Annotated in this window: 202 protein-coding genes, 1 other RNA gene, 1 pseudogene and 2 riboswitches (1 of these 206 only partly in view); of the genes and pseudogenes, 117 read left to right on the top strand and 87 right to left on the bottom strand. The window is 67.3% G+C overall.

Annotated elements, in window-relative coordinates; genetic code table 11:
- Window positions 1–364 carry the 3' end of a malonate--CoA ligase gene (locus tag AC07WJ_RS30185; protein WP_494938494.1) on the top strand. 1,154 nt of this gene lie to the left of the window's left edge, so only the last 364 of its 1,518 coding nucleotides appear in the window; its start codon lies beyond the left edge, outside the window; it ends in the stop codon at window positions 362–364.
- A 129-nt stretch (window positions 365–493) separates the two neighbouring features.
- Here AC07WJ_RS30185 and AC07WJ_RS30180 read toward each other — a convergent pair whose 3' ends face one another.
- Complete coding sequence (locus tag AC07WJ_RS30180; RefSeq protein ID WP_494938413.1) at window positions 494–1,840, bottom strand: 3-carboxy-cis,cis-muconate cycloisomerase; 1,347 nt, start codon at window positions 1,838–1,840, stop codon at window positions 494–496.
- Window positions 1,841–1,991: 151 nt separating this feature from the next.
- Here AC07WJ_RS30180 and AC07WJ_RS30175 point away from each other — a divergent pair, with 151 nt between their 5' ends.
- A complete protein-coding gene (locus tag AC07WJ_RS30175; RefSeq protein ID WP_494938412.1) occupies window positions 1,992–2,225 on the top strand; it encodes a hypothetical protein in 234 nt (77 codons plus the stop codon).
- Between the two features lie 62 nt (window positions 2,226–2,287).
- Window positions 2,288–2,685: RNase P RNA component class A (gene rnpB, locus AC07WJ_RS30170), an RNA gene on the top strand.
- Between the two features lie 68 nt (window positions 2,686–2,753).
- Here rnpB and AC07WJ_RS30165 read toward each other — a convergent pair.
- Window positions 2,754–4,133 carry a ComEC/Rec2 family competence protein gene (locus AC07WJ_RS30165; RefSeq protein WP_494938411.1) on the bottom strand — a complete coding sequence of 460 codons (1,380 nt, stop codon included), beginning with the start codon at window positions 4,131–4,133 and terminating at the stop codon, window positions 2,754–2,756.
- 8 nt (window positions 4,134–4,141) lie between these two features.
- Window positions 4,142–7,918: a S8 family serine peptidase gene (locus AC07WJ_RS30160; protein ID WP_494938410.1), complete on the bottom strand. Its 3,777-nt coding sequence runs from the start codon at window positions 7,916–7,918 to the stop codon at window positions 4,142–4,144.
- A gap of 359 nt (window positions 7,919–8,277) precedes the next feature.
- Here AC07WJ_RS30160 and AC07WJ_RS30155 point away from each other — a divergent pair, with 359 nt between their 5' ends.
- The 3 genes from AC07WJ_RS30155 (at window position 8,278) to AC07WJ_RS30145 (ending at window position 12,260) form a co-directional block, all read left to right on the top strand.
- Window positions 8,278–11,193 (top strand): hypothetical protein, encoded by a 2,916-nt coding sequence (locus AC07WJ_RS30155; RefSeq protein ID WP_494938409.1) that lies wholly within the window; start codon window positions 8,278–8,280, stop codon window positions 11,191–11,193.
- Between the two features lie 88 nt (window positions 11,194–11,281).
- On the top strand, window positions 11,282–12,049 hold the full coding sequence (trhO, locus tag AC07WJ_RS30150; protein WP_494938408.1) for an oxygen-dependent tRNA uridine(34) hydroxylase TrhO: 768 nt from the start codon (window positions 11,282–11,284) through the stop codon (window positions 12,047–12,049).
- Entirely contained in the window at window positions 12,042–12,260 is a 219-nt protein-coding gene (locus tag AC07WJ_RS30145) for a SlyX family protein (RefSeq protein ID WP_494938407.1), read from the top strand. Before trhO ends, AC07WJ_RS30145 begins: the two co-directional genes overlap by 8 nt.
- A 22-nt stretch (window positions 12,261–12,282) precedes the next feature.
- Here AC07WJ_RS30145 and greA read toward each other — a convergent pair whose 3' ends face one another.
- From greA to AC07WJ_RS30125, 4 genes are all read right to left on the bottom strand, one after another.
- Window positions 12,283–12,762: a transcription elongation factor GreA gene (gene greA, locus AC07WJ_RS30140; protein WP_494938406.1), complete on the bottom strand. Its 480-nt coding sequence runs from the start codon at window positions 12,760–12,762 to the stop codon at window positions 12,283–12,285.
- Between the two features lie 130 nt (window positions 12,763–12,892).
- A complete protein-coding gene (locus AC07WJ_RS30135; protein WP_494938405.1) occupies window positions 12,893–16,177 on the bottom strand; it encodes a PAS-domain containing protein in 3,285 nt (1,094 codons plus the stop codon).
- Between the two features lie 171 nt (window positions 16,178–16,348).
- Window positions 16,349–18,118 carry a sensor domain-containing diguanylate cyclase gene (locus tag AC07WJ_RS30130; protein ID WP_494938404.1) on the bottom strand — a complete coding sequence of 590 codons (1,770 nt, stop codon included), beginning with the start codon at window positions 18,116–18,118 and terminating at the stop codon, window positions 16,349–16,351.
- 162 nt (window positions 18,119–18,280) lie between these two features.
- Window positions 18,281–19,669 (bottom strand): aminotransferase-like domain-containing protein, encoded by a 1,389-nt coding sequence (locus tag AC07WJ_RS30125; protein WP_494938403.1) that lies wholly within the window; start codon window positions 19,667–19,669, stop codon window positions 18,281–18,283.
- 147 nt (window positions 19,670–19,816) lie between these two features.
- Between AC07WJ_RS30125 and AC07WJ_RS30120 the strand changes: the two genes are divergently transcribed.
- Window positions 19,817–20,206, top strand: coding sequence for a DUF983 domain-containing protein (locus AC07WJ_RS30120; RefSeq protein WP_494938402.1), 390 nt, complete (start codon window positions 19,817–19,819; stop codon window positions 20,204–20,206).
- A 51-nt stretch (window positions 20,207–20,257) separates the two neighbouring features.
- Entirely contained in the window at window positions 20,258–21,202 is a 945-nt protein-coding gene (locus AC07WJ_RS30115; RefSeq protein WP_494938401.1) for an SLAC1 family transporter, read from the top strand.
- 41 nt (window positions 21,203–21,243) lie between these two features.
- On the opposite strand, the gene AC07WJ_RS30110 is transcribed toward AC07WJ_RS30115, so the two are convergent.
- Window positions 21,244–21,399: a hypothetical protein gene (locus tag AC07WJ_RS30110; protein ID WP_494938400.1), complete on the bottom strand. Its 156-nt coding sequence runs from the start codon at window positions 21,397–21,399 to the stop codon at window positions 21,244–21,246.
- 205 nt (window positions 21,400–21,604) lie between these two features.
- On the opposite strand from AC07WJ_RS30110, the gene AC07WJ_RS30105 reads away from it, so the two are divergent.
- Together AC07WJ_RS30105 and AC07WJ_RS30100 are read left to right on the top strand one after the other, a co-directional pair.
- A complete protein-coding gene (locus tag AC07WJ_RS30105) occupies window positions 21,605–22,765 on the top strand; it encodes a lytic transglycosylase domain-containing protein (RefSeq protein ID WP_494938399.1) in 1,161 nt (386 codons plus the stop codon).
- 196 nt (window positions 22,766–22,961) lie between these two features.
- Window positions 22,962–24,092 (top strand): M20/M25/M40 family metallo-hydrolase, encoded by a 1,131-nt coding sequence (locus AC07WJ_RS30100; RefSeq protein WP_494938398.1) that lies wholly within the window; start codon window positions 22,962–22,964, stop codon window positions 24,090–24,092.
- A 38-nt stretch (window positions 24,093–24,130) separates the two neighbouring features.
- Here the strand turns inward: AC07WJ_RS30100 and AC07WJ_RS30095 are convergent, their stop codons facing one another.
- Complete coding sequence (locus AC07WJ_RS30095) at window positions 24,131–24,586, bottom strand: hypothetical protein (protein ID WP_494938397.1); 456 nt, start codon at window positions 24,584–24,586, stop codon at window positions 24,131–24,133.
- A 214-nt stretch (window positions 24,587–24,800) separates the two neighbouring features.
- Between AC07WJ_RS30095 and AC07WJ_RS30090 the strand changes: the two genes are divergently transcribed.
- Complete coding sequence (locus AC07WJ_RS30090; protein ID WP_494938396.1) at window positions 24,801–25,199, top strand: carboxymuconolactone decarboxylase family protein; 399 nt, start codon at window positions 24,801–24,803, stop codon at window positions 25,197–25,199.
- Between the two features lie 221 nt (window positions 25,200–25,420).
- Window positions 25,421–26,968, top strand: coding sequence for a Do family serine endopeptidase (locus AC07WJ_RS30085; RefSeq protein ID WP_494938395.1), 1,548 nt, complete (start codon window positions 25,421–25,423; stop codon window positions 26,966–26,968).
- Window positions 26,969–27,061: 93 nt separating this feature from the next.
- On the opposite strand, the gene serB is transcribed toward AC07WJ_RS30085, so the two are convergent.
- Window positions 27,062–27,958, bottom strand: coding sequence for a phosphoserine phosphatase SerB (gene serB / locus AC07WJ_RS30080; RefSeq protein WP_494938394.1), 897 nt, complete (start codon window positions 27,956–27,958; stop codon window positions 27,062–27,064).
- On the opposite strand from serB, the gene miaA reads away from it, so the two are divergent.
- Window positions 27,950–28,897 carry a tRNA (adenosine(37)-N6)-dimethylallyltransferase MiaA gene (miaA, locus tag AC07WJ_RS30075; protein WP_494938393.1) on the top strand — a complete coding sequence of 316 codons (948 nt, stop codon included), beginning with the start codon at window positions 27,950–27,952 and terminating at the stop codon, window positions 28,895–28,897. The two genes, serB and miaA, sit on opposite strands and share 9 nt — an antisense overlap.
- On the opposite strand, the gene AC07WJ_RS30070 is transcribed toward miaA, so the two are convergent.
- The 6 genes from AC07WJ_RS30070 to AC07WJ_RS30045 all read right to left on the bottom strand — a co-directional run bounded on the left by AC07WJ_RS30070 (window position 28,888) and on the right by AC07WJ_RS30045 (window position 34,214).
- Window positions 28,888–30,429, bottom strand: coding sequence for a GGDEF domain-containing protein (locus tag AC07WJ_RS30070; RefSeq protein ID WP_494938392.1), 1,542 nt, complete (start codon window positions 30,427–30,429; stop codon window positions 28,888–28,890). The two genes, miaA and AC07WJ_RS30070, sit on opposite strands and share 10 nt — an antisense overlap.
- Window positions 30,430–30,514: 85 nt before the next feature.
- Window positions 30,515–31,054, bottom strand: a complete 540-nt coding sequence (locus tag AC07WJ_RS30065; protein WP_494938391.1) for a hypothetical protein — start codon at window positions 31,052–31,054, stop codon at window positions 30,515–30,517.
- A gap of 18 nt (window positions 31,055–31,072) precedes the next feature.
- A complete protein-coding gene (locus AC07WJ_RS30060; protein ID WP_494938390.1) occupies window positions 31,073–31,870 on the bottom strand; it encodes an inositol monophosphatase family protein in 798 nt (265 codons plus the stop codon).
- A 72-nt stretch (window positions 31,871–31,942) separates the two neighbouring features.
- Window positions 31,943–32,473, bottom strand: coding sequence for a 2'-5' RNA ligase family protein (locus tag AC07WJ_RS30055; RefSeq protein WP_494938389.1), 531 nt, complete (start codon window positions 32,471–32,473; stop codon window positions 31,943–31,945).
- An 83-nt stretch (window positions 32,474–32,556) separates the two neighbouring features.
- On the bottom strand, window positions 32,557–33,546 hold the full coding sequence (locus AC07WJ_RS30050) for a tetratricopeptide repeat protein (protein WP_494938388.1): 990 nt from the start codon (window positions 33,544–33,546) through the stop codon (window positions 32,557–32,559).
- The gene (locus tag AC07WJ_RS30045) at window positions 33,543–34,214 is read right to left on the bottom strand and encodes a thiamine phosphate synthase (protein WP_494938387.1); all 672 of its coding nucleotides are present in this window, start codon (window positions 34,212–34,214) and stop codon (window positions 33,543–33,545) included. The genes AC07WJ_RS30050 and AC07WJ_RS30045 overlap by 4 nt, the downstream gene beginning before the upstream one ends.
- Window positions 34,215–34,410: 196 nt before the next feature.
- Here AC07WJ_RS30045 and AC07WJ_RS30040 point away from each other — a divergent pair, with 196 nt between their 5' ends.
- Window positions 34,411–36,327 (top strand): aq_1923 C-terminal domain, encoded by a 1,917-nt coding sequence (locus AC07WJ_RS30040; RefSeq protein ID WP_494938386.1) that lies wholly within the window; start codon window positions 34,411–34,413, stop codon window positions 36,325–36,327.
- A gap of 130 nt (window positions 36,328–36,457) precedes the next feature.
- Here the strand turns inward: AC07WJ_RS30040 and fba are convergent, their stop codons facing one another.
- From fba to AC07WJ_RS30010, 6 genes are all read right to left on the bottom strand, one after another.
- Window positions 36,458–37,525 (bottom strand): class II fructose-bisphosphate aldolase, encoded by a 1,068-nt coding sequence (fba, locus tag AC07WJ_RS30035; RefSeq protein ID WP_494938385.1) that lies wholly within the window; start codon window positions 37,523–37,525, stop codon window positions 36,458–36,460.
- A 57-nt stretch (window positions 37,526–37,582) separates the two neighbouring features.
- On the bottom strand, window positions 37,583–38,773 hold the full coding sequence (locus AC07WJ_RS30030; protein ID WP_494938384.1) for a phosphoglycerate kinase: 1,191 nt from the start codon (window positions 38,771–38,773) through the stop codon (window positions 37,583–37,585).
- Between the two features lie 58 nt (window positions 38,774–38,831).
- Window positions 38,832–39,842, bottom strand: a complete 1,011-nt coding sequence (gene gap / locus AC07WJ_RS30025; RefSeq protein WP_494938383.1) for a type I glyceraldehyde-3-phosphate dehydrogenase — start codon at window positions 39,840–39,842, stop codon at window positions 38,832–38,834.
- A gap of 135 nt (window positions 39,843–39,977) precedes the next feature.
- Entirely contained in the window at window positions 39,978–41,975 is a 1,998-nt protein-coding gene (tkt, locus tag AC07WJ_RS30020; RefSeq protein ID WP_494938382.1) for a transketolase, read from the bottom strand.
- 204 nt (window positions 41,976–42,179) lie between these two features.
- The gene (locus tag AC07WJ_RS30015) at window positions 42,180–43,166 is read right to left on the bottom strand and encodes a Bug family tripartite tricarboxylate transporter substrate binding protein (RefSeq protein WP_494938381.1); all 987 of its coding nucleotides are present in this window, start codon (window positions 43,164–43,166) and stop codon (window positions 42,180–42,182) included.
- Between the two features lie 72 nt (window positions 43,167–43,238).
- Window positions 43,239–44,117, bottom strand: a complete 879-nt coding sequence (locus tag AC07WJ_RS30010; RefSeq protein WP_494938380.1) for a fumarylacetoacetate hydrolase family protein — start codon at window positions 44,115–44,117, stop codon at window positions 43,239–43,241.
- Window positions 44,118–44,320: 203 nt separating this feature from the next.
- On the opposite strand from AC07WJ_RS30010, the gene AC07WJ_RS30005 reads away from it, so the two are divergent.
- The 5 genes from AC07WJ_RS30005 to AC07WJ_RS29985 all read left to right on the top strand — a co-directional run bounded on the left by AC07WJ_RS30005 (window position 44,321) and on the right by AC07WJ_RS29985 (window position 48,715).
- Entirely contained in the window at window positions 44,321–44,695 is a 375-nt protein-coding gene (locus AC07WJ_RS30005; RefSeq protein ID WP_494938379.1) for a DUF4164 domain-containing protein, read from the top strand.
- Between the two features lie 5 nt (window positions 44,696–44,700).
- Window positions 44,701–45,075 (top strand): cell division protein ZapA, encoded by a 375-nt coding sequence (locus AC07WJ_RS30000; protein ID WP_494938378.1) that lies wholly within the window; start codon window positions 44,701–44,703, stop codon window positions 45,073–45,075.
- Window positions 45,076–45,308: 233 nt separating this feature from the next.
- A complete protein-coding gene (locus AC07WJ_RS29995) occupies window positions 45,309–45,593 on the top strand; it encodes a hypothetical protein (RefSeq protein ID WP_494938377.1) in 285 nt (94 codons plus the stop codon).
- 385 nt (window positions 45,594–45,978) lie between these two features.
- The gene (gene rpsA, locus AC07WJ_RS29990; protein WP_494938376.1) at window positions 45,979–47,685 is read left to right on the top strand and encodes a 30S ribosomal protein S1; all 1,707 of its coding nucleotides are present in this window, start codon (window positions 45,979–45,981) and stop codon (window positions 47,683–47,685) included.
- 226 nt (window positions 47,686–47,911) lie between these two features.
- The gene (locus AC07WJ_RS29985; RefSeq protein WP_494938493.1) at window positions 47,912–48,715 is read left to right on the top strand and encodes a crotonase/enoyl-CoA hydratase family protein; all 804 of its coding nucleotides are present in this window, start codon (window positions 47,912–47,914) and stop codon (window positions 48,713–48,715) included.
- 122 nt (window positions 48,716–48,837) lie between these two features.
- Here the strand turns inward: AC07WJ_RS29985 and AC07WJ_RS29980 are convergent, their stop codons facing one another.
- Entirely contained in the window at window positions 48,838–49,365 is a 528-nt protein-coding gene (locus AC07WJ_RS29980) for a transglycosylase SLT domain-containing protein (protein WP_494938375.1), read from the bottom strand.
- A 402-nt stretch (window positions 49,366–49,767) separates the two neighbouring features.
- Here AC07WJ_RS29980 and AC07WJ_RS29975 point away from each other — a divergent pair, with 402 nt between their 5' ends.
- The 5 genes from AC07WJ_RS29975 (at window position 49,768) to AC07WJ_RS29955 (ending at window position 53,575) form a co-directional block, all read left to right on the top strand.
- Window positions 49,768–50,409 (top strand): MBL fold metallo-hydrolase, encoded by a 642-nt coding sequence (locus AC07WJ_RS29975; RefSeq protein ID WP_494938374.1) that lies wholly within the window; start codon window positions 49,768–49,770, stop codon window positions 50,407–50,409.
- A gap of 328 nt (window positions 50,410–50,737) precedes the next feature.
- A complete protein-coding gene (locus tag AC07WJ_RS29970; RefSeq protein WP_494938373.1) occupies window positions 50,738–51,814 on the top strand; it encodes a lysylphosphatidylglycerol synthase transmembrane domain-containing protein in 1,077 nt (358 codons plus the stop codon).
- Window positions 51,815–51,880: 66 nt separating this feature from the next.
- Window positions 51,881–52,456, top strand: a complete 576-nt coding sequence (locus tag AC07WJ_RS29965; RefSeq protein ID WP_494938372.1) for an NADPH-dependent FMN reductase — start codon at window positions 51,881–51,883, stop codon at window positions 52,454–52,456.
- Window positions 52,453–53,169 carry an orotidine-5'-phosphate decarboxylase gene (gene pyrF, locus AC07WJ_RS29960; protein WP_494938371.1) on the top strand — a complete coding sequence of 239 codons (717 nt, stop codon included), beginning with the start codon at window positions 52,453–52,455 and terminating at the stop codon, window positions 53,167–53,169. Before AC07WJ_RS29965 ends, pyrF begins: the two co-directional genes overlap by 4 nt.
- Before the next feature lie 91 nt (window positions 53,170–53,260).
- Window positions 53,261–53,575, top strand: a complete 315-nt coding sequence (locus AC07WJ_RS29955; RefSeq protein WP_494938370.1) for a hypothetical protein — start codon at window positions 53,261–53,263, stop codon at window positions 53,573–53,575.
- Here AC07WJ_RS29955 and AC07WJ_RS29950 read toward each other — a convergent pair.
- The gene (locus AC07WJ_RS29950; protein WP_494938369.1) at window positions 53,572–54,084 is read right to left on the bottom strand and encodes a MarR family winged helix-turn-helix transcriptional regulator; all 513 of its coding nucleotides are present in this window, start codon (window positions 54,082–54,084) and stop codon (window positions 53,572–53,574) included. The two genes, AC07WJ_RS29955 and AC07WJ_RS29950, sit on opposite strands and share 4 nt — an antisense overlap.
- A 44-nt stretch (window positions 54,085–54,128) precedes the next feature.
- Here AC07WJ_RS29950 and AC07WJ_RS29945 point away from each other — a divergent pair, with 44 nt between their 5' ends.
- From AC07WJ_RS29945 to lhpI, 5 genes are all read left to right on the top strand, one after another.
- Window positions 54,129–55,034 (top strand): alpha/beta hydrolase, encoded by a 906-nt coding sequence (locus AC07WJ_RS29945; RefSeq protein WP_494938368.1) that lies wholly within the window; start codon window positions 54,129–54,131, stop codon window positions 55,032–55,034.
- A 150-nt stretch (window positions 55,035–55,184) separates the two neighbouring features.
- Window positions 55,185–56,153 carry a signal peptide peptidase SppA gene (sppA, locus tag AC07WJ_RS29940; protein WP_494938367.1) on the top strand — a complete coding sequence of 323 codons (969 nt, stop codon included), beginning with the start codon at window positions 55,185–55,187 and terminating at the stop codon, window positions 56,151–56,153.
- Window positions 56,154–56,202: 49 nt separating this feature from the next.
- Entirely contained in the window at window positions 56,203–56,484 is a 282-nt protein-coding gene (locus AC07WJ_RS29935; protein ID WP_494938366.1) for an integration host factor subunit beta, read from the top strand.
- Between the two features lie 25 nt (window positions 56,485–56,509).
- Entirely contained in the window at window positions 56,510–56,881 is a 372-nt protein-coding gene (locus AC07WJ_RS29930; protein ID WP_494938365.1) for a LapA family protein, read from the top strand.
- 6 nt (window positions 56,882–56,887) lie between these two features.
- Window positions 56,888–57,847: a bifunctional Delta(1)-pyrroline-2-carboxylate/Delta(1)-piperideine-2-carboxylate reductase gene (lhpI, locus tag AC07WJ_RS29925; protein WP_494938364.1), complete on the top strand. Its 960-nt coding sequence runs from the start codon at window positions 56,888–56,890 to the stop codon at window positions 57,845–57,847.
- A gap of 9 nt (window positions 57,848–57,856) precedes the next feature.
- Here the strand turns inward: lhpI and AC07WJ_RS29920 are convergent, their stop codons facing one another.
- The 12 genes from AC07WJ_RS29920 to AC07WJ_RS29865 form a co-directional block, all read right to left on the bottom strand.
- A complete protein-coding gene (locus tag AC07WJ_RS29920; protein ID WP_494938363.1) occupies window positions 57,857–58,345 on the bottom strand; it encodes a phosphatase domain-containing protein in 489 nt (162 codons plus the stop codon).
- Window positions 58,346–58,360: 15 nt separating this feature from the next.
- Window positions 58,361–59,218 (bottom strand): N-formylglutamate amidohydrolase, encoded by an 858-nt coding sequence (locus AC07WJ_RS29915; RefSeq protein WP_494938362.1) that lies wholly within the window; start codon window positions 59,216–59,218, stop codon window positions 58,361–58,363.
- Entirely contained in the window at window positions 59,215–60,372 is a 1,158-nt protein-coding gene (locus AC07WJ_RS29910) for an NAD(P)/FAD-dependent oxidoreductase (protein WP_494938361.1), read from the bottom strand. Before AC07WJ_RS29910 ends, AC07WJ_RS29915 begins: the two co-directional genes overlap by 4 nt.
- Window positions 60,369–61,775, bottom strand: coding sequence for an FAD/NAD(P)-dependent oxidoreductase (locus AC07WJ_RS29905; protein WP_494938360.1), 1,407 nt, complete (start codon window positions 61,773–61,775; stop codon window positions 60,369–60,371). The genes AC07WJ_RS29910 and AC07WJ_RS29905 overlap by 4 nt, the downstream gene beginning before the upstream one ends.
- Window positions 61,772–62,047, bottom strand: a complete 276-nt coding sequence (locus AC07WJ_RS29900) for a (2Fe-2S)-binding protein (protein WP_494938359.1) — start codon at window positions 62,045–62,047, stop codon at window positions 61,772–61,774. Before AC07WJ_RS29900 ends, AC07WJ_RS29905 begins: the two co-directional genes overlap by 4 nt.
- Window positions 62,044–62,739: an SDR family NAD(P)-dependent oxidoreductase gene (locus AC07WJ_RS29895; RefSeq protein ID WP_494938358.1), complete on the bottom strand. Its 696-nt coding sequence runs from the start codon at window positions 62,737–62,739 to the stop codon at window positions 62,044–62,046. Before AC07WJ_RS29895 ends, AC07WJ_RS29900 begins: the two co-directional genes overlap by 4 nt.
- 18 nt (window positions 62,740–62,757) lie before the next feature.
- Window positions 62,758–63,765, bottom strand: a complete 1,008-nt coding sequence (locus AC07WJ_RS29890) for an ABC transporter ATP-binding protein (protein WP_494938357.1) — start codon at window positions 63,763–63,765, stop codon at window positions 62,758–62,760.
- Window positions 63,762–65,621 (bottom strand): dipeptide/oligopeptide/nickel ABC transporter permease/ATP-binding protein, encoded by a 1,860-nt coding sequence (locus AC07WJ_RS29885; RefSeq protein WP_494938356.1) that lies wholly within the window; start codon window positions 65,619–65,621, stop codon window positions 63,762–63,764. Before AC07WJ_RS29885 ends, AC07WJ_RS29890 begins: the two co-directional genes overlap by 4 nt.
- Window positions 65,621–66,574 (bottom strand): ABC transporter permease, encoded by a 954-nt coding sequence (locus AC07WJ_RS29880; RefSeq protein WP_494938355.1) that lies wholly within the window; start codon window positions 66,572–66,574, stop codon window positions 65,621–65,623. The genes AC07WJ_RS29885 and AC07WJ_RS29880 overlap by 1 nt, the downstream gene beginning before the upstream one ends.
- Window positions 66,575–66,578: 4 nt before the next feature.
- Window positions 66,579–68,108 carry an ABC transporter substrate-binding protein gene (locus AC07WJ_RS29875; protein WP_494938354.1) on the bottom strand — a complete coding sequence of 510 codons (1,530 nt, stop codon included), beginning with the start codon at window positions 68,106–68,108 and terminating at the stop codon, window positions 66,579–66,581.
- Window positions 68,109–68,229: 121 nt separating this feature from the next.
- The gene (locus AC07WJ_RS29870; RefSeq protein ID WP_494938353.1) at window positions 68,230–69,882 is read right to left on the bottom strand and encodes a hydantoinase B/oxoprolinase family protein; all 1,653 of its coding nucleotides are present in this window, start codon (window positions 69,880–69,882) and stop codon (window positions 68,230–68,232) included.
- Window positions 69,879–71,951, bottom strand: coding sequence for a hydantoinase/oxoprolinase family protein (locus AC07WJ_RS29865; RefSeq protein ID WP_494938352.1), 2,073 nt, complete (start codon window positions 71,949–71,951; stop codon window positions 69,879–69,881). The genes AC07WJ_RS29870 and AC07WJ_RS29865 overlap by 4 nt, the downstream gene beginning before the upstream one ends.
- Before the next feature lie 163 nt (window positions 71,952–72,114).
- On the opposite strand from AC07WJ_RS29865, the gene AC07WJ_RS29860 reads away from it, so the two are divergent.
- Window positions 72,115–72,924 carry an IclR family transcriptional regulator gene (locus AC07WJ_RS29860; protein WP_494938351.1) on the top strand — a complete coding sequence of 270 codons (810 nt, stop codon included), beginning with the start codon at window positions 72,115–72,117 and terminating at the stop codon, window positions 72,922–72,924.
- A gap of 22 nt (window positions 72,925–72,946) precedes the next feature.
- On the opposite strand, the gene AC07WJ_RS29855 is transcribed toward AC07WJ_RS29860, so the two are convergent.
- Window positions 72,947–73,948 (bottom strand): aldo/keto reductase, encoded by a 1,002-nt coding sequence (locus tag AC07WJ_RS29855; protein ID WP_494938350.1) that lies wholly within the window; start codon window positions 73,946–73,948, stop codon window positions 72,947–72,949.
- A gap of 152 nt (window positions 73,949–74,100) precedes the next feature.
- Here AC07WJ_RS29855 and AC07WJ_RS29850 point away from each other — a divergent pair, with 152 nt between their 5' ends.
- The 9 genes from AC07WJ_RS29850 (at window position 74,101) to AC07WJ_RS29810 (ending at window position 83,105) form a co-directional block, all read left to right on the top strand.
- A complete protein-coding gene (locus tag AC07WJ_RS29850) occupies window positions 74,101–74,622 on the top strand; it encodes a winged helix-turn-helix transcriptional regulator (RefSeq protein WP_494938349.1) in 522 nt (173 codons plus the stop codon).
- 1 nt (window position 74,623) lies between these two features.
- Window positions 74,624–75,889 carry a beta-ketoacyl-ACP synthase II gene (fabF, locus tag AC07WJ_RS29845; RefSeq protein ID WP_494938348.1) on the top strand — a complete coding sequence of 422 codons (1,266 nt, stop codon included), beginning with the start codon at window positions 74,624–74,626 and terminating at the stop codon, window positions 75,887–75,889.
- Between the two features lie 74 nt (window positions 75,890–75,963).
- Window positions 75,964–76,641 carry a phosphoribosylanthranilate isomerase gene (locus AC07WJ_RS29840; protein ID WP_494938347.1) on the top strand — a complete coding sequence of 226 codons (678 nt, stop codon included), beginning with the start codon at window positions 75,964–75,966 and terminating at the stop codon, window positions 76,639–76,641.
- Window positions 76,638–77,855, top strand: a complete 1,218-nt coding sequence (trpB, locus tag AC07WJ_RS29835; RefSeq protein ID WP_494938346.1) for a tryptophan synthase subunit beta — start codon at window positions 76,638–76,640, stop codon at window positions 77,853–77,855. Before AC07WJ_RS29840 ends, trpB begins: the two co-directional genes overlap by 4 nt.
- Window positions 77,852–78,688, top strand: a complete 837-nt coding sequence (trpA, locus tag AC07WJ_RS29830; RefSeq protein ID WP_494938345.1) for a tryptophan synthase subunit alpha — start codon at window positions 77,852–77,854, stop codon at window positions 78,686–78,688. The genes trpB and trpA overlap by 4 nt, the downstream gene beginning before the upstream one ends.
- A gap of 133 nt (window positions 78,689–78,821) precedes the next feature.
- On the top strand, window positions 78,822–79,694 hold the full coding sequence (gene accD / locus AC07WJ_RS29825; protein WP_494938344.1) for an acetyl-CoA carboxylase, carboxyltransferase subunit beta: 873 nt from the start codon (window positions 78,822–78,824) through the stop codon (window positions 79,692–79,694).
- A 97-nt stretch (window positions 79,695–79,791) separates the two neighbouring features.
- Window positions 79,792–81,108 (top strand): bifunctional folylpolyglutamate synthase/dihydrofolate synthase, encoded by a 1,317-nt coding sequence (locus tag AC07WJ_RS29820; RefSeq protein ID WP_494938343.1) that lies wholly within the window; start codon window positions 79,792–79,794, stop codon window positions 81,106–81,108.
- Window positions 81,109–81,168: 60 nt separating this feature from the next.
- The gene (locus AC07WJ_RS29815; RefSeq protein WP_494938342.1) at window positions 81,169–82,035 is read left to right on the top strand and encodes a hypothetical protein; all 867 of its coding nucleotides are present in this window, start codon (window positions 81,169–81,171) and stop codon (window positions 82,033–82,035) included.
- An 8-nt stretch (window positions 82,036–82,043) separates the two neighbouring features.
- Window positions 82,044–83,105 (top strand): DUF2272 domain-containing protein, encoded by a 1,062-nt coding sequence (locus tag AC07WJ_RS29810; protein WP_494938341.1) that lies wholly within the window; start codon window positions 82,044–82,046, stop codon window positions 83,103–83,105.
- Window positions 83,106–83,124: 19 nt separating this feature from the next.
- Here AC07WJ_RS29810 and AC07WJ_RS29805 read toward each other — a convergent pair whose 3' ends face one another.
- The gene (locus AC07WJ_RS29805) at window positions 83,125–84,318 is read right to left on the bottom strand and encodes a multidrug effflux MFS transporter (RefSeq protein WP_494938340.1); all 1,194 of its coding nucleotides are present in this window, start codon (window positions 84,316–84,318) and stop codon (window positions 83,125–83,127) included.
- A 334-nt stretch (window positions 84,319–84,652) separates the two neighbouring features.
- Between AC07WJ_RS29805 and sorA the strand changes: the two genes are divergently transcribed.
- Both sorA and sorB read left to right on the top strand, forming a co-directional pair.
- Window positions 84,653–85,873, top strand: a complete 1,221-nt coding sequence (gene sorA / locus AC07WJ_RS29800) for a SorA family sulfite dehydrogenase catalytic subunit (RefSeq protein WP_494938339.1) — start codon at window positions 84,653–84,655, stop codon at window positions 85,871–85,873.
- An 11-nt stretch (window positions 85,874–85,884) separates the two neighbouring features.
- A complete protein-coding gene (gene sorB / locus AC07WJ_RS29795; protein ID WP_494938338.1) occupies window positions 85,885–86,193 on the top strand; it encodes a SorB family sulfite dehydrogenase c-type cytochrome subunit in 309 nt (102 codons plus the stop codon).
- Between the two features lie 20 nt (window positions 86,194–86,213).
- On the opposite strand, the gene AC07WJ_RS29790 is transcribed toward sorB, so the two are convergent.
- The 3 genes from AC07WJ_RS29790 to AC07WJ_RS29780 all read right to left on the bottom strand — a co-directional run bounded on the left by AC07WJ_RS29790 (window position 86,214) and on the right by AC07WJ_RS29780 (window position 89,109).
- A complete protein-coding gene (locus tag AC07WJ_RS29790; RefSeq protein WP_494938337.1) occupies window positions 86,214–87,188 on the bottom strand; it encodes a tripartite tricarboxylate transporter substrate-binding protein in 975 nt (324 codons plus the stop codon).
- A gap of 114 nt (window positions 87,189–87,302) precedes the next feature.
- A complete protein-coding gene (locus AC07WJ_RS29785) occupies window positions 87,303–88,292 on the bottom strand; it encodes a tripartite tricarboxylate transporter substrate-binding protein (RefSeq protein WP_494938336.1) in 990 nt (329 codons plus the stop codon).
- 64 nt (window positions 88,293–88,356) lie between these two features.
- The gene (locus tag AC07WJ_RS29780; protein WP_494938335.1) at window positions 88,357–89,109 is read right to left on the bottom strand and encodes a GntR family transcriptional regulator; all 753 of its coding nucleotides are present in this window, start codon (window positions 89,107–89,109) and stop codon (window positions 88,357–88,359) included.
- A gap of 98 nt (window positions 89,110–89,207) precedes the next feature.
- On the opposite strand from AC07WJ_RS29780, the gene AC07WJ_RS29775 reads away from it, so the two are divergent.
- From AC07WJ_RS29775 to dps, 7 genes are all read left to right on the top strand, one after another.
- Window positions 89,208–89,495, top strand: a complete 288-nt coding sequence (locus tag AC07WJ_RS29775) for a UxaA family hydrolase (RefSeq protein ID WP_494938334.1) — start codon at window positions 89,208–89,210, stop codon at window positions 89,493–89,495.
- A 143-nt stretch (window positions 89,496–89,638) separates the two neighbouring features.
- Window positions 89,639–90,790 carry a UxaA family hydrolase gene (locus AC07WJ_RS29770; RefSeq protein WP_494938492.1) on the top strand — a complete coding sequence of 384 codons (1,152 nt, stop codon included), beginning with the start codon at window positions 89,639–89,641 and terminating at the stop codon, window positions 90,788–90,790.
- A 56-nt stretch (window positions 90,791–90,846) separates the two neighbouring features.
- Window positions 90,847–91,902, top strand: coding sequence for a GNAT family N-acetyltransferase (locus AC07WJ_RS29765; RefSeq protein ID WP_494938333.1), 1,056 nt, complete (start codon window positions 90,847–90,849; stop codon window positions 91,900–91,902).
- Window positions 91,899–92,936, top strand: a complete 1,038-nt coding sequence (locus AC07WJ_RS29760) for a YeiH family protein (RefSeq protein WP_494938332.1) — start codon at window positions 91,899–91,901, stop codon at window positions 92,934–92,936. Before AC07WJ_RS29765 ends, AC07WJ_RS29760 begins: the two co-directional genes overlap by 4 nt.
- Before the next feature lie 9 nt (window positions 92,937–92,945).
- Window positions 92,946–93,881, top strand: coding sequence for a hydroxyacid dehydrogenase (locus AC07WJ_RS29755; RefSeq protein ID WP_494938331.1), 936 nt, complete (start codon window positions 92,946–92,948; stop codon window positions 93,879–93,881).
- A complete protein-coding gene (locus AC07WJ_RS29750; RefSeq protein WP_494938330.1) occupies window positions 93,878–94,873 on the top strand; it encodes an Ldh family oxidoreductase in 996 nt (331 codons plus the stop codon). The genes AC07WJ_RS29755 and AC07WJ_RS29750 overlap by 4 nt, the downstream gene beginning before the upstream one ends.
- A 110-nt stretch (window positions 94,874–94,983) precedes the next feature.
- Window positions 94,984–95,460: a DNA starvation/stationary phase protection protein Dps gene (dps, locus tag AC07WJ_RS29745; protein ID WP_494938329.1), complete on the top strand. Its 477-nt coding sequence runs from the start codon at window positions 94,984–94,986 to the stop codon at window positions 95,458–95,460.
- 57 nt (window positions 95,461–95,517) lie between these two features.
- On the opposite strand, the gene curA is transcribed toward dps, so the two are convergent.
- The gene (gene curA, locus AC07WJ_RS29740) at window positions 95,518–96,537 is read right to left on the bottom strand and encodes an NADPH-dependent curcumin/dihydrocurcumin reductase (protein ID WP_494938328.1); all 1,020 of its coding nucleotides are present in this window, start codon (window positions 96,535–96,537) and stop codon (window positions 95,518–95,520) included.
- A 399-nt stretch (window positions 96,538–96,936) separates the two neighbouring features.
- Between curA and AC07WJ_RS29735 the strand changes: the two genes are divergently transcribed.
- A complete protein-coding gene (locus tag AC07WJ_RS29735; RefSeq protein ID WP_494938327.1) occupies window positions 96,937–98,139 on the top strand; it encodes a DEAD/DEAH box helicase in 1,203 nt (400 codons plus the stop codon).
- A 37-nt stretch (window positions 98,140–98,176) separates the two neighbouring features.
- Window positions 98,177–98,386 (top strand): cold-shock protein, encoded by a 210-nt coding sequence (locus tag AC07WJ_RS29730; RefSeq protein ID WP_494938326.1) that lies wholly within the window; start codon window positions 98,177–98,179, stop codon window positions 98,384–98,386.
- 101 nt (window positions 98,387–98,487) lie between these two features.
- Here the strand turns inward: AC07WJ_RS29730 and AC07WJ_RS29725 are convergent, their stop codons facing one another.
- Complete coding sequence (locus tag AC07WJ_RS29725) at window positions 98,488–98,730, bottom strand: hypothetical protein (RefSeq protein WP_494938325.1); 243 nt, start codon at window positions 98,728–98,730, stop codon at window positions 98,488–98,490.
- Window positions 98,731–98,925: 195 nt separating this feature from the next.
- Window positions 98,926–101,835, bottom strand: coding sequence for an isoleucine--tRNA ligase (gene ileS, locus AC07WJ_RS29720; RefSeq protein ID WP_494938324.1), 2,910 nt, complete (start codon window positions 101,833–101,835; stop codon window positions 98,926–98,928).
- Between the two features lie 418 nt (window positions 101,836–102,253).
- On the opposite strand from ileS, the gene AC07WJ_RS29715 reads away from it, so the two are divergent.
- Window positions 102,254–102,949, top strand: coding sequence for a class I SAM-dependent methyltransferase (locus AC07WJ_RS29715; RefSeq protein ID WP_494938323.1), 696 nt, complete (start codon window positions 102,254–102,256; stop codon window positions 102,947–102,949).
- A 292-nt stretch (window positions 102,950–103,241) separates the two neighbouring features.
- On the opposite strand, the gene AC07WJ_RS29710 is transcribed toward AC07WJ_RS29715, so the two are convergent.
- Entirely contained in the window at window positions 103,242–103,805 is a 564-nt protein-coding gene (locus AC07WJ_RS29710; RefSeq protein ID WP_494938322.1) for a TetR/AcrR family transcriptional regulator, read from the bottom strand.
- 81 nt (window positions 103,806–103,886) lie between these two features.
- Here AC07WJ_RS29710 and AC07WJ_RS29705 point away from each other — a divergent pair, with 81 nt between their 5' ends.
- The gene (locus AC07WJ_RS29705) at window positions 103,887–104,237 is read left to right on the top strand and encodes a hypothetical protein (RefSeq protein ID WP_494938321.1); all 351 of its coding nucleotides are present in this window, start codon (window positions 103,887–103,889) and stop codon (window positions 104,235–104,237) included.
- 68 nt (window positions 104,238–104,305) lie between these two features.
- On the opposite strand, the gene gcvPB is transcribed toward AC07WJ_RS29705, so the two are convergent.
- The 7 genes from gcvPB to AC07WJ_RS29670 form a co-directional block, all read right to left on the bottom strand.
- The gene (gcvPB, locus tag AC07WJ_RS29700) at window positions 104,306–105,874 is read right to left on the bottom strand and encodes an aminomethyl-transferring glycine dehydrogenase subunit GcvPB (RefSeq protein ID WP_494938320.1); all 1,569 of its coding nucleotides are present in this window, start codon (window positions 105,872–105,874) and stop codon (window positions 104,306–104,308) included.
- Window positions 105,875–105,887: 13 nt separating this feature from the next.
- Window positions 105,888–106,193 carry a hypothetical protein gene (locus AC07WJ_RS29695; protein WP_494938319.1) on the bottom strand — a complete coding sequence of 102 codons (306 nt, stop codon included), beginning with the start codon at window positions 106,191–106,193 and terminating at the stop codon, window positions 105,888–105,890.
- Window positions 106,190–107,548 (bottom strand): aminomethyl-transferring glycine dehydrogenase subunit GcvPA, encoded by a 1,359-nt coding sequence (gcvPA, locus tag AC07WJ_RS29690; RefSeq protein ID WP_494938491.1) that lies wholly within the window; start codon window positions 107,546–107,548, stop codon window positions 106,190–106,192. The genes AC07WJ_RS29695 and gcvPA overlap by 4 nt, the downstream gene beginning before the upstream one ends.
- Before the next feature lie 16 nt (window positions 107,549–107,564).
- Window positions 107,565–108,044, bottom strand: a complete 480-nt coding sequence (locus AC07WJ_RS29685; RefSeq protein ID WP_494938318.1) for an OsmC family protein — start codon at window positions 108,042–108,044, stop codon at window positions 107,565–107,567.
- A gap of 11 nt (window positions 108,045–108,055) precedes the next feature.
- Complete coding sequence (gene gcvH, locus AC07WJ_RS29680; RefSeq protein ID WP_494938317.1) at window positions 108,056–108,433, bottom strand: glycine cleavage system protein GcvH; 378 nt, start codon at window positions 108,431–108,433, stop codon at window positions 108,056–108,058.
- A gap of 73 nt (window positions 108,434–108,506) precedes the next feature.
- Entirely contained in the window at window positions 108,507–109,652 is a 1,146-nt protein-coding gene (gene gcvT, locus AC07WJ_RS29675) for a glycine cleavage system aminomethyltransferase GcvT (protein WP_494938316.1), read from the bottom strand.
- A gap of 69 nt (window positions 109,653–109,721) precedes the next feature.
- A riboswitch (glycine riboswitch) is annotated at window positions 109,722–109,849 on the bottom strand.
- A riboswitch (glycine riboswitch) is annotated at window positions 109,850–109,955 on the bottom strand. It abuts the riboswitch before it with no gap.
- 145 nt (window positions 109,956–110,100) lie between these two features.
- Window positions 110,101–110,766: a hypothetical protein gene (locus AC07WJ_RS29670; protein WP_494938315.1), complete on the bottom strand. Its 666-nt coding sequence runs from the start codon at window positions 110,764–110,766 to the stop codon at window positions 110,101–110,103.
- Between the two features lie 193 nt (window positions 110,767–110,959).
- Here AC07WJ_RS29670 and AC07WJ_RS29665 point away from each other — a divergent pair, with 193 nt between their 5' ends.
- From AC07WJ_RS29665 to AC07WJ_RS29645, 5 genes are all read left to right on the top strand, one after another.
- Window positions 110,960–112,138: a pyridoxal phosphate-dependent aminotransferase gene (locus AC07WJ_RS29665; protein ID WP_494938314.1), complete on the top strand. Its 1,179-nt coding sequence runs from the start codon at window positions 110,960–110,962 to the stop codon at window positions 112,136–112,138.
- A gap of 167 nt (window positions 112,139–112,305) precedes the next feature.
- Window positions 112,306–113,583, top strand: a complete 1,278-nt coding sequence (locus tag AC07WJ_RS29660) for a sensor histidine kinase (RefSeq protein ID WP_494938313.1) — start codon at window positions 112,306–112,308, stop codon at window positions 113,581–113,583.
- Between the two features lie 3 nt (window positions 113,584–113,586).
- Window positions 113,587–114,213: a response regulator transcription factor gene (locus tag AC07WJ_RS29655; RefSeq protein ID WP_494938312.1), complete on the top strand. Its 627-nt coding sequence runs from the start codon at window positions 113,587–113,589 to the stop codon at window positions 114,211–114,213.
- Between the two features lie 150 nt (window positions 114,214–114,363).
- On the top strand, window positions 114,364–114,819 hold the full coding sequence (locus AC07WJ_RS29650; protein ID WP_494938311.1) for a (2Fe-2S)-binding protein: 456 nt from the start codon (window positions 114,364–114,366) through the stop codon (window positions 114,817–114,819).
- 5 nt (window positions 114,820–114,824) lie between these two features.
- A complete protein-coding gene (locus AC07WJ_RS29645; protein WP_494938490.1) occupies window positions 114,825–117,074 on the top strand; it encodes a xanthine dehydrogenase family protein molybdopterin-binding subunit in 2,250 nt (749 codons plus the stop codon).
- A 277-nt stretch (window positions 117,075–117,351) separates the two neighbouring features.
- Here AC07WJ_RS29645 and AC07WJ_RS29640 read toward each other — a convergent pair whose 3' ends face one another.
- Window positions 117,352–118,737 (bottom strand): serine hydrolase domain-containing protein, encoded by a 1,386-nt coding sequence (locus tag AC07WJ_RS29640; protein WP_494938310.1) that lies wholly within the window; start codon window positions 118,735–118,737, stop codon window positions 117,352–117,354.
- A 161-nt stretch (window positions 118,738–118,898) separates the two neighbouring features.
- Window positions 118,899–119,933: a nicotinate-nucleotide--dimethylbenzimidazole phosphoribosyltransferase gene (cobT, locus tag AC07WJ_RS29635; RefSeq protein ID WP_494938309.1), complete on the bottom strand. Its 1,035-nt coding sequence runs from the start codon at window positions 119,931–119,933 to the stop codon at window positions 118,899–118,901.
- Between the two features lie 129 nt (window positions 119,934–120,062).
- Here cobT and AC07WJ_RS29630 point away from each other — a divergent pair, with 129 nt between their 5' ends.
- From AC07WJ_RS29630 to AC07WJ_RS29605, 6 genes are all read left to right on the top strand, one after another.
- Window positions 120,063–120,845, top strand: a complete 783-nt coding sequence (locus AC07WJ_RS29630) for an adenosylcobinamide-GDP ribazoletransferase (protein WP_494938308.1) — start codon at window positions 120,063–120,065, stop codon at window positions 120,843–120,845.
- A gap of 18 nt (window positions 120,846–120,863) precedes the next feature.
- A complete protein-coding gene (locus AC07WJ_RS29625; protein ID WP_494938307.1) occupies window positions 120,864–121,052 on the top strand; it encodes a DUF1289 domain-containing protein in 189 nt (62 codons plus the stop codon).
- Complete coding sequence (locus AC07WJ_RS29620; RefSeq protein ID WP_494938306.1) at window positions 121,049–121,765, top strand: retropepsin-like aspartic protease family protein; 717 nt, start codon at window positions 121,049–121,051, stop codon at window positions 121,763–121,765. Before AC07WJ_RS29625 ends, AC07WJ_RS29620 begins: the two co-directional genes overlap by 4 nt.
- A 98-nt stretch (window positions 121,766–121,863) precedes the next feature.
- A complete protein-coding gene (locus AC07WJ_RS29615; protein ID WP_494938305.1) occupies window positions 121,864–123,390 on the top strand; it encodes a bifunctional metallophosphatase/5'-nucleotidase in 1,527 nt (508 codons plus the stop codon).
- Window positions 123,391–123,517: 127 nt separating this feature from the next.
- Complete coding sequence (locus tag AC07WJ_RS29610; RefSeq protein ID WP_494938304.1) at window positions 123,518–123,919, top strand: DoxX family protein; 402 nt, start codon at window positions 123,518–123,520, stop codon at window positions 123,917–123,919.
- A gap of 146 nt (window positions 123,920–124,065) precedes the next feature.
- Complete coding sequence (locus AC07WJ_RS29605) at window positions 124,066–124,371, top strand: Dabb family protein (RefSeq protein ID WP_494938303.1); 306 nt, start codon at window positions 124,066–124,068, stop codon at window positions 124,369–124,371.
- Window positions 124,372–124,388: 17 nt separating this feature from the next.
- On the opposite strand, the gene panB is transcribed toward AC07WJ_RS29605, so the two are convergent.
- The 13 genes from panB to AC07WJ_RS29540 all read right to left on the bottom strand — a co-directional run bounded on the left by panB (window position 124,389) and on the right by AC07WJ_RS29540 (window position 137,937).
- Complete coding sequence (gene panB, locus AC07WJ_RS29600; protein WP_494938302.1) at window positions 124,389–125,255, bottom strand: 3-methyl-2-oxobutanoate hydroxymethyltransferase; 867 nt, start codon at window positions 125,253–125,255, stop codon at window positions 124,389–124,391.
- Window positions 125,256–125,310: 55 nt separating this feature from the next.
- Entirely contained in the window at window positions 125,311–126,165 is an 855-nt protein-coding gene (locus AC07WJ_RS29595; RefSeq protein ID WP_494938301.1) for a sulfite exporter TauE/SafE family protein, read from the bottom strand.
- Window positions 126,166–126,312: 147 nt separating this feature from the next.
- Window positions 126,313–126,942, bottom strand: a complete 630-nt coding sequence (locus AC07WJ_RS29590) for a glutathione S-transferase family protein (protein WP_494938489.1) — start codon at window positions 126,940–126,942, stop codon at window positions 126,313–126,315.
- Window positions 126,943–127,010: 68 nt separating this feature from the next.
- Entirely contained in the window at window positions 127,011–128,051 is a 1,041-nt protein-coding gene (gene dusA, locus AC07WJ_RS29585) for a tRNA dihydrouridine(20/20a) synthase DusA (protein WP_494938300.1), read from the bottom strand.
- Between the two features lie 530 nt (window positions 128,052–128,581).
- A complete protein-coding gene (locus tag AC07WJ_RS29580) occupies window positions 128,582–128,956 on the bottom strand; it encodes a nuclear transport factor 2 family protein (protein WP_494938299.1) in 375 nt (124 codons plus the stop codon).
- A 224-nt stretch (window positions 128,957–129,180) separates the two neighbouring features.
- Window positions 129,181–129,945, bottom strand: coding sequence for an SDR family NAD(P)-dependent oxidoreductase (locus AC07WJ_RS29575; RefSeq protein ID WP_494938298.1), 765 nt, complete (start codon window positions 129,943–129,945; stop codon window positions 129,181–129,183).
- 2 nt (window positions 129,946–129,947) lie between these two features.
- Complete coding sequence (locus AC07WJ_RS29570; protein WP_494938297.1) at window positions 129,948–130,868, bottom strand: aminotransferase class IV; 921 nt, start codon at window positions 130,866–130,868, stop codon at window positions 129,948–129,950.
- A gap of 28 nt (window positions 130,869–130,896) precedes the next feature.
- Complete coding sequence (locus AC07WJ_RS29565) at window positions 130,897–131,739, bottom strand: shikimate dehydrogenase family protein (protein WP_494938296.1); 843 nt, start codon at window positions 131,737–131,739, stop codon at window positions 130,897–130,899.
- Between the two features lie 52 nt (window positions 131,740–131,791).
- A complete protein-coding gene (locus AC07WJ_RS29560) occupies window positions 131,792–133,219 on the bottom strand; it encodes an amidase (RefSeq protein WP_494938295.1) in 1,428 nt (475 codons plus the stop codon).
- Between the two features lie 28 nt (window positions 133,220–133,247).
- The gene (locus AC07WJ_RS29555) at window positions 133,248–133,634 is read right to left on the bottom strand and encodes a RidA family protein (protein WP_494938294.1); all 387 of its coding nucleotides are present in this window, start codon (window positions 133,632–133,634) and stop codon (window positions 133,248–133,250) included.
- A 45-nt stretch (window positions 133,635–133,679) separates the two neighbouring features.
- Window positions 133,680–134,735, bottom strand: coding sequence for a histone deacetylase family protein (locus AC07WJ_RS29550; RefSeq protein WP_494938293.1), 1,056 nt, complete (start codon window positions 134,733–134,735; stop codon window positions 133,680–133,682).
- A 33-nt stretch (window positions 134,736–134,768) separates the two neighbouring features.
- Window positions 134,769–135,725: a 2-oxo acid dehydrogenase subunit E2 gene (locus AC07WJ_RS29545; RefSeq protein WP_494938292.1), complete on the bottom strand. Its 957-nt coding sequence runs from the start codon at window positions 135,723–135,725 to the stop codon at window positions 134,769–134,771.
- 37 nt (window positions 135,726–135,762) lie between these two features.
- A complete protein-coding gene (locus tag AC07WJ_RS29540) occupies window positions 135,763–137,937 on the bottom strand; it encodes an alpha-ketoacid dehydrogenase subunit alpha/beta (RefSeq protein ID WP_494938291.1) in 2,175 nt (724 codons plus the stop codon).
- Between the two features lie 200 nt (window positions 137,938–138,137).
- Here AC07WJ_RS29540 and AC07WJ_RS29535 point away from each other — a divergent pair, with 200 nt between their 5' ends.
- Both AC07WJ_RS29535 and AC07WJ_RS29530 read left to right on the top strand, forming a co-directional pair.
- Window positions 138,138–138,713 carry a VOC family protein gene (locus AC07WJ_RS29535; protein ID WP_494938290.1) on the top strand — a complete coding sequence of 192 codons (576 nt, stop codon included), beginning with the start codon at window positions 138,138–138,140 and terminating at the stop codon, window positions 138,711–138,713.
- 45 nt (window positions 138,714–138,758) lie between these two features.
- Complete coding sequence (locus tag AC07WJ_RS29530) at window positions 138,759–139,484, top strand: GntR family transcriptional regulator (protein WP_494938289.1); 726 nt, start codon at window positions 138,759–138,761, stop codon at window positions 139,482–139,484.
- A gap of 45 nt (window positions 139,485–139,529) precedes the next feature.
- Here the strand turns inward: AC07WJ_RS29530 and AC07WJ_RS29525 are convergent, their stop codons facing one another.
- The 7 genes from AC07WJ_RS29525 to AC07WJ_RS29495 all read right to left on the bottom strand — a co-directional run bounded on the left by AC07WJ_RS29525 (window position 139,530) and on the right by AC07WJ_RS29495 (window position 148,863).
- Complete coding sequence (locus tag AC07WJ_RS29525; RefSeq protein WP_494938288.1) at window positions 139,530–141,176, bottom strand: dipeptide ABC transporter ATP-binding protein; 1,647 nt, start codon at window positions 141,174–141,176, stop codon at window positions 139,530–139,532.
- A gap of 16 nt (window positions 141,177–141,192) precedes the next feature.
- Window positions 141,193–142,029 carry an ABC transporter permease gene (locus tag AC07WJ_RS29520; protein ID WP_494938287.1) on the bottom strand — a complete coding sequence of 279 codons (837 nt, stop codon included), beginning with the start codon at window positions 142,027–142,029 and terminating at the stop codon, window positions 141,193–141,195.
- Between the two features lie 12 nt (window positions 142,030–142,041).
- Entirely contained in the window at window positions 142,042–143,019 is a 978-nt protein-coding gene (locus AC07WJ_RS29515; RefSeq protein WP_494938286.1) for an ABC transporter permease, read from the bottom strand.
- 64 nt (window positions 143,020–143,083) lie between these two features.
- Window positions 143,084–144,655 carry an ABC transporter substrate-binding protein gene (locus AC07WJ_RS29510; protein WP_494938285.1) on the bottom strand — a complete coding sequence of 524 codons (1,572 nt, stop codon included), beginning with the start codon at window positions 144,653–144,655 and terminating at the stop codon, window positions 143,084–143,086.
- 688 nt (window positions 144,656–145,343) lie between these two features.
- Complete coding sequence (locus tag AC07WJ_RS29505) at window positions 145,344–146,336, bottom strand: aldo/keto reductase (RefSeq protein ID WP_494938284.1); 993 nt, start codon at window positions 146,334–146,336, stop codon at window positions 145,344–145,346.
- A gap of 81 nt (window positions 146,337–146,417) precedes the next feature.
- Window positions 146,418–147,566: a (R)-mandelonitrile lyase gene (locus AC07WJ_RS29500; RefSeq protein WP_494938283.1), complete on the bottom strand. Its 1,149-nt coding sequence runs from the start codon at window positions 147,564–147,566 to the stop codon at window positions 146,418–146,420.
- A 391-nt stretch (window positions 147,567–147,957) separates the two neighbouring features.
- The gene (locus AC07WJ_RS29495; protein ID WP_494938282.1) at window positions 147,958–148,863 is read right to left on the bottom strand and encodes a LysR substrate-binding domain-containing protein; all 906 of its coding nucleotides are present in this window, start codon (window positions 148,861–148,863) and stop codon (window positions 147,958–147,960) included.
- A gap of 174 nt (window positions 148,864–149,037) precedes the next feature.
- Between AC07WJ_RS29495 and AC07WJ_RS29490 the strand changes: the two genes are divergently transcribed.
- The 6 genes from AC07WJ_RS29490 to AC07WJ_RS29465 are packed head-to-tail and all read left to right on the top strand — an operon-like array spanning window position 149,038 to window position 155,117.
- Window positions 149,038–150,063: an ABC transporter substrate-binding protein gene (locus AC07WJ_RS29490; RefSeq protein ID WP_494938281.1), complete on the top strand. Its 1,026-nt coding sequence runs from the start codon at window positions 149,038–149,040 to the stop codon at window positions 150,061–150,063.
- Window positions 150,064–150,102: 39 nt separating this feature from the next.
- Complete coding sequence (locus AC07WJ_RS29485; RefSeq protein ID WP_494938280.1) at window positions 150,103–151,179, top strand: ABC transporter ATP-binding protein; 1,077 nt, start codon at window positions 150,103–150,105, stop codon at window positions 151,177–151,179.
- Window positions 151,172–152,035: an ABC transporter permease gene (locus AC07WJ_RS29480; protein WP_494938279.1), complete on the top strand. Its 864-nt coding sequence runs from the start codon at window positions 151,172–151,174 to the stop codon at window positions 152,033–152,035. The genes AC07WJ_RS29485 and AC07WJ_RS29480 overlap by 8 nt, the downstream gene beginning before the upstream one ends.
- A complete protein-coding gene (locus AC07WJ_RS29475; RefSeq protein ID WP_494938278.1) occupies window positions 152,032–152,832 on the top strand; it encodes an ABC transporter permease in 801 nt (266 codons plus the stop codon). Before AC07WJ_RS29480 ends, AC07WJ_RS29475 begins: the two co-directional genes overlap by 4 nt.
- 55 nt (window positions 152,833–152,887) lie before the next feature.
- Window positions 152,888–154,030: an NAD(P)/FAD-dependent oxidoreductase gene (locus AC07WJ_RS29470; RefSeq protein ID WP_494938277.1), complete on the top strand. Its 1,143-nt coding sequence runs from the start codon at window positions 152,888–152,890 to the stop codon at window positions 154,028–154,030.
- Between the two features lie 7 nt (window positions 154,031–154,037).
- Window positions 154,038–155,117: an NAD/NADP octopine/nopaline dehydrogenase family protein gene (locus tag AC07WJ_RS29465; protein WP_494938276.1), complete on the top strand. Its 1,080-nt coding sequence runs from the start codon at window positions 154,038–154,040 to the stop codon at window positions 155,115–155,117.
- Window positions 155,118–155,177: 60 nt separating this feature from the next.
- Here AC07WJ_RS29465 and AC07WJ_RS29460 read toward each other — a convergent pair whose 3' ends face one another.
- The gene (locus AC07WJ_RS29460) at window positions 155,178–155,741 is read right to left on the bottom strand and encodes a DNA-3-methyladenine glycosylase (protein WP_494938275.1); all 564 of its coding nucleotides are present in this window, start codon (window positions 155,739–155,741) and stop codon (window positions 155,178–155,180) included.
- Window positions 155,742–155,798: 57 nt separating this feature from the next.
- Window positions 155,799–156,371 carry a cupin domain-containing protein gene (locus AC07WJ_RS29455; RefSeq protein ID WP_494938274.1) on the bottom strand — a complete coding sequence of 191 codons (573 nt, stop codon included), beginning with the start codon at window positions 156,369–156,371 and terminating at the stop codon, window positions 155,799–155,801.
- 164 nt (window positions 156,372–156,535) lie between these two features.
- Here AC07WJ_RS29455 and AC07WJ_RS29450 point away from each other — a divergent pair, with 164 nt between their 5' ends.
- A complete protein-coding gene (locus tag AC07WJ_RS29450) occupies window positions 156,536–157,108 on the top strand; it encodes a PRC-barrel domain-containing protein (protein ID WP_494938273.1) in 573 nt (190 codons plus the stop codon).
- A 77-nt stretch (window positions 157,109–157,185) separates the two neighbouring features.
- On the opposite strand, the gene AC07WJ_RS29445 is transcribed toward AC07WJ_RS29450, so the two are convergent.
- Window positions 157,186–158,106 (bottom strand): phosphotransferase, encoded by a 921-nt coding sequence (locus AC07WJ_RS29445; RefSeq protein ID WP_494938272.1) that lies wholly within the window; start codon window positions 158,104–158,106, stop codon window positions 157,186–157,188.
- Window positions 158,107–159,207: 1,101 nt separating this feature from the next.
- Between AC07WJ_RS29445 and AC07WJ_RS29440 the strand changes: the two genes are divergently transcribed.
- From AC07WJ_RS29440 to AC07WJ_RS29420, 5 genes are all read left to right on the top strand, one after another.
- Window positions 159,208–159,447 carry a hypothetical protein gene (locus AC07WJ_RS29440; RefSeq protein WP_494938271.1) on the top strand — a complete coding sequence of 80 codons (240 nt, stop codon included), beginning with the start codon at window positions 159,208–159,210 and terminating at the stop codon, window positions 159,445–159,447.
- Entirely contained in the window at window positions 159,447–159,629 is a 183-nt protein-coding gene (locus AC07WJ_RS29435; RefSeq protein ID WP_494938270.1) for a hypothetical protein, read from the top strand. The genes AC07WJ_RS29440 and AC07WJ_RS29435 overlap by 1 nt, the downstream gene beginning before the upstream one ends.
- A 226-nt stretch (window positions 159,630–159,855) precedes the next feature.
- Window positions 159,856–160,065, top strand: a complete 210-nt coding sequence (locus tag AC07WJ_RS29430; protein ID WP_494938269.1) for a hypothetical protein — start codon at window positions 159,856–159,858, stop codon at window positions 160,063–160,065.
- Window positions 160,066–160,170: 105 nt separating this feature from the next.
- The gene (locus AC07WJ_RS29425) at window positions 160,171–161,742 is read left to right on the top strand and encodes an MltF family protein (RefSeq protein WP_494938268.1); all 1,572 of its coding nucleotides are present in this window, start codon (window positions 160,171–160,173) and stop codon (window positions 161,740–161,742) included.
- A gap of 204 nt (window positions 161,743–161,946) precedes the next feature.
- Window positions 161,947–165,231 carry an autotransporter family protein gene (locus tag AC07WJ_RS29420; protein WP_494938267.1) on the top strand — a complete coding sequence of 1,095 codons (3,285 nt, stop codon included), beginning with the start codon at window positions 161,947–161,949 and terminating at the stop codon, window positions 165,229–165,231.
- Window positions 165,232–165,349: 118 nt separating this feature from the next.
- Here AC07WJ_RS29420 and AC07WJ_RS29415 read toward each other — a convergent pair whose 3' ends face one another.
- From AC07WJ_RS29415 to AC07WJ_RS29405, 3 genes are all read right to left on the bottom strand, one after another.
- The gene (locus tag AC07WJ_RS29415; protein WP_494938266.1) at window positions 165,350–166,291 is read right to left on the bottom strand and encodes an HlyD family secretion protein; all 942 of its coding nucleotides are present in this window, start codon (window positions 166,289–166,291) and stop codon (window positions 165,350–165,352) included.
- Entirely contained in the window at window positions 166,288–166,593 is a 306-nt protein-coding gene (locus tag AC07WJ_RS29410) for a DUF3302 domain-containing protein (RefSeq protein ID WP_494938265.1), read from the bottom strand. Before AC07WJ_RS29410 ends, AC07WJ_RS29415 begins: the two co-directional genes overlap by 4 nt.
- Before the next feature lie 230 nt (window positions 166,594–166,823).
- Window positions 166,824–167,453, bottom strand: a complete 630-nt coding sequence (locus AC07WJ_RS29405; RefSeq protein ID WP_494938264.1) for a response regulator — start codon at window positions 167,451–167,453, stop codon at window positions 166,824–166,826.
- A 430-nt stretch (window positions 167,454–167,883) separates the two neighbouring features.
- Here AC07WJ_RS29405 and AC07WJ_RS29400 point away from each other — a divergent pair, with 430 nt between their 5' ends.
- From AC07WJ_RS29400 to AC07WJ_RS29385, 4 genes are all read left to right on the top strand, one after another.
- A complete protein-coding gene (locus tag AC07WJ_RS29400; RefSeq protein ID WP_494938263.1) occupies window positions 167,884–168,903 on the top strand; it encodes a SphA family protein in 1,020 nt (339 codons plus the stop codon).
- Between the two features lie 757 nt (window positions 168,904–169,660).
- A complete protein-coding gene (locus AC07WJ_RS29395; protein ID WP_494938262.1) occupies window positions 169,661–172,420 on the top strand; it encodes a sensor histidine kinase in 2,760 nt (919 codons plus the stop codon).
- A 155-nt stretch (window positions 172,421–172,575) separates the two neighbouring features.
- Complete coding sequence (locus AC07WJ_RS29390; RefSeq protein WP_494938261.1) at window positions 172,576–172,890, top strand: hypothetical protein; 315 nt, start codon at window positions 172,576–172,578, stop codon at window positions 172,888–172,890.
- Window positions 172,891–172,927: 37 nt separating this feature from the next.
- On the top strand, window positions 172,928–173,968 hold the full coding sequence (locus AC07WJ_RS29385) for a formylglycine-generating enzyme family protein (RefSeq protein ID WP_494938260.1): 1,041 nt from the start codon (window positions 172,928–172,930) through the stop codon (window positions 173,966–173,968).
- Between the two features lie 134 nt (window positions 173,969–174,102).
- On the opposite strand, the gene AC07WJ_RS29380 is transcribed toward AC07WJ_RS29385, so the two are convergent.
- The 4 genes from AC07WJ_RS29380 to AC07WJ_RS29365 all read right to left on the bottom strand — a co-directional run bounded on the left by AC07WJ_RS29380 (window position 174,103) and on the right by AC07WJ_RS29365 (window position 178,407).
- The gene (locus AC07WJ_RS29380) at window positions 174,103–174,801 is read right to left on the bottom strand and encodes a hypothetical protein (protein WP_494938259.1); all 699 of its coding nucleotides are present in this window, start codon (window positions 174,799–174,801) and stop codon (window positions 174,103–174,105) included.
- On the bottom strand, window positions 174,801–175,487 hold the full coding sequence (locus AC07WJ_RS29375) for a DUF2092 domain-containing protein (RefSeq protein ID WP_494938258.1): 687 nt from the start codon (window positions 175,485–175,487) through the stop codon (window positions 174,801–174,803). Before AC07WJ_RS29375 ends, AC07WJ_RS29380 begins: the two co-directional genes overlap by 1 nt.
- Before the next feature lie 251 nt (window positions 175,488–175,738).
- Window positions 175,739–176,758, bottom strand: a complete 1,020-nt coding sequence (locus AC07WJ_RS29370; RefSeq protein WP_494938257.1) for an HAD family hydrolase — start codon at window positions 176,756–176,758, stop codon at window positions 175,739–175,741.
- A 65-nt stretch (window positions 176,759–176,823) separates the two neighbouring features.
- Window positions 176,824–178,407 (bottom strand): arylsulfatase, encoded by a 1,584-nt coding sequence (locus AC07WJ_RS29365; protein ID WP_494938488.1) that lies wholly within the window; start codon window positions 178,405–178,407, stop codon window positions 176,824–176,826.
- Window positions 178,408–178,863: 456 nt separating this feature from the next.
- Between AC07WJ_RS29365 and AC07WJ_RS29360 the strand changes: the two genes are divergently transcribed.
- The 9 genes from AC07WJ_RS29360 to AC07WJ_RS29320 all read left to right on the top strand — a co-directional run bounded on the left by AC07WJ_RS29360 (window position 178,864) and on the right by AC07WJ_RS29320 (window position 186,958).
- Window positions 178,864–179,925, top strand: coding sequence for an AAA family ATPase (locus tag AC07WJ_RS29360; protein WP_494938256.1), 1,062 nt, complete (start codon window positions 178,864–178,866; stop codon window positions 179,923–179,925).
- A gap of 9 nt (window positions 179,926–179,934) precedes the next feature.
- The gene (locus tag AC07WJ_RS29355; protein WP_494938255.1) at window positions 179,935–180,915 is read left to right on the top strand and encodes a DUF58 domain-containing protein; all 981 of its coding nucleotides are present in this window, start codon (window positions 179,935–179,937) and stop codon (window positions 180,913–180,915) included.
- A gap of 1 nt (window position 180,916) precedes the next feature.
- Entirely contained in the window at window positions 180,917–181,408 is a 492-nt protein-coding gene (locus tag AC07WJ_RS29350; RefSeq protein WP_494938254.1) for a DUF4381 domain-containing protein, read from the top strand.
- Entirely contained in the window at window positions 181,401–182,402 is a 1,002-nt protein-coding gene (locus AC07WJ_RS29345; RefSeq protein ID WP_494938253.1) for a vWA domain-containing protein, read from the top strand. The genes AC07WJ_RS29350 and AC07WJ_RS29345 overlap by 8 nt, the downstream gene beginning before the upstream one ends.
- Window positions 182,395–183,888: a VWA domain-containing protein gene (locus AC07WJ_RS29340; protein WP_494938252.1), complete on the top strand. Its 1,494-nt coding sequence runs from the start codon at window positions 182,395–182,397 to the stop codon at window positions 183,886–183,888. Before AC07WJ_RS29345 ends, AC07WJ_RS29340 begins: the two co-directional genes overlap by 8 nt.
- 80 nt (window positions 183,889–183,968) lie before the next feature.
- Window positions 183,969–185,237: a BatD family protein gene (locus AC07WJ_RS29335; RefSeq protein WP_494938251.1), complete on the top strand. Its 1,269-nt coding sequence runs from the start codon at window positions 183,969–183,971 to the stop codon at window positions 185,235–185,237.
- 216 nt (window positions 185,238–185,453) lie between these two features.
- Entirely contained in the window at window positions 185,454–186,137 is a 684-nt protein-coding gene (locus tag AC07WJ_RS29330; protein ID WP_494938250.1) for a response regulator, read from the top strand.
- Between the two features lie 106 nt (window positions 186,138–186,243).
- The gene (locus AC07WJ_RS29325) at window positions 186,244–186,390 is read left to right on the top strand and encodes a hypothetical protein (protein ID WP_494938249.1); all 147 of its coding nucleotides are present in this window, start codon (window positions 186,244–186,246) and stop codon (window positions 186,388–186,390) included.
- Window positions 186,391–186,637: 247 nt separating this feature from the next.
- On the top strand, window positions 186,638–186,958 hold the full coding sequence (locus AC07WJ_RS29320; protein WP_494938248.1) for a hypothetical protein: 321 nt from the start codon (window positions 186,638–186,640) through the stop codon (window positions 186,956–186,958).
- A gap of 192 nt (window positions 186,959–187,150) precedes the next feature.
- Here the strand turns inward: AC07WJ_RS29320 and AC07WJ_RS29315 are convergent, their stop codons facing one another.
- Window positions 187,151–188,455 carry a UDP-glucose dehydrogenase family protein gene (locus tag AC07WJ_RS29315; protein WP_494938487.1) on the bottom strand — a complete coding sequence of 435 codons (1,305 nt, stop codon included), beginning with the start codon at window positions 188,453–188,455 and terminating at the stop codon, window positions 187,151–187,153.
- A 771-nt stretch (window positions 188,456–189,226) separates the two neighbouring features.
- Between AC07WJ_RS29315 and AC07WJ_RS29310 the strand changes: the two genes are divergently transcribed.
- The 17 genes from AC07WJ_RS29310 to AC07WJ_RS29230 all read left to right on the top strand — a co-directional run bounded on the left by AC07WJ_RS29310 (window position 189,227) and on the right by AC07WJ_RS29230 (window position 213,589).
- Window positions 189,227–190,006: a LuxR C-terminal-related transcriptional regulator gene (locus AC07WJ_RS29310; RefSeq protein ID WP_494938247.1), complete on the top strand. Its 780-nt coding sequence runs from the start codon at window positions 189,227–189,229 to the stop codon at window positions 190,004–190,006.
- Between the two features lie 547 nt (window positions 190,007–190,553).
- Window positions 190,554–191,558 carry a class I SAM-dependent DNA methyltransferase gene (locus AC07WJ_RS29305; RefSeq protein ID WP_494938246.1) on the top strand — a complete coding sequence of 335 codons (1,005 nt, stop codon included), beginning with the start codon at window positions 190,554–190,556 and terminating at the stop codon, window positions 191,556–191,558.
- A 345-nt stretch (window positions 191,559–191,903) separates the two neighbouring features.
- Entirely contained in the window at window positions 191,904–193,130 is a 1,227-nt protein-coding gene (locus AC07WJ_RS29300) for a glycosyltransferase family 4 protein (RefSeq protein WP_494938245.1), read from the top strand.
- On the top strand, window positions 193,127–194,380 hold the full coding sequence (locus AC07WJ_RS29295; protein WP_494938244.1) for an O-antigen ligase family protein: 1,254 nt from the start codon (window positions 193,127–193,129) through the stop codon (window positions 194,378–194,380). Before AC07WJ_RS29300 ends, AC07WJ_RS29295 begins: the two co-directional genes overlap by 4 nt.
- A 4-nt stretch (window positions 194,381–194,384) precedes the next feature.
- Window positions 194,385–196,397 (top strand): asparagine synthase (glutamine-hydrolyzing), encoded by a 2,013-nt coding sequence (asnB, locus tag AC07WJ_RS29290; protein WP_494938243.1) that lies wholly within the window; start codon window positions 194,385–194,387, stop codon window positions 196,395–196,397.
- Window positions 196,398–196,399: 2 nt separating this feature from the next.
- Complete coding sequence (locus tag AC07WJ_RS29285; protein ID WP_494938242.1) at window positions 196,400–198,568, top strand: GumC family protein; 2,169 nt, start codon at window positions 196,400–196,402, stop codon at window positions 198,566–198,568.
- Between the two features lie 96 nt (window positions 198,569–198,664).
- Window positions 198,665–199,444 (top strand): nucleoside/nucleotide kinase family protein, encoded by a 780-nt coding sequence (locus tag AC07WJ_RS29280; protein ID WP_494938241.1) that lies wholly within the window; start codon window positions 198,665–198,667, stop codon window positions 199,442–199,444.
- Window positions 199,445–199,617: 173 nt separating this feature from the next.
- On the top strand, window positions 199,618–200,991 hold the full coding sequence (locus AC07WJ_RS29275) for a lipopolysaccharide biosynthesis protein (protein ID WP_494938240.1): 1,374 nt from the start codon (window positions 199,618–199,620) through the stop codon (window positions 200,989–200,991).
- 193 nt (window positions 200,992–201,184) lie between these two features.
- On the top strand, window positions 201,185–202,324 hold the full coding sequence (locus AC07WJ_RS29270) for an acyltransferase family protein (protein ID WP_494938239.1): 1,140 nt from the start codon (window positions 201,185–201,187) through the stop codon (window positions 202,322–202,324).
- A 281-nt stretch (window positions 202,325–202,605) separates the two neighbouring features.
- Window positions 202,606–205,371, top strand: a complete 2,766-nt coding sequence (locus AC07WJ_RS29265; RefSeq protein ID WP_494938238.1) for an AMP-binding protein — start codon at window positions 202,606–202,608, stop codon at window positions 205,369–205,371.
- 433 nt (window positions 205,372–205,804) lie between these two features.
- The gene (locus AC07WJ_RS29260) at window positions 205,805–206,524 is read left to right on the top strand and encodes a nucleotidyltransferase family protein (protein WP_494938237.1); all 720 of its coding nucleotides are present in this window, start codon (window positions 205,805–205,807) and stop codon (window positions 206,522–206,524) included.
- Window positions 206,525–206,592: 68 nt separating this feature from the next.
- Window positions 206,593–207,729: a DegT/DnrJ/EryC1/StrS family aminotransferase gene (locus AC07WJ_RS29255; protein ID WP_494938236.1), complete on the top strand. Its 1,137-nt coding sequence runs from the start codon at window positions 206,593–206,595 to the stop codon at window positions 207,727–207,729.
- Window positions 207,726–208,463, top strand: coding sequence for a sugar transferase (locus AC07WJ_RS29250; RefSeq protein ID WP_494938235.1), 738 nt, complete (start codon window positions 207,726–207,728; stop codon window positions 208,461–208,463). Before AC07WJ_RS29255 ends, AC07WJ_RS29250 begins: the two co-directional genes overlap by 4 nt.
- Window positions 208,460–209,467 carry an SDR family NAD(P)-dependent oxidoreductase gene (locus AC07WJ_RS29245; RefSeq protein WP_494938234.1) on the top strand — a complete coding sequence of 336 codons (1,008 nt, stop codon included), beginning with the start codon at window positions 208,460–208,462 and terminating at the stop codon, window positions 209,465–209,467. Before AC07WJ_RS29250 ends, AC07WJ_RS29245 begins: the two co-directional genes overlap by 4 nt.
- Complete coding sequence (locus AC07WJ_RS29240; RefSeq protein ID WP_494938233.1) at window positions 209,464–210,720, top strand: hypothetical protein; 1,257 nt, start codon at window positions 209,464–209,466, stop codon at window positions 210,718–210,720. The genes AC07WJ_RS29245 and AC07WJ_RS29240 overlap by 4 nt, the downstream gene beginning before the upstream one ends.
- Before the next feature lie 19 nt (window positions 210,721–210,739).
- Complete coding sequence (locus tag AC07WJ_RS29235) at window positions 210,740–212,014, top strand: polysaccharide biosynthesis/export family protein (RefSeq protein ID WP_494938232.1); 1,275 nt, start codon at window positions 210,740–210,742, stop codon at window positions 212,012–212,014.
- 480 nt (window positions 212,015–212,494) lie between these two features.
- A complete protein-coding gene (locus AC07WJ_RS29230) occupies window positions 212,495–213,589 on the top strand; it encodes a calcium-binding protein (protein ID WP_494938231.1) in 1,095 nt (364 codons plus the stop codon).
- A gap of 225 nt (window positions 213,590–213,814) precedes the next feature.
- On the opposite strand, the gene AC07WJ_RS29225 is transcribed toward AC07WJ_RS29230, so the two are convergent.
- Window positions 213,815–215,113 carry an IS701 family transposase gene (locus AC07WJ_RS29225; RefSeq protein WP_494938230.1) on the bottom strand — a complete coding sequence of 433 codons (1,299 nt, stop codon included), beginning with the start codon at window positions 215,111–215,113 and terminating at the stop codon, window positions 213,815–213,817.
- 433 nt (window positions 215,114–215,546) lie between these two features.
- Between AC07WJ_RS29225 and AC07WJ_RS29220 the strand changes: the two genes are divergently transcribed.
- The 5 genes from AC07WJ_RS29220 (at window position 215,547) to AC07WJ_RS29200 (ending at window position 222,688) form a co-directional block, all read left to right on the top strand.
- Window positions 215,547–216,788, top strand: a complete 1,242-nt coding sequence (locus AC07WJ_RS29220; RefSeq protein WP_494938229.1) for a calcium-binding protein — start codon at window positions 215,547–215,549, stop codon at window positions 216,786–216,788.
- Window positions 216,789–217,475: 687 nt separating this feature from the next.
- Window positions 217,476–218,177, top strand: a complete 702-nt coding sequence (locus AC07WJ_RS29215) for a helix-turn-helix transcriptional regulator (RefSeq protein WP_494938228.1) — start codon at window positions 217,476–217,478, stop codon at window positions 218,175–218,177.
- Complete coding sequence (locus AC07WJ_RS29210; RefSeq protein WP_494938227.1) at window positions 218,174–218,581, top strand: VanZ family protein; 408 nt, start codon at window positions 218,174–218,176, stop codon at window positions 218,579–218,581. The genes AC07WJ_RS29215 and AC07WJ_RS29210 overlap by 4 nt, the downstream gene beginning before the upstream one ends.
- 140 nt (window positions 218,582–218,721) lie before the next feature.
- Entirely contained in the window at window positions 218,722–219,777 is a 1,056-nt protein-coding gene (locus AC07WJ_RS29205; RefSeq protein WP_494938226.1) for an NAD-dependent epimerase/dehydratase family protein, read from the top strand.
- Between the two features lie 145 nt (window positions 219,778–219,922).
- Window positions 219,923–222,688, top strand: a complete 2,766-nt coding sequence (locus tag AC07WJ_RS29200) for a UPF0182 family membrane protein (RefSeq protein WP_494938225.1) — start codon at window positions 219,923–219,925, stop codon at window positions 222,686–222,688.
- 66 nt (window positions 222,689–222,754) lie between these two features.
- Here AC07WJ_RS29200 and ybaK read toward each other — a convergent pair whose 3' ends face one another.
- Complete coding sequence (gene ybaK, locus AC07WJ_RS29195; RefSeq protein ID WP_494938224.1) at window positions 222,755–223,228, bottom strand: Cys-tRNA(Pro) deacylase; 474 nt, start codon at window positions 223,226–223,228, stop codon at window positions 222,755–222,757.
- Between ybaK and AC07WJ_RS29190 the strand changes: the two genes are divergently transcribed.
- From AC07WJ_RS29190 to AC07WJ_RS29170, 5 genes and pseudogenes are all read left to right on the top strand, one after another.
- Window positions 223,215–223,715, top strand: a complete 501-nt coding sequence (locus tag AC07WJ_RS29190; RefSeq protein WP_494938223.1) for a YgaP family membrane protein — start codon at window positions 223,215–223,217, stop codon at window positions 223,713–223,715. The two genes, ybaK and AC07WJ_RS29190, sit on opposite strands and share 14 nt — an antisense overlap.
- A complete protein-coding gene (locus AC07WJ_RS29185) occupies window positions 223,712–224,239 on the top strand; it encodes an RNA polymerase sigma factor (protein ID WP_494938222.1) in 528 nt (175 codons plus the stop codon). The genes AC07WJ_RS29190 and AC07WJ_RS29185 overlap by 4 nt, the downstream gene beginning before the upstream one ends.
- Before the next feature lie 119 nt (window positions 224,240–224,358).
- Window positions 224,359–225,765: an amidase gene (locus AC07WJ_RS29180; protein ID WP_494938221.1), complete on the top strand. Its 1,407-nt coding sequence runs from the start codon at window positions 224,359–224,361 to the stop codon at window positions 225,763–225,765.
- A 157-nt stretch (window positions 225,766–225,922) separates the two neighbouring features.
- Window positions 225,923–227,530 carry an ABC transporter substrate-binding protein gene (locus AC07WJ_RS29175; protein WP_494938220.1) on the top strand — a complete coding sequence of 536 codons (1,608 nt, stop codon included), beginning with the start codon at window positions 225,923–225,925 and terminating at the stop codon, window positions 227,528–227,530.
- A gap of 67 nt (window positions 227,531–227,597) precedes the next feature.
- Window positions 227,598–227,895: pseudogene (locus tag AC07WJ_RS29170) on the top strand (ABC transporter permease); the annotation flags it as partial.

Here is a 227,895-nt window from a genome sequence, read left to right as displayed (position 1 = left end):
CAAGATCGATGATCGGGGTTACGTCCACATTGTCGGCCGCGGCAAGGACCTCGTCATTTCGGGCGGCTACAACGTCTATCCGAAAGAGGTCGAGACAGAGATCGACGGCATGGCCGGCGTGGTCGAAAGCGCGGTCATCGGCGTGCCGCATCCCGATTTCGGCGAAGGCGTGACGGCGGTCGTGGTGGCCGAAAAGGGCGCCAGCCTCGACGAGGCGACGATCATCAAGACGCTGGAGCAGCGGCTCGCCCGCTACAAGCTGCCGAAGCGCGTCATCGTGGTCGACGACCTGCCGCGCAACACCATGGGCAAGGTGCAGAAGAACCTGCTGCGCGATGCGTATAAGGGCCTCTACGGCGGCTGAGGCGACGACGATCCCAAGGCATCGCGTCACGCCGCCATGGCCGTGCTCGCCACGAGCCATGCATGTCCTGGGCGGTCAAGGGAATGCGTTGATGGCCGGCACGAGGCCGGCCACGACGCGCTGGGCGGCTCACATCCCGGCGTAGCGCACCAGCACCCGATCGACGAATTCGCCGGCCGCGCCCAGATAATGGGCGGGGTCGAGCAAGCCCGCCAGCGCGTCACGCGAGGCTTCGCCCGAAATCAACGGATCCTCGGCCAGGACATCGATGAGCGCCCTGCCCTCGTCCACCGCCTTGCGGCAAGCCGCCTCGATGCGGTCGTGAGCGGCGAGCCGGCCGAGTGCCGGCGCCAGCGCCATCTGCACCGCTTCAGCCATGAGCAATCCGTTGGTCAGGCCGAGATTGGCGCGCATGCGCTCGGGCCTTACCTCCAGCCCTTCCAGCAGTTCGGCCGCCCGGCCAAGGGCGCCGCCGGTCAGGCGCGCGAGTTCCGGCAGAGCCACCCATTCGGCCTGCCAGCCGCCGGTGAAGCGCTCATGCTCGCCGGCACCGCCGCCGGCGACCGCCGCCAGCAAGGGTGGCGCCAGCTGGGCCGCGCCCAGAATGGTGGCCGAGAGCATGGGGTTGCGCTTGTGCGGCATGGTCGAGGAGCCGCCGCGACCGGGCGCGAGCGGTTCCATGACCTCGCCGACCTCGGTCTGCATCATCAAGGCGACATCGCGCGCGAACTTGCCGCAGGAGGCCGTGATGCCGGCGAACAGAGCCGCCGCCTCCAGGATGCGATCGCGATGGCCATGCCAGGGCGTGTCGGCGAAGGCGAGCCCGAGCCCCGTGGCCAGGCGATCGGCCACCTCGGGTCCCTTGTCGCCGAGGGACGCCAGCGTGCCCGCCGCGCCGCCGAACTGCAGCGCGAGAACGCGCGGGCGGGCTTCGGCGATGCGCTGCCGATGGCGCATCAGGGCATCCAGGACACCTGCCATTTTCAGCCCGAAGGTGATCGGCAAGGCCTGTTGCAGCCAGGTGCGCCCGGCCATCGGCGTGTCGCGATAGATCCGCGCCAGCCGGGCGGCGGCCTTGGCCGCGCGGGCAAGGTCCACATCGAGAATGTCGAAGGCCGACCGCAGCTGCAGCGCCAGTCCGCTATCCATCGCGTCCTGGCTGGTCGCGCCGTAGTGAACCCATTTGGCCGCTTCGGCATCGACGGCCGCGACCTTGGCGGTGAGCATCTTGACCAGGGGAATGGCGGTATTGCCGGCAATGCCGGCCGCCACCGCCAGAGCCGCGGGATCGATCGGAGCACCGGCGCAAACCGCCGCGATCGTCCCGGCCGCCGCCGTCGGGACGACCCCGGCCTCGGCTTCTGCGGCCGCCAGTGCCGCCTCGAAGCGCAGCATCGCCGCGATCGTGCCGGCATCGGAGAACAGCGCCTCCATGGCGGCGGAACCGAACAGGGGCGCGAGCAGCGGCGACGGCATGAGGACACCACGAATCTGGGGCAGCGGAGCGGGCGCTGTGGCCTGCGATGTCTAGCAGAGCCGCGACCCTGTCTCCAGGCGGAGCGAAACTGGCGTCGCAGCCTCGCCGTCCCCACATGCTGGATTGTCGCTGTCGACGGAGGCACCGTTCATGGATCCCGAAACGAAGAAGGCCCAGGACCTGCAAGCCGAGGGCACCCGCGAATTCGAACAGGCGATCGCCGGCCCCGGTCCGGTGATGCCGCGCAAGCAGGCCGACCCGACCGAAGATGCCGACCTCAGCCTGGCGCTGGAAAACACATTTCCAGCCAGCGATCCGGTCGCCGCCACCTCGGCCGAGACGATCAGCGGCGCGCCGGCCGGCCATCCACCGCAAGAGCGCTGAAACGGCGGCAGCCGCGGCGTGCGCGCTTGACACCCCCCGTGCGCTGACGCAAACGGGAGCCATCAGCCGGCCGGACGGCCGCCGCCGCATCACCCGAAAGGGCGCGGGGGAGGAAAGTCCGGGCTCCACGGAAACACGGTGCCGGATAACATCCGGCGGGGGCGACCCCAGGGACAGTGCCACAGAGAACAGACCGCCGGAGCGTGCTCCGGCAAGGGTGAAACGGTGGGGTAAGAGCCCACCGCGCGACCGGCAACGGAAGCGGCAAGGTAAACCCCACCGGGAGCAAAACCGAATAGGGACGGCATGGGGTGCCCCACCGGGGAACTCCAAGGCGTGGATCCGCGTCGTCGTCCGGGTAGGTTGCCAGAGGCGTCCAGCAATGGACGTCCTAGAGGAATGGCCGTCGCGCGGGAGCAATCCCGCCCCACAAAACCCGGCTTACAGGCCGACTGATGATGAGGGCTCCCGGCGGGAAACCGTCCGGGAGCTCGCCATTCCGCCCCGTCGCATGCGCGACATGCCGGTTCAGATGGAAATCTCGAAATAGAGATCGTCGACCGCCACATTGGCCAACGCCGACACCGGCGTTTCATCGCTGCGCAGGACGCAGTCGCTCGCCTTGGCGTTCAGCGCCTCGACCAGTGCCGGCAAAGGCATCTTGCCCCAGCGCTTCTTCACCGCCATGGCGTGATCGACCGGGATCGCGGCAAATCTCAGCCGCGCCATCAGGTCGAGCCCTTTGGTGCTCAAGGTGGCGTTGTGACTGCCGTGGTGGCCGACCTTGTAGAAAATGGCGCGGCGCAGCAAATCCCAGGCTGACACCTTGCGGCCTTCGACGGTCCAGTCGAGCGTTTCCCAGGACAGCCAATTGCCGACCTGGGCATCCGCGACGAACAGCAGGACGTCGCCATCGGCAAATTCGATCGCCAGCACCAGGCTGGTATTGTTGGTGGCGCTGTCGAGCGCCAGGGCCAGTTCGGAAGCGCCGTCGAGCCAGGCCGTGTCGATACGGCGCCAGTCGGGAGCGGCCTCCCCCGGCCCCCAGTAGTGCCCGCGGAAGAAATCCATGCCGCGGGCGATCTCGAACGGGATGGCCCGGTTCGGGCCGAAGGGCGCGGCGTCATCCGCTCCGTCCAGCGCCGACAGCACATTGGCACCGAGTGCATTGGCGCCGATCCCGTAGGTCTCGGGATCGCGGGTCGACGGCAAGGTCTTGCGGATCAGCTTGGCATCGTGCGGCGGCCCGAGAACATAGAGCCTGACGTCCGGGTCGGCGAGATGAACCGGTGGATCGGACGGCCGGCAATATCGCACCGGTGCGAGCCCTTTCACGATGTTCAAGGCATCCTCGGTGGAGGCGCCGCCGGCCGCGCCAAAAAAGCCGATCAGCGCGTCGACCGCGTCGGCTTCGTCACCGCCGCCGGTCGCGCGCATCGCTCCGGCGGATAGTCGGAGGCTTCTGAGCGCCGCGTCGCGTTCGCCCGCCAACTGGCGGGCGAGCTGATCCTGGGGATCTTCGGTCCAGGCCAGCCAAACCTCCTTGAACGTCAGCTTCTTCAGGGAATCCGGAGCCTGGATGAAGCCCGACAGATGATCCCAATGCTGGTGGGTCGCCAACAGGAGATCGATCGTGCCGTCACTCTCCTCGACGATATTCTCGATCACCCTGGTCATCATGCCCGGCGCGTCCGGCGTGCCGAGAATGACCCCGCAATCGATCATGATGCGATAGGGCTCGCCGTTCGCGCGGATCAGCGACACCAGGAAGCAATCGCCCAGCCCCTGCCGGTACATCCTGATCCTGGCGCGTCCGGCGGCGCGCGCCGGCTTGCCGCTGCCGGGCTTCGCCGGTTTGCCGGCGCCCTTCGCCGGACGGCCCTTCGCAGCCTTCGGTTTGCGTGCCATGTCGCCCTCTAACGATGCCGATGCAACATCGCGAAAGGCTCACGCGATGCCCCCGCTCGATAGGAATAGGTATCGGTCTCGCCATCGGCGAGCGCCTGGCGGTACTGGGTCTGGCGCTTGGCCGTGGTCTGGCTGTCGACCCGCTTGCGGATGAAATAGCGCACCTCGCCGACCTCGAGATCGATCAGCAGCGTGCAGCCACCGCGATAGATCAGCCCGGTATCGGCCGTGGCCCGGAATGTCTGGGTGATCTCGACCACCAGGTCGGTCCGGCTCTGGCCATCGGGTCCGATCCGACGGGCCGGCCGGACCGAATGGACCTCGATGCCACCGAATTCCCCCGCGACCCCGCCGATCTCCCCCTTGGCCAGGTTGCCTTTGCCGTCGGATTTGCGCCGGAGCCCGAGAGCTGTGATCTCATCATCCGAGACCTGACGTTCGGATGTCAGCCAGGAATGAAAGATCGCCGCATTGACGCGTGCCGTGTCGAAGGCCTCCTGACGATCGCCCGAAAGATTCCAGGTCAGCCGCATCTGCTTCAGCACCGTCGTGAGATTGGCCAGAGGCAAAGGCGGCGGCTCCCAGACCAGGCTGCCGGGAGACAGGTGGCGGACCCCGGTCGGATAGATCCCACGGTCGCGGAAGGCGGCGACGAAGGCCGCGCGATAGCCGCGCGGGTCGTCGGGCACGAGATCGCGGTCGGCGGTGATCAGCGCACGCAGGTAGTCGCCGAAGGTAATGTCGACTGGCGGACAATAGTCGAGCGCCCGGATCGCCATGTTCAGCACCTGGCGCGAGACCTTGCTCGCCTCCTCGGCCAGGCGTCCGGCCAGCGCTTCCGGCAGGTCGCCCTCGGGCAGCACGCCGCTGCCATTGGTGGCAAGGCGAATGAGATCGCGGGTCCGTGCCCGGTAGATCGCCAGAAAGGCGGCGAAGACCGCCGAAACCAGGACGGAGCCGAGCGCATGGGCCTCCTTGTCCGGGTCATAATCGCTGCGCTGAGGTTCCGCCGGCGTCCATTTGCCGGTGATCTTGTCCAGGTGGCCAATGGCGTCGCGCAGGGAATCATAGCCGCCGCCGGAGGCCTGGCCGAACTCGACCGCGAGCTTGCCGAGCAGGTTTTCCTTGCCAAGATCGCCGCGCGTCGTCCGGATCGCGTCGCGCAAGGCCTCCGGCATCGCGAAATGCTGGAACAGGGCGACGATATCAGCAAAGGCTTCATGGAAGGCGAGCACATCGGGGTTGGTCGGCTCACGGAAGCGCCGATGCAAGCCGTCGAGCAGCGCATGGGTCGTCTCATGGGCAATGACGTCATGCGACAGCGCGCCGAAGGTCATGCCGCCAGGAAGCCCCAGCCCCACCGCCTTGCTGTCGGCGGCGAAATAGCCGAGCAGCAGGGCCTTGCGATCAGGACTGTAGAAGGCGTTGGCGGCGCGGATCGCGTGGGGATAGATCCTGAGCCGCTGAACATAGACGTCGCGCGGCCGGCCGTCGGGATCGCGGCTTCGGCGCGGCGCCCAAAGCGCGGTGCGGCCGAGCGCCTGTTCGAAGAACTCGATGGTTCGCATGGCCACCGCATAGACCATCTGCTGGTGGAATTGCGGATTGGACTCGGAGGGCTGCAAACCATCGCTGGGCAGGAGATGCGGATGGTTGAGGTCGACCGGCGCATAGGCCGCGCGGCTCGACGGATCAATGTCGATCACCTCGACATAATCGCCGACCGGTCCCGGCTTCAACTTGTCCTCCCAGCGGATGTCGAGCACGGCCTCGTTGATCGCGGCGGTGCTGATGGTCGTGCCGAGCGAGGGGTCGAGGGCGAAGACCTTGAGCCGGCGCCGGTTGGGCACCGGCACCGGCGGATCCATCGCCCGGTCGAGCTGATAGGTGGTGATCTTGCTCGGCGGCGCCGAGACCGCGATCGAGGATCGCGTGGCAGGGCCGGCCGCCTCCAGCGCCTGGCTGAGCTTCGCCGAAATGCCGGGGCGAGCGATCAGCGCATCGGCGAGATTGCGGCGATCGCGAACGGTCAATTGGTCCGGCGGCACGGCCGCGTCGGGCAAGACCGCCTCGACGTCGGCCGCCTGAGACAATTGCAGCGCTTCCAGCTCCAGCATGCGCCGCTCGGCATCCGACGCGATGCCGAAATCGGTCCCCAGCAGCGTATCCAGGAACGGGAACCGGGCGCTGTCGGCCGGCTGTCTGGCCAGCGTGCCGGCCTTCGGCGGCGCGATGCCGAGGGCTGCCAGCGCGCGCAGCTCGCCGCGGCCGAGGCGACGGCCGTCATTGGCCTTGCCCGATGCCGAGGCGAACAGCGCCTGCCTGATCGCCTCGACCCGCATCCAGCCCTCGGGATAGGCCGCGACCGCCGCGCGGTTCGCCTGCAGCCAGAGCGCGGCGGCGGCGGCGACCTGTGGGGTCGCCGAGGAGGTGCCGGCACCGTCGAGGTCGACGATCGCCGGGCAGCCCATGCGCGCCCAGGGTGTGTTCGGCGTATAGGCCGCGACCGCCGTCGCCATCTTGCTGTCCGGACCGTAATTGCCGGCCATCTGATTCGGCGCCAGATCGGCATAGGCCCGGTGGTTGGCCATGATGCCGCAAGCCGCCACCACCCGGTTGAAGCGCGCGGGATAGACGATGTGGCGCGTCGGCAGGTTGGCGTAATTGTTGCCCGCCGCGGTGACGATGAACACGCCCTGCTCATAGAGCGCGTTGACCGCTTCGGCCCAGGCCTGCGACGCGAGGCCGCCCATGCTCATGGTGACGATATCGACGCGCGTCGCCGGCTTGCGCGACAGGCCATGAACATAATCCAGCGCGCGGGCGATCGCGCTGCTGTAAAACAGCACGACGCCGTCGGCGACGCGCAGCGGCACCACTTCGGCCTCGGGCGCACAGCCGAGCGGACGCCGGGCGCCCGGCGTCGCGCCCGCCAGGATGCCGAGCGTGCCGGTGCCGTGGCCGGGATTGGACAAGGCGCCGAAGCTGACCTCGCTGGCGTCGTTCGGCCGCTCGGCGTCAACGAAATTGCGTTGCAGGTCGCGATTGAGCCAGCGCGGCAGCGCGTGGTGCAGCGGATCGTAGCCGGTATCGAGATGGGCGATGCGCACCCGCTGGGCCGGCTTGGGCGCGCCCACCTTGTCATTGGCCCCGTCGAACTGGCCATGCGCGCCGTCGCGGATCCAGAACGGATCCGGGTCGGTGGGGAAATCCGGCTTCTGAGCATCAGCCGCGTCGCAACCGGAGGCGAGCCGGAAAGCCTCGGCCTTCTCGGCGCCACGCAACCATTGCTGAGCAATATCGGGTTCGGCGAAGACCACGCCTTCTCCACCAGCCACGCCGAGGCCCTGGCTCAACAGGCGGTGGCAGGCATCCCACGGATTGAGATCGACCTCCTCGGCGGCGGTGAGCACCTGCCAGGCCGTTGCCGGCGCCATGCCGAAGGCGTCGCTCGTGCCAATACTGTCGAAGAGCGGCCGGGCCGAAAAGCGCAGTGACGCACGGCCGATCGCCATGACGGCGCCCGGCGCGCCGGGCTTGGCCTTCACCAGGAATCGCGGACCACCGGCCGAATTCGCCATGCTTCGCCCCGCCCGATAGATCGACGCCAGACCACCGCCCCGCAGGGACGGTCGCCTACACTGCCGATAACTCTTGGTTGCCGAATTTGATGTTGACACAACCACGCTGTCAATTGGCGCGTTCGCGGCCTTCGGGAAATGCCCGATCCGGAGGTCCGGAACAATCTCGTGTCCGGTCGTCCGACAAATTCGGAATCCGCCCATTCAATCCTTGAGATGTATTTTCAAGAACATACAACTATGCCAATAATGACGTGCTTCGACGCTCGAGCGTGCGCGCCGGCGATTTCGCCTCGGCGGCGATCGATCCGCGGCAGGTCGTTTTTTTTCGACTGGCGCACCGCGCCGATGCCGCCGCCCCGCGGCGGATGATGCGCAGTCACGACCGGATCGTTCCGGTCGGCATTTCACCGCCATTCGCGCGGCGATGCCCGCTCGTGCAGGCCGAGACTAGCATGACATGCCGATCGCCGGCCCGCACTGCCTGTTCCTACACATCCGCGCGGTGACATCATCACCGTAGCTCTGCCCCGCGTCGTCGAAACCGGAGACGGAGATCGCTCATGGCCGACAGCCCCTCCAATGTCGAACCGCTGGTCAGCCAGCTTCCGACCAGCGAACTCAAGCGGATTCTGTCCGAGCGCTTCGCCCAACAGGTGGTCGTCGAGGCTCGCCAGAAGATCTGGCGCCCGCTTACGCTGTTCGGCCTCCCAGGCATCGTGCTGGGCGGGACGCTCCTATGGGCCTTGTTGAGCCAGCTGGTGAATACGACGGTCACGACCAGCGTCGCCTCCGCTCAGGACAGGCTGCGGACTTCGCTCAACGAGAACATGGCGCTGCTCCTTGACGTGCGCACCAACACGCTGCGGGGCGAGGTCAACAAGCTGGTCACTGATTCCTTCCAAGGGCAGCACGGCGTGGCGCTGCAAAACGCTCTCGGCAAGGCGACCGAGGAACAGCGTTTTCGGGACCAGTTGCAGGAGATCGTGAATCGGGAGATCGGACAGGCCTGGGCGCAGCGCCGCGACGCGTTGCGGACGAGCTTTCTGGTTGAGATCGCACGCGACCACCAGTTCCTTGAGACATTCTCCGGGCATGTCGAGAAGGCGATGGCCACTCAGGGCAACGTGACACGCATCCTGACCGGCGCCCTGGAGCAATCGATCCGGCAGACCCGCTACAACGACACGCGGCGCACCGCCGCTCTGGCGCTCCTGGCGGCGGTCGAACAGGACAGGGCGAACCGCGTAGTGCGGGATATCCTCGATCGGCGCGGTGACAAGGAGGAACGTGAGGCGGCACTGCGGGCGCTCGATTCAGTGAATTTCTCGCGACAGCAGACGTCCGATGACGGCCTCCTTAGGAAGGTCCTGACCTTGTGGAGCGAGTATTGCGGCATCACGCGCTGCGCGCCGGAGCATCGCAGTACGCTGGCGGTCGCGGCCTTCCTTGAGCGTGGCGCCAGCCTGGACGATACAGGACGCGCTGCCTGGATCGCGACCCTGCGCGAATGGCACGAGAATCTCGTCGCCGGCGAGACGCCGGGCCGGGCAGCCTCGCTCGATCTCGTGCCCGGAGCACTGGGCAGTATCGGCACGCCGCAGGCGCGGAATATCTTGACCGGCTGGTTTACCGCTGCGGAGCCCGACCTGGCCCTGCCCGCCGCGACGGCCGTCGCCGCCATGCCCGCGGAAACGCTCGCGGACGACGACCGGATCGCCCTGTTCCGCGAACTGTGGCCCAGGATCGTGACCGACGAGACGCGCCAGGCCGCATTGGCCGAGGCCGCCTGGATGGCGCTCGGCGCAGTGTCACGCGGCGACGCCAATTCAGGGGGCCTGTTCCGCGGCGAGGCGACATTGGTCCGTGCGTTGCCGGCCGGCATGCCGGCGAATACCGACCTTGTGACCTGGGCCAACAGTCGGCCCGATGGCCTGCGCCGCTTACGTTCCAGGGAGGCCGTCCCAGTGGCCCTCGACACCCCCTGCACCGCTCTGCGCCAGGCGACGGGCACCGCAGACAATACGTCCAACGAGGCACGCCTGCGCGTCAATGTCTGCGCCTTGCAAGCTCTAATCCGGCCACAGAATGGCGATCGCGAATGGAATCAGTTGCGTCACGCAGCGCGCTGGAACGAGCAGGATATCGCAACGCTCGGGTTGCTTTGGGCCGTCGCTGCCAGCCGCACGGCCGATGATGAAATTGCCGCGCCTCGCCTCGCGCCGGTAGCGGACCTGCTGATGTCGCGTGTGCCATCGCCGGCCTCTTTCCAACTCACGGCGATGATGATTCTGCGGACCGTTCCTGTCCGTCCGGCATGGGAAGCGCTCGAGCCCATGCGCCTGTCCCCCGGCGACGCGCGGCTGTTTCTGTCGGCCGCGCAATGGGCTTTCCGGCGCGGCGCCGACGGCCATGCCTGGTTCTCGGACCGCCTGCAGGCCATGCCGATGCCGATGCGGGAAGCGGTGCTCCGCGAAATCGCCGCCGCGGCACTTGACCTGGCCGAAACGCCCGCGCTCCCCGACGCGCTCGATGGCTTGGCCCGAAGCCTCGTCGCGCCGCAAAGCCCCGGCGGACCGAATCTGCCTCCTGTCAGGCTGGCAAGCTCGCTGGCCGCCAGGTTCAACAGCCTTCGTTTCATGCACACAGTCGCGCCTCACGCGGTCCTGCTGGCCATCGAACGCAATGATGGCTTCCGAGCGTTGCAGCGCTTTGCCGAAGGAACCGTTCGGGTCATCGGCGTGCGGGCTAGCGATGCGGCCGCCTTTCATGCGGCATTGTTGCTTCAGGCTGGCTGGGATCGTGCGCATGGAGCGGCCATCCCTCTGCCTCCCGGCCGAGGGTCGAGCGTGACGCTGCTGCCGGCTCACGAGGGGCGTTTCGGTCGCGTCAGACTGCAGGACCGTGAATTCTTGACGATCGAAAGGGCGGACGCGGCCAAGGCGACCGAGCCTCTCGCACCGGTGACATTCTTCAACCCGACGACGAAACAAATCCGCGTCCTGGATCAGGGCGCAAGTTGGACAATCCGCAACGGCAAGACCGGAGACGCCGAGGATTGGCTGTTTCGCCTCCCCGCCGACGCTCCCGAATTGCGCATGAGTACGATCAAAACCGAACCTCTAAGCCCGCCCCCGAGCGTGGCCGCGGCGGCAGTCGTGACGTTCCGCTCCGGGCAGATCTACGACGTTGAAACCCAGAAGTCGGGCCAGAGCCAGAACTGGCAAGGCTATGTCAGGTTTGACGGCCTGGTGCCTGGTCAGCGTATCCGGATCACGACGTTCGACCTCGACGAAGCCGTCGATACGGTCATTGCCATTATGGACGACCAGAGCGTCGTCGGCGAGGACGACGATGGGGGCGAAGATCTTGCATCGACGCTGATCGGAACCGCCGACCGCCGCGGGAGCGTCCTGCTGCGGCTCGGCAATATCGGGCGTGACGGTTTGTTCCGGCTCAGGATCGACCGGCTCAACTGAGGAGACGGCGTGGAATGCAAGACGAGCACCGCAGCTCGGCGGCGCGCGGGCCATAGCCCGCGCCCGAAATCCGGGTTAGACGACGGCCATGACTTACAAGGTCGCCGCGCTCTATCAGTTCGTCGCGCTGCCGGATGCCGGCGCGCTGCAGGCGGTGCTGCGCCGGTCGTGCGCCGGCCTTGGCCTGAAGGGCACGCTGATCATCGCGCATGAGGGCATCAACGGCACCGTCGCCGGAACCGCGGAGGCGATCGACGACTTCATCGGCGAACTGCGCACCGGCGCCCTGTTCGGCGGCCGGCTCGACCGGCTCGAACTGAAGTTCTCGACCGCCTCCGCCATGCCGTTCAAGCGGCTGAAGGTGCATCTGAAGCGGGAAATCGTGACATTCGGCGACGTCGCCACCGAGCCCGCCCGCCTGACCGGCACCTATGTCGAGGCAGCCGGCTGGAACCAGCTGATGGCCAGCCCCGACACGCTGGTGATCGACACCCGCAACCGGTTCGAGGTCGCCATGGGCAGCTTCACCGGTGCGATCGACCCGGGCATCGACCGGTTCAGCGAATTCCGCGATTTCGTCGCGCGGACGCTCGATCCGGCCAGGCATCGAAAGGTCGCGATGTTCTGCACCGGCGGCATACGCTGCGAAAAGGCCAGCTCCTACCTGCTGTCCCAGGGCTTTCCGGAGGTCTATCACCTGAAGGGCGGCATCTTGAAATACCTGGAGGAGATCTCGCCGGCCGAGAGCCGGTGGACTGGCACCTGTTTCGTGTTCGACGCGCGTGTCGGGCTCGGTCATGGCCTCGCCGAACACGCACCTGCCGCAATCGAGGGGACGAGCCTGTCCAATGACTGATGCCAGCCTCACGCACCGCATCGACGCCCTGGAAATGCGGATCGCCTATCAGGACGAGACCATCGAGGACCTGAACAAGACGATCACCGCACAGTGGAAGGAGATCGACCGGCTGACCCGTGAGATCGCCAATCTGGGGGACAGCATTCGCGAGGCCGAGCAGCGCGCCGGCGCCAATGCGGCCCCGGAGCCACCCCCGCCGCACTACTGAGCCCGGCGCGACGCATTCCCGCTCAGCCGATGGCGACGATCTCGACTTCACCGGCGCCGACGATCGCCGTGTCGCCGACACCCTTGCCCATCAGCGCGCGGGCGATCGGCGAAACGTGGGAGACGGTGCCCTTGGCCGGATCGGCTTCATCCTCGCCGACGATGCGGAAGGTCTGCCGCCGGCCGTCCTCGCGATCGAACGTGACACGGCCGCCGAAACCGACCGTGTCGGCCCCTGCCGGAGGCACGACCAGTTGGGCGCTGTTGCGCCGGGCAGCGTAGTAACGCAGGTCACGGCCGGCGCGAGCAAGTGCGGTGTCGTCGGGTGGCGCCTCGCCATTGCCCTGGGCGGCGACAACGGCGGCGCGCGCGGCGGCAAGGGCCGCGTCCAGGGCAGCAAGGCCTTCCGAGGTGACGAAATTGGGATGCGACGAGATCGGCCGGTCGGGCAGTTCAGCCTCGCCGCCGTCGCGTTCGTTTTCCTTGGTGAAGGCAACACTCATACCGGCAATGTCCCAGGGTCCGGGCTGAGAAGCGACGGAACACGCCGTTCTGGCTCCTAGCCACCCCCGGAATCTAGTCCAAACGCGATCGGGCGTCGACAATCTTGCCGCCCGGGCACGGACAAACCGATCACGCGGCGACCGCTTCGTGGAACAGCCTCTCGATCAGGTCCAGCGCATCGGCGGCCGGGCGCGGCGGACTGATCAGATAGCCCTGGATCTCGCTGCAGCCGCAGGCGCGCACGATGGCCAGTTGCTCCGGCGTCTCGACGCCCTCGGCGGTCGTCTCGATACGCAGGCTCGCGCCGAGGTCCGCCATGGCACGGACAATGGCGGCATTGTCCTTGTTGCGATCGAGATCGGCAATGAAGGAGCGATCGATCTTGATCTTGTCGAAGGGAAAGCTGCGCAGATAGCTGAGCGAGGAATAGCCGACGCCGAAATCGTCCATCGCAATGCGAATGCCGAGCGCCCTGAGCTCGTGCAGCATCGCGATGGTGACATCGTCGTTCTGCAGCAGCACCGCCTCGGTGATCTCCAGTTCGAGCCGGTGCGGCGGCAGGCCGGAGGCGGCCAGCGCATGCACGATCATGGCCACCAGGCCGCGGTTCTTGAACTGCACGGGCGACAGGTTGACCGCGACCTTGATCGGATCGGGCCAGCGCGCCGCCTCCATGCAGGCGCCGCGGAGAACCCACTCGCCGATCGGCAGGATCAGGCCGGTCTCCTCGGCCAGCGGAATGAACTCGGCCGGCGACACGCCGCCGCGTTGCGGGTGGGTCCAGCGGAGCAAGGCCTCGAAGCCGGACAAGGCCTCGCTGCTGGCGCGCACCTGCGGCTGGAATACCAGATGGAATTCGCCTGCCCCCAGCGCCTGGCGCAGGTCGAGCTCCAGCGCGCGCCGGGCCTGAATGCGCGCGCTCATGTCCGGCTCGAAGAAGCGGAACATGCCGCGTCCCTGGGATTTCGCCCGGTAGAGCGCGAGATCGGCGCATTTCATCAGATGGTCCGCCGCCAGGCCGTCTTGCGGCGCCACCGCGATGCCGATGCTCAGTCCGGTGTTGATCACTTGCCCGTCGATGACGAAGGGTTCGGCCATCAGCCCGATCAGACGGCGGGCGAGGCCTTCGGCATTGCGCGGTTGCGGCGGCCGCATGAGGATGGCGAATTCGTCGCCACCGAGCCTGGCGATCATGCCCTGCGGCCCGACCGCCAGCTCCAGCCGCTCCGAGACGGCGCGCAGAAGACGATCGCCGACCGGGTGGCCGAGCGTGTCGTTGACGCTCTTGAAGTGGTCAAGATCCAGGCAAAACACCGCCAGCGGCCCACCGCCCAGCTCGACCTCGGCCAGGCCTTCCGCCATCTTGTCGCGAAACAGCACGCGGTTCGGCAGGTCGGTCAGCGCGTCATGATGCGCCATGTGGGCGATGTGCTGTTCCGCCTTGTGCCGCTCGGTGACGTCCTCGTGGGTGGCGACCCAGCCGCCATGTTCCATCGGCTGATAGACGACCTTGAAGATCCGGCCATCGGCGAGCTGGCGGTGCGAGACGTAGTCGCCGGCCCTGAGGCGCTCGAAATAGCCCTTCAGCAACTCGTCGGCCGACATGCCCCGATAATTGCCGATCGCGACGCTGTGCTCGACGATCCCGCGCATGCTGATGCCGGGCCGGACCAGGTCCCGCGACAGGCCGTACATGTCGAGATAGCGCTGGTTGCAGACGATCAGGTTGAGCCGCTCGTCGAGCATGGACAGGCCGTGAGCCATGTTGTTGAGGGCCGCGTCGAAACGCCGATACTGCTCACGCAGCTCCTCGGCTGCCTGCTCGCGCTCCGAGATATCCTCGAACGTCGTGACCCAGCCGCCATTCGCCATCGGCCGGGACCGTATCGCCAGCACCCTGCCATCGGCGAGATGGCGGATCAGCATCGGGGTTCCCTTGTCGAGAAGCCGTGACTTGAAGTCGGCCATGACGACATCGGCGTCGTAATCGGGCCGATGGACCCCGTGGGAGACGCTGAGCCGCATCAGGTCGATCAGCGGCGTGCCGGGTTTGCAGCGGTCGGCATCAAGCCCGTAAAGCTCGAGATAGCGCCGGTTGCGCACCACCACGCGCAGGTCCTGGTCGAACACGCAGAGGCCCTGCGCCATGCTGTCCAGCGTTGCGTCGAACAGCAGGTTCTGCTCCCGCACCTCGGCAATCGCCATGGCGCGTTCGGCCTCGACCTGGCGCAACTCGGTGACATCCTCGAAGGTGCCGATCCAGCCGCCGTCGGGCAATGGGCAAATGGTGATCTCGATCCACCGGCCGTCGGCCATTTTCTGGTCGTAGGTCTTGGTCACGCGGTCGGCCATGGCGGCCAGCCGGCGCTCCACCAGTTCGTCGGCCGTCGCGCCGGGATAGATGCCGGTGGCCACGCCGTGCTCGAACACGGCGCGCAGACTGATGCCCGGCTTCACGACCGCCGGATCGGCCCGGAACATGCTGACATATTGCTCGTTGCAGACGGTCAGACGGTGCTGGCCGTCGAACATGCAAAGGGCCTGGGACATGTTGTTCAGGGCGGCGTCGAAGCGGCGATGCTGCTCGCGCAGCTCTTCCGCGGCATGCTCGCGCTCGGTGATATCCTCGCTCGTGATGACCCAGCCGCCGCCCGCCATGGGGCGGTTACGGATCGACAGGTAGCGGCCGTCGGCGAGCGGCCGCACGAAGTCGCAACGGCCGACCTCGATCAGCCGGCGGTGGGACTCGTCGTAAAGTTCCTGGCCGGTCATGCCGACATAGGTTCCCCGGGCGACGAAGTGCTGAAGCACGTCGTAGAGGCTGACACCCGGCTGCATGACGCGCGGATCGAGCCCGAAATGCTCGATATAATGGCTGTTGCAGACGATCAGCCGCTCGTCCGGGCCATACATGGCCAAGCCGTGCGCCATATTGCCCAGCGCCTGTTCGAAACGCGTCACCTGAAGGCGGTAGGCCTGCTCCAGCCGGTGGTGGGCGGTCACATCGGCATAGGTCGCGACCCAGCCGCCGGCGGCGACGGGGCGATAGTTGATGGCGATGATGCGGCCGTCGACAAGCTCCTGGCACTCATCGAAGGGCGCCCGCCGCGCCAGGCGCTCGGTGCGAGACCGCCAGACCGCATCGAAGGGTGCTCCGGCGAAATTGCCGCGGTCGGCGCTGTGCTTCAGGAGATCGCGCATGGCGATGCCGGGACGGACCACATCCGCCGCAAGGCCGAAAAGCTCGAGATAACGCCGATTGTGCAAGGCGAGGGTGAGCGCGGCGTCGAACACGCAAAGGCCATGGGTGATCGCGTCGAGCGCGGCTTCATGCAGGCCGAGCGCATCGGCCTGCCGGTCGCAACCGCGCTTCCCGGGCTCGTCGTCGCAAGCCTCCATTGTCTGCTCAGCCACCGTCGCCCGCCACCCTCAGCACCCCGATCGTGAAAACTAGAGGCAATTCCAAGAATTGCGGGTTAATTGCTGTGGTATAAATTGTCTGACCGTGGGGAAGTTTTCGTTCATGGTCCTTTGGACCGGGCCGCGGTACCTCGTCGGCGTCGATCCGGCGGCCCTGGAACCAGCCTAGTCGAGAACGGAGGGGGCGAGTTCCGTCGCGCCATGGCCTGCGGCGTTGAGCATCACGAAGCGGTTGCGGCCTGCCCGCTTGGCCGCGTAGAGCGCGCCGTCGGCCCGGGCCACCGCCGCATCCAGGCTCTCCGCGCCGGCCGGAAGGCAGGCCCCGATGGAAATGGTGATGTCGACCGGGCCGGCATCGCCGAGCGGCACCTGATCGCCGGAGATCGCGGCCAGCATCTTGGTGGCGATGCCGGACAGCGACGCCTGATTGCAATCGGCGATCAACACGATGAATTCATCGCCGCCCCAGCGGGCCGAGACGTCATAGTTTCTCAGCGTCGCGGAAATCCGCCGCGCCACCTCGATGATGATCCTGTCGCCGGCCTGATGGCCGAAGCCGTCATTGATTTCCTTGAAGCGATCGAGGTCGATGAGCAGCAGGCCAAGCTGCTTTGCTCCTCGCAGCGCCCGGTTCTGCTCCTGGCCATAGGCTTCGATGAAGCCACGCCGGTTGCAGATCCCGGTCAACGCGTCGAAATAGGCCAGCCGCTCGAGCTTTTCGGTGCGCTCGCGAACCATGGCCTCCAGCACATGGGTGTTGCTGCCGACCGATTTCGCCATGGCGCCGAAGACCCGCGACAGGCGACCGATTTCGTCATTGCCGCGATCGAGCGCCGGCACGACGAAATCGCCGCCCTCCACCTGCTGCATGGAGGTTTCGAGCCGGGCCAGGCGGTCGAGCACGCGGTTCTTGAACAACAGGCTCATCAGGCCGGCCGCCGCCGCCAGGATCGCAGCGAGCAGCAGCGCAATGGGCATGAACAGGCGCCGTTCGATGATCAGATCGACATCCATCAAGGTGACGTTGAACCAGCCGAGACGGTCGAGATACCCGACGCCGACCAGAAACTGCCGGCCGCCGATCGTCATGAAGCTCGACCGGACCAGCACGTCGTGACCGGCGACCTCGGCCATCATCTCGGCGATCCGCGTCCGGTCCGTCTCGGTGTCGAGCAACCGGAAAATCGTCTTCTTCGCCCGGATGTCCTTGGTCAGGCTGTGAAAATCGACCAGGCGCGGGTCCCGATGGGCCTGCACCGCCCCGCTGCGGTCGACGAAGATGCTCTGCACGCCGGTCTGCGGGATGTCGACGACTTCGCGAATGAACTGGCTGAGATCGACGCCGGTGCCGATGACGCCGAGGATGGTGGCGCCGCGGCGGATGATGCAGTTGATCCAGACCTTGGTGACGCTGAGATTGTCGTCATGGTCGACATTCAGGTGGCAGCCCGCCCCCAGGGCGACGGTCCGGTAATACCAGCCGTCCCGGGGCTTGTCCGGAGACAGGACATAGCGGTGCTGCCTGCCGGCGAAACTGTCGGCGGAATCGTTGAAGTAATAGTTGCCGGAGCCGTGGATCACGGCGAAATAACTGCGATCCTTGAATGACAGCCGGTAATGCTCGAGCTCGGCAAGGCCGCGCGCCTCCTTCTCGGGCGACGCCTCGTCGGCGGCCCAGTCCAGAATGGCCGGTGCACGCGCCAGGGTCTCGGCCAGCGACACCTCGCGCATCAGCGATTCCAGGCCGCGATAGCGATCGAACAGGATCTGCTTTTCGGCGAACAACGTGCCGAGCTTCACCACCGTGGTGTCGACGATCCACAGAAATGCGACCGAGGCGGGCACGGCAACCGCGACCATCACGCCGAAAGTAAAGATCAGGAAGCGCGCGCGCAGACCGCTCGGGAAGGCAAGCCGAAGCCCGGGAAACGTCATGTCCAAAGCATCCTCGGACGGCCGGCGAGGACCGCGCGCTGTTCACCGCGCAAAACCTAGAGAGCTATGGTTGACACTTGGTATATATTGACTGGCTGCGGCTACTGAAAACCGGCCCGAGGCGTCCATGTCATCGGCGGCGCCAGGATGGCCGTTGGATTTCTAGACGAAAGCCGCCGGTGGCTTGCCCGCTCCGCTCAGCAATGCATCGATCAGGCGCGCAGCCCGGCCGAGGGCGCCCAGATCGGCAAGACTGCCGAGCGACAATCTGACGGCATTGGGCGGCCTGTCGGTTACCGCGAAGGCCTCGCTCGAGACCGCGGCCAAGCCCTCCTGGCGCAATGCGGCCGAAAAGGCACCGCTGTCCCAGCGCTCCGGCAATCGCAGCCAGGCATGTGGCGCATCCGGATCGCTGGCGAGTTCGTGGCCTGCCAGCGCTTCCGCCATGATCTCCTGGCGCGCGCCATTTTCGCGGCGCATGGCGCTGACGATCTCGGCAAGCGAGCCGTCCCTGATCCAGAGCGAGGCGAGAGCCGCGTTCAATGGCGGGGCCATCACGCAGGCGGCGTGAACCTCGGCGCCCAGTCTGAGGCCGTCGCCGGTGCCGGGCACGGCGACATAGGCCACCCGCAGCGCCGGCGACACGCTCTTGGCGAGCGAGGCGATGTGCCAGGTTCGGTCGGGGGCGAAATGGGCGATGGCCGGGATCGGCTCGCCCCGCAGGTCGCCATAGGCATCGTCTTCGATAATCCAGAGGCCATGTCGCCGGGCGACCTCGCCAAGCGCGGCACGGCGCTCGATGTCGATCGTCAGCGTGGTTGGATTGTCCATGGTCGGCACGCAATAGAGCGCCTTGGGCCGATATCTCCTGCACAGCGCATCGAGACGGTCCGGGTCGAGGCCGGAGGCATCGCCTGCCAGGGGAACGAGGCCGAGGCCGCGCCTTTCCGCCACCGCTTTCATGCCCGGAAAGGTCAGTTCCCCCGTGATCACCGCGTCGCCGGGCTCGAGCAGCAGCCGGCAGAGCGAGGCGAGCGCATTCTGCGCTCCGGCCGCGACGACGATCCGGTCTTCGGCAATCTCGCCGAGACGGGGCTTCAGCCATTCCGCCCCGGCGATACGATCCGGCAGTGCGCCGCCGGCCTGCTGGTACTGCAGGCGTTCGGCGGCGTCGGGCGCCTGCAGGACCGCGCGAAACCCCTCATTGAAACGGTCGGCGAGATGCAGGCGCGCGGGCGTCGGCGGCAGATTCATCCGCCAATCGACCGCCACCGGTCCGAGCGGCGGCATGTCACGCCGCTCCGGCAGCGGCCCGCGCACGAAACTGCCGCGCCGGCCATTGGCCTCAATCAGGCCCTTCCGGCGTGCTTCATTAAAGGCACGGGTGACGGTGGTCAGATCGACCCCGATCAGCCTGGCGAGTTCGCGTTGCGGCGGCAGGCTGTCGCCCGGCCTGAGCCGTCCCGAACCAATATCGGCAGCCAGCGCCGCCGCAATCGCGAGATATTTCGGCCCGCTGCCCGCGCCGAGGTCCGGTACCCACTGCGTCATCCCCTGCCTCGCTGCCGAACACCTTGACATTGTATGCAGACATATTACATGCACGAAGATCGAAAGCAAGGTTATGTATGGAATTAATCCATACACAGATCACGGGTCGACGAAGGCACAGCCTCCAGGCGACCGGAAAGGTCCATCATGTCAGACCCGCATTGGCCTGCACTCTCGCCGTTCCAGACCGGCGTCAGGGGCCGCTGCCCCCGCTGTGGCGAAGGCCATCTCTTCGACGGCTTCCTGAAGCTTCGGCCGAACTGCGAGGTCTGCGGCCTCGACTACAGCTTTGCCGACCCGGCCGACGGCCCGGCCTTCTTCGTCATGATGTTCGCCTGCGTGCCGGTGGTGATCCTGGCGCTCTGGCTGGAGGTGAAATACCAGGCGCCGCTCTGGGTGCATCTGGTGACCACCTTGCCGTTCGGACTGGCCACCTGCATTCCACCGCTCCGCCCGCTGAAGGGCTGGCTGGTCGCCTCGCAATTCTATTTCAAGGCGGAGGAAGGCCGGCTCGTCCGCAAGGATGAACTGATCTAACCTGACATCCCAGCCCGGTCGATCGAAGGGACTGCCTCAGACATGCGCCCCATGCTGTTTGGAATGGTCCTTGGTATCGGTGGTCTCGGCAACGGCTGGCGGGTCGCCACCCGGCTGTGGGGGGCGCCAGCCTTCATCGGCGAGGTGCTGGCTATCGCCGCGGCGCTGATCTGGCTCGGTCTCGCCATCGCCTATGCCCGGCGCTGGGTGACCGCGCCCGGCGCCGCGCTCGCCGATGTGATGCACCCGGCCCAGGGCATGCTCGCCTCGCTGATTCCGGTGTCGACCCTGATCGCCAGCATGGCGCTGGCGCCGCATCTGCCGGTCATTGCCTGGCTCTTGTTCCTCGCCGGTCTCGCCGGCGTGCTCGGCTTCGCGGTCTGGAGCATCGGCGCACTCTGGCAGGGCGGGCGCGTGGTCGAGGACACGACGCCCGTGCTCTACATGCCGACCGTCGGCGGCGGCCTGGTCGCGGCGCTGGCGGCCGGCACCTTCGGCCAGCAGGACACCGGCTGGCTGTTCTTCGGCCTCGGGCTCCTGTCGTTTCTCGCGATGGAACCGGTCATCATCAAGCGCCTGCTGCTGGCCACCCTGCCATCGGGGCAGCGCGCCACGCTGGGCGTGCATATCGCACCCGCGGCGGTCGGCAGCGTCGCGCTGATGGCCCTGACCGACCAGCCCGGCGCCACGCCGCTGGCGCTCATGCTGTTTGGTTATGCCTGTTTCCAGGCCTTGGTTTTGCTGCGGCTGACGCCGTGGCTGCGCGAGCAGCCTTTCGGCCCCTCGGCCTGGGCCTATACCTTCGGCATTTCCGCCCTGCCGCTGGCCGCGCTTCGGCTGGTCGAGCGCGGCGCCGGCGCGCCGGTCACCGTCCTGGCGCCATTGCTGTTCCTCGCCGCCAACCTGATCATCGGCTGGATCGCCCTTCGCACCTTGTGGAATCTCGGCACGCAACTGAGGACTTTGCCGGGACGGGCCGCCGGCCCACGACGGTGACCGGAAGCATCGCCCCCCTGCCGCGTCCCGCCGCGATTGCTTCAAACTTTCGTGACGGGGCCCATGATGGCGCCGATCATCGCCAGGGACACCGCACTGGAAATGCCGGCTTCCACTGCCGAGGGGACGCCCGTCGCGCCGATCGGCGACCGCAGGCGGGCCTGACCAGCGGCGACCGTCGCGAATTCGGCCGGCATCGGGACAAAAACGTGTCGCGACCTCGTGCTCGACCCTATTCTTGCCACGCGAACCGGGTTCCTCTCCGCGCGCGAATGCCCATAGTGGCGCTGCGAAATGGCCTGCGGTAATATTTCAATCATGCGATCCGGTATGCGTTCTTTCCTGCTCGCGAGCGTCGGCGCCGCGTCAGCTGTGGTGTTGGGGGCGGTCCTGGGCACAGCCTTGACCGTATCGTCGGCCCACGCCCAGCTCGATCTGTCGCCGCCGGCCCCCACCCCGGTCGCGCCCGCGGCCACTCCGGCGCGCCGCGCCGCGCCGCGACCATCGAGGCCGGTCGCCCGGGCGCCGCATGTGGCGCCCTTGCCGCTGCCAAGACCCGACGCAGCGGGCGAAGCCACCCCCGCCGAGGCCGCCGCGCCGGCGACCGAGGCCGCGAGCGCGCCGGCGTCCGTGCCGCCAGCAAGCCCGCCGCCGGTCGAGCCGGCATCCGGCAGCCCCGTTCCGCCCCCCGCACCGGCGCCCGCCCTTGCCGGAGACAGCCGGCCGGCCGAAGCACCTGCCGGACCGGCCCTGGCCGTACCGGCCAACCGCATCGACGAGGCATTCCAGGCCACCGCCGCCGCCCAGGCCGAAGCCGCGCCCATCCCGGAATCGCCGCCGTCACTGCCGCATGCGCCGCTGCCGGCGGCGCGCCCCGCGGAAATCGCGGCCGCCGCGACGGACACACCGGCCAGCGCTCCGGCCGAGGCGCCGCCGCCCAGCGCGCCGCGGCTGGCACCGCCCTTTGCCGAAGCACCGGCGCGGCGCGTCGAAGGCCGGGCCTTTTCCGAGCAGCGCTATCCGGTCGGCCGAGACGCCCACCTGGCGACGATCAGGAAATTTGCCGAAGCGAGCCGCGTGCCGATCGACCTCGCCGACGCGGTCGCCACCATCGAAAGCGCCTACGATCCCCAGGCGGTCGGCAGCGCCGACGAAATCGGCATCATGCAGGTGCGCTCGACCATCGCCCGCGAGCAGGGGTTCGAGGGCACGGTCCAGGAGCTGTTCGAGCCGGAGACCAATATCCGCCTCGGTGTCGGCTATCTGGCCGGCGCCTGGGAGCGCTCGGGCGGCAATGTCTGCCAGGCCCTGATGAAATACCGCGTCGGCTGGGACGAGACACGGATCAGCCCGCTCTCGGCGGAATATTGCCGCCGCGCCCTGATCTACCTGAACGCGATCGGCTCGCCGCTGGCCCGCGGCCTGGCGGCGCCGCCCAGCCTCAACGGCGTGGCCGGCGCCGGCGTCGGCCGCGGTACGTTCAACTGGACGGATCACGATGGCCGGCTGCGCCAGATCGACCAGCGCTTCGGCGGCGAGAATTTCGGCATCATAGCTCGGTAGCGGCAACACGCGTAGACGCTCCGCGACAAACCGCTCTAGGCTCGGGGCGCGCCGGATCCCGATGCCGGGACCGGAGGCTGGAGCATGGCGCCGCCGCATCGAGGCGGCCGCCTGATCCATATCGTCGTTCCCCCGCATTCTTCCGTGTCGCATCACCTCCAGGGCGCCGGAACGATGCTCGTGCCAGGAGCCTTGCATGCCCGTCACCACCGATGTCGAAGCCGTCATCGCCGATATCATCCGCTGGGCCTCGATCGAGAGCCCCACCTATGACGCGGCCGCGGTCAACCGCATGCTCGACGAGGGCGCGCGCGACCTGACGGGCATGGGTTTCCGCATCGAGCGCCAGCCGGGCACGATGGGTTTCGCCGACGTGGTGATCGGCCGGCTCGACGGCCACGAGCCGGGGCCCGGCCTCCTGGTCCTCGCCCATGTCGACACGGTTCATGCGGTCGGCAGCCTGGCGGGTCCCTTGCCGATCCGGCGCGACGGCGACCGGCTCTACGGGCCCGGCGTCACCGACATGAAGGGCGGCACGGTGCTGACGCTGCATGTGCTCGGCAAGCTGATCGCGGCCAAGGGCGGCAAGCTGAGGCGCTCGGTCACGGTGGTGCTGATCCCCGATGAGGAGGTCGGCAGCCCGTCCTCGCGCGCGACCATCGAGGCCGAGGCCCGCAAGGCCGCCCATGTGCTGGTGCCGGAGCCCGGGCGCGAGCATGTCTGCGTCTCCGGCCGCCATGCCGTACTGCGCTACAACATCCATGTCCACGGCAAGCCCTCCCATGCCGGCGCAGCCATTGGCCGCGGCGTCAGCGCCATCAGGGCCATGGCGCGGATCATCGAGACGGTGGAGGACTGGTCGGACTACGAGCGTGGCCAGACCTTCGCGGTCGGCCGGGTCAATGCCGGCACCTGGGTCAATGTCGTGCCGGTGATCTGCTCGGCCGAGGTGCTGTGCGTCGCCGCCACCCCCGACGACGTCGCCGACATCGATGTCAGGCTGAGAACGCTCCGAGCCCCCTTCCCCGGCACCAGCGTGACCATCGAGGCAGGTCCGGTCCGGCCGCTCTTCGTCGCCTCCGAAGGCACCATGGCGCTCTACGCCAAGGCCAAGGCGATCGCCGACCGCCACGGCTTCCCGATCGACCACATGCAGTCGGGCGGCGGTTCGGACGGCAACTTCACCGGCGCGCTGGGCGTGCCGACCCTGGATGGCCTCGGCGTCTGGGGCGGCGGCATCCACACCAAGGAGGAATATTGCGACATCCGCTCGATCGTGCCGCGCGGCACGATCCTCGCCGGCCTGATCGAAGATCTGGCCGGCTGACGGACGAGCGCACGGCGCCGGCGGCTCAGGCCGCCGGTTCAGTCGCCGTCGAGCAGCTCGATGCGGATAACGGCCAGGCATCCACCGGTCCGCGCGAAGACAAGGCGCCGGAGATAGAGATTGTTGTGCAGGATGCCGGAGGGACCGAAGCTGCAACTCAGGCTGCCGCATTCCATGGTCTCCAGCACGCCACGCTGGTGCGCCGCCCGGCGCGGTTCGGAGGCTTCCGCCCGGGCCAGCCGCTGCTCGACGTCGGCGAACGGCACGGTGACCGAGAAGGTCAGGTCATCGGCCAGCGAATGCTCGACATGGATGGTGACCGGCCGCACGGGCAGCCGAGGCGCCAGTTGATCCAGCGTCCGGGCGACGAAGTGGCTCGCAACATCCCGCCCGAGCTGCCCGGCATCCGAATAGGCGCAGGTGGCCGCCCGCAGATCGGCGAGCGCGCCGGAGGCGAGGCACAGGGCAGCGGTCAGGGCAGTACGTGCGAGCATCCGTCAGATCCATTGATTGACCAGGAGCCGGAAGGCATCGGTCGATATCCCTTGGTCGCGACTCACCCCGGACGAGGTTCAGGATATGGAATCTTTTCTTTCCGACGCCGGACCTCACCGGTGCGGTCGCAAGCCACCGCGTCGCTTGCGGCAAGTGTAGCCTCCACACCCAGCCCCAGACGCCGCGCGGGAGCGGCAAGAACCGGAGACCCCCATGTCGACCATGGTCCTGCTCGCCGACGACCAACTGCCCCCCGAGGCCGCGGCTGTCTTCGCCGACATCCGCGCCGTCAGAGGCACCGACTTCATCAACAATTTCTGGCGCGCCCTGGCGCATGACCCGGCGACCCTGAAGCGCACCTGGGAGAGCATCAAGCAGGTGATGGCGCCGGGCGCGCTCGACCCGCTGACCAAGGAAATGATCTATGTGGCGGTCTCCATCGCCAATTCCTGTGAATATTGCATCCGTTCGCATTCGGCCGCGGCGCGCGCCAAGGGCATGACCGACCAGCAGTTCATGGAACTTCTGGCCGTTGTCGGCATGGCGAGCGAGACCAACCGCCTGGCGACCGGCCTGCAAGTGCCGGTCGACGATGTCTTCCGCGGCCGCTGAAACCGGCGCGAGGGCCGGCTTCTCAAGCAGCTGTGAAGAGCGCGACGGCGTGCCGCGACCACAAGCCTCCTTTCGCCGGTCGCCAATTCGCCCCATTTCGTGGTTGAGTAGGAACCGACGACATTCCGTCGAAACACGACGGGTGTTCCTTCCGAGGCCACGATCATACATTCGGCCGGCTCCAGGGCCGACGGATCGGGGTGATTTCACGGGGATCCGCCATGGCGCGCACTAAGTCTTCCATCCTTCGGCTTCGCGGCGGCATCGCCGCGGCAGCGCTCGCGCTGACGCTCGGCGTGCCGCTGTCACTGACACCGGCCCTGGCGCCACCGGCCGAGGCCCGCGCCGCCATCGACGTTTCCGATCTGGCCGAACGGGTCATCGACGCCGTCGTCAACATTTCGACCCAGACGCGCGTCGACACCGCCGCCGCCCGCCCGCCAGGCGCCAATCCGGGCAACCCGGGCAACCGTGACGGCGCACGCCCGGGCCCCGGCACACCGTTCGACGAATTGTTCGACGAATTCTTCCGTCGCCGTGGCGAGGCGGCTCCCGGTGCCCCCGGCCAGCCGCAGCAGCCGCAGCGCCGCCAGTCCTCCCTCGGCTCCGGCTTCGTCGTCGACCCCTCCGGCATCATCATCACCAACAACCACGTGATCGACGGTGCCGACGAGGTTACCGTGATCTTCAATGACGGCACCCGGCTGAAAGCCGAGATCGTCGGCCGCGACCGCGAAGTCGACATCGCCGTGCTCAGGGTGAAACCCGAGCGGCCGCTGAAGGCGGTGCCCTTCGCCGATTCCGACAGGATCCGCATTGGCGAGCCGGTGATGGCGATCGGCAACCCGCTCGGCCTCGGCGGCACGGTGACTGCCGGCATCGTCTCGGCCAAGAACCGCGACATCCAGTCCGGCCCCTTCGACAACTACATCCAGACCGACGCGGCCATCAATCGCGGCAATTCCGGCGGCCCGCTGTTCAACATGGCCGGCGAAGTGATCGGCATCAACACGGCGATCTTCTCGCAGTCGGGCGGCAATATCGGCATCGCCTTCGCGGTGCCGGCCAATACCGCCAAGCCGGTGGTCGACCAATTGCGCGAGTTCGGCGAAACCCGCCGCGGCTGGCTCGGCGTGCGCATCCAGGAGGTCACCGACGAGATCGCCGAAAGCCTCAACCTGCGTGGCTCGCGCGGGGCGCTGATCGCCGGCGTCGAGCCGAACGGCCCGGCCGGCCCGGCCGGTCTGCGCACCGGCGACGTGGTCTTGCGCTTCGACGGCAAGGAAGTGCGCTCGTCGCGGGAGTTGCCGCGCATCGTCTCCGAGACGCCGGTCGGCAAGGCCGTTCCCGTCGTGGTCATGCGCGCCGGCAAGGAAGAAACGCTGACCGTCACGCTCGGTCGCCGCGAGGGCAATATCCAGCAGGCCTCCGCCGGTCGCCAACCGACCGAACGGCCGCGTGAAAATCCGGTCGTCTCGGCGCTCGGACTGCAGCTGTCCGGCGTAACCGCCGAGCTACGCCAGCGCTACCGGCTGCGCGACGATGCTCGTGGCGTGATCGTGACCCAGGTCGATCCCAATTCGCGGGCGGCCGAACGGCGCGTTCAGGCCGGCGACCTGATCCTCGAAGTGCAGAACGAGGCGGTCAATTCGCCTGCCGAGGTGACCCGCCGGATCGATGCGCTGAAGGCGGAAGGCCGCAATTCCGCGCTGTTCCTCATCGCCAATGCGGAGGGTGATCGCCGCTTCGTGGCGCTGAACCTGCGCTGACGGCAACGGGCGGGCGCCAGGCCCGCCCCTGTTCAGACCAAAAAGGCGGGCTCATCACCCGCCTTTTCTTTTTGGCGGCGACGGCGGGGGGTCTCAGGCGGCGAAGTCGCTCCGCCGGTAGCCCTGGGCATAAAGCAAGGCGGTGAGGTCGCCATGGTCGATCCGGGCGGCGGCCGCCTCGGCGACTTTCGGCTTGGCCTTGAAGGCGACACCGAGACCGGCTTCGCCGATCATGGCGAGATCGTTGGCGCCGTCACCGACCGCCAGCGTCTCGGCCTTGGCGAGGCCGAAGCGGTCACGCAATTCGATCAGCGTCGCCAGCTTGGCCTCGCGCCCGAGGATCGGCTCCTCGACCCGGCCGGCGAAGGCGCCATCCTCGACCACCAGCAGATTGGAGCGGTGTTCGTCGAAACCGAGCATGGCATGGACCGGCCCGGTGAACAGCGTGAAGCCGCCCGAGACCAGCGCGGTATAGGTGCCGTTCGCCCGCATGGTCCGGACGAGTTCGCGTCCGCCCGGCGTCAAGGTGATGCGCTTGTCGATCACCTCGTCGACGACACCCGCCGGCAGGCCCTTCAGCAAAGCGACACGTTCGCGCAGCGCCGGCTCGAAATCGATCTCGCCGCGCATGGCGCGCTCGGTGATCTCGGCGACATGGGCCTTCATGCCGACCATGTCGGCGAGTTCGTCAATGCATTCCTGGCCGATCATGGTCGAATCCATGTCGGCAAGAAACAGCCGCTTCCGCCGTGTCGCCTCATCCTGCACGAAGACGTCGACCGGCGCGCCGGCCAGCACCGCCCGGACCCGCTCCGCCACGGCACGGTTGTCGATCGCGCCCGTCGGTGCGAAAGGGATGTCGGCGGCGATGCCGGAATCAAGCGTCACGGCAGGGCCGGCGCCGGGCAAGGCGGTCGCGACGGCCTGGACGACCGCCGACGTGACGGCCGGACGGGCCGGGTTCGAAGCAAGGGTGACGACGTGGGTCAAGCCGCAGGTCCTGCGAAACGGGGTAAAGCGAAGGCCGTCCTCATCGCAGGTCCGACCGCCAGCGGCAAGTCGGCGCTGGCCTTGGCGCTGGCCGAACGCTTCGGCGGCGTGGTCATCAATGCCGATTCCATGCAGGTCTATCGCGACCTCCAGGTCATCACCGCACGCCCGAGCGCGGCGGAAACGGCCGCGGCGCCGCACCGGCTCTACGGCACCGTCGACGGCCAGGTGAACTTCTCGGTCGCCCGCTGGATCGAGGCCGCGCTCGCCGAGATCGCAACGGCGGAGGCCGCTGGTCTCCTGCCCATCCTGATCGGTGGTACCGGCCTCTATTTCAAGGCTCTGACCCAGGGCATTTCGGACATTCCGCCGGTGCCCGACGAGATCCGCCAGAGGCTGCGATCGGAGGCCGAGGGCGTGCCCGCCCCGGTGCTGCATCAACGGCTCGCGGCGCTCGACCCCGCCACCGCCGCAAAGCTCCGGCCGAACGACCCGCAGCGAACCTTGCGGGCGCTGGAGGTGTTCGTCGCCACCGGCCGGCCGCTCCTTGACTGGCAACAGGACGGCCGCGGCGCGCCCGCCTTGCCCGTCGAGCAATGCGCCGCACTGTTTCTGAGCGTCGAGCGCGAGCCGTTGCGCCGGCGCATCGACGAGCGCTTCGTCGCGATGATGGCGAACGGCGCGCTCGATGAGGTCGCCCGGCTGGCCTCCCGCCGGCTCGACCCGGCGCTGCCGGTCATGCGCGCCCATGGCGTGCCCGGGCTGATCGCCCATCTCAACGGGCAGATGTCGCTCGCCGACGCAGTCGCCAAAGGCCAGAAGGATACCCGCGCCTATGCCAAGCGCCAGGAGACCTGGTTTCGCCACCAAATGGCCGGTTTCGCTGCGCGAGCTCCGGACGAGGCACTCGCCGCGCTGACGGCCAGACTTCAGGCCTGAACGTCGGGCGCCTTGCGCCGGGGCCGGGTGCCGCGCCGGGCATGCGGCGCGAACGCGACCACATCGGCGGTCGGCGCCAGCCCGATATCCGCCTCGATGGTCAGTCCCGACCAATGGCCGTCGTCGATCAGCACGACATTGCGGCCGGCCGCCTTGGCCCGGTAGAGCGCATGATCGGCGCGCGACAGCAGCCGGTCGAGCGTCTCGCGCCCGTCCCAGGCTGCGATGCCGAACGAGCCGGTGCAGCGGATCGTCCGCCCCTCGTGCGGGATCTCCGAACCGGCCAGGGCCATCCGGACGCGCTCCGCGGCCGCCACCGCCTCGTCGATGCCGGCATAGGGCAGCACCACGACGAATTCCTCGCCGCCGAGCCGGCCGACCATATCGACATCCTCGCGCAGGCCATGGGCAAGGATCAGCCCCACCTGCTTCAGGACGGCATCGCCACCGGCATGGCCGAAGGTGTCGTTGACCGCCTTGAAATGATCGAGATCGAGCAGGAGGACCGAAACGGCATGGGCGTAGCGCTCGGCGAGCGACAGGGCCTTCTGCAGGCCTTCGGTCAGGGCCCGCCGGTTGAGCGAGCCGGTCAAGGGATCGATCGCCGCGAGCCGGTTGAGCTCGGTCTCCAGGGCCTGGCGCCGGGCGATCTCGGATTTCAGGGCCTGGTTGGCGGCGGCGAATTCGAGCCGCTTCAGCTCGGCCGCGTCCTCCGCCTGCTTGCGCGCGGTGATGTCGGCAAAGGTGATCATGAAACCGTCGCCGAGCGGAGCGACGGCCGCCTCGAACCAGCCGTCGATCCCGTCGTGACGGTAGGAGACGGTGAATTCGGCGGCTTCGCGCGTCTCAGCGACCACGATGCAGCGATCCCAGATGCCGGTCTCGACGACGCCGGGAAAGGCCTCGATCAGTTGGCAGTCGACAAGGTCCTCGACCGGCCGGCCGAGGAATTGCGACGCCCGGCGATTGGCGGCGATCACGTCGCCGTCGGTCGGCCGGCCGGCCGGCCCGCGGCGCAGGCGCACTGCCAGGATGCCGTCGAGCGAAGCGTCGAGGATCGCGCTCAGCAGGTCGTCGCGGAATTCGCGCGCCTTACTGTAGACCACGATGACATCCGATCCGTCGCTGTCGCGACAGGGCAGCAGCAGCCGCTCCCAGAGATGAACCTCGGACGACGGACCGCCGCGATGGAGCGTGAACAGGGCCTTCTTCTCGGCCAGCACGCGCGCATAGACCTCGCGGAAAAACGCGCCGGTCGCGCCCTTGACGTCGCTGGTGCGCCGTCCGGTCATGTCGAGCCCGACGGCCGCCCGGATCGCCGCGCCCTGATGGACACAGACGTAATCGTCGTCGCCGAGCGGCACCAGGATGATCAGGTCCTGCGCGTCGGGGCCGAGCTGCACCGGATCGAACGGGTCGAACGGCACATGGCCGTAGCGCGCGTGCAATTCCTTCCAGGCCGCGAGCAGACGCGGAATGGCCGGCGCGTGCGCCCGCTCCTCGATGCCTGTCTCGTGCGTCTCGCGATACATGGATCTTGTTATTCCCTTACGTCATCTTGACCTGCTCGTTTTAAAGGCAGGTAAACAGACACCACGTAAGGCGAATGGGCGGCGGTCAGGCCCGCGAAGGCGCTTCCCGGAAGCTCGGCACATCCAGCGGCCGGCCATCCGCGTCGGCGATGGCGACAAAGTCGCGCGCCAGGACCTCGCTGAAGATGAATGCGTCGCGAACCACCATCTGGCGGCCGCGGTCGGTGATGAACACCGCCAGGCCGGCAGCAATCTCGGCCTTCAGGAGATCGACGACGGCGCTCGCCTTCCACGATTGCGGACGCGCCGGATCGACGAACAGGAAAATGACCTTCTCCACGGGATCGCGATGGAAATAGGCGCCACAATCAAGCGGATGGGGGATCTTGTTGCGGTCCGGGCTGTCGACCAGGCGCGCCGCCAGGTAGGCACAGGAATAGGCCAGGCACGCGCCCGGCCGTTCCGGCTGGCCGAAGATCGAACAGCCGCCATGGGCGATATGGCGGCAGGGACGATAGGCTGGTTTGTCGAGTGCCAGGATCTCCGGCAGCGTGCAGCAATAGGTGCAGGTGCGGCAGAAGGAGACACGCTCGCCGGCCTCTCTGCGCCGCTTGGCCTGGCCCATAGCAGCCCCCTCCCGGCGTCAGCCCTTCTGGCCTTCCTTGACCGCGCCGAGCAGGGCCTTCTGGATCGGCTCGTTGCCGGCGCAGATGGTGCCGTTGATCAACATGTTGTCGAAGCCCTCGCAATCCGTGACGAAACCGCCGGCCTCGCGCACGATCACGATGCCCGCCGCGATGTCCCAGGGCGAGATGCCGCGTTCCCAGAAGCCGTCGAAACGGCCGGAGGCGACATAAGCGAGGTCGAGCGAACAGGCGCCCATGGCGCGAATGCCGCCGAAACGCGACTGCACCAGCTTCTGCTCGTTGCGCGACTGGACGTGATCGCCGCGGCCGATATGGGGAATGCCGCAGCCGACCACGCAATCTTCCGGCTTGCGGCGTGCCGAGACGCGCAGGCGGCGATCGTTGAGGAAAGCGCCGGAGCCGCGCTCGGCGACATAGAGTTCGTCATTGGCCGGGTTATAGACGACGCCGGCGACCAGCACGCCATTGCGTTCCAGGCCGATCGAAACGGCGAAATGCGGAATGCCGTGGAGGAAATTGGTGGTGCCGTCGAGCGGGTCGACGATCCAGGTATGGGTCTGGTCGGCGCCCTCGATGCGTCCACCCTCCTCGCCGATGAAGCCGTAGCCCGGGCGGGCCTTCAGCAGTTCGGCCTTGAGCACCTCTTCGGCCTTGCGATCGGCGGCCGAGACGAAATCGCCCGGGCCCTTCAGCGACACCTGGAGATTCTCGACCTCGCCGAAGTCGCGCTTGAGGCTGCGGCCCGCCTTCAAGGCGGCGCCGACCATGACATTGAGCAGGGCAGAGCGGAGCATGGGCTTCTTTCGGATCAGTGTCGGGCGGTCATGCCCGCCCGTTGCCGGCCGGTCAAGCCGCACGCCGTCAGGCTACTGCAAATGAAGCTGCTCGACCACGGTCAGCGGCGGCAAGGAAACGTGATCGGCGACGTCAAAGACGACCTCGAAGGGCTCCGCCAGGGCGCCGGTCAAGGCCAGCACTTCCGCCTTGCAGACAGGGCGAATGCGGGTCGCCAGCGTGCAATGCGGAACCCAGGCGCGCGGCCGGTAGTGCGCGTGACAGCGATCAGGGGCGATGGCGGCATGGATCGCGGCATGGATGTCGGCCAGTGCGGAAACATCGCGCGGTGCCGCCCAGACGATGGGCGCGGCCCCGTCGAAGACCCGGATATGGTCGAAAACGATCGAGATTGCCCGCCTGCCCTGGAAAGCGCCGACGAAGGCACGGCTGACGTCCTCGGGGCTCACGTCGCGATAAATCGCGAAAGTAAAGTGTGGCGCATAGTTCAGGGCCTGCATCGACGAGGCCGCCTCGAACCGTCCGAAGCGGTCCCATAGGGCGCGGATTCGCGCACCACTGTCGTTGGCCGCCTTGATGGTGATGACGTGATCGGCGGTCATGGCTTGCCCGATGTCCAGATCATCCTCACGGGGCTGCACCGGGCCCCCCGGCATCACAATGCCCTTGCCCCGACCTCGCCCCTTCAGCGCAGCCAGTTCCTGGCGCCCCGCTCGGCCGCTTCGCGCTGAACCGGATCCAGCTTGCCGACAAAATCGGTCAGCCAGGCGTCCTCGGCCCCGAGCAGGCGCGCCGTCGTGTGCCATTGGGCCGCCATCGGCGGATCGGCCGCGACACCACGGCCGGCCGCGAGCAGCCGGGCGTAACGGTTCATGGCCAGCGGATTGCCGCGCAGCGCGGCCTTGCGAAACATCTGGGCCGCCGCCGCCTCGTCCTTGGCGACGCCCTGGCCGTTGAACAGCATGATGCCGTAGTCGATTTCAGCTTCGATCAGATCCTGGCGCGCCGCCTTTTCCATCAGCGCGGCCGCCCGTGCCGGGTCGGCCGGGAGGCCGTTGCCGTCCTTCAGGAGCACGGCCAGCGCATATTGAGCGTCGGCATTGCCGAGATCGGCGGCCATCTGGAACCAGCGTGCCGCCGCGATCGGATCCGGCTGGCCGCCCTGGCCGGAAAAAGCCAGAAGCCCGAGATTATAGCCGGCAGCCGGGTGGCCGAGTGCCGCGGCCCGCTCGAACAGCGCCTTGGCGGCGGCGGGATCGCGCGCCTGCCCTGCCCTGCCCTCGACATGCATCATGGCCAGCGCGAAAATCGCGTTGCGATCGCCGCGATCGGCGGCGAGCCGATACCAGCCGAGCGCGCGCTGGTCGTTGCGCGGCACACCCAGGCCATTGGCATGCAGTTCGGCCAGAAGCGTCATCGACACCGCATCGGGACCAGCCTCGACACGTTGCGTCGCCTCGCGGAACGCGGTGAGAAACTGGCCGCGCTGATAGGCGCCGAAAGCGGCATCGCCGCTGCCGGGCGCGACGGCCGGCGCGGGAGCCGGTGTCGCCGCCGGCCGTCCCGGCATTGCCGGCCGGGGCACTGGCGTCGGCGCCGTGCGCTGCTGCGCCTGGGCGGCCAGCGGCACCGCAAGCGTCAGGCCGAGCGCCAGGATGGAGCGCCTGAGTGTCACGCCGCGGCCCCCGTGCGAAGTTCGGCAAGCGCGGCGGCGACGGCCTTGGCCGGACCATCGGCATGGGCCCATACGGCATCGCCCAAAGCGACGAAATCGGCGTGGACACGGGCCAGAACACCGGCACCCGCGATATCGGGCGAGAAACCGACGACCGGGATCTGAAACACCTCGGCCCACCAGGACACCCGCTCGACCACGGCGGCGAAGGGCGGCAGCACGCCGTTCTTGTCGGCGTAGCGCGACACCATGGGCTCGCCGAACATGACGTAATCGCAGCCCTTCTCGCCGGCGCTCATGGCATCGTCGCGCGATTTCAGGCCGGCGACGCCGACCATGCGCTCCGGCGCCAGCCGTTCGATCGCCTCCGCCACGCGCGCCTCGTCATAGACCAGATGCAGGCCGTCGGCGCCGCCGCGGGCGACGGCATCGATGGCACCCTCGATCAGCAAGGCACTGCCGGCCGCCTGAACCCGCCTGGCCAGGGTCTTGACCACATTGACGCTGGCCCGGTCGTCAGGCGCGGCGAGCCGGGCGATGACGGCAGCAATGGGCCCCGCGGCCAGCGCCGCCTCGAGCGCGGGGAGGAATGCCTCCGGCGCCTCGATCAGCGGGGTGACCAGGACAAGTTGGGTTTCGGGAAGGGCGGCCGGCGGGGGTTTTACCATGATGCGCCCACCCTATGACCGAAAGCGGCGAAAAAGGGGAGAGGAGATTGCAGAATGCGGCGCGGCTGACATCGTGCGGAAACAACCACGCGCGAGGTTCACGGGCTTGCGCCGGACCGGATGAGGGGTAAACCGAAGACGAACACCGCCGCACATCACGTTACCATTGCCCGACCCAACGTCAGGATCCTCCATCATGTTTCCATCCGTCGCGTCATTGCGTCTTTCGGCAGCCATGCTGCTGGTTCTCACCGCCGCGGCCGCGGCCGGGCCCGCCGAAGACCTGAAAGGCGCAACGGTCTCCGCGCTGTCGGGCCTGCAGATCTCCGGCGCGGCGATCGCCGAAGCGCGCGAGGACGGCTCCAGCCTGGTGCTGTCGAACCTGACCTTCGCCTCGGCTGGCGAGCGCCCGGTCGGCGTCAAGATCGGCCGCGCCACCATTTCCGGCGGGTCGGCCAGCGGTGATGCGCTGACCGGCGCCCGGGTTCTGCTCGAGGGCCTGGAAGGCACCAGCGCCGACGGTCAGGCCTATCGGCTCGCCACCGCCGAGATCACCGGCGCCCAGGGCTCGCTCGCCGCGATCCTCGCCGGCCTCGCCAGCCGCGAGCCCTTCCTGTCGGCCGTCAGCGAGGCCGCAGCCACCAAGTTCTCCGCCGAGCGGGTCAGCGTGCCGTCGATGACGGTGACACGCCGGCGCGCCGCGCGCACCGAAGAGGTGACCTATACCACCCTGGCGATCAACCGTTATGCCCAGGGCAAGATTGCCGAGCTCACCGTCGCCGGCACCGCGATCGGACTCACCAATGGCGGCAACAAGATCGAGATCGGCACCACGCGCCTGACCGGCTTCGACATGACCGCCGGGCTGCGGACCGGTGGCGCAGCGGTCAATGCCCTGGACAGCGGCAGCATCGAGAACCTGCGTGGCGCCGGTGCCAATGGCGCGCCGTTCACCATCGAGCGCATCGCCTTCGGCAAGATCACCATGCGTCCCGGCGAGCGGTCGCTGATGGCGCTGACCCAGGCCTTCGCCGAAGTCGATCCCGCCGGGGGCGGTGACGAGGCGGCGCGCCGCCGTTCGCTCGGCGCCGCGGCGGAGGTTTTCGCCCGGCTCGATTTCGAGCGCATCGAAATGATCAATTTTCGCGGCCAGGCCGAGGCCAACCAGCCGATCGAAATGCAGCGTTTCGCCATTGCCGGCGTGACCCAGGGCAAGATCGCCTCGATCGAATTCAACGGGCTGGCCGCCGCTGACCGGCAGGGCCAGCGCACCCGCATCGGCCGCTTCCTGATCGAAGGCGTGGACGCCTCGGGCCTGATCGCACTCGGCAAGGACTATGCCGAGGGCCGCTTCACGCCGGGCCCGATGCCGCCGCCGACCGCCTATCCGGATGTGCGCCGCATCCTCACCGAAGATATCGTGGTCAGCAAGCCGACGGGCCAGCCGCTCGGTTCGGTGCAGCGCGTCGAGATCGAGGCGGGCCCGCGCATCGGCCTGATGCCGACCCGCATCCGCGCGCGCGTCACCGGCTTCGACGCGCCGGTGACCGATGCACGGCAAAGGGCCCAGCTTGCCCCGATCGGCATCGAGGACAAGATCACCCTCGCGGCCGAACTCGAGATCGAATATGTCGAGGCCGCGCGCGAGCTGCGCATGCGCACGCTGAATGTCGACGTCAACGATGTCGGCGCCCTGAACCTCGCCCTGACCGTCGGCGGAATCGACCGTGCCGCGATCGAAGCCTTGCCGGGGAGCGCCACCGTGCTCGGGCTTGCCGCCAAGGCCGGCCGGCTCGTGCTGTCGTTCAAGGAGGCTGGCGGTGTCGCCGCGCTCATCACCCACACCGCCGAACAGGCCGGTGTCGAGGAGGACGCGTTCACCGAGCAGTTGAAGATGCAGCTCGGCGCGATGGTCGGCCAGTTCGTGCCCGACAAATTGCTGGCGAGCCAGATCTCGACCGCGCTCTCGACCTTCCTCGACGATCCGAGCTCGCTGGTGATCACCGCGACGCCGAAGGGTGACGTGCCGCTGGCGGCGCTCGCCATGGCGGCCCAGGGCTCGCCCTTCGCGCTGCTGCCGATGTTCAACGTCACAGTCGAAGCGAACAAGTGAGCGAATGGTGAGTGGCGAATGGCGAATGGGGATCGCCTGCACCCCTTTCGCCTAAGCCCACGAAAAAGGGGGCGCCCGATCACACGGGCGCCCCCTTTTTCTATTCGCCACTCGCTACTCGCCATTCGCCTCAGGCGATTTTGGGGTCGAGCTCGCCCTTGGCATAACGCTTGGCCATGTCGGCCGGCGTGATGACCTTCTTGATCTTCGAGGCCTGGCCGGCGGTGTTGAACTCTTCCAGCCGCTGCCGGCAGAGCTTGGTCATCGCTTCCATGGCCGGCTTCAGATATTTGCGCGGGTCGAACTCGCTGGGGTTCTCGGCGAGGATCTTGCGGATCTGGCCGGTCATGGCCATGCGGTTGTCGGTGTCGATGTTGATCTTGCGCACGCCGTGCCGGATGCCGCGCTGGATCTCTTCCACCGGCACGCCCCAGGTCGGCTTCATCTTGCCGCCGAAGGCGTTGATGATGTCCTGCAGGTCCTGCGGCACCGAAGACGAACCGTGCATGACCAGATGGGTGTTCGGCAGCTTGCGATGGATCTCTTCGATCACATGCATGGCCAGCACCTTGCCGTCGGGCTTGCGCGAGAACTTGTAGGCGCCGTGCGAGGTGCCCATGGCGATCGCCAGCGCGTCGACCTTGGTTTCACGCACGAACTTCACGGCTTCGTCGGGGTTGGTCAGGAGCTGGTCGTGGCTGAGCTTGCCCTCGGCGCCATGGCCGTCTTCCTTCTCGCCCTCGCCGGTCTCCAGCGAGCCGAGCACGCCGAGCTCGCCTTCCACCGAGATGCCGCCGAGATGCGACATGTCGGTGACCTGCTTGGTGACGCCGACATTGTAGTCCCAGTCGCCGGGCGTCTTGCCGTCGGCCTTCAGCGAGCCGTCCATCATGACAGAGGTGAAGCCGGCCTGGATCGCGGTCATGCAGGTCGCCGGCTCATTGCCGTGGTCGAGATGCACGCAGACCGGGATATGCGGATAGATCTCGGTGACCGCGTCCATCATGTGCTTCAGCATGATGTCGTTGGCATAGGAGCGCGCGCCGCGCGACGCCTGGATGATGACAGGCGCGTCAACGGCATTGGCCGCCTCCATGATCGCCAGCGCCTGTTCCATGTTGTTGATGTTGAAGGCCGGCACGCCATAGTCATGTTCGGCGGCGTGGTCGAGAAGCTGGCGAAGCGTGATACGGGCCATGGTTTTCCTCCGTCAGAATGAATGACGCCCGGCCATGACCGGGCGTCAGGATATTGCTCAGCCCCGAAGCACCTCGACGCCCGGCAGCGGTTTGCCCTCGAGCCATTCGAGGAAGGCGCCGCCGGCGGTCGAGACATAGGTAAATCGCTCCGCCGCATGGGCCTGGTTGAGCGCCGCCACGGTGTCGCCGCCGCCGGCGACCGACAGCAGCTTGCCCTTGGCGGTGCGGTCGGCGGCATGGCGGGCGGCGGCCACCGTACCCTTGTCGAAGGGCGGGATTTCGAAGGCGCCGAGCGGACCGTTCCAGACCAGGGTCGCGGCATCGTCGATGGCGCCCTGGATGCGGGTGATCGATTGCGGGCCGACGTCGAGGATCATGGCATCGTGCGGAATGGCGTCGAGGCCATAGGCGAAGGCCGGCGCATTGGCCTGGAAATGATAGGCAATGGTGGCATCCACCGGCAGGATGATGGCGCATTTGGCCTGCTCGGCCTTGGCGAGGATGCGCAGCGCGGTTTCCGCCAGATCCTTCTCGGCGAGCGACTTGCCGATCTTCACGCCCTGCGCATGAAGGAAGGTGTTGGCCATGCCGCCGCCGATGACGAGCGCGTCGACCTTGGTGACCAGGTTTTCCAGGAGGTCGATCTTGGAAGAGACCTTGGCGCCGCCGACCACGGCGACCACCGGCCGCTTGGGCTTATCCAGCGCCTTGGTCAGCGCTTCCAGCTCGGCCTGCATGGTGAGGCCGGCAAAAGCCGGCAGGACATGGCCGAGGCCTTCGGTCGAGGCATGCGCGCGATGGGCTGCCGAGAAAGCGTCGGCGACCCAGATGTCGCCGTTCTCGGCCAGCGCCCGGACGAAATCCGGATCGTTCTTTTCCTCGCCCTTGTGGAAGCGGGTGTTCTCCAGCACCAGGATCTCGCCCGGCTTGATCGCATCGACGGCGCGCTTGGCGACCTCGCCGATGCAATCCTCGGCAAAGGCGACCGGGCGCTTCAGCACATGGGCGAGCGCCGGCACGACCGGCTTCAGCGACTGGGTCGGATCGACCCCCTTGGGCCGGCCGAAATGCGCCAGGATCACCACCTTGGCCCCGCGCTCGGCAAGCGTTGCCAGGGTCGGCACGATGCGCTCCAGGCGGGTCACGTCGGTGACCTTGCCGTTCTCCATGGGAACGTTCAGGTCGACGCGGACGAGGACGCGCTTGCCGTTGACGTCGGCGCCGTCGAGGGTGCGGAAGGAGCTCATGGTGCAGGTCCCGGAAGCAATGAGGGGCCGCCCGTGGTCCGGACGGCCCCGAGCCTGATCAGATCAGCTTGGCGATGGCAACCGCGGTGTCGCTCATCCGGTTCGAGAAGCCCCATTCATTGTCGTACCAGGAGAGGATGCTGACGAATTTCTCGTCCATCACCTTGGTCTGGTCGAGCGCGAAGATCGACGAATGCGGATCGTGGTTCATGTCGACCGACACATTGGGCTGGTCGGTGAAGGTGAGGATTCCCTTCAGGGCGCCGCGCTTGGAGGCCTTGACGATCGCCTCGTTGATCTTCTCGACCGTGGTCTTGCGCTTGGCCATGAACTTGAAGTCGACGACCGAGACGTTGGGCGTCGGCACGCGCACCGAGATGCCGTCGAGACGGCCCTTCAGTTCCGGGATGACCAGGCCGATGGCCTTGGCGGCACCGGTCGAGGTCGGGATGATCGACAGCGCCGCGGCGCGGCCGCGGTAGAGGTCCTTGTGCATGGTGTCGAGCGTCGGCTGATCACCGGTATAGGCGTGCACCGTGGTCATGAAGCCCTTGTCGATGCCGCAGGCCTTGTGCAGCACCGAGACGACCGGGGCGAGGCAGTTGGTGGTGCAGGAGGCGTTCGACACGACCAGATGGTCCTTGGTCAGCTTGTCGTCATTGACGCCGAACACCACGGTCAGGTCGGCGCCGTCGCAGGGCGCCGAGACCAGCACGCGCTTGGCACCGGCCTTCAGGTGGGCGGCGGCCTTGTCGCGGGTGGTGAAGATGCCGGTGCATTCCATCGCGACGTCGACGTTCAGCGCCTTGTGCGGCAGTTCGGCCGGATCCTTGATCGCGGTCACCTTGATGCGCTTGCCGGCGACGACGATGTGGTCGCCGTCGACCTTCACCTCGGCCGGGAAACGGCCATGGACCGAATCGAAACGCAGGAGATGGGCATTGGTCTCCACCGGGCCGAGATCATTGATCCCGACAACTTCGATGTCTTTGCGCTTGCCCTCGACGATGGCGCGCAGGACGTTGCGGCCGATGCGGCCGAAGCCGTTGATGAAGACGCGAACGGTCATGAGATCCTTCTCCTTGGCAGCTGGCAGGTCGCGCGGGACGCCTGCCCCATTTCCTCAATCCACGCCGGCGATCGGCGCCCTGTCGTGACGTCCCGAGGGCCTGGAAGGTCCTCGGGACAGGGTTTCAAGCGGTCTCTAGCCGATGCGGGCGAGCGCCGCCTCGGCCACGGCTTCCGCCGTAATGCCGAAATGCTTGTAGAGTTCCTTATAGGGGGCCGAGGCACCGAAGCCCGACATTCCCACGAAGATGCCGTCCGAGCCGATCAGCGCGTCCCAGCCCCAGCGGACCGCGGCCTCGACCGCGACCTTGACCGGCGCTTCGCCGACCACCTTGGCCCTGACATCGGCCGGCTGGCCGAGGAACAGCTCGAGCGACGGCACCGAGACGACCCGTGCGCGCACCCCCTTGTCGGCGAGCAGCTTGCGCGCGCCGACTGCGATCTCCACCTCGGAGCCGGTGGCGAAGATCGTCACCTCGGCCTTGCCGCCCTCGGCCGCGACCAGCTCATAGGCGCCGCCGGCACTCTGGTTGGCCTTCACCTCGGTGCGCAACTGCGGCAGGTTCTGGCGGGTCAGCGCCAGCACGCTCGGGCCGTCGGCGCGGTTCAGCGCCAGTTCCCAGCACTCGGCCACTTCCACGGCGTCGGCCGGGCGGAACACCCGCATGTTCGGGATCGCGCGCAGCGCCGCCAGATGCTCGACCGGCTGGTGGGTCGGGCCGTCCTCGCCAAGCCCGATCGAGTCATGGGTCATGACATAGACGACGCTCGTGCCCATCAGCGCCGCCAGCCGCATGGCCGGCCGCGCATAGTCGGTGAACACCAGGAAGGTGGCGCCGTTCGGCGCGAAACCGCCATGCAGCGCGATGCCGTTCATGGCCGCTGCCATGGCATGTTCGCGAATGCCGTAATGGATGTAGCGGCCCTTCGGGTTCTTGGCCGAGAAGGCCGCGACCGACTTGGCCTTGGTATTGTTCGAACCCGTGAGGTCGGCGGATCCCGCCAGAAACTCGGGCATGGCCGGCACGATGGCCTCGATGACCAGTTCCGACGACTTGCGGGTGGCGATGTTCTGCGGGGTCGCGAGCAGCGCCTTCTTGTGGGCGGCGAAGGCCTTGGCGAGCTTGGCCGGCCGCTCGCCCTTCAGGCGGCGCTCCAGTTCGGCGCGCTTCTTCGGCGACATCGCGGCCATCCGGCCTTCCCACTCCTGGCGGGCGGCGGCGCCACGGCTGCCGGCTTCACGCCAGGCTTTCAGCACATCGGCCGGCACGCTGAAGGGCTCGGCCGCGATGCCGAGCTTTTCCTTGGCGGCCTTGAGCTCCTCGGCGCCGAGCGGCTCGCCATGGGCTTTCGAGGTGCCGGCCTTCTTGGGCGCGCCATAACCGATCACCGTCTTGCAGGCGATCAGCGACGGCTTGCCCGACTTCTTGGCCCGCTCGATGGCCGCGGCGATCGCGTCGGTGTCGTGGCCGTTGATGCGCTCGGCGCGCCAGCCGGCGGCCTGGAAACGCTTCACCTGGTCGACCGAATCGGCGAGCGACAGCGGTCCGTCGATGGAAATGTCATTGTCGTCGAACAGCACGATCAGCTTGTTCAGCTTCCAGTGCCCGGCCATGGCGATGGCTTCCTGCGACACGCCCTCCATCAGGTCGCCGTCGGAGGCGATGACATAGGTGTGGTGGTCGACGGCCTTCTTGCCGAACTCGGCCGCCAGCATCTTCTCGGCCATCGCCATGCCGACCGCGGTGGCGATGCCCTGGCCGAGCGGACCGGTGGTGGTCTCGACGCCCTTGGTGATGAAATTCTCGGGATGACCCGGCGTCTTCGAGCCGATCTGGCGGAACCGCTTGATCTCGTCGAGGCTCATTTCCGGCGTGCCGGTCAGATAAAGCAGCGCATAGATCAGCATCGAGCCGTGGCCGGCCGACAGAACGAAGCGGTCGCGGTCGGCCCAGCCCGGCTGGCTGGCGTCGAATTTCAGGAATTTCGTGAACAGCACGGTCGCGATGTCGGCGGTGCCCATGGGCATGCCGGGATGGCCCGACTTGGCCTGCTCGACGGCATCCATGGCCAGCGAACGAATCGCATTGGCCATCGGACCGAGTTTGTCGCGCGACGGAATGGCAGACGGCATGGATCACGGCTCCCTTGCGCGCGCCCGCCGATCTTGAACCCTGACGACGCGCGGCCGATAGAAAAAGCCCCGAAAGTCGGAGATTTCGGGGTCGATAGGCCGCGTGTCCTAACAGCGGTGCGCTTTGAGTCAATGGCTTCGAGCGGCTGAGAGCCAAGCGTTTTGTCGCGGCGCGCGCGGAAATGGGGCGTTGCGCCCCACCCGTCAGCCGCCTTCGACGCGTCCGATCTTCTTCACCGCCGTGATCAGGCGTGCCGAATCGGCGGCGACGAAACGGGCGAATTCCGGCGCATCCTGATAGGCTGGCGGGCTGCCGGCATTGTCGAAGACGCGGCGGATCTCCGGGTCGGCCATGACGCTGCGCATACCGTCGCGCAGCCTGGTGACGATTTCCGCCGGCAGGCCGGCCGGCCCGAACAGACCGGCCCAGATGTAGAACTCGACATCGCTGAAGCCGAGCTCCTTGAAGGTCGGTGTCTCCGGAAAGCTCGCCACCCGTTCGGCGCCGAAATTGGCGAGCACCCGAACGGTACCGGCCTCGACCTGGGGCTTCAGCACACCGGGCGCCGAGGCCAGCGCCAGGATATTGCCGGAGATCAGGTCGGTCAGCGCCGGCCCGGCCCCGCGATAGGGGATGTGGTTCATCCGGATGCCGGCATTGGTGGCGAACATCTCCATGGAGACATGCAGCGTGCCATAGGGGCCGGACGACCCGTAGGGGATGACGCCCGGCCGGGCCTTGGCGTCGGCGACGAGATCGGCGACGGTGCGCCACGGCGCCTTGGCATGCACCGCCAGCATGGTCGGGTCGGCCAGGACGCGGGCGATCGGAACCAGTTGGTCGACCTCATATTGCACCGTCCGGCCCATTAGCCGGTCCGCCTCGGGCAGAACCGCGAGCGACGACAGGGTCATCAGCAAGGTGTGGCCATCCGGCGTGGCGCGCGCTACCGCGGTATTGCCGATGCCGCCGCCGGCCCCGCCCCGGTTGTCGACGACGACCGGACGTCCCAGGATCTTTTCCAGCGCCTGGGCAACCGGCCGGGCCGCGAGATCGGCCTGACCGCCGGGCGGGAACGGCACGACCAGCCGGATCGCCTGGGACGGCCAGGCGCCCTGGGCGCCGGCGGGCGCGATCGCGCCGAGAAGCGAAAAGCCGGCCGCGCCGGCGATGAAGTCACGACGATCCATAGGTCCCCAACCCTTCTTTCATGTCGCCGGCGACACGCGACCGCGCCGCCGGCCCCAATGGTTCCGGCGGCCTCAGCCGATCGGATTTTCGAGCCGGCCGACGCCCGAGATCTCGATGGCGACGACATCGCCTGCATTGAGAAACTTGGGCGGCGTGAAACCGATGCCGACGCCGACCGGCGTGCCGGTGGCAATGACGTCGCCGGGTTCCAGCGCGATCACCGAGGAAATTGTCTCGATCAGCGTGGGAATGTCGAAGATCAGATCGGAAACCACCGCGTCCTGACGCAGCTCGCCATTGACCCAGGTCTTCAAGGTCAGCTTGGTCGGATCACCGGCCGCGTCGGCGGTGAGGATCGCCGGGCCCATCGGACAGAAGGTGTCGATCCCCTTGCCGATCAGCCATTGACGATGCTTCTGCTGCAGGGTGCGCGCGGTGACGTCGTTGATCACGGTATAACCGAACACATGGGCCAGCGCGTCCGCCTTGGCGATGCCGCGGCCGCCGGTGCCGATGACGACGCCCAGCTCGCCTTCGTAATCGACCGACTTGGTCGGATCGAGCGAGCCCAGGATCGTCTCGCCGGGCCCGATCACCGCGCTCGGCGGCTTGGAGAACACCACCGGGGCTTCCGGCACCACTTCCTTGGCGGTCGAATCAAAGCCGCTCCGGGCAAACTCCTTGGCGTGCTCGTGATAATTCTTGCCGACGCAGAAGACATTGCGCGACGGCCGCGGGATCGGCGCCAGGAGCTTGACCGAATCGGTCGGCAAGGCGGCGTCGAGATGGCCGTCGAGCCGCCCCTTGAGCTCGGTCCAGCCCGCGATGGCGGCAAGCATGGAGGTGGCGGCAGGGCCGGCGGAGGCCGCCAGCGGCTGGACGGAAGCACCGTCGGGGCTGAGAACCGCGACCCGCCGTTCACCCTTGATTTCAATTGTCGCAAGCCGCACCGGTACTCTCCTCAATCGATTGCAGCAGATTCCGGCAGGGTTATAGCATCGCCGATCGCCGCGACCAGGGTCGCAAAGCTGCTATTCGCGGCGGCATGGCGCGGCCCGGCCGAGGTGCCGGGCATGGCGCGACAGGAAAGCCACATGGCACCGCGAGCGACCCGCACCACGCGGCCGTCTTGACCATCGGCCGTTGACGCTGTTTGACGCCCTCGCGTAGGGTCGGCATCACGGTCACGGACGCCGCCCGGTCGTCCTTCACGTTCAATTTCACGGCAGGTCCGCGTTTGTCATCCCCGGCCGACCCTTCGCGACTCGAGACGGCGGCTCACCGACTGAAGTCAGCGCTCGCTGCGCTCGAGACGGCGGTCGCGCGACGCATCGAAGGTGACCTCAGCCACGGCGCGCTCAACCTGCAGCTCGATGCGGCGCAGAGCGATCGCGCCCGGCTCGCCGAGGAGCTCGACCGGGCAGCCGAGCGCATCGCTGCGCTGGAAGCCGCCAATCGCGACGTGGCCGGTCGCCTCGACCAGACCATGGGCGCGATCCGCAGCGTCCTCGCGACCCACGGGGCCTGACCGCCATGGCCCATGTCAACGTGACCATCAACGGCCGCCAGTTCCGCATGGCCTGCGACGACGGCCAGGAAGAGCACCTGATGCGGCTCGCCGCCGACGTCGACGGCAAGGTCGATCAATTGAGGGGGGCCTTCGGCGAGATCGGCGACACCCGCCTCACCGTCATGGCGGCGATCATGGTTGCTGACGAAATGGCCGACATGAAGCGGCGCCTGCGCGTGGCCGAAACCGAGCTCGCCGAATTGCGCGAGGCCAGCGCGCTGATGCAGGAACAGGCAGACGCGCGTGCGGCTTCGGCCGCAAGCACGCTCGACGAGGCTGCAGCGACCGTCGAGCGCATCGTCGCCCGGCTGAACGCGCCGCCGCGCAGCGCGGGATGACGCCTGCCGGACAGATGCCCGCGCCGCGCGCGTAAGCTTTCGTTCACCCTGTGCAACCAACGATGCCGGAGAACGCCGGCAACCCTCCGGCAAGCTCTCGGTGTCATGTTGTCTGTAAACGGATGGCATATTAAACCGGGGTCAAGGGTGATGACGACCGTGACCATCCGCCGCTTCTCCGAGGGAGCGCGGACCGGCCGCTCCCGCCCTGTCGAACCCGCTTCGGAGACGGCATGACCATGATGCAGAGCAGCGCCTCGTCCATCGAACTCGACCTGATGGATGCACCGCCGGAACAGCCGCGGCGGTCGTGGGGCGTGGTGCTGGCCAAGGCCGACCAGGGCAGCGGCGCCGAGCCCAGGATCGAGGCGCGGGTGACCATGTATGCCGACCGCTCGCGCTTCTTCGTCGCCTATCCCGGCGGCAAGGAAGAGATCCTGTCGCCGATCCAGTTCGTGGCGCTGGTGCTCGAACTGAAGCGCTCGGGCCGCTTCGTGTTCGACCGAAAGCGCCAGTAGCGGCAATTCGCCTGCCCCCTGGCGGGCGGTTTCGCTTGTCCCCATATACGTTTTCCTGTATTGCGGCGCTCATCTGCGGATCGACCAATGGTCGGAACCGTCGGTGCGACGGGGCGGTTCGCCGTTCCGGAGGGGGCGTCCGACGCCCGCTTGCTCTGCGTCCACGCCGTGGCCCCCGACGGGCTGCCGCCCTGGATGGGGCCCGTATCGGCGCCGGTCACGACCCGCCAGCCACTCAGACATCACCGTCATCCGCGCGGGTTGCGCCCATTGAGCCGTTTTCGGCCAGTGTCGGACGCGATTTCAGCCCCTCGTCCGGCCCACGCGGAACCGACGGCCTTTCAACACAACCCGGCGCAACAACGGGCTCAAGGGACAGACACGTATGGCAACCGCCAGCAGCATGAACCCCACTCGCGACGATTTCGCCGCGCTCCTCACCGAGAGCTTCGGTAAGACGGAAATGAACGAAGGTTCCGTGATCAAGGGAACCGTCGTCGGGATCGAGAAGGATCTCGCGATCATCGACGTGGGCCTGAAGACCGAAGGCCGCGTCGCGCTGAAGGAATTCACCGGCCCCGGCCGGGAAGGCGAGATCAAGATCGGCGACATCGTCGAGGTCTATCTCGAGCGCGTCGAGAACGCGCTTGGTGAGGCCGTCATCTCGCGCGACAAGGCCCGTCGCGAAGAGAGCTGGGTGAAGCTCGAAAAGGCCTTCACGGCCAATGAGAAGGTCACCGGCACGATCTTCAACACGGTGAAGGGCGGCTATACCGTCGATCTCGACGGCGCCGTGGCCTTCCTGCCGCGCAGCCAGGTCGACATCCGCCCGATCCGCGACGTCGGCCCGCTGATGAACTCGCCGCAGCCGTTCCAGATCCTCAAGATGGATCGCCGCCGCGGCAATATCGTGGTGTCGCGCCGTACGGTTCTCGAAGAGACCCGCGCCGAGCAGCGTCACGAGCTGGTGCAGAACCTCGAAGAGGGCCAGATCATCGACGGCGTGGTCAAGAACATCACCGACTACGGTGCGTTCGTCGACCTCGGCGGCATCGACGGCCTGCTGCATGTCACCGACATCGCCTGGCGTCGCGTCAACCACCCCTCGGAGGTCCTCACGATCGGCCAGACCGTCAAGGTCAAGATCGTCAAGATCAACCACGAGACGCACCGCATCTCGCTCGGCATGAAGCAGCTGCTCGACGATCCGTGGCAGGGCATCGAGGCCAAGTACCCGATCAATGCCAAGTTCAAGGGCCGGGTCACCAACATCACCGACTACGGCGCCTTCGTGGAGCTGGAGCCGGGCATCGAGGGCCTCATCCACGTTTCCGAGATGAGCTGGACCAAGAAGAACGTCCATCCGGGCAAGATCGTTTCCACCTCGCAGGAAGTGGAAGTGTCGATCCTGGAGGTCGATTCCTCGAAGCGCCGCATTTCGCTCGGCCTCAAGCAGACCCTGCAGAATCCTTGGGAGGCCTTCGTCGAGAAGTTCCCGATCGGTTCGGTCGTGGAAGGCGAAGTCAAGAACAAGACCGAGTTCGGCCTGTTCCTGGGCCTCGAGGGCGATGTCGACGGCATGGTCCACCTGTCCGATCTCGACTGGAACCGTCCGGGCGAGCAGGTCATCGAGGAGTTCAAGAAGGGCGACATCATCCGCGCCCAGGTCCTCGACGTCGACGTGGAGAAGGAGCGCATCTCGCTCGGCCTGAAGCAGGTCGGCGGCGATCCCTTCGCTGATGCCGGCGAGCTGCGCAAGGGCCAGATCGTCACCTGCGAAGTGATCGACGTGAAGGAAGGCGGCATCGACGTGAAGCTGACCGGCACCGATCTCACGACCTTCGTGAAGCGGTCCGAGCTTGCCCGCGACCGTGCCGACCAGCGCCCCGAGCGTTTCGCCGCCGGCGAAAAGGTCGACGCCCGCGTCATCATGTTCGATCGCAAGGCCCGCAAGGTCCAGGTGTCGATCAAGGCGCTGGAAGTGGCCGAGGAGAAGGAAGCCATGGCCACCTACGGCTCGGCCGACTCGGGTGCTTCGCTCGGCGACATCCTGGGCGCCGCCCTCAAGGCGCGCACCGACAACAAGAAGTGAGCCGATCGGGCCTTCGGGCCCGACCGCAGCCTTCAAGCCCCGCGCGGAGCCATCCGCGCGGGGTTTTCTTTTGCCTGGAGCCTCGCGCCATCGCCTGCCCATGGCCGGAGCGCTCGCGGCCGTCGGGGGACTATCGATCGGCCCGCTGGCGCAACCGCCGGAATGGCTCGATGATCCCGGGATCGCCATCAGGAGGACCCCGATGCCCGAAGGCCCGGCACGGATACTGAACCAGCGCATCAGCATCGCCTGCATGGACGGCGTGGCGGACGTCCGCCTGAGCCGCCCCGACAAGATGAACGCCCTCGACCCGGCCATGTTCGATACCCTGATCGAGGCCGGCGAGACGCTTCGGCAAGATGCCGGCGTCAGGGCCGTGGTGCTCTCGGGCGAAGGCAAGGGCTTTTGCGCCGGACTGGACATGGGCCTGTTCCAGTCGATGGCCTCCGGCGGCAGTGTGCTGGGCGATCTCAGGCCGAGAACGCACGGCGCCGCCAACCGGGCGCAGCAGGCGGTGCTGGTCTGGCGCTCGCTGGCCGTGCCGGTGATCGCGGCCATTCATGGGGTGGCGCTGGGCGGCGGCTTCCAGATCGCGCTCGGCGCCGACATCCGTTATGTCGCGCCCGACGCCAGGCTCTCGATCCTGGAAATCAAATGGGGACTGGTGCCGGATATGGCCGGCGTCGCGCTGATGCGCGAACTGGCGCGCGCCGACGTGATCCGGGAACTGACCTTCACCGGCCGGATGTTTTCCGGCACCGAGGCGCTGGCGCTGGGTTTCGCGACGGCCGTCCATGCCGACCCGCGCGCGGCGGCGCTGGCAACGGCGCGCGACATCGCGGGACGAAACCCGGACGCGGTGCGGGCGGCCAAGCGCCTCATGAATCTCGCGGGCGACGGCCCGGTCGCCGAAATCCTGCAGGCGGAGTCGAACGAGCAGGCGGCGCTGATCGGCTCGGCCAACCAGATCGAAGCCGTCATGGCCGGCGTGGAGAAGCGGACGCCGGTGTTTCGCCCGCCACCGGCCTGACGAAGCGGTCCTGCCGGAGACCCTGGCCGGCCCTTGACGACGAACGCGGCGGACAAGGCCCGCCGCGTCCTGTCGATCGTCGCGCCGACAGGATCAGCCCGTGACGCGAGACAGCCCTTGCCTCAGAGGCTCGCCATCATGCGGGTGACGGCATTGGAATAGGCCGTTCGGACGCATGACGAGGCCAGGCCCCGATTGTGCAGGGCGGCAGCGCCGGCGCTGGTGCCGCAACGCTGATAGGCAAGGGCGAGATGCCGCATGCCCCATTCGAGGCCCGCACCGCAGGAATTGAGCGCGGAGGTCGGGCCGGTATAGCCGAGACCGCGAGCGGTCGCCGGCTTGATCTGCAACGGCCCCAGCTCGCCGGCCCGGCCGACGGCCTGGCAGCGCAGGTGGCTTTCAACCCGGGCAACGGCGATCGCGAAGCGGGCGGGAACACCGTGACGGCCGGCAACCTCGGCGACGCGCCGGGCGACCGAAGAGGTCATCTCGATGGTATTGCCGCCGGCCTGGGCCTGGAGCTGGGCCTGGCCGCGACGGGCCGCGGGCTGAACGGCGGCCGGGCTGGAGGGCGTGGCATTGCGCGCAAACATGGCGGCCCAGGACATGTCCTGGCTGTAGATTTCATCGGCCTCGGCTGAAGTCGTCAATGATGCGGACGCTGCAATGATAGCAAAAAAAGCCAAATGCATGGAAAAGCGGCGAAAAGCCGCGTTTCTAATAATCATGATTTCTTGTTCCTAAGTATAGGCCCGCGCATCTAAGGTCGATGCCAGCAGCAGCCACATCCCGTCATTCACCCTTTCCGGTCACTCAATTGACCCAAGGGAACGCATTCATCTGAAATGGGACCAACGCGGCGGCTTATATTCACAAAAAATTTGCATTGCAATAATTTTATAGTTTGGCCTTGACCTGAGTCCGAATCGTCACGGCGGCTGGCTGCCGGGGCGGCACGGCCGCCGGCGCGCGACACCACCGCTTCGGCCCGGTTGCCTGCCTGCGCCCGGACCATTAACTGCTAGGCTTCAAGCCTCGCCAGGAGCCGCCGTATGTCCAACCTCAAGGTCGCCATCGTTCAGGTCACCCCGTTCGAGCAGAACGCTTCGATCGTCTGGGATACCGGCACGATGAAGGCGGCGATCGTCGACCCCGGCGGCGACCTGCCGCGCATCCTGGCGGCACTCAAGGAATTGAAGGTGACGCCGGAAAAGATCCTGATCACCCATGGCCATATCGACCATGCCGGCGGCGCGGCGGAGCTCGCCGAGACCCTCAAGATCCCGGTCGAGGGCCCGCATATCGCCGATGAGGTGATCATCAAGAGCCTGCCGATCCAGGCGCAGAATTTCGGTATGACCGGCGTGCGCACCGTCGTCCCGGATCGCTGGCTCGCGGAAGGCGACAAGGTCACGGTCGGCGAGCTGACGTTCGACGTGCTGCATGTGCCCGGACACGCCCCGGGCCACGTCGTCTTCGTCCACCACCCCTCCGAATTCGCACTGGTCGGCGATACCGTGTTCCAGGGCTCGGTCGGGCGCACGGATCTCTATGGCGGCGACCACGATCTCCTGATCAAGGGCATCAAGGAGAAGCTTCTGCCGCTCGGCGACGATTTCGCGGTCTTGCCGGGCCATGGTCCGGCAACCACGCTCGGCCGCGAGCGGACGAGCAATCCCTTCCTCACCGACTGATCCGCTCGGGATGCGGCATCGTATCTGCGCGAGCCGATCACGCCCGGACGCTCATCCGAACTCGTGCGGCATCTGAGCGCGAGTTTCAGGCCGTGCGAAACCGGGCATCGGTGACGGGACAAGGCTGCGGCAAACCGGCGCGGCTGCCCGACAAGAGAGGAAATCCGCCGTCATGCGGCCGAGATTTTGCCTTGAGCGAACGGTATCTCTTGCCACTATCCGCAATTCCCCTCATGTTTCGTGACATATCGGCGAAACAGTTCATCTGGTACTTGCCAAACCGGATGCGCGGGGGTCTTTCGCGCCAAACGCTTGATCGGGACGACCCTTGCTTCAGCCCCTCGTGACCTTCGTCCGTGACCGCATCGGCTTCAAGCGGATCGTGCTTGGTGTTTCGCTGGCGATGCTCGCCATCGCCATCTACGTGCTGGTGCACAAGCTCAAGCACATCAACTGGTCGAAGGTGTTCACCGCGATCTCCGAGATCGGGCCGGGCACCCTTGTCGTCGCCGGCCTGTTCACGGCGGCCGCCTATCTGACGCTGACCGTCTACGACTATTTCGCCACCCGCACGATCGGCCGCGAGGACATCCCCTACCCGGCCTGCGCGATGGGCTCCTTCACCAGCTATTCGATCGCGCATAACCTCGGCGCGACGGTGTTTACCGCCGCCGTGGTGCGCTATCTCGTCTATTCCCGCTACAAGATCACCGCTCCGGAGGTGGTCAAGCTGTGCTTCATCGCCGGCCTCACCTTCTGGCTCGGCAATGCCACGGTGCTCGGCCTCGGCTTCGTGCTGGAACCGGAAGTGGTCACGCCGGTCGTCGAAGCCTTCGGTATCGGCGGCTCGACCGTCCGGATGGTCGGCATCGGCATTCTGGTCGCCCTGGTCGGCTGGCTGATTTTCGTCAGCACGCCGCGCAAATTCGGCCGTGGCGCCTGGGTCATCAAACTGCCGACGGCTCGCCTGACCGCACTGCAGATGGTCATCGGCATTGTCGACCTCGCGTGCTGCGCGGCCATTCTCTACGTCCTGCTGATGGCCATGCCGCATGCGCCTGACGTGCCGTTCCAGGCCGTGGCGGTGATTTTCTGCGCCTCCATGCTGCTCGGCTTCGCCACCCACGCGCCGGGCGCCGCCGGTGCCTTCGAGGCGACCTTGCTGATCGCCCTGCCGCCGCTCGGCTTCCGGCCGGAATCGGTGGTGGCCGCCTTCATCCTGTTCCGGCTGTATTATTTCATCGCACCGTTCCTGCTGGCGCTCAGCCTGCTGGCGATCCGCGAGCTGACCAGCGGCCATCGCTCGCTCGATCATCTGAAGGAGAGCATGGCGGCGATCCGGGCGGCCGAGGCCAGCCACGAAGCGGCCAAGCACGTCGCCGCCAAGCCGGGCCCCGCCGAGTAAGCGTTTACGCTGTCCACCCCTGCGGCTAGAAGGGATGCGTTCCCGCAACGCGACCTCGAGGCCGTCATGCCCCGCATCCTGGTGTTCTCCGGCTCGATCCGGACCGGCTCGTTCAACGCCAGGCTGGCGGCGGTGGCGGCGACCGAACTCGCCCGCCTCGACGCCGACGTGACCCATATCTCGCTCGGCGACTATCCGATGCCGATCTATGACGGCGACCTGGAGAGCGCCTCCGGCCCGCCGGACAATGCCCTCAAGCTGAAGCGGCTGTTCTGCGCGCACCAGGGCATCTTCATCGCCGGCCCCGAATATAATGCCGGTATCACGCCGCTCCTGAAAAACACCATCGACTGGGTCAGCCGCGTCCGCGAGGCCGGCGAGCCACCGCTCGCCGCCTACCGGAACCGCGTCTTTGCGCTTGGCTCGGCCTCGCCCGGCGGCTATGGCGGCATGCGCTCGCAAATCGCCACGCGCCAATCGCTGGAACTTGGCTGCGGCGCCCATCTCATTCCGGAAACCTGTGCGGTCTCGGCCGCGCATCAGGCCTTCGACGAAGCCGGCAACCTGAAGGACGAGCGCAGCCGCGCCGCCCTCATCGCCTGCAGCAAGTCGCTGGTCGAGAAAGCGAGCGCTTACCGATGACCCCGACCAGCAACCAGGACCCCCGCGCCAAACTGTTCGTCGCGCTCGACCTGTCGAGCCTCGCCGAAGCCGAGCGCCTGGTGACCAGGCTCGGCGACAGAGTGACGCATTACAAGATCGGCTATCGGCTCGGCTATTCCGACGGCATCGCCTTCGGCCGCGAACTCGCCGCCTCGGGCAAGACCATCTTCTTCGACCTGAAGCTGCATGACATCGACAACACCGTGCGCGAGGGCGTCGAATCGATCGTCAGGACCGGCGCCCACTACCTCACCGTCCACGCCTATCCGCAAACCATGAAGGCGGCGGCCGCCGGGCGGGCAGGATCGCATCTGAAGATCCTGGCGGTGACCATCCTGACCTCATGGAACGACGTCGATTGCGCCGAGGCCGGCTATGCCGGCAACGTCGCCGCGCTGGTCCAGAACAAGGCGAAACAGGCCGTGTCGCTCGGCATGGACGGCATCGTCTGCTCGGCGCAGGAGACCGGCCTGCTGCGTGCCGCCGGCATTCCCGAAAGCGTCGAGCTGGTGACCCCGGGCATCCGTCCGGCAGGCTCCGATATCGGCGACCAGAAGCGCAACGTCACCCCGCGGATGGCGATCGCCGGCGGTGCCGATCGACTGGTCGTCGGACGGCCGATCACCGGGGCCGCCGACCCGGTCGTCGCCGCGCAGGCCATCCTTGACGAGATCGCCATGGCGCTCGGTTGAGCATCGTGGCAAGATTTCTTAACCACTGTGAAGGCTTGAATCCCGAGCCGGCCGCACCACCTGCGGTCAGGTGAAGATTGCGAGGCGATGCATGACGAGACCTGAAGATCCGCGTAAATCCGGCCGATTCCAGACGGCGCTGACGGGCGTTCTCGGCCTGGTCGGCGGGCTTTTCATCGCGATCTTCATGTTCATCCAGCTCAGGGCCGCCTGGAACAATGGCGTGGTCCTGCTCGGGCCGGCGGGCCCGGACGCCTGGGATCTCGAATACGAAACCGAGCCGCTGAGCTATATCGTGGCCATGTCGGCTCTATATCCCGCCGCCATCGTCTGCGGCGTGATATTGGCCTTGGCCAGCCTGTTCGTGCTGATGCGCAACCGCAATGATGTCAGGCGCGACGACTAATCCGCCGCAGCTCGGGCGCGCGCCGCCTTGAGTGCCTGATAGATCCGCCCCATCGCGGCCTCGACCCTGGCGGCATCGTCGGGTTCGGCGTTCGACATCATCAGGTCGAGGATCGCCGCGTGGGCGGCCAGCGCGCGGCTGGCGAGCTCCTTCCCCTTCTGTGTCAGCTTCAGCCTGCGGATGCGGCCGTCATCGGCGTCCCGCTCGCGGGTGATCAGCCCACGCCGTTCCAGATCCGGCAAGGTCATGCTGACGGCGCTCTTGCCAACCAGCAGCCGGCCGGCCAGCTCACCCTGCGCGAGGTCGGGCTGCCGCGCCAGGTTGGCCAGGATGTCATATTGCGAAAGGTTCAGGCCGAGCGGCTCGAGCGCCGCGGTTATCGCCATCTCGCAGGCATGGTGCACCCTGACCACGCTCAGCCACGACCCAAAGCCGGGAACCTCCCAGGGCCGGCGGCCGGCCGGCGGCTCTTGCAATTGGTTCAGCGGTGAACTATTTTGTTCAGTCATGAACTAATTTTAGCCGAGCCGACGTTTCAAGGAAAGAGACTGCCATGAAGAGCCTGGCTCTGAAGGCCATGCGCACGGGTTTTCAGCTCGGCAGCGCGATGGCCCCGCGCACCACCGGCCGCATCGCGCTTCGATTGTTCCGCAAGCCGTTCGACCCGATGGGGCCCAGCGACAAGAAGCAGCAGGTGATCGCGGCGGGCCGCGAGCTTTTCGCCGGCGCCGAGAGCCGTCGCGTCCGCCATGCCGGTGGCCACGTCCAGGCCTATCATTTTCGGCCGAAACCCGAAGCCGACCGCGGCGAGACGGTTGCCGTGGTTCACGGCTGGGCCAACCAGGCCTATTTCATGCGGGCCTTCATCGAGGGGCTCACCGCCGGCGGTTTCCAGGTCGTCGCCTTCGACCTGCCGGCGCATGGCGATTCGACCGGTGCCGGGACCGATCCCTTCGACGGCGCCCGCGCCTTGCAGGCCGTTGCCGCGGCCTTCGGGCCGCTGCACGGCGTCGTCGCCTATTCCTTCGGCGGAGCCGTCACCGCCTTCGCCGTCGACGGCAAGCCGCCCCTGGCCGCGCCGCTCGAGGTCGGTCGCATCGCTTTCGTCTCGGCGCCCGATGCAATCGTCGACATCACCAGACGCTTCGGGCAGATGACCGGGCTTGGGCAGGCCGCGCAATCGGCATTCGAACGGGCGCTGAGCGCCCGCGGCGGCCGGGCCCTGGATGAACTGAGGGTCTCGACCATGCTGGCGCGGAACGATACGCCGAGGCTCATCGTGCACTCGCGCGACGACCGCGAGATCCCGTTCGCCGACGCGGAGCGTTTGGCGAGCGCGGGCGCAGCGACCGAATTCGCCCCGGTGGACCGGCTCGGCCATCGCCGCATCCTCTATGCCCCCGAGGTGATCGGACGGGTCGTCGAATTCATGCAAAAGCCTGTCGCCGGGCGGCTTTGACGTCCGGCCGGGCGGCCATCCATCGGCCGCTTCCAGCCCCCTGCGGCCAAGAGAAGCCTGCTCCGGCGCTTGCGCCGGGCTCCCGCCGGGTCTACCTGAACGACAGCCGGGCGGTGACGCCCAAGTTTCAGTGAGACTTGCGGAGCCCTCATGCCGCTCGACACCGATGCCGTGCTCGACCGTCGCCTGTTGCGCAGGAAGCTGACCTTCTGGCGCGTCGCCGCCGTGGTCGCGGCCGTCGCAGGGCTCGCCACGGCCGGCTTCTACGGCGCCCGCAGCGCCGGCCTGTTCGCCACACGCCATGTCGCGCGGATCGAAGTCAGCGGCCTCATCACCCAGAATGCCGATTTCGTCAGGATGATCGACGCGATCGGACGCAATGACAGCGTCCGCGGCCTGGTTGTCTCGATCGATTCGCCCGGTGGCACCGTCGCCGGCTCCGAGGCGCTCTATCTGGCGATCCGCCAGGTCGCGGCCAAGAAGCCGACGGTCGCGGTGGTCAACGGCATGGCGGCCTCGGGCGGCTACATCGCCGCCATCGCCACCGACTACATCGTCACACGCGAGACCTCGATCACCGGCTCGATCGGCGTGATCGTGCAATTCCCCAATGTGGTGCGCCTCCTGGAAACCGTCGGGGTCAAGGTCGAGGCGGTGCGCTCGACGCCGCTGAAGGCCACGCCGAGCGGCATCGAGCCGACCAGTCCCGAAGCGATCGCGGCACTGCGCGAAATCGTCACGGACAGCTATCAATGGTTCCAGCGCCTGGTGAGGGAACGCCGGGGCCTGACCGACGACGAATTGCGCATCGCTTCCGACGGCCGGGCCTTTTCCGGTGTCCGGGCACGCGACATGAAGCTGGTCGACGCCATTGGCGGCGAGGACGAGGCGCGTGGCTGGCTCGCCGGCCGCGGCGTGCCGCGCGAACTGGACATTCGCACCTACCGGCCGTCACGCCGAGGCGGCCTGCCCTTCATCAATGCCGCCGCGGCGGCGGTGGTCGATGCGCTCGGCCTGAGCGCGCTTGGCGAGAGATTGCGCTCCTCGGGCATCGTTGCGGGTATCGAGCGCTCGGCGCTTGACGGGCTCCTGGTCGTCTGGCAGCCTCCAACCCCATGATCCATTTCATAAAATTCAACCGGAGGCGTGCCGCGGGCGCGCATCGTCGATGATCAAATCCGAACTGGTCCAAAAGATCGCCGAGCAGAACCCGCAGCTCTACCAGCGCGACGTCGAGAATATCGTCAATGCGATCCTCGACGAGGTCGTCTCGGCGCTCGCACGCGGAGACCGGGTGGAGCTGCGCGGCTTCGGTGCCTTTTCGGTGAAGGCGCGTAGCGCCCGTGTCGGCCGCAACCCGCGCACCGGCGCCCATGTCGCGGTCGAGGACAAGGTCGTGCCCTTCTTCAAGACGGGCAAGGAAATGCGCGAGCGGCTGAACCGGGTCTGACCCGCGAGCTTGAAAGGCACCCGGCATGATCAAGCGTATCGTCAACTGGCTGGTGCTGGCGCCCATCGCGATCGTCGCCGTGGTGCTGGCAGTGGCCAATCGGACGCCGGTCACGCTCTCTTTCGATCCGTTCTCACGCGATCTGTCATCCGCGGCACTGACCATGCCGCTGTTCGTCCTGGTCCTGGCCTCGGTGGCGCTCGGCGTCCTCATCGGCGGCACGGTGTCGTGGTGGAAGCAGGGCGTTCATCGCCGCCATGCCCGCAAGGCCGAACAGGAACTCGATGCTGCCCGCGCCGAAATCGAGCGCCTGCGCAACGAACTCGCCAGGAGCGGCGGCACCCCGCCCGAGCCGCATGGCGGCCCCCTCTCCTTTTTTGGCCGTTCGGCCGCGTGACCTGACATGCGTATCGTATCCGCCGCCGACATCGCCGGCCTGCTGACCCATTCCGATCTGGTCGATGCCTTGGGCGACGCCTTTCGTGCCGAAGCCACCGTGCCACTGCGCCACCACCACCGCATTGCCCAGCCGGACGGCGCGCCGGAGGCCATGCTGCTACTGATGCCGGCCTGGACCGCCGGCGGCAGCCAACGTTATGTCGGCACCAAGATCGTCTCGGTCTATCCCGGCAATGGCGCGAAGAACCTGCCGTCGATCTATGGCAGCTACATCCTGTCCAGCGGCCAGACCGGGGCGCCGCTCGCCGTGCTCGACGGCACCGAGCTGACCGTCTGGCGCACCGCCTGCGCCAGCGCGCTGGCGTCGCGCTCGCTGTCGCGCAAGGACGCATCGCGCCACGTCATGGTCGGCGCCGGCGCGCTCGCGCCGCATCTGATCCGCGCCCATGCCGCGGTGCGGCAGATCCGCCACGTGACCATCTGGAACCGCTCGCGGGAGCGCGCGGCCGAACTCGCCGAAGGCCTGAAGGGCACCTTGCCCGGTATCGCCATCACTGTCGGCACCGATCTTCAGGCCGCCGTCGGCGAAGCCGACATCGTCTCCTGCGCCACCATCTCGACCAATCCGATCGTCTCCGGCGACTGGCTGAAGCCGGGTGCCCATCTCGACCTCGTCGGCGGCTATACGCCATCCATGCGCGAGACCGACGATGCCGCGGTCAAGCGCGCCAGCCTGTTCGTCGACACCCGCACCGGCGGCCTGCACGAGGCCGGCGACATCGTCGACCCGCTCAAGCGCGGCATCATCACGGAAGCCGACGTCAAGGCCGACCTGTTCGATCTCGCCCGCGGCAAGCATCCCGGCCGGACCTCCGACAGCGAGATCACCCTGTTCAAATCGGTGGGAACGGCACTGGAGGACCTCGCCGCCGCCATGCTGGTCTGGCGCTCGCTGAAGAACTGATCGGCCCTCCTAGCCGGGATTGGCGATCCAGGCTTCCTGCCCGGCCGTTTCGATCGCTCCCGGACGGGCCCGGCGCACCGCCGCGATCGCCGCCTCGACCATTTGGCCGCGCTCGACCAGCAGGCGCGCGGCGATCATGCCGGAGCGACCGAGGCCGGCCCGGCAATGGATGACCAAGCGACCGCCGCGATCCAGCGCGGCACGCAGCTCGCCGGCCAGGGCCCACCAGGCCGACGGGGCGCGCGGGGTTCCATAGTCCGGGATCGGATATCTCAGCCAGCCGATGCCGTGCCGGCCGAGGCGCTGCTCAAATCCCGCCACATCGGCGAATTCGCCGTCCTCGACCAGGCTCAGCAGCATGGTCGCGCGCCAGGCCACGATGGCGGCGACATCGCCGTCGAGATCGCCATCGCGGCCGGGGCAATGCGTCAGTGCGATCGCCCATGGCGGGTCGAGCGCCAGGTCGGACAATCGCATCGCGCCGCCCGGATCGGTCATGGGTCGCCCCGTCCCCTATGCGCCGGCTTTGGCGAAGTCGGCCAGACGCTCGCTCAGCGCCGCCATGTGCCGCTGGATCTGCGGGAAGCGGTTGCTGCGCTCGCGTGTCGTCTCGTTCATGTAGAGGCCCCGGTTCATCTCGATCTGCAGGCTGTGGACGCCATTTTTCGGATCGCCGTGTTTGCGCACCGCTTCGGCCCCGACATAATGGGCATTGACCGTGACGCGATAGCCGAAGCTGGTCAGCGTTTCCGCCGCGACATCGACCAGCGCGCGGCCGCAGGTCGTGCCGTTGCGGTCGCCGAGATCGAAGTCGGAACGGCGCGTGCCGGCATCCGGGCCGTTGCCGGCGATGAACTCCGACATGCTGTGGCAGCTCAGGTGATAGGCGACGCCGAAACGCTCGCGGAAGCCGGCGATCAGCCGCCCCAGTTCGTTGTGATAGGGCCAGTAATAGTCGGCAAGGCGCGCCTCGACGTCGGCGACCGCAAGCTTGCGGTCATAGATCGGCCTGGTGCCGGCACAGACCATGGGAATGAGCCCGATGCCGGTGCTGGTCTTCGGCGAGGGGTTGAGCGGCACCGGCCAGGGGCCGTCGAGGCTGTCCGGATCGATATCGAGCTCGTGGCGGTTGGGATCGATGAAGGCATTCGGGAAGGCCGCATAAAGCCAGGTCGCGCCCGACGCCGTCACGCCGGAATAGAGCTCCTCGACAAAGGACGAGACCGATTTCTGCAGGTCCGTGAGCGAAGCGATGCTGCGGAAATGGCGCGGATATTCGGAACCGCTCCGGGGAATGTCGAAGATGACGGGCGCCGGCGCCACATCGGGATCGCGGCGCGCGAAGACGCCGGGCAGCAGGTCCATTTTCATTTCACGTCTCCAGATCCGAATATCGGGTTCGCATCGCCGTCAGGCGGATTCCGCCATCGATCGATCCGGAACGCCTCCAGCGGCGTCTCGGTCCGACCGTCGAGGATCAGCTCGCTCATGATCTGGCCAATGCCCGGGCCGAGCTGAAAACCATGGCCGGAAAAGCCGAAGGCATGGAACAGGCCCGGTGTCGTCAGGCTTTCGCCGACGACCGGGATGCGGTCGGGCATCCGGCCGTCAATGCCGCTCCAGGAGCGGATGACATGGGCGCCGGCGAGCGCCGGGACGAGCTCGACCGCCAGGTCGATCGCGCGCATAGTCGGTTCGGGCAGCGGTCGCGACCAGGGCACGGCTGGATCCGCCTCGCCATAACCGCCGCCGATGATCACATTGCCACGCGGGATCTGGCGCAAATAGACATTGCCGCCGACCACGCCGAGATTGGGCTTGATGAAATAGCCGATCGGTTCGGTCACCAGCATGTTGGGGCTGAGCGGCTGAACCGGAACCGCTTCGCCGAACGCGGCAGCGACCGCGCCACCCCAGAAGCCGGCCGTGTTCAGCAGAATGGCCGCCCGGAACGCCTCGCCGCTCCGGCTCTCCAGCACGAAGCCACGATCGTCACGCCGGTAGCCGGTGATTTCGGTGTGCTCGCGGATGACCGCGCCGGCCTTGCGCGCGGCATTGGCGAGCGCCGGTGCCAGCAGGCGCGGATTGGCCGAGCCGTCATCGGGCGCCAGCGAGCCGGCGACGACCCTCGGTCCGAGCCAGGGATATTCACCATGGATGGCGTTGCGACCGACCATGCGCAGGCTGAGCCCATGGGCGCGGGCGATATCGAGATAAGCGATGAGGTCGGCCTCTTCGGCCTCGTCGCGCGCGAGCTTCAGATGGCCGGTCCTGGCAAATTCGGCATCGGTGCCGACCAGGCTCTCCAGCCGTTTCCAGATCTCCAGGGAACGGCTGGCAATTGGCAGTTCCGCGGGATGCCGGCCCTGCTGGCGGACGCCACCGAAATTCACGCCTGTCGCCTGGCCGCCAACCAGGCCGCGTTCCAGGAGCAGGACCCGGCTGCCGCGAAGGGCGAGATGCAGCGCCGCCGAGCAGCCGGCGCCGCCGCCGCCGAGAATGAGCACATCGTGATCGCCGGTCATCGCGCCGCCGCCTTGTCGATACCGGCAGCCGGCCGGGCCGGCCCCATCGCGAAGGGCTTGACCGGCGGCTGGCCGCGCAGCCGCCCGATGGCCGGCAGGTCGCATCGCGCTTCCGCCGCCAAGATCTGGGCCGCCGCCGGGCCGCAGACGCGCCCCTGGCAGCGCCCCATGCCGGCCCGCGTGAAGGCCTTGGCCCGGTTCAGGTCCCCGGTCTGGCCGGTGCCTTCCCTCGCCTTCGCCACGGCGCGTAGCTCGCCGGCGGTCAGGCCCTCGCAGCGACACAGAATGGTCTCGTCCGGAACCTGGCGCGCCAGATCGACCGGAAACGGAAAGGCGCGCTCCAGCGCCACCCGGAAGCGGACCTGCCGTTGCAATGCGCGCTCAAGACGGACGACTTCGCCGCGATCCACCGGGCGCCCGGCATCGGCAAGGACGGCGAGCCCGGCCGCCGCACCGGCGAGTTCGGCAACCGCCGCGCCGCCGATACCGGCGCCGTCGCCGGCCAGATAGATGCCGGGCACGGCGGTCCGGCCAAGGGTATCGCGTTCCGGCACCCAGTTCGCCTGAATCTCGTCGTAGCGGAACGGCACATCCGCGAGATCGGCGAGCTGCGCCTCGGGTTTCAGGCCCCAGCCCATGCCGACCGCGTCGCAATCGACGCTTTGCTCATGCCCGCGCCGATCGCGCCAGCGGATGGCGGCAACGCCCTTCCCACCGGCTTCGATCGCGACCGGCGTGACGCCTTCGGCGATCCGGACGCCGCGGGCGCGCAGCCAGGCCACGTACCAGAGCCCCTTGCCGAGGGTCGCGGGGTCGCGCATCAGGGCCGGTGCGGCCGCGATCTTGGCCGACAGCGGCGTGGTGTCGAGCACGCAGACAACCTCCGCGCCGGCCTTGGCATATTGGTAGGCAACGAGCCAGAGCAACGGACCGCTGCCGATGAAGGCGACACGCCGGCCAATGGCGCAGCCCTGGGCCTTGAGCGCGATCTGCGCCGCGCCGAGGGTGGTGACCCCGGCAGCGGTCCAGCCGGCCACCGGGACCACCCGGTCCATCGCCCCGGTGCAGAGAATGACGGCATCGTAACCGACGACGTCGCGCGCGCCGTCGCCTAGCGTATGCAATTCCCGGGTCTCAGGGCGAATGTGCCAGACCAGCGTTGCCGGACGCCAATCGGCGAGCGGCTTCAGGCGGTCGAGCGCGGCATGCAGAGCCGAGGCCTTGGCGGCCTCGAAACCATAGAGCAGCTTCGGATCGCGCTGCAGCGGCGGCGGCGGTCTCTGGTAGATGCGCCCGCCGCCATCGGCGGCCTCGTCGATCCAGACCGGCGTCAACCCGGCCGCGACCAGCCGCTCGACCGCGCGCACGCCTGCAGGTCCGGCCCCGACAACAGCCACTTTCATCCGCGTCTGACCTCCATGCCCGATGCCGCGGGCGTGGTGCAGGCCCTGACCCGGCCAAGCCCCGTCACCTCCACCCAGCAATCCTGGCAGGCCCCCATCAGGCAGAAGCCGGCGCGCTGGTCCCGCCCGAACTCCCCGGTGCGCAGGTAGCCCGCGCCGCCGGCCAGCAGCGCCGTCAGAAGCGTGTCGCCAGCCAGCGCCCCTATCGCCTCGCCATCCAGCGTCAGGGCGATGGATGGCCGCTCGACGTCTCTCAGCCGCCGCAATCTCACAGCAGCTCCTCGTGGCGGCAATTGACCAGCACTTCGGCGACGGTTGCCGTGTTGGACAAGCGCAGCACCACCTCGACCAAGGCCGCGACGTCTTCCGGTCTCGACATCTTGTCGCGCGGCACCTTGGTGACATGCGAGGTCATGTCGGTATCGACGAAGCCGGGGCAGACAGCGGTGGCGCGAATGCCATGGTCCCAGCCGAGCCGACGAACCTCCTGGGTCAGGGCCATCACCGCGAATTTGCTCATGGCATAGGCGAGATTGTCGTTCTTGACCCGCTTGCCGGAGAGCGACGCCAGGTTGACCACCCGCCCCTCACCCGAGGCGACGAGACCCGGCCAGGCCGCCCGGATGACCCGCATCGGCCCCTTGGCATTGACCGCCCAGAGCAGGTCGAAGGCGGTCTCGTCCGGGTCGAGCAATGTGCCGCGGTTGTTCATGCCGGCGGCATTGACCAGGGCGTCGATGCGACCGAATTCGGCCAGCGTCGCCGCGGCCCATCTATCGGCGCCATCGGCCGAGGTCGCTTCATAGGCGTGGACGAACAGCCCGGCGCGCGGCGGCATTTGCGTGGGGTTGCGCATACCGGCGCTGACCCGGTAGCCGGCCGCGAGAAGCCGTTCGAGCACGGCGCGGCCGATGCCGCGGCCGGCTCCGGAGATCATGACGACACGGCCGTCGGGCTGAAGCATGGGTGGCTCCTTCTCGGATCAGATCTCGCCGGCGCGCCAGCAGGCGACGCGGCGCTCGGCACCGTCGGACAGAGGGACAAGCTCGGGAACGGCATCGGCGCAGGCGGGCTGCGCCATGGGGCAGCGGGTGCGGAAGACACAGCCCGACGGTGGCGCCGCGACGCTGGGGATTTCGCCCGACAGCGCGGCGACGCTGCCCGGCTTCTGGCGCAGCGACGGCGTCGCTGCGATCAGAGCGCGGGTATAGGGGTGGGCGGGCGCCTTGAAGACCTGGTCGGCCTTGCCCTCTTCGACCACCCGCCCGAGATACATCACCACCACCCGGTCGCAGAGATGGCGAACCACGTGCAGGTCGTGGCTGATGAACAGGAGCGCGAGACCGAGTTCCTGCCGGAGGTCGGCCAAGAGATTGACCACCTGGGCCTGAATGGAGACGTCGAGCGCCGAGACCGGCTCGTCGGCGACGATGAACTGCGGCTCGGTCGACAGGGCGCGGGCAATGGCAATGCGCTGGCGCTGGCCGCCGGAGAACTCGTGCGGCAGGCGCTGGGCCTGGCCCGAATCGAGCCCGACCTGGCGCAACAGCCCGTCGACCCGGTCGCCGATTTCGGCGCGGCCGGCGAGGCGGTGAATGAGGATACCGTCGGCGATCTGGGCGCCGATCGAGCGCCGGGGGTCGAGGCTGCCATAGGGGTCCTGGAAGACCAGCTGCATACGCCGGCGCATGGCGCGCAGGGCCGCGCCCTTCAGGCCGGACATGTCGTTGCCATCGAACAGCACCCGGCCATCGGTCAGCGGCAGGAGCTGCAGCAAGAGGCGCCCGAGCGTGCTCTTGCCGCAGCCGGATTCGCCGACGACGCCGACAGCCTCGGCCTGCCCGACCGCGATGTCGACGCCGCGCACCGCGAGGATCTTCTGGCGCGCCGAGAACAGAGATCCCCGGCCCGGAAAGGCCTTGGTCAGCCCCTCGCCGCGGACCAGGGGAGAGCCGGACCTGAAAACATGCGTGCGGTCGATGACGTTCATGCCATCTCCCTCCAGCGCGGGCAGCGGGTGGTCCGCCCCGGCGTCACCGTTTCGAGCGCAGGTGCCGCATGACCGCAGCTCTCGACGACATGGGCGCAGCGCGGCGCGAAGCGGCAGCCCGGCGGCATGGCGGTCGGCTGCGGCACGGCCCCTGGTATCGACAAGAGGCGCTCGGTCGCATCCTCGGGAATGCTGGCGAGCAGCGCCGCGGTATAGGGATGGCGCGGCGCCGCGAAGACCTCGGCGACCGGCCCCTGCTCGACGATCTCGCCGGCATACATGACGGCGACCCGGTCGGCGATCTGGCCGACGACGGCGAGATTGTGGGTCACGAAGACCATGCCCATGCCGCGTTCGGAGCCGCGCAGCGCGGCGAGCAGCGCCAGAATCTGCGCCTGCACCGTGACGTCGAGCGCGGTTGTCGGCTCGTCGGCGATCAGCAGGCGCGGATGATTGGCGATGGCCGCCGCGATCATCACCCGCTGGCGCTGGCCACCGGACAATTCATGCGGGAAACTCGCCGCGCGCCGTTCCGGATCGGGCAGGCCGACCTTGCGAAGCAGGTCGACCACGCGCTTCGCGCCGGCGCGCCCCGCCTCATGGGCTTCGACCGCCTCGGCGATCTGCTGTCCCGTCCGCAGCAGCGGATTGAGGCTGGTCGAGGGATCCTGGAACACCATGGAGAGGTCGCGGCCGCGCAGCGCGCGCAGTTCCGGCTCGCCGAGCCTCAGGAGGTCGCGTGTCTTGCCATCGCGATCGCGAAACAGGATCGTGCCCGCCGCCGGTCGCACCGCCGCCGGCAGGAGCCCCATGATGGCAAGGCCGGTCAGCGTCTTGCCGGAACCGCTCTCGCCGACAATGGCCAGCGTCTCGCCGGGCGCCAGATCGAAACTGACGTCGCGCACCAGCGGGATGTTGTGGCCGCCGATGGCCAGTTCGAGGGTCAATCCCTGGACCGAGAGCAGCGCCTGGTCCGCGGCGGCAGGCGTTTCGCGAGCCGGCGGCAAGGCCATCAGGCGGCGCAGGAAGCCCGGCACGGCGGCCGCCGTCGCGCGCGGGTCGAGGATGTCGCGCAGGCGATCGCACAGAAGGTTGAGGATCAAGACGGTGCCGCTCAGCGCCAGGCACGGCCAGAACAGCAGCAGCGGTGCATGTTCCATGGTGGCGCGGGCGCCGCGGATCATCAGGCCCCAGGACGGCGACGGCGGCACCACGCCGAGGCCGAGGAACGACAGGCCGCTCTCCAGCACCAGCGCGGCGGCGACCGTCAGGGAAAACTGGACGATCAGCGGCGCGGCGATATTCGGCAGCAGCGTGACACCCAGGATCCGCCATGGCCGGGCGCCCAGCGCCTCCTGGGCGGTGACATAGTCGAGCACGCGGGCCGACAGGGTCTCGGCATAGGCGACACGTGCGAAGCCCGGGGCATAAAGCACGCTCAAGGCCAGGATCAGCGTCGCCGCCCCCGGCCCGAGCAAGGTCACCACCAGCAGTGCCAGGAGCAGGGGCGGGAAGCACAGCACGGCCTCGGCGGCCCGCACGGTGAACAGCTCGACAAACCCACGGAAATAGCCGCCGACAATGCCGAGCAAGGTACCGAGAATGGCCGCGAACACCGCCGAGGTGAAGGCGACGGTGAGCGAGACGCGCGCACCCCATAAGATCCGCGACAGGACATCGCGGCCATATTCGTCCTGGCCGAGCCAATGCGCCGCCGTCGGGCCGGCCAGCCGGTGGGCGACGTCCTGGCGGACCGGGTCGGCCAGCGACAGGAACGGCGTGACCAGCGCCACCGCCAGGACAAGGCCGACCAGCAGGGCCGGGACAGCGAGACGGCTGAGACGATCCGCCCGCATCAGCCCTGCCTCACGCGCGGGTCGATGACGCCATAGAGCAGATCGACGATGAGGTTGAGCAGCACGTAGAGGATCGACAGGACCAGCACGATGCCCATGACCTCGGGATAGTCACGGGCTTCCACCGAGCGGACGAGATAGCCCGAAAGGCCCGGCCAGTTGAACACGAATTCGACCAGCACCGTGCCGCCGAGCAGCGAGCCGAGATGCAGGCCGACCACCGTCACCAGCGGGGTGAGCGCGTTGCGCAGGACGTGGCGCCGGATGATGACGGCCGAGGCGACGCCGCGCGCCTGGGCCGCGCGGACATGGTCGCGCGACAGCACTTCGAGCACGGCGCTGCGGGTGACGCGCAGCACCACCGCCGCGAAGCCGACCGCGATGGTTCCTGCCGGCATCAGCAGCAGGACGAGGTGGCGCCCGGGGTTCTCGAAGAAGGGCACGTAACCTCCGGCCGGCACCCAGCGCAGTCCCTGGGCGAAGACCAGGATCACCAGGGTGCCGACGACGAAGACGGGGATGGACAGGGCAAGGCCTGCAAGACCGGAGATGACGCGATCCGTCAGCGTGCCGGCACGCAGCGCCGCGAGCATGCCGAAGGGAACCCCGATCAGCACGGCGAGAAGGCCGGCGGCGCCGACCAGTTCCAGCGTCCGGGGCAATCTCAGCGTGATCTCGTCGATGATCGGATGCTGGTCCTGCATCGACAGGCCGAGATCCAGCCGCGCGAGGCCGCGGAGATAGTCGAGATATTGATCGAGGATCGGCCGGTCGAGGCCGAGCCGCTCGCGCAGCTCGGCGACCGAGCCCGGATCCGGCGCGATGCCGCCCTGGGCCAGCAGCAGCTCGGCCGGATCACCCGGGATCAGGTGGATGATCAGGAAGACCAGCGTCGCCACCACCAGAACCAGGCCGGCGGCGACCGCCAGGCGTCGGAGGACGAAGCTCAGCATGGTCTCAGCCCAGCGCCGTGGTCTCGAAGGTCAGCCCGGAATAGAAGGTCAGCGCACCGGGCAGGTTCTTGAAGCCGGTGACGTCGCGGCGCATGGCGTAACCCTGGCTGCGCCAGGTGAGGCCGACGAACGGGGCCTGTTCGATCGCCACGCCCTCGAGCTCGCGATAGATGGCGCGGCGCTTGGCCTCGTCATATTCGGCGCGGCCGGCGGCGAACAGCTGGGTGATGCGATCGATCTTCAGATTGACGCTGCGCGAGAAGGATGGCGCCAGGCTGCCATCGACGAAATTGGCGAGGCCATCGGGGTCGTTGCTGTCGGCGGCCGTGCCCATCACGCCAATATCGAACTGGCCACGATTGCCGATGGCGACGCGGCTCGCCCAGTCGGGCAGGTTGAGCTCGGCCTTGATGCCGACGGCCGCCAGATGCTGCTGGACGATTTCGGCCGTGTCCTTGTGCATGCCGTATTGCGCGGTGGAAGCGAGCGAACAGGACAGGCCGTTCGGATGACCGGCCTCGGCCAGGAGCTTGCGCGACAGGTCCGGATCGTAGCGCCAGCCGTCCTTGAACTCGGCATTGTAGAAGGGGCTGTTCGGCGAGATCGGCAATTGCTGCAGCGGCGAGCCGCGTCCGGAAAAGGCCGCCTTGACCAGTTCGTCGCGCTTGACCGCATGGGCCACAGCGCGCCGCACGCGGGCATCGTTGAACGGCGGCCGGGCGCCGTTGAAGACCAGATACATGAAGGCGCCGTCGACCGCGTCCATGGACAGTTGCGGATTGGCGAGAATGGCGTCCATGGCCGGCCAGGGCACATATTCGATGAGATCGACATCGCCGGACTGCAGGGCGGCGACGCGCAGGTTCTCGTCGGCATAGGCGATGGCGCGAATGCCCTTCAGCTTGGGCAGGCCCGGCCGGTAGAACTTGTCATAGGCCTCGAGCGTCACCGAGACGCCGCGCTCCTGGGCCTTGACCACGAAGGGACCGGCACCGATGGCGGGGCCACGCGGCGGCGAATTGCGCGAGACAATCGGCAGGCGATAGCTCGCCATCGTATCCGGCAAGGTGATGCGCGGCTGTTTCATGAAGATCCGCACGGTGCGGTCGTCGGGCGTCTCGATCTTGTCGACGCCCTTCATCTCCTCGCGAAAATGCGCGGTGGAGCGGTCGGCGGCGATCTGCTCGATGTTCCAGCGCACATCCGCCGAGGTCACCTTCTCGCCGTTGTGGAAGGTGGCGTCGCGCAGCTTGAAGGTCCAGCCGGTGGTGCCCACCGGCTCCCAGGACTCGGCAAGCTCCGGGCGCAGATTGCCGTCCGGCCCGTAGGAGGTCAGGCCGCGAAAGGTCATCAGCTTGATGGTCGCCGCCGCCGTGCCGTTATTGACCCAGGGCTCGAGGCTCGGCGGATAACTGGACAGGCCGAAGGTCAGAATGCCAGGCGTCCTCGCCTTGGCACCGGGAATGCGGAGGAACGGCACGGCGCCGGCGGCGGCGCCCGCGAGAACGGCTCGACGGCTCGGATGGAAAGCCATGCGGAATTCTCCTCTGGTTTTTTGACTCTGGCCTTTTGGCTCTGGTCTTTTTTCGGACGATGCGTGTGTCCGGATGCGGCCGCCGACCGAGCGCGACAGGCGCGCCGGACCGGCACCCGCCTCAGGCCTCGTGGTGATAGACGTCGCGCGCCGTGGCCGGGCTGATCGCCCCTTCGGCAAGGTCGCGCGCCACGGCCTTGGCGTCGCGGCCCTCGGCCGGGCCGTAACCGCCGGCGCCCGGACTGACCACGGCAAACCATTGGCCGGCCTTCAGGACGCCGCTGTCGCGGTCGAAGGTCACGCCCGGGCCGCATTCGATGGCGCCCTGGCCGCCTTCGCCGCCGCCGAGCAGGCCCCAGTTGCGCGACCGGAGCCTGGAAACGTCGACCCGCACCCGGCAGTCCTGATCGGCCCGGTAAACCCGGCGCAAACCCATGCCGCCACGATAGGTGCCGGGGCCGCCGGAATCGGAGACCAGTTCGTAGCGCATCAGGGTCAGCGGATATTCGATCTCGAGCGCCTCGACCGGCAGGTTCGAGGTGTTGGTGACGTGAACATGCACGCCGTCGAGGCCGTCCTTGGTCGCCCGCGCGCCGTTGCCGCCGCCCATGGTCTCCAGATAGACCCAGATCGAGCCGTCCTCCGGGCGGGTGCCGATGAAGGTCGCGACCGTGCAGGTGGAGTTCGAGCAGGCGGTGACCCGATCCGGCACCGCCTGGGCGAGCGCGCCGAGGATCAGATCGGACACCCGCTGGCAGGTCTGCACCCGCCCGTTGACGGCCGCCGGGTGGACGCAGTTGAGGATGCTGCCTTGACGTGCGGTGATGGTCAGCGGCCGCGCCAATCCGGCATTGGGCAGGATGGTGGGGTCGACCACCGACTTGACCACGTAATAGGCGGTCGCCAGCAGCGCGGTATAGGTCATGTTCAACCCGGCCCTCAGCTGGTCCGGCGCATCGAAATGCAACGACATGGCATCGCCGCGAATGGTCACCTCGACCGACAGCGGCAAGGTGTCCGTGATCTCCGGATTGTCGAAGACGTCGTCGAAACGCCAGGTACCGTCGGGCATTGCGGCGATGCCGGCGCGCATCTTGCGCTCGGCATAGTCGAGCAGCGCGGCACCCGCCGCCAGCACCGTTTCGGCGCCATATTTGGCGCAGAGCGCCTGGAAGCGCTGGACGCCGACCCGGTTGGCCGCCATCTGGGCGCGCAGGTCCGACAGGCGCTCGCGCGGGACCTGGCAGTTCAGCAGGATGAGGTCCTGGACGTCCTTCTGCAGCACGCCGGCGCGATAGAGCCGAACGGGGGGGATGCGCAGGCCCTCCTGGTAGATATGGGCATGGCCGCGATCGGCGAAATCGGAATGATGCGCCAGGTTGACGGTCCAGGCGGCGATGCGGCCCTCGACGAAGATCGGCTCGGCCAGCACGATATCGGGCAGATGGGTGCCGCCGCCCTCATAGGCGTCATTGCCGACGAAGACATCGCCCGGCCGCATGTCCTCGGCCGCGTGCAGGCGCAGAATGTGCGGCACGATGCCGATGAAGCTGCCGAGATGGATCGGAATATGCTCGGCCTGGCAGAGCGTATTGCCCGCGACATCGAACAGCGCGGTCGAGCAGTCCCGCCGCTCCTTGATATTGGTGGAATAGGAGGCGCGGATCAGCGCCTCGCCGGTTTCCTCGACGATCGACGACAGGGACGCGCCGATGACCTCGACGGTGATCGGATCGAGCGCGATCGATGGACGCGGCTGGACGGCCAGGGTCATGCCGAAACTTCCATGATGAGGTTGAGATAGGCGTCGATGCGGGCGGTCATGCCAGGCGGCACGACCGTCGTCGTATCCATCTGCTCGACAATCGCCGGGCCGGCGAAGCGGTTACCGGGCTCGAGCTTGTCGCGGCCATAGACCGGTGTGTCGACGAAGTCGCCGGCTTCCGGAAACCAGACGGGCCGGCGTCCGATGACCGCGCCCGAGGCATCCGGTCCGCCATCGGGATAGGCCTTCAGCTCGGCCTTGGGTACGACGCCGGTCGCCTCCAGCCGCAAGGTGACGAGCTGGACCGGCTCGCCTTCGGCAATGAAGCCGTAGCGCTGCTTGTGCGAGTCCGCGAAGCCGGCGGCGAGGGCCTGGATCGTCGCCGCCGTGATCGGCCCATCCGGCAGAGGCACGGCGAGCTCGTAGTTCTGGCCGGCATAACGCATGTCGGCGGTGCGGGTCAGGCGACGGGCGGGAGCATCGATCTCCTCCTCGTGGAACCAGTCCTCGGCGCGGCGGGTGAGCCCGGCGAAGACCTGCGCGACCTCCTCGGTCGAGGCGGAGGTCGCCGGCAGGAGCTTGGTCGCGGCGAAATCGGCGCGCAGATCGGTGAGCAGCAGGCCCATGGCGCAGAGGATGCCGGGATTGCGTGGCACCAGGACACGCCTCATGTCCAGCTCCTTGGCCAGGCGCGCCGCGTGAAGGGGCCCTGCCCCGCCAAAGGCCATCATGGTGTAGTCGCGCGGGTCATAACCGCGCTGCACCGAAATGACCCGAATGGCCCGCGCCATATTGGCGGTCACCACCGAGATGATGCCCTGGGCCGTTTCCATCACACCGAGCCCGAGCTTGTCGGCGAGCGCTGCGATCGAGGCCTTGGCGAGGTCCTGGCGCACCGCCATGCGGCCGCCGAGCAGATAGTCCGGATTCAACGTCTGCAGCACGACATTGGCGTCGGTGGTCGCCGGCTCGGTATTGCCGCGATCGTAGCAGACCGGCCCCGGATCGGCGCCGCAGCTGCGCGGACCGACCTTCAGGAAGCCGCCGGCGTCGATATGGGCGATCGAGCCGCCGCCGGCGCCGACCGTGTGAATGTCGAGCATGGGCGCCTTGACCGGATAGCCGTGGATCACCGCTTCCGAAGTCAGCTTGCAGAGCCCGCCGGTCAGCAGCGCGACATCGGTCGAGGTGCCGCCCATGTCGAAGGTAATCAGGTCTTCGAAACCGGCGAGCTTGCCGATGGCCTGGGCTCCGACGACCCCGGTCGAGGGTCCGGACAGCACCGTGCGCACCGGCATGTCGGCGGCGGTGGAGAAGCCGATGACACCGCCGTTCGACTGGGTCAGGTGCGGCGTGGCGGTGACGCCGAGCGCCGACAGGCGCGGGGTCAGGCGCTCGATATAGTTGCGCATGACCGGGCCGAGATAGGCGTTCAGCACCACCGTGGACAGGCGCTCGAATTCACGGAACTCGGGCGCGATCTCATGGCCGGCCGAGATGAAGGCATCGGGATGTTCCTCGCGCAGGATCGCGACGGCCCGGCGCTCGTGTTCGGGCCGGATGAAGCCATAGAGGAAGGACACCGCGATCGCCTTGACACCGGCGGCTTTCAGCGCCCGCGCCGCGGCCCGCACCCGGTCCTCGTCGAGCACCGTCTCGATGCTGCCGTCGTGGCGGACCCGCTCGGGGACTTCATGGCGCAGATCCCGCGACACCAGCGTCGGCGGCTTGTCGGCCTGCATGTCATAGAGGTCGGGGCGCTTCTGCCGGCCGATCTCCAGCAGATCGCGAAAGCCGTCCGAGGTGACGAGCCCGGTGGCGACGCCGCGATGCTGGATCAGGGCATTGGTCGCGACCGTCGTTCCGTGGCCGAAATAGGAGACGGCGGCCCCGGCCTTCTCGCCCTGGTCGGGAACAACGAGGCGGATGCCCTCGTCGACACCCTGGGCGATGCCGCGCGACGGATCGTCGGGGGTCGAGGACACCTTCCAGACCTCGACCCGGCCCTCGTCCTCGTCGAACAGGCAGACATCCGTGAATGTGCCGCCGGAATCGACCCCTACACGCCACCGCGCCATGTTGGTTCCCTTGCCACCGACTTCGTATAGGAGCGAGACGATCTCCGGCGAGATGGGGACTGGCAAGAGAAAATATCGCCAGATTGAAGGAAATATGATAGATTATCGCTGACTGAAATCATTTCTCGTCAATGACAGAAGCATTTTCATTAGGTGGAATTCTATGGCGGAAGCTCACGGCAGCCTGCACCGCGCGATCGCCGTCCTCCGAAGCCTCGGCGCGGGCGAGGACTCCGGCCAGCGCCTGACCGAGCTGGCGGCCGCGGTGGACCTGCCGCGCCCGACGGCGCACCGCCTGCTGAAATCGCTGGTGAGCGAAGGCGTCGTCGCCTTCGATGTCAGGACGAAACGCTATTCGCTCGGCCTCGAACTGTTCCTGCTCGGCGCGCGCGCCGGCAATGTCGCGGGCCTGCGCGACATCTGCCGCTCCGCCTTGCTGCGCCTCACCGGCACGCTGGGCGAAACCCTGTTTTTGCTGGTGCGCAACGGCTACGAGGCGGTCTGCATCGACCGAAGCGCCGGCCCGTTGCCGATCCGCTCGTTCACCGGCGATATCGGCGGCAAGGTGATGCTCGGCATCGGCCAGGGGTCCACCGCCATCCTGGCTTTCCTGCCGCCCGACGAGCAGGACGAGGTGATCCGCCGCAACCTGCCGCGCATGCAGGAAATGGGCGATTTCGACGAGGCCTCGCTGCGCGGCAAGCTCGCCGAGGTGCGCCAGCGCGGCTATTGCTATCGCTGGTCCGGCCTGATCCCCGGCATGGCGGGTCTTGGCGTGCCGATCCTCGACCGGCGCGGCTACCCGCTCGCCTCAATCAGCATCGGCACCACCACCGACCGGCTGACCGAAGAACGCTGCGTCGAGCTCGCCAAGATCCTGCAGAGCGAGGTGCGCGGCATCGCCGAACGGGTCAATCCGTTCGACCCGACGCTCCGGCGGGCCAGTGCCGCGATGGAAATGACGCGCGGCTGATCCCCGGCGCGTCCGGCGACGATCAGCGCTGAACCGCTGTCATCGCGGCCGAGGGATAACGCGTGCCGGCGGCGGCGCCGGGCGGGATCGCCTGGTCCAGCAGCGCCAGGTCGGCTGGCTCCAGCGCCACGGCGAGAGCACCGACATTCTCGTCGAAGCGTGGCATCGACCGGGTGCCCGGGATGGTCACCACGTCCTTGCCCTGCGCCAGCACCCAGGCCAGCGCCAGTTGCGACGGCGTGCAGCCCTTGGCCGCGGCGAGCGCCTCGAACTGGCCGACCAATTCGCGGTTGCGGGCGAAATTCTCGCCCTGGAAACGCGGATGCGCCGCGCGCCGGCCGTCGACCTGCGACAAGTCGCGGATCATGCCGGTGAGAAAACCGCGGCCGAGCGGCGAATAGCCGACAAAGCCGACGCCGAGCGCCGCCGTGGTCTTGCGGGTCGCTTCGGCCTCGGCCCGATAGAGCAGCGAATATTCGGTCTGCACGGCGGCGACGGGATGCACCTTGTGCGCCCGGCCGATGGTCTCAGGGCTTGCCTCGGACAGGCCGATATGGCGCACCTTGCCCTGCTCGACCAGGCGCGCCATGGCGCCGACCGTCTCCTCGATCGGCACGGCCGGATCGACGCGGTGCTGATAGTAGAGGTCGATCACGGTCTCTCCGAGCCGCCTGAGGCTGGCCTCGCAGGCCTGGATGACATAATCGGGCCGGCCATTGACGCCGTTCGGGCCGCTTTCGCTGCGCGTCTGGCCGAATTTGGTGGCGAGCATCACCTGGTCACGACGGCCCTTGATGGCCCGCCCGACCAGTTCTTCGTTGTGACCCCAGCCATACATGTCGGCGGTGTCGAGATGATCGGCGCCACTGTCGATGGCATGCCGGATCAGCCTTTCGGAGGCCGCATCGTCCGCCTCGCCATAGACCCCGGAAAGCGGCATGCAGCCGAGCCCGATCGCCGAGACGACAAGTCCCCCGGAACCGAGCTTGCGACGTTCGACTGGCCCCGATTGCGTCCTGGTCATGCCCCATTCCTCCGGACTCGATGCAGCGGCGACAGATCTAGCCCGGCGCGCCGGCCATGGCTCTTCACATTCCGTCGATGACGCTCGCCCCGAAGGACCGGCCGCCATTTGCGACTTGCGAATGGAAAGTCAGGCCGCTATGCGTTCGGCCGATGACGTCGACCGAGCCGCCAGCCGACGAGTGCCCGATCGCCCGCACCATGCATTGCGTGGGCGAGTGGTGGAGCATCCTGATCCTGCGCGACGCCTTTCAGGGCCTCACCCGCTTCGACGAATTCCAGAAGAGCCTCGGCATCGCCAGCAATATCCTGGCGCGCCGCCTGAAGCATATGACCGAGATCGGGCTGTTCGAGCGCCGGCCCTATAGCCAAAGGCCACCGCGCTACGACTATGTCCTGACCGCGCGAGGCCGGGACTTCTTTCCCGTCGTCAGCGCCATGCTCGCCTGGGGCAATCGGCATCTGGCGCCCGAGGGCCCCTCGGTGGTGCTGGCCGGACGCGATTCGGGCCGGCCGGTCGAGCCCGTGGTGCTGGACGGACCAAGCCTCACGCCGGTAACGCTCGACACCGTCATCTTGACGGCCGGGCCCTGCGCCAGCGCGGGCATGATCGAGCGGCTCAATTCATTCAAGGCCTCGCGGCCGACAACCCTATCGACCGGACCGGGAGCCTGACATGCGCCGTATTGCCGTCACTGGAATGGGCCTCGTGTCGCCGCTCGGCTGCGGGGTGGACCTTGCCTGGTCGCGGCTGATCGCCGGCCGGTCCGGCATCCGGGCCCTGCCCGAGGCGATCGCCGCGCAATTGCCGGCCAAGATCGCCGGCAATGTGCAGGGCAAGGCGGAGGATCCCGAGGGCGGTTTCGACCCGGACCTCGCCGCCTCGCCCAAGGACCAGCGCAAGATGGACCGCTTCATCCTGTTCTCCCTGCTGGCCGCAGCGGAAGCCATCGGCCAGGCCGGCTGGAAACCCGCCGACGAGCACCAGCAGGAGCGCACCGCCACCATCATCGCCTCGGGCATTGGCGGCTTCCCGGCCATGGTCGAGGCGGTCAAGACGGTCGAGGCGCGCGGCGTGCGCCGACTGTCGCCGTTCACCGTGCCGTCCTTCCTGGTCAATCTCGCCGCCGGCCAGGTGTCGATCCATCACGGCTTCAAGGGCCCGCTCGGGGCCCCGGTCACGGCCTGCGCCGCGAGTGTCCAGGCGATCGGCGATGCCGCCCGGATGATCCACGCAGGCGAGGCCGATATCGCGCTGTGCGGCGGCAGCGAAGCCTGTATCGACGTCGTCAGCCTCGGCAGCTTCGCCGCCGCCCGCGCTTTGTCGACCGACTTCAACGAAACGCCGGAACGCGCCTCGCGGCCGTTCGACCAGCAGCGCGACGGCTTCGTCATGGGCGAAGGCGCCGGCATGCTGGTGATCGAGGCGCTCGACCATGCGCTGGCGCGCGGCGCCAAGCCGATCGCCGAACTGGTCGGCTATGGCACGACGGCCGATGCCTATCACATCACCTCGGGGCCCGAGGACGGCAGCGGCGCGCGCCGCTCGATGGCGGCGGCGCTCGCCCAGGCCGGCCTCAAGCCGAGGGACATCCAGCACCTCAATGCCCATGCCACCTCGACACCGGTCGGCGACCAGGGCGAGCTGGAAGCGATCAAGACGCTGTTCGGCCGCGACAAGCGCGTTGCCGTGACATCGACCAAATCCGCCACCGGCCACCTTCTGGGAGCCGCCGGCGGGCTCGAGGCGATCTTCACCATCCTGGCGCTGCGCGACCAGGTGGTGCCGCCGACCCTCAATCTCGACAATCCGGACCCGGGAGCCGAGGGCGTCGACCTGGTCGCCCGCATTGCCCGGCCGATGGCGCTGACCCACGCCATGTCGAACGGCTTCGGCTTTGGCGGCGTCAATGCCAGCGTCATCTTCAAGCGCTGGGCCTGAGACCGGCACGAACGCCGCCTCATGTGATGATGAGGGTGGTGCATCGCCTCGACAGGCTCTAAAGACGTCGCCCCATGCCTTTGCTGGTCAAAATCTGCGGGATCACCTCGATGCTCGCCATGGAAGCGGCGCTCGACGCGGGCGCCGACATGGTCGGCCTCGTGTTTTTCGCCAAGAGCCCGCGCAATGTCTCGCTGGCGACCGCCTGTACCCTGTCAGGCCGCACCTGCGGCCGCGCCGCCGTCGTGGCGCTGACCGTCGACCCGACCGACGATGCCATCGCCGACATCATGGCGAACCTCAAGCCCGATCTCATTCAGCTGCACGGCCATGAGACGCCGGAGCGGGTGGCGGATATCCGCCAGCGCTTCAAGGTGCGCGCCATGAAGGTGATCGGGGTCGCCGAGAAGGCCGATCTCGATGTCGTGCCGGCCTATGCGGCGGTCTCGGACCTCCTCCTGCTCGATGCCAAGCCGCCGAAAACAGCCGAGGCGCTGCCCGGCGGCAATGGCCTGCCGTTCGACTGGCGCCTCGTCGCCGGCCTTGACCCCGGCCGCCCGGTCATGCTTTCGGGGGGCCTCGATCCGGGCAATGTGGCAGATGCGATCAGGTTGACGCGGCTGTCAGGCGTCGATGTGTCGTCCGGGGTCGAAAGCGCGCCGGGCGTCAAGGATCCCGACAAGATCAGGGCCTTCGTGGCCGCCGCACGTCAGGCCGCCGCCGCGGTCGCCGGCGCAGGAGACAAGCGATGAACGTGCCGCCGAAACCCAATTCCTACCGCACCGGCCCGGATGATCGCGGCCGCTTCGGCATCTATGGCGGGCGCTTCGTCGCCGAAACGCTGATGCCGCTGATCCTCGACCTGGAAAAGGCCTATGCCGAGGCGAGGGTCGACCCGGCCTTCGCCAAGGAAATGACCGGCCACCTCACCCATTATGTCGGCCGTCCGAGCCCGCTCTATTTCGCCGAGCGGCTGACCGACCATTTCGGCGGCGCGAAGATCTACCTGAAGCGCGAAGAGCTGAACCATACCGGCTCGCACAAGGTGAACAATGTGCTGGGCCAGATCCTGCTGGCCCGCCGCATGGGCAAGAAGCGGATCATCGCCGAGACCGGCGCCGGCCAGCATGGCGTCGCCACCGCCACGCTCTGCGCCCGCTTCGGCCTGCAATGCGTGGTCTATATGGGCGCTGTCGACGTCGCCCGGCAGGCCCCCAACGTGTTCCGCATGAAGATGCTCGGCGCCGAGGTGGTGCCGGTTCAGTCGGGTGCGCGCACCCTGAAGGACGCCATGAACGAGGCGTTGCGCGACTGGGTGACCAATGTCGGCGACACCTTCTATTGCATCGGCACGGTCGCCGGCCCGCATCCCTATCCCGGCATGGTGCGCGACTTCCAGTCGATCATCGGCGACGAGACGCGGACGCAGATGCAAGCCGCCGAAGGCCGCCTGCCGGACAGCCTGATCGCCTGCGTCGGCGGCGGCTCCAACGCCATCGGCCTGTTCCACCCGTTCCTCGACGACCCTACCGTCGAGATCTACGGCGTCGAGGCCGCCGGCCACGGCCTGACCAAGCTGCATGCCGCTTCCATCGCCGGCGGCCGTGCCGGCGTGCTGCACGGCAACCGCACCTATCTCCTGATGGACGATGACGGCCAGATCCAGGAGGGCCATTCGATCTCGGCCGGCCTCGACTATCCCGGCATCGGCCCTGAACATTCCTGGCTGAACGATATCGGCCGGGTGAAATATCTCTCGGCCACCGACGACGAGGCGGTGGAAGCCTTCCAGCTGCTGTCCAAGATCGAAGGCATCATCCCGGCTCTCGAAAGCGCCCATGCGCTGGCCAAGGTCAAGGATCTGGCGCCGACCAAGCCCCGGGATCACCTGATGGTCGTCAACCTCTCCGGTCGCGGCGACAAGGACGTCCCGCAGGTCGCCGAAATCCTGGGAACCAAGCTGTGAGCACCCGCCTCGACACCCGCTTCGCCGATCTCGCCCGCGAGGGCCGCGCCGGCCTCGTCACCTATGTCATGGCCGGCGACCCCGATCGCGAGACCGCCCGCGCGATCCTGAAGGCCCTGCCCGGCGCCGGCGCCGACGTGATCGAGTTCGGCATGCCCTTCACCGACCCGATGGCCGATGGCCCGGCGATCCAGGCCGCCGGCCTGCGCGCGCTCGCCGGCGGCCAGACGCTGAAGAAGACGCTGGAGGACATCGCCTGGTTCCGCGCCAGCGACCAGACCACGCCGATCGTGCTGATGGGCTATTTCAACCCGGTCTATATCTATGGCGTCGAGGCCTTCCTCGCCGATGCCAAGGCCGCCGGCGTCGATGGGCTGATCGTGGTCGACCTGCCGCCGGAGGAAGATGCCGAGCTCTGCCTGCCGGCTCTGCAGGCCGGCCTCAACTTCATCCGGCTCGCGACCCCGACCACCGACGACAAGCGTCTGCCGACCGTGCTCACCAACACCTCCGGTTTCGTCTATTACGTCTCGATCACCGGCATTACCGGCATGGCGACGCCGAATTTCGACCGTACGGCCGAGGCCGTGGCCCGCATCAAGCGGCACACGACCCTGCCGGTCGCCGTCGGCTTCGGTGTCAAGAACGCCGATCATGCCGCGGCCGTCGCCCGTGGGGCCGATGCGGTGGTGGTCGGCTCGGCGCTGGTTGACGCGGTGAAATCCTCGCTTGACCAGGATGGCAAGGGCAGCGCGGGCACCGCGCAGGCGGTCGCCGATATCGTCGGCTCGCTGGCGGCCGGCGTGCGTGGCGCCCGCCGCACGGCGGAATGAGCCGGCCGCGGGCCTTGCCGCCTCGCGCGCAAGGCCCCGATAGCCTATATTGACCTCTTCACGGCTGCTTGCGGCCGTTGCTCCCATGAAATTGTTTGCGACCGCAGGCGGTCGCCTGTCCCAGGACCCGCAGATGAACTGGATCACCGACGTTCTTCCCCCGAAGATCCGATCGTTCCTGAAGCGCGATACGCCGGAAAACCTTTGGGTGAAATGCCCCGAGACCGGCCAGATGGTCTTCCACAAGGACCTGGAGACCAATCTCTTCGTGATTCCCGGCTCCGGCGTGCATATGCGCATGGGCTCGACCGCCAGGCTCAAGTCGGTCTTCGACAACGGCACCTGGTTCGACGTGCAATTGCCCGACGCACCGGCCGACCCGCTGAAGTTCCGCGACGAAAAGCGCTATGTCGACCGCATCAAGGATGCGCGCGCCAAGACCGGCATGAACGATGCCATCAAGGTCGGCTACGGCAAGCTGGAGGGCCTCGCGGTCACCGTCGCCGTCCAGGACATGGATTTCATGGCGGGCTCGCTCGGCACCGCCGCCGGTGAAGCCATCGTCAAGGGCATGATGACCGCGGTCGAGAAGAACACGCCCTTCATCATCTTCACCGCGTCGGGCGGCGCGCGCATGCAGGAGGGCATCCTGTCGCTGATGCAGATGCCGCGCACCACGGTCGCCGTCCAGGCGCTGCGCGCCGCCAAGCTGCCCTATATCGTCGTGCTGACCAATCCGACCACGGGTGGCGTCACCGCCAGCTATGCCATGCTCGGCGACGTGCATATCGCCGAACCGGGCGCCCTGATCGGCTTCGCCGGACCGCGGGTGATCGAGCAGACCATCCGGGAGAAGCTGCCGGAAGGCTTCCAGCGCGCCGAATACCTGAAAGACCACGGCATGGTCGACCTGGTGGTGCATCGCCATGAGCTGCGCGAGACGCTCGCCCGCCTCTGCCGCGTGCTGACCAAGGCGCCGCCGGCGAGCGCCGCCGAGGCGGCCTGACGCGCATCACCTTCGCGCCGAGGCGTCTTTCCGGCGCCATCGGCGCGTAGCATTGTCCGTGCAGGAACGGCCATCTCCCGTCGTGAACACGCTTGCCATGACCCCTATCGACGCGATCCTGGAGCGGCTGACCAAGCTGCATCCGAAACTGATCGACATGTCCCTCGATCGCATGCACCGGGTGCTGAAGGCGCTCGGCCATCCGGAACGGCAATTGCCGCCGGTGATCCATGTCGCCGGCACCAATGGCAAGGGCTCGACCACGGCCTTTTCGCGCGCGCTGCTGGAAGCGTCCGGGCGCAGCGTGCATGTCTATACCTCGCCGCATCTGGTGCGGTTCCACGAGCGCTACCGGATCGGAAAGCCTGATGGCGCCAGGATCGTCGACGACCAGGCGCTGGCCGAGGTGCTGCTCGAGGTCGAGCGGGTCAATGCCGGCGAGCCGATCACCCAGTTCGAGATCACCGCGGCCGCCGGCTTCGTGCTGTTTGCCCGCAATCCCGCCGATGCGGTGATCCTGGAGGTCGGCATGGGCGGCAGGCTGGACGCCACCAATGTCATCACCCGGCCGGCGGTGACGGTGATCACGCCCGTCTCGATGGATCACGCCGATTATCTCGGCGACACCGTCGCCAAGATCGCCGGCGAAAAGGCTGGAATCCTGAAACGCGGACGGCCCTGCGTGGTGGCCCGCCAGACGCCCGAGGCGCTCGCAGTCATCGAGGAGATGGCCGAGCGCCAGCGGGCGCGCCTGCTGGTTTCCGGCCTCGACTGGTTCGCCCGCGAGGAAAACGGCCGCTTCGTCTATCAGGACGAGGACGGCCTGGTCGATGCCGCGCCGCCCCGGCTGATCGGCGCCCACCAGTTCGAGAATGCCGGCACCGCCATCGCCGCGGTGAAGACCGCCGGCTTCGCGCTGAGCGACGCGGCGATCGAACAGGGGCTGCAGACGGTCGAATGGCCGGCGCGACTGCAGAACCTCGGCAAGGGCAAGCTCGCCAGGCAATTGCCCGACGACAGCGAGATCTGGCTCGACGGCGGCCATAATCCCGGTGGCGGCGAGGTGCTGAGCGAGGCGATCGCCCGGATGGCGGCGCGCGATCCGCGCCCCCTGGTGATGGTGCTGGGCATGATGTCGACCAAGGATCCGCGCGGATTCCTGGACTATTTCAAGCGGCTGCAGCCGAAGATCTTCACCATGCCGTTCAGCCACCCGGTGGCGCTGACGCCGGAGGATCTGGCCGCCGCCGCGCGTTCGATCGGGCTCGACGCGACGGCCACCGGCAGCCTCGGCGAGGCGCTGGCCGCCGTCCGCGCCCTGCCCGCCGGCTCCGTCCCGCCGCGGGTGCTGATCACCGGCTCGCTTTATCTCGCCGGCGACGTGCTGGCCGCCGACGGCTGGCAGCCGCGCTGACCGGGGTGCCGAACCGCGCGGCCACACGAGATCGGTCGTTGCGCCGGAGGTGAAGGCATCATGGGATCGCGCTTTTCGGCCAGCGCCAGACGGTTGGCGATCGTGCTGCTCTCGTCCGCGCTTGCCTCCGGCGCGGCGGCGGACGTGCCCGCCTCCTCGGCCACGCACCTGCGCATGGCCTATGTTGCGCTCGACGGCCTGATACGGCGCGCACGGCCGAGTGGCACGCTGCCACGATGGTCCGAACCGGACAGTGCCAAAGTCCTGGAGCAATTGTGGGACGCGCCGGCGATCCTGGGCCGGCCGCCCTACACGTCGAAAGACGTGCCCCTGCTGCTCGATATCCTGCAGAAGCAGATCCAGATCCTGAAGACCTACGCCCTGTTCCCGGCCGGCCCCGGCATGGCGCCGGACACCGTGCGCAATGCGACCGAGTTCCAGGACGAGATCACCCGCGCGCAGGTGTTCCTGATCAAGACGAGCGCGGTCGCCTTGGCCGCGATGAACGACGCCGTCGGGCAGCTGGGGCCGCTCGGCATGACCGACATGCGCCGCCAGGCGCCTGCGCCGGACACAGCGCGGCATCCAGGAATTCGTCACCGGCGCCGTCGTCGCCTTGCGCAATCCGGCCTTGCGCCCGGCCAATCAGGCAGTGCTCGCCGAGAGCCTGCGCGACAACGCCGCGGCACTGGCCAGCGCGATGCCGCGCAGCGACCGCGCCCCGCTGCTCGCAACGATCCAATTGGCGCTGCCGGCGCTCGGACCGACCGCCCGGGCGCCGATGCAAAGCGTCGTCGCGACCTTATCCGCGGCACCTTGCGACCGCCTCTGCGCGCTGGAATGACGGTTCGACGGCCGGCCCGGCGCGATCGCGACGGCTCATGGCGGCCAGGGTCGGCTTGCCTGCCCGCGCCGGGCATGCGCTGATCCTGCCCATGCCACGCTCTGTCCTTGCCCATGTGTTCGTCGCGATGCTCGCAGTCTCGATCCCTGCGGTCGGAGCCTCGGCGCAATCCTTCACGTCGAGCGAGCTCGCCGCGATCGATCGCCGGTGCCGGGCGACCGCTGCACATCCACCCTCGCCGCTCGCCGTCGAGATCGCCGCGACGGCCTCCCGCGAGCACGAGGGTTTCGGCGGCCATGTGATCGATCGCGACGGCCGCATGCTGCGCTTCGGCGCGGTCGAGTCCGAGGCATTCCGGGACGAAGCGGCCGGGCGCGGCGTGCCCTGGCGCCAGGTCCTGCGCTTCTGGGAGACGCTCGGCCCGATCGACGGCGCGCCGCTGCAACTGCGCGGCTTTCCGGGCCTCGCCGACGATGCCAGCGCCAGCCAGCCGGCCGATCTGACGCCACTCGCCGGTCTCCTGGACCGGCTCAAGCGATCGAGCCTGGCGGCACCGGAGCGCGAGGCACTGGTTCAGGCGGCGACACGCGCGGCCATCGTCGACGTCCCCTGGTCGGCGGCCTTCGTCTCGCATGTCGTCTTGACCGCCGGCGCGGCGCGCTCGCGGTTTTCAGCGGCCATCGCCCATGTCGACTATGTCAGCGAAGCCGCGCGCCGGTCGCGTGACGAGGCTGGCGGCCAGGCCGCCACCGCCTTCTACCGCGCCTGCGACCCGCGCCGCACGCCGATGCGGCCTGGTGATTTGCTGTGCATGCATCGCCACGCGAGCGCCGAGATCGACGCGCTCCAGCTCTCCGGAGGCGTTTTCGCCGGTCTCACCGCGGCCCTGGCGCGCGGCGAGCGACCCGTCTGGAACCTGCATTGCGACGTCGTGACCGGCCGGGATCCGGGCCGCCGCACCGCCACCATCATCGGCGGCAACGTGCTGCAATCGGTGACCCGGCGCGATCTCAGGACCGACCGGCGCGGCGCGCTGGCGCGGGTCCGGTCGGCGCCCGCCTGCCTCGACAATACCGGGCCCGGGCCGCTGTGCCGGCCGGAATCGGCGCCCTGGTTCGTGCTGCTGCAAACGACCGACGAAGCCGTGCCCTGAGATCCGGGCGGCCTGCGGACTAGGCGTCCCGGGGCTTCAGCAGGAGCATGCAGGCCCAGGTTCCGACTGCGGCCGCCAGCACCATCACCACCATGGGGGTGGCGCTGACATAGGCACCGACCAGGCTGCCGGCGATCTGGGCGGCTATAGCGCCGAGCCCCATCTGGGAAAAGCCGACAATGCCCGAAGCCGAGCCAACCGCATGCTGGTTGACGCTGACGGCGCCGGCGACCGCGGCGGGCAACTGCAGGCCGTTGGCGAAGGCGATGCCGGCCTGCGGCAGGAACAGCATGGCCGGATGGGTCATCAGGCCGGAAAAGGCGATGCCCGACTGGACGAGCGCCGCGATGATCATCAGGACGCAGCCCCAGGCGATCAGCCGGTCGCCGCCGAGCCGCATCGAATAGCGACCCGAGACCGCATTGCCGACCATGTAGCCGCCGGCATTGGCCATGAACCACAGGCCATAGGACGTCGAGCTCTCGCCCATGACGCTGACGACGACATGCGGCGCGCCGCCGACAAAGGCGAAAAAGGTCACCGAGGAGACCGCGCCGATGCCGAGATAGCCGAGGAAATTGCGGTCGGTCATCAGCATGCGCGTGTCCCGGATCATCTCGGTCAGGGTCGGCGAGGACACGCTGGCCCGGGTTTCCGGCAGGCCGAAAAAGGCGGCGGCGAGCGCCAGCGCGGTGACGCCCGCGGTCGCCACGAAGATCCAGCGCCAGCCGACCGTTTCGTTGAGCAGGCCGCCGATCGACGGCGACAGCATGGGCGCCACCACCATGGCCATCGTGACCCAGCCGATCATCGACGCCGAACGGTCGCGATCGAACACGTCGCGGATCACCGCGCGGCCGACCACCAGGCCGGCGGAAGCGCCGAGCGACTGCAACACGCGGGCAACGATCAGCCAGCCGATGCTGGAGGCGACGGCCGCCACCAGGCTCATGGAGCAGGTGACGATCAGGGCCCCGATCATCACCGGACGCCGGCCATAACGATCGGAGAGCGGTCCATGGACCAATTGGGCGCAGGCCATGCCGGCCAGATAGAGCGTGATGGTGAGCTGAACGATGCCGGGGTCGGCGTTGAAATAGCGCGCCAGCGCCGGCACCGCCGGCAAGGGAAGATTGAGCGCCATCGGGCCGATGGCGGTCAGGACCACCAATAGCGGCACGAGTACGCGCGGAGACAGGCGGGGATCGGGCATGAACTGCTCTGAATGAGGAAGGTCATGTCGCGCATAGGTGGCAGCAGGTCAAGCCAAGGCCGCCGATTGGTTGGCATGCCGACAATTTAGCTGCCGAAGTGAAGCCTGCGTCCTCAGGTCGGGGAAAGGCCGGCCCGGCGGTTCGGCCGCCTCGCAACGGCCGCGCATGCCGGGGCGAAGCCGAACGCGCTCGAACCGTCATGACGGTGATCCCCGTAGCGCCCCGAAGACCCAGGGGCTAAGCTGGCTATGCCCAGCCACCAACAGCACTCGGAGGAGCGCTGCCATCGGTGTCTCGGTCGTCCAACGGGAATATGTCCTCGAGGAGAAAGCCATGTTGAGCAGGCGACGGCTGTTGAAGGCGTCGGTCGGGACGGCTTTGGGGCTGGGTGGGGGGCTGATCGGCCGATCCGGCGAGCCCGCCTTTGCGGCCGAAACGGTCACTCTTCCCTTCGCCAATGGCGAAAGACCACTCGTCAAATTCCCCGGCAAGCGGCCGTTGATCGGGCTGACGGCACGCCCGCCGCAGCTCGAGACGCCGTTCAGCGTCTTCGACGAGAGCATCCTGACGCCGAACGATGCCTTCTTCGTGCGCTATCACCTCGCCGATATCCCGCTCGACATCGACCCCGATACGTTCCGGCTGGAAATCAAGGGCAAGGTCGACAAGCCCCTGTCGCTTTCGCTTCAGGACCTGAAGACGGGCTTCGAGCAGATCGATCTCGTTGCCGTCCACCAATGCTCCGGCAATAGCCGCGGCATGATCGAGCCGCGCGTCGCGGGCGGCCAGCTCTATCATGGCGCCATGGGCAATGCCCGGTGGCGCGGCGTGTCGCTCAAGGCCGTGCTCGACAAGGCCGGCATCCAGGCCGGAGCAGTGCAGATCACCTTCAACGGCATGGACGGCCCGGCCCTGCCCGAGACCCCCGATTTCGTCAAGGCGCTCGACATCGACCATGCCCGCGACGGCGAAGTCATGCTGGCCTACGCCATGAACGGCGATGACCTGCCCTGGCTCAACGGCTATCCGCTGCGCCTGGTGGTCCCCGGTTATTTCGGCACCTACTGGGTCAAGCACCTCAACGAAATAACCGTCCTGGACAAGGTCTTCGACGGCTTCTGGATGAAATCGGCCTACCGCATTCCGGATAATGCCTGTGCCTGCACGGAGCCCGGCAAAGCCCCGGCCGCCACCGTGCCGATCAACCGCTTCAACGTGCGCTCGTTCATCACCAATGTGCGCGACGGCGCGACCGTCAGGGCCGGAACCGAGCTGCCATTGCGCGGCATCGCCTTCGATGGCGGCGACGGCATCACCGACGTCGCCGTCTCCGCCGACGGCGGCCGATCCTGGCAGACGGCCCGGCTTGGCGACAATCTCGGCAAATACTCCTTCCGGGCATGGCAGGCCGCGGTGACGCTCGCCAAGGGCGAAAACAAGCTCATGGTGCGCGCCACGAACCGGATCGGCCAGTCGCAACCGATGGAGGCCCTGTGGAACCCGGCCGGCTACATGCGCAACGTCGTCGAGACGACGCGCGTGACGGCGACGTGAAAGGGCGCGAGATGACGAAACTCTCGATGATCTCCGGCGCCATCCTGGTCACGGCGGCCTGGGCCGGCATCGCCTGGGCGGCGCCAAGGACCTATCAACTGCCCGAGGAAACCACCGAGTTCAGGCCCGGCCCCGGCTCGGAGGTCGCCCAGAACAATTGCATGGCCTGCCATTCGGTCGACTACATCGCGTTCCAGCCGCCTCGAAAGGGACGGACATTCTGGGAGGCCGAGGTCCAGAAGATGATCCACGTCTATCGTGCCCCGATCGACGAGGCCGATGCCAAGACGATCATCGACTACCTCTCCGCGACCTACTGATCACGACGGCCGGCGACGGCTCAATTCGCCGCGGTAATGCCGGCAGCCCGGATCAGCCGCCCCCATTTGGCCACCTCGCGCTCCAGCTGCGCCCGGGTTTCCGCCGGTCCGCGCCGCCCCGGCGGGTAGGCCAGCGTGCCGAGCTCGTCGAAACGCGCCAGGATCACCGGATCCTGCAACGCCTTTTCCAGCGCCGCATGAAGCGTCTCGATGATGGCCCTCGGCGTGCCTTTGGGTGCGTAGATGGCGTGCCAGACGGTGACGTCGAAGCCGGCGAGACCGGCCTCCTGCAAGGTCGGAACCTCGGCGAGCTGGCTCACCCGTTCGGGCACGGTGACGGCATGGGCGCGAATCCGGCCACCCTGGATCTGCGGGATCGAATTGGTGGTCTGGTCGCACATCATGTCGATCTGGCCGCCGACCAGGTCGTTCATCGCCGGGCCGGCGCCGCGATAGGGGATCTCGTTGACCTTCACGCCGAGCATGGACTGCAGCAGCATGATGCACAGATGCGAGCCGGCGCCGACGCCGGAATGCCCCATGCTGACCCGGTCCTTGTTCTCGCGGACATAGGCGATCAGCTCGGCGATGTTGCGCGGCGCGAGCGCCGGTTTCGAGACCAGCACGTAAGGCCCGGAATTGACCAGGCCGATGGGCTCGAAATCGGTCAGCGTGTCATAGCTCAGGCGCGGATAGAGAGTAGCTCCCGCGGCCAGGGCCAGATGGTGGATCAGCAGCGTGTAGCCGTCGGGCGCGGCGCGCGCCACGCGGGCGGCCGCCACCGTGCCGCCGGCACCGGCCGCGTTCTCGACGACGATCTGCTGGCCGAGCGTCTGCGACATGGACTGGCCGACCAAGCGGGCAAAGACATCGGTCGAGCCGCCGGCCGCGAAGGGCACGATCAGCGTGATCGGCCGGTCGGGATAGGACTGGGCGCTTGCCGACGCGCCGAATGACAAGGCCGCGACAACAGCCGCGGCGGCAAGACGAAGCATGGAACCCTCCCCCGAATCGAAACGCCAGGACCCTTCTTGGCGAGGCCCTGGCGTCGATGCTGCGACATCCCCGCGCGCCTGTCACCTCGGGCGGCCGGGCGCGGTCATGGCGCCTCAGTTGGAGGCGGTCACACCGGATTCACGGATGACCCTGCCCCATTTCGCCACCTCCGCTTCGAGCTGGGCCCGTGCTTCGGCCGGTCCGCGCCGCCCCTCGGGATAAGCCGTCGTGCCGAGATCGGCGAAACGGGCCAGAACCTGCGGATCTTTCAACGCAACTTCCAGCGCGGCATTGAGCCTGGCGAGGACGGGCGCCGGCGTGCCGCGCGGCGCGTAGACCGCATGCCAGATGGTGATCTCGAAGCCGGGCAGGCCGGCCTGCTGCAAGGTCGGCAGGTTGGGCAATTGCGACACCCGCTCGGTCGAGGTCACGGCATAGGGACGCACGCGCTCGCCCTGGATCTGCGGCATGGAATTGGTGGTCTGGTCGCACAGCACGTCGATCTGGCCGGCGAGCAGGTCGTTCATCGCCGGACCGGTGCCGCGGTAGGGGATCTCGTTGACCTTCACCTTCAGCGCCGACTGCAGCAGCATGTTGCAGAGATGGGCGCCGGAGCCGACGCCGGCATGGGCCAGCGACACGTCGCGGCCCTTGGCCTTCAGGTAGGCCAGCAGGTCGGCAATGTTGCGCGTCGGCAGGTCGAGCTTGGAGATCAGGACGAAGGGCCCCTGGTTGACCAGGCCGACCGGCTCGAAATCCTTCAGGGTGTCATAGGGAAGGTTGGGATAGAGCGAGGCCCCGGCGGCGAGCGCCAGGTGATGGATCAAGAGGGTATAGCCGTCGGGCGCCGAGCGCGCCGCACGGGCCGCGCCGGTGGTGCCGCCGGCGCCGCCGACATTCTCGATCACCACGGCCTGGCCGAGGGTCTGCGACATGGACTGGGCCAGCAGGCGGCCGAGCACATCGGACGGGCCGCCGGCGGCAAAGGGCACGATCAGGGTAACGGGACGATCGGGATAGGTCTGGGCCGCGGCCGGCGCGGCGAGAGAGGCGGCTACAACAAAAGCGGCGGCAAGAGCGCCGGCAACCTGGCGACGAAGCATTCATTCCTCCACGTGGCTTGGACGGCATTGTCGTTCGTGGGTGTCCGGCCCGTCGATCCGGCACTCATCGTAGATCCGATAGATAATGGAAGCTGTCTGTGCGGCACAAAGAGACACGCCATTCTACCGGCGTACCCTCGAGATCTGCGGCTACCCGGTCGATGATCAACACCGGTGTGCCGGCATCGAGGCCGAGAAGCTTGGCGTCGTCCGGCGGGCAGGCGACCGCCTTCAAGGTCTCGGTGGCGCGGGCGATGGTCGCGCCGTAGCGTGCGGCATAGAGCCCGTAGAGATTGTTGGGCATCGGTTCCTCGTGCTCGAGGCCGGCGAAACGCTCGGCCGGCACCACGATCGTCTCGGAAATCACGCGCTCGCCGCCCAGCGACCGGACGCGCCGGATGGCGACGACGAAGGCGCGGGCCGGCAATGCCAGCTTGGCCCGCACCGCCGCGTCCGCCGGGATGCGCGCGACCGACTGGACATCGCTGTCGGGAAATTCGCGCGCGCCGCCGTCGCGCGACAGCTTGAAGAACTGGAACAGCACCCGGTCATCGTCATGGGAGGCGACGAAGGTGCCGCGCCCCTGGCGGCGGACCAGCAGGTTCTCGCCGGTCATCTCGTCCAGCGCCTTGCGCACCGTGCCCTGGCTGACCGCCAGTTCATGGGCGATCTGGAATTCGCTCGGGATCAACTGGCCGGTCTGCCAACGGCCGTCGGCGATGCGCCGGACCAGCATGTCCTTGACCTGACGGTAGAGCGGCCGGAATCCGACGACATCCGCCTCGCCGCCCTCCCGTCCATCGCGCTCCGCCGCCATGCGCAAGCTCCCTCACGACCCGCGTTGACACTCTAGCGGCTCTTATGTCTTATACAAGACCCAAGCTCAGAGAAGCTCAACAGCGGCGAGGAACGGTCATGGGCGCCCCCCATCTCTTGGTTCATGAAAAGAAGGACACCGTCGGCGTCGTGGTGGTGGAAGGCCTGAAGGCCGGCACCGACATGCTGGCGGTGATCACCCACGACAATTCCGACTTCCGCATCACCGCGAAGCAGGACATTCCGATCGGCCACAAGGTGGCGCTCAAGGATATCAAGAAGGGCGACACGATCTGGAAATACGGCCAGGACATCGGCAAGGCCATCGCCGACATCAAGGCCGGACAGCACGCCCACATCCACAATATCAAGACGAAGCGCTGGTGAGGACTGAAACGATGTCGTTGATGGTCGCGAATTTCGATCTCGTCCAGCGCAAGCTGAAATCCGTGAAGGGCCGCAAGATCGAGGCCGAAGGCTTCAAGGCCCCCATCGTCAAGCGCCCGACCGGCCGCGCGCTGGACAGCTTCATGGGCTGGCGCCGCGAAAACGGCCGCGTCGGCGTGCGCAACCTCGTCCTGCTGCTGCCGCTCGACGATCTCTCGAACGCGGCTTGCGAAGCGGTCGCCAACAATATCAAGGGCACGCTGGCCATTCCGCACGCCTATGGGCGGCTGCAGTTCGGCGAAGACCTGGAGGTCCATTTCCGCACGCTGATCGGCACCGGCTCCAATCCGAACGTCGCGGCCGTGGTGGTCATCGGCATCGAGGACCAGTGGACCAAGCGCGTGGTCGACGGCATCGCCAAGACCGGCAAGCCGGTGGTCGGCTTCGGCATCGAGGGCCATGGCGATATCGCCACCATCGCCAAGGCGAGCTATGTCGCCAAGGAATTCGTCCAGTGGTCGACCGAGCTTGCCCGCGAGAAATGCGGCATCGAGGAATTGTGGGTCTCGACCAAATGCGGCGAGAGCGACACCACCACCGGCCTGTCGTCCTGCCCGACGGTGGGCAACATGTATGACAAGCTGATCCCGCGTGGCATCTATGGCGTGTTCGGCGAAACCTCGGAGATCACCGGCGCCGAGCACCTGTGCAAGGCACGGGCGGCGACGCCCGAGGTCGGCGAGCGCTGGTACAAGATGTGGAAGGCCTATCAGGACGACGTCATCGAGGCGCACAAGACCGACGATCTCTCCGACAGCCAGCCGACCAAGGGCAATATTGCCGGCGGCCTGACGACGATCGAAGAGAAGGCGCTCGGCAATCTCGAGAAGATCGGCCGCGAATGCCGCTATATCGACATCCTCGAACCGGCCGAAGCGCCGGCCAAGGGTGCCGGCCTCTATTACATGGACACGTCGTCGGCGGCTGCCGAATGCGTGACCTTGATGGCCGCGGGCGGCTATGTGATCCACACCTTCCCGACCGGCCAGGGCAATGTCATCGGCAATCCGATCGTGCCGGTCATCAAGATCACCGGCAACCCGAAGACCATGCGGACCATGCCCGAGCATATCGACGTCGATGTGTCCGGCGTGCTGAAGCGGACCATGACGATACCGCAGGCCGGCGATGCATTGATCGAAAACATCGTGCGCACGGCCAATGGGCGCTTGACCTCGGCGGAGGCCCTGGGCCATCGCGAGTTCTCGATGACCAAGCTCTATCGCTCGGCCTGACCCTCACCCGTCCGGCGCGCTCCCCGCGGAGCGCGCCGCTCGCCCGAATGGCACCCATGGCCTCCATGCCGCTCACGCTCGTCGCGCCTGGCCTCGATCAGCTCGAGAGCTATGTCGGCGCCCTGCGTCGTGGCTGGTCGCCCAACAACGTCCGTGACGTCTCCGGCGAACAGCTCGCGGCCTTCGACGTGGATCCCGCGGCTTTCCTGGCCAGCCTGACCAGCCGTGAAGGCCTGATCCCGCTGCCCGACGGCTCGCTGGTGTCGAAACTGCCCTTCATCCTGCGCTGGCTCTGGGACGGCACGTTCTGCGGCAGCATCTCGCTGCGCTGGCAGGAGGGCAGCGACGCCCTGCCCCCGCATGTGCTCGGCCATATCGGCTACGCCGTGGTGCCGTGGAAACAGCGGCGCGGTTATGCCACGGCAGCACTCGCGGCCATCCTGCCGGAAGCCCGCCGGGTCGGCCTCGGCCAGGTCGAGCTGACCTGCGATCCCGACAACCAGGCCTCGATCCGGGTCATCGAAGCCAATGGCGGGGTGCTCGCCGAAGGCTTCCGCGCCGAGCATTATGGCGACGCCCGGAAGTTGCGCTACGTCATCCCGCTCCGGCCGCCTTTGACCACCGCGCGGCTGAGCTTGAGCCCGATCACCGCAGCCGATTTCGACGACCTGGCCAGCCTGACCGGCCATCCGGAGGTCGGCGGCAAGCTGAAGCACGGCATGCTCGACGCCGCCCAGACGCGCGCCCAGCTCGACACCTATCTGACGACCTGGGCCGCGCGCGGCTATGGCGTCTTCGTGATGCGCCGGCGCGACGACCGCGCCTTCGCCGGCATTGCCGGCCTGTGGGACCACGACGACGACCTCGGCGTGGCACTGCGCTATGCGGTGATGCCGGAGCATCGCGGCCAGGGTTACACCAAGGAAGCCGTCCGGGCGGTGCTCGATTTCGCCGCCGCGCGCAACCTTGGCCCGATCATCGCGGTGACGCGCGAAACCAATGCCGCCTCGCGCAAGATCCTGAGCGACCTCGGCTTCGAACTGCGCGAAATTCGCCAGCGACCGGACCGGCGCTCGGTCGTCTATTCAAAAGCCCAGCAGGACCGGACATGACCCTGGTTTCCCCCGCAGCCGCCCGGCCGCTGCTGCCCGGCATGGCACTCGCCTGCGCCGTGTCGATCGCCGCCGTCCTGGCCGAGCCTCTTGTCAGGAGCGCGACCGGTGGCCGGCTCGCTCTGCCGGGCATGGTCATCGCGCTGATCATCGGCATCGTCCTGCATTCGGTCGCCGCCCGGCCGGTCTTCGATGCCGGCCTCACCTTCGCGGTCAAGAAACTGCTGCGCTGGGCGATCGGACTGCTCGGCCTGCGTGTCGCGCTCGGCGATATCCTCGGCCTCGGCCTCGGCACCCTGGCGCTGGTCGTCGGCGCGATGGCGGCGACGATCGCGACCGGCATCTGGCTCGCCCGCCGTTTCGGCGCCCATGACGGCTACGGCGCGCTGGCGGGTGCCGCCACCGCCGTCTGCGGCGCATCCGCCGCGCTGGCCACCACCACGGTGCTGCCGCATTACAAGGCGCGCGCCGCCGACACCGCATTCACCGTGGTCGCGGCCAATGCCCTGTCGACCATCGTCATGCTCGTCTATCCGCCGCTGGCGATCCTGCTCGGTTTCGATGCCACCAAGACCGGCATTCTGATCGGCGCCACCATTCACGACATGGCCCAGGTGGTCGGCGCCGGCTATGCGGTGTCCGATACGGTCGGCAACACGGCCGTGGTGGTCAAGCTGTTCCGGGTCTTCCTGCTGCTGCCGGTGGTGCTCTCGATCGGCTGGTGGTTCATGCGCCAGGGCGAGACGACCCATGACGCCAAGGTGCCGGTGCCGGTCTTCGCCCTGGTGTTCCTGGCGCTGGTGGTGGTCAATTCCATCGTTCCGACCATTCCGGCACTGGTCAGCCCCTATGCCCTGGTCAAGGGTTGGCTGGTGGCGCTGTCCAATGCGGGGCTCCTGATCGCCATCGCGGCGCTGGGCCTGGGCACCTCGATCACCGCCATCCTGTCGATCGGCTGGCGCCACGTGGCGGTGTTCCTCGGCACCACCCTGGTCATCCTGACCTTGGTCACCGCCGGACTGTTCGTTCTTTGAGGCCAATACATGACCGATATCGTCATCACTGAATTCATGGACGAGGCCGCGGTCAACGACCTCAGGCGCGATTTCCCGGTCACCTATGACAAGGGCCTGGTCGACCGGCCGGACGAGCTCGCCAGGCTCGCCGCCGGCGCCCGTGCCCTGATCGTGCGCAACCGCACGCAGGTGCGCGGCGCGCTGCTGGAGGCCAGCTCCAGGCTCGAGGCCATCGGCCGGCTCGGTGTCGGCCTCGACAATATCGACCTCGCCGCCTGCAAGGCGCGCGGCATCGCCGTGCTGCCGGCAACGGGAGCGAACGACATCGCCGTGGCCGAATGGGCGGTCACCACCGTGCTTTTGCTGCTGCGCGGCGCCTATGCCGCCAGCACCGAAGTGGCCGACGGCCTCTGGCCGCGCGAAAGGCTGATGGGCCGGGAGATCCACGGCAAGACGCTCGGCCTGATCGGCTTCGGCGCCATCGCCCGCGAAACCGCGGTGCGAGCCAGGGCCCTGGGCATGGCCATCGTCGCGGCCGATCCTTTCGTCGCCGCCGGTGATCCCGCCTGGAGCGCCATCGGCGCGCGCAAGGTGACACTCGACGAACTGATCGTCTCGGCCGACGCGGTCAGCCTGCATGTGCCTTTGACCGACGAGACACGCAACCTGATCAATGCGGCAAGGCTCGCCGCGATGAAGCCCGGCGCCGTCATCGTCAATGCCGCCCGCGGCGGCGTCATCGACGAGCCTGCGCTTGCCGCCGCCCTCAAGGCCGGCCCGCTCGCGGGGGCGGCTCTCGACGTGTTCGACCAGGAGCCGCTGAAGGCCGGCTCGCCGCTTGCGGGCGCGCCGAACCTGATCCTCACCCCGCATATTGCCGGCGTCACCGTCGAGAGCAATGTCCGGGTCTCCTCGGTCACCGCAGCCAATGTCCGCAAGGTCCTGCAGGAGCGCCGCTCATGACCCCGGTTTCCCTCGACAGGGCGCGCGCCTATGTCGCGCAGATCTTCGTCCGCCATGGCGCCAGCGAAACCGTCGCCGCATCGGTCGCGACCGCCCTGGTCGGCGCCGAAGCCGACGGGCTGAAGGGCCATGGCCTGTCGCGCGTCCCGACCTATGTCGGCATGCTGACCTCGGGCAAGATCAACGGACAGGCCGTGCCGACCGCGACCCGGATCAGGACAGCCAGCCTGATGGTCGATGCCGCCGACGGCTTCGCCTATCCCGCCGTCGATCTCGCGATCGCACAATTGCCCGCCATCGCCCGCGAGACCGGCATCGCGGCGGCCGCCATCACCCGCTCCAATCATGCCGGAGCGCTCGGCCACCATGTTGAGCGGCTGGCCGAGCAGGGCCTCATCGCGCTGTTCTTCGCCAACACGCCCGAGGCAATCGCACCGGCCGGCGGCACCAAGGCGGTCTATGGCACCAACCCGATCGCCTTTGCCGCCCCCCTGCCCGGCCGGCCGGCCATCGTCGTCGACCTCGCCCTGTCGACGGTGGCGCGCGGCAATATCGTGGCGGCCAAGCAGAAGGGCGAAGCCATTCCGGCCGGCTGGGCGCTCGATCCCGACGGCCAGCCGACCACGGACGCCGACCAGGCCCTGAAGGGCACCATGGTCGCGCTCGGCGGACCCAAGGGCACCGCGCTGGCGCTGATGGTCGAGGTGCTGGCGGCGGCGCTGACCGGCGCGCATCTGTCGATCGAGGCCTCATCCTTCCTCGACGAGAAGGGTCCGCCACCCGGGACCGGCCAGACCATCCTGGCGATCGATCCCGCCGGGTTCGGCCATGGCGCCTTCGGCGACCGGATGACCGCGCTCGCCGCGGCGATCGAAGCTCAGGACGGTGCCCGGCTGCCCGGCCAGCGCCGGCTGGCGCTGCGCCATCAGGCCGAAGCCCGGGGCATCGCTATTCCGACGGATCTGATTCAGAAGTTCGGCGTTATAGGATGATGTCGCGCGGCACGACCCGCCGCGCCGACGCGCCGGGTCGTGCCTGATGGTCCCGCTTCCGCCGGGGCGAGCACGGCTTTGGTGCTCCCGTTTGGACGTGGAGGATTGATGTGACCAAGGCCTTTGTCAGCGATCTCAAGAGCAATACCCGCACCGCCATGATCGAGCTTCTGAACAAGCGTCTCGCCGACGCGATCGATCTGAAGCTCGCCATCAAGCAGGCCCATTGGAACATCAAGGGGCCGAGCTTCATCGCCATTCACGAATTGTTCGACCAGGTCGCCGCGCGCGTCGAGGAGCATGGCGATACGCTGGCCGAGCGCATCGTCCAGCTCGGCGGCATCGCGGCCGGCACGACCCAGGCCACCGCCGGCGCGACCTCGCTCAGCCCCTATCCGGTCGAAGCCACCGCCCAGAACGACCACGTCAAGGCGGTCGCGGACCGGCTCGGTGCCTTTGCCAAGGGTTGTCGCGAAGGCGTCGACGAGGCCGACAATGCCGGTGACGCGATTACCGCCGACATCTTCACCAGCGTCACCCGCGCGGTCGACAAGGACCATTGGTTCGTCGGGGCGCATCTGGCCTGAGGCCGCGCGAAAGGCCGGCCAGGGCGTCATGGCCTGGCCGGCACTCTTCGCCCGCGATCAGCTGACCTTGATCACCAGCTTGCCGAAATTCTTGCCCTTCAGCAGGCCGATGAAGGCCTCCGGCGCCTTGTCGAGGCCCTCGACCACGTCCTCGCGGTATTTCACCTTGCCTTCGCGCAGCCAGGACGACATGTCCGTGAAGAAGTCCTTCGCCTGATCGGCGAAGTCGCGCACGATGAAGCCGCGGAAGGTCAACCGCTTGGTCAGGATGTCACGCAGCAGGAGCTGGGTGCGGTCCGGCCCCTCGGGCAGGCCCGTGGCGTTGTACTGGGCGATCAGGCCGCAGACCGGGATGCGGGCGAAGAAGTTCAGCAGCGGGAACACCGCGTCGAACACGGCCCCGCCGACATTCTCGAAATAGACGTCGATGCCGTTGGGACAGGCCGCCCTCAGGTCGGCGGCGAATGTCGGCGAACGGTGGTCGAGGGCCACGTCGAAGCCGAATTCCTCGATCAGCGCCTTGCACTTGTCGGCGCCACCGGCGATGCCGACGGCGCGCGCGCCCTTGATCCTGGCGATCTGGCCGACGGCCGAGCCGACCGGGCCGGTGGCGGCAGCGACCACCACCGTCTCGCCGGCCTTCGGCTGGCCGATGGTCAGGAGGCCGGTATAGGCGGTCATGCCGGGCATGCCGAGCACGCCGACGGCGGTCGAAATCGGGCCGGCGGACGGATCGATCTTGCGCAGCGCCTTGGCGTCGGCCACCGCATAGGACTGCCAGCCCGAATGGGACAGCACGATGTCGCCCGGCTTGAAGCGCTCGCTTTTGCTGGTCACCACCTCGGCGACCGTGCCGCCTTCCATGACGCCGCCGACCTCGACCGGCGCGGCGTAAGATTTGGCATCGCTCATCCGTCCGCGCATGTAGGGATCGAGCGACAGGTATCTGATCTTGAGCAGGACCTCGCCCTCGCCCGGCTCCGGCACGGCGACGCTGTCGATGCGGAAGTCGGAGGGTTTCGGCTCGCCGTGCGGTCGGGCGGCCAGTAGAACGCGACGGTTGGCAAGGGTGGTCATTGGACGGCTCCCGGTGTTTGGCGTCACTTCAAGTGCTAACCGCAGCGGATGCAAGCGGCAATCGCCAGGCGCATGGCAGTGCGCGCGCCCCGACTGTCCGATGATTCAATAAACGAGAAATTTCAACTGATTGACGCAAGCATTGAGCGATGAACATCATTTCACATCCAAATTCGACATACGGATTTTCACGCGATGGGGTTGACGCGAGGGCAGAGTTACAGCATGTAAGTCAAACATCGTCGTGATAGCGCTGCGCCGCCTTAGTTCGTTCCTGGGCGTCGATAACCGGAGATCCGGTGCGACAACTAGTCTGATCCGCCCAGGCGCGCGGCTCGTGACCTCGAAACTGGAGATCGCCAAGAGGGCGCTTCCGGTCGACTTGAAAGAATTAACTTCTTGAACACTCTGAATTTCGCGTCGCTTGGCCTTGCCGAGCCGCTCCTGCGTTCCCTCAACGATGCAGGCTTCACCAAGCCGACGCCGATCCAGGCGAAGGCAATCCCTCACCTCCTCGAAGACCACGATCTGATCGGCATCGCTCAGACCGGCACCGGCAAGACCGCGGCTTTCGTGCTGCCGATGCTGCAGCATCTGGCCGAAGAGACCGAGCGTGTGCCGTCGAAGGGCGTGCGCGCCCTGATCCTGGCGCCGACCCGCGAACTCGCGCTCCAGATCGGCGAAAACATCGCCAAGCTGTCCAAGCACACCAAGCTGCGCCATGCCGTGATCTTCGGCGGCGTCGGCCAGAACCCGCAGGTTCAGGCTCTCGCCCGCGGCCTCGACCTGCTGGTCGCCACCCCCGGCCGCCTGATCGATCTGATGAACCAGGGCGTCGTGCGCCTCGACACGGTCACCCACCTGGTGCTCGACGAAGCCGACCGCATGCTCGACATGGGCTTCATCAACGACGTCATGAAGATCGTCAACAAGCTGCCGGAACAGCGCCAGTCGATGCTGTTTTCGGCGACCATGCCGAAAGAAGTGGCCAAGCTCGCCCGCACCATCCTGTGGGAGCCGGTGCGCGTCGAAGTCACGCCTGAAGTGGTCACCGTCGAGGCGATCGAGCAGCATGTGTTCCACGTGCAGACGCCGGACAAGCGCGCACTCCTGGAGGCGCTGCTGAAGGACCCGGATCTCGCCCGCGTCGTGGTGTTCACGCGCACCAAGCACGGCGCCAACCGGCTGGCCGGCCAGCTCGCCAAGGCCGGCATCAAGACCGATGCGATCCACGGCAACAAGAGCCAGGGCGCGCGCCAGCGGGCATTGGCCCAGTTCAAGACCGGTGAATTGCGCGTGCTGGTGGCGACCGATCTGTTCGCCCGCGGCATCGACGTGGCCGAGATCACCCATGTGGTGAATTTCGACCTGCCCAACGAACCCGAAAGCTATGTCCACCGCATCGGCCGCACCGGCCGGGCCGGCCGGACCGGCATTGCATACGCCTTCTGTGATCCGAGCGAGCGCAGCTACCTGACGGCCATCGAAAGGCTGACTCGTGTTTCGCTCACCGTTGCTTCTCACTCGTCCCAGGCTCAACGGCGCGACCCGCGCCCCGTTGCGGCCGCCCCCCGTCCGCAGCCCAGGCGTCGGGCTGCCTGACACCCCATCCCTCCACCGCCAAACATGAGGAGCTTCCATGGCGACCGGGACCGTGAAGTGGTTCAACCCCCAGAAAGGCTACGGCTTCATTCAGCCCGCCGATGGCGGCAAGGACGTGTTCGTGCACATTTCAGCCGTGCAGCGCGCTGGTCTGAACGACCTGCGTGAAGGCGAGAAGGTGTCGTACGAGCTGGCCACCGATCGTCGGACGGGCAAGCAGTCGGCGGACGAGCTGAAGCTCGACTGATCCTACCCGACGCGACACGCACCAAGCAGCGTCGCTGTCCTCAGGCGATCCGGCGGGATCGCCTGGCGTGGCAGCGGCCTGATATTTCCACTCTTGACCGATCAGTGAACCGTCGCGGTCGCGCTTGCCAGCCCCGCGCCGATCTGTTCGAGAACGACGATCTCCGGCTCCTCGTCCCAACGTGACGACGACACCGACAGGATGATCACCCCCGGCCGCTTCTTCGCGACGAAATTGGCGACCACCCGCGCCTGCTCGTAGGTGTCGAGATAGTGCACGTCCTCGGCCACCATGCGTGAGCCGCGCTGGACAAAGGGCACGACGGCGAAATTGCGATGGGGCATGACGTGCTCCCGGGAAACGGCTGGCCCCAATATATGCACGATGCATGCCCGATGAGATCGGGCATCTCCCCATCGTGTCATTCCCTATGCGGCGGCTTCCGTGGCACGGCAGGCGCGTATGTCACACGCAATGTCGTGCCGGCGAGCGACCGCCACGACCCTTGGGGACACGCGGCAGGGCCTGCGCCCTGTCCGTCACAGCACGTGACGCGCCTTCCACTCGCGCATCGCCCTGGCGTCGCGCGGCGTGATGTCGGGGAAGGCCGGATCGGCGGTCGCGGGATCGAAATACTTCCAGCTGCGCGCGCATTTGACGCCCGGAGCCTTGGCCGAGACCACCGCCACACCCTTCACCTCGTCGAGCCGGAAAGCATCGGCGGGGCCTTCGTCCGGGACCACGCTGGCGCCCGAGGTGATCGCCACCTCGGCCATGTCGATGCCGGTCATGGCCGCCGCCAGATCGGCGTCGGCGACATGGATGACCGGAGCCGCCTCGAGCGACGAGCCGAGCCGCTTGGCGGCACGCTCGACCTCCAGCGCGCCGGTGACGACGCGGCGAACCTTGCGGATCTTCTCCCACTTGGCGTCGAGCGCCGGATCGAGCCAGGCGGCATCGGCCTGGTAGAACAAGGCGAGATGAACACTGCCGTCGCGGCCGTAGCGGTCCCACCAGGCCTCCTCGGCGGTAAACGAGAGCACCGGCGCGAGCCAGGTCGCAACCGCCTTGAACACCTCCTCGATGACCGCCAGCGCGGCCTTGCGGCCGGGTGAAGACAGCGGATCACAGTAGAGCGTGTCCTTGCGGACGTCGAAATAGAAGGCCGACAGGTCGACCGTCATGAAATGGCTCAGAAGCGCGAAGACCCGCTTGTAGTCATAGGTCCGGTAAGCCTCGTGGATCGCCGGCGACAGCTCGGCCAGCCGGTGCAGCATCAGCCGCTCGAGCTCCGGCACATCGGTGTCGGGCAGCGGCGCGCCGTCATGGTGCTTCAACGCGCCGAGCATCCAGCGGATGGTGTTGCGCAGCTTGCGATAGGTGTCGGAGGTGGTCTGCAGGATCTCCTTGCCGATGCGCAGGTCATCGGAATAGTCGGAGGCCGCCACCCACAGGCGCAGGATATCGGCGCCGGACTGCTTGATGATGTCCTGCGGGGCGACGGTATTGCCGACCGACTTCGACATCTTGCGGCCCTCGCCATCGAGCACGAAGCCGTGAGTGAGCACGACGTCGAAGGGGGCCCGACCGCGGGTGCCGCAGCTTTCCAGCAGCGAGGAGTGGAACCAGCCGCGATGCTGGTCCGACCCCTCCAGATACATCACCGTGTCGGCGCCGCCGTCGACCTTGCGCTTCAGCCCGGCGAAGTTCGGGAAGCCCTGGGGGTCCTCCAGCGTGAAGGCGTGAGTCGAGCCGGAATCGAACCAGACGTCGAGCACGTCATTGACCTTGTCCCATTCGTTCGGATGGTATTTCGGCCCGAGAAAACGGGCGCCGTCGTCGGAGGCGAACCAGGCGTCGGCGCCCTCGAGCGTGAAAGCCTCGCGAATGCGATGGTTGACCGCCTCGTCCTTCAGGATCTCGTTGGTTTCCTTGTTGACGAAGACGGCGATCGGCACGCCCCAGGCGCGCTGGCGCGACACCACCCAGTCGGGACGGTTTTCGATCATGCCGGTGATGCGGTTTTCGCCCGAGGCCGGCACCCATTCGGTCTCGCGGATCGCCTTCAGCGCGCGCTCGCGCAGGGTCAAGCCGTCGTCATAGGGCTTGTCCATCGCAATGAACCATTGCGGCGTGTTGCGGAAGATGACCGGCTTCTTCGAACGCCAGGAATGCGGATAGGTGTGCTTCAGCCGGCCGCGCGCGACCAGCTTGGCCGAAGCCGCCAGCGCCTCGATGACCGCGCCATTGGCATCGCCCTTGTCGCCCTTGTCGGTGATCACCTGGCGCCCGGTGAAGCTCGGCGCCTCCTTGGTGAAGCGGCCGTCGCCGTCGACGGTATAGGGGATGGCGGTGTCGATGCCGCGCGCCGCGAGATCGCGCCCGTTGGCCATCCAGATGTCGAAGTCCTCGCGGCCGTGGCCCGGCGCGGTGTGGACGAAGCCGGTGCCGGCGTCGTCGGTGACATGATCGCCCTCGAGCATCGGCACGTCGAAGTCATAACCCTGCCCGCGCAGCGGATGGGCCGTGGTATAGCCGGCGAGTTCGGCGGCGGTGACATCGCGCAGGCGTTCGAAACCCTCGACCTTGGCGGCCTTGAACAGGTCGGCCGCGAGCTTGTCGGCGAGAACATACTGCGCGCCGACCTTGGCCCAATTGGTCTCGGCCGCCGCGGTCACGCGATAGAGGCCATAGCTGATACGCTTGGAATAGGAGATCGCCCGGTTGCCGGGAATGGTCCAGGGCGTGGTCGTCCAGATGACCACGGCGAAGTCCTGGCCGAGCACCGGGAAGGCGGCGAAGATCGTGTCGCTCTGATAGTCGTGATATTCGACCTCGGCCTCGGCCAGCGCGGTCTTCTCGACCACCGACCACATGACCGGCTTCGACCCGCGATAGAGCTGGCCGTCATGGGCGAATTTCATGATCTCGGTGGCGATCTGCGCCTCCGCCGCGAAGCTCATGGTCGAATAGGGCTTGTCCCAGTCGCCGACGACGCCGAGGCGCTTGAATTCCTCGCGCTGCACGCCGAGCCAATGGCTGGCGAAGGTGCGGCACTCCTTGCGGAACTCGACGATCGGCACCTCGTCCTTGTTCAGGCCCTTGGCGCGGTATTGCTCCTCGATCTTCCATTCGATCGGCAGGCCGTGGCAGTCCCAGCCCGGCACATAGTCGCTGTCGAAGCCGGCCATCTGCTGCGACTTGGTGACGATGTCCTTGAGGATCTTGTTGAGCGCGTGGCCGATATGGAGGTGGCCATTGGCATAAGGCGGTCCGTCATGCAGCACGAACCGGTCCCGGCCCTTGGCCTCGCGGCGCAGCCGGCCATACAGGTCCATGGCAGCCCAGCTCTTCAGGATCTCCGGCTCCTTCTCCGGCAAGCCGGCGCGCATCGGGAAAGCCGTCTCGGGCAGCAGCAGGGTCTTCGAATAGTCAAAAGGTTCGGACATCGGTCTCGACCGGATCAGGCGGCGTCATCAGCCGCGACACAGGGGCGTTCGTCAGGAAACCCGGACCTCCGGGCACGCGTCACCGCGGCCTCAGGAGGCCGGGCCGGTAATTCGCGAAGCGGACGGGACCGCAAGGCCGGAAGAAAAGCGCATGCGCTCTCATAAGGTGTCCGACCGGCAATAGGCAAGGCCCCGCTTGGACCGACGGTCCCGCGGCTGACGCTCGCAGTGCCTTCGCGACGAACACTGCGTTGGATAACGCGCGCATGGCGCTGGCCGTGCCGGCGGGACAGGATAGGCTCGACCGGTCGTGCGGGAGCAGGACCGGAGGCCGCGCTGTCTTGCGCCGGTCCAGGGATCTCAGGTTCGCTCCGCGCCATGACGCAAGTCCCCGGGAAGCCCGAAGGAACCCTCGGCAATGTCTCTGTGGTCCGACTTCCAGACGAACGACAAGCGCCTGATCCACAAGTGGAAACACTATTTCCCGGCCTATGAGCGCCATTTCTCCCGCTTCGTGAATACCGATGTGGTTTTCATCGAGATCGGCTGCGGTCAGGGCGGCTCGCTGCAGATGTGGAAGCGGTATTTCGGCCCGCATGCCCGCATCATCGGCATCGACATCAACTCGGCCTGCAAGGCCTATGCGGAGGACCAGATCGAAATCCGGATCGGCGACCAGTCCGACCGGTCGTTCCTGGACCAGATCGTCAAGGAATTCGGCGCTCCCGACATCGTGCTCGACGACGGCAGCCATGTGATGTCGCATATTCGCGCATCCTTTGCCGCGCTCTACCCGCAGCTCAGCCGCAACGGCGTCTACTTCGTGGAAGACCTGCACACCGCCTATTGGGACGAATATGAGGGCGGCCTGAAGCGCAAGGGCAGCTTCATCGAAGCCTGCAAGGACCTGGTCGATGAATTGAACGCCGACCATAGCCGAAAGGCGGTCGCACCGACCGCGTTCACCCGCTCGACCCTGTCGATGCATTTCTACGATAGCATCGTGGTGTTTGAAAAAGGCCGCCACACCGCCAAATTCGCTCCCCAGACCGGTGGCGCCGGCAGCGGCCTGCCGAGCAGTCTCGCCGGAGCCTGGCCCGGGCGTCGAGCCTAAAACCGACGGAGACAGGCGCGATCGACGCGTGCCGCCGCACAGTGATCATCACTCTTTGACTGGGCAGGTCCGGAGACGTTCTTGCAGGACTGAAGTCGTGGATGGCCGGGACAAGCCCGGCCAAGACGAGAATTGTCCTTGGAGCGACGCGTAGTGGATCGACCGAGCGCAGAAGCCGCGTCGTGGCCCTTAACACAGTGAGGCCAACACATCGTCCTGCCCGGGCTTGCCCCCGGGCATCCATGAATTGCTTACGCCAAAATCAACCGGCCATCATCGCAGTGCAGCGGTGCTAGCTGCCCTTCGACCCGTCCGTCCGGCCGGCGATGCCGAGAACCGACAATTCCGCGAGGAATTCATCGACTTCGTCGCGGTTCAGGCGCCGGCCGGACAGGACCAGGCCGAGATAGGCGGAATAGAAGGCGAGCGCGCGCCAATGCGCGGGGTCAGGCGCAAAGCCCTTGTCGACCAGCAGCGCCTCGATATAGCCGATGCGATCCTGATCGACAGCGGCGAGCGTCGCCTGGACGTGGGGCGCCGACGCCCCCCAGCCCCTGACCGCGACTTCGAGCGCGGTGTCGGCGAGGAAGGCCCGGCGCAGCAGCACCGCGAGCCGGTCGTGACGCTCGGCCGTGCGTTCGATGTCATTGATGATCGCCAGGGCGGCAATGTCGCGCCATCGCGCCAGGACCGCCCGGTGATAGGCGCCGATATCGGCGAAATGCCAATAGAAACTGCCGCGCGAGACCCCGAGTTCAGCGGCCAGGAGTTCGGCCTTGAGAGCGGCGAAACCCGCGCGCGCCAGCGCCTTCAGGCCGGCATTGATCCAATCTTCGGCGGAAAGTCGTGGTGCCATGGGCGGAACCATACAGGACTGTATTGACAGAGGCTATGGCGAGGGCCATCGTCACCATACACAACTGTATGGAGCGGCGTGATGCGGGATGTCGTGCTTCAGCTTTCCGGGCTCCTGGCGGTGGCAACCGCGATCACCCACGGCGTGCTCGGCGAAACCCACGTCTTCGCCCGCGCCCGGATCGAACCGCCGGCCATGAAACTGCTGATCCATCTCGTCTGGCAGGCCGGCACGGTCGCCTGGATCGGCGGCGGCGTGCTTCTCATTTGCGCGGGCTGGTTCTTCCCCGCTCCGGCGCGCCAGGCGACCATCCTGGTTCTGGCCATCGTCTTCGCCGCCGCGGCTCTCGGCAATGCCTGGGCGACGCGCGGCCGCCATTTTGGCTGGATGGCGATGGCCGTCGTGGTCCTGCTGGCGCTTGGCGGTTTGTGAAGGCAGAAACACGAACGCCGGCCGTCACAAGGACGGCCGGCGTGATGCCGGAACCGGTGGCGGCCGCTTTACTCGGCGGCCTCGGCATAAGGCGCCGGCGGGGTCCAGCGCAGCACCGGGTTGCGCGCGGCCCGGGTTTCGTCGAGCCGGCGGCGCGGCGCGTGATAGGGCGCCCCCTTGAACCGGTCGACCTCGCCCTTGGTGGCGCTCATGGCGAGATCGCGCAATGTGGCGATGAACAGGTCGAGGGACGCTTTCGATTCCGACTCGGTCGGTTCGATCAGCATGGCGCCGTGCACGACCAGCGGGAAATACATGGTCATGGGATGGTAGCCCTCGTCGATCATCGCCTTGGCGAAATCGAGCGTGGTGACGCCGGTGTCCTTCAGCCAGGTGTCGTCGAACAGCGCTTCGTGCATGCAGGGCTGGTCGCCGAACGGTAGGCTCATCAGGTCGGCAAGGCTCGCCCTGATATAATTGGCGTTGAGCACGGCATCTTCCGAGGCCTGCTTCATGCCGTCGGAGCCGTGCGACAGCATATAGGCGAGCGCGCGCACGAACATGCCCATCTGGCCGTGGAAGGCGGTCATGCGGCCGAACGGCTTCTCGCCCTTGGCAATGCCCGTGGCCTCCTCGACCATGACATAGGTCTTGTCGGCATGGACGAAGGGATAGGGCACGAAAGCCGCCAGACGCTCCGACAGCACCACCGGTCCGGCGCCCGGGCCGCCGCCGCCATGCGGGGTCGAGAAGGTCTTGTGCAGGTTGATATGCATGGCGTCGACGCCGAGATCCCCGGGGCGCGCCTTGCCGACGATGGCGTTGAAATTGGCGCCGTCACAGTAGAAATAGGCGCCGGCCTCGCGGATCGCCGCGGCGATCTCGACGATCTCCTTTTCGAAGATGCCGCAGGTGTTCGGATTGGTCAGCATGATGGCGGCCACGTCCGATGTCAGCGCCGCCTTGACGTCGGCGACATGCACCGTGCCGTCGGCCTGGGCCGGCACCGATTTCACCTGGAAACCGATCAGGGCCGCCGTGGCGGGATTTGTGCCATGGGCCGATTCCGGCACCAGCACGATCTTGCGGTGCCCCTGGCCGCTCGCCTCCAGCGCCGCCTTGATCGCCATCATGCCGCAAAGCTCGCCATGGGCCCCGGCCTTGGGGCTCATGGCCACGGCCGCCATGCCGGTCAGCTCTTTCAGGTAATGGGCGAGCGTATCGATCAGCTCGAGGGCGCCCTGCACGGTCGATTGCGGCTGCAGCGGATGGACGTCGCCAAGGCCCGGCAACCGCGCCATCTTCTCGTTCAGCCTGGGATTATGCTTCATCGTGCATGAGCCGAGCGAGAACAGCCCGGTATCGATGCCGAAATTCTTCTGGCTGAGCCGGACATAGTGGCGCAGCGTTTCCGGCTCGGACAGACCGACCAGGCCAATGTCCCCCTCGCGGGCGAGCTCGCCGAGACGCGACCTGGCCTGTTTCGGCGCCGGCAGGTCGACGCCCGTCGTCTCGGCGCGGCCGATCTCGAACAGCAGCGGCTCCTCGATCTCCAGGCCGTAATTGCCGGTGAAGGTCGGGTGGGATTGGGTGGTGGTGTCGCCGGCGGCGGTGGGGCGGCCCTGACGGTTCATCATGATCTCGCGTCCTTCAATTCGACGGCCGGATGGAATTCGCGCGGCATGGGTGCCAGCGCATCTGGTAGCCCTGCTCGCCTCGGCGGCCGTAGCACCAGTTCAGTTCGGCGAGGCGCTGGCCATAACCCTGGCGCCGGTCGCAGGCGAAGCGCGTTGCCGGGGCATCGCCGCTGCCACCGCGGCAAAGCGTGTTGGCTTCGGTCCACAGCTTGATGAGGCTGCGCGCGTCACCGCGCTGATCAGCCAAAGCCCCGCTCGCAAAACCGAGGCACAGGATGGATGCCGCGGTGGCCGCGGCGGCGTTCGTTGAAACCATCACGCCAGCGCCTCCGCCAGCGCCGCGACGAAGGCCGCGCGGTCCTCGTCGGTGTTCACTTCGGTATTGGCGACGATGATCAGGTCCTTCTCGGCCCTGTCGGTCGGCCAAAGCCGGGAGGCCGGCACACCGGCCAGCACACCCTTCTTGGCCATCGCCTCGACGACCTTGGCCGCGTCGCCGGCGACACGGACCGTGAACTCGTTGAAGAAGCTCTTGTTGAGCACTTCGACGCCCTTCACGCCATCAAGACGGTCGGCGAGATCGCAGGCATTGGCGTGATTGACGGCGGCGAGCCGCTTCAGCCCGGCCTCGCCCAAGAGCGTCATGTGAATGGTGAAGGCGAGACACATCAGGCCGGAATTGGTGCAGATGTTGGACGTCGCCTTCTCGCGGCGGATGTGCTGCTCGCGGGTCGACAGGGTCAGCACGAAGCCGCGCCGTCCCTCGGCATCGACGGTCTCGCCGCACAGGCGGCCGGGCATCTGCCTGATATATTTGGACTTGGCGGCGAACAGCCCGACATAGGGCCCACCGAAATTGAGACCGACACCGATCGACTGGCCCTCGGCCACCACGATGTCCGCGCCCATGGCGCCGGGCGAGGTAAGCGCGCCCAGCGACACCACCTCGGTGACCACGGCGATCAGCAGCGCACCGGCCGCCTGGGCCTTTTCGGCGATGGCCTTCAGGTCGTGCAGATTGCCGAAGACGTCGGGGGTCTGAATGACCACGCAGGAGGTCTCGGCGTCGATGGCGGCCGCCACCGCCTTCAGGTCGGCACCGGCATCCGCGGCATTGGCCGGCAGGGCGACGATCGTGTCGGAAGCCATGCGCGACACGGTCTCGATCACGTCGCGGTAATGCGGGTGCAGGTTGCCGGCCAGCACCGCCTTGTTGCGGCGGGTGACGCGGTGGGCCATCAAGACGGCTTCGGCGGCGCCCGTCGAGCCATCATACATCGAGGCATTGGCCACTTCCATGCCGGTGAGCAGCGCCACCTGGGTCTGGAACTCGAACAGATATTGCAGCGTGCCCTGGGCGATTTCCGGCTGGTAGGGCGTATAGCTGGTCAGGAATTCCGAGCGCTGGATCAGGTGATCGACGCTCGCCGGCACATGGTGCTTGTAGGCACCGGCGCCGACGAAGAAAGGTCCGGCGGAAGCCGGCACGTTCTTGGCGGCGAGTGCGCCCATGATCCGCTCGACCTCGATCTCGCCCTTGGTCGTCGGCAGATCGGCCAAGCCGGTCATCAGCTTGCCCTTGGGAACATTGGCGAAGAGGTCGTCGACCGAAGCGACGCCGATCTTGGCGAGCATGTCGGCACGGTCGTCTGGTGTCAGCGGCAGGTAGCGCATGAGGCTCAAGTCCAGTTCAGGCGAGGATCGGGTCGGAGGCCTCGATCACGATCTCGGCGAGCACCGAATTCGCGAGGAAGCATTCCTCATGGGAGCGATGATGCAGGTGGTCGATATCGGCACGATCAGGCAGCTTGTCGCCGGAGAAGGTCACGGCCGGACGCAAGGTGACGGCGGAGACGAACAGCTTGCCCTTGGCGTTCTTGGTCATCACGCCCTCGGCCCTGTCGTCATAACTGTCGACACGGAAGCCCTGGGCCGCGGCAAAGGACAGGAAGAACAGCATGTGGCAGGACGACAGGGCCGCGACCAGCGCCTCCTCCGGATCGACCGCATCCAGCTTGGAATAAGGCGGGCGCACGCTCGACGGTGCCGATGAGGCCGGCACCGTCACGCCACCGTCGAAACGCCAGAGATGGCCGCGCGAATAGCGGTTGTCGGTGAAGACGGCGCCATCACGGGTCCAGCTGACATCGGCGGTGTAGGAATGCGCCACGGCGCGCGCCCTCAGGAAATCGAGGCGACGAAGGCCTGGTAGGCGGCCTCGTCCATCAGCTCGTCGAGCTCGCCGGGATTGGCGATCTTCAGCTTGACGAACCAGCCTTTGCCGGCGGGATCCTCGTTGACCGTGCCGGGCGCGCCCTCGAGTTCGGCATTGACCGCAATCACCTCGCCGCCGACCGGCGCATAGATGTCGGAGGCCGCCTTGACGCTTTCGACCACGGCGGCGCCGTCACCCTTGGCGACCTTGCGGCCGAGCTCGGGCAGCTCGACGAAAACGACGTCGCCGAGCTGCTGCTGGGCATAGTCGGAAATGCCGATGGTGCCAGTGTCACCCTCGACGCTGATATATTCATGGTCCTTGGTGTAGCGGATATTGGCCATGGCGAGCTCCTCTGAAACCTTGTTGTGAGGCACGTTCCCGATCGGGGCCGGATCCGGCCCGATCTCGAAAATGCTATCCGCGGAAATAGCGATGCGGCGCGAAGGGCATGGTCACCACCTTGGCCGGCAGGTCCTTGCCGCGCACCTCCAGCAGCACCGGCGTGCCCGGCTCGGCGAAGCGGCTGTTGACATAGCCCATGGCGACCGGACCGTTGACGCTGGGGCCAAAGCCGCCCGAGGTCACCGTGCCGATGGCCGCTCCGTCGGCGGCCTTGATCGTGGCGCCTTCGCGCGCCGGCGCGCGGCCGTCGGGCAGGATGCCGACCCGCCGGCGCGACGGGCCCTCGGCAAGCTCCTTCTGGATCCGCGCGGCGCCGGGGAAACCGCCCTCGACGCGGCGGCGCTTCTGGATCGACCAGTTGAGACCGGCCTCGACCGGCGAGGTTCCGGTGTCGATGTCATGGCCGTAGAGGCAAAGGCCGGCTTCCAGCCGCAGGCTGTCGCGCGCACCGAGCCCGATCGGCTTGACCCGTGCGTCGGACAGGAGCTTGCGCCAGATCGCCGGCGCATCCTTGGCCTCGATGCACAGCTCGAAGCCGTCCTCGCCGGTATAACCGGAGCGCGAGGCATGGACGAACATGCCGTCGAGCTTGGTCTCGACGAAGGTCATGAACGGGGTCGCGGCGATGCCGGGGATCAACACGTCGAGGACATCGGCGGCCTTCGGGCCCTGCAGCGCGATCAGCGCCAGGCTCGCATCCGGCTTCAAGGTCACGCCCGCGGGCAGGCGCGGTGCGATATGGGCGAAGTCCTGGTCCTTGCAGCCGGCATTGACCACCAGATAGGCCCAGCCCTCGTGACCGGCATAGGCCGAGCGGGTGATCATCAGGTCGTCGAGAATGCCGCCATCCTCGGCGGTCAGCTGGCTGTAGCGCTGCTGGCCCGGCTTCAGGTTGAGGATATCGGCGGGCACCAGGGCCTCGATCGCCTTGGCGGTCGCCTCCCAGGTCGGGCCGACCACGAAGGCCTGGCCCATATGGCTGACGTCGAACAGGCCGGCCTCGCTGCGCGTCCAATTGTGCTCGGTCAGCACGCCGGTCGGATATTGCACCGGCATGTCGTAGCCGGCGAAGGGCACCATCTTGGCGCCTGCCTCGACATGCAGCTGATGAAGCGGGGTCTTGTGCAGCGGCCCGGAAAGGGGATCGGCCATGGTCATCCTGCATCGGCGCGTGAGCAGGCCCGGGGCAAGCCCCGAACACACTCGAAACGCGGGCTTGTCGCCCGCTCGCGCCCCTCTGTCGCAGGACCTGAGAGATTCACCGGGGCCCAAAGGGCCAGGGTCCTGACCGGGACCCTATCGGCTTACTCCGTCGGTGGGCCGCGTTTGGACGCGCGGCCGCTTTCCAGAATGCCAATCCCCCGGCGGTCCTTTTTGCCTGAGAGGTTCCGGGGCCGTTGCTCCTTCGGCGCCGGGAGATCTCGCATTTAAAGACCACCCGGACTCTCCCGCCGGGCTCATATGGCACGTCTCCCGAATGACGGCATCAAGCGGCGAAGTCAAGGCGAGCTTGTGGGCAACGGCGCCCGGAAAGGACGCGGCCGCCGACCAGGCCAGCAGGAAAACCTGCCGCGAGCCCGATGGTTCGTGCCGGATCGGCCCCGGATCAGCGCGCCTGGCGCGCCTGGCGGCCCCGTCCCCGCTGTTGCGGCTGCGCCATCGTGTCGAAACCGACAAAGATGACATAGGTCTGCAGTTCCTCCGGCTGCGGCAGCGGGAAGGTCACCTGATCCTCGATCTGGGTGAAGGCGACATTCGGCGAATTGGCCGGCACGTCGATCGGCACATTGTAGAGCCGGGTCCAGACCGACTGCGACAGGCCGCGCGTCACCGCCAGCCGGATCGGCAAGGTCAGGCGCGCATTGCCCTCGGCCTTCGGACCGGTCAGCACGCGTCCCTCGATACCGACCTTGACGATCATGGTCTGGCCCTCGATGCGGCATTCGCGGGCAAGATCCGTGATGGTCGCCTGGTAACGCAGCTCGGTCGGGCCCTCGCCGCCCTGACGCCAGACGTTGGAGCCGTCGCGCACCTCGATGCGGGGGCAGAGATTTTCCTGCAGCGTCTGCGGCCCGGCCGGCACGGGCTGGCCGAACAGCGCGTTGTGCACCGGCGAGCCGACACCTGGCGCCGGTTGGGCCGCCTGCTGGGCCTGGCTGCCGCCGAACAAATTGCCCGCACTGGTGCCGCAACCGGCGAGACCGGCGGAGAGGCCAGAGAGAAGCGCGACACGGGCCAAAGCCCGACCCGTCATACCGAATGTGCGCAGCACGCCATGATCCTTAAGAAGCCCTTGCGATCGGTGCTTATAGCAAAGGCTCTCGGGCGGAACCAAGGCCTGTGCGTGCCGCCATCGCAACCGCGGTTCATCGCCTTTGCTGATGGACTTTCGTCGCGAATTTCATGAGAAGGGCGACGGCCCGGGCGTTATGCTCGGGGCTTGTCCACCAGAGCACGCGCCCTCCATGTCGTCATCTCTTCTCGCCTCGCTCCGCCCCGAAGCCACGGGCGCGCCTGCCAGCGGCATTGTCGAACTGTCGAAATATGCCCGCACCGCCGGCGACGTGATCCAGTTGTGGGTCGGCGAGGGCGATATGCCGACACCCGCCTTCATTTGCGAAGCGGCGACGCGCTCCCTCGCCGCCGGCGAGACCACCTATACGTGGCAGCGCGGCATTCCTGAGCTGAGGCAGGCCATCGCGACCTATGCCTCCAATCTCTACGGCCGCGAGCTGCCGGCGGAGCGCTTCTTCGTTTGCGGCTCGGGCATGCAGGCGATCCAGATCGCCATGACCATGGTGGCCGGACAAGGCGACGAGGTGATCATCCCCTCGCCCACCTGGCCGAACGCGCCGGCGGCGGCCGGGCTGCGCGGCGCGGTTCCCGTGCTGGTCGAACTGACCCATGGCAATCGCGGCTGGCAAATGGACCTCGACCGGATCGCCGATGCGATCACGCCCCGGACCAAGGCCTTGTTCATCAACACGCCGTCGAACCCGACCGGCTGGACCGCCACGCGCGAGGAACTCGCCGCGATCCTGGCGCTCGCCCGCAAGCACGGCCTGTGGATCATCGCCGACGAAATCTATACTCGCTTCGTCTGGACCGGCGAGGCCAGGCGCGCGCCGTCGTTCCACGACGTGCGCGAGGATGGCGACCGGATCCTCTGGGTCAACACTTTCTCGAAGAACTGGGCGATGACCGGCTGGCGCATGGGCTGGGTCGAGGCGGATCCGGCGCTCGGCGACGTCATCGAGAACCTGATCCAATATTCGACATCGGGCTCGCCGCAGTTCATTCAGCGCGCCGGCGTCGCGGCGCTGGAGCGCGGCGAGAGCTTTGTCGAGCACCAGATCGCCAAGGCGCGCAAGGCCCGCGAGATCGTCTCGGCGGCGATCGAACAGACCGGCCGATGCCATTTCTCACGCCCCGACGGCGCCTTCTATCTGTTCTTCGGCGTCGAGGGGATGACCGATTCGATGGCCGGCGCGATGAAGCTCGTCGACCTCGCCAAGGTTGGCCTTGCCCCGGGCGCGGCCTTCGGCAGCGGCGGCGAAGGCCATTTGCGGCTGTGTTACCTGCGCTCACCGGAGCAGATCGAGATCGCCGCCGAACGTCTCGGCAAGGCGATCAAGCAGCTCTGATTGCGCGTCGGCACGGCCGCAAAAGCCTCACAACGCCAACAAATCCCACAAATTGAACGGCCAGCGGCAACAAAGCAGGCAGATTCATCCTTGCACTAGGGATTTGTCCGTAGCATCTTCTACGGAGGAGGCGTTCCGGCGGGTCCGCCCGGCCCCGCCGCCTCCGGATGGCCGTCTCGTGGCATGTCGCCCGGCCGGGACTCGGTGCATCGTCGATTTGGCGCATCGTCCTGAGGAGGACGCCCATCGAGCAGATCCTGAAAGCCTCGCTGACGGTCTCGGAAGCCCGCCTTTCCAGCGTGCTCGACATTGCCGTCGACGGCATCATCGTGATCGACGAAAGCGCGACGATCCTGGTCTTCAACAAGGCCTGCGAGACGCTGTTCGGCTGGACCGCGCCGGAAGCCATCGGCCGCGGCATTGCCATGATCATCGCGCCCGAGGAAGCGGCGGGCGGAGAAGCCACCGCGCGCGACGGAGCGATCGAGCAATATCTGGGCAGCGGCCGCGAAGTGCACGGCCGACACCGCGACGGCACGATCTTTCCGGTCGAGCTGTCGGTCGCCGAGGCCGGCACCCCGGATGGGCGCCAATTCATCGGCATCCTGCGCGACCTCAGGCCGCGCAAGGAGACCGAAGAGCGGCTCAACCAATTGCAGACCCAACTGCTGCACATGGCCCGCGTCTCGGCGATGGACGAAATGGGCGCGGCGCTCGCCCACGAATTGAACCAGCCGCTGACCGCCGTGATGCTCTACCTCCAGGCCGTCGGGCGAACCCACGCCAAGGCGGTCGACGCCCACAGCAATGGCGAGATCGCAGCGCATTTCGACGAGACCGTCCGGTCCATTCTCGACAAGGCGCTGCGCGAGGCCGAACGTGCCGGCAACATCATCCGGCGGATGCGCGACTTCGTCGAGAAGCGCGAACCGGAGCGGCACCTGGTGGATCTCAACCCGCTGGTCGAGGACGCGGTCGAATTGACCCTGCTCGGCTATCGGCCGGGAACACGGGTGGTGCGCAACCTGCGCGACCGGCTGCCGCCGGTGCTGGTCGACGCCGTGCAGATCCAGCAGATCGTGGTCAATCTGGTGCGCAATGCCCTGGAAGCCGTGCGCGGCGGCGACCATGCCCGCATCTGGATCGAGACCCAGGCCAAGGACGGCACGATCCGTTTTTCGGTGCGCGACAGCGGTCCGGGCGTGCCGGGCGACGCCCTGCCGAACCTGTTCAAGGCCTTCGCCAGTACGAAGAGAACCGGACTGGGTCTCGGCCTTGCGATTTCCCGCACGATCGCTCAAAACCATGGAGGGGACTTGACCGTCGACCCCGGAGGCAATGGGCGAGGCGCTTGCTTCTCGCTGGTTCTTCCGTCGGCGGCTCGGACGGTGCCGCCGCCAGGCGGGCCGGCCGCCGGGAACACCCCCCATGATGGGATGCGGTAAGCCATGGCGAATGCGCCCAAAGATATTTTCGTGGTCGATGACGATCCGGCGGTCCGCGACGCGCTGAGCGTCGTGCTGTCGATCGAGGGCTTCGCGGTGTCGGGCTTCGCCGACGGCGCCACATTCATCGCGGCGACGCGCGGCCAGACCCCGGCCTGCGTCATTCTCGACGTGCACATGCCCGGCCGGTCCGGCCTCGACATCCTGAAGGAACTCAACGCCCACCACTATCCGGCGCCGATCTTCATCATCTCGGGCCAGGGCGACATTCCCATGGCGGTCGACGCGATCAAGCACGGCGCCCTCGATTTCATCGAGAAGCCGTTCGATGCGGACACCGTGGTGTCGCGGGTGCGCGAAGCCATCGACACCACCGAACGCCGCGCCGCCGCCCCGTCGGCGGCGACCTTGCGGGCCAATTTCCCCGGCACCGATCTCTTGACGCCACGCGAGCGCGAGGTGCTGAGCCAGATCGCGGCAGGTGCCTCCAACAAGGAGGCGGGCCGCCATCTCGGCATCAGCCCGCGCACCATCGAGGTCCACCGGGCCCGCATCATGGAAAAGCTCGGCGCCAAGAATGCCGCCGACCTCGTACGCATCGTGCTGACCGAGGCGCGGGCAACCGCCTGACAAAGCGGATCTCGCCTCCCCCGCCAGGGCGAGGCGTGCTCCCCCGGCTGGGCCGCCGATCACGATTGCGTGTGGAATCGCCTTGGGCCGCCTGCCCGCCGTATCGTCGCGTTAGTTTGGAGCTGATCCAATCTCTCCGGCGAGGCCGCCATGCTGACGCTCGACATCAACGGTCGCTCCTTCCAGATCGATGCCGATCCGGACATGCCCCTGCTCTGGGCGATCCGTGACCATGCCGATCTGACCGGCACCAAGTTCGGCTGCGGCCAGGCGCTGTGCGGCGCCTGCACCGTGCATGTCGACGGCCAGGCGACCCGCTCCTGTTCCCTGGCCGCGGGCGACGCACAAGGCCGCAAGATCACCACCATCGAGGGCATCGAGGGCAAGGTCGCCGAGGCGGTCCAGGCCTCCTGGCGCAAGCTCGACGTCGTGCAATGCGGCTACTGTCAATCCGGCCAGATCATGAGCGCCATCGCGCTCCTGACGGAGAACAAGGCCCCCAGCGAAACCGATATCGAGCTGGCCATGGATGGCAATATCTGCCGATGCGGCACCTATGTGCGCATCAAGGCCGCCATCCAGGATGCCGCCCGGGCTTTGGCATGAGCAAGATGGGGCCCGAGACCATGACCATCGGCAACAGCACGACACACACGAAGACCCAATCGGTCCTCACCCCGGCCGCCGCGAAGCGCGCCTTCGCCGCCACCCGCCGGTCGTTTCTCGCCGGTGCCGGCGGCGCGCTGATCGTCGCCGCCCTGCTCGGCCCGGATGAGGCGGCCGCCGCCGAGGCGTGCCAGTTCAGCAATGTCCCGGCCAATCCCAATGCCTTCATCAAGATCGGCGCCGACAATACGGTGACCGTGCTGGTCAAGCACCTGGACATGGGCCAGGGCTGCGCCACCGGGCTGACCACCATCGTCGCCGACGAACTCGATGCCGACTGGAGCCAGATGCGAGCGGCCTTCGCGCCGGCCGATCACCGGCTCTACAACAATTTCGCCTTCGGTCCGGTCCAGGGCATTGGCGGCTCGACCTCGATCGCCAATTCCTGGACGCAGTTGCGCCTGGCCGGCGCGGCCGCCCGCCAGATGCTGGTCACCGCTGCCGCCGCCGACTGGAACGTCGCCGCGACCGAAATCAAGATCGAGCGCGGGGTGGTCCGCCACGGCACCCGCCAGGCGACATTCGGCGAGCTCGCGACCCGCGCCGCGACCATGGCGGTGCCGGCCAATCCGACACCGAAGGAGCCGCGGGACTGGGTGTTCATCGGCAAGGACAAATCGGTCGGCCGCATCGACACCATGGCCAAGACCTCCGGCCGCACTGTGTTCTCGCTCGACATGCGCCGTCCGGGCATGCTGACGGCGGTCGTTGCCCACGCGCCGAAATTCGGCGCCCGGCTCACGTCCTTCGACGCGACCGAAACACGCAAGGTGAAAGGCGTCGTCGACGTCGTGGAAATCCCGACCGGGGTCGCCGTGGTGGCGCGCGACACCTGGTCGGCGATCAAGGGCCGGCGGGCCTTGAAGACCACCTGGAATTTCGGCGCGGCCGAGACCCGCTCCTCCGACGAGATCATGGCCGGGTTCAAGCGGCTGGCGACGCAGACCGGCCTGACCGCCGGCCGGCGCGGCGATGCCGACAGGGCCCTCAGGGGCGCGATCCGGGTGATCGAGGCCGAATTCGAATTTCCCTATCTCGCCCATGCCGCGATGGAGCCGATGAACGGCACCATCGAACGGCGCGCCGACGGTGTCATCGAGGCCTGGGCCGGCTTCCAGATGCAGACGCTGGAACAGGCGACGATCGCGGCGATCTGCGGCGTGTCGTCGGCCCAGGTCCATCTCAACACGCTCTATGCCGGCGGCTCGTTCGGCCGGCGGGCCACGGCGGCCTGCGACTACGTCTCGGAAATGACCCATATCCTCAAGGCGACCGCTTTCCGCACGCCGATCCACCTGGTCTGGACCCGCGAGGACGACATGACCGGCGGCTTCTACCGGCCGATGGTCTATCACCGCGTCCGCGCCGGTCTGGACAGCCAGGGCCGTATCGCCGGCTGGGACCATCGCATCGTCGGCAAGTCGATCATGATCGGCACGCCGATGGAATCCATGCTGGTGGCCAATGGCGTCGACCGGACGACGGTCGAGGGCGCCAGCGACACGCGCTATTCGATCGACAGCCTGCATGTCACGGTCAGCAATGGCCGCGAGGGCGTGCCGGTGCTGTGGTGGCGCTCGGTCGGCCATACCCACACGGCGCAGGCGACCGAGGTGATGATCGACGAACTGGCGCGAGCCGCCGGCCAGGATCCCCTCGCCTATCGCCTGAGCTATCTCGACAAGGCGCCGCGCCATGCGGCCGTGCTGAAGCTTGCCGCCGACAAGGCCGGCTGGGGTCAGCCGATGGCGCCCGGCAAGGGGCGCGGCATCGCGGTCCACGAGAGCTTCAATACCCATGTCGCCATGGTCGCCGAGGTGACGGTGACGGGCACGGCGATCAAGGTCGACCGGATCGTCGCCGCCATCGATTGCGGCATCGCGGTCAATCCGGATGTCGTCCGCGCCCAGATCGAAGGCGCCGTCGGCTTTGCGCTGTCATCCGTGCTGCGCAACCGCATCACGCTGAAGGACGGCGAAGTCCAGGAGAAGAATTTCGACGGATTCGAGCCGACCCGCATGTCGGAAATGCCCAAGGTCGAGGTGCATGTCATGCCCTCGATGATGTGCCCGACCGGTGCCGGCGAACCCGGCGTGCCGGTCCTGGCGCCGGCCATCACCAATGCGGTGTCGGCGGCGACCGGCAAGCCGATGCGCTCGCTGCCGCTGGATCTGACCCAGACGGGTGGGGCCTAGGACCGCGGCGCGGTGATCATGACTGGCTGATTTTGAAGTAAACAAGTCGTGGATGGCCGGGACAAGCCCGGCCAAGACGAGAATTGTCCTTGGAGCGACGCGTACTGGATCGACCGGACGCAGGGCCGCCGCAGTCCAGCAGAGGATGAGGTCAACGCATCGTCTTGCCCGGGCTTGTCTCGGGCACCCACGACTTGTTTGGCCTAAAGTCAGCCCACGATAATCAATTGGGGCGCGCATCGTTGCATTATCCGCGACGCGCCCCTGCCAGGGCGCCTCAGGCGCCGTCCTTCGAGCCCCCCTGGTAACGTGCCACAAGCTCCTCGGCGAAAGCCGATTGGCTGACGAGGCGTGTGCCGCCGAGCCGGATTTCCGAGACCTCTCCTTGCCCGTCGCGCAAGCGTGCCACCGGCTCGCCCGGGCTGAAGAAGCCCGATGCGCGGATCACCTTGCCGGCATCGCGGCCGGAGATCTCGATCTCGCTCACCTCGGCCAAAGGCGGAGTGAGCGCCGCGGGCGACGCGAAGACCTTGCCGCCGATCGGCACGAGGTCGACCGCACCCCACAACATCCACCAGCGTCCCGCCCAATCGGCGAGTTTCTCATCGGGAGCGCCGCCCGCGTGGAACGCCTTCAGGATCTGGGCAATACCGTCGACCCAGAGCTGGGCCGGCCCGTCAATGGCATTGGTCAGCACCGATATCGCCAGGCCTTGCGCCGGGAAGACGGCGGTGCGGCTGAGCGTTCCGGGAAACGAGCCGGAATGGCCGAACCAGTCCCAGCCCTTGAGCGTGCCGGATATGGTGCCCAGCCCATAATATCGCTCCAGCGCCGATTCACTGTCCTGCCAATGGCGGCGTGTCATCTCACGCCGGCTGAGCGGCGACAGCAGGCCCGCTTCCGACATCGGCGAGAGCTGTGAGAAAAAGCGGACGAGATCGCCGGCGGTCGAGACGAAGCCGGTGGCGGAAGCGACGTCATTGGTCACGTTGTCGCCGGGAATGACCAGGCGGCGGCCAAGCGGAAGACGCGTGGAATGTCCGCGGGCGAGCGTCCCGCCGGCCATGAGGCCGATATCGGCGGAGGTCTCGGAGAGATCCGCCGACCGGACGATCTCGCGGGTGATCCAGGTGGTGTAGGGCTCGTCGGTCACCGCCTCGATGACGAGGCCGAGCAATCCATAGCCATGATTGGAATATTTGAAGCGCTCGGCGGCCCCATAGGGTGGTGCGAGGGTCAGGTCGGCCTTGAGCTCGGCCGTCGACAGGAAGGGCCTGTGATTGGTGAACTGGCCGGAATCCGCGCCGTCCCGGACCAAGCCGCCGCTGTGCGAGAGCAGCTGCTGGACCGTAACCGAAGCGATATCCGGGTGCAGCCCGGGCACAAAGCCGCCGACGGCATCGTCGAGGCGCAGAAGGCCCTGGTCCTTCAGCTTCAGGATACCGGCGGCCGTGAAGGTCTTCGAGTGGGATGCAACGCGGAAGCGATGGCGCGGCGTCAGCGCCTCGCCGGTGGAAAGATCGGCGACGCCGAAGGCCGCCTCCAGCACCACCTCACCCTGGTGCGCAACCGCGATGGCACAGCCGGGCTGGACGAAGTGCTGCAGCTGATAGTCGATCCAGCGCGGGACGTAGTCGAGCCCGGCCTTGAGCCATCCATCCATGAAACGGGCCTCTCCGATTGCCTTGTCGCACTCTGCTCAGGGCATGTTAGGTCATGGCCAGGCATCGGCGCACGCGGTTTCAGGTCGCGCGGCGCCCGACGCAGGGAAGACCTCCGGGAGGCGCACGGCAGGTTGCCGCCTCGCGCGTCGCGCCTGGAGTGTCAGCCCTTCCGGCTGACGCTTGCCTGTTCAAAGGTCGCCATGCCCGTGTGCACGGCGATGGCGTTCTTGACGATGCCGCAGGCAAGTGCCGCGCCCGAGGCTTCGCCGAGGCGCATGCCGAAATCGAACAGCGGCCGCTTGGCGATGCGCTCCAGCACGCGGCCGTGGGCCGGCTCTGCCGAACGATGCGCCGCCATGCAGTGATCGAGGCTCGACGGTTCGAGCGCATGCAGGATGGCCGCCGCCGCCGTCACCACATAGCCGTCCAGCAGCACCGGAATGCGCTGCAGCCTGGCCGCCAGAATGGCGCCGGCCAGCGCCGCGATGTCGCGGCCGCCGACCCGGCGCAGCACTTCGAGCGGATCCGCCAGGTGATCCCGGTTGCGCTGGACCGCGCGGCCCACCGCGTCAGCCTTGCGTTTCAGGCCCTCGCCGTCGACGCCCGTGCCGGGACCGACCCAATCCTCGGGCCGGCCGCCATAGAGCGCGTGATAGACCGCCGCCGCGACGGTGGTGTTGCCGATGCCCATCTCGCCGAGGCAAAGCAGATCGGTGCCGCCGGCGATCGCCTCCATGCCGAAGGCAATGGTCGCGGCGCAGCCCGGTTCGTCCATCGCATCGTCGGTGGTGATGTCGGGCGTGGGCACTTCGATGGCGAGATCGAACACTTTCAGGCCGATATCATTGGCGACGCAGAGCTGGTTGATGGCCGCGCCGCCGGCCGCAAAGTTCTCCAGCATCTGGCGGTTGACGCTGTCGGGAAAAGCCGAGACGCCTTGCTTTGTGACGCCATGGGCGGTCGCGAAGATCGCCACCAGCGGCCGGTCGATCCTGGGTTTCGGATTGGCGCTCCAGGCCGCCACCCATTCGACGATCTCCTCGAGCCGGCCAAGCGAACCCGCCGGCTTGGTCAGCTCGGCATCCCGCGCCCTCACGGCGGCGATCGCCGCGGCGTCGGCCTCCGGCAGGTGAGCCAGAAGATCCCTGATGTCGTCGAAGGGAAGGCCCGACGGATTGTGGGGCGGCAAGGCCATGGCATGGATCCCGGATTGGCAGGCGGCGGCGAACCGGCGGAGCGGTAGCAGGCTCTGCGTGTCCAAGACAAGCTGGCGAATGCGCCCATCTTTGCCTATGGCTTCGGCAACTTCGTCCAAGGCCAGCCCATGACCGATCCGAAACTCTGGCGCGACACCGTCCAGGCACTGCGCTTCTTCTCGCGCCTGCCACTGCCGGCGCTCCCCGGCGAGACCGATCCGCACGGCTTGCCCGACTTTGCCGAACTGGCCCGCGTGGTGCCGCTGGTGGGCTTGGTGCTCGGCGGCCTCACCGGCTTGGTGCTCTTGCCGGCGAGCCTGCTCTGGCCGCCCATGATCGCGGCATTGCTCTGTGTCGGCGCCGGCATCGTCATGACCGGCGCCTTTCACGAGGACGGGCTGGCCGATACTGCCGACAGCTTCGGCGGCATGACGGTCGAGCGCCGCCTCGACATCATGAAGGACAGCCGCATCGGCACGTTCGGGGCGGCGGCGCTGATCATCGGCCTGATGCTCAAGGCGACGACAATAGCCGGCCTGGTCACCGCCGCCGGCGCCGGCCGCACGGCACTGGCGCTGGCCGCTGCAGGCGCCGTCTCGCGCATGGCCGCCATGGCGCTTGCCGTGTATCTGCCCGCCGCCCGGCCCGACGGCGCGGCCTATGCCACCGGCACGCCTTCACCGGCAGCCTGGCAAGCCGGCTGCGTGACCGCGCTGGCGCTCAGCTGCCTGGCCTGGCCGGTCGCCGGCTTCTTCGGGACCATGCTCGGGCTCGGTGTCGTGGTCGTCGTGGCCGCCGGCGCGGTCCAATTCGCCCGCCGCCATGTCGGCGGGCAGACCGGCGACATCGCGGGTGCGACCCAGCAGTGCACGGAGATTGCCGTTCTGCTGGTATGGCTTATCTTTGCCTGAGCCATGCTGGAACCCGTGATGCGTGCATCCTCGATCGAGACGCCCTGTGTGCAGATCTGCGTGATCCACCCGACCGCGCGGATTTGCGAGGGCTGTGGCCGCACGCTCGCCGAAATCGGCGGCTGGATGTCCCTGAGCGCCGATCAGCGATGCCAGGTGATGGCGGCCCTGCCGGCCCGGTTGGCCCAATTGGCGAGCGCCTCATGAATTCACGCATCCTGCTCTGGATCCTGCTCGGCGCGGTTGGCCTGGCGGTGGTCGTGGTCGCCATCCGTTCCAACGGCATCGAGGCCGGCACGCTGGATGCCGGCGACTATGCTTCGATGATCGGCCTGACCATCCTGGCCACCCTGTCGGGTGCCAGCGTCATGGGCATGTTTCGCGGCCGCGGCGGCGATGCGGTGCAGGCGGCCATCGCCTGGCTCGCCATCTTCGCCTTTCTCGGCGTGATCTACACCTATCGCTTCGAGTTCGAATCGGTCGGCCGCCGGGTCCTCGGCAACCTCGTGCCCGGGCTCGGTTCCGAAGGCGTCACCGGCGCCCTCGAAGTGACCGTGCCGCAAGGCCGCGGCGGCACGTTTTCCGTGCGGGTCGCGATCAACGGCGCGCGCGCCACGCCGATGCTGGTGGATACCGGCGCCTCGTCGCTCGTGCTGACCGATGCCGACGCCCGGCGCGCCGGCATCCAGGTCGACCGCCTGTCGTTCAACATCCCGGTCTCGACCGCCAATGGCCAGGCAATGACCGCCGCCACCACGCTCGACACGGTGGCGGTCGGCCCGATCGTCGCACGGCAGGTGCGGGCTCTCGTCGCCCGGCCCGAAGCGTTGAGCTCGAGCCTGCTGGGCCACACGTTTCTCGACCGCCTCGACGGCTACGAGGTGCGCGGCGGACGGATGATCCTCCGCGGCAAGGAATAGCAACAGAACGGCGCTACCGATCTCGCCGGACTTGCCGGAAGCAAGCGCCGGAGAGCATGGTCGCGCCGCCGATCGACCTGTCCCGTGAGGAGCCCGCCATGACCCTGATCTCTCGCCGCGACACCTTGACGGTCGGGCTCGGCGCCGGCGCCGCCATGGCCGGCATGACCGCTTCCGGACCGGCCGGCGCCGAGGCGCGCAAGCCCGACATCACGCTGCTGCTGGTCAACGACATCTACAAGATGAGCGACGAGCACGGCCGCGGCGGCTTTGCCCGGCTCAACGCCATCGTCAAGGCCGAGCGGGCGCGCGGCACGCCGATGCTCTATGTGCATGCCGGCGACATGTTTTCGCCCTCCCTGATGTCCGGTTTCGACCAGGGCGCCCACACGATCGAGCTGGTCAATCTCGCCCCGCCCGACGTCTTCGTGCCGGGCAACCACGAATTCGACTTCGGCCCCGAGGCCTATGCCAGCCGCCGGCGCGAGGCGAAGTTCGCCTATTTCGCCGCCAATATGCGCGCCGCCGACGGCTCGGTGCTGCCCGGGCACGAGGATGGCCGGATCTTCGACCTCGGCGTGGTCAAGCTCGGCGTGTTCGGCGTAGCCTTGCCCAATACCGCCGAGGTGTCGTCGTCGGGCGACATCAAGTTCAGCCCGACCATGGAGACGGTGCGGCGCGAGGCCGCACGGCTCAGGCGTGCCGGCGCCGATCTCATCGTCTGCTGCGCCCATACCGACCGGGCGGAGGACCTGCAAATCGTTCGCTCGCGCCTGGTCGACGTGCTGCTGACCGGTCACGATCACGACCTCGCGGTGACCTATGACGGCCGCACCGTCATGGTCGAGAGCTCGGAGGAAGGCTATTACGTCACCGCCATCGATCTGACGCTCGGCACATCGGGCGAAGGCGCCGAGAGGCGGGTGACCTTCACGCCGTCGTTCCGGGTCAATGACAGCCGCACCGTCACCCCCGACCCGCAGACCCATGCGCGGGTCCAGGACTATGAAAAACTGCTATCGCAGGAACTCGACGTGGTCATCGCGACCGTGACCGGCGAGCTCGACAGCCGCACCACCACCGTGCGTTCCCAGGAAACCGCGATCGGCGACCTGATCACCGACGCGATGCGCGCCGCCTCCGGCGCCGACGTGGCGATCGTCAATGGCGGCGGCATCCGCGGCAACAGGATCTATCCGGCCGGTCACCAGCTGACCCGCCGCGACGTGCTGACCGAGCTGCCCTTCGGCAACCGCACCGTCATGGCGCCGGTCTCGGGTGCGGATCTGAAGGCGGCGATCGAAAACGGCGTCAGCCAGGTCGAACATCGCGCCGGCCGCTTCCCGCAGGTGTCCGGCCTGACCGCGATCGTCGACCGCTCGCGGCCGGCCGGCGACCGGGTCGTCGCCATGACCGTCGGCGGCGCGCCGCTCGACCCGGCGCGGATCTACACGGTGGCCACCAACGACTTCATGCTGCGCGGCGGCGACGGCTACGGCATGCTCGGCGCCCGTGTCCGCGACGCCGACCTGAAGGGCAAGCTGGTCGCCTCCGACGTGATGGTCCATGCCCGCAAGCTGGGGACCATCGCGGCGGCCGTGGACGGGCGCATCGTGCTGCGCTGAAGCCTGCGAAAGCCCGGTAACGCGCCGATCAAAATCCCGTCAGGCCGCAGACAAGGCCGTTGTGCTGCGCAATATGGCCGGGCGCGTCACGCCCTTTCGGCGGCAGTACGCATGACAGGAGCTGACTATGGATTTGGGTTCGAGCGCCCAGCGCTTTGCGCCATACCTGCTGAGCGTCTTGAGGATCGTCGTTGCACTGATCTTCCTGGCGCATGGCACGCAGAAATTCTTCGGCTTCCCGGCCGCGCCGGCCAGCGGCTATCCGGCCTTCCTTTCGCTGTTCTGGTGGCAGGGCGTCATCGAGATCGTCGGCGGCCTGCTGCTGCTGGTCGGCTTCCTGACCCGCCCGGTGGCCTTCATCCTGGCCGGTGACATGGCGGTCGCCTATTGGATGTTCCACGCTCCGCGCAGCTTCTATCCGCTGTTGAACAATGGCGATGCCGCCGTGCTCTACTGCTTCGTGTTCCTCTATATCGCGGCAGCCGGCGCCGGCGCCTGGGCGATCGACAAGCAGACCCGGCAAGCCTAGCCGATCGAGACCCGGCGCGCCGTCCGGCTCCAAAGGGGCCTGGCGGGCGCGCCGCGGCCGCACGACAACGAGAGCAATATTGGCCTTGCTTCGGCTTGGCGGCGTGATAGCCAGGGCTCCGTTTTCACCGCACGCATCGGTCCGCCATGATCCGCCACATCGTTCTGTTCAGCGCGAAGGACAAAGCCGACATCGACGGGATCGTCGACGGCCTCGCCTGTCTCACCCGGATCCCGCATGCGCGCCACCTGGAGGTTGCGCGCAATCAGAAAACCGATCAGCTCGGCAACGATATCGACGTCGTCGTCTATGGCGAGTTCGACAGCCAGGCAGAGCTTACGGCCTACAAGGCCCACCCGCTCTATGAAGAGGCGATCAGGCTCGCCCGCCCCTTGCGCGAAGTGCGGCTGGCCGCGGATTTCGACATCGCCTCGGCCGTCCGCAAAGCCTGATCGGCCCGGCCCGGGACTTACGAACGCGGCGCCCAGCCGGCAACCGCGGCATGCAGCGCCTCCGGAAGGCGGTAGGATTGCTCGGGCGCGGGAAAGGCGCCACTGCGTACATCCTCGGCAAAACGCGACAAGCCGTCCTGCAGAATGCCGAAACCGTCGACATAGCTGCGCACGAATTTCGCCTTGTGCCCCTGCAGCAGGCCGAGCACGTCGTGGAACACCAGCACCTGGCCCGAGCAAAGCGGGCCGGCGCCGATGCCGATGGTCGGGATGCGCAGCACCTCGGTTGCACGCGCGGCAAGCTCGGTCGGAATGCCTTCCAGAACCAGCGCGAAGCAGCCCGCCGCCTCGAGCGCGCAGGCGTCGTCGAGCAGGCGCAGCGCGTCATCCTCCGCCCGGCCCTGCACCTTGAAGCCGCCCATGACGTTGACGCTTTGCGGCGTCAGGCCGAGATGTCCCATCACCGGGATCTCGCAATCGACCAGCGCGCGGACCATGTCGAGGCGCTTGGCCCCGCCCTCGAGCTTCACCGCGCCGGCGCCGCGCTGCATGAAGCCGCCGGCATTGCGCAAGGTGTCCTCGGCGCCGAGATGAAAGCTCAGATAGGGCATGTCGGCGACGATGAGCGCACGTGGCCTTGTGCGCGTCACCGCCTCCAGATGATGGTTCATCATGGCCATGCTGACCGGCAGCGTGTTGTCGAAGCCGAGGCAGACATTGCCGACGCTGTCACCGACCAGGATCATGTCGACCACGGGGTCGGCGATCCGGGCGGTGGCCGCGTCATAGGCGGTGGTCATGACCAGGCGGCGGCCCTCGTCCTTCCAGCGCTGGACCAGCGGAACGGTGACGCGCTCCTCGGTGGATGGTGCGATATGGCTCATCGATGCCTCCCTTGCGGCGCCAGCCCGCGGTGCCGCGCAACCTCGTTCAATCGTCCTAACGGGCGATGAAGTCCCACAGGAAGCGCAGGCAGACGATCAGCAGGAACAGGCCGAAGGCCACTTCCAGCCGGCGCTTCGGCAGGGCGTGGGCCAGACGCGCGCCGAGCGGCGCGGTCCAGATCGAGGTCGGAATGAACAGCAGGAAGCCGATCAGCGAGACATAGCCGAGCGCGAAGGGAAACTGGAGCGCGGCGACGCCGGGAAATTCCGCGGCTTTCGACCAGCCGGCGAAGATGTAGCCGATGGCGCCGGGAATCGAAATCAGCACGCCGAGCCCCGACGAGGTCGCGATGGCGTTATGGATGGAGCGGCCATAGGCCATCATCACGAGATTGCCGAGCTGGCCACCGCCAATGCCCATCAGGCTGGACAACACGCCGATGACACCGCCGGAGGCCGCCATGCCTGCCTTGCCCGGCATGCCCTTGCCGAATTTCAGCTCCTTGCCGGTCAGGAGCCGGAACGCGGACAGGCCGGCGACGAAAACGAACACCGCCTTGAACACGGCGGGTGGCGCGTAGCGCGCGATGAAGCTGCCGATCGCGACACCCAGGATGACCGGCACGGCCCAGGCCTTCAGCACGTCGAGATCGACGGCGCCGCGCGCCTTGTGCGCCTGGAACGAGCGGATCGAGGTCGGGATGATGATGGCGAGCGAAGTGCCGACACAGAGCGGCATGCGCACCTCCAGCGGTACGCCGACGACGCCGAACAATTCGTAGAGGACCGGCACGATCACCGCGCCGCCGCCGACACCGAAAACGCCCGCGAGAATGCCGGTGGCTGCACCAGCACCGAGAAGACCAACGGCCAGAATGGCCAATTGATCGTAGGGAACACCGAAAAACATGAGAACCTTAGGCAAAAAGCGCGCCAAAAGCTGCGCGGCTGCGATCGCGGCGGACACTGGACTCCACCGCCGCCGGCTTCAAGAGCCCGCAGCGCATGGCGGAACTGCCCGAGCGGGCCCTCCGCCGCGAATTACGCCCGCCGCGCGCTAACGGATCACGTCGTAGCGGCCACCGCGCTCCAGCGCGCGCTGATAGGCCGGCCGGGCATGAATGCGCGCGAGGAAGGCGGTGATCCTGGGATAGGCCAAGGCCTGCTCGCCGCGCAGGCGCACCGCCTCGAGCGGAAAACTCATCTGGATATCGGCGGCCGTCAGCTGGTCGCCCATGAAGAACGGCTTGTCGCCCAGCTCGGCCTCGACGAAGTCCAGGAGTTTCCTGATCTCGGCCTCGACCGCCGCCAGCATGGGCACGGCCGGCTCACCGACCGGTTTCAGATAGAGCCGGAGCAGCAGCGGCGTGATCGCCGAGCCCTCGGCGAAATGCATCCAATAGAGATAGCGCGGCCAGCTCTTGGCGGTCCGCGCCGGTGCCCAATCGCCCGTGCCGTGGCGATCCAGCAGATATTCGATGATCGCAGCCGACTCGGCCAGCACGATCTCGCCATCGTCGATGACGGGCGACTTGCCGAGGGGATGGACCGCGTTGAGGGCGGCCGGCGCCTTGCGCGTCGCGGGGTCGCGTTCGTAACGGATGATTTCGTAGTCGAGGCCGAGTTCCTCGAGCAACCAGAGAATACGCTGCGAACGGGAATTGTTGAGGTGATGGACCTTGATCATCGCGCGCTCCGGAACTTCGGCAGCAAACACCATGGCCCGGCGCCTGCCAACCGTCATCCGGCGAGAGATCAGGCGGCGCTGGCGACGCGCTCCTCCGCACGCTCCTGGCGCTCTCGGCGCCCCGTGGTCACCTGTGCGAGCGCGTCGCGGATCACCGCGATGCCGGCTCCCGGCTTCACCGCCTCGGTGCTGAGATGGCGGCGGAAGGCACGCGCGCCTGGAACGCCCTGGTAGAGGCCGAGAATGTGGCGGGTGATGGCTGAGAGCCTTACGCCATGGCCGAGTTCGGCCTCGACATAGGGGATCAACTGCTCGACCACCGCGTCGAGCGAGGCCACCGGTGCCGGCTCGCCGAAGATCTCGGGGTCGACATCGACAAGGATATGGGGATCCTGATAGGCGGCCCGACCGAGCATGACGCCGTCGAGCGTGACACCGTCGCGAGGCTCCAGCAGGGCTTTGGCCTCGGCGATCGTGGCGATACCGCCATTAATGGCGATCGGCAGATGCGGAAGCCGCGCCTTCAGGCGGAACACCCGGCCATAGTCGAGCGGCGGGATCTCGCGGTTCTCGCGCGGCGACAGGCCCTTCAGCCAGGCCTTGCGGGCATGCACGGTGAGCGCGTCGACACCGGCCGGCACCACCGCGTCGGCAAGCGCATCGAGGCTTTCTTCCGGATCCTGGTCGTCGATGCCGATCCGGCATTTCACCGTCACCGGCACGCCGACCGCCGCCTTCATCGCCGCCACGCAATCGGCGACCAGCGCCGGGGTCGCCATCAGGCAGGCGCCGAACTGGCCGCCCTGGACGCGGTCGGACGGGCAGCCGACATTCAGGTTGATCTCGTCATAACCAAAACCCTCGCCGATGCGCGCGGCCTCGGCGAGCGCCGCCGGATCGGAGCCGCCGAGCTGCAGCGCCACCGGATGTTCCTGCGAGGACAGGCCGAGCAGCCTTTCGCGATCGCCATGGATCACCGCGCCGGCCGTGACCATTTCGGTATAGAGCCGGGCACGACGCGTCATGAGACGATGGAAGAACCGGCAATGCCTGTCCGTCCAGTCCATCATCGGTGCAATGGCGAATTTATCCATCTGAAATCGCTTCATTTTTATTCGATCTTCAAATCCTTGAACCGCTTCGCATGCACTCGCTCCTGCGGTCTCGCGCGCGCTGTTCGCCACCGCTCGACGGCCGGGTGTACATCCGACGCACAGGCACTTGCGCCGCGCCCTGCGCGGCCCGTCCGGTGGCCGGTGCCGGGACGCCATGCCAGCCGCATTCCTGCGCCCCACCGCAGTCACCGTCGAACGCCAGTTCGGCCGCGTTGAAAGGCCAACCTCGCCGTGTCTTGCCGACTGGAAACCATCGGCAAGCCCAGCGACCTCCATATCGTCGACATGACGTCGTCGGGCAAGGCCCCTTGCCCCATCGGTATGTGAGGCACCCTGCCCCGCCCAGTCGCTCCGGACCACGCTGCCCAAAGCCAGCGGATCAATGCCGTCGGCCCAGAGGCTATCGCCATCGTCGCGACGCGGCGGGCACCGCGCGAGGCGGGCGTGCCGGGCTTCGCTTCCAGAGGGAGGCGAATGGCGAGCCTTCTTTGCAGCGCCACCGTCGGGGTGGCTGACGCCGCGCTTCAAGCGCGCGCCTTCCGGAACGCATTCTTCTTGGCGACCATGTCGCCCTCGAATTCGAGCAGGTCGCAGCCGGCCGTGCTGACCGCCTCCCCGTTTGCCGAGGACGCCACGAAATCCCATTCGAAGGTGCCGATATTGCCGGAGACGACAACCCTGAGGTTCTCGAACCTGCCATCAGGAAAGCGATCGAAGAAAGCCTTCACGCCGCGGCGTATCTCTTCCGTGCCATGATAGGTCTTGCCAAGCCGGTCCGGGCCAACGGAGGCGTGATAGACGCCGTCGGCAGTGAAGAAGCTGGTCACCAGGTCCGGATCGCCGCTGTTCCAGGCCGACCCGAATGCGGTCGCCCGCTCCACCGTCATCGTCTTTGCCAATGTCTCTCTCCTCGCCCTGGCGCCAAGAATTCTCCGAGACAACCTCTACCTTACAAGCGCCCGGCATGCATCGGCCGCAATGGGAGGGGCTGTGCCGCTCGGCGGGGCCGATGCGATCGGCGCGCGCCTCCCTCTCGTCGAGATGGCGACAAGCGGCTGGAGGCGTCACCGCGCGAACCCGACAAGCGCACCCGTGCAAGCCCCCGAGCGAGGCTGCAGACCGATCAGGAGGCGATCGGCTCCGCCGGGTTCTTCAGTCCGGCCGTCTCGCCACCATCGACCGTCAGGACGGTGCCGTTGACGAATGACGACAGCGGCGAGAGCAGCCAGAACACTGCCTCGGCAATGTCCTCAGGTGTTCCAAGGCGGTTCGATGGGATCCGGCTCTGCAGCAATTCGCGCCGACCCGGCAAGGCGAGCGTCCTTGCCATCATCCGGGTCTCGATCTGGCCCGGACAGATGGCGTTGACACGAACTCTGGCACCGATCTCCAGGGCCAGGGCCTGGGTGAAGCCGATCAGGGCCGCCTTCGAGGCCGTATAGAGCGCGAGCCCCTCCTCGCCGACCTTGCCGGCGATCGAAGACATCATGACGACCGAACCCTGGCCGGCTTCCAGCCCGGCAAGAGCATGGCGCGTAAAAAGGTAAGCCGAACGCGCATTGACGGCCATGATCCGGTCCCAGTCGGCCAGCGTCGATTGCGCGAAGGTCTGTCGCGCGCCCATGCCGGCATTGTTGACGAGCCCGGTGATCCGCCCGCCACCGATGTCCAGGGCCAACGCGACGGCGCGAACGCAATCGTCTTCGTTGGCTGCGTCGCCTTCGACGAACCGGGCGCCCTCGGCTTCCGCCATGAGGGCCTCCGCCGCGGCTTCGTCACGGCCGGTGAAGACGACGCGCGCGCCGACGCCGGCGAGGCGTCTGACACAAGCCGCCCCGATGCCATGCGTGCCGCCGGTGACCAGCACCACTGCCTCGCCGAGCGACATGATCAGGCTCCGTAGTTCACGGGGGTGGCGAGCCACCCCTCTTCATGCCTTTGCCAATAGAGATCGTGGAGCCGGCGCGACTGGGGCCCGGGTCGCCCGTCGCCGAGCGACCTGCCGTCGAGAACCGTCACCGGCATGATGCCGCCGGCGGTGCTGGTCAGGAAGATTTCGTCCGCGTCGCGCAATTCCGACGCGGCGATCGGGCGGGTCTCGACAGGCAGTTGCAACTCGGCGGCAAGTTCGATCACGGTGCGCCGGGTCATGCCTTCGAAAACCCCGCGATCCGGCGTCAGCAGGCGGCCATTCTTGACCGCGAAGAGATTGAAGCCGGCGCCCTCGGTGATGTTGCCGTCCCGGTCGGGCAGCACGGCCACGACCGCGTCGCGATCATAGGCTTCGAAAATACCCATGGTCAGGTCGAGCCAATGGAAATTCTTGATGCGGGGATCGACCGATTCGGGCGGAATCCGCTCCGGCGTCGCGATGATCAGGCTTAGTCCGTCGCGCCGCTGCGCGTCATTGGCGATCCACACGAAGGGTTGCGCGAAGACATAGAGCCGGTTCTGGCACAGGCGCGGATCGCGGCTGCCGCGCGGCGGCACGCCACGGGTACAGGTCATCTGGACATAGGCATCCTGAAGGCCGCTGCGGCGGACGCATTGATGCAGGATCTCGATCAGGTCCTCGCGCGAGCACGGCAAGGTCATCCGGAGGCCGGCCATCGAGGCGTAGAAGCGGTCGACATAATCGTCGAGCCGGAAGAACCGGCCCTTCCAGACGTGAACCACGTCATAGGTCGCATCCGAGCGGACGAAGCCGCGGTCGGTGATCGGAATGCGGGCTTCGCCGAGCGGCACATAGTGGCCGTCGATGAAGGCCACGCCTTCAGACAAGGGGCTTGAGGATTGAGCCGCGACGGTCATGGGAGCCTCGTGACGGGTTGGCGGAAGGTCAGGCGGAACGTGCAGCGGCGGGCGCCGCAGCGATCCCGGCGCTGGGGAAGCTCTCGGGCAGGATATGGCGAAGCAGCAGCATGACCTGCCCGTTCAGCATGGGCCTGCCATCCAGATGGCGGGCACCACGGGCCATGGCGGCACGGGCGAGCGCGCTCGGGCTCGCCGCGATCAGCGCCTCGGCGACGCAGGTACCGGGCCCGATCACCGCCGGATCGACCGGCAAGGGATCGTCCGGGGCAAGCCCGAGGGACGTGGCGTTGACGATCAGGTCGGCGCCCGGCCCCGCTGATGATGCCGTGCTCACGACGAGACGCGGATAGGCGCGGCCGAGCCGCTGGGCCAGACCCGCGGCTTTCGCCGGCGTGCGATTGACGATCTCGATGGCGGCGGCGCCGGATCCGGCCAGGGCGAAGGCGATCGACGCCGCGGCGCCGCCCGATCCGAGCAACAGGACGCGGCGGCCGGCGATCGCCACATCCTCGGCCTGCAACCCGGCGACGAAACCCGTGCCGTCGAAGGTCTCTCCGACCAGCCGGCCGTCGGCCTCGCGCCTGACCGCATTGACGGTTCCGGCCTGCGCAGCGGACGGGCCGAGCACGTCGCAAAGTCCTGCCGCATCCGGCTTGTGCGGGATCGAGACGACGAAACCGGCGAGATTTTGCAGGCGCGCCAGGCCGCGCCACGCCTCGATGAGCCCTTCCGCCCCGACATGCAGTCCGATGGCGACGGCGTCGACGCCGTGCTCCGCGAAGATGCTGTTGAGCAGTTGCGGCGTGCGAACCTGTCCGATGGGGTCGGCGATCAGGCCGACGATGCGCGTGGTGCCGGAAATCTGCACGGCCCGTCCTTTCGGGGTTTCGGCCGGCGGCGAGGACCGCCGGACCTGTGATTCAGAGCTGCGGATAGAGGTGGCCCCAGGGCCGGGCCTCTTCGATCTCCGCCGCCAGGCGGAACAGCGCGGCTTCGGCACCGAGCCGCGCGGCGATCTGGATGCCGACCGGCAAACCGTCAGGCGTCACCGCGAAGGGCACGCTGGCTGCGGGGATGCCGGTGACATTGGCGGGCGCGGTGAAGGCAAAGGATGCGATGACGCGCCCGAAAGCCTCGGCGCCACCGACCACGGCCGCATCGTAATGGCCAAGCCTTGGCGGCGGGAAGGCCAATGTCGGCGTCAGCCAGATATCGTAACTCTCCAGGAACCGGCCGAGCGTCCGCGTCAGTCCCTGAAAGGTGACGAGATCGCCGATATAGTCGAATGCCAGGCGCTGGCGTCCGAGCTCGACCAGATATTGGTTGAGCGGTTCCAGACCGGAGGCGAGATCGTCGATCGAAACACCGCGGGCCGCGGCGGTCGCCGCCATGGCCCGGGTCACGGTCAGCGGCCAGAAATTGCGCAATGCCGCCCGAAATGCCTCGCCATTGATGATGGGCGCCGTCCATTCGACCCGATGGCCGAGACTTTCGAGCAGGCTGGCGGCCTCGCGCACCGCGGCCCGGCAGGCCGGGTCGACATCGACCGCGAACAAGGCGTCGTCCGAGACGGCGATGCGCAGCGGCCGGTCGCGCCGGCCGAGCGCCGCCAGGAAGGTGCCCTCGACCGGTGGCGCCACATAGGGGTCGCCGGCGAGCACGCCATGGGTGGCATCGAGCACGGCCGCGCTGTCGCGGACCGAGCGCGAGACCACATGCTCGGCGGTGATGCCGCCCATGGATTCACCGACATCCGGGCCGAGCGTGATCCGGCCGCGCGACGGCTTCAGGCCGAACAGGCCGCAGGACGAAGCGGGGATGCGGGTCGAGCCGGCGCCGTCATTGGCATGGGCCACCTGGACCAGGCCGGCCGCCACCGCCGCGGCCGCGCCGCCACTGGAGCCCCCGGCCGAATGGCCTGAGGCCCAGGGGTTGCGCGTCGGGCCGTAGAGCGCCGGCTCGGTCGTGCCGATCGTCACCATTTCCGGCACATTGGTCTTGCCGGCCAGGACGAAGCCTGCCTGCCGGTAGCGCCGCGTCAATTCGCTGTCGTGGTCGATGATGTTGTCGCGGAACAGCCGGGACCCATTGGTGGTCGCCGTGCCCGCGACATGGCAGTAGAAGTCCTTCACCAGGAAGGGCACACCGCGGAACGGCCCCTCCGGCAGGCCCCGCGCGATCGCGGCGCGCGCCTGGTCGAACAGGGTCATCGTCACCGCATTGACGGTGGGGTTGATCCGCTCGATCCGGCGGATCGTCTCGTCCAGAAGCTCGCCCGGCGAGACCTCGCCCGCGGCGATCAGCGCCGCCTGGCCGAGCGCGTCGCAATGGTGCAATTGATCGTTCATCTCGATGATCCCTGCCGGTCCGGTCTCGTCAATCCTTGCGGGCCGCGACGCCATCGACCTCCAGGCGCCAGCTCTCCTGGCCGAGCGCTGCGACCAGCACCAGCGACAGGGCCGGCGCCGGCGTGCCCAGGACCCGGTCACGCACGGCGCGGATGGCCGGCAGATCGGCGCGCGACACCACGAAGAAGTTCAGCTTGACCAGGTCCTTCAGCGTCATCCCGGCCTTGGCCAGCACCCGTTCGATATTGGCGAAGATCACTTCGGTCTGCTCCTCCGCCGTTTCGGCGACCCGACCGTCCGGGTGGACGCCGACCTGGCCGGCGATCGACAGGATCCGCGCAGCCGGCGGAATTTCGACGGCATGGCTGTAATTGCCGAAGGGCGGAGCGATGTCGTCGGCGATCAGATGTCTCATGGTCGGGCGTCCTGTTGAAATCCGAAAAAGGGAATGAGCCGCCGGTCAGCCCGCGTCGGGGCTGGGCCGAACGGCGTGCCGGGCGACGAAGCCGGCCAGGAATTCGCCGAGCGAACGGCCGATCGTCGCGATGTTGTAGCCGCCCTCCTGGATCAGCGCGGTCGGCAGGCTGAGCGCGCCGAGCCGTTCGCCGATCCGCCGGAAGCCGTCATGGCTGACGCCGAGCCCCATGCTGGGGTCCTCGGCATGAGCATCGAGCCCGAGCGACACGACCAGCGCATCCGGCACGAAGCGTTCGATGCGCCGGCAGGCCTGATCGAGGGCTTGCAGATAGACCGTGTCGTCGGCGCCGGCGGCGAGTGGCAGATTGAGGTTGTAGCCAAGCCCCTCGCCGGCCCCGCGCTCATGTCCATGACCGACGAAATAGGGATGATAATCGGTCGGGTCGCGATGCAGCGAGACGAACAGGACGTCGGAGCGGTGATAGAAAATCCCCTGCGTCCCGTTGCCATGATGCACGTCGATATCGATCAGCGCGACGCGCTCGACCTTGCGGCGGAGATACTGCGCCGCGATCGCCGCGTTGTTCAGATAGGTCGCGCCGCCGCCCATGTCGCGATAGGCGTGATGGCCGGAGGGCCGACAGAGCGCATAGACCACCGCCTCGCCGGCCAGGACGCGATGGGCCGCATCCGCCGCCAGATTGGCCGACGCCACCGCCGCCTCGTAGGTGCCCGGCCCGATCGGCGCCAACTGGTCGTGCATGTGATAGCCGGCGCGCCCGACGATCGAGGTCGGATAGCCACCGACCATGTCGCGCACGGGGAAAATATTGGCGAAAACGTTCGGGGACGCACCCTCCAGGCGGCTCCACTCGGCATAAGCGACCGCCAGAAAATCGAGATATTCGGGCGAGTGGACGGCGGCGATCGGCGCAAGGCCGTGCTGGTTCGCCGGGACCTGGCGATGACCGGCGGCAAGTGCTGCCTCGCGCAGCACGTCGACGCGCTCGGGCAGGTCGCGGCCCGGCCGATAGACGCCGAGCCGCATCACGTCGCCCGGCACGTGCAGGACATGCGTGTCGGAATGGAGAATATGCATGGTTCGTCTCCTCGTCCTGGTCGGCGGACCTGATCACACCAGCATGGTCAAGGGCATCTGGATCAGGCCCCTGAATTCGGCCAACCAGCGGGCCGCGACCGCGCCGTCGATCGCCCGGTGATCGATCGACAAGGTCACGCTGACCACCTGGCTCTCACCGACGATGCCTTCGTCCAGGCGCAGCCACCGCCGCGCCGCGCCCACCGCCAGGATGGCCGATTGGGGCGGACGGACGATGGCGGTGAACTGGCGCACGCCGCGCATGCCGAGATTGGTCACCGTCATCGCGCCGCCCTGTTCGTCGATCGGCGCGAGCCGCCCCGTGCGGGCCTGTGCGGCGAGACCGCGGATCTCGGCGGAGATGACCGATAGCGGCTTGCTTCCGGCATCACGCACGACCGGCGCGATGAGACCAGCCTCGGTCGCGACCGCCACCGCGATATCGGCGCGCTCGAGCCGCAGGCGCGCCGCCTCGGTCCACATGACGTGGAAATCCGGCACCCGCAGCAGGGCCACCGCTGTGGCGCGCACGACGAAATCATTGATCGACAGCCTGGCCTCGGCGGCGCGGCCGGCATTGAGCTTCGCGCGCAGGGCGAGAAGCGCGTCCAGCTCGCAATCGGCCAAAAGCGAGACATGCGGAACATCGCGCTGGCTCGCCGAAAGCACCGACATATTGGCCAGGTGCCGTGCCGTATGCGGCACCGCCTGATGCGGAATTTCATCGGCCGGCAGCGGCACCCGCATGGACGAGAGCCCGGCTCCGTCGGAGGCTGCGAGAGGTGCTGCCCGCGCGACCTCACTGGAGGCCTCGACATCCCGGCTGACGATACGGCCGCGCGGACCGCTGCCGCGCAAGCTCGCCAGATCGATGCCGCGATCGCGGGCCAGCCGGCGCGCCAGCGGCGTCGCGAACATGCGTGGCCCATCGCCCGGCAGGGTCAAGCGCGCGGCGCCGAACTTGGGCGCGATGGGACGGCGCGCGGTCAAGTCCAGGCTGTCGGCTGCCGGAATGGAAACCATGACGTCAGGCCTGGGGTTCGAGCATGTCGGCCAAGGCCCGGACGATCTCCGGCGTGCCGGCGAAGGCGGCGCGCTCGAGCACTTTCGAAATGCTCGGCGAAGCTTCGCCGCCGGTCACCCGTTCGATCGGGTGGTCGAGCCAGTCGAAGAAACGGCGCTGGATCTCGTCGGCGAGCCAGGCGCCATAGGAGGTTCCGCGCGCGCCCTGCTCGACGATGACGACACGATTGGTCTTGACGATGGAACCGCCGATCGTCTCCCAGTCGAGCCCGGCGCGATCCAGGGTGCGCAGATCGATGACCTCGATATCGGCGCCAAGCTCGTCGACCGCCTCCAACGTCCGCCTGACCATGCCGAGATAGGTCAGCGCGGTGGCCCGGCTGCCGACGCGGCGGATGGCGGCCTTGCCGAAGGGAATGAGATAGTCGAGATCCTCGGCCGGTGCCGGTCCGCTGGCGCTATAGAGATCGACATGTTCGATGACCAGCACCGGGTCCTTGCAGGCCAGCGCCGTGTTCATCAGCCCGACATAGTCGAACGGCGTCGAGGGCGCGACGATGCGCCAGCCGGGCGCGGTCGCGAACAGGCCGGCAGGGTCCATGGAATGCTGCGAGCCATAACCGGTGCCCATCGCCACCTTGGTGCGCAGCACCAGCGGCACGGCGAGGTCGCCGCCGAACATGTGGCGCGCCTTGCCGATCTGGTTGAACACCTGGTCGGCCGCCACCCACATGAAATCCGGATACATGAACTCGACGATCGGCTTGTAGCGGCCGTCCATGGCGATGCCGCCGCCGAGCCCGCAAAAGGCGTTCTCGCTGATCGGCGTGCCGAGCACCCGGTCTGGAAAACGATCCTTCAGGTCGCGCGTCGCGCCATTGGTGCCGCCCTTCAGGCGATGAATGTCTTCACCGAGCACGACCACGCCCGGATCCGTCTCCATGCGCCTTGCGATGACGTCTGCGATGACATCGACAAACCTGCGTTCTGTGACGCGGCCCGTGAAGGTTTCGAGTTCGCTCGTCCGGGCGCCGGCGAGTTCGGCGAGATCGCCGCGAATGCCGACGTCGCGAAAATCGGCCGACGGCCAGAGCTCGCCGGGAATACGGCGCCGATTGCCGGCGGTCGGCTCGGTCAACTCGTTGGCAAGCTCCGCCATCAGCGCCTGGCTCCGGTCACGCAGATCGGCGACCTCACCTTCGGTGATCAGCGACAGCGCGATCATCTCGCGGGCCGCACGATCCAGGGGATCACGCAGGCGCCAGCTCGCCTCCTCCTCCTTGGAGCGATAGCCGAAGGCGCTGCCGGGAAAGGCGCCGTTCTGGTGGAAAAAGCGATAGACCTCGGCCTCGACGATGGTCGGGCCGGCGCCCGAACGCATATGCGCGACCGCCGCCTTCATGGCGAGGTGAACCGCCAGCGGGTTCATGCCGTCGACGCGCCAGGCGGGAATGCCAAAGGCCTGGCCGCGCGACGACAGGCGCGGCTCGGCGGTGGATTCGCCAACCGTGGTGGCCACCGCATAGCCGTTGTTCTCGATGAAGAAGCACAGCGGCAGCTTCCAGGCGGCGGCGAGATTCATGGTCTCCAGCACCGAGCCGATATTGACCGCGCCGTCGCCGAAATAGGTCACCGCCACCGTGTCGGTGCCGGCCTGTTTGTGCGCCCAGGCGGCCCCCGCGGCCAAGGGCACGCCACCGCCGACAATGGCATTGGTGCCGAGCACGCCCGCTTCAGCCCAACGCAGATGCATCGAGCCGCCGCGTCCCCGGCAGAAGCCCTGGGCCAGCCCCAGGATCTCGGCCAGCGACCGCTTCATCAGGTCGCGGATCGGTCCGCGAAACGACCCCTGCGGGTCGAGGCCATCGGGTGCCACCTGCAGCAGCGACTTGGCCAGGAACTGGTGATGGCCGCGATGGGATCCATTGATCTGGTCGTCGGTCCGCAATGCCAAAATGGATCCGACCGCGCCGCCTTCCTGCCCGATGGAGGAATGCGCGGGCCCATGGACCAGCCCCTCGCCGGCCAATTGCAGGACCGCCTCCTCGAAGGCCCTGATCAGATGCAGCTGGGTCAGCGCCGTCTTCAGCGTTGCCCCATCCGCCTTGGACCAGTCGGCCTTCGAGGCTTCGAAGCCGATCCAGGGCGCCTCGCTGCGCATCGTCGTCGATCTTGCCATCGCGGCCCCCGAGAACATCCCCGCGCGGCGAACGGCCGAGCGCATGTCACTGGCGACAGGGATAGCCAGGCAAAGGTTGCTCTGTCAAGCCAATGGATCCAATGAAGCATTTTTTGTTGCATTGAAATCCTTCTATTGGATTATATGGATCCAATCATGATCGACGTGTCATTTCGCCAACCCGCATCACCGGAGCCGCCATGCCCCAGACACCATCAAGACCGAACCCATCCGGACCCACCCCCTCGCAGGGCCTGCCGGGGCTTCGGGGCACCGAACATATCGGCTTCACCGTGCCCGACCTCGATCAGGCGATCGGCTTTTTCGTCGACGTCATCGGCTGCGAGCCGTTCTATGAACTGGGCCCGTTCAGTGCCGCGGATTCGTGGATGGCGGATCATCTCGACGTCCATCCGCGCGCGGTCATGAAGCGGCTGAAGTTCCTGCGGTGCCGCACGGGTCCGAACTTCGAGATCTTCGAATATGACGCCCCGGACCAGAAGCGCCGGCAGCCCAGGAATTCCGATGTGGGGGGGCATCACCTCGCCTTCTATGTCGAAGATATCGCGGCGGCGGTCGATCATCTGAAGGCCCACGGCGTGCGCGTGCTCGGCGAACCGACGGTGCGCGACAGCGGCCCCAGCGCCGGCCAGACCTGGGTGTATTTCCTGGCGCCCTGGGGCATGCAGCTGGAGCTCGTGAGTTATCCCGCCGGCAAGGCCTATGAGCGCGACAGGCCGGAGCGGCTATGGCATCCTGCCCTCCCGCAGCTCTGACGGAGCCGCATGGCTCCACGATGAGCCTGTCCGGAATGTTTCTGCATGACCGATTCGCCTGTTCCGACCTCTGATTTCGAGCCATCGGATCCGTCCGCCACCTCGCCGGTCGCCAGCGAGCGCGTCACCGCGGCCATTCGCGCGGCGATCCTCGGCGGCCGGTTCGCGCCGGGCTCGCGCATCCGGCAGGAAGAGCTCGCCGACGAGTTCGGCACCAGCCGCCTGCCGGTTCGCGAGGCATTGAAGCGCCTGGAAAGCGAAGGGCTGATCATCCTTGTGCCGAACAGCGGCGCCTGGGTCGCCAAGCTCGACCTCACCGAATGTATCGAGGTCTACAAGATGCGCGAGCGGCTCGAGCCCCTGGCGCTCGGTGAAGGGACCCGTGCCCTGTCGGGTGAAGCCCTGGCGCGGATGGAGGAACTCGCCGCGTTGATGGAGGAGACCGCCGACATCGAGGACTTCATCCGGCTCGACCGCGAATTCCACCTGATCAGCTACGGCCCGGCCGACATGCCGAGGCTCAAGGGGATGATCGAGCGCTTCTGGAATTCGACCCAGCACTACCGACGGGCCTTCGCCACCGTCATGGGCGTCGCCGGGCTCCGCCTCGTCCATTACGAGCACCGGCTGCTGATCGAAGCCCTGAAGCGCCGCGACCCGGAGGAAGCCGAGCGCATTCTCTACGGCCATATCCGGCGCACCCGCCTGGAGCTCGAGCGCCACCAGGATATTTTCGAGACCAAGCCGCGTGGACGGAAAGCGGGGCGCTGACACGCGCCGCTCCTTTGACCCGCGCCGGTTTCGCGCGCGCTCCCGTCAGCCCGTTCCGGCCAATTGCGGCGCGGCCGTCCGTCCCCCGCCCGGCATCCAGCCCTTGCCTGGAATCGCCGCGATCAGGCGTTGCGTATAGGGATGCGCGGGCCGCTCGAAGATCTCGGCCGGCGGGCCGCATTCGACGATGCCGCCGCGATGCATGACCGCCACCCGGTCACAGATCTGAGCCGCGACCCGCAGGTCATGGGTGATGAAGATGATCGCCAGATTCAGGCGGCGCTGCAATTGCTGCAGCAGGTCCAGGACCTGCGCCTGCACGGAGACGTCGAGCGCCGAGACGCTCTCGTCGGCGATCAGCAGTTCCGGCTCCAGCGCCAATGCGCGCGCAATGCCGATGCGCTGGCGCTGGCCGCCGGAGAATTCGTGGGGATAGCGATCGACGGCTGAGGCATCGAGGCCGACGAGACCGAGAAGATCACGCGCCCGGGCGGCGGCCAGCCCGGGCGCGACGCCATTGGCGACCGGCCCGTCGGTGAGGATGCGGCCGACCGTCTGGCGCGGATTGAGCGAGGCGAAAGGATCCTGGAAGATCATCTGCATATGCGGCCGGAGCGGCCGGAACGCCCGGGCCGAGAGCGGTACGAGATCGCGGCCGCGAAACAGGATCTCGCCGCCATCGACCTGCATCAGTTTCAGGAGACAGCGCCCGAGCGTCGACTTTCCCGAGCCGGATTCGCCGACCAGCCCCAGCATCTCGCCGCGCGCGAGGCTGAGATTGATGTTGTCGACCGCGGCGACGCTGCGCGGCCTGGAGAACAGGCCGCCACCGCTGCGATAGGTCTTGCGGAGATTGCGCACCTCCAGCAGCGGCACCGCCTCGGCCGGCGGCCGCGCATCGGCACGCGCCGCGCCATGGGGCACAGCCGCGATCAGGCGCTTCGTATAGGCATGCGCCGGCCGGTTGAGGACCTGATCGGCGGTTCCTTGCTCCACCGCGACGCCCTGCTCCATCACCACGACCCGGTCGGCGATATCGGCGACCACGCCGAAATCATGGGTGATGAACATCACGCCCATGCCCTTGGCCTGCTGGATCCTGCGGATCAGCGCCAGGATCTGCGCCTGCGTGGTGACGTCGAGGGCCGTGGTCGGCTCGTCGGCAATCAGCAAGGCCGGCTCCAGCGCCAGCGCCATGGCGATCATCACACGCTGGCGCTGGCCTCCGGACAGCCGGAACGGATAGGACCGGCGCAGGTCCTGCGGATCCGGCAGGCCGACATAGTCGAGCAGCGCCAGCACGCGCTGTTCGTTGCGCGCCGCATCGGTCTCGCCATGGACCTCCATGACTTCGGCGATCTGGTCGCCAACCCGCATCAAGGGGTTCAGCGCCGACAGCGGCTCCTGGAAGATCATCGCGACCGAGCGCCCGCGCTGGCGTTCGCGTTCCGCTTCGCTCATCGTCAGCAGGTCGCGCGCCTGGAACAGGAGGCGCCCGGCCGACGGTTTCAGGGCCGGCGGCAGAAGGCCCATGACGGCATTGGCGGTCATCGACTTGCCGGAACCGGACTCGCCGACAACGCAGACGATTTCGCCCGCCTGGACGTCATAGCTGAGATCGTCGACCGCCAGGCGGCGATCCATTCCCGCCGGCAGGGGGATCGACAGGTTCTCGACCCGCAGAAGGGGCATGTTGGACGGTTCCATATCAGCCTCGCCGGGCGCGCAGTTGCGGGTTCATCGCGTCGTTGAGCCCCTCGCCGATCAGGTTGATGGCGAGCACGGTCAGCAGGATGGTCAGGCCGGGAAACACGCTCATCCACCAGGCTTCCCGAAGCATGGTGCGCGCGGCGCCGATCATGAAGCCCCAGCTCATCATGTTGCGGTCGCCGAGCCCGAGAAAGGACAGCGCGCTTTCGGTGAGAATGGCGGTGGCGATCATCAGCGACGCCATGACGATGATCGGCGACAGCGCATTGGGCAGGATCTGGGAGACCATGATGCGCGGCCCGCTCTGGCCGATGACGATGGCCGCCTGGACGAATTCGCGCGAGCGCAGGCTCATGAACTCGCCGCGCACCAGACGCGCCACCGGCGGCCAGGAGACCACCGCGATGGTCAAGGTGATCGACATGATGGAGGGACTGAAGATGGCGACCAGGACGATGGCCATGGCGAAGGCCGGGACCGTCTGGAAGAACTCGGTAAAGCGCATCAGGAGGTCGTCGACATAGCCGCCGTGATAGCCGGCGAGCGATCCGATGGAGACGCCGAGCAGCACGGAGACCAATGTGGAGACCAATCCGACCAGCAGCGAGACGCGAGCGCCATAAGCAAGCCCGGCCGCGATGTCGCGACCGAGAAGGTCGGTGCCGAGCGGAAACGCCGCGTCGACGAAGGGCGGCAGCAAGGGTGCGCCGGCGCTTTGCCAGGGGCTGACCGGAAACAGCACCGGGGCGAACAGCGCGACGAGAGCGGTGACGGCCAGGATGGCAAGCCCGATGGCGGTGCCGGGATTGGCGAGGATAGAGCGAAGGAAGGTCATGGGTGACGCGCCTCAGTTGGTAACGTCGATGCGCGGATCGACCAGGCCGTAGCAGAGATCCGACACGAGGTTGACGCAGACGACGACGCCGGAGGTGACCAGGAAGACGCCGAGGATGACCGGATAGTCGCGTTGCAGCAGGGCATCGAACATCAGCCGGCCGATGCCGGGCCAGGCGAAGACGGTCTCGGTCAGCACCGCGCCGCCGACCAGTTGGCCGGCCTGGACGCTTGCCAGGGTGAACACCGGCAGGAACGCATTGCGCAACACGTGGCGGCGGATGATGAGCGCATGAGGCACGCCCTTGGCGCGCGCCGTCTTGACGAAATCGAGGCCGAGGACCTCCAGCATCGAGGCGCGCATCAGCCGGGCGTAGACGGCCGTGAAGAACAGCCCGAGCGTGACGGTCGGCATCATTAGATGCCAGGCGATGTCGAGCGCCCGCGCCAGGCCCCTGGCGTCCGGCCCCAGGCTCTCCATGCCGAAGGGCGGAAACCATTCCAGCTGGACCGAAAAGACCAGCACCGCCATCAGGGCGACCCAGAACAATGGCGTCGCGTAGAAGATGAGCGCGCCGGTCATCACCATGCTGTCGACCACGCCGCCACGACGGCGGGCCGCCATGACGCCAAGGGCGACGCCCAGGACCAGCGAAAACAGGAAGGCGAAACCGGTCAGCAAAAGCGTCGCCGGCAGGCGCTCCATGATCAGCGACAGGACCGGCACCTGGTTTCGATAGGAAAAGCCGAGATCGCCGACGACGACGCCTTTCATGTAGAGCCAGAGCTGCCAGTAGGCCGGTTGATCCAGCCCGAACTGCGCCCTCAGATCGGCCAGGAATTTCGCGTCGCCGGCTCCCGCCTCGCCGGCGAAGACCGCCGCCGGATCGCCGGGCGCGAGATGGATCAGGGTAAAGTTCAAGACGACGACGCCGGCCAGCACCACCAGTGCCTTGACGAGGCGTCGAAGGACGAAATCCAGATGTTTCAACGTCGGTCTCCGCGCGGGTCCAAGCTGAAGCGCCGGGCGGCAACCACCGCCCGCACCCCGCGGCTCATTTCGCGATCCAGGTCTCGTCCAGCATGTCGGACACCCCGATCGCCGAGGTGACGAGGTTGCGGGTCGACGGCCGGCTGACGACGACGTTCTTCATTTCGAACAGCCAGCCGAGCGCGACATCGTCGGCCAGGATCGCCTGGACCTCGGCATAGGACCGCTTCGCGTCGGCCTCCGAGACCGCGCCGGCCGCTTCGGCGAAGAGCCGGTCGACCGCGGGGTTGGAATAGCCGTGGTTGTTGGCGGCCGGCGTTCCCTTGATGATGTTCGAGGAAAGGTAGTGCCGGGCGACGCCGAGAGCCGGGTCGCCATACTGATAGGTGTAGTTGAGCGCGGCGTCGAAATTCCAGTCCGACACCGCCTGCGACCAGCCGGCGACATCGGTGGACTGGATGGCGATATCGAAGCCGATCTGGGCGAGCTGCTGCTTGATATATTCAGCCAACCGATCCCATTGCTGGCCATAGGGCAAAGGCAGGAGCTTCAACTTGAGAGCGGCGAGATCGACGCCCGAGCGGCCGATGAGATCCTTGGCGAGCTTCAGGTCATAGGGATATTGGACGACATTCTCGTCGTAGAAGCGGGTCGACGAGGAAATGGCGCCCCTGGCCGGTGCGGCCGAGCCGAACCAGATGTTGCGCGCGATGAAATCGCGGTTGAGCGCGTGCATCACCGCCTTGCGCACCAGCTTGTTGTCGAATGGCGCCCGCCGCAGGTTCATCTGCAGAAAGGCATGGGGCGCATACATTTCCTCGCCCTTGGTCGTGCTCACCACGTTGGCCTGGGCGGAGATGCGGCGGATCTCGAAACCTTCCGCGTCGCCGCTGCGGAGCACGTCGACGATCTTGCGATCGAAGGCGATGGCGCGCGACGCGGCATCGGGAATGGCGCGAAAGAAGATCTCGTCGATGAACGGCCGGCCCGGCTTCCAATAATCCTCGTTGCGCACCAGCTGGATATGCTGTCCGCGCCGCCAGCTCTTGAACTTGAACGGGCCGGTGCCGATCGGCGCCAGATTGGCCGGATTGGTCCGGTAGTCGGTGCCGTCATAGACGTGCTTGGGAATGATCGGCAACGAACTCAGTTCGAAGGCGTAGAGAAAGGCGGAGAACGGCTTCTTGAGCTGAAAGACCACCGTGTCCTTTGCGGTTGCGGCGACCCCGGCGACATAGGTGTCGAAGATCAGACGCCAGCGCGGATGGGTCTCGCGCAGGAACGTGCCGGCGGTGAAAACCACATCATCGGCCGAGAACGCCGTTCCGTCGTGCCACCGGACATTGTCCTGGAGGGTGAAGCTGTAGGTGAGCCCGTCGGCCGAGATCGTCCACGACCTGGCAAGTGAGGCGCGCGGCTCGAGCTTGTCGGAATAGGTCAGCAGCCCCTGGAAGATCTTGCCGCCGACATAGATGGTCGGCGCCTGCAGATTGAGCCCGAGCGCCAGCGTCGCCGGCTCCGGCTGGACCACCAGGTTGAGCACGCCGCCGCGCGACGGCGTCTCCGCCGCCCGCAGGGGGGCGGCCGAGGCCAGCAATGCCGCGACGCTGAAATTCCGGCGTGAAATCTCGACCATGATCTGCCCCTCCCAGTGGCATGTGCAGGCTCCCTCGAAGCGCGCAGGCGAAACCTGCGGCGTTCGTCGTCCCGCCCGCTGTCTCGCCGTCGGCGGGCCGGCATCGACCGGCGCGCTTGGCGAAAGACAGGCGCTGGCGCGACACCGGCGGAGCTCCCCGGGCCCGATCTGAGCCGGCTCTAATGGTCCAGGGAAACGGCCTCCTGTCAAGTCAATGGATCCAATCTTTTTCCTGTAGGTACGATTCTGGGTTTTTTTGCCAGATATTCCGGATAATTGGATCCGATTACGCAATGCGGCCGACAACGACCCGAGCGCCGCCGAGGCGTCGGACCCGATGTGTTCGGGCCAGCATCAAAACGCGATTTGACGGGATCTCGGGGTCGCCGGCCGACGCAAACCAGAGCACGGGGCCGAGGATCTCGGCGCCGCGCCGGCGATGGCTGACAGTCTGGCCGCGAGCAGATCGCGGCTGCAGAACGGGAGGGCCGACACAGCCGTGGCTGCGCTCGGCAGTCCGCTGTCGCCTCCAGACCGGTCTCCCGGTCTGGAGGCGACAGCAGGGTCGATATCGAGCGCTCCCGGTCCGAAGACACAACGCCGATCGAACCGGGAGCGCTCGATATCGACCTGAGCGCCATTGGAGCGAAGCGATGCCGGTTCGAAGAACCGGATCTGGTCTTGCGGCTCAGCGGCCGACGAGCTTCTGCAGGTGTTCCGGATAGCGCGCGCCCTGCACGGCCACGGTGGAAACTACGCTCTCGATGGTCGCGAGATCGTCCGTCGTGAGTTCGACGGCCGCCGCGCCGACATTCTCGCCGAGGCGGTGCAGCTTCGTGGTGCCGGGGATCGGAACGATCCATGGCTTGCGCGCCAGCAGCCAGGCAAGCGCGATCTGGGCGGAGGTCACCTGTTTCCGCGCGGCGATCGCGCCGAGCAGGTCGACCAGGACCTGGTTGGCCTTGCGAGCCTCCGGCGTGAAGCGGGGCACGACATTTCGGAAATCCGTGCTGTCGAAGGTCGTGGTCTCGCTGATCGCGCCGGTCAGGAACCCCTTGCCCAGGGGGCTGAAGGGAACGAAGCCGATGCCCAGCTCCTCGAGCGTGGGCAGGATCTCCTGCTCGGGCTCACGCCACCACAGCGAGTATTCGCTCTGCAGCGCCGTGACCGGGTGGACGGCATGAGCCCGACGGATGGTCTGCACGCCGGCTTCCGACAGACCGAAATGCCTGACCTTGCCTTGCCGGATCAGGTCCTTGACCGCGCCGGCCACATCTTCGATCGGCACGTCCGGATCGACCCGGTGCTGGTAGAAGAGGTCGATGACATCGGTCTTGAGCCGCTTGAGCGAGGCTTCGGCGACCTGCCTGATGTGGTCCGGGCGGCTGTTGATGCCGCGCTGCCGGCCGGTCCCTGCATCGATATCGAAGCCGAATTTGGTGGCGATCACCACCGTGTCGCGGACCGGCGCCAGAGCTTCGCCCACCAGTTCCTCGTTGGCGAACGGTCCGTAGACCTCGGCCGTGTCGAAGAACGTGACGCCGCGCTCGACGGCGGCGCGGATCAGCGCGATCCCCTCCTGCCTTTCGATGGCCGGCCCATAACCGAAGCTCAGTCCCATGCAGCCAAGCCCGATGGCCGACACGTCCAGGTCGCTCGTTCCGAGTTTGCGCTTGTGCATTTCGTTCTCCTTGCGGTTGGTGGAGAGGTGGGCCGTCCGGCAGCGCGGGGCCGAACCTGCGACCAAGCGCCGATATCGCGCTCAGCAGCTTCGCGCCGCCGGAGCCCCGAGCCGGTACTGATCGTCCGCGACCTTTTCCAGCCAGTCGACGCTCTTGCCGTCGAGGGCCTCGGAGATGGCGTAATGGCTCATCGCCGAGGTCGGGGTCGCGCCGTGCCAATGCTTTTCCCCGGGCGGAATCCAGACCACATCGCCCGTCCGGATCTCCTGGATCTCGCCGCCCTCGATCTGAACCAGGCCGCAACCCGATGTCACGATCAGTGTCTGGCCCAGCGGATGGGTGTGCCACGCGGTCCGGGCACCGGCCGCGAAGGACACCAGGCCGCCGCCGATACGCGCGGGCGCGGCGCGCTGAAACCGCAAGTCGACCTTGACGGCGCCGGTGAAATGTTCGGCGGGTCCGCTGCTCGAGGGCTGCGAGCCCGGGCGCAAAATGTCCAATGTCCGTCTCCTCTGGGCACCGGCGCCAGCAGCACCCGACGCGTCGGCACGCGCCTCGAAGACTGTCTTGGCGACCGGGATCGCGGACATGGCGCGTGGCCAGCCGGCATAGAAAGCCAGATGGGTGATGACCTCGGACAGCTCGACCCGGGTCAGGCCGCTGTCCATGGCCCTGCTCAGATGGAAGGGCAGCTGCTCGGCCTGGCCGGCAGCGATCAATGCCGCGACGGTCACCAGGCTACGGTCGCGTGGAGCGAGATCGGAGCGCCGCCAGAGATCGGCGAACAGGACGCCGTTGGTGTATCGGGCCAGGGCCGGCGCCGTCGCTCCGGCCTGGGCTTCGACAGCGGCCGCCCGCCGGGCTTCGCTGCCTTCGTCGAGCGGCAGGAGCTCGCGCGACGCCGGCAACAGCTGATCCAGTGCGATACCACGTTTTTCGAAGACTTCCTTCGCGACCGGCACGGCCGCCATCGCTTTCGGCCAACCCGCATAGAACGCCAGGTGGGTGATGATCCCAGCGATCTCGCCGGGCGTCACGCCATTGTCCAGCGCCCGGTTGAAGTGGCCCGTCATCTGACCGGTATTGCCGCCGGCGATGAGGGCCGCGACCGTGACGATGCTGCGATCACGCGGCGCAAGTTCGGGGCGCCTCCAGACATCGCCGAACAGGACCTCGTCGGTATAAGCACCGAGCGCCGGCGTTATCGCGTGCACGATGGCCGGCGCCACCCGCGGGGGCGCCGCGCGTTGCTCGGCCTCGGCGGAGGCCGCCAGAGAAAACATTGCGAGTGTCGCCGCGGGCCATCTCATTGGTGCTACCTCTCGATGCTTTCAGATCGAGCCTCCAACGAGCCCGACAGCCGGAATGGTGCCGCCTCGGCGACCTCGCAACGAAGCTAGGCGGGGCAGTACTCAGCGACTAGGCGCCGAGAACCGCATGAGCTTATGCGGATTGCTCATGAATGTGCCGGCAAGCGCGCGACGGCCACGCCGGTCGTCCTGATCTCCCCAAGAGGTCGGTCCCCCTCCTGGCGCATTGGCCGTGAGCCCAGCCGGAGTGGCCGTCGCGGATCAGGCCGGCGGCCACCGGCCCGGCATGGATAGGAGAATGCCACCCGGATCAGGATGGCGACGGCATGAAGCCCCGGGCGGCCTGGACGAATTGGGTCACCAATTGGGGGCGGGCGACATGGGTCGGGTAGATCACCCCGAAATTGAACGAGACGACCGGCCTGAACGGACGGGCGACCAGCCCCTGGGCCGCGAAGGATGCCGCGGTAAAGGGATCCGCGATCGTCACCCCACACCCCGCGACGACGAACTGGCAGGCGATCGCGGACAGCGGTGTCTGCGCCTGCGAGCGCGGGACAAAGCCGGCATTCCTGAACACCCGCTCGATTTCACGCTGAACAAGGCTGTCCGGCCCGCTGGCGACAAAGGGCACATCCTCGAGATCCCCGATATCGATCGCGTGCTTCCCCGCCAGAGGATGGTCGCGTGGCATCACGCAGACCCCGTCCGCGCGATCGAACAGCTCCACTTCGATGCCCGGAAGCTCGATCGGCAACATGGCAAAGCCGACATCGAACTGCTGCGACCGGATCCATGACGGCACCAGTTCCGAGCGCTGGACCTGCAGCGAGGCCCGGACGGTCGGGCGGGTGGACAGAAACTGCGCCACGACGCGCGGCAGGAAACCATGGGCCAATGCCGGCATGCTGACGATGCGCAAACGGCTGATGCCCTGCTCGCGAATGTCGGCGGCACGCTGCATGACCTTGTCGATGCCGGTGAAGGATTGCTCGATCTCCTGGAGCAGTTCCAGCGCTTCGGCGGTGGGGACGACCTGGCCGCCGACCCGGGTGAACAAGGCGAAGCCCACAATGCCCTGCAATTCCTGCATGAGCCGGCTGATCGAGGGCTGGGACGTGGCCAGAAGCTTCGCCGCCCGGGTGAACCCACCCGCCAGCACGACGGTGCGGAAGGCATCCAGGTGGCGATGGGCGACAATCGACGTCTTCGGCATGGAGACGAACCCTTGCGGACTCCCGCTAGCTCCCCACCCCATATCAAATATGAATGAAGATATCCAAATCTCTCTTGTTGACAGATGGCGATGCGAAAGCAGACTGCCCCCATTGGACGGACCCGTAGCCGACTGAGGTTCACGATGAGGCTCGATCGATTGGCCGTGACGCGCATGGCCCTTCTCGCACTGTCGCTTTTCGGCGTCTTGCCTGGAGGCGCTGCCCAGGCGCAGGCGCAACGCACGCTTTACGTCGCGGGCTATGGCGGCTCATTCGAACGGCTGATGCGCGACAGGATCATTCCCCCGTTCGAGCAGCGGAGCGGCGCCAAGGTCGAATATGTCGCCGGTCAGTCGACCGCGACGCTCGCGCGGCTCCAGGCGCAGCGCAGCGCCCAGGAGATCGACGTCGCCATCGTCGACGACGGGCCGATGTTCCAGGCGGTGCAGCTCGGTTTCTGCACGGTCATCGAGGCGAGCCGGGTTCCGCCGACCGTCTATCCGGTAGCCCGCATGGGCGACAAGGCGATCGCCTTCACCATCGGTGCGACCGGCATCGTCTACAACGAGAAGACCTTCGCCGAGCGCGGCTGGCCGGTGCCGACGTCGTGGGGCGATCTCGGCAACCCGGCCTTTCGCGGGCGTCTTTCGCTGCTCGGCGCCGGCAGCACCACGGGATTGCATGGGCTGATCATGGTGGCCCGCGCCAATGGCGGCGGCGAGACGAATATCGAACCCGGCTTCGCGGCGTTCAAAGCCAATATCCGGCCCAATATTCTGACTTTCGCACCGGCCGCCCCCAAGCTCGAGGAACTCTTGCAGAGCGGCGAGATCGCTCTCACCGTGGTGGCCCAGGCCCGCGCCGTCGCGCTGCGCGCCGCCGGCCTGCCGGTTCGTTTCGTGGCGCCGAAGGAAGGTGCCGGCGCCTTGATGTCGGCGGCCTGCCCGGTGGTCAACAGCGACGTGCCGGAGCTGGCGCAAGGCTTCATCCAGCACCTGCTGTCCCCCGAGGTGCAGAAGGTGCTGGGTGAAGGCGGCTATGGTCCGGTCGATCGCTCGGTCCAGCTCGATGCCGCCCAGGCGGCGGGCTTTCCCTATGGCGAGGCGGCGATCGCCAGGCTCGCGACCATCGACTGGCCGGTGGTCAACGAGCGGCGCGCGGTCTGGACCCAGCGCTGGAACCGCGAAGTCGAGCGCTGAAACCGTAGCGTCTCCCGCCGACGAAAGATGATCCGGACCATGCCGAAAATCTCGATCGAAGCGCTGCACAAGCGTTTTGGCACCGTCGCCGCGCTCAAGGGCATCGATCTCGCCATCGAAGAAGGCGAGTTTCTCGGCCTGCTCGGGCCATCCGGATGCGGCAAGACGACCACCCTCAACATCGTCGCCGGCTTCGAACTGCCCACCAGCGGACGCGTCATGATGAACGGCCAGGACCTCGTCTCGGTGCCGGCCAACAGGCGCGGCATGGGCGTCGTGTTCCAGAGCTATGCCTTGTTCCCTCACCTCACCGTCGCCGAAAACGTCGCCTTCGGCCTGGAAATGCGCCGCGTGCCGCGCGCGGCCCGGGACGAGCAGGTCCGGCACGCCCTCGCCATGGTCAAGCTCGGCGCCATGGCCGACCGGTTGCCGCGGCAACTGTCCGGCGGTCAACAGCAGCGGGTGGCGGTGGCCCGCGCGCTGGCGATCGAACCCACACTTCTGCTGCTCGACGAACCCTTGTCCAATCTCGACGCCAAGCTGCGGGAAGAGATGCAGGTCGAGCTGCGCGCGATCCAGAAGCGCACCGGCGTCACCGCCGTCATGGTCACCCACGACCAGGCGGAGGCCCTGGCGATCTGCGACCGGATCGCGGTCATGGATGCAGGCCGTATCGTTCAGCTCGCCGACCCGCTGACGCTTTACGACGCGCCCCGGACGGAATTCGTCGCCGGCTTCGTCGGGCGCTCGTCGCGCCTGAAGGGGGTCGTCGTCGCGAAGACCGCGTCGGGCGCAATCCTGCGGCTTGCCGGTTGCGACCGTCCGGTCGAGATGGCGGCTCCGGCCGGCGCCGATGTCGGTACCGTCATCGTCGTGGCGCTGCGGCCCGAGAAGATCCGCTTCGTCGCTGCTCCCGACGGCCTGCTCACCGGCACGGTCACCTCGCGCATCTTCCAGGGCAATGCCTGGCTGATCTTCGTCGATACGCCGGCCGGCCTCGTCGAGGTCTGCGAACTGCACCGCGGCGCGCCGCCCGCGGTCGAAGGCGATCGCGTGGCGCTGGCCTGGAATGGCACCGATGCCGCGGTCATGGTCAGCGGAGCCTCCCATGGCTGAGCCCATCCGCTTCCGGACGCCCTACCTCATGTCCCTGCCGGGGCTCGGCTTCTTCCTGGCGCTGCTGGTCGCGCCCCTGGCCATGACGGTGATGCTGAGCTTCCGTGTCTATGACCTGAACACCGGCGCGATCGGCGGCTGGACGCTGCAGAACTATCTCGATGCCGCCGGCGATCCCTATTATCACGCGATCTTCCTGCGCACGATCGGCATGGCGCTGGCGGTCACGCTGATCTCGGCGCTGATCGGCGCGCCCGAGGCCTATATCCTGTCGCGCATGCGCGCCCCGTGGCGGTCGATCTTCCTGATCGTCATCCTGAGTCCGCTGCTGATTTCCGTCGTGGTGCGAACGCTCGGCTGGGTCCTGCTGTTCGGGCGCAACGGCATCATCAACGGCGCGCTCGGCGGCATCGGCCTGACCAGCGCACCGATCCCGCTGCTCTACACCATGCACGGCGTGGTGATCGCGCTGGTGCATGTGCTGGTGCCCTTCATGGTGATCGCCGTCTGGGCCTCGCTTCAACGCATCGATCCGCGCGTCTCCAACGCCGCCATGTCGCTCGGCGCCGGGGAGACGACCGTCTTCCTGCGCATCATCGTGCCGCAGATCCTGCCCGGCATCCTCTCGGGATCGCTGATCGTTTTCGCCATGGCGGCAAGCGCCTTCGCCACGCCCGGCATCATTGGCGGGCGGCAGTTGAAAGTGGTCGCGACAGCAACCTATGACGAGTTCCTCGGCACGCTGAACTGGCCTTTGGGCGCGGCGATCGCGGTCTGCCTCCTGGTCGTCAACGCCGCCATCATGCTGACCTACAATGCTCTGCTCGAGCGCCGTTACGCGAGGTATGCCGCGTGACCCGCAACGGCATCGTCAGCCTGTGCTTCCACGCCCTGTTCGTGGCCTTCATCCTGGCGCCGCTGGTGGTGGTGATGCTGGTGGCGTTCACGCCCGACAGCATCCTGTCGCTACCGACACGCGGCCTGTCGCTGCGCTGGTTCCACGCGATCCTCGCCAACAAGCAGTTCATCGACGCCTTCTGGATCAGCCTCGTGCTCGGAGGCATCGCCGCCACCGGCGCGGTGATCCTGGCGATCCCCGCGGCGCTCGCCATCGCGCGCTTCGCCTTTCCGGGACGCGGCGGCATCGTCGCCCTGTTCCTGTCGCCGCTGGTCATCCCGCACATCGTGCTCGGTGTCGCCTTCCTGCGCTTCTTCACCGAGATCGGCGTCACCGGCACGTTCTCCGGCCTGGTCGCCACCCATGTCCTGGTGATCTTTCCCTATGCGCTGCGCCTCTGCCTCGCCGCGCTCACCGCCGGCGATCCGGCGGTGGAGCGTGCGGCGATCTCGCTCGGCGCCTCGCGCTGGACGCTCTATCGGCGCGTGATCCTGCCCTTGATGGTTCCAGGCATCGCCGGCGGCTGGATCATCGCCTTCATCCAGAGCTTCGACGAAGTGACGATGACCGTCTTCGTCGCGACACCCTCGACCACCACGCTGCCGGTCAGGATGTATCACTATATCGAGGAATCGATCGACCCGCTGATCGCCTCGGTCTCGACCGTCGTCATCGTCCTGACCTTCCTGCTCATGCTGCTGATCGACCGCATCTATGGCCTCGACCGGCTGCTGGTCGGCCGCGGCTCCACCTGAATCCCACCAAGCGATCTGATCGGCGCCGGCCGAGCCCGGGGCCCGGAGACATCTCATGAAAGCCATCGTCGTCGGCGCCGGAATCGTCGGAACCTCCATTGCCTACCGGCTGGCGCAAGCCGGTGTGTCGGTCACCGTGCTGGAAGCCGGCCGCGTCGGCGGCGGAACCTCGGGCGTCAGCTATGCCTGGGTCAATGCCTGCGAAAAGATCAGCCGGCGCGACTATTTCGAGCTGAACTTCGCCGGGGTGAAGGCGCATCGCGCCCTGGGCGAGGAGCTGGGCGAGAATTACTGGCTGCATCGGCCAGGCGTCGTGCAGTGGGAGAATGCCGGACCCGAAGCCCAGGGGCTCGACGACGGCGAACCGGAAAACAAGCTCGAACGCCTGAAGGCATGGGGCTATCCGGCCGAGGCCATTTCGCAGGACGACCTCCGCGGGCTCGAGCCCGACGTCAATGCCGATGCCTTCGGCGACAGCAGGATCACCCTTTATCCCGAGGATGGCTGGGCCGACGCGGTGGTCTATTGCGGCGCCATGATGGGGGCGGCGCAGGCGCGCCATGGCGCAAAGCTGATCTGTGGCGCACGCGTCGTCGGTCTCGATATGGCCGGCGGCCGGGCCCGCGGCGTCAAGACCGCCGACGGCGCGGTCCACGGCGCCGACATCGTGGTCAATTGCGCGGGGCGATGGAGCAACGACGTGGCAGGCGATCCGGCGATCTCGGTGCCGCTCGCGCCGACGCTGGGCATCATCGCCTACACGGCGGCCGTCGGCACCAGCCTCAGGCGGGCATTGCGGACCCCCACGGTCCATGTCCGCCGCGACGGCGGCGGACGGTTGCTGTTCCGCGCCAACGACGTCGACCGGCAGGCGGAAAGCGACGCGAGCCTGGTCCCCGGCACCTGGACCAATCCGGCCCAGCCACAGGCCCAGGAACTGCTGAGGCGGGCGAGACATCTGCTGCCCTCCCTGGCCCATGTCGAGCTCGAAGCGGTCCGCACGGCGATCCGGCCGATCCCGCGCGACGGCTTCCCGGCCGTTGGCCCGGTTCGCGACATGGCCGGTTATTATGTCGCCGTCACCCATAGCGGCGTGACGCTCGCGCCGTTCCTCGGCCGGGCGGTGAGCGATGAAATCGTCAATGGCGTCGCCGAACCGCTGCTCGCCCCGTTCCGTCCCAACCGCCTGATGAACTGATCCTGCCATGCGCGTATCCATCATTGGCGCGGGAGCCGCAGCTTTCGCCGGTGCCGTCGTTCTCAGCCAGAACGGCCATGATCCGATCCTCTGGTCGCCGTCGGGCCGGCGAACCGAGGCGCTCGCGGCCGGTGCGCCGCTGATCGCCGAAGGTGTGATCGCAGGCGAATTCCGCCCCCGCATCGCCAAGACCTGCGAAGAGGCCCTGGCGGGCGCCGACGCCGTCTTCCTGGCCTTGCCGTTGAACGGCCATCGCTCGGTCATGGATGCCATAGCCCCGCATCTGCGAGCCGGGCAAAGCGTGATCATCAGTTCGCATGGCTCGTTCAGCGCGCTCTATCTGTCGCAGAAGCTCGCCGCGCGGGACATCACCGTGCCGATCATCGGCTGGGGTACGACACTCACCAGATCGCGGCAGCCCGATTTCACCCGGGTCAAGATCGCGACGATCCGCGCCAAGGTCGACATGGCAGCCTTGCCCGTGTCCGCCGCCGCGGCCGGCCTCGCGCTCTGCCGGCAATTGTTCGGCGACCGGTTCGTCGAACGCGCCGACATGCTGGCGGTCGCCTTGAGCAATATCAACGCGCAAGGCCATCTCGGGCTTGCGCTCACCAACCTGACCCGGATCGAACGGGCCGAGGCCTGGGGCCAGAACGAAAACCTGACCCCGTCGGTCGGCCGGTTGCTCGAGGCGCTCGATGCCGAACGGCTGCAGATCGCGGCGGCCTTCAGCGTCAAGGTGCGGACGCTTCGCGAGCACTACCATCTGACCTATGGCGTGCCGCTCGGCCCCCTGTCGGAGGTCGGCGTGCTGCTGCAGGCCCGGGGCGGCGATACGCTGGGTCCGACCTCCCTCGAAAGCCGTTATGTCACGGAGGACGTGCCGTTCGGGCTGTGGCCGACCGTGCTGCTCGCCAGACAGACCGGCGTGACCGCAACCCTGCATGAGGCGGGCCTGAACCTGTTCAGCGCGCTCTACGGTCGCGACTTCGCCGCCGAAAACGACCTGTTGCCGGCCCTGGCCGTTGCAAGCCTGGCGCCGGCGGACCTCATCCGGTTCTGCCGCGAGGGAATGCCGGGCCGGTAGCGCGCCCGGTCGGCGAGGGCTGGATGGAGCCGCGGCCTCGCGCCGCCCGATCGCCCGGCCTCAGGCCCGGGTCCGGAACGGACGGCTCAGAAAGGGCGAGGCTGTCAGGCCGAAACGCCATGGCCTGTCCGCGCCGCGCGTGATGCCGATTCTGGGTCCGGCAATTGTCGGCGCCGCCACGGCCGGCGGACGGAACGAAAACGGCGTCGCCGCGATGTCCAGGCCGTCATGCCCGGGGCCGATACCGAGCGCCTGGCCGAGCCGGCCCGGCCCCGAACAGAGCCTGTCGACGGCTTCGCATCCGCGCCGCTCACGCATCAGGTCGATGCCCGCCAGGGGTTCGATCGCGCGGATCAGGACGGCGTGGCCGCCGGGAGGATCGCCGCAGACGACGTTGAGGCACCAGTGAATGCCATAGGACCGATAGACATAAGTCTTGCCGGTGGGGCCGAACATGGAGCGGTTACGCGCGGTCTCGCCGGCATAACTGTGAGAGGCCGGATCGTCGCGGCGATAGGCCTCGGTTTCGACGATGAGGCCACCAACGCCGTCCACCAGCAGGGTCGCTCCGATCATCGCGCGCGCGACAGTGACCGCATCCCGGTCGAAATAGTCATCCACCATCCCGTCCGATTACCGGCTTCGGCCCATCGAAGCCAGTCTGTCGCCGCCCTCGCCCGTTCAACGAGGCGTCTCCCAGAGATCGACCAGCGCGCCGCGCGGGCCTTCGACCGGATCGCTGGCGGGAAAGGCGACCTGCAGCATGCGCTCGATCATCTCGGGGGTCGGCGCGTCCCGGACGATCTCGCCCGATTGACCTAGCGGATAGGCACCGATCACCAGGAGATCGTCGCTGGCCTCGAGGCGACAATGCCCGGTACCCGCCGGCAGCACGACGACGTCGCCGGCCTCGACGCGCATCTGTGGCCCGCCGGGTCCGCCCAGAGCCAGCCGCGCCGAGCCTGACGCAATGCCCAGGACTTCATGCGCGTCCGGGTGGTAGTGGTGGAAGGCATAGACGCCGTTGCGCCATAGCGGCGGCCAGCCATTGCGCGCGAAGCGCATTTCCATGGCCCGCGCCGTCGGCTCGCCAGCGGCCATCTCGAACGCACCACGATAGAGAAGAACCGGCAGGACCGGATTGTTCGGCACCCAATGCCGACGCTCCAGAATCAGAGTTTCGGGCGCTGTCATCATCCTTGCTCCAATGGCTCGACGAGTGAACGGCGCGCTTCCCGCCTTGTTCCCGATCAACGGAACCTTTGGCCGAAACACCATCCCCGTCCTGGCCGCCGGCTTCCGGCTCAATTCCGGGGCGTCCGGAACTTCCGGATATCCCTCACGTTTCAAAGCGACCACACTGGGCCGGAGCGTTCGTCCGGGGAGCGACCTGCGGCCCTCATGGCGAGGAGGCGATGATGCCGCAGAAACGTCTTGCGAGCCTGGCCATTGCGCTGGGCCTCGTCGGCAGCGCCTACGCCCAGGTGCCGCCCCCGACGCCGGAGGCCGCGCCATCCATGCTGCCGGCGCCGGCCGTCCGGACCTCGAATCCGCCGACCACATTGAGCCCGACCGAAACAACGGCGAAGAGCCTTGTCGGCGCAAAGATCTTCGCTCCGCGGGCGGGAACGCCTGCAGCCGCGACCCCGTCGAGAGCGACGGAGCCTTCGGCAGGCGGTTCGACACCGGCCGGCATGGCCGCCGCGAGCCGGAACACGATCATCCCGGCGATCACCGATGCCGAATGGACTGCGCTTCGTGAGAACCATGACAATATTGGCGATGTCGGCAATCTCATCCTGAACAACAACGGACAGGTTCATCAGATTGTGCTCGGCGTCGGCGGTTTCCTCGGCGTGGGCGAAAAGGCCGTTGCGATCGACTGGGTCGATATCACCTGGATGCGCTTTTCCGACGGCAAGCTGTTCGGCATCGTCCATCGCACGCGGCAGCAGCTGGAGGCGGCGCCTCGCTTCGTCGATCGAAGCTAGGGCCGAAGATTGGGCGGATGGTCCCCCTGACAAGCGGACTTCCAAACTTCAATGGTGGGTGGTCAACGAACGACGGATCACCACCGCGGCTGACCTGGTCCAGCGCCCAGGGGCAGGTGAGGCCCTCCAGCCTCCGACCCCGCGAGGCTTCGTGTGATTGCATCGAGCGATGGCCAGGGTGCACCCTTGCGTAGGGCGCCGATGAATTGTCGGGCCCAATATCGGCGCTTCGGGAACTGGTCGCCCGCGTCCCACCGCCACGCCGCGACCATCGCGAGAACGAGGCCTCGGCACTCGCCCAGCAACACCTGATCAACGCCCGGATAATGCGCGATGACCGCCTCGGGCACGTGAGCCAGGTCGAACTCGATCGGCCCACGGCAACAGGTCTCAAGGTCGATGAACAGCGGCCCGAACTTCGTGTCCAGCACATTGCCCGGGTGCGGCTCGCCGTGGAGCAACTGTTCCGCAGCGCCGCGATCGATGATCGTTCGCCTGAGGCTCTTCAACATGCCGATGAGAAACGCCCGGTCCGGGTCGGTGAGTTCAGGCGCCTGGTGACGGTTCGCCACAAGTTGCTCGGCTTCCGCGACCCGGTCCGTGAAATGCGGCGTCGTGCTCTCGATCTTCCGCATGCCGATATGCAGACGTGACAGCGCATTCGCGTAATCGGCTGGCGCGACGTCTGGCGCCACTGACGCGTAGTAGGTCCAAAGCGTAACCGCGAAGCCGTCGCGCTCGTAGACGCGGCGTGGAACCCGAGGTTCGAGCATAGCTGCAGGGCTCTCGGTCTCGGCAAGCCGCCCGGCAAGCTCGACCTCGAACTGCGCCACCTGGTCCGCCAAGGGCGCGACCCGGGCAAGGGTGTCGCAGGGCAGAAGGCGCAAGGTGAGCTTGTTCGCGTTCTGGAGAACGATGGCGTCATCGACTGTCAGGCCGAGCGCCGAGGCGGTCGACGTGGCCGCAGCCACCGCGCGCGAAACGTCAGAGGCCTGCAAGAAAAGGCTCCGTCTGCACCTGCCCAGTCCTGCGTTACTATAGGACCAGGCGTCTCGCTGCAAAGACGCGTCATTGGTCTCGGCGAGGAAGCGGCCGCCGGCGGGCGGGAGGTCGACGAACGACCGGGGCGAAAAAGGCGTGGGTCAGGGTCCCAGCCCGGCTCTTCTTCATCGGTCGGGCTCAGTCGAACAGCAGTGCCGGTGCCCATCCCGCAGACGCGCACGCCGGCGACCAGGGGAATGCCACGACGCGCCCCTATCTCGGCATCGGTCCACGAGGACCGGAATTCCCGGCGCTCCATGCGCGATCCACCGGCTTCGGTTCGTGCATGTTCGTCGTCGCAAGCCCCTGGTCGAAAGGGAGGTTTGGCGACGATCCCCGATAAGGCCGGGCCGTGAAAAAAGTCCGGACCGGAAACTTATTCAGGTCCCGAATGTTTCTCTGCCATGGACCGCATCGCCATCGCCTGGCGGAGACCGCTGGCAAGCAAGCCTTGGTCGACGCCGAGCGGAAAGATGCCCCGAGGGCCGCTTCAAGCAAGCGGTCCTCGCCGTTTCCGGAACAGCTCTGATCGTAGGCGACGCCAGAGGCGGCCGGGCCAATGGGTCAGCAAGCGCCAAAACGCAGCCTGGTTGGAACCTCCCGTTCTTGTCGCCCGTTTAGCCCAAGGTGGAGCGATGCCGGCTGGAGATGGTCCGGTTGGAGATTTGGAGGCGACCATGATGGATCGACGCAACGTACTGGGAGCGATCTTCGGCGGCTCGGCGCTCGCCGCCTTGACGCAAATCGGAGTTTCGCAGGCCGCGGAACCGATCGAGATGCAAGGCGGCTCGCAAGGCACCCCGCCACCGAGCCCGCGGTCTCCCGGCCTGGGCGACGGCGGCATGACGCCAGGCGGCGCCACGCAGCCCGGCATGACCGGTGCCAACGCAGGCTCCACCATCCCGCCGCGCCAGCCACGCCGACGGCGCGCCTCGCGTCGATCCCGCCGCAGGGCGCGCTCGGCGACCTGACGCATCAGGGCCCGCCGGCGACGGCGGGCCCTGCCGATGCGGAGCAGCGGCTCGCGCCGCGTCCGGCCTGAAACACGGGAGGCATCGATGCCGGCGACAGAACAGTTCGCAGCCACCATTCCCGAGGGTGTCGACTTCGCGGTGGCGCCCGACGGCACCATCGTTCCACGGCAGGAGGTCGCTAAGCGCGACAGGCCAAGGCAGATGGCGGGCGAGGCCAAGACGGTTGCCGGCGACGGCTGGACAATGACCGAGGGGACTGCCTCCGCCGACGACCGGATGTCGCCGCAACCGGTCGATTCCAACCCAGCCGCCGGGAGCCAATGATGCCGACAGACCTGCCCGATCCCGACCCGGACAAGATCGTCGACCGCCCGCCGAAGAAGCACTTGCCGATCGACAACGACGTCGTGCTGCCGTCGCCGCGGCCAACGGATGAGCCGGATGTCATTCTGCCCGGCGACCGCGAGGGCGACCATCAGGCTCCTCCGCTCCCCAAACCGGCGTGAATTGCCGGCCTGAGGCGCCGGCGGTGGCGCCGATCTCGGATCGGCACGCCTGCCAGCGGCGGCGCACGGCAGGCGACCGAAGCGAGCTGCCTGCCCGGTGATGACAGCGCATGGGTTCAGGGTATTGCCCGATCCAAGACGGCACGACTCCAGGGTTCAATCGGTCGCTCCCGACCTGCCGATGGAGATGTCGATGCCCGGCCCCGCATTCCGATCACACGCGAAGATGGCCATCGCGACCTGTGGCCTGCTGACGCTCGGCGGCTGCGCCGAACGCCAGGCGTTGAACAACAACCCGGCCATCGAGGCCGCCTGCCTCAGGGCGTCCCAGCGCGCCGCCCCGGGAAGCTACATGAGTACCGGCGTCTCCGAACAGCGTGCCTATATCTACCAGTCCTGCATGGCCAATGGCGGAACCTTGCCGCGCGCGCGTTGACCACACGATTTGCCCATAACGCGCCCCATCGCCGATGGCCACGCGACTGCATTCGCGAGGTCGGCCGGCGAATGCTCCCATGACCGGTCCCGGCGGGGCCTCCCCATGACCAAGCCATCGGCTCATACGAAACTGGCTGCGCGGCTGCTCGCGCTTGCCGCCTTGGCCATGGCGAGCCCGGCCCTGTCGCAGCCCGCCGCCCCCGGGGGGCAGACATCCACGACCCAGCCTGCCGGCGCACCACGCCGCACCATGGCGCTGCCGCAGATCCGCCCGTGGACCGGCGATCTCGACGGCATGCTGAGGCGGCGCACCGTGCGCATCCTGGTGCCCTATAGCAAGACGCTGTTCTTCGTCGATCGCGGCCGCCAGATGGGTCTCAACGCCGAATTCGGCATGGCGCTCGAGGACTGGCTGAACAAGCGCCATCCCCAGCGCAACCTGCGCATTTATGTCGCCTTCGTACCGACGGCGCGCGACCAGCTGCTCCCCGCTCTCATCGCCGGGCTCGGCGACATCGTCGCGGCCAACCTGACGGTGACGCCCGAGCGCGAGGCGGCGATCGACTTCGCCCGCCCGTGGATGCGCGACGTCAGGGAGATCGTGGTCACCGGACCGGCCGGGCCGGCGCTCGCCCGCATCGAGGACCTCGCCGGCCGGACTGTCCATGTCCGCGCCTCGTCGAGTTACGCGACCCATCTGGCCACGCTCAGCCAGCGCCTCGTCGCCGAGGGCGCCAAGCCGATCGTCATCGCAGCCGCGGATGAGAACCTCGAGGACGAGGACCTCATGGAAATGGTCCATGCCGGGCTCCTGCCCTTTGCCGTGGTCGACGAGCACAAGGCCAAGGTCTGGGCCGAGGTGCTGCCCGGGCTGACGCTGCGCGCCGACCTGGCGGTTCACACCGGCGGCGAGATCGCCTGGGCAATGCGCGAGAACAGCCCGCTGCTGCGGGCCGAACTCGACGCCTTCTTCGCCGAGCACCAGGCGGGAACCAGTTTCGGCAATACGCTGCGCCGGCGCTATTTCACCGACACGAAGATGGCCCGCAACGCGCTCGCCCAGGAGGACATGGCGCGCCATCGCGACCTGCTCGGGCTGTTCCAGCGCTATGGCGGCCAATACGGCTTCGACGCCTTGATGATCGGTGCCCAGGGCTATCAGGAAAGCCAGCTCGACCAGTCGCGCCGGAGCCGGCGCGGCGCCGTCGGCATCATGCAATTGCTGCCGGCGACCGCGCGCAGCCGGGAGGTCGGCATCACCGACATCGAGACCAGCGCGGAAAACAACATCCATGCCGGCGCGCGCTATCTGCGCCATCTCGTCGACACCTATATCAGCGACCCGGCCTTGAGCGAGCGCGACCGCACCCTGTTCGCCTTCGCCGCCTACAATGCCGGCCCCGGCAACCTCAACCGCTTTCGCGCCCGTGCCAAGGCGGAGGGGCTCGATCCAAATGTCTGGTTCAACAATGTCGAACAGGCCGCCGCCCTCATCGTCGGCCGCGAGACGCCGCAATATGTCAGCAATATCTACAAATATTACACCGCCTACCGCATGCTGGCCGAACGCGAGCAGGCCCGCGACACACCGTCAACCCGCGACGGAACCGGCTATCGTCCGGACGTGTCGGGCGTTCCAGCAGCCGCTCCGATCACGCCTTCTCCATCACGCTAGGCGACGGCCTCGCCTCTCGAACACCCAGTGCACGACCCGCAGGGTCCGTCCGGAACATCCGCCTCGGGCTCAGTCGAACGACGCGGCGCCGACCAGGGAAATTCCCGGCACGCCACGGCACTTGGCCCGATAGCGACTCCTCACCGTCACGTTTAGCCAACCAGGAGGTGCGGCGACCACGACGCACAATTTGGGGGCCAAGCGATGAAGCTTCTGCAAGCCGGCCGCCGATCCCGCCGCGGAACCGCCTCCGCCGCCTGGACCTGCGCACTGTCGGCATCGGCGATCCTACCGCTGGCCACGCATCCGGCCGAGGCCCAGACCATTGTCGGCCCCAGTCCCCCGACCATCACCACGACAACCACCGTCACGACCGGCTCCACCCTCATCGTCGGCAACACGGCAATTGCCACCACCGGCGCCACCAACGCGAGCAATGTCACCGGCGGCCTGCTGACGGTGGACACGTCGGCCGGCCCCGCGCCGGGCCCCATCTCCATTCAGTCGGTGAACGGCAATGCCCTGCAGGCCAATGGCGGCGCGATCGCCATCCTTGGTGGTGTCAACGTTCAGACCCAGGGCGGCCATGCCGTTCTGGCGAACGGCGCCGCCAGCAGCATCACCATCAATGGCGCCTCGATCACCACGACCGGTGTCGGCGCCGCTCTCGTGGCCATCGGCGGCCGCCTCGATGCGACCGGTGTCACCGTCAACAACACCGCTTCCGCGGGACCGATCATATCGGCCGGCCACGGCGCGGTAGCGGAGGCGGGCGGGACGATCGTCCTGCGTGCCGGTACGTCGATTACCACGGCGGCGTTCAACGCAGTCGGGCTCGGCGCTTCGGGGGCCGCCAGCCGTGTGACGCCCGACGTCCTGATCCCCGTTACGATGAACGGTCGCGGTGCCATGGGCGTCTATCTCCACGACGGCGGCCAGGTCACCTTGCTTCCCGGCTCGACGCTGCAAATGAATGGAGCGAGCAGTGTCGGCATTGCCGTCGACAACACCCATGTCGCGCCAGGCACGCTCGGCCGTGGTCTGACGGTCAATCTCGACGGCGTCCATGCCGCGGGGCAGGCAGGCAGCACCGGGCTGGTCGCCTTCAACGGCGCGTCCGTCGCGATCCAGGACCTGACGGTGCAGGGAGCCAACGCGGCGGCCGGCGCCTGGGCGCGTCCGGGCAGCAGCATCACGCTGACCGGCCAGAGCCTGATCAGCATCAACGCGCCGGCAAACCCCACCTATTACACGCTGGCGACGGCCTATCTGGCAACCGTCAGCGGGCAGGTCAGCTCGATCTTCAACGTGACGAGCTCGACGCCGATAGGCGGGCTGATCTCCCAGGCTGGCGTGATCACGAGCACCGGCACCACGGTCAACGTCACCTCGGCCGGCGGCGTCGGTGCCTATGCCGGCATGGCCGGCAGCGGCTTGAGCCTCATCGATCTGACAGACAATACGATCGTCACCTCCGGAGCCAATTCCTTTGGAATCGAGGCCAACTCCAACGGCCAGATCACAGGGCGCGATTCACGCGTGACCACGTCGGGCGGCGGTGCTGCGCTGTTCGTCAGCACTTTCAACGGGCCCGGCTCGATCGATCTCACCAACTCGACCGTGCTTGCGACCGGCGCCAACACTTCAGGCCTGTACTCACTCAACCTGACCCCCGATCTCGTCAACATCGTGCGCCTGTCGGGCGGCAGCCTCACGAGTACGCAATCCAGCGCGATCGGAGCGCAGGGACCGCTCGACGTCACCCTGAGCCATGGCGCCGTGGCGGCCGGCGGCAACGGCATCCTGCTGGACGCCTCCGCCAATGATTTCGGCCCACAGCCGACCTTCGTGCGGCTCAATGCCTCCGGCCAGAGCGTGCTCACCGGCGACGCCCGGGCCGACGCTGCGAGCAGGATCGACATTGGCCTGTCCAGCGGCGCGCATTGGACCGGCGCGGCGCTCGACATCACCAATGCCACTGTCGAACCGACAGCCATCTGGACCGTGACGGCGAATTCGACGGTGCGGCAGGATGTCGCCAATGCCGGCCTGACGGCCTTCACGGCGCCGTCGGGTGACCCGACGCAACTCGCCAGCTTCAAGACGCTGACGACGCAGAATTATATCGGCGCCGGTGGCACGCTGGGCCTCAACACCCATCTCGGCACCGACGGCTCGGCCTCGGACCGGCTGATCATCAATGGCGGCACGGCCAGCGGCGGTTCGGCGCTCCGCATCAGCAATGCCGGCGGCGCCGGCGCGCTGACCACGGGCAACGGCATTCTGGTGGTCGACACGATCAATGGCGGCACGACGGCGGGCAATGCCTTCGGCCTCGGCAATCGCGTGGTGGCCGGGCCCTACGAATACCTGCTCTACCGATCCAGCGTCGACGCGACCAACACTCAGGCCTGGTACCTGCGCTCGACGCTCGACTGCACGCTGGAGCCCGGCGCACCGCAGTGCCAGCAGCCGGTTCCGCCCGATCCGCCGGGGCCGAACTATCGGCCCGAGACCTCGCTCTACGCGGCGTTGCCGGCCATGGCGCTCGGTTACGGCCGTCAACTGCTCGATACCCTGCACGAGCGGGTCGGCGAGGAGCGCCCCGGCATCGCCCCGGGCGGCGGCCAGGGAATGCGGCCGACGCTCGGCTGGGCGCGCGTCATCGCCCTGCGCGGCGATCGCCTCGGCAGCCCGGACGGCATTTTCGGCGCCGGCCCCAAATACAACTATGACATCTTCGCCTTCCAGGCCGGGATCGATCTCTATCGCGCCGAGCGTGATGACGGCGGCCGCGATCATGCCGGCGTCTATGGCGCGGTCGGCCAGATCTCCGCCAACGTCACCCATTTCACCGGCCGGCGCGCCGGGACGAGCGGCATCGACGCCTATACGATCGGCGGCTACTGGACCCGCTTCGGCGCGCCCGGCTGGTATCTCGACGCCATCGCCCAGCTCACCTGGAACCAGGCTCGCGCCAACCCGATAAATCTGCCGGCGCTTTCCACCAGCGGTGCCGGCTTGGCGCTGTCGATCGAGGGCGGCTACCCGTTCCGGCTCGACCATGGCTGGATCATCGAGCCGCAGGCCCAGCTGATCTACCAGACCGTCGGTCTCGCCACCGTCTCGGACGGTGCCGCCACCGTCCGTTTCCGCAATGCCGAAAGCCTTGCCGGCCGCCTCGGCTTGCGCGTCGCCCGCACGTGGGCTGCCGACGACAGCGAGCCGAAGCCACGCCTGATCACCGCCTGGCTTCGTGGCAATCTCTGGCACGAGTTCCGCGGCACCCCGCTGACCGAATTCTCGTCCGAAGCCGGCTACGTCCCGTTCCGCGCCAATCTCGAGGGCAGCTGGGCGGAGATCAATGCGGGGGTCGACGCGCAGGTGATGCGCAACGTCTCACTGGTCGCCAATGCCGGCTACCAGATCGGCCTCGACGGCCGCAGCCACGCCTATAGCGGCAAGTTGGGACTGAGAGTGAACTGGTAAGCCCGGCACTCGGCGAGGCTGGCAGCTGGCCATGGTCGGCCAGCGGGATCTCGGTCCGTCCGGAGAGCGCTCGACCGGCTTTCGATCGCGGCCGGCCGCAACGGGGGTCAAGCCTGGGTCAGAACGGCACGATGTAATTCAGCAGCGCGGTCTGGCGAAGAATGACGCGCCGGATGATGTGGGCCGCTTGGACACGATCGGTGTAGATCGCGGCCTCGCCGGTACTGCCCGCCGGCAGACGGCTGGCGATCGCGGCGTCGTCGAGCGTGAAGCGGACGGCGAAAGGCGCCGCCTGGACTTCTTTCGGCGTCACCGCCGTGCCGGAGGGAGATGTCTGGCCGGTCGAGATCGCCTGCAGCACCGTCTGGACCTTGCCCTTGAACACCTGCCCGGGGAGAAACTTGAAGGTCACCTCGACCTCCTGGCCGGGCACGATGTAGCGCGCATAGATCTGATCGATCTCGGCGCCCAGAACGGTCTCAGCGGTGTCGACAAAGGCCATGGCCGGAGCGAGCGCCAGGTTTGACACCCGCGCGCCCCTACGCAGGCCGATATTGGTCACGAAGCCGTCGGCGGGCGCCCGCACCACGGTCTTGTCCAGGCTCCATTGGGCGCTCGACAGTTGCGCGCGCAATTGATCGACCTCGGACTCGCGCTGCTGCACGTCGAAGCCGCGGCCGGCGTCACGCTGGGCGAGCTGCGTCATCTGGCCCAGGCGCAGCTCGGCGAATTTCAGCTGGGCCGCCAGAGCGTCGACCTGCGCCTTGAACGGCGTCGGGTCGATTCGGAACAGCACATCTCCGGCCTTCAGCGGCGTATTGGCCTGCACCGGCACATCGACCACCTCGCCGGCGACGTCCGGCACGATCTGCACCGACTGGCGGATCACGAGGGCCGGACCCGACGGCGCTCCCCAGCCCATCGGAATAAACAACCCGACCGTCAGGAGGAGCAGCCAGATCACCGGCGAGATCTTCCAGAACAGGTTGAAACGGACGACCTTCAGCTTGACCAGCAGGAACAACAGGAAAAGGTAGAGATTGAACAGGAAGATGATCATCGGCCTGCCTCACCGGTAAGCGGCGCCGGTTCGAGACCTGCAAGGCCCGGCGCGGCATCGGCAGGCGCCGGTGCGTCCGCCCGGCGGGGGATGTCGACATAGGCCCAGACCATGGCCACCGGCCAGAACACGAAGCCACAGATCAGCGTGACCCAGCCGGCGACCGTGACGGCCTGCGCCCAAGGGTGCCGGCGCCGCTGCGCGACCCATCCCGGCAGGGCCGCGACCACGACCACCAGGACGATCCCGCTGACGATGACGAAGGCGAGAACGATGACGGCGAAGACATCCAGCGTCGACATGACCCTCTCGCGCTCCAATGACGCGTCGATCATGCGAGCCGGGCTTGTGGGGGTGTATCGGCCATTACCCCGGGAAAGACCGGGTTTTCACCCGAGCGCCGATGCGTGCACGCGACGCCGTGCCGCCGCCGCAGCGGCAGCGATCATCCTGCCGCGCAGCGCAGCCAGGCATGGCAACCTCGCGTGGTGCCGGCCCGATCCGGTCCCGGCCGGCCGTCGATCAAGGTCCGTCAGGCCTCGACGAGCTTGTTACGGACCGCGTAGCGCACAAGTTCCGCCATCGACCTTGTCCCCAACTTGCGCATGGCGGTGGCGCGATGGGTTTCGATCGTCTTCACGCTGACCTGCATCTGCCAGGCAATGCGCTTGTTGCTCAGGCCTTCGGCAATGAAATGCACGGTCTCGCGCTCGCGTGGCGTCAGTTGCGGGGCCGGCTCGGCTTGTCCGGTAAAGGCCGAGAGCATCGCCTCCGACACCCGGGCGGTGAAATAGGGCCGCGCCAAAGCCAAGGTGCTGATCGCATCCAGAAGCTGGTCCTCGGCATCTCTCTTCAGGAGAAAGCCGCGCGCGCCGGCCTGCAGGGCATCCCGGATCAAGGCCTCGCCGTCATGTTCGGAAAAGATCAGCGTCTGCACCGTCGGGACCTTCAGCAAGATCCGTCGCGTCACGTCGAGGCCATTCAACTCCGGCATGAAATAGTCGAGGATCGCAACGTCCGGTTTTTCCCGCTCCGCCATTTCCACCGCCTGGAGGCCGTTTGCAGCCTCCCCGCAGATTTCCCAGCCACCGCGCGATTCAATGAGATTGCGCACGCCGCGACGGACGATATCGTGGTCATCAGCCAACAGTATCCGTACCATAACGCCACTCCTTACCCCACTATGATCGACATCATCTGATCCAGAGCTTTCAAACCTCCTTACTTAGTCTAGAAGTTCAGACTTGTTTTCATCAGGTCAAACCCGGAGGCCAAACGGGGACGTCTCCGGGGGAAATCGTGCAAAATCATACTTTTTCTTGCTTGGAAGCCAACAGAGAAGTGGTGTTCCGCGCCCAATTTGATCAAATTTCGACGACGCTTCGTTTCGAGCAGCTTGGTCGGAGTGTCGCCCGCGATCCGACGCACCCTCTCTTTACTTAAGGTAATACCCGAAGAGCCGGGGAAATACCCCGAGAAGGTCAAAGGCGTCTTTCCGAATCCGTGATCGACACTATACTTCTGCCGAGTCGGGGCTCGCCCCGTCGGGTGGGTATGCTGCGAACCGCAATTTCAGATGCATGGTGGACGCGATGGCCGAGACACAGTCTTCCGGTGTGCTGCGCGGCAAACGCAACCGAAACTGGAAGATATGCGGCCTGCTCCTGGCCGGCCTGGCCGCTACCATAACCCAGGCGCGCGCCGCGGAAAATGCCGCCGGATTCTATTTGCTCGGCGGACGCGGCCCGGGGGCCGGGGTGCTCGCGCCCGAGGGTCTCTATTTCCAGAATACCGGCTATCTCTACGGCGGTGGATTGAGCGGTTCGCGGACGTTGCCGGTCGGCGGCAATATCGCGGCCGGCCTGCGCGGCACCATTCTTGGCGACTTCGCCACGGTGCAATGGGTCACGCCCTGGCAGATTCTCGGCGGACGCATTGCATTTAATGGTTCGCTGGCGATCGGCGGTCCCTGGGTCAGGGCCGACGTCATCGTCGGCCCCTTGAGCCGCACGCGCAGCGACAATACCTTCACCATCGGCGATCCGGTCTTCGGCGCGACGATCGGCTGGAACGTCGGCAAGCTGCATGTCTCCGCCAATGCCAGCGTCAACACGCCTGTCGGCCAGTACAACGAAGGCGCACTGGCCAATATTTCGTTCCATCGCTGGGCAGGCGACCTGACGCTTGCGGCGACCTGGCTCGATCCGACCCTCGGCGTCGACATTTCCGGCGCCGTCGGCATCACCTTCAACGGCATGAATCCGGTGACCCAGTACCGCACCGGCACGGAATTCCATGCGGAATGGGCCCTTTCGAAGAACCTGACCAAGGAGTGGACCGTCGGCCTGGTCGGCTATCACTACCAGCAGGTGACCGGCGACAGCGGGGCGGGCGCGGTGCTCGGCGATTTCAAGGGACGGGTGACCGCGCTCGGCGGCATGGTGGCCTATAATTTCACCGCCTGGGAGACCCCGATGCAGGCCAGCGTCAAGGTCTATCGTGAGTTCAACACGATGAACCGCCTGCAGGGGACCGCCGGTTTCCTGACCATTTCGATGCCGCTCTATATGCCGGGCGCTCCGGTCGGACTGTTGCGCTCCGCGATGCGCTGACCGCCGACGGCCGATCGGGCGCGACGAGTACCCATCGCAAATTGCGGGCCTTTCGCGGCTTCGTGTTTTTGCCCGATGTATCGGTCCCGCCAACGCGCTCCTCGACCGCCGTGGGGCCACCCATCCGAATGACCGATCATGGATCACCGCGGTCCGGGCGGGTCTATGAACCGAAACCGGAACTCATTTCCGACGCCTGAACCCGGCCACCGCTTCAGCCGGCGGGCTAAGCTCGGTACTCCGTAAGGACAAGCCGGCTCATCCCTCTGGGGTATGGCCGCCCGGCCCGAACGAAGCCAAAGGTTTCGAGAGATCCAGGCCGGCCTGGACCGGTCGATCGACCGCCGCGCCGTGGCGGAACACTGCCACGGACCCGCGACGGTCATTGCCGTCCGAAGGTCCACCGCCAGTCGAGTCTCGCGAAGAGGCGCGCCTGACAAGCAGGCCATCGGCACGGCATCCAAGGAGACGTTTCGCGCCTTTCTCGAAACCTCAGGTCCTCGCCAATATTTGGCAGAAACCCATTCAGTCGGCAGACTAGAGCAAACCGACAGTTGCAATGATAACCTTAAATTTTTTCTCTCATTTGATGAATACGGCATCTTCTTGGGTGTATTCTGGATAATTGCACGCAGCATTATTGACCGCAGGTTTTACGACGCGCAAAGTCCGGCATGTTTTGCGTTGTCATCAGCCTCATCCTCGGCCGTATGATCGGAACAATCCCGGAGCGGACACTCCTGGGGAAGGCCCACCGATGAAAGCGCTCCTGACCGCGTCGATCGGCGCTTTGACGCTGGCGGCGCTCACCGCCGGCCTCGTCCTCCAGGTCCTCGATGCCCCCGGCTCCTGGGACCGGCGCGTGGTCCTTGCACTGCTCGGCGGTGTCGTTCTGCTCGCGACGGGCCTGGGAGCACTCGCCTGGCGGGCCATCAGCCAATGGAACACGGTACGGTCGATCGACGCGCCGGCTCTGCGCTATCGGCTCTATTGGGAAAACTCGGCCGAGAGCCTGTTCGTCGTTCATGTCCAGCCGGATGGCCGCTTCGTCTACGAGGGCATGAACCCGGCGCATGAACGGCGCTCCGGCCTCCGTTCGGAGGCGATCGCCGGTCACGAGCCGCATCAATGCCTGGAACCGGCGCTCGCCGCCCAGGTCGTCGCCCGGTTTCGCCAATGCATCGAGACCGGAGCCCCCATCCGCTATCAGCAGGTCTATGCCTTCGCCGGCGCGCCGGAGCTCATTCTTCAGATGGTGCTGGTGCCGGTCTGGAATGCCGATCGCAGCCAGGTGGTCGCCCTGCTCGGCAGCGGCCACGACGTGTCCGAGCTGCATCGGCAGAGACAGCAGATCGAAGATGCCCGCAAGCTGTTCGAACGCATTGTCGAGGCCTCGCCCGACATGGTCTATGTCGATCGCTACCTCGGTCCCAATCTCTATGTGAACGATCAGGTCCAGCGCATCCTGGGTTATTCCGGCGATGAAATCCGGGCGTTCGGCGCGGATTTCCTGCGCGAGATCACCCATCCGGACGACTATCCGGCGATCGAGCGGGGCCTGAATGCGCTGGGCCGGGCCACGGATCACGAGCTGGTCACCTACGACTACCGGATGCGGACCAAGGCCGGCGAATGGCGCTGGCTGTCGAGCCGCGACCAGGTGTTCAAGCGCGAGGCCGATGGATCCGTCAGCGAGATCGTCGGGGTCGCCACCGACACGACCAGCCACCGCCGGGCGCTCGCCGATCTGCAGGCGAGCGAGAGCCGCTTCCGCCTTGTCGCCGATACGATTCCCGACATGCTCTATCTGCTCGACGCGAGCGACGACAGTTTCTTCATCAACCGCAGCTTCAAGGACTTTGTCGGAACGCCGCCCGGGCTGAGCTGCGAGGCGCTCAGGCAAATGGTCGTTCACCCCGACGATCTCGGCTTCCTCGAGGCCAGCCAGCGCGAGACGACGGGCGAATTCCGGCACGAGCTGAGGATCCGGCGCGCCGATGGGGACTATCTCTGGTTCTCCAACAAGGGGCGGGTCGTCCGCGACGAGAACGGCAAGATCGAACGCCTGTTCGGCGTCGTCATCAACATCCATGACCTGAAGGCGGCCGAGGAGGCCACCCGGGCCGCCAAGGAGCGGCTGGAGGCCATTCTCTTCGCCGTCGGAGACTGTTTCATCGGGCTCGACCCGGCCCTCAGGATTACCGAGGTCAGCGGTCCGGCGACCGAATGGTTCGGGGTGTCGGAAGCCCATCTGCGCGGGCAGAAATATTTCGATATCCTCGGCCGGCGCGATGCTTTCGCCAAGACGATCGAGCTGGCGGTGGCCCAGCAGCGCCCGGCACGGGTGGCGCGCCGCTCCGCCTTCATTGCCGACCGGTGGATCGAACTGAACGTCTATCCCTCGGCCAAGGGCATCGGCATCCTGTTTCACGACATCACCGACCGCAAGCTCGCCGAGCACCAGCGGCAGGAGCAGACCACCTTCCTGCAATCGACCATCGATGCCTTGTCCGCCGCGGTCGTGATCATCGACCATGATGGCGTGATCATTGCCGTCAACCATGCCTGGCGCGCCATGGGCCAGGCGCGTGGAGCCACTCCGCGGGCCTCGGGAGTGAGACACGACTACCTCACGACATGGATCGGCGACGCGGCCGGCCTCGATCCCGCGGGCTCCCTGCAACGCTATATCGCCGACATCCTCGCCGGCCGCAGCGAACGCTTCGAGACCGTGCTCACGCTCGGCGCCGAGCAGCAATGGCTGCTGGTCAAGGCCACCCGATACGTCGCCGGCAAGGGCGAGCATATCGTGATCGCTCACGAGGACGTCACGGAGATCTTCCGGCGTGAGGCCGAAGTGCGCTCCTTGTCGGCCCAACTGCTCGAAACCCAGGATGCCGAGCGCCGGCGCATCGCACGGGAGCTGCACGACTCGACCGCGCAGCACCTGATCGGAATTCAGCTCGGTCTCGCCCAATTGCGCGACAAGCTGCCGACCGACGAGCGGACGCGCGGCGTCATGGACGATATTCGCACGGCGCTGAAGGACGCCCAGCAGGAGGTTCGGGTGTTGAGCTATCTCCTGCATCCGCCGTCGCTCGAGCATGGCGACCTGATGTCGGCGCTCGACCGGTTCGTCGCGGGCTATTCGGTCCGGACCGGTCTTGCTGTCGATTTCCGCACCAATGCACGCATGATCAAGCTGCCCGAAGATGTCGCGATCACCATGATGCGGATCACCCAGGAGGCGCTCGCCAATGTGCTCAAGCACGCCGGTGCCTCCAAGGCCTTCGTCCGGCTGCGTGACCACGGGGCGCGGCTGGTTCTGGATATTCTCGATGACGGCATCGGCATTCCCTTCGACCCGCAGGCGCAGGCGCCGGTCGGACTGGGGGTCGGCCTGCCCGGCATGCGGGCGCGCGTCGACCAGCTCGGCGGCAAGCTGACCATCCGCGGCCGGGCCGGCAAAGGCACCATGGTACGTGCGATCATCCCGATCGAGCGCCGACCGAACTGACCGCCGGCCCCTGCCCGGCCTCAGGCGCCCGCCTCGGGAGTTTCCCTGCAGGCCTCGGCAATGACCCTGGGGACGGCTGAGGCCTTGACCCGATGTCGCGCGCGCCGGGGCGGGTGTCCTGATGGGCTTCCGGTGTTCGAACCCGAAGTCGCGCCATGCTGCCGCCGTTCCCCACCTTGATTGCCGCGTCACTGGCGGTTCTGGCGCTGGCCGGCCCGAGCGCGCGATCCGAACCCGCACGCGCCCCTGCCGCAATGGTCCTGAGACCGCCGGCGGTCACCCACCCGCCTGGGACGCGGCCCGGATCGGCCAGCCATTTCTGCGCCGATCGTTGCGCCCAGCCGGTCGTCGGCCTGACCTGCGGCCTGACCCACATTGTCGACCCGCCGAGCTTCCGGGCCGGCGTGAGGCCATGTGTGTTGGAAATCGACGCCAGCGGCGAGCCGGGTGCGCGGTTGATCGAGGAATGACCGTCCTGCGCCGTCCCATCAGCATGCGAGAGAGCCCATGAATGCGCCATTTTCAACGCCCGGCCCGATCGGGCCGGCTCCGGCCGGGACAGAGCCTTGCGGCTGCAACGCGCGGGCCTCGGCCCAGCCAGCGACCCGGTCATCGGACCCGCCCGCCACCGACATGATCTGGATCGCCGCGGGCTCGTTCCGCATGGGATCGGACGCGCATTATCCGGAAGAGGCCCCGGCGCATCAGGTCCAGGTCGATGGTTTCTGGATCGACCGGACACCGGTGACCAACCGGCAGTTCCAGGCCTTCGCCGCGGCCACCGGCTATGTGACGTTTGCGGAAATCGCGCCCGATCCCAGGGATTATCCCGGCGCTCTCCCCCATATGCTGCGGGCCGGCTCGCTCGTCTTCCATCAGCCGCCGGGCCCGGTCGATCTGCGCGACTGGAGCCACTGGTGGGGCTTCACCTTCGGTGCCGACTGGCGGCACCCCTACGGGCCCGGCAGCAGCAATGAAGGCCTCGATGAGCACCCGGTCGTGCACATCGCCTATTGCGATGCCGAGGCCTACGCACGCTGGGCGGGCAAGGACCTGCCAAGCGAGGCGGAATGGGAGTTCGCGGCGCGCGGCGGCCTTCAGGACATGGAATTCGCCTGGGGCGACGAATTCACGCCGCAGGGACGACACATGGCCAATACCTGGCAAGGCCTGTTCCCGCATGAGAACCTCAAGATCGACGGCCATGAGCGCACCTCGCCGGTGACGGCCTTCCCGCCGAACGGCTACGGCGTCTCGGACATGATCGGCAATGTCTGGGAATGGACCGCGGACTGGTACAGCGCGCAACATGCCGGCGATGCCGGCAAGGCCTGCTGCATTCCGCAGAACCCGCGCGGCGGCGCCGAAACCGGCAGCTATGATCCGCGCCAGCCGACGATCCGCATCCCGCGCAAAGTGCTCAAGGGCGGCTCGCATCTGTGCGCACCGAACTATTGCCGCCGCTACCGCCCGGCGGCGCGGCACGCCGAGCCGGTCGACACCTCGACCAGCCATGTCGGCTTTCGCTGCGTAAGGCGGCAGGCCTGAGCGGCGCGAGACCCTGGGCGGCGAGAAGCCCGCCGCCGAAACCGGTGCGGGCGGCGCGATGCACAATCGGCTGAGCCGGACGGGAATGGGGCCGGTCTCCCGAGAGACCGACCCTTTACGTCGAACGCGTCGATCTATCGCGGTGGTGCCACGGCGACATAAACGAGCTGGTTGCCCGAATAGGTCGGGCGGTACCAGGTGTTGCCGCAAATCTCATAGGTCGTACCGTTGACGATGTCGCGCGAACACGATGGCGGCAAGGTGGCGATCATCGTGCCGACCGCGACGGCAGTCGCGGCCGCCGCTCCGGCCGCAACCCAGGGCGCGCCCCAATAGCCCGGCCCCCAATAATAACCGGGATAGAGCGGCGGTGGTGGCGGAGGCGGCGGCAGCGGACGGGGACCCGGCCCGGGCCAGGGCCCGGGATGCGGGCCGGGGCCGGGATGAGGTCCAGGCCCGGGTCCAGGTCCAGGCCCGGGTCCGGGCCCAGGTCCCGGATGAGGCCCGGGGCCAGGGCCCGGCCCGGGACGCAGCCCACTTGGTCGGGCCGGCCCGGGCCCGACGAAGGGATGGCCGGGCCGGAAGGCCGGATGATATCCCATGGCCGGGTTGAACGCGGGGCGGAAGCCCCCCGGCTCGAAACCGCCGGGGCGAAAGCCGCCGCCGAAGCGGGGGGCGTTGAAGCCGCCGCCGACGTTGAAATGGCCACCCCGTCCACCACCGAAGCCGCCGAAACGGGCTTCTGCGATATAGGCCGAAGCGGCAAGCGCCAGTGCCGCGCCGCCAACCGTCAGCGCGCGACGGGCGAGGCGGGCTCGATCGGTCCGGGCCATCAGCGTGCTCCCGTCATCTCGGAGGTCAGGAACTCGATGCGCGTGGTACCGTCGGGAGGCGCATAGGCGAACAGGTCATCGGCGAAGTCGGGATTGACCGTCCAGCTCAGGATCGCCTCGAAACGCGGCCGCGCGGGGTCGCGGGTATTGACGATGGCGATCCTCACCGGCAACGGCTGGTCACCAGTGCGAATGCACAGCTCCCAGTCCTGGCCGCGGTCACGAAAGGCCCAGTGCTCGCAGGGCTCGCCACCGATGACGGCCTCGCCGACGCGGAACGATTCGCGAATGGCGCTCCATTGGCTGTCGCTCGAACCCCAGGCGAACAGATCGGCGAGCGGCATGTCGACGCCGAGCCGCTGGGCCGCCTCCTCCAGCATCTCCCTGATGGTCGGGCGCGCGGCGACCTGGGCATAATAGCGCTCGCGCGGGGCGGCCACGGTCAGCGTCTTACCGTCATAGACGATCTCCCGCTGGTGGCTGCCCGCCGTGAGATCGACCCGCAGCCGGTCCGGCAGCCGGGCCCGATAGCGCGCCGTGCCGGCGATGCCGACCTTCTGCTCGTTGTCGAGCACCACCTCGACCAGGGTCGCGGCATTGATCTCGAATGCCTTGAGCGAGCGCAGATAGTCGCCCATGCGGGTGAGCGCCGCGATCGAGGCGGGATCGACGGGCGGCGCGGCCAACCGTGCCTCGGCCTCGCGCAGCCGCCGCGACTGCGCCTCGGCCGGCAGCGGCTGGGCGAGGGCGGCGGCGGCGAGAGCGCACAGGGCCGCGCGCCGGAGCAGTCCCGGGCGTCGGAGAAGATCGGCGATTCCAGATAGGCGCGCAGGTCGAAATGGACTTGGCATGACGTCATCCTCGGTCTGGGCAGGCTCACGCGGTCTCGGCACGCCGCACGGTCGGCCAGGCGCAATGCGCCCAGGCCGATCGCGCGTCAGCGGGAAGGAAAAACGGTGCGCCAGTCGCGCTTCATGCTGACGACGACCCAGTTGCGCGCGACGGCCTCGTCCAGCGCCTTGTCGAGCCGGCCGACATGGGACTGGCGGTCATAGGCATATTCACGCTCGGCATCGTCGTGATGGACGATCAGCATCAGACGCGCGCCGGATCCGCCGGCGGCATATTGCAGCATGGCGAGGTCACCATCGGAATTGCCGAAGGCGGCGACCGGGCGGCGACCGATATGCAGGTCGATATTGACCGGCTTGCCTTCCTTGTCGTCGATGCTGCCGATCTCAGGCAGCTTGACCAGCACCGCCCGGCCGTCGCGGATTTCGAACCTGGTCTTGCCGCTCGACCCGACAACCTGTTCGGGCGGGATCCCGTAGGCGGCCTCCGCGAAGACGCGCATGAAGTCGACGCCGCCGCCCGAGACGATGAAGGTCTTGAAGCCATTGGCACGGAGATAGGCGAGCAACTCGAGCATGGGCTGGTAGACGAGCTCGACGTAGCGCCTCTGGAAACGCGGATGCGTGGCCGTCTCGGTCCAGTGCCGGACGGTCGCGGCGAACTCCTCGGTGGTCATGCCGGCATGGGTCGCCGCCATCAGCGCGGCGATCTCATGCTCGCCGAATTTGGCGATCGCCGCATGATCGCCTGCCAGGATCGACTTGAACGGCTCGCGCTGGGCGAGCGCCGGGTCCTTGGCGGCCAGTTCGCGTGCCCGCTCGAAGGCGAAGATGCCCTGGAAATATATCGGGTTCTCGGACCAGAGCGTGCCGTCATTGTCGAAGGTGGCCACGCGCTCCGCGGGGGCCACGAAATCCGGACCGCCCTCGCGGGTCACGCGCGCGACGAAATCGACGATTGCCTGCCTGCCGGCGCTGTCATTCCACGACGCGAGCGGCGCCGACGACTGGGCCGCAACCGGCGCGGTCGCCAGGCCGAGCAACGGCAGGCTGGCCGCGGACACGACGATATTTCGGCGCGAAGGCACGGCGACGCGATCGGACATGGAATTTCTCTGTGAAGCAGTCAGGAGAGGCGCACCGGCGACGTGCCGGCCGGTGCGCCCCGGGCTCAGTTGCTGCTGGCGGCCATCGAGCGGCGCATCTTCTCGACGACCTGGTCGATGCCGAAGCTCGCCGCCCGCTGCGCCGGCGGGAAGTCCTTGAAGGTCGCAAGGAACTCCGTCGCTTCGGCGATGGCGACATAGGCGACGTAATTGTTCGACATGAACCAGTCGTAATAGGTGTTCGAGGTGATGTCGGCGCGCTCATAGGGATCGGCCCGCAGGTCGAACAGCTTCGGCAACCGAAGCGTCGTGAACGGCTCGGCCCAGATGCGCAACGTTCCCTGCGCACGCTGTTCCTCGAAGACCACCTTCCAGTTCTCGTAGCGTACGGCCACCAGATCGCCGTCGTCATTGAAGTAGATGAACGACTTGCGTGCGCTGCGCTGCTGTTGGCCCGTCAGGTAAGGCAACTGGTTGAAACCATCGAGGTGGTTCTTGAAGGTCTTGGCCCCCGCCGTGTGCCCCCTGAGCAGCTTTGCCGTGATATCCGGATCGCCCGCCACCGCCAGAAGCGTCGGCAGCCAGTCCTGCCCGCTGATGATCTCGTTGGAAATCCGCCCCGGCTGGATCCGGCCCGGCCAGCGCACCATGCAGGGCACGCGGAAGGCGCCTTCCCAATTGGTGTTCTTCTCGCTGCGGAACGGCGTCGTGGCCCCATCCGGCCATGAGTTCATGTGTGGGCCGTTATCGGTCGTGTAGAGCACGATCGTGTCATTGGCGACGCCGAGGTCCTCCAGCTTCTTCAGCACGGTGCCGACCGTATTGTCGTGCTCGATCATGCCGTCGGCATATTCGGTCCTCGAGGTCAGGCCCGGCTGGTCGCGGTGCTCGGCCCTGACATGGGTACGCAAGTGCATGCGGGTCGCATTGAACCAGCAGAAGAACGGCTTGCTGGCCTTGACCTGCCGGTCCATGAAATCCATGGCCGCGGCCGAAGTCTCGTCGTCGATGGTTTCCATCCGCTTCTTGGTCAGCGGACCGGTATCCTCGATCTTGCCATCGGCGGTCGACCGGATCACGCCGCGCGGACCGAACCTCTTGCGAAACTCGGGGTCGCGCGGATAGGTCCGCGATTCCGGCTCTTCCTCGGCATTGAGGTGATAGAGATTGCCGAAAAACTCGTCGAAGCCATGGGCGGTCGGCAGAAATTCGTCCTTGTCGCCGAGGTGGTTCTTGCCGAACTGACCGGTGGCGTACCCCATGGGCTTGAGCAGTTCGGCAATCGTCGCGTCGGTCGCCTGCAGACCAACGGTCGCTCCCGGCGTGCCGACCTTGCTGAGGCCGGTGCGCAGCGTGCACTGGCCGGTGATGAAGCTCGACCGCCCCGCCGTGCAGCTCTGCTCGGCATAGTAGTCGGTGAACATCATGCCTTCCTTGGCGATGCGATCGATATTCGGTGTCTGGTAACCCATCAGGCCATGGGTATAGGCGCTGATATTCGCCTGCCCGATATCGTCGCCGAAGATCACCAGGATGTTCGGGCGCCGGCCCGAAGACGCCCCCGGGACCGGCTGCTGCGCCGGGGCCGGCTGGCCGGGGCGCGGCTGAGGCTGGGGCTGGGCCTGCGCCGCCGGGATGGCGACGGCCATGGCCGCGCCGGCGGCGAGCGTCGTCCCCGAAAGCAGCAGGTTGCGGCGGCTGAGACTGGTCCGAGGGGCGGTGTTGGGATCGACGAAGGGGGTGGAGTCCGCTGCCCCATGGGCGGCTTCACCCACCGATGACGCTGTCTCGTGATCCTGTTGGCTGGACATCGCAGATCTCTCCTCGTGGCGACCGGTGAATGGCGGGGACAGACGACCACGACGTCGCAGATGCGGATATCAGGCCGACCCGTGTCCGCCGCGGGTCAAAATCAGCAGAGCTCACCCCCGGGAGAACGATGAGGCGGGCGTCGGGTTTCCGTTGATGCCCAGCCAAGGGATCACCGGCGCGGGGTTGCCGTCATCACTGGATGTCGTGGCGCCCTCGCTTGATCGAGCATGCCGGCTCGTCGCCATCGACGAACGAGGCCCCTTCGCGTGGGGCCCCCAACGCGCGGAGCACAGATGGGCGCCCCACTCCCCAAGCCAGATCCGGCGACCGGACCCGATGGCGAGGCGATACCGGCGACGCTGGCTTCGTCACCTGCGCGGGAGGCGATCGCCGACCTGAAGAGCCGGATCGGCAAGGCGGTGCTGGGTCAGGACCAGTTGATCGATCGCATGATCATCGGCCTCTTGTGCAACGGCAATCTGCTGGTCGAAAGCCTGCCCGGGCTCGCCAAGACCCGCAGCGTCAAAGCGCTGGCCCATAACCTCGATGCCCAATTGTCGCGCATCCAGTTCACGCCCGATCTGCTGCCCTCCGATGTGACCGGCGCCGAGATCTATCATCAGACCGAGAAGGGCGGCGAGTTCACCTTCGAAGCCGGGCCGATCTTCGCCAATCTCGTGCTGGCCGACGAGATCAACCGGGCCCCGGCCAAGGTTCAGTCGGCATTGCTGGAGGCCATGGAGGAACGCCAGGTGACGGTGGCTGGCAAGACCCGCGCCCTGCCCGCCCTGTTCATGGTGCTGGCAACCCAGAACCCGATCGAGCAGGAAGGCACCTATCCGCTGCCGGAAGCGCAGATGGACCGCTTTCTGATGCATGTCACCATCACCTATCCGGACGAAGCCTCGGAAAAAGGCGTGCTGCGCCTGGTGCGTGGCGAGAGCGCACAAGCCACCGCCAAGGCCGACACCCCGGCGCCTCCCGCCACGCCGCCCTTGCCGCAATCGGCGATCTTCGACGCGCGCGCCGAAATCGACGCGATCTTCACCGCCGAGGCGATCGAGACCTACATTGTCGACCTCGTCACCGCGACGCGGTTCCCGGGCCGCTATGGCGACCCCTTGTCGAAATGGCTGCAGATCGGTGCGAGTCCGCGCGGCGGACTGGCGCTCGACCGCTGCTCCCGGGCACGAGCCTGGCTCGACGGTGACGCATTCGTCACCCCGCGCCATGTTCGCGACGTGCTGCATGACTGCCTGCGCCACCGGCTGATCCTCAGCTACGAGGCCAATGCCGACGGCATCACGGCGGACAAGGTCCTCGACGAAATCGTCCAGCGCGTCGCGGTACCCTGAGGTGATGTGATGGCGAGCGCGGCCACCGCGGAACGGGACAGCGGCGTCTATGCCGACCTCGGCGATCTGATTGCGCTCGAATATCGCGCGCGCGGCTTTTCGCTGCTGCCGAGACAACCGGTGCACAGCCTTCTGACCGGGCGCCATGCCTCGCGCATGCGTGGACGCGGCCTCGATTTCTCGGAGATCCGCGCCTATCGGCCGGGCGACGATGTCCGCAGCATCGACTGGCGCGCCACGGCGCGCCTTGCCCGCCCGCATGTCCGCATCTTCAACGAGGAGCGCGACCGCCGTACCCTCCTGGTGGTCGACCAGCGGCTGTCGATGTTTTTCGGCAGCCGCGTGGCCATGAAGTCGGTGACCGCGGCCGAGCTTGCCGCGGCCGCCGCCTGGCGGGTCGTCCAGGTCGGCGACCGCATCGGTGCGGTGGTTTTCGGCGATCGCGACAGCCGTGCCGTCAAGCCCCAGCGCAACCGCCGCGCGGTCCTGCAGATCTTCCACGAGATCGTGGCGAAGAACCGGGCCCTGAACGTCGATGGCGCCATCACGGCGGCGCCCGGCATGCTGAACACCACGCTCAGATCGGTCGCCGGCCTCATCCGGCACGACGACACGATCCTGGTCATCAGTGATTTCGACGGGGCCGACGGCGAGACACGCAAGCTGGTGTCCGAGATGGCACTGCATAACGACGTGCTCGCCGCCCTGGTCCACGATCCCTTGCAAAGCGCCCTGCCCGCCGCGGGGCAGGTGACGGTCACCGATGGGCAAGCGCAACTGGCGCTCGATCTCGGCCACGCAGCGTCGCGCGACCGGGTTCTGGAGATGAGCCGGCAGCGGCTCGCCGACGTGCTGTCCTGGGACCGGGAGCTCGGCATTCCCGTGCTGCCGATCAGTACGGCCGACGACCCCGTGCTCCAGGTTCGGGCGCTGCTCGGCAAGGCATTGGCCGCCCGGACCCGTGCGGCGCACGGCCCGGGCGGAGGCTGACATGGTTTCCGCGGCGATCGACAAGGCCCTGGCGCCATTGATCGAATTCCCCCTGCCCGCCGCTGTGCCGCTATGGCCGCAGACCCTGGCCGATCGCGTCCTGCTCGTCGTCGTCGCGGCCGGCGTCCTGGCCGGCGCCTGGACATGGCTGCGCCGGCGCCGCGCCAATCGTTATCGCCGGGAAGCCATCGCCGAATGGCACGCGATCGATCGGCGTCTGGGCATTGCCGACGCAGGACCGGATCTCGTTTCGCTGGAAAGCCTGTTGCGGCGGGTGGCGCTGGTCGCCTTCCCACGCGCACAGGTCGCGGCGCTGAGCGGCCAGGAATGGCGCGCGTTCCTGAACCGCAGCGGCGGTGGAGGAAGCTTCGCCGGTCCCGCCGCTGTCCATCTCACCGAGGCCGCCTATCGGCCAGCCGAGCGGGTCGCACCGGACGAGATTCGCGCCGCCTCCATCCTGGTCCGCCGCTGGATCGAGGACCACCATGCCTGATCTCCAGTATGGCCTGGCCTGGCCATGGCTCCTGTTGCTCCTGCCCCTGCCCGTCCTGGTCTGGTGGCTCTGTCCGCCATACCGGCAGCGTGTCGCCGCGGTCCGGGTGCCGTTCTTCGCCCTGGTTGCCGCGGCGCTTGGCGAAACGCCCTCGGAGGGCGCCGCGATCGCCCGGAAACGCCCGCTGCAGGTGGCCACGGCCGTTGTCGTCTGGACCTTGCTGGTCGTCGCGCTCGCGCGCCCGCAATGGTACGGACCGCCGGTCGCACGGACCCTGTCGGCCCGCGACCTCATGCTGGCCGTCGACATTTCCGGCTCGATGGATCAGGCGGATTTCAAGGCGGCCGACGGGGTGGTGCTGCGGCGCCTCGATGGTGTGAAACGGGTCGTCGACGATTTCGTCGCCCATCGCCAGGGCGACCGCCTGGGGCTCGTGCTGTTCGGCACCCGCGCCTATGTCCAGGCCCCGCTCACCCGGGATCTCGCCGTCGTCAGGTCTTTGCTCGGCGAAGCCGAGGTCGCCATGGCCGGCCAGCAAACGGCGATCGGCGATGCGATCGGCCTGACCATCACATTGTTCGAGGCCAGCAAGGCCGAGCAGCGCGTGCTGATCCTGCTGACCGACGGCAATGACACGGCGAGCCGGGTGCCGCCGCTCAAGGCCGCCGAAATCGCCAGACGCCATGGCGTCACCATCCATACGATCGGCATCGGCGATCCCGCGGCGCAGGGCGAGGACAGGGTCGATCTCGACAGCCTGCGCCAGATCGCGGCGACATCGGGCGGGCGGATGTTCGACGCGGCCGGCGGCGCCCGGCTGAGCGAAGTCTATGCCGAAATCGACCGGCTGGCGCCGGTCAAGCTGCAGACCGTGTCCTGGCGCCCGAAACTCGAGCTGTTCCAGTGGCCGCTCGGGGCAGCCACCGTCATCGCCTTGACTGCCCTGGTTCTGCCGCTGGTCCGACGACGACGCGCGGAGCCGGTCCATGCCTGACACGTTCCACTTCCTGCGCCCATTTTGGCTGCTGGCGCTGCTGGTGCCCGCCGCGGTCGTCTGGATCCTGCGCCGGCGTCACCTGGCGCTTGCCTCGGGACGCGGGATCATCGCGCCACACCTGCTGCGCCACCTGGTCGTGGGGGCGGAGGAGAGGCGCTGGCTGCGCCCGGAATATGTCGTCGGTCTGGCGATCGCGCTCGCCGTGACAGGGCTGGCCGGCCCGACCTGGCGCAAGGAACCGCCGCCCTTCGCCGAAGACAGGGCGGCGCTCGCGATCGTCCTGAACGTCTCGCGCGCCATGCTCGCCGGCGACCTGAAGCCGTCGCGGCTGGAACGTGCCAAGCAGAAGATCCGCGATCTCCTGGCGCGGCGCCAGGGCGCGAAGTCCGGCCTTATCGCCTTTGCCGGCACGACCCATGTGGTGATGCCGCTGACCGACGACCCGCGTGTCATCGAACCCTTCCTCGAGGCCCTGACCCCGGAGCTGATGCCCCGCGACGGCAACGAGGTCGGGGCGGCCGCCGTACTGGCCGCGACCATGATGGCCGCCGACATGGCCGGCAGTACGGTTCTGCTGGTCACCGACGCGGTGCCGTCGGGGGCGCTCGACGGCATGGCCCGGCGCATCGTGATCTGGGCCATGCTGGCCTCCCGCGACGGCGATCCGATTGCGGCCGGGCGCGGCGACGACGTGGTCTGGGCAACGCCCGACAGGTCGGATGTCGATGCGGTGGAACGGCGCATCGACACCAATTTTGTCGCCGCCCAGGCCGGCAATCCGGAAGCGCGCTGGCTGGATGAGGGCTATTGGCTGGTCTTCCCGGCGGCGCTGATCGCCTGCCTGTGGTTTCGCCGCGGCTTCGCCGTCCATCTGGCCCTCGCCATCCTGGTGACCCTGGCGCCAGCCGCCCATGCCGAGGGCTTTCGCTTCGCCGATCTGTGGCTGACCCGCGACCAGCAGGGCCGGATCGCGCTGGATCGCGGCGACCATGCCGCCGCGGCCACGCTGTTCGCCGATCCTTTCTGGCGCGGCGTCGCCTATTACCGGGGCAATGATTTCTTCGAGGCCGGCCGGGCCTTCGCCGAAGTGCCGACCCGCGCGGGCATGCTGGCCTTCGCCAATGCCCAGGCGCGCAACCACCAATGGGAGAAGGCCATCGCGGCCTACCGGAAACTCATCGCCGAGGATCCCGGCGATCGCGATGCCAGGACCAATCTTGCGATCGTCCAGGCGATCTTCGACGCCCTCGAAGCGGAACGCCGGAAGAACGAGCAGGACGACCCGGCGCCGCCGGACCTGCCTCCCGACGAGACCAAGGTCGATCCGCAGCAGCAAGGCGGCAAGCGCATCGAGGTTCAGCCCGGCGATGTGACCACCGAGGCCGCGGCACAGGCCTGGATGCGTTCGGTTCAGACCCGGCCGGCGGCCTTCCTGCGTGCCAAGTTCGCCATCCAGTCGCAAGCACCGGCGGCGCGGCCATGACATGGGCAACGCGACCGGCGCTGACGCTCCTGGCCATCCTGCTGTCCGCCGGGGCCGGTTGCGCCCAGCCGGCATCCGCCGTGCCGGACTCGGCCGGGCCGGCCCAGCCGGTCATCGCGGCGACCATACAGCCGTCGACGGTGGTGGTCGGCCGGCCCGTCCGGGTGCGCATCCGCGCGCTCGCGCCCAACTTCCTGACCGGACCAGCGCAGTTTCCTGACCTGCAAATAGCCAACGCGGTGACCCGGCCCGCCGGCCAGACCAGCATTTCCGAGACCCGGGATGGGGCGACCTTTGCCGGCGTCATGGCCGACTACGACATCTACCCGCAGGAACCGGGAGCCTTCGCGCTCGATCCGGCGCTGGTGACACTGACCTACGCCCTGGATCCGCCGCGCAGCGTGACGGCGCGGCTGGCCACGCCGAGGTTGACGTTCACGGCGACCATTCCCGATGCGGCGAAAGGCCTCGCCCCGTTCCTGGCGACGCCTCGGCTGTCGCTGAGCCAGAGTTCCGCGCCCGCCGCCGGGCGATTCCAGGTCGGAGACACTCTGACCCGCACCATCGTTGCCGAGGCCGTCGACCTGCCGGCCATATTCCTGCCGAGCCTGGATTCGGCCGCGCCGGACGGCATTGCCGCCTACCCCGCGCAGCCGATGGTGGAGGACCTGCTCGGTGCGCGCGGCGCGCCGGCGCGCGGGCGGCGCACCGAGCAGGTCACCTACACCTTCGAACGGCCGGGCGACTATGCGCTGCCGGCCATCGCGCTCGCCTGGTGGGACAGCGAGACCGGGCGGATCGAGCGCGCGCTGCTTCCAGCGCTGGCCATTCATGTCGCTCCGGCCACCGGCGGGCCGGCCGGCGACGCTTCGTTACTACGGCGGGCCCTGCTCGCGCTGCGCGAACACTGGCTAGCGAGCCTGACCGCCATCGCCCTGATCGCGCTCGCGGCGCTCCTGCTGCCGCGGCTGTTGGTTCGGCTGGCAATCCGGGGCGCCGCGTGGCGCCAGCGTGAAACGCAATCGGAAGGCTACGCCTATCGGGCGCTCAGGCGGGCCGTGCGCCGGGGGACGGAGAGAGACATCTACGCCGCATTGCTGGTCTGGTCCGGCCGTCATCCGCCCGATCGGGCGATGCCCCTGCAGAACGAAGCGCCCAGCGCGGCGGCGCAGCGACTGGCGGGCCAGGTCGGCCTGCTGGAACAGCGGCTCTACGGCAATGGCACGGCTCCTCCCTGGTCCGCGCGGGATCTGATCGGCGCGCTCCGGGCGATCCGGCGGGAATGGAAGGCCCTGCGGCCCACGCGCTCCGAGCCGGCGCTTCCGCCGCGGCTCAATCCCGGCCCCTGAAGGCGGGCGAGGCATCGGCTTCGGCGCCGGCATGCCGCCGACGACCTTGCTGAAACAGAGCTCCACCCCGGATGGAGCGGCAGATACCCAGGCCGAACCTGACGGGTTTACCCCAGTCGGAGCCGGCAGTGTTTTCCGCCGCTCATCGGTGAATCCGACAAGTTACGCCGGTTTCGGCGATCACTACCATCGACCGAAGCGGATAGGAGCATCGTCATGGCGCGGATCCTCTTGGCCGAAGACCACGAGATCGTGCGGCGCGGCATCCGAGGCTTGCTGGAGTCGCACGGAAACTGGGAAATCTGTGGCGAGGCGGCAGACGGCGCGGAAGCCGTGCGCCTGGCGTTGCTGGAAAGACCCGACATCGCCATCCTCGACTATTTCATGCCCAAACTGAACGGCATCGAAGTCGCCCAGCAGGTCCGCCGGCTTTTGCCGCAGATCCAGATTCTGATGTTCACCCAGCATGACGGCGAAGATCTGATGCGCGGCATTCTGCGTGCCGGAATTCGCAGCTTCCTGCTGAAGAGCGAGGCCGAGGACCATCTTGTCCAGGCGGTGAGTGCGCTCGCGCTCCGCCAGCCCTATTTCACCACGCGCGCCTCGGAGGCCATGCTGGCCAGCTTTGTCGGCAACCCGATCCCCGCTCCTGGTCTGACCACCCGGGAACGCCTGACCGTGCAACGCATCGCCGAGGGGGCCAGCAACAAGCGGATCGCCGCGGACCTGGGCGTCAGCGTCAAGACCGTCGAGACCCATCGTTCGGCCGCCATGCGCAAGCTCGGCGCGAAATCCATGGCGGAACTGATCCGCTATGCCATGCGCAACAAGCTCGTCGAGCCGCGATCGGCGGATTGCGCCGCGTCAGGCCCCGGGCAAATCCGTCACCGGGCTCGGTAGTTTCAACGGCGAGGTTTCGGGTATCCGCCGATAGTGGCCGGTCGACAGGCGGCCTAGTGATTGACGAGCCGGTTCGGGCAGACCACCAGTACGAAGGAGTACGATCATGATGAAGATCATTCTCGCCGCCCTGCTCGCTGCCGCTTCCGTCGCGCCGGCCTTCGCGCAATCGCGCTATCATCAGCAGCCACCGTCCTATTATTCCTCGAGCGGCAACATGGTCGACCGCCAGGCGACGCCATCGTCCATGTGAACGGCGCCGTCATAGCCATACCCGCCATGCCGCCGGAGATGGTTCCGGCAGCCGGCGGCGACAGCGAACGAGACATGGCGCGACCGGCGCCTTGAATCGCCGCCATCGCCGCCGGCTCTGTTTTGTCGCATCGGGCCATGGCGCCCCCCGGATAGGGCCGGCGCGGGCCGGCCTCCCGGCAAATGCGAGAGTTGATTGCCAATCGATATTCTCATATCGTGGAACGATCTCCACCATATAAGATATCATGGCATCCCGCTTGAGCTTCCGGAACGCTCGCAACAAAGCCCTCGGCCACAATGGCGGCCCGGCCCTGGACGACTATCCTGGGCCACCCTGGGGCAAGGGCGACGCTCATCTGTTCCTGCACTGGAAGCGGGCTCATCGCGAAGCCTGGCGCAAGGTCTCGGCGGATGTCATGCGGTTGCGCATGGACAAGGCCGACCGGCTGGGCCTGACCTATGAGGAATATTCCCTCGAAATTCTCGAACGTGGCCGGCATCTGCAGGTCGAGGACACGGAGCGCATCGCGGCGATCAAGGCGGCGCGGCGCAAACGCCGCCGCTGAGCCTCCATGCCGGGCGCGCCCGCTCCTCTCGCATCGCACGCCTTTCTTGCACCTTGGCCGCACTCGCGCCTGTAGCGAGGAGCCATACGGCCCGACAAGCCCGAGACCCGATCGCCGGGCATCGCATGGACCGGACCTGCGTCGCCGCCGGCGAAGCGGCGGGCGATGGTCGCGGCCGCCCCGGCAGGCATCCTACAGACGCCCGACGCTGTCATAGGCAAATCCCAGATCCCTCACCTTCTGGGGCTGGAAGATATTGCGCAGATCAACCAGGTTTGGCCGCCTCATGACAGACTGCATTCGCCCAAGGTCAATCGCCTTGAACTCCGGCCAATCGGTCACGATGACAACCGCATCGGCCCCCGCGGCACAGTCATAGACGGTATCGGCATAGCTCACGCTCGACGCCAGCAGCCGTCGCGCATGGACGATCGCGGCGGGATCATAGGCGCGAATGTCGGCGCCCCAATATTCGAGCGCATTGATGATATCGACCGCCGGGGACTCGCGCATGTCGTCGGTATTGGCCTTGAACGCCAGGCCGAGGATCGCGATGGTCGCCCCGCGCACCGATCCGCCGAGCAGGGCCTGCACCTTTCTCGCAATGTTGTGCTTGCGCATATCGTTGGCGTGGATGACCTGCTCGATGATCGGCAACGTGCCGCCATGGTCGTTCGCCGTATTGATCAATGCGCGCGCATCCTTCGGGAAGCAGGAGCCGCCAAAACCGGGCCCGGCGTTCAGGAATGTCGGCCCGATGCGATGGTCGTAGCCGATACCGAACGCGACCTCGTCGACATTGGCGCCGACCTTCTCGCAGAGATCGGCTATTTCATTGATGAAACCGACCTTCACCGCCAGGAAGGAGTTCGCAACATATTTGGTCAGCTCCGCGGTGCGCCGGTTCATCACCAAGAGTGGCACCCCGCTTCGCGTCATGCCGTCGTACAACTGCGTCAGCGCGTCCCTGGCGGCCTCGTCTTCGACGCCGATGATGATGCGGTCGGGGTTGGAAAAGTCCTCGATCGCAAACCCTTCGCGCAAGAATTCCGGGTTCGACGCCACCGAGACGGCAATATCCGGCCGCAGGTCCGCCAGCAGCGCGGCAATCTGATCGCCGGTGCCGATCGGCACCGTCGACTTGGTCACGATGACCGTTCCATCGGTCAGCGTCGGGCCGATGTCGCGGACCGCGGCCAGAAGTTGATCGAGTGCTGCTCGCCCGTCGCACCGGGACGGCGTCCCGACCGCCAGGATCACCATGCCACCGGGGCGCGCCGCATTCGCGATCGCGGTGGAAAACGAAAGTCGCCCGGCAGCCACGTTCGCCCGCACAAGCTCGTCGAGGCCGGGCTCGAAAATCGGGACGCGCCCGGAATTCAGTTCGTCGACACGTTCCGGCGAGTTGTCGATGCAAACGACATCATGCCCGAGGCTTGCGAGGCAAGCACCGGAGACCAGGCCGACATAACCCGCTCCGACGACAGTGACGGTCAGGCCGCGCCGTTCGGAAAGAAGGATTCGGTCGGGCAACAGATTGGTTTTCATCAACATGCACGAGCACTCCCGAAACAGTCCGATCGTTCCATCGACAGGGAACGATCGGATGGGTCCAACATTTCGCCGTGTCCGGCGCGGCGCCGAGGTCCGAGGACAGACGACAGTGTGCAGGCGGGTCCGGTGATCGCGAGTGGCTAAGAAGAAGAGGAGCGTAGAGAATCCGAGGTAGAGGCGATGGCCATGGGTGATCGAAGCGTCGTCCAGCAGGTTCGTCGGCCCGGCTCGTCCGGGTCATGGCCCACGCCTGCCGGATGCCACCGCCCCGCTCGAAGCAAGCGGCCTGCCCGACCTTCGTCGCGTACACTTTACGAGGAGCGGTGCTGGCTTGGATCAGGCGGACAGGCAGATCCTCAGCTGCTGCCCGCACGCGCGCAGCCGCAAGCGGCACGCGATCCCCTCGGCATTTGTCGTGCTCTTGATCCGAGCAGCTCTTCGGACAGCCGTTTGTCGTTCCATCTTGCCAGAAACTATTTCCGCCCGCCCCAGACCCGAACGGGCCGCCTCAAGTCCACAATCAGTTCTACTTTAGCAACCAGAGAAATATGCAGTTCTATTTCAATGACCATGAAACCACTCGCTAGAACTCGAAGAAAATTCATGTATCATCAACCTGGGAAATGAGGGGGTACGACGCGTCATATGGTCCATACCTTAGAGGTATGGACTATTCCCGAACAACTTGTTCGACAAGCGATTCATGGTGTAATCATGCGTAGCGTTCCCACGATCCTGATAGAAAAGAATACGCTATTTCGGGAAGGCCTCAGTAAACTTCTTACAGGAACAGCCTTCAGAGTTACCGCGACAGTGTCGTCCCCTGAAGAATTGAGGCCAGGCCTGTCCTCGGAATTGCGCCCGATGTTGATCATCCTTGGCCTCACCGATGACGACCAATCGACCGAGCGCAACATCCGAGCACTGAGAACCCGGTTCCCGGATTCGCGGCTCGTCGTTCTCGCCGATCAATATGGCGCCAGCCAGATCCTCGCGGCGTTCCGCCAGTCGGCCAATGGCTATTTGACCAAGACCGTCAGTTGGGAGGCGCTGATCAAGTCGCTGGAACTGGTCATGCTGGGTGAAAGCATCATTCCCTCCGCCATCTTGATGCAGATGAAGGACGACCAGGAACTCGACAGCGAAACCTATGACGAACCGCTGGTGCAGGAGGTGCCCGGTCCACACGCGACACGGGTGCTGTCGGCGCGGGAAACCCAGATCCTGCAATGCCTCGTCAGCGGTCAGTCCAACAAGATGATCGCGCGCAACTTCGACATCATGGAAGCGACGGTGAAGGTTCATATCAAGGCGATCTTGAGAAAGATCCATGTCCAGAACCGGACCCAGGCAGCAATATGGGCTGTCGAACACATGGAAAGAACCGGCGCTCGCGCCGAGATCGAAAGCCCGCCGCACAAGTTGGCGAGGCTGCTCATGCCGCCCAGCGAGCTGTTGCCGACGGCTGGAATTGAAAGTCCCGTCTCGTCATGATGGCCCGGCCGTAAGACCATGCGTCCAGCCCAGGGGACGATGGCCGGTAATCTCGACCGGATCTTCGAAGCTGGACGCGCTGGTGGCGCCGGTCATCGCACGAAAGGCCGGCGGCATCCCGGTATCCACGCCGATCCCGCCGCCCGCTGTCCCTGCCGGCCGGTGACGCGTCTTTTTTGAGTGCCGCTGCTGGATGAAGCGGTGCGGCGGGCATCCCTTGGCGGGTGGCCCCGCGTCGACAGGCCAGGACCCACACGTCCTTCGTTTGCATGATGAACGGCCCGCGCCGAGAGGCTAACCAGATCGAAATACCAGGTCCGAACCGCGACCGACTGCCGGCCCTTCGAGAGCGGCGGCCGGAAGCTCGACGACCGCGCGCCTCACACACGCCCGGATATCCCCGATCGAGCCGGTCGCCGGGATGGCGCCCCTGGCGCTCCGCGCGACGGTGATCGTGCATGAGGGGACGGTGCCGATGGCGTGTCCAACCGCAAGTGTCGCGACCGCTTTCGCGATCATTCAGGTCCGGGGAATGAATGGAGCGGCCATGACCATTGTCATCATGCTGATCGCCTGGGATCTAGTGCTGGCCATTTTCAGGTACGATCGCCTGCAAACCGCCCGGGCGGGCACCCGTGCCACGACCTGTCCAATGGGAACGGGGGAGCCGGGGGCCGGCAGGCTCCTTCAGCGACCATGGCTGTTCCACTGCGCCTCGGAAACCGACACCGCGCCATCTCACGCCACCGGGCGGAAACGAGCCGGGCCGATCCAGCCGGATTGCGAAGACTGGCAGTCAGGCAATGCTTCTGACGACACGTCATACAGGCAGAGCCATATTAGTCCGGGCTATGCCGAATATTACGAAAAGACCTATGCCGAAGGCTATTACGCGATCCAGTGGGAGCAGGTCGAAAAGCCGCTGGTGAGAAAGATCCTGGCCGGCCTCGCTGCGCAAGGGACGACGCGTTCGCTCGATTTCGCCTGCGGCACCGGCCGCATCCTGCAACTGCACGGCGACCTGTTCGATGATGTCGTCGGCGTCGATATCTCGGCCGAAATGCTCGCCGTCGCGCGCCAGCGATGTCCCGAAGCACGGATCGTCCAAGCGGATCTGACCGCCACGGGAGTGACCGGTGGTGTCGCGGAACGTCAGGTCTGTACGGCCTTCCGCTTCTTTCTCAATGCCGAGCCGGCGCTTCGCGCCGACGTCCTCGATGTGCTGACAAGCTGCCTCGTCGAAGGCGGCCATCTCGTCGCCAACTTCCACTGCAACCCGGCAAGCCCGATCGGCACATTCTATCGTCTCCGCAACCGTCTGGCCGGACGCACCATCAACAACGTGATGAGCGTAGGGGAGGCCGAGGCGCTCCTGCGTGCCCATGGCTTCGCGATCGAGGCCGTGTACCGATATGGCCTGTGGCCGAGATTCGGCTGGTGGTTCAACCGGCTGAACGAACTGCTGCTGGCGCCGGCCGAAACCCTAGGACGGCGCGTCCCGATCCTCATGCGGTCGGCTCAATCCTTTGTCATCGTCGCAAGGCGCGGTTGAACCGGCCTGCTTGCCGAAACCCGGCGATCGCCACCGCGTCCGGCCCCGCCGGCAGGGGCGCCAGGCCCGCGCGAACGTCTTTCCTGCCCTATCGGCCGCCGTCCGGTTTCGCCGCCGCGCCGCCGGGCCAATGACGCGCCGCGTCTCGCCCCGATCGAACGCAAACAGCATCATTCGAATGGATGAGGACAGAAATGGGGTCGCTTCATAGGGTGATCTTGGGCCGTGGACGGACCTTAGGGCAGGAGCGAACCAGACCGGGGGCATGGGCCGCGCGAGCGGCTCGAACATCTGCCGACCAGCGCGCTTTGCGAGGCGCGCTCAACTCCCGTCAGGAGAGCCAGAATGGTGCCTCATTTGCTTTGCGTCGGGGGTGAAGACCATTCGCTGCGGATTCCGTTTCTCGCGGCCCTGCGGCACAGAGGCTTCCGGGTCACTGCCGCCTCGACCGGCGACGGCGCGGCGTTCGCACGCGCCGACCTGCCTCATCTGAGCTATCATTTCGACCGGTTCGACAGCCGCGGAGCGGACCGGGCCGCAATCCGGCAGCTTGCCAAGCTGATCGGCGATCTCGGCCCGGACATCGTGCAGAGCTTCGACACCAAGCCGAACCTGCTGGCGCCGCTCGCACTCCGCGGCACGGTGCCGCTGGTGCGGACCATCAACGGATTGGGCTGGGTGTTCTCGTCACGCGCGGTGCGGGCGCTGGCGCTCCGGCCGGCCTATTGCGCGCTCCAGTGGGGCATCTCGCGCTGGACATCCGCGACGGTGTTCCAGAACCGCGACGACAAGGCATTTTTCGAGCGCTACCGGCTGCTCGGAACCAGCCAGGCCAGCCTGATCCACGGCTCGGGCATCGATGTCGAAGCCTTCGAGAAGGCACGCGCGCGTGGCCCGTCGCCTTCGGCCCTGCGCGCGGAACTCGGACTGGGCAATGCCGAAGTCGTCGTGATGGTCGGCCGGCTGACCCGGCAGAAGGGCGTTCCAACCCTGCTCGACGCGGTGCCCCTGGTCAGGGCCAAGCGTCCCGCGGCGCGCTTCGTGCTGGTCGGCCCCCGGCAGAGCGAAGGGCCGTTCGCGGTCGACCAGGCCGAAATCGATCGTCACGCTCCGCATGTGATCGCCCTGGGCGCTCGAACGGATGTCCCGGCGATCCTTGGTCTCGCCGACCTGCTGGTCCTTCCGACGGAGTACCGGGAAGGCATCCCGCGCGTTCTGCTCGAAGCCGGTCTCGCCGGATTGCCGATCGTCGCGACCCGCATGCCCGGCTGCTGCGACGTGGTCACCGACCGCTGGAACGGCTATCTCGTGCCGCCGCGCGATCCACGTGCCCTCGCCGCGCGTATCCTTGATCTGCTTGATGACCCGGACGGCGCGCGGATCATGGGGCTACGATCCGTCAAGCTCGTCCGACGGGAGTTCTACCTCGACGGGATCGTCGACCAATACAGCGACCTCTACGGCCAGATTCTCGGCGGACTGGACCGGCCGGTGCAAGGCGGGTTCCGGACCCGACCGGCACTGGTCGAGAAGGTCGCCGCGCTCCGCGAACTCAGCGGAGGATCCGAATGACCCGAAACGCCATCCTTGCCGCGGGCCTCGTCGCGTCATCGGCATCGCAACTCCGGCTTCCCGGCATGCCGATCGGTCCGGGCGAGCTTTGTCTGGCGCTCTGGCTCGGACTGTCGATCACACGCATCCTCGCGGGAGCTCATGTCGCGGCGACCCCGGCCTTGTGCCGCCTGAGCGTGTTCTGGACCATCTTTGCCCTGACCCTCAGCATCGGGGCGCTTGTCGGCCTCCTCACCGAGAACCCGCCCAATGTCGGGGCCATGGGACACGACGCCATGGCTTATGTGCTGATGGCTGCCATCACCTGCCTCGCCGCCGCCGAGCCGAACGGGCATCGAAGCCTTCGGCAGACGGGCTGGTTCCTGATCGGCTTCGGAAATGTCTTCCTGGCTATCCAGATCGCCATCGGCTGGGGCTGGTTCAATCCGGGTTCGATCGATCCCTGGTATTGGGACCGGTTTCGCGGTCTGTCCGAAAACCCCAACCAGCTCGCGCTCTACTGCGCCGTCCTCGGCCCTCTCGCCATCCACTTCGCGACGACCTCGACACGCGCCGGGGCCCGGATCGCCGGGCTCGCCGGCGTGGTTCTGCCGGTCGTGGTCGGGCGCCTGACCAAGAGCGACACTTTCGTCGTGGCGACCTTCGTCGGCTTCTCGTTCTTCGCCGGACTGAGGGTCCGGACCTGGCTGGCGGCTCCGCATCGCAGCCTGCGCTACATGACCGCGATCTTCGTCATCCTCGCCACCCCGCTCGGCGTGATCGCGGTCCTGCCATATGCCGCGGCCCTGGCCGATGATGCGGAAGTCCTGGCCATGAGCCTGGCCAAGGACAAGGGCGGCGAGGCGACATCGCAGACCGCCAATCTGCGGCTCCAGCTCTGGAGCGAAGCCCTGCGGAAGGGATTGGAATCCGGCTCGCTCGGGCTCGGGCCCGGTCCGCACCTGCCGCAGCCCAACGTAGCGAACCATCAGGATCTGCCCAATCCATTCGAGGCTCACAGCACGCTGCTCGACCTCTTCACCCAAGGCGGCCTGGTCGGGGTCCTCGCCCTCCTCTGGCTCGGCGCGAGCGCCGCGGTGCTCGTGCTCAGGGCGCGGCTCGATGCGCTGGTGGCGTTGATCGCGTCGCTCGCGGTGTTCAGCATCAGCCACTTCATCCTTCGCCAGCCCGTCGTCTGGTTCGCGGTCACCCTTTGCGTGGCCGCCGGATCGGCACGGACCCTTGCAGCCCCCCTGCTTCAGAGGAGATGACCGCATGTGCGGGATCGCGGGAATCCTCCTTGTGCCAAACGCGTCCGGGGCGACGCGCCTCGGCGCGATCAAGCCGATGACTGCCTCGATGCAGCATCGCGGGCCCGACGGCGAGGGGTTCTGGTGCGACCGTGGCGCCGGCATCGCATTGGGCCATCGACGCCTCGCCATCGTCGATCTCACCGAGGCCGGGCGCCAGCCAATGCTGTCCCGGAGCGGTCGGCTGGTCATGACCTTCAATGGCGAGGTCTACAACTTTCTCACCCTGCGCCGGGAACTGGAGAGCATGGGCCATAGCTTCCGCGGCGGCAGCGACACGGAGGTCATGCTCAGCGCGATCGAATGCTGGGGGCTGGACGCGGCACTCCAGCGTTTCGCCGGCATGTTCGCTTTCGGCCTCTGGGACCGGGAGACGCGCGTCCTGCATCTGGCCCGTGACAGAATGGGCAAGAAGCCCCTCTACGTGGCATGCGTCGAGGGCGCCCTGGTCTTCGCCTCGGAGCTGAAGGCGATCCGCGCGCTGCCGGGCTTCAGGCCCGAGATCGACCCGCGGGCCGCCGCCGCCATGCTGGCCGGCGGCGCGGTGCCGGACAGCTGCTGCATCTGGCGTGGCGTGTTCAAGATCCCGCCGGGAGCCAGGCTGTCCTTGAGCGCCGATGACCTGGCGGCGAATCCGGATGCCGCGACCCTGCGCGCGAAAAGCCGCCGCTGGTGGTCCCTGGCGGATATCGCCGCGGCCGGCCGGAACGCACCGATCGCGCAAGACGACGATCTGCTGGTCGAGCAACTCGACGACCTGCTCCGGCTCGCCGTGCGCGAGCGGATGATCGCCGACGTGCCGCTCGGCGCCTTCCTTTCCGGCGGGATCGACAGCTCTTCCGTCGTCGCCCTGATGCAGGCCCAGTCAAGTCGCCCGGTGCGCACCTTCACCATCGCCTTCGGAGAGCGGGGCTATGACGAGTCGGCGGATGCCGGCCGTGTGGCGCGTCATCTGGGCACCGACCACACCGAGCTCCGGCTGACACCGGCCGCCGCGCGCGACGTCATTCCCGAACTGCCGCGCATCTGGGACGAACCCTTCGCCGACGAATCGCAGATCCCGACCCTGCTGGTTTCGCGCCTTGCCAGGGAGCACGTCACCGTCGCCCTTTCCGGAGATGGCGGAGACGAATGCTTCGCCGGGTACGCGCGGCACGTGCTGACGGCCAGGCTCGACCGGCTGCTTCGCGCGCCGCCGATCTTTCGTCGAGCCGCGGCAACGACGCTCCGGTTCCTCGCCGCAGGCGCCAGCGACAGGATCGCCGACGCACGCTTGGTTCCGGACGATCTCCGGCGGCTGCTGCGCGGCGACCGCCTGCGGCGCCTGACCGATCTGCTGGCCGCCAATGGCGACACGGAGATCTACCAGCGGCTGACACGCCTGTCGGACCTGCCGCTGACGCCGGAGCCCCAAGCGGACGTCGAAGCCGAAGGCGAACAATCAGGCGCGCCAGCGCTCGACGATCTGGTGTCGCGCGTGATCTTCGGGGACATGACCGGCTATCTGCCGGACGACATCCTGGTCAAGCTCGATCGCGCCAGCATGGCCACCAGCCTGGAGGCCCGTTGCCCGATCCTGGACCACCGGGTCGTCGAATTCGCCTGGCGCCTGCCGACGGCCGCCAAGGTGCGGCGCGGCCAGGGCAAGTGGATCCTGCGGCGAGTTCTGGCGCGCTACGTTCCACGGCACATGTTCGAGCGGCCGAAGCAGGGCTTCGATGTGCCCGTGGCGGCATGGCTGCGGGGGCCCCTGCGGCCCTGGGCCGCCGACCTTCTGACCGAAGCACGTCTGCGCCGTCACGATCTCCTCGACCCCTTGGTGGTCCAGGCCTGCTGGCAGGAGCATCTCTCCGGCCGGCGCGACCACGCCAGGGTGCTGTGGGCGGCCCTGATGTTCCAGGCGTGGTTCGACCACGCCACGGTCACCTCGCCCTTCGCCGCGGCGGACGAACTCGAACCCGAATTGCAAGGGAGTTGACGATGGAAGAGGTGATCGGCAAGGCCAGACGGCTCTTCACCGAGACGCGCGCCCCAGACCTGCCGCCACCCGAGCCGAAAATGCGCGCAGCTCGGCCGGCATTCGGATCAGCGGCAGGATCGCAGGCATTCCCCCACGTCATTCGTGTATTGGTGAAGCGCAAGCGGCTGATCATGGTCATGGCGGTCATCGGCGGCGCAGGGGCCGCGGCGATCGGGCTGATGGTGCCGCCGACCTATGTGGCGACGGCCCAGATGATCGTCGACCAGCGTCCGTTCGAAGTCGACGGCCGGCCGGTTCCGACCTCGCAGGCTCTCGAGGAGGCCGCCATCGACACCCACGTGACGATGCTGACGTCCGACGCGCATCTGCGGCGCGTCGTCGAGACATTGCGCCCTCCTCCCGGCGAGGCGACCGCCGAGCCGCCCTCCTGGCTGCGGCGGATCGGCAGCGGCCTGGCCAACCTTTGGCTGACCGCGACCCGTCCGCTGCGGCGGGCCGAAACCGACCCCCGTTCGGACGGTGGCGAGGGCTCCGCGCTGGCCGAACTGAAGCGCAACCTGCGGGTCAGCCAGGAACGGCGCTCCAGGATCATCTCGATCATCCAGACGGCCTCACAGCCGGACCGCGCCGCCGAGATCGCAAACACCGTGGCGGAAGTTCATGTCGAGGACCTGACCCGTCGAAAGCGGCTCGAAGCCGAACGTCTCGTAGCCTGGCTCTCCAAGCGCCTTCCCGAAATGCGCCGGGAGGTGGCCCGCGCCGAGGAAGACCTGGAAGCCTATCGGCTGGTTCGCGGTTCGACCGCCGGGGCCGGCCCCGACGAGACCGGGCAGCAGATCGCCCAAATGGTGCGGCAATTGGCCCTGGCGAGATCCGACGCAACGGCAGCGCAGGAACGGCTCAATCGCATCAATGGCTTGCGCGCGCGCGGCGTGCCTGCCGCCACGCTGGCGCTGGCCCTCGGGCTGGGCTCTCAGACCGAGCCCGCCAAAGAGGAGATAGACCGCGCTGTGAGCCGGCTCGAAGCGGAGACCAGCACCTATCTCGCCCTGGCTAAATCGATCGAGGAGCGGCTGCTGCCGTTGAAGGGAGCAGCGACCGAAATCGCCGCCGGCCTGTCCGACCTGCGGGCCCTCGAACGGCAGGCCGCCGCGGTGGCCCAGCTCTATGATGCGTTGTTGCGGCGCCAGCAGGAGGCGACCGAGCAGGCCCAGCTCGTTCAGCCGGACATCCGCGTTCTGGCCCGCGCCTGGCCACCGACCCGGCCGAATTCGCTTCACCCGGTGCTTCTCATCCCGCCCGGAATGATCGCGTTCGCCATCATGGGCGGCCTTCTGGCCGTTGGCCTCGACCGGCTCGATCGCAGCCTTCGCGATGAAAGCGAAGCCGCGGAGACCCTTGCGATCCCCTGCGCGGGGCAGGTGCCGAAGATCGAGCCCTGGCAGGCAAAGCGGCTTCACGAGCTCATGCGACGCCAGCCGCAGGCCCCCTTCGTGCGGGCGGTGCGCGCGCTGCTGGTCTCGGTGCTGCCTGTAAGCACGGGCAATTCCATGCTGAAGGTCGTTCTGGTCAGCTCGTCTGTGCCCGGCGAAGGCAAGACCACCCTCGCCCGCGGCCTTGCCCTGTCGGCCGCGCGTCTCCATCTGCGCGTGCTTCTGCTCGATCTCGGTCAGCCGACCACACTCCTGGAGAGCCGTGCGGCACCCCTCTCCGGTGGGACGCGCACCGACCTCGTCGACATCCTGGGATATGGTCGCCCGCTGGCGGACGCCATCGAGCGCATCCCGGAACTGGGACTGGACTACATCCCTCCGCCGCGCCTGGACGGAGATCTGCTCGACCTCCTCGCCAGCCCGCAGGTGCCACTCCTGGTCAATCAGCTGCGCGAGGCCTACGACCTCGTCGTCATCGACGGTCCCGCGGCCCTCGACGGACCGGAAGCGAGCCTGTTGGCCGGCTGGGCCGACAAAGTGCTGTTCGCGGTCCGCTGGGGGGCGACAAACCGGGACAGCGCGCGGAAAGCGCTGCAGCTCGTCGCCCGCGCCGAAGCCGGCGACCCGGACGGCATGAGCACCGCCGCGTCGGTCCTGACCTGGGTCGATCACGAACGTGACGCCGGCTACGGCTTCGGCGACCTCCGCAAGCTGATCGCCCGGCATCGGGCCTGACCCGTCGGGTCGAGGGCGGTCCCGGCGCGGCGACCGATGGTGCAGGCAGGCGGCCGGAACGTCGCGACGACTTGAGTAACGCTTGAGGTGCCGGGCATGATTATCGAGCTCTTTGGTCCACCTGGATCCGGCAAGACGACGTTCGCCTATGCACTTTCTCATAGCCTGCGGGAACGGGGTTATGCGTCGAGTGTCGTGCTGAGCTACCGGCCGGGCGACGCAAGCTCAGCCTTTGATCCAGGCGGCATCATCGCCGCTGCGCGCCGCATCACCCGCGCGATCTTCGTCACATTCTCGATGACCTTCCTCCTCTTTGGAGATCAAAGCGAACTCAACCTGGCCATCAGCCTCGTCCGAATGCTGCCGCCGAAGAGTCTCATCTGGAAGATCAGGCTCGGCCAATACATCGCCCGCCTCTCGAAATGCTGGGAAAATCATTCCCACTCGGAAGAAATCGTCATTTTCGATCAAGCATTCGTTCAGGCGGTCTGTTCGTTGGCCCTGTTCAATCAGGCGGCCGACGAAAGATCCCTGGAACGGGCCCTGGCGGTCACGCCCAAAGCGGATGTGGTGATCCGCCTCGATGCCCCTCGGGAGATCCTGGAGGCCCGCCTGCACCACCGGCTACGGCATGAGGCGATGATGGAGCGGTTGTTCGAGGCCAAGCTGCGGACCAATCTCGAAGCCGGCCCGATCGTCCAACGCGTGCATGATCTCCTGCGCAAGGCCGGCGGCCCAATAGCGTGTTTCAGCGCGCTCGATCAGCCGACCCTTCGCGAAGCCATCGGCACCGTCGAAGAGGAAATCCTGGCAAAGCTCAGATCGAATGGGGGCGGCGCGCATCAACAGTGCGCACGCCTGCCGGTCATCACGTGACGGATCGGGCGCGTTGCGGCGGGCGCCGCGCGCATCCGCTATCCGGCCTCGCGCCTGCCAATGCCGGAACGGCGGTGACTTTGTGAAAAACGAAGGATGTGAGCCGAATGCGTAGCGATCTTACGGGCCAGGCCGTCGTTCCAAACGTCCGCCCCGACAGCGGCCCGGCCACCGTGGCGCGCGACGCGCCCGGCGGACGAGCGTCGACGACAACAGGGGCGGCAAGCCGTGACCTCGGCCGGCGCCTCGCGCGCGGCAGCGCCTGGGCCTTCCTCGCCTATGTCGGGGGCGCCGCACTGACCTTTGTGGCCCAACTCGTGATCGCCCGGCTGATGGGCGCCACCAGCTACGGCGTCTATTCCTACGTCCTGGCCTGGATCAGTGTCCTCGCCTATGGATCGACGCTCGGTTTCAATGTCGTGCTGCTGCGCTTCGTGCCGGCCTATGGCGTCGATGAACAATGGGCGCTGGCGCGCGGCATTATCCGGTTCGCCCTGGCATGGTCCCTGGCCGCGGCCTTGGTGACCGCAGCCGTCGGCGCCCTGATCGTCATGGCGTCGTCCGAGCGCCTGCACCCGGAACTCGCTCACAGCATGCTGATCGGCATGGCGGCCGTGCCGCTGATCACGATGTATCTGGTCGGCGGCGCCGTGCTGCGCGTCTTTGGCGGCGTCGTCTCGGCCCTTCTCCCCGAACGCGTCGTCCGCGACGGCCTGTTGCTGGCATGCGTCGTCTTGATCGCTCTTACGACCGCCCGGCCGCCGAATGCGACGCTCGTGACGGCGGCCCTGCTCTTCAGCTCCGCGGCGACCGTTGGCCTCGTGGCCATCATCGCGTGGCGACTTTGGCTGCCTGACTTGCGCGGCGTGCGCCCGGCCTATGCCGCACGGGAGTGGTGGCCTTCGGTCATGCCGCTCATGGTCATGACCGGGGTCGACGTGCTGATGACCCGCACCGGGGTCATGCTTCTCGGCTGGACCGGGAACATTCGGGAGGCCGGCATTTTCGCCGTCGGCTTCAACGTCTCCATGCTGCTGGTCCTGCCTCGGGTCGCGGTAAGCACGATGTTCGCGCCCACGGTCGCCGACCTCCACGCGCGCGGAGACCGGCAGGCGCTTCAGAGGGTTTTCGCCAATGCGAGCACCTTGTCCCTGGCCGGCTCCGCCGTGCTGGCCGTGCCGCTGCTGTTTCTGATGGGACCATTGCTGCGCTGGTTCGGCGAGGACTTCGCCTCGGGGTCGCGGATCGCCTACATCCTGGTGATCGGCCAGGTTTTCGCCGCCGCCACCGGTCCGCAGCAAAGCCTGCTGACCATGACGGGCCACGAGCGGGCAGCCGCGGCGATGATGATCGCCAGCGCCGTCCTGAACATCGTCGGATGCCTCCTGGGGATCCCTCGCTACGGCCCGATCGGCGCGGCGCTGGCGACCACGGCGACGATGGTGGCATGGAACGTGGCGATGGCGGTCTACATCCACAAGCACCTGAACCTCCTTCCCGGGCTCATCTCCGCGCTCGGCTGGAGGCGAGCGGGGCCGGGCAGCTGAAGCCGCGCCGGCCGGCAATGCCCGGACAACCATCATTCGAAGGATGAAGGCGTTCCGCGACCGTGCCATCGTCGGCTTCCGCAGCTGGAGGAACGCATCCATGACCGGCTTGCGCGCTGGGGCCGGGAAGGCCTCGATGCCCTCAATGTCCTCGCCCCGGCCCCGGTCCGCAGGTGCGGCCCGCGGCGGCCCGATGCTGACGCAGATTCAGGTCCTGCGCGCGATCGCGGCTGCCGCGGTCGCGGTGCGCCACGCGCAACACGACGCAGCGACCTTGAGCCTGCAGAACGGCCACCTGTTCCAACCCTGGAATCCCATCCCCTGGAGTGCGGGCGTCGACGTCTTCTTCGTGATTTCCGGCCTGATCATGGTGCATGCGTCGCGACAACTGTTTGCTACGCCGGGCGGCGGGCGCGTTTTCCTGAGCCGCCGGATCGCCAGGATCGTGCCTCTCTACTGGGGCGTGACGACGCTCTACGTTGCCGTCGCACTGCTGGCGCCCTCGCTGCTCAATCAGACCTACATCAATTCCTGGTTCGTCTTCGCGTCCTATCTCTTCATTCCCGCCGTCCGGCCCGACGGCATCGTCCAGCCGGCCTATGAGCTCGGCTGGACGCTCAACTACGAGATGTTCTTCTACGTGCTGTTCGCGGCGGCCATCAGCCTGCCTTTGCGCTGGGCCGCCGCCACCGTGCTGGCGACCTTGACGGCCCTGGTCATTGTCGGCCGCCTCGCAGCGCCGCTGGCCGAGCCCCTGGCGTTCTGGACCAACCCGATCCTGCTCGAATTCGCTTTCGGCGTCGTGCTCGGCGTGATGCTTGCGCAGGGGGTGCGGTTCAACCGCCTGACGCGGGCAGTCCTCGTCGCCGGTGGCCTTGCCGCCCTGATGCTCGCCGCGGCCTATCCGGAACTCTACCGGCTGCTGCCGCGACCGGTCGTCTACGGCCTGCCGGCGGCGCTTATCGTCGCGGCCGCCGCCCTTGGCTCCAATGAAGGGCAACCGGCTGGCCGGCTCGCGCGATGGGGAGCCGCGGCGGGTGACGCCTCTTATGCCCTCTATCTGCTCCATCCCTTCGCCATCCGCGCCATCCGCATCCTCTTCTGGCAAACCGGACTGGTCGCCACTCTGGGGCCTTGGCTTGGGCCATGGATCTTCGTGGCAGTCGCGGTTCCGTTCTGCCTGGTCGCGGCATTGCTCACCTATTACTGCGTCGAGAAGCCGCTCACGAGCCGGCTGCGCCGCCTGCTGGGGGACACCGCCAAGGTTGCCGGATATCTTCCCTCGGTGGGTATCCCTGCCGGCAATGGCGGCCTGCCGAGGCCTCAGGATTAGAAGCTGCCGAGCCCGCCATGCCGGCCGAGCGCGAGGCGCGCATTCTTTGCCGGCGCAGCTCTTGTTGCATCCCCGTCGTGCGACACGCGCAAACGGATGCCCGAAGCGCGTCTCGACGGCAGGACGGCGCGAAGCGCGGCCAATCTGGCCGCGGCAGAAGCGCAGGTTACCCCGAACCGGCCACGGCGGGCCGGAATCCAAACCGCATCCTTCGTTCGGAGGATGCCCGTTTCCCGGACCGGGCCTACCACTGAAGGACCTGCAACAGGGGAGCCTCCTCCATGCTGAAAACCGAAACCGGGGCACAGCACGAGGCGCCCTACCCCAAAGGCGTTGCGATCGACGCGGCAGATGCCGACCCGAACCTTCTCGAACGTGTCGCTGCCGCCGGCGGCGACACGGCAAGAGGCCTGGTTTGGGCATCGGCGCCGACGCGCCCGCTCGACATCGGCGGCCCTGTCGACCGGCCTTTCGAACGCATGGGCGATGATTTCTCCAGCATTGGCGCAAGCGACCATCTGAAGCGGATTGCCGCGAAATTCCCGGACAAGCTCGCGATCAGCGACGGCGCGCGTCAGTTCACCTATGGCGAACTGCTTTCGGCCGTCGATACACTGGCGCGTCTTATCGCCGTCGCCGTTCCCGAAGGCCAGGCGGTCGGCCTCCTGCTCGGAAATTCGGCCTGGTATCCCGTCGCCATGCTCGCCAGCATGGCGGCCGGCCGGCCGTCGGTGCCGCTCAATCCGCGGGATCCGCTCGCCCGGATCGCCGGCATCGCGGCCGATGCGCGTCTGCCGGCCCTGGTCGGCGCCGACACCGAAGGCTTTGCCGCCTGGAGCAAAGCCTCCAGTCTCACCTGGATCGAGGTGACGCGCGCACTTTCGCCCGCGCCGCCGCCAGCCGCCGCCTTGCCGCTCGCCCCGGTATCGGTCGATGCTCCCGCCGTCGTGCTCTACACCTCCGGCAGCACGGGCCGGCCGAAGGGGATCGTCAACAGCCAGCGTTCCATTCTCCAACGCGTGCAGCAATATACCGACGCCTGCCACATCAACGCCGACGACGTGTTCATGCCGCTGAGCGGCCCTGCGACCATCGCCGGATGCAGGGAGGTCATGACGGCTCTGCTATGCGGCGCGACCTTGCATGTCGCCGATGTCGAGACTCTCGGGCTTCGTGCGCTACGCCGGCAATTTCGAACGCACAACGTCACGATCGTCTATCTCGTGCCGGCACTGCTGCGGGCCCTGATGAAGGCCCCGCTCAACGACGATTTCGAATCGCTGCGGATCGTTCGCATCGGCGGCGAAAGGGTCCTCTGGACCGATACCAGCCTCGCCCGCAAGGCCGTGTCGGCCTCCTGCTTCATCCAGGGCAGCTACTCGTCGACCGAAACGACCGGTTCGCAATGGTTCGTTCCGCCGGATTTTCCCGAACAGGGGGCGTCCGTGCCCATGGGATTTCTCCTGCCCGGCATCAGCTTCGCAATCGTCGACGACGATGGAAATCCCGTCGGCCCGGACATGCGCGGAGAACTGTTGATCAAGAGCATGTACGTGATGCTCGGCCATTGGGAGGATGGGCATATCGTCGCCGCCGAAACCGACGCGGCCGATCCTCGCTGTCGCGTCGTCGCAACCGGCGACCTGGTGCAGTTGAGTGACCAGGGCCTGCTCCAGATCGTCGGGCGCAAGGGCCGCCAGATCAAGATCAACGGAAGACGTGTCGAGCCCGCCGAACTCGAGCTGGTCCTGCGTCGCACCCCTCACGTCGGGGACGCCGTCGCGGTCGTGACCGAAACCAACGAATTGATCGTCTTCGCCGTACCGGACGGCGACGCCGCGCCGAGCTTCGTCAGCGGGCTCCGGGATGTCATCAGAACCGAGCTGCCGCCTTCCCTGCAGCCCACGCGCCTGCACAGCATCTCGGAAATTCCCCGCCTGCCCGGCGGCAAGGTCGACGCCGCGAAGCTTCGGGAAGTGGACCGCGCGATGCGCGAGACGATGCAGGCGCTGCATCGTTTCGAAGCGAGCGAGCCACTGAACGTCGAGCAGATGGTCGAAAACCTTTGGAACAAGAGCCTCGGCACGCGAACCGCAACGGGACGCTGGGACGAGGCCGGCGGCGATTCGCTGAAACTCCTGCAATGCATCCTGGAACTGGAAGGTCTTGTCGGAAGAGAGCTGGATCTCGAGGCCTTCACCATCGCCATGACCATCGGGGACATGATCGCCGCGGTCGCGCCGGGGCCTCCTTCGAAGCCATGTTCCGAGCAGCAGGGCGATCTGCCTCCCCTGCTGTTCCTGATCCCGGGATCCGTCGGTTATGGGCCCAGCCTGGCGGCGTTCGGAGCCCAAATGGGCAAGGTGGTGCGGGTCGCGCCGATCCGGTATCCGGATCTCGGCGCCATCCTGGAGGGGCGCGGTACGATCGCGGCCATGGCCGACGCCGCGCTGGATCAGATCACCCTGGCGCAGCCGCGCGGCGAGATCAGGCTGCTCGGCTACTCGCTCGGCGGTGCCGTGGCATTCGATGTCGCCACGCGATTGATAGCCGCCGGCCGGCCGGTCAAATTCATCGGCGTCCTCGACACGAGCATCAACGGGGTCACGAGCCACTATCGCGAGGCGATCGCCCGCACGCTGCAGCGCATCCAGGCGCACCGGACGACGATCTACCGGATGTCCTGCCGCGCCGTCGCGAAATGCGCCGCCAGGCTCGGCGCGGAGAGGCGGTTCGCCGCGTTTCTCGACCATGGCTGGTGGCGGTACCTGCCCCACACGCATTTCATGCTCAGGCTGGAACTCGAGGAAATTCTGCGGATGCGCGCTTTCGGCCGCTGGCTCGCGGCAGGGAAGTCAAAACTGGCGGTCACCGGCACCCTGTTCCGGTGCCATCGGGAGGGTTCGCCGGACCTCGGCTGGAACGCCCTGTTCGACCACGTGGACGTCGTGCCGATCGCCGGCGGTCATCTCGACCTGGTCGTGGAGCCGCACCTGGCGCGCAACCGTCCGCTCATCGAAGCCGCCATCATCGCAAGTTTCTCTTGACGCGACAGAGGTGTCGCCGGCGTCTTGAGCAGCGGCCACGCCCGGTCCACGCCGCCTGCTGAGCCGTGCCGCCGGTCTGTCCGCGCGGCCGGGCCCTTGCCGCTCGCCGCGGCCTGTTCACCAGGACTGCGCCACCGGCCGGCCCGCCCGGCATCGTCGCGCCTCGGCGGCCGGCCAGGGGCGCTGGAGATGATCCAGCCGGCCGGGCAGCGTCCGGAGACGAAGGCGCCAGGCGTCATACAAACGAACGAAGACAGTGGCGCGAGGGGCTCCTAGCATCCGGTCTCGACGTCCAGGAAGCAGCGCCCGGCTTGGCTCGCGCCATGTCCCCAGACCTTCCCGGCGGCATCATCCGCGGCTCTTTCCAGTCAGGCGGAGCATCTCTTTGCCCAGCCGGAAGACGCACGCGCCAACACCAGATGAGGAGGCTCGGATGAAGGCTGTTATCCAATGCGGTGGCAAAGGCACGCGTTTGCGCCCCTATACCTCGGTGCTGCCGAAACCGCTCATGCCGATCGGATCGCGCCCCGTGTTGGAACTGCTGCTCAAGTGGCTTCGGCGCAACGGCATCCGCGAGGTCTATGTCACAACCGGATATCTCGGCCACCTCATTCGCAGCTTCTGCGGTGACGGCGACCAATGGAACATGAAGATCACCTACACCCAGGAGGTCGAGCCGCTCGGCACGATCGGGCCGCTTTCGCTCCTGCGCGAGCATCTCGACAGCCCGTTCCTGGTGCTCAACGGCGACGTCCTGACCGACCTGAGCCTCAACCAGTTCGTCGGTTGCCATCGCGAACATGGCGGGCTGGTGACGATCGCCACGGCGACGCGATCGATCAAGATGGACTTCGGCGTGATCGAGGAGACCGGCGGCAAGGTGATGCGCTTCCGGGAGAAGCCGGCACTGCCCCATCTCGTCAGCATGGGCCTCTACTGCATGGATCCGAAAGTATTCGACTTCATCCCTTCGGGCGTTCCCTACGGCTTCGACGACCTGATGTTCCAGATGCTGGAGGACGGCACGCCCGTGCACGTGTTCAAGCACGACGGCGTCTGGCTCGACATCGGCCGGGTCGAGGACTTTCACAAGGCCCAGGACATCGCCTGGGACGAGCAGTCCCTGGTCGTCGAACACCCGGTTGCCGCCTGACGCCATTTGCGCCCGCGCCGTCTTCGGCGGCGCCGGCGCCCCGGTTGAAACGAGGGATGGAGTTTCCGATGCTACTGGTCGCCGCGCCGATCGTGGGCCCCGAAGAGAAGGCTGCCCTTTGCGAAGTCATCGACAGTGGTTGGCTCACGATGGGCGACCGGGTCCGGCGTTTTGAACAGGCCTTCGCCGAGGCGCATGGCGCCCAGGACTCCGTCGCCGTCAACTCCTGCACGGCCGCCCTGCATCTCATTTTGCAGGCGCTCGGCATCGGCCCCGGCGACGAGGTTCTGGTTCCCGCGCTGACTTTCGTGGCGACCGCCAATTGCGTGCTCTATGTGGGCGCCACGCCGGTCTTCGTCGACATCGAATCGAGCGATGTGCCGCTGATGTCGCTGCACGACGCCGAGGCCCGGTACACGGCGCGGACCAAAGCGGTCATCCTGGTTCACTTCGGCGGCTATCTCGCCGACCGCGACGCCTGGCAGGCCTTTGCCCGCCGCAAGGGCCTGATGCTGGTCGAGGACGCCGCCCACGCGCCCGGGCTGAAGGAGGCCGGCAGCTTCGGCGAAGCCGCGGCTTTCAGTTTCTACGGCAACAAGAACATGACGACGGCCGAGGGCGGCGCCATCCTGGCCCGCGACCCGGCCCTGCTGGAAACCATGCGCCAGGCGCGCGGGCACGGCATGACCAGCGGGACCCACCAGCGGCTGAACAGCCGCACCGCGCATTACGACGTCACCATGCTCGGTTTCAACTACCGCATGGACGAATTGCGTGCCGCCATCGGTCTCGTCCAGCTGAAGAGCCTCGCGAGCTGGAACGAGACGAGGCGGCGTCTGGTCGACCTGTACCGCCGGCGGATCGCCGAACTCTGTCCGGCCGTGAAGGTGCCCTTCGCCGCTCCGAGGATTTCCACGCACCACCTGATGGCGGTGCTGCTGCCGGCTGGCCTGCCACGGCAGGACGTCGTCGACCACCTGCGCGCGCGTGGCATCCAGACCACCATCCATTATGGACCGGTCCACCAGTTGACCCTCTACCGGCAGCTTTGCCCGGGAGTGCATCTGCCGCGGACGGAGGACTTCGCGCAGCGTGAGCTGACCCTGCCGCTGCATCCGGGGATGGACGCCGGCGACGTCGAAATGGTGGTCGCGGCCTTGGCGGACGCGGTGGTGACCGACATCGCCGTGGGAGCAGTGGCATGAGCATCCCGCAGACGCGCGCACATCGCTCGCCGGCGGTCATCGACGCAAGGGCGTTCGCGAGCCGCTGCCTCGACCTCGTCATCGCCACCACCGCCGCCCTGATCTTCGGCCCGCTGATGCTCATCATCGCCCTGGCGATCTGGCTCGAAGGCGGCCGCCCGATCCTGTTCTCGCAGCTTCGCCTGGGCAAAGGCGGCCGCTCCTTTTCGATGTATAAGTTCCGCAAGTTCAGTGCCGCATGCGGCACCACGGGCTGTCCGCTGACGATGGCGGCGGATGACCGCATGACCCGCGTCGGGCGGATCCTGGCGGCGACCAAGCTCGACGAGCTGCCGCAGCTTTGGAACGTGCTCAGGGGCGAGATGGCGATCGTCGGCCCGCGACCTGAATCGCTTGCCTTCGCCGATTGCTTTCAGAACGGCTTCGAACAGGTGCTGGCCCACAAGCCGGGCTTGCTCGGCCCGAGCCAGATCCTGTTTCGCAACGAAAGCCGGCTCTATCCCGCGAATGCGGATCCGACCCGCTTCTACCGGGACGTCCTGTTCCCGACCAAAGCCAAGATCGACCTGGCCTATTTCCCGCACCGCACGCTCGGATCGGACGTCGCGTGGATTGTTCGCGGCGTGCTGGCGGTTTTGGGCTGGGTCCCCGCAGCCGGCAGCGCCGACCCACGTTCGAGGCCGATGATCCCGGCCCCCTCGCGGGCGGAAGAGCAAGAAGGGAAGCAGTCATGAGCTATGACGGCATGAAGGTCCTGGTCACCGGGGCCGACGGCTTCATCGGGTCGCACCTGACCGAAGCGCTGGTGCGCCAGGGCGCCAAGGTGACCGCGCTCGCCCTGTACAATTCCTTCGACAGCTACGGCTGGCTGGACGACTTGCCCGAACAGGTCCGCGGCCAGCTGAACATCCTGCGTGGCGACGTTCGCGACGCCGCCTTCATGAACCGGATCGTGCAGGGCCAGGAGACCGTGTTCCATCTCGCGGCCCTGATCGCGATCCCGCATTCCTATGCGGCGGCCCAGTCTTATGTGGAAACCAATGTGCTCGGGACCTTGAATATTCTCGAGGCAGCCCGGCAATGGGCAACGGAACGCGTCGTCTGCACCTCCACAAGCGAGGTCTACGGCACGGCGCTGACGATGCCGATCAACGAAACCCATCCGTTGCAGGGCCAGTCGCCCTATTCGGCCTCCAAGATCGGCGCGGACATGATGGCGGAAGCCTTCGCCCGTTCCTTCGGGCTGTCGGTGGTAATCCTGAGGCCGTTCAATACCTTTGGGCCGCGGCAGAGCGAGAGGGCGATCATCCCGACCATCATTCGCCAGGTGCTGGACCCGGCCTGCGCGGCGATCATGGTGGGCGATACGACCCCGATCAGGGACCTGACCTTCGTCGACGACACGGTGGCGGCCTTCCTCACCGCCGGTGCCGCGGCCGAGATCGAGTTCGGGCGGCCCTATAATGCCGGCAGCCAGCGGGCGGTGACCGTCGCCGACCTGATCGGGCTGGTGCTCGAACTGACCGGTTGCGACAAGGCCGTCCTGCGCGACGAGCGGCGGATGCGACCGGTGAATTCCGAGGTGCGGGCCTTGCTGGCGGACTGCACCCGCTTTGAACGCGAGACCGGATGGCGACCTCAGACGAGCCTGCGGGACGGCCTCGAGCAGACGATCGCCTGGTGGGTCACGCGCCTGACCGAGGGGCGGGTCCGCCGGCACAAGGATTTCATCACATGACCGCGGGGCTTCGCGACCGCACGCCCATCGCGCTGCTGGCGGGTGCCCTCTTGCTGCTGGCGTTTCAGACGGCCGCGGGCGACGAGGCACTCTCCCAGGGCCGCATCGTGCCGCCGGTGGCGATGCCTCTGCCCGACTATCTGCGGGTCGCCACCGATCCGGCCTTCGGCACGTCGTTCACCCGGGTGACCCAGCCGGGGGCCCGGCTCGGCGCCGGCATCGTGTGCGGACCAGAGCATTGCCGGCATCGCTATTCGAGCGCCCAGGCCTGGAACGCCGACCAGAGCCTTCTGGTCATCGTCAATGGCTGCAACGGCCTGTGTTTCCTCGACGGCCGCAGCTATGTGGCGCTGTTCCGGCGCAGCAGGGCCGGCGAATGCGAGTGGCATCCCAGAGATCCCGAGCTGATGATCTGCGTTGCCGGCCGCGCGATTTCGACCTGGGCCCCGCGCGACAATCGCGAATGGCCGATCTATGTGACGGACCAATACCGCAACCTTCAGTTCGGTCCCTACAAGGGCAATCCGTCCTGGGATGGCCACCGCATCGCGGTGAGGGCGGTTTCGGCGGCCGGCGCAACCGTCGCCTTCGTCTACGACCTGGTCATGCGCAGGAAGTTCCCCGACATCGAGCTCGGCCGCCTGCCGGGCCAGAACAATTCCTGCACGGTCTCGCCCCTCGGCCTGCACGTGCTCTGCACCCAGACCACGCCCGAGGGCATAGACCAGGCCTTCGTCTTCACCGCCGAAGGTGCCCTGGTGCAGAGCTGGACCGAGCACCATCGGCCAGGTCACGGCGACATGACGGTCGATACCGATGGCAGCGAGGTCTATGTCGGCATCAGCAAGTCGGCGCCCGACAAATATCAGGTCATCAAGCGGCGCCTCCGTGACGGGCTCGTCACGCCGCTCGCCCCCTATGGCGAGGCCCAGCACGCCTCGCTGCGGGCGATCCAGCGGCCGGGCTGGGTCTTCCTGACCTATGGCGGCAATCCCGACGAGGTGGCCGGCAATCCGGGCTGGGCGCCGTTCGCGCGGGAGCTGATCGCGTTGCGCATCGACGGCAGCGGCGAGATCCGCCGGATCGTGCAGACCCACAACGCGCCTCATGACTATTGGAACGAGTCGCAGGGCTCGCCGTCGCCCGACGGGACGCAGATCATCTGGTCGAGCAATTGGGGCGAGCCGGGCGGGCCGGTGTCCGACTTCGTCGCGCGCCTGCATTGGCCGGCGGAGCCGGCGGCCACGAGGTGAAGCCTTGGAGATCATCAGAATGTCACGCCGCAAACGCGCTTTTTTGAATCTCGCGAGCCTCGCCTCGGGCGTCCTGCTGAGCGCCGGGCTGGCCTCGCCCTCGTCCGCCGAGGTCTTGTATCGGCTGTCGGCGGGCGACACCGTCGAGATCGCGCTCGCCGGAATTCCGGAACAGCGGCAACGCGCGGTCATCCAGCTCGACGGCACGATCGCACTGCCGGCCGTCGGCTCGGTCGCGGTCGCGGGTCTCACCGCGTCGGAACTGCAGGCCCGGATGGAGGCGCTGCTGCCGACCAGGATGTTCCGCCATCGCGCGCCGGACGGGCGCGAGCAGGTCTTCGTCGTCCGGCCGGGCGACGTCACCGCCTGGATCGCCGAATACCGTCCCGTCTATGTCACCGGCGACGTGCTCACCCCGGGCCAGCAGGCCTATCGCCCGGTGATGACGGCCCGGCAGGCCATAGCGGTGGCCGGCGGCTACAGCCTGCTGCGGTCGCGCGCTGCCCAGGCCGGTCCGGACGCCGCCGATCTCCGGCGCGATCACGACTCGCTCTGGACCGCCTATCTGAAGGACTATTTCCACGCCCAGCGCGTGCACGCCGAATTGGCCGATCAGGAAACCTTCGATCAGCAGCCGCCGAGGAACACGCCGCTTCCGGCGGCGACCAGCGCGAGCATCGCTCAGGTCGAAGCGGAATCGCTAAAGATCGCGCTGACGGATTTCCGCTCGGAACGGGGCTACCTGGAAAGAGCCGCCAAGGAAACCGAGGAGCAGACGGCCGTGCTCACCCAACGGGAACAGGAGGAGGATCGGGGGGTTCAGGCCGACCAGTATGAACTCGATCGGGTCACACGGCTGTTCAGCAGCGGCAACCTGGTCAGCCCGCGCGTGACGGAAAGTCGGCGCGCGGTGCTCTTGTCGTCGAGCCGGCGGCTGGAGACCACCGTTCAGTTGATGCGGGTGCGGCAGCAGCACGGAGAATACGGGCGGCAGCTCGAACGCGTCGTCAATCAAAGGCGAATGACCTTGCTGCGCGACCTGAGCGACACCAATGTGCGCCTGGCCGACCTCGTCATCCGGATTCAGGCCGTCGGCGAGAAGCTCAGGCCGCTCGGCGGCGTGAGCGCGGTGCCGAACACCGGCGAGAGCCTTCGCTCGGCGCTCGTCATCGTGCGCAAGGTCGGCCAGGAATGGCAGCGGTTGCCCGTGACGGAGGATGCCGAGATCGAGCCCGGCGACGTCATCGAAGTGGCGTTCCGCGCGGAGAGCTCTGCCAGTGCCGCGGTGAACTGAGAGCCTCCGCCGCTTTGTCCAGGCCGAGTCGGTACCACATACGCAATAGCGCGGATGTCGCTGACTCTTTCGCGGACCGCCGGGCCCATGCCGCCGGGCGGTCTCGGCGCGTCTGGCCGCGGCGGCGGCCAAGCTCTCGACGCTTGCCGAAAACCCCGCAAGGGCTGCCTTTGCGCCTTCGCCGACCGCCACCCTGCATCGGCGTGCCCTGCTCGTCCCCAGGGGAATTGGATCGCGGCCGCGCTGTCGCGAGGGGCGATTAGTGATCTGCCAAAGTAGGCACGACGATCACCAAAGGGACAAACTATCGCCACCGAAAGTCACGACACCGCTCACCGGCTCGGGGGCGCCACATAGGAGAAACTCCAGATGACACTTCATTACGCCGCTGGAGGTGGCATTGATTCAAATGGACAGTATTCGGCTGGAACGGCCGGCTTCAATTTGGCAGATGTTCAATCAGTTGACCAACTCAATGCTTTGCCTGCCGGAACCAAAGGACTTGTCTGGCTCGACCAGGGCAACGGCGTTACTCAGTCTTTCATCGATGCGGTGACGCCCTATATCGGCAACTCGAAGCTCGAGGGCTTCTATCTCAAGGATGAGCCCGACCCGACCGGCAAATACGGCACGCTGGTCACCGCCGACAATCTCAAGGCGGAGTCGGACTGGATCCACGCTCACGTTCCGGGCGCCTCGACCTTCATCACCATGATGAACATGGGGTCGTCGGCCAATCCCGACTTCACCAACACCTATAATCCGACCAACACGCACATCGATTATTTTGGAATCGACCCCTATCCGGTCCGGTCGGGATCCGGAGCGGTCGATTACAACATGATCGACAAGGCGGTCGCCGCTGCCGAGCAGTCGGGAATCCCGGCCGACAAGATCGTGCCGGTCTATCAGACCTTCGGCGGCGGTGGCTGGGCCACCGACGACGGCGGAAAATACGTGATGCCGACCGCCCAGCAGGAGCAGACCATGCTCGACCACTGGGCCAAGCTCGTCCCCGCCCCGCATTTCGACTACGCCTATGCGTGGAACTCGCAGAATGGCGACACGGCCCTGTCCAATTCGGCCGAACTGCAGCAGGTCTTCCTCGCCCATAATACGGCGGGCGGCACCGCGACATCCGGCTCGACCGGCAGCGTCGTCGACACGGCCACCTCGCCTGTTGCCGGGTCCGCCGACAGCGGGACCGGTTCCACGTCCACCACCACGGGGAGCAGCACCGGAACCAGCACCGACGTCACCAGCGGCAGCAGCTCCGGAACCACGGACAGCACGAGCAGCAGCACCGGCACGACCACCCATGCTTCGGGGGGCACGACCGGCAGTACGTCGGCAACCACGGGCGGCAATTCCGGAACCTCCGCCGATGCCAGCACCGGCGGGACCACCGGCACGGCGACCGACAATACGTCGGCGACGACCACCGATCCCAACACCGGCGGCCAGGCAACCGGCGGGCAGCACCACCACTGGGCCGGCCATCACGATGCGGCAGCCACGGCCGATACGTTCCAGTTCGGCCAGTTCCAGCACCACTGGGACCATCATTGGGGCTGAGGATCGAAGCCAGTGAAGCGCTCTTGATCGCTCTCCGCGCGTAAGGGAGCTGCTGCTGGCGTCAAAACAAATCGCTCATTCCGGAGCGATGCATGGGGCCGGGCGTCGAGACATCTCAACCCCCGGCCCTGTGTCGTCGGCTATCCCGTGCCCGCTGAACGGCGTGGACCGCGTGATAACCGCTGCCGGCCCTTTGCCCGTGCCGGCGAAGGGCGCTCTACAGGTCTATCCGGGCGAACCGTCTTTCTTGCCGGCCATGCGACTGGAGACCGGCAGGACGGCTTTCGATCCGGCGGCGGCAAGTGCCGGCGTCGGCTCTTTCCGCCTCTGCCCGGCGCGCGCCAGGCGCCGGCTCTGCAGGAATGCGAAGGCGATCATCGTCATGAGCGCATGGCGGTGCAGACCGCGCCATGATCGCCCTTCGAAATGACCCAGCCCGAGCTCTTCCTTCAACTGCCGATGCGCCAACTCGCCGGCCCGGCGCGCCCTGACGACGCGGGCGAGCGCCCGCAGATCCGCGTCATCAGGCAGACTGGCCAGATAATACCCGGTTTCGCCGTCGGCCCGGCGCTCGCCGATGAGCCAGGTTTCGTCGCCCGGGAGATGTTGCTGCCGTTTGTCGCCGGCCCGCAGCACGCCGCCATCGGCCGGGCGCACGCGCATTGCGACGAAACGGGCCTGCCCGTCCTCCCCCGCGCCCAGTTTGCGAGCTTCACCGCGCGCTTCGGCTTCGGCCAGGGCCTGCTCTGCGGATATCGACGGGGCCCCGGCAACCGGACGCCGGCGCAGCCGGCCGCGGTCGGGCGTCGGCGGGACGGGATCGACCGCGGCGGCATAGACATCCTGATAGCGCGAAATGCCGACCGCCCAGGCCAGGCCGCGGCTGGTCAATCCATGCCGGAACGATGCGTGCTGGCCATAACCGGCATCGGCCAGCACGCAGCCGAAGCGCGTGCCGGCGGCGATCAGGCGGCCGATCTCGGCGAGCGCGATCTCCGGCTTGGTCCAAAAGCCGCGGCGGGCCAGGGGAACACCGGCCCGCTCGAGGCGATCCGGGTGGCCGGTCCAGCTTTCCGGCAGGAACAGTCGCAGCGCCACCGGCAGCGGCACGTCGCCGCGCACCAGCGTCAGGGACACCAGCAGCTGGCAATTGGCGCTCCGGCCGAGTTCTTGGACATATTGCGGCGCAACCCCGACCGAATGCTCGCCCTTCTTGGGCAGGGCCGTCTCGCCGACCACCACGACCGTCGCCTCACCGCCGGCGAGCTTGTCGGTCTGGACCAGCAGTTCAGCCTCGAGCGGTGCTTCGTCCCATATGCCGGCCGCGACAAAGTGGTGAAGCTGGTCGTAATCGCCGGCGGCCAGGCGCGCCGCCATCGGCTGCATGCTCTTGCGCTCGCCGGGCCCGATCAGCCCGGAGACATAGAGCGGCAGCATTCGCCGCCGCGCCTTGTGCCCGAGCGTCGCCAGGAACGGCGCCAGCCAGGCCTCATGGTGTTCCTCCCACTCCGCCGCCTGCTGCATGCCCCGCCCCGCGCCCGATCGGAGCACAGCGTCGCCCCAGACCCTCTAAGGCTTCGTCAATCTGCCAGAGTGGCGCCCGGGCGGCGCGTTATGCCGCGGTGCGGGCAGCGGTATCTGGATGACGGAGTGACGTAGCAGCGGGCGGGATTTCCGGCGTCGCGCCGCCTTCAATCATCCGCCGCTCGCTCCACTAGCGACTCATCAAAGTGCCAAAGTAGGATGTGGAAAAACATTAAGCTGACAAATTCTCGCCACCGATGATGCCGACACCGGCCGGGCTACTTGATAAGCGATAAAGGAAAAACTCCACATGACGCTTCATTACACGGCTGGCGGTGGCATTGATTCAAATGGGAAATATTCCGCCGGCCAAGCCGGCTTTAATCTGGCCGATGTTCAGTCGGTTGCGCAGCTCAATGCTTTGCCGGATGGCGTGAAAGGTCTTGTCTGGCTCGACCAGGGACAAGGCGTCACCCAGTCCTTCATCGATGCCGTGACGCCCTATATCGGCAACCCGAAGCTCCACGGCTTCTATCTCGTCGACGAACCCGATCCGACCGGCAAATACGGTCCGCTGGTGACCGCGGCCAATCTGAAAGCGGAATCGGACTGGATCCACGCCCATGTACCGGGCGCCGTGACCTTCATCACGATGATGGATATGGGCTCGTCGGCCAATCCGAGCTTCATGAACACCTATAACCCGGCCAATACGCATATCGACTATTTCGGCATCGACCCCTATCCGGTCCGGTCGGGAACCGGCCAGGTCGACTACAACATGATCGACAAGGCCGTGGCCGCGGCGGTGCAGTCGGGCATCCCGCTCGACAAGATCGTTCCGGTCTACCAGGCGTTCGGCGGCGGCGGCTGGAGCAACGACACCGGCGGAAAATACGTCATGCCGACCGCCGAACAGGCCCAGACCATCCTCGATCACTGGGGCAAGGCCGTGCCCTCGCCGGCTTTCGACTACACCTATCACTGGACCTCGCAGAACGGCGATTCGGCGCTGTCGACCTCACCCGAACTGCAAAAGGTGTTCCTTGCTCACAACACCGCCAATGCCGGCGGCTCCGGCGGCACCACGACGCCGCCCGACACAGGTGGCGGCACCACCACCCCTCCGGACGCAGGTGGCGGCACCATCACGCCTCCGGACACCGGTGGCGATCCCGGGCACACGCTGACAGGTACCCGGGGCAACGACACGCTGACCGGTACGGCCGGCGACGACACGATCCGCGGGCTCGGCGGCAATGATCGGCTGAACGGCGGTGCCGGCAACGACAAGCTGGACGGTGGTGCCGGCCGCGACATCCTCAATGGCGGCCTCGGCAACGACGTCCTGACCGGCGGCGCGGGGCGCGACACCTTTGTGTTCAACACGAAGCTCGGCAACAATAACATCGACACGATCACCGATTTCTCGGTCAAGCAGGACACCATCCAGCTCGATCATTCGGTGTTCACCGGCCTGAAAATGGGGCAGCTCTCGTCCGATGCCTTCTATATCGGCGCGGCCGCCCATGATGCCAGCGATCGCATCATCTACAATTCGAAGAGCGGTGCCCTGCTCTACGACGCCGACGGCAACGGTGCCGGCGCCGCCCAGCAATTCGCCCAGCTGGAGCCCGGACTTCACCTGACCAAAGCAGACTTCTGGATCGTCTGAGCCGGAGGCCACGGCCCGGTTCCGGTCTCGTCCGGAACCGGGCCTGCTCGGCCGCTCTCCTCCGCGCGCCGGTCAGGCCAATGCGTCGGCCGGCATTGGTCCGGCCGCGCGAGGCAGACGACGGGACACATCCCATCGCCGTCACCGGCGGCGATGTTGCCAACAGGCGACCGCCGGCTCGCCGGCCGTGGCAGCAGGCCAGGCCGGTCGCCGCCGTTCCAGGCGAGACCAGGCCCCGACGATCGTCGCGCTGGGCATAGCCCGCGACCCGCAACCGGCCGGCTCGCCGCCCCCGGCAACGATCGGCAAACAGCCCCTAATCCTTTCGGATTACTCCATCTTGGCTAGATACGGCAACATCTGCAACCATCAAGCGTAGCGCAAAAGACAGATAGCCTTAGCGGGTGAATATTGGCTAACTCCTCTGGATGCATTTTCGGGGACTATTTTTGTGATACCCTTATTTTCTGACGATTTTGACTTATCAGGAGATGACCTTCGACCGACTCGGTCACGGCACAATTATAACATAACCCATTATTAACTTTACTACAGTGCAGGCCGTGCCTGTTCTTGCATTTCCTCCTGCTGGAACCTTGCCGCGTCCCTCGCCTCGCACGGTCCACAGCCACCAGCCCACCAGGTCATCTCCGGTCCGGCACGCTCGAAACCGAGGAGAGCATCGAAATGGCGTTTGTAAGCGAGTACACGGCGAATGCGGTCTCTGGCGACGCAATGATCGCGATGGTCGATTGCGCCGAGAGCCTTGACCGGCGACCGATCGGCTCTCTCTACCCCGCACCAGCCGCGACGGAATCGGACGTCCCCCAGAGCAACGATCACCGTGGAAACGCCGTGTTGAGCATGCTGGACCGCATTGGCTGCGGCTACCTGGTGCTCGACGGCCGCAGGAGAGTTGTCGAGGCGAATGCCACTGCCCGGATCATTCTCGGCCGCGAGACAGGAGCAGCGGAGACGCTCGAGCAGTTGTCCCGTGCCTTCAAGCGACTGATCGACCGCGCGCCCGCCCGGTCGTCGCTCGGCGCGCTCTCGTGGGTGGTCATCTCGGGCAAGGACGACACGCCCCTGATCCTCAATCAGCCTGCCGAAGAGACGCCGGACCGAACCTGCGTCGTCATGCTCCTCGATCTCGATGCGCATCTGGAACCCAATCCGTCCATGCTCAAGCGGATGTTCGGCCTGACCATGGCCGAGACCCGCCTTGCATTGCAGATGGCGCGCGGCGACGTGCCGGCCGAGATTGCGCGGAGCCGGCGCCTCAGCCGGACGACCGTCCGCTCGCAATTGGCATCGGTCTTTGCGAAGACCCAGACGCGGCGACAAGCCGAGCTTGTCACTTTGCTGGCACGCGTGGCGGTCCTGCCGTGAAGACCATGCCTCCGCCGCCAAACCCTCCGGAACTGGCCATCATCCGGTCGCCCCCTGACCGGCCCGCGAGCACGGTTCGCCGCGTGCGCATCGCCGCGTGGGGCGCGACCTGTCTCATCGCCCTGGCCTCGGTGGTGCCCGGCGATTTCGAGTTGAGGACCGGAGCTCCATCCGTGCTGGAGCACTTCCTCGCTTATGCCTTGGCAGGCGGCCTCTTCGGGTTCGCCTATCTGCACAGGCAGCTCGTGATCGTCGCCGCCGTGCTCATCATCGGCGCGTTCGTGCTCGAACTGGCGCAGATCGTCGTTCCCGGCCGCACGGCCCGCTTGCTGGACGCACTGGTGAGCGGCAGCGGGGCGGTGGCCGGGGTCGCCGCCGGCACATATCTGCGTCGAGGTCATTGACGCGCAGGCGATGTCGGCCGGACGCCCCCGCCCCGGCCTGGCATCGACCGAACCTGGATGGCCCGAAGACGCCGCGACGGACCGCAGCCGCGGCACAAAGCACAGCGTGCATTTTCAGCCACGGATCAACGGTGCCAGCGATGCCTCACACTCCCACGGTCGTGACCGGAGCAGCCGGATTCATCGGGTTCCACGTCGCCAGGCGCCTGCTCGCCGAGGGCCGACGGGTCGTCGGCGTCGACTGCTTCACGCCCTATTACGACGTCAGGCTGAAGGAAGCCCGCTTCGCGGAGCTCATGCGCCACCGCGGATTCACGCCGGAACGGGTCGACCTGTCGGACGCGATCGCGACGGCCGATCTCTTCGCCCGCTCGCGGCCACGCCGGGTCATCCATCTGGCCGCGCAGCCCGGCGTACGCCAGGCGCTGGTCCAACCGCATCCCTACCTGGCATCGAACATCGTCGGTTTCCTGAATGTGCTCGAGGCCTGCCGGCATGGCGGCGTCGAGCATCTCGTCTACGCCTCGTCGAGTTCCGTCTACGGGTCGCATCAGAACCTGCCATTCGGCGAGCACCAGCCGGTCGACCATCCGGTCGGCCTCTATGCCGCGACCAAGAAGGCGAACGAGCTGATGGCCCACGCCTACAGCCATCTGTTTCGCCTGCCGGCGACCGGGCTGCGCTTCTTCACGGTGTATGGGCCCTGGGGCAGGCCCGACATGGCCGTCTACACGTTCACGCGGGCGATCGCCGAAGGGCGGCCGATCAAGGTCGCCAATGGCGGCAAGGTCTGGCGCGATTTCACCTATGTCGACGACATCGTCGAAGGCGTCCTGCGCGTGGCCGACCGGCCGGCGGCGGCCGACCCAGGCTGGGATCCTTGCGCGCCCGACCCGGCGACAAGCGACGCGCCGCATCGGGTGTACAATATCGGCAATGACCGGCCCGAGGAGTTGAACCGGCTCATAGCGCTGATCGAGCAGGCGCTCGGTCGCAAGGCGGTACGGATCGAGTGCCCGCTGCCGCCCGGCGACGTACTGGCGACAAGAGCCGATGTCACGGATCTGCGCCGGGATGTCGGCTTCGCTCCGGACACGTCCCTGGAGAACGGGGTCCGGCAATTCGTCCATTGGTACCGCAGCTACCAGGGATTGGCCGAACCCGCGCCGGCGGAATTGGCTGAACAATCCGCCTGACCGCGCCGCCCCGCGGTGGTCGCCCGGAACGGCCCGTGCAGACGTCCCCTTCCCACCGCTCTTTCATCACCGCCGAGGCCCGTGAAGACGCCGTCGCCGGGCGATCGGAGCGGTGCCGACCGCGCGTTTCTGCTATGATCAGGCCATGACGATCGGGATCATCGGACCCGGGCGGCCGATACCGCGGCACGGCGCCGCGGCAGCTTTTTTGGCTGGCGCCGCCGGCCTCGGAATCTGTCTGGTCCTGCTGTGGATCGCCAGCGACATCCTGGTCGACTGGATGTGGTTTTCGGCGATCGGCCACCTGCCGGTTTTCCGCACCACACTTGGTGCCAAGACCGCGGTCTTTCTTGCCGTCTTCGTCGCGACCGCCGCCATCCTGTGGGCGAACGGACGGCTCGCGCTCGGGCCATCCGGGCAAGCGCCGCCTGCCTCGCCCGCCCCGGGCGCGAACCCGGCAAGCCCGCCGCCGCCCCCCGATCCCTTCGAGATCCTGCGCCAGAAAATGCCCTGGCGCGGCGTCGTCGCCGCGACCGCCGCCGGTCTGGCGCTGCTCGTTGCCTGGGCGGAAACCGGCAATTGGGACGTCTTTCTGCAGTTCCTCTATCACGTGCCCTATGGCGCGAAGGATCCGCTCTATGGCGAGGACATCGGCTTCTATCTGTTTTCGCTGCCGACCTATGTCGCCGTCCGGAACTGGCTGCTGCTGACACTCTGCTTCAGCGTGCTGATCGCCGGCACGCTGCATTGGCTGCATGGCGGCATCGCCGTCGATGTTCAGGGGTGGTCGATCTCGCCGCGTGCGATCGCCCATGGCTCGGCATTGCTCGGTGCCTTCTTCGCGGTGAAGGCATGGTCCTACGATCTCGACCGTTCCCTGCTGCTCTACGGCAATAATGGCGTGGTGGTCGGCGCCGGCTATGCCGACGTCCATGTCGGCCTGCCGCTGCTGTGGCTGATGACCGGCGTCTCGATCGCCGCCGCATGCGTCACCTGGACCAACATCTGGCTGCGCACGCTTCGGCTGCCCGCGGCCATCCTGATCACCTTCGGTGCCGCCCTGCTGCTGTCGGGCGTCTTCGCGGCGGCGTTCCAGCGCCTTGTCGTCAAGCCGAGCGAACTGGAACTGGAACGGCCTTATATCGAACGGACCATCGCGCTGACCCGGCAGGCCTACAACCTCCATCAGGTCGCGACGAAACCGTTCCCGGCCGAGCAGGACCTGACCGCCGGCGCGCTCCAGGCCAATCGCGCGACGGTCGACAATATCAGGCTGTGGGACGGACCACCGCTCGCCGACACCTATGCGCAGCTGCAGGAAATCCGCACCTATTATAAATTTCACGACCTGTATGTCGATCGCTACAGGCTCGGCGGCACTTACCAGAGCGTGGTCGTCGCGGCGCGCGAGATGCAATCCTCCTTGCTGCCGCCGAACGCCCAGACCTGGGTGAACCTGCATGTCCTGTTCACCCACGGCAACGGCGTGGTCATGAGCCCGGTGACCCGCAAGAGCGCCGAAGGATTGCCGCTGCTCTACCTGCGCGACATTCCCCCGGTTGCCGATGGCGGCCCCGACATCCGCGAACCGCGGATCTATTATGGCCGCGAGACCGACAGCTACGTGATCGTCCGCGGCAGCACACCGGAATTCGATTATCCGAAGGGCAAGGACAACGCCTATGCCAGCTATGGCGGCAGCGGCGGCGTTCCACTGGGCGGGACGTTCAGGACCATCGTCTTCGCCCATTATTTCGGCGACCTGAACCTGCTGCTCTCACGCTACATCACCGACGACAGCCGGATCATGTTCCGCCGCAACATTCGCGAACGGATCGGCACGATCGCACCGTTCCTCACTCTCGATCACGATCCCTACCTGGTCGTCAGCGGCGGTCGGCTGTTCTGGATCCAGGACGCCTATACGACGAGCCGCTACTTCCCCTCGTCGCAGCCCGCGCCGGACCTCGACCTCAACTATATCAGGAACGCGGTGAAGGTGGTCGTCGATGCCTATGACGGCACGGTCGACTTCTACCTGATCGATCCCGCGGATCCGGTCGCGGCCACCTACCAGCGGATCTTCCCGAGCCTGTTCAAACCCTTCGCGGCGATGCCCGACGATCTCAAGCAGCATGTCCGCTATCCCGAGGATCTGTTCCGGGTCCAGGCGCAGCTCTACCAGAGCTTCCACATGGAAGCGGCCGACGTCTTCTACAACCGCGAGGATCTATGGCAATTCGCGCGCCAGCCGGCCGGGCGCAACACCCTGCCGATGGTGCCCTATTACATCATCATGCGGTTGCCCGGAGAGACCCAGGCCGAGTTCTTCATCATGATTCCGATGGTGCCGAGCCGCCGGGACAACATGATCGCCTGGCTCGCGGCGCGCTGCGACCCGCCGGACTACGGCAAGCTGATCGTCTATGAATTTCCCAAGGACAAACTGGTCTTCGGGCCGTTCCAGATCGAGGCGCGGATCAACCAGAACACGGAAATCTCGCAGCAGCTGTCGCTGTGGAACCAGATGGGGTCGCGAGTGATCCGCGGGAACCTGCTGGTCATCCCGATCGAGAACTCCATCCTCTACGTTTCGCCGCTCTACCTGCGCGCGGAACAGGGACATCTGCCCGAGCTCAAGCGGGTCATCGCCGCCTATGGCGAAAATGTCGTCATGAAGGAGACGCTCGCCGAAGCCCTGGCGGCGCTGTTCCCGGAACCACTCGCGGCGGCAGCCGAAACCGCCGGGCCGGGCGTCGGCGCGGCGGCCGCCGGACAGGCTCGCGAGGCGCTGGAGCATTATCACCAGGCCATGGAGCGGCTGAAGGCCGGCGACTGGGCCGGCTTTGGAACCGAGCTCGACGCCATGCGCCGCCTGCTGGAGAGTTTCGGCCGGCAGGCCGACCGCTAGCCGCGCGCGGCAGGTGGGCCGCCCCGCATCGTCGCGCGAGCCCTGCGTCCGCGCCGGCGCCCCTGCCTAGGCCACCACGGACCGGACCACCGCCCGGAGAACCCGCTGCGCGTCGTTCGGATCGAGCCGGACCTGCAGGCCGCGCTGGCCGCCATTGATGAACACCTGATCCTCCGCGAGCGCGGCCTCCTCGATGGCCGTCGGCACCGTCCGCTTCTGCCCGAACGGGCTGATCCCGCCGACATGGTAGCCGGTCAGGCGTTCGGCATCCGCCGGCCTCATCATGCTGGCCGCCTTGCCGCCGAAGGCCGCGGCGAGCTTCTTCATGCTGACCTCGCGATCCGACGGCAGCACGACACAGACCGGCTTGCCGTCGACTTCCGCCATCAGCGTCTTGAGCACGCGGCCCGGCGCTTCGCCGAGCGCCTCGGCGGCCTGAAGGCCGATGCGCTCGGCCCCCGGATCGTAATCATAGCTATGGACGCTGAAGGCCACGCCCGCCTTGGCAAGCGCGAGGGTCGCACGGGTGGTCTTCGACATCGTTCGGTTCATTCGATCGGACAAGGGAAACGCACGGCGTCAAATTCACCAACCGGCGCTCGACACGGCGAGCGCGAAAGCTATGGCGCAGGCCGAAGCCAGGTCAACCGGCAGCCGGCACCTGGCGCGCCACCGGGTGTCTCCCCGCCCCTGGCTTTCGCAGCCGCTCGCCGCCGCACAAAAAAATCGGCGCGCCGCGAACCGGTCCGGCGGTTCGGCGCCTCTTCATTCCTGCAAGCCGGCCCGACCGGCAGGACAGGAGACGAACATCATGGCCTTCTACCGAAAGAACATCGGCGGCATCCAGCAGATTGCCCGCATCACGCTCGGTCTCGCCGGCGCGGGCGCTGCCCTCGTGCTGCTGACACCTCCGCTCAGCCTTGCCGGCGTCGCGGCCGGCGCGATGTTCGCCTTGACCGGCCTTGTCGGCTATTGCCCGATATGCGCGGTCGCAGGTGTCGGCCGGCGCGATGAAAGCCTTCGATGACCGGCAAAGCCTGGCCTGAACCTCTGTTCGACGCGGCGCGCCTGGGAGACCGGGCCGCCATCGTCGAATTGCTGGCCATCGCCCAGCCCGACATCCGCCGCTACGCCCGCGCTGCCTGCCGCGGTTCGGCCGATGCCGAGGATGCCGCCCAGGAAGCGCTCTGGCTGCTGTTCCGCCGCATCGGCACCATCCGGTCGCTCGCGGCGGTGTCGCGCTGGCTGTTCGTCGTGGTCCGGCGCGAATGCCAGCGCCTGGCACGCCGCGCCGGGCTGACGCCGGCCGAGCCGATCGACGGCTTCGATCTCGAACGCGCCTTTGCCAGCCGGCCGGAACTGGAGATGCGGCTCGATCTCGCCGCTGCGATCGAGGCCTTGCCGCTGCATTATCGCGAGGTGGCGCTGATGCGCGATGTCAACGAAATGACCATAGACGAGATCGCGGAAAAGCTCGGCCTCAGCCGCGAAGCGGTCAAGGCACGGCTGCATCGCGCCCGGACGATGACGCGCGAATATCTCAGCCGATGAGATCAACGGCCTGCCGATGTCGCGATCGAGGCCCCCCTGCGGCATGACCGATTTGTCGCGCGGGGGGCTTACCCGCGCCCCCGCCGCCGTGGCAGCCTGTCGGCCAGGGGAGACCAAGCATGACCAGAATTTCCGATCTCGACGCCTTCGCCCTCGGCCAGGCCTTCCGGCGCAGGCAGTTGTCGCCGGTCGAGGCGACAGCCGACGCGCTCGACCGCGCGGAAGCGGCGCAAGCGACGATCAATGCCTTCGTCACCATCGATCGCAAGCGCAGCCTGGACTGGGCGCGCGAAGCCGAAACGCGCTGGATGAAGGGCGAACAGAAGAGCCGCTTCGACGGCGTGACCGTCACCGTGAAGGACAACATGGCGGTCGAGGGCTGGCCGAGCCGCAAGGGTTCGAAGGTCGTGCCGGCGACGCCGATGGCGTTCGACGCACCGGTCACCGCGCGCTGCAAGGATGCCGGGCTGGTGGTTCTCGGCACCACCACAATGCCGGAATTCGGCTGGATCGGCCTGTCCTCCTCGCCGCTGTCGGGCCATACCCGCAATCCCTGGCACAAGGATCGCACCGCCGGCGGCTCGACGTCGGGCGGCGCGGCCGCCGCGGCGCTCGGCATCGGCCGCTTCCATCTCGGCTCCGACGGCCTGGGTTCGATCCGCATTCCCTCGGCCTTTTGCGGCGTGCCCGGCATCAAGCCGAGCTTCGGCCGTGTCGCCGCCTATCCGCTGTCGGTGATGGGCGAGCTCGCCCATCTCGGACCGATCGCGCGCGACGTGCGTGAGGTCGCCGCCCTCTTGTCGATCCTGTCCGGGCCCGACCAGCGCGACCCGATGGCCTGGAACACGCCGGCACCCGATTTCACGGTCGGGCTGGAGGACGGCGTCAGAGGGCTGCGGATCGCCTATTCGCCCCGGCTCGGCTTCGTCAAGAAGGTCGATCCGGTGGTGGAGAAGGCGGTCGCCGACGCGGCCCGGGTGTTCGAGGATCTCGGCGCGACCGTCGATCAGGTCGATCCGCCGATCGGCGATCCGGCACCGCTCGCCTGGGACATCTGGAACGCCGGCGCCGCGCTGGCGCTGTCGGCTTTCGGGCCGGCGGAACAGGCCGAAATGGATCCGGGCCTGGTCGATTGCGCCCGGACTGGAGCCAGGATGCCCGCCACCGCGCTGATCGACGCGCTGCTCTACCAGCGCGCCAAGGTGGTCATCGCCATGGCGACGTTCCACGAGACCTATGACCTCTTGATCACCCCGACCATGCCGACCGGCGCGATCCCGCTCGGCGCCGACCTGCCGCCACCGGGCTTTGGGGGGCAGGCCGAATGGGGGCCGCTGTGGACCGACTGGAGCCCGTTCACGCCGCCGTTCAACGTCACCCAGCAACCGGCGGCCAGCGTACCCTGCGGCCTCGACGGCGACGGCCTGCCGATCGGCCTGCATATCGTCGGCGCCAAGCGGGCCGACGCACTGGTGCTGAAGGCCATGCGCGCCTTCGAAACCGCCCGGCCCTTCGCACGCGTCTGATTGTCGCATCGCCAGTCTGCACAAAGCCTGTGCGTGCATCGAAATTACGCGGTCGCTGCCGGCGGAACGGGATTGACTTCGCTTTCACAAGCATCGTCTCATCCCCTTCGCGCTCGGTGGCCCTGGTTGTCCACCGTGTCCTCCGAGGAGTTTCGCTATGTCGTCCGTGAAATTGTCCCGCCGTTCCGTCGTGGCCGGCGCCGCCGCTGCCGCAGGCGCGCTCTCTGCCCCGACCACCGTCAGCGCTCAGCAGGCCCAGGATACGCTGCGGATCGTGATGCATTCCGACCTGCGCATCGTCGATCCGATCTGGACCACCGCCTATATCACCCGCAACCACGGCTACATGATCTACGACACCCTGCTGGCGATGGACGCCAAGGGCGAGATCCAGCCGCAGATGCTGCAGGGCTTCACCACCAGCGCCGACAAGCTGACCTATGATTTCACCCTGCGCGACGGCCTGCTCTGGCACGACAACCAGCCGGTCACCGCGGAAGACTGCGTCGCCTCGATCAAGCGCTGGGGCGCCAAGGACGCGCTCGGCCAGACCGTTCTCGGCTTCGTCGAGACCATCTCGGTGAAAGACGCCAAGAGCTTCCAGATCAAGCTGAAGGAGCCGACCGGTCTGCTGATCTTCGCGCTCGGCAAGCCGTCGTCCAACGTGCCCTTCATGATGCCGAAGCGGGTCGCCGACACCGATCCGAACACCCAGATTTCCGACTTCACCGGCTCCGGTCCGTTCCGCATGGTGCGTGAGGAATGGCGGCCGGGCGACAAGGCCGTCTATGTCAAATTCGACGGCTACAAGCCGCGCGCGGAAGCCCCGTCCAGCCTTGCCGGCGGCAAGGTCGCCAAGGTCAACCGCATCGAATGGCGGGTCATCGCCGACCAGCAGCAGGCGGCCAACGCATTGCTCGCCGGCGAGATCGATCTCATCGAGGCGCCGAGCCACGACTTGCTGCCGCTGCTGAAGGGCGATCGTTCGATCAAGCTGGTCGACTGGAACCCGCTCGGCAACCAGTACACGATGCGCTTCAACCAGTCGGTCAAGCCGTTCGACAATCCGAAGATCCGCCAGGCGGTGCTCTATGCGCTGAACCAGGAGGACTTCCTGAAGGCGACCATCGGCGACCCGGAATATTACAAGGTCTGCAAGGCCATGTTCGTCTGCGGCACGCCGCTGGAGACGACCGCCGGCATGGAGGATAAGCTCGAGTCGAATTTCGCCAAGTCCCGGCAACTGCTGCAGGAGGCCGGCTACAACCGCGAACCGATCGTGCTGCTGCACTCGACCGACCTGCAGGTCCTGACCAATCTCGGCCCGGTGGCGAAATCGCTCCTGGAGCGCGGCGGCTTCGTCGTCGACATGCAGTCGATGGACTGGCAGACCGTGGTCGCCCGGCGCGTCAAGAAGGATCCGCCGGCCCAGGGCGGCTGGAACGCCATGCTGACCTCCTGGGTCTCGGCCGACATCCTCAACCCGGTCATGGCCGGCTTCTTCAACGCCTCCGGGGACAAGGCTGCCTTCGGCTGGCCGAACGACCCGGAACTGGAGGCGTTGCGCGCACGCTTTGCCCGCGCCGGCACCCCGGCCGAGCAGAAGAGCATCGCCGAAGCGGTGCAGCGGCGCGTCGCGGAGAGCCCGACCCACGTCCATCTCGGCCAGTGGTACCAGCCGGGCGCCACCCGCCCGAACATCTCGGGCTGGATCCCGGCGCCGGCGCCGATCTTCTGGAACATCGAGAAGGGCCGCGGCGCGTGATAGATTGATCGATCGGCGGCCGGAACCTCCGGCCGCCGTGTTCTTTTGAGTAGCCGGTCGGTTTCGTATGATTTCTTATATCCTTCGCCGCCTCGTCGCGACTGTGCCGGTTCTGCTCACCGTCGCGGTGATGGTGTTCCTGATGCTGCGCCTGACACCGGGCGACCCCGCCGCGGTCATTGCCGGCGACAACGCCACCTCCCAGCAGATCCTCGACATCAGGACCAAGCTCGGGCTCGATCAGCCGATCGTCTCGCAGTTCTTCATCTGGATCGGCAACACGCTGCGCGGCGATCTCGGCGAGAGCTTCTTCTTCCGCAAGACGGTGTGGGAACTGATCTCCGACCGGATCGAGCCGACCTTGT

Source organism: Phreatobacter sp. GW821-FHT04C01, assembly GCF_059420385.1.
The sequence above is the reverse complement of the archived record's forward strand: the minus strand, read 5'-3'. Positions and strand labels throughout refer to the sequence as shown.

What these genes read in the sequence shown, in the direction of transcription:
- AC07WJ_RS30180 (WP_494938413.1), bottom strand. Translation starts at nt 1,840, where the DNA reads ATGCCGTCGCCGCTGCTCGCGCCCCTGTTCGGTTCCGCCGCCATGGAG.
- AC07WJ_RS30175 (WP_494938412.1), top strand. Translation starts at nt 1,992, where the DNA reads ATGGATCCCGAAACGAAGAAGGCCCAGGACCTGCAAGCCGAGGGCACC.
- AC07WJ_RS30165 (WP_494938411.1), bottom strand. Translation starts at nt 4,133, where the DNA reads ATGGCACGCAAACCGAAGGCTGCGAAGGGCCGTCCGGCGAAGGGCGCC.
- AC07WJ_RS30160 (WP_494938410.1), bottom strand. Translation starts at nt 7,918, where the DNA reads ATGGGCGGATTCCGAATTTGTCGGACGACCGGACACGAGATTGTTCCG.
- AC07WJ_RS30155 (WP_494938409.1), top strand. Translation starts at nt 8,278, where the DNA reads ATGGCCGACAGCCCCTCCAATGTCGAACCGCTGGTCAGCCAGCTTCCG.
- trhO (WP_494938408.1), top strand. Translation starts at nt 11,282, where the DNA reads ATGACTTACAAGGTCGCCGCGCTCTATCAGTTCGTCGCGCTGCCGGAT.
- AC07WJ_RS30145 (WP_494938407.1), top strand. Translation starts at nt 12,042, where the DNA reads ATGACTGATGCCAGCCTCACGCACCGCATCGACGCCCTGGAAATGCGG.
- greA (WP_494938406.1), bottom strand. Translation starts at nt 12,762, where the DNA reads ATGAGTGTTGCCTTCACCAAGGAAAACGAACGCGACGGCGGCGAGGCT.
- AC07WJ_RS30130 (WP_494938404.1), bottom strand. Translation starts at nt 18,118, where the DNA reads ATGACGTTTCCCGGGCTTCGGCTTGCCTTCCCGAGCGGTCTGCGCGCG.
- AC07WJ_RS30125 (WP_494938403.1), bottom strand. Translation starts at nt 19,669, where the DNA reads ATGACGCAGTGGGTACCGGACCTCGGCGCGGGCAGCGGGCCGAAATAT.
- AC07WJ_RS30120 (WP_494938402.1), top strand. Translation starts at nt 19,817, where the DNA reads ATGTCAGACCCGCATTGGCCTGCACTCTCGCCGTTCCAGACCGGCGTC.
- AC07WJ_RS30115 (WP_494938401.1), top strand. Translation starts at nt 20,258, where the DNA reads ATGCTGTTTGGAATGGTCCTTGGTATCGGTGGTCTCGGCAACGGCTGG.
- AC07WJ_RS30110 (WP_494938400.1), bottom strand. Translation starts at nt 21,399, where the DNA reads ATGCCGGCCGAATTCGCGACGGTCGCCGCTGGTCAGGCCCGCCTGCGG.
- AC07WJ_RS30100 (WP_494938398.1), top strand. Translation starts at nt 22,962, where the DNA reads ATGCCCGTCACCACCGATGTCGAAGCCGTCATCGCCGATATCATCCGC.
- AC07WJ_RS30095 (WP_494938397.1), bottom strand. Translation starts at nt 24,586, where the DNA reads ATGCTCGCACGTACTGCCCTGACCGCTGCCCTGTGCCTCGCCTCCGGC.
- AC07WJ_RS30090 (WP_494938396.1), top strand. Translation starts at nt 24,801, where the DNA reads ATGTCGACCATGGTCCTGCTCGCCGACGACCAACTGCCCCCCGAGGCC.
- AC07WJ_RS30085 (WP_494938395.1), top strand. Translation starts at nt 25,421, where the DNA reads ATGGCGCGCACTAAGTCTTCCATCCTTCGGCTTCGCGGCGGCATCGCC.
- AC07WJ_RS30070 (WP_494938392.1), bottom strand. Translation starts at nt 30,429, where the DNA reads ATGTATCGCGAGACGCACGAGACAGGCATCGAGGAGCGGGCGCACGCG.
- AC07WJ_RS30065 (WP_494938391.1), bottom strand. Translation starts at nt 31,054, where the DNA reads ATGGGCCAGGCCAAGCGGCGCAGAGAGGCCGGCGAGCGTGTCTCCTTC.
- AC07WJ_RS30060 (WP_494938390.1), bottom strand. Translation starts at nt 31,870, where the DNA reads ATGCTCCGCTCTGCCCTGCTCAATGTCATGGTCGGCGCCGCCTTGAAG.
- AC07WJ_RS30055 (WP_494938389.1), bottom strand. Translation starts at nt 32,473, where the DNA reads ATGACCGCCGATCACGTCATCACCATCAAGGCGGCCAACGACAGTGGT.
- AC07WJ_RS30045 (WP_494938387.1), bottom strand. Translation starts at nt 34,214, where the DNA reads ATGGTAAAACCCCCGCCGGCCGCCCTTCCCGAAACCCAACTTGTCCTG.
- AC07WJ_RS30040 (WP_494938386.1), top strand. Translation starts at nt 34,411, where the DNA reads ATGTTTCCATCCGTCGCGTCATTGCGTCTTTCGGCAGCCATGCTGCTG.
- fba (WP_494938385.1), bottom strand. Translation starts at nt 37,525, where the DNA reads ATGGCCCGTATCACGCTTCGCCAGCTTCTCGACCACGCCGCCGAACAT.
- AC07WJ_RS30030 (WP_494938384.1), bottom strand. Translation starts at nt 38,773, where the DNA reads ATGAGCTCCTTCCGCACCCTCGACGGCGCCGACGTCAACGGCAAGCGC.
- gap (WP_494938383.1), bottom strand. Translation starts at nt 39,842, where the DNA reads ATGACCGTTCGCGTCTTCATCAACGGCTTCGGCCGCATCGGCCGCAAC.
- tkt (WP_494938382.1), bottom strand. Translation starts at nt 41,975, where the DNA reads ATGCCGTCTGCCATTCCGTCGCGCGACAAACTCGGTCCGATGGCCAAT.
- AC07WJ_RS30015 (WP_494938381.1), bottom strand. Translation starts at nt 43,166, where the DNA reads ATGGATCGTCGTGACTTCATCGCCGGCGCGGCCGGCTTTTCGCTTCTC.
- AC07WJ_RS30000 (WP_494938378.1), top strand. Translation starts at nt 44,701, where the DNA reads ATGGCCCATGTCAACGTGACCATCAACGGCCGCCAGTTCCGCATGGCC.
- AC07WJ_RS29995 (WP_494938377.1), top strand. Translation starts at nt 45,309, where the DNA reads ATGACCATGATGCAGAGCAGCGCCTCGTCCATCGAACTCGACCTGATG.
- rpsA (WP_494938376.1), top strand. Translation starts at nt 45,979, where the DNA reads ATGGCAACCGCCAGCAGCATGAACCCCACTCGCGACGATTTCGCCGCG.
- AC07WJ_RS29975 (WP_494938374.1), top strand. Translation starts at nt 49,768, where the DNA reads ATGTCCAACCTCAAGGTCGCCATCGTTCAGGTCACCCCGTTCGAGCAG.
- AC07WJ_RS29965 (WP_494938372.1), top strand. Translation starts at nt 51,881, where the DNA reads ATGCCCCGCATCCTGGTGTTCTCCGGCTCGATCCGGACCGGCTCGTTC.
- pyrF (WP_494938371.1), top strand. Translation starts at nt 52,453, where the DNA reads ATGACCCCGACCAGCAACCAGGACCCCCGCGCCAAACTGTTCGTCGCG.
- AC07WJ_RS29955 (WP_494938370.1), top strand. Translation starts at nt 53,261, where the DNA reads ATGACGAGACCTGAAGATCCGCGTAAATCCGGCCGATTCCAGACGGCG.
- AC07WJ_RS29950 (WP_494938369.1), bottom strand. Translation starts at nt 54,084, where the DNA reads ATGACTGAACAAAATAGTTCACCGCTGAACCAATTGCAAGAGCCGCCG.
- AC07WJ_RS29945 (WP_494938368.1), top strand. Translation starts at nt 54,129, where the DNA reads ATGAAGAGCCTGGCTCTGAAGGCCATGCGCACGGGTTTTCAGCTCGGC.
- sppA (WP_494938367.1), top strand. Translation starts at nt 55,185, where the DNA reads ATGCCGCTCGACACCGATGCCGTGCTCGACCGTCGCCTGTTGCGCAGG.
- AC07WJ_RS29935 (WP_494938366.1), top strand. Translation starts at nt 56,203, where the DNA reads ATGATCAAATCCGAACTGGTCCAAAAGATCGCCGAGCAGAACCCGCAG.
- AC07WJ_RS29930 (WP_494938365.1), top strand. Translation starts at nt 56,510, where the DNA reads ATGATCAAGCGTATCGTCAACTGGCTGGTGCTGGCGCCCATCGCGATC.
- lhpI (WP_494938364.1), top strand. Translation starts at nt 56,888, where the DNA reads ATGCGTATCGTATCCGCCGCCGACATCGCCGGCCTGCTGACCCATTCC.
- AC07WJ_RS29920 (WP_494938363.1), bottom strand. Translation starts at nt 58,345, where the DNA reads ATGACCGATCCGGGCGGCGCGATGCGATTGTCCGACCTGGCGCTCGAC.
- AC07WJ_RS29915 (WP_494938362.1), bottom strand. Translation starts at nt 59,218, where the DNA reads ATGAAAATGGACCTGCTGCCCGGCGTCTTCGCGCGCCGCGATCCCGAT.
- AC07WJ_RS29910 (WP_494938361.1), bottom strand. Translation starts at nt 60,372, where the DNA reads ATGACCGGCGATCACGATGTGCTCATTCTCGGCGGCGGCGGCGCCGGC.
- AC07WJ_RS29905 (WP_494938360.1), bottom strand. Translation starts at nt 61,775, where the DNA reads ATGAAAGTGGCTGTTGTCGGGGCCGGACCTGCAGGCGTGCGCGCGGTC.
- AC07WJ_RS29895 (WP_494938358.1), bottom strand. Translation starts at nt 62,739, where the DNA reads ATGCTTCAGCCCGACGGCCGTGTCGTCATGATCTCCGGAGCCGGCCGC.
- AC07WJ_RS29890 (WP_494938357.1), bottom strand. Translation starts at nt 63,765, where the DNA reads ATGAACGTCATCGACCGCACGCATGTTTTCAGGTCCGGCTCTCCCCTG.
- AC07WJ_RS29885 (WP_494938356.1), bottom strand. Translation starts at nt 65,621, where the DNA reads ATGCGGGCGGATCGTCTCAGCCGTCTCGCTGTCCCGGCCCTGCTGGTC.
- AC07WJ_RS29880 (WP_494938355.1), bottom strand. Translation starts at nt 66,574, where the DNA reads ATGCTGAGCTTCGTCCTCCGACGCCTGGCGGTCGCCGCCGGCCTGGTT.
- AC07WJ_RS29875 (WP_494938354.1), bottom strand. Translation starts at nt 68,108, where the DNA reads ATGGCTTTCCATCCGAGCCGTCGAGCCGTTCTCGCGGGCGCCGCCGCC.
- AC07WJ_RS29870 (WP_494938353.1), bottom strand. Translation starts at nt 69,882, where the DNA reads ATGACCCTGGCCGTCCAGCCGCGTCCATCGATCGCGCTCGATCCGATC.
- AC07WJ_RS29865 (WP_494938352.1), bottom strand. Translation starts at nt 71,951, where the DNA reads ATGGCGCGGTGGCGTGTAGGGGTCGATTCCGGCGGCACATTCACGGAT.
- AC07WJ_RS29860 (WP_494938351.1), top strand. Translation starts at nt 72,115, where the DNA reads ATGGCGGAAGCTCACGGCAGCCTGCACCGCGCGATCGCCGTCCTCCGA.
- AC07WJ_RS29855 (WP_494938350.1), bottom strand. Translation starts at nt 73,948, where the DNA reads ATGACCAGGACGCAATCGGGGCCAGTCGAACGTCGCAAGCTCGGTTCC.
- AC07WJ_RS29850 (WP_494938349.1), top strand. Translation starts at nt 74,101, where the DNA reads ATGACGTCGACCGAGCCGCCAGCCGACGAGTGCCCGATCGCCCGCACC.
- fabF (WP_494938348.1), top strand. Translation starts at nt 74,624, where the DNA reads ATGCGCCGTATTGCCGTCACTGGAATGGGCCTCGTGTCGCCGCTCGGC.
- AC07WJ_RS29840 (WP_494938347.1), top strand. Translation starts at nt 75,964, where the DNA reads ATGCCTTTGCTGGTCAAAATCTGCGGGATCACCTCGATGCTCGCCATG.
- trpB (WP_494938346.1), top strand. Translation starts at nt 76,638, where the DNA reads ATGAACGTGCCGCCGAAACCCAATTCCTACCGCACCGGCCCGGATGAT.
- accD (WP_494938344.1), top strand. Translation starts at nt 78,822, where the DNA reads ATGAACTGGATCACCGACGTTCTTCCCCCGAAGATCCGATCGTTCCTG.
- AC07WJ_RS29820 (WP_494938343.1), top strand. Translation starts at nt 79,792, where the DNA reads ATGACCCCTATCGACGCGATCCTGGAGCGGCTGACCAAGCTGCATCCG.
- AC07WJ_RS29815 (WP_494938342.1), top strand. Translation starts at nt 81,169, where the DNA reads ATGGGATCGCGCTTTTCGGCCAGCGCCAGACGGTTGGCGATCGTGCTG.
- AC07WJ_RS29810 (WP_494938341.1), top strand. Translation starts at nt 82,044, where the DNA reads ATGCCACGCTCTGTCCTTGCCCATGTGTTCGTCGCGATGCTCGCAGTC.
- AC07WJ_RS29805 (WP_494938340.1), bottom strand. Translation starts at nt 84,318, where the DNA reads ATGCCCGATCCCCGCCTGTCTCCGCGCGTACTCGTGCCGCTATTGGTG.
- sorA (WP_494938339.1), top strand. Translation starts at nt 84,653, where the DNA reads ATGTTGAGCAGGCGACGGCTGTTGAAGGCGTCGGTCGGGACGGCTTTG.
- sorB (WP_494938338.1), top strand. Translation starts at nt 85,885, where the DNA reads ATGACGAAACTCTCGATGATCTCCGGCGCCATCCTGGTCACGGCGGCC.
- AC07WJ_RS29790 (WP_494938337.1), bottom strand. Translation starts at nt 87,188, where the DNA reads ATGCTTCGTCTTGCCGCCGCGGCTGTTGTCGCGGCCTTGTCATTCGGC.
- AC07WJ_RS29785 (WP_494938336.1), bottom strand. Translation starts at nt 88,292, where the DNA reads ATGCTTCGTCGCCAGGTTGCCGGCGCTCTTGCCGCCGCTTTTGTTGTA.
- AC07WJ_RS29780 (WP_494938335.1), bottom strand. Translation starts at nt 89,109, where the DNA reads ATGGCGGCGGAGCGCGATGGACGGGAGGGCGGCGAGGCGGATGTCGTC.
- AC07WJ_RS29775 (WP_494938334.1), top strand. Translation starts at nt 89,208, where the DNA reads ATGGGCGCCCCCCATCTCTTGGTTCATGAAAAGAAGGACACCGTCGGC.
- AC07WJ_RS29770 (WP_494938492.1), top strand. Translation starts at nt 89,639, where the DNA reads ATGGGCTGGCGCCGCGAAAACGGCCGCGTCGGCGTGCGCAACCTCGTC.
- AC07WJ_RS29765 (WP_494938333.1), top strand. Translation starts at nt 90,847, where the DNA reads ATGGCCTCCATGCCGCTCACGCTCGTCGCGCCTGGCCTCGATCAGCTC.
- AC07WJ_RS29760 (WP_494938332.1), top strand. Translation starts at nt 91,899, where the DNA reads ATGACCCTGGTTTCCCCCGCAGCCGCCCGGCCGCTGCTGCCCGGCATG.
- AC07WJ_RS29755 (WP_494938331.1), top strand. Translation starts at nt 92,946, where the DNA reads ATGACCGATATCGTCATCACTGAATTCATGGACGAGGCCGCGGTCAAC.
- AC07WJ_RS29750 (WP_494938330.1), top strand. Translation starts at nt 93,878, where the DNA reads ATGACCCCGGTTTCCCTCGACAGGGCGCGCGCCTATGTCGCGCAGATC.
- curA (WP_494938328.1), bottom strand. Translation starts at nt 96,537, where the DNA reads ATGACCACCCTTGCCAACCGTCGCGTTCTACTGGCCGCCCGACCGCAC.
- AC07WJ_RS29730 (WP_494938326.1), top strand. Translation starts at nt 98,177, where the DNA reads ATGGCGACCGGGACCGTGAAGTGGTTCAACCCCCAGAAAGGCTACGGC.
- AC07WJ_RS29725 (WP_494938325.1), bottom strand. Translation starts at nt 98,730, where the DNA reads ATGCCCCATCGCAATTTCGCCGTCGTGCCCTTTGTCCAGCGCGGCTCA.
- ileS (WP_494938324.1), bottom strand. Translation starts at nt 101,835, where the DNA reads ATGTCCGAACCTTTTGACTATTCGAAGACCCTGCTGCTGCCCGAGACG.
- AC07WJ_RS29715 (WP_494938323.1), top strand. Translation starts at nt 102,254, where the DNA reads ATGTCTCTGTGGTCCGACTTCCAGACGAACGACAAGCGCCTGATCCAC.
- AC07WJ_RS29710 (WP_494938322.1), bottom strand. Translation starts at nt 103,805, where the DNA reads ATGGCACCACGACTTTCCGCCGAAGATTGGATCAATGCCGGCCTGAAG.
- AC07WJ_RS29705 (WP_494938321.1), top strand. Translation starts at nt 103,887, where the DNA reads ATGCGGGATGTCGTGCTTCAGCTTTCCGGGCTCCTGGCGGTGGCAACC.
- gcvPB (WP_494938320.1), bottom strand. Translation starts at nt 105,874, where the DNA reads ATGATGAACCGTCAGGGCCGCCCCACCGCCGCCGGCGACACCACCACC.
- gcvPA (WP_494938491.1), bottom strand. Translation starts at nt 107,548, where the DNA reads ATGCGCTACCTGCCGCTGACACCAGACGACCGTGCCGACATGCTCGCC.
- gcvH (WP_494938317.1), bottom strand. Translation starts at nt 108,433, where the DNA reads ATGGCCAATATCCGCTACACCAAGGACCATGAATATATCAGCGTCGAG.
- gcvT (WP_494938316.1), bottom strand. Translation starts at nt 109,652, where the DNA reads ATGACCATGGCCGATCCCCTTTCCGGGCCGCTGCACAAGACCCCGCTT.
- AC07WJ_RS29665 (WP_494938314.1), top strand. Translation starts at nt 110,960, where the DNA reads ATGTCGTCATCTCTTCTCGCCTCGCTCCGCCCCGAAGCCACGGGCGCG.
- AC07WJ_RS29660 (WP_494938313.1), top strand. Translation starts at nt 112,306, where the DNA reads ATGGCCGTCTCGTGGCATGTCGCCCGGCCGGGACTCGGTGCATCGTCG.
- AC07WJ_RS29655 (WP_494938312.1), top strand. Translation starts at nt 113,587, where the DNA reads ATGGCGAATGCGCCCAAAGATATTTTCGTGGTCGATGACGATCCGGCG.
- AC07WJ_RS29650 (WP_494938311.1), top strand. Translation starts at nt 114,364, where the DNA reads ATGCTGACGCTCGACATCAACGGTCGCTCCTTCCAGATCGATGCCGAT.
- AC07WJ_RS29645 (WP_494938490.1), top strand. Translation starts at nt 114,825, where the DNA reads ATGGGGCCCGAGACCATGACCATCGGCAACAGCACGACACACACGAAG.
- AC07WJ_RS29640 (WP_494938310.1), bottom strand. Translation starts at nt 118,737, where the DNA reads ATGGATGGATGGCTCAAGGCCGGGCTCGACTACGTCCCGCGCTGGATC.
- cobT (WP_494938309.1), bottom strand. Translation starts at nt 119,933, where the DNA reads ATGGCCTTGCCGCCCCACAATCCGTCGGGCCTTCCCTTCGACGACATC.
- AC07WJ_RS29630 (WP_494938308.1), top strand. Translation starts at nt 120,063, where the DNA reads ATGACCGATCCGAAACTCTGGCGCGACACCGTCCAGGCACTGCGCTTC.
- AC07WJ_RS29625 (WP_494938307.1), top strand. Translation starts at nt 120,864, where the DNA reads ATGCGTGCATCCTCGATCGAGACGCCCTGTGTGCAGATCTGCGTGATC.
- AC07WJ_RS29620 (WP_494938306.1), top strand. Translation starts at nt 121,049, where the DNA reads ATGAATTCACGCATCCTGCTCTGGATCCTGCTCGGCGCGGTTGGCCTG.
- AC07WJ_RS29615 (WP_494938305.1), top strand. Translation starts at nt 121,864, where the DNA reads ATGACCCTGATCTCTCGCCGCGACACCTTGACGGTCGGGCTCGGCGCC.
- AC07WJ_RS29610 (WP_494938304.1), top strand. Translation starts at nt 123,518, where the DNA reads ATGGATTTGGGTTCGAGCGCCCAGCGCTTTGCGCCATACCTGCTGAGC.
- AC07WJ_RS29605 (WP_494938303.1), top strand. Translation starts at nt 124,066, where the DNA reads ATGATCCGCCACATCGTTCTGTTCAGCGCGAAGGACAAAGCCGACATC.
- panB (WP_494938302.1), bottom strand. Translation starts at nt 125,255, where the DNA reads ATGAGCCATATCGCACCATCCACCGAGGAGCGCGTCACCGTTCCGCTG.
- AC07WJ_RS29595 (WP_494938301.1), bottom strand. Translation starts at nt 126,165, where the DNA reads ATGTTTTTCGGTGTTCCCTACGATCAATTGGCCATTCTGGCCGTTGGT.
- AC07WJ_RS29590 (WP_494938489.1), bottom strand. Translation starts at nt 126,942, where the DNA reads ATGATCAAGGTCCATCACCTCAACAATTCCCGTTCGCAGCGTATTCTC.
- dusA (WP_494938300.1), bottom strand. Translation starts at nt 128,051, where the DNA reads ATGAAGCGATTTCAGATGGATAAATTCGCCATTGCACCGATGATGGAC.
- AC07WJ_RS29575 (WP_494938298.1), bottom strand. Translation starts at nt 129,945, where the DNA reads ATGTCGCTCGGCGAGGCAGTGGTGCTGGTCACCGGCGGCACGCATGGC.
- AC07WJ_RS29570 (WP_494938297.1), bottom strand. Translation starts at nt 130,868, where the DNA reads ATGACCGTCGCGGCTCAATCCTCAAGCCCCTTGTCTGAAGGCGTGGCC.
- AC07WJ_RS29560 (WP_494938295.1), bottom strand. Translation starts at nt 133,219, where the DNA reads ATGAACGATCAATTGCACCATTGCGACGCGCTCGGCCAGGCGGCGCTG.
- AC07WJ_RS29555 (WP_494938294.1), bottom strand. Translation starts at nt 133,634, where the DNA reads ATGAGACATCTGATCGCCGACGACATCGCTCCGCCCTTCGGCAATTAC.
- AC07WJ_RS29550 (WP_494938293.1), bottom strand. Translation starts at nt 134,735, where the DNA reads ATGCATATTCTCCATTCCGACACGCATGTCCTGCACGTGCCGGGCGAC.
- AC07WJ_RS29540 (WP_494938291.1), bottom strand. Translation starts at nt 137,937, where the DNA reads ATGGCAAGATCGACGACGATGCGCAGCGAGGCGCCCTGGATCGGCTTC.
- AC07WJ_RS29535 (WP_494938290.1), top strand. Translation starts at nt 138,138, where the DNA reads ATGCCCCAGACACCATCAAGACCGAACCCATCCGGACCCACCCCCTCG.
- AC07WJ_RS29530 (WP_494938289.1), top strand. Translation starts at nt 138,759, where the DNA reads ATGACCGATTCGCCTGTTCCGACCTCTGATTTCGAGCCATCGGATCCG.
- AC07WJ_RS29525 (WP_494938288.1), bottom strand. Translation starts at nt 141,176, where the DNA reads ATGCCCCTTCTGCGGGTCGAGAACCTGTCGATCCCCCTGCCGGCGGGA.
- AC07WJ_RS29520 (WP_494938287.1), bottom strand. Translation starts at nt 142,029, where the DNA reads ATGACCTTCCTTCGCTCTATCCTCGCCAATCCCGGCACCGCCATCGGG.
- AC07WJ_RS29510 (WP_494938285.1), bottom strand. Translation starts at nt 144,655, where the DNA reads ATGGTCGAGATTTCACGCCGGAATTTCAGCGTCGCGGCATTGCTGGCC.
- AC07WJ_RS29505 (WP_494938284.1), bottom strand. Translation starts at nt 146,336, where the DNA reads ATGCACAAGCGCAAACTCGGAACGAGCGACCTGGACGTGTCGGCCATC.
- AC07WJ_RS29495 (WP_494938282.1), bottom strand. Translation starts at nt 148,863, where the DNA reads ATGCCGAAGACGTCGATTGTCGCCCATCGCCACCTGGATGCCTTCCGC.
- AC07WJ_RS29490 (WP_494938281.1), top strand. Translation starts at nt 149,038, where the DNA reads ATGGCCCTTCTCGCACTGTCGCTTTTCGGCGTCTTGCCTGGAGGCGCT.
- AC07WJ_RS29485 (WP_494938280.1), top strand. Translation starts at nt 150,103, where the DNA reads ATGCCGAAAATCTCGATCGAAGCGCTGCACAAGCGTTTTGGCACCGTC.
- AC07WJ_RS29480 (WP_494938279.1), top strand. Translation starts at nt 151,172, where the DNA reads ATGGCTGAGCCCATCCGCTTCCGGACGCCCTACCTCATGTCCCTGCCG.
- AC07WJ_RS29470 (WP_494938277.1), top strand. Translation starts at nt 152,888, where the DNA reads ATGAAAGCCATCGTCGTCGGCGCCGGAATCGTCGGAACCTCCATTGCC.
- AC07WJ_RS29465 (WP_494938276.1), top strand. Translation starts at nt 154,038, where the DNA reads ATGCGCGTATCCATCATTGGCGCGGGAGCCGCAGCTTTCGCCGGTGCC.
- AC07WJ_RS29460 (WP_494938275.1), bottom strand. Translation starts at nt 155,741, where the DNA reads ATGGTGGATGACTATTTCGACCGGGATGCGGTCACTGTCGCGCGCGCG.
- AC07WJ_RS29450 (WP_494938273.1), top strand. Translation starts at nt 156,536, where the DNA reads ATGCCGCAGAAACGTCTTGCGAGCCTGGCCATTGCGCTGGGCCTCGTC.
- AC07WJ_RS29440 (WP_494938271.1), top strand. Translation starts at nt 159,208, where the DNA reads ATGCCGGCGACAGAACAGTTCGCAGCCACCATTCCCGAGGGTGTCGAC.
- AC07WJ_RS29435 (WP_494938270.1), top strand. Translation starts at nt 159,447, where the DNA reads ATGCCGACAGACCTGCCCGATCCCGACCCGGACAAGATCGTCGACCGC.
- AC07WJ_RS29430 (WP_494938269.1), top strand. Translation starts at nt 159,856, where the DNA reads ATGGCCATCGCGACCTGTGGCCTGCTGACGCTCGGCGGCTGCGCCGAA.
- AC07WJ_RS29425 (WP_494938268.1), top strand. Translation starts at nt 160,171, where the DNA reads ATGACCAAGCCATCGGCTCATACGAAACTGGCTGCGCGGCTGCTCGCG.
- AC07WJ_RS29420 (WP_494938267.1), top strand. Translation starts at nt 161,947, where the DNA reads ATGAAGCTTCTGCAAGCCGGCCGCCGATCCCGCCGCGGAACCGCCTCC.
- AC07WJ_RS29415 (WP_494938266.1), bottom strand. Translation starts at nt 166,291, where the DNA reads ATGATCATCTTCCTGTTCAATCTCTACCTTTTCCTGTTGTTCCTGCTG.
- AC07WJ_RS29410 (WP_494938265.1), bottom strand. Translation starts at nt 166,593, where the DNA reads ATGTCGACGCTGGATGTCTTCGCCGTCATCGTTCTCGCCTTCGTCATC.
- AC07WJ_RS29405 (WP_494938264.1), bottom strand. Translation starts at nt 167,453, where the DNA reads ATGGTACGGATACTGTTGGCTGATGACCACGATATCGTCCGTCGCGGC.
- AC07WJ_RS29400 (WP_494938263.1), top strand. Translation starts at nt 167,884, where the DNA reads ATGGCCGAGACACAGTCTTCCGGTGTGCTGCGCGGCAAACGCAACCGA.
- AC07WJ_RS29395 (WP_494938262.1), top strand. Translation starts at nt 169,661, where the DNA reads ATGAAAGCGCTCCTGACCGCGTCGATCGGCGCTTTGACGCTGGCGGCG.
- AC07WJ_RS29390 (WP_494938261.1), top strand. Translation starts at nt 172,576, where the DNA reads ATGCTGCCGCCGTTCCCCACCTTGATTGCCGCGTCACTGGCGGTTCTG.
- AC07WJ_RS29385 (WP_494938260.1), top strand. Translation starts at nt 172,928, where the DNA reads ATGAATGCGCCATTTTCAACGCCCGGCCCGATCGGGCCGGCTCCGGCC.
- AC07WJ_RS29380 (WP_494938259.1), bottom strand. Translation starts at nt 174,801, where the DNA reads ATGGCCCGGACCGATCGAGCCCGCCTCGCCCGTCGCGCGCTGACGGTT.
- AC07WJ_RS29370 (WP_494938257.1), bottom strand. Translation starts at nt 176,758, where the DNA reads ATGTCCGATCGCGTCGCCGTGCCTTCGCGCCGAAATATCGTCGTGTCC.
- AC07WJ_RS29365 (WP_494938488.1), bottom strand. Translation starts at nt 178,407, where the DNA reads ATGGCCGTCGCCATCCCGGCGGCGCAGGCCCAGCCCCAGCCTCAGCCG.
- AC07WJ_RS29360 (WP_494938256.1), top strand. Translation starts at nt 178,864, where the DNA reads ATGGGCGCCCCACTCCCCAAGCCAGATCCGGCGACCGGACCCGATGGC.
- AC07WJ_RS29355 (WP_494938255.1), top strand. Translation starts at nt 179,935, where the DNA reads ATGGCGAGCGCGGCCACCGCGGAACGGGACAGCGGCGTCTATGCCGAC.
- AC07WJ_RS29350 (WP_494938254.1), top strand. Translation starts at nt 180,917, where the DNA reads ATGGTTTCCGCGGCGATCGACAAGGCCCTGGCGCCATTGATCGAATTC.
- AC07WJ_RS29345 (WP_494938253.1), top strand. Translation starts at nt 181,401, where the DNA reads ATGCCTGATCTCCAGTATGGCCTGGCCTGGCCATGGCTCCTGTTGCTC.
- AC07WJ_RS29340 (WP_494938252.1), top strand. Translation starts at nt 182,395, where the DNA reads ATGCCTGACACGTTCCACTTCCTGCGCCCATTTTGGCTGCTGGCGCTG.
- AC07WJ_RS29330 (WP_494938250.1), top strand. Translation starts at nt 185,454, where the DNA reads ATGGCGCGGATCCTCTTGGCCGAAGACCACGAGATCGTGCGGCGCGGC.
- AC07WJ_RS29325 (WP_494938249.1), top strand. Translation starts at nt 186,244, where the DNA reads ATGATGAAGATCATTCTCGCCGCCCTGCTCGCTGCCGCTTCCGTCGCG.
- AC07WJ_RS29320 (WP_494938248.1), top strand. Translation starts at nt 186,638, where the DNA reads ATGGCATCCCGCTTGAGCTTCCGGAACGCTCGCAACAAAGCCCTCGGC.
- AC07WJ_RS29310 (WP_494938247.1), top strand. Translation starts at nt 189,227, where the DNA reads ATGCGTAGCGTTCCCACGATCCTGATAGAAAAGAATACGCTATTTCGG.
- AC07WJ_RS29305 (WP_494938246.1), top strand. Translation starts at nt 190,554, where the DNA reads ATGACCATTGTCATCATGCTGATCGCCTGGGATCTAGTGCTGGCCATT.
- AC07WJ_RS29300 (WP_494938245.1), top strand. Translation starts at nt 191,904, where the DNA reads ATGGTGCCTCATTTGCTTTGCGTCGGGGGTGAAGACCATTCGCTGCGG.
- AC07WJ_RS29295 (WP_494938244.1), top strand. Translation starts at nt 193,127, where the DNA reads ATGACCCGAAACGCCATCCTTGCCGCGGGCCTCGTCGCGTCATCGGCA.
- asnB (WP_494938243.1), top strand. Translation starts at nt 194,385, where the DNA reads ATGTGCGGGATCGCGGGAATCCTCCTTGTGCCAAACGCGTCCGGGGCG.
- AC07WJ_RS29285 (WP_494938242.1), top strand. Translation starts at nt 196,400, where the DNA reads ATGGAAGAGGTGATCGGCAAGGCCAGACGGCTCTTCACCGAGACGCGC.
- AC07WJ_RS29280 (WP_494938241.1), top strand. Translation starts at nt 198,665, where the DNA reads ATGATTATCGAGCTCTTTGGTCCACCTGGATCCGGCAAGACGACGTTC.
- AC07WJ_RS29270 (WP_494938239.1), top strand. Translation starts at nt 201,185, where the DNA reads ATGCTGACGCAGATTCAGGTCCTGCGCGCGATCGCGGCTGCCGCGGTC.
- AC07WJ_RS29265 (WP_494938238.1), top strand. Translation starts at nt 202,606, where the DNA reads ATGCTGAAAACCGAAACCGGGGCACAGCACGAGGCGCCCTACCCCAAA.
- AC07WJ_RS29260 (WP_494938237.1), top strand. Translation starts at nt 205,805, where the DNA reads ATGAAGGCTGTTATCCAATGCGGTGGCAAAGGCACGCGTTTGCGCCCC.
- AC07WJ_RS29255 (WP_494938236.1), top strand. Translation starts at nt 206,593, where the DNA reads ATGCTACTGGTCGCCGCGCCGATCGTGGGCCCCGAAGAGAAGGCTGCC.
- AC07WJ_RS29250 (WP_494938235.1), top strand. Translation starts at nt 207,726, where the DNA reads ATGAGCATCCCGCAGACGCGCGCACATCGCTCGCCGGCGGTCATCGAC.
- AC07WJ_RS29245 (WP_494938234.1), top strand. Translation starts at nt 208,460, where the DNA reads ATGAGCTATGACGGCATGAAGGTCCTGGTCACCGGGGCCGACGGCTTC.
- AC07WJ_RS29240 (WP_494938233.1), top strand. Translation starts at nt 209,464, where the DNA reads ATGACCGCGGGGCTTCGCGACCGCACGCCCATCGCGCTGCTGGCGGGT.
- AC07WJ_RS29235 (WP_494938232.1), top strand. Translation starts at nt 210,740, where the DNA reads ATGTCACGCCGCAAACGCGCTTTTTTGAATCTCGCGAGCCTCGCCTCG.
- AC07WJ_RS29225 (WP_494938230.1), bottom strand. Translation starts at nt 215,113, where the DNA reads ATGCAGCAGGCGGCGGAGTGGGAGGAACACCATGAGGCCTGGCTGGCG.
- AC07WJ_RS29215 (WP_494938228.1), top strand. Translation starts at nt 217,476, where the DNA reads ATGGCGTTTGTAAGCGAGTACACGGCGAATGCGGTCTCTGGCGACGCA.
- AC07WJ_RS29205 (WP_494938226.1), top strand. Translation starts at nt 218,722, where the DNA reads ATGCCTCACACTCCCACGGTCGTGACCGGAGCAGCCGGATTCATCGGG.
- AC07WJ_RS29200 (WP_494938225.1), top strand. Translation starts at nt 219,923, where the DNA reads ATGACGATCGGGATCATCGGACCCGGGCGGCCGATACCGCGGCACGGC.
- ybaK (WP_494938224.1), bottom strand. Translation starts at nt 223,228, where the DNA reads ATGTCGAAGACCACCCGTGCGACCCTCGCGCTTGCCAAGGCGGGCGTG.
- AC07WJ_RS29185 (WP_494938222.1), top strand. Translation starts at nt 223,712, where the DNA reads ATGACCGGCAAAGCCTGGCCTGAACCTCTGTTCGACGCGGCGCGCCTG.
- AC07WJ_RS29180 (WP_494938221.1), top strand. Translation starts at nt 224,359, where the DNA reads ATGACCAGAATTTCCGATCTCGACGCCTTCGCCCTCGGCCAGGCCTTC.
- AC07WJ_RS29175 (WP_494938220.1), top strand. Translation starts at nt 225,923, where the DNA reads ATGTCGTCCGTGAAATTGTCCCGCCGTTCCGTCGTGGCCGGCGCCGCC.